Origin of the sequence: Sphingomonas swuensis (assembly GCF_039538045.1) — a bacterium.
GTDB lineage: Bacteria > Pseudomonadota > Alphaproteobacteria > Sphingomonadales > Sphingomonadaceae > Sphingomicrobium > Sphingomicrobium swuense.
Genome location: NZ_BAABBQ010000001.1, coordinates 1,326,209 through 1,550,960, shown reverse-complemented (window position 1 = coordinate 1,550,960; position 224,752 = coordinate 1,326,209). Strand labels below are relative to the sequence as shown.

Here is a 224,752-nt window from a genome sequence, read left to right as displayed (position 1 = left end):
AGACCAGCAGCGGACCAAGGTCGATCAGCAGCTTGGAGCTTCCGGTGGGTTCCTTCGCGGCGCTCATGCCGACAGCCCCGCGATGGCCCGTGCGACCGCGCGCGGATCGAATGGGCGGAGGTCGTTGACCCCTTCGCCGACCCCGATGGCGTGGATCGGCAGCTTGTACTTCTCCGCCGCCGCGACCAGCACGCCGCCACGAGCGGTGCCGTCGAGCTTGGTCATGATGAGGCCGGTCACCCCGGCGAGATTGCGGAATACCTCGATCTGGTTAAGCGCGTTCTGCCCGGTGGTCGCGTCGAGCACCAGAAGGACGTCGTGCGGCGCCTCGGTATTGAGCCGGCCGAGTACGCGACGGACCTTGGCCAACTCATCCATCAGGTGGGTCTTGTTCTGGAGCCGCCCGGCGGTGTCGACGATCAGGCAGTCGATGCCGGTCGCAGTCGCCTGCTTGACCCCGTCGAACACGATCCCCGCCGCGTCGCCGCCCTCCTTGCCGCTGATCACCGGCGCGTCGATCCGCTCACCCCAGATGCGGAGCTGCTCGATCGCTGCGGCGCGGAAGGTGTCGCCCGCCGCCAGCATCACACCATAGTCCTGCTCCTTGAGCCAGGCCCCGAGCTTGCCGATGGTGGTGGTCTTGCCCGACCCGTTGACCCCGATGACGAGGATGACGTGCGGCCGCGGAAAGCCCCAGATGTCGAGCGGCTTGGCGACGGGAGCGAGGATCGCCTCCATCTCCTCGGCAAGGATAGTTCGAAGGCCGCGCTCGTCGAGCTGCTCGAACCGCCGCGCCGCGATGGCGTCGCGGATCCGCTTCGACGCCTCCGGACCGATGTCCGACGCGATCAGCGCTTCCTCGATGTCGTCGAGGGTCGAGGTGTCGAGCGCCGCCTTGCTGGTCAGGCCCGTGATGTTGTCGCCGAGGCGATCGGCGGTCTTGCGGAAGCCGCCGGTAAGTTTGTCGAGCCAGCTCATGGAAGTTCGATACTGCCTTCAAAGACGTAAGTGGCGTCTCCGCGCATTCGCACGGGTTCGCCGGGTGACCAGTTGATGGTGAGGGTGCCGCCGGTCATCAGCACTTCGACAGGCGAGGTGGCCCGACCGCTACGGATCGCCGCCACCGCGGTCGCGCAGGCACCGGTCCCGCAGGCGCGGGTGAGGCCGGCACCGCGCTCGAAGGTGCGGAGGCGGATGGCGCCGCCCTCGACGGTCGCGACATTGACGTTGATCCGCTCGGGGAAGACCGGATCGGTCTCGATCCCTGGACCGATGCCCTCGAGATCGGCGTCCTCGAGGTCGTCGACGAAGAAGACGAGGTGCGGGTTGCCGACATTGATCGCATAAGGCCGGTCGAGATTCTCCCAGCCCATCGGCAGCGGATCGGTCGGAAGCGGGTAGGCGAGCGGGATTGCGTCCCATGCCAAGCGCGGCTCGATCAGCGCGACCTCGATCGCGTCGCCTTCGCTCCGGCCGTGGAGTAGCCCGCCCGCGGTCTCGATCGTCTCCGCGCCAGTCAGCTTCACGACGCAGCGGGTGGCATTGCCGCAGCTCTGCACTTCGCCGCCATCCTCGTTGAAGATGCGCATCCGGAGGTCTGCGCTCTTGCTCGGCTCGAGCAGGATCAGCTGGTCGCAGCCGATCCCATGCTTGCGGTCGGCGAGCTGGCGGACCAGAGACTCGTCGATCGCCAGCGGCTGCTCGCGCGCGTCGAGAATGACGAAATCATTCCCCAGCCCGTGCATCTTATGGAATTGCCGCCGCATCGCGGGGGACTTAAGGGCAGCAGGTACCTTAGTCCACCGGCCAGGAGCCTAGCCGCGCATGCCCCGAGCTGCCCAAGACGTGATGCAGTCCGTGATCTTCTCCGCCGTGCTCGATGCGATCGCGGCGCTCAAGGCGGCTGGCGGCAATTTGCCGAACAACGTGCTTCGCCAGGTTCAGGCGATCCACAACAATGTGACCATGGCCGACCTTCCCAAGGAAGTGCAGGACGCGATCACCGCGAGCACCCGTCAGGCCTTCGCGGCGCTACTCAAGGAAGGCTATTCGGTCGCGCCGAAGGATGCGGGACCGTCCAGGCCGCCGCTGCGCCAGGGCGAACTCGTCCAGCGTGGCGTCGATCGGTCATCGCGACCGGCCGCGCCGCGTGGCCCGCGCGCACCGCGCTCCGAAGGACCGCGTGGTCCTCGTTCGGGTGGGCCCGGCGGTGGTCCCCGTGGCTCGGGCCCGCGTGGCCCCAAGCCGACCCGCTAGCCGCTTGGAGACGCTGCCCGCGATCCACGAGCGTCCGGCACTGCTCGGCTTCCTTCCGCGTCGCCTGTTCCGGCCCGAGCAGCCACTGCCTTACATCGGGCTTGCCTGGCTGCTCGCGGTCATCCCTTCGCTGGCACTGTCGGCGCTCGCCAGCCAACTCCTGCCGCAACAGGGGCCGGAGTTTCCTCCGGTCGCGCCGGGCGTGCTGTTCTTCCTTCTGGTGGTCTTCGCGCCAGTCGTCGAGACGCTGATCATGGGCGGCGTTCTGCTGCTCCTGAACCGCCTGTTCGGGTTCCTTCCGGCGATCCTGCTGAGCTCGCTCGGCTGGGGCGTGGCCCATTCGCTCCAGGCGCCCGCCTGGGGCTTGGTCATCTGGTGGCCGTTCCTGATCTTCTCGACCTGCTTCCTCGTCTGGAAGCAGCGCGGGCTCGGCTGGGCGTTCCTGATCCCGATGCTGGTCCACGGCCTTCAGAACGCCGGCCCCGCACTGCTGATGCTGAGCGGGGTCGACGTCTAGGATCAGGGGACCGGAGCGCCGAGCTTGCGCGCGATCCGGGCCACCTCTTCGTCACTCGGCGGCTCGGGCATCACGTGCCCGGGGGTTGCGGCTTCGTCGGGGATGCCCGGTCCGGTCCCGGCGATCGTCTCGTTGCGGGCTTCCTCGTTGGGTCCGGTGCTGATCTTCGCCTTGTCGTCCATCGGTCGCCTCCTTGGTCGGGGCAAAGACGACAGGCCCGGACCCATGGTTCCTGCGCTGCGCCCATTCGATTGATTAGCCGGACGGGCGGGCCCATATGTGAACGGACCGACCACCGGCCGCCAGAGGGCGGTCCCGAGGAGCCTCATCGTTGACCCTGACCCTGCCCATACTTCCGCTGCGCGACATCGTCGTCTTTCCCAAGCGGATCGTCCCCCTGTTCGTCGGCCGCGAGAAGAGCGTCGCCGCGCTGGAGGCCGCGATGGGCGCGGACAAGCAGATCTTCCTCGTCGCCCAGCTCGATCCGTCCGAGGACGATCCCGACCGTGACGCGCTCTACGACCTCGGCGTGATCGCCAGCGCGATGCAGCTGCTCAAGCTCCCCGACGGCACCGTCCGGGTGCTGGTCGAGGGCGTCAGGCGCGCCCGCCTGATCGCGCTCCGCCAGGAGGAAGGTCATCTCGCCGCCGAGGTCGAGCAAGTCGAGGACGGGGACAGCGACACGCCCGAGGCGCAGGCGCTGATGCGCTCGGTGCTCGAGCAGTTCGACAACTACTCCAAGCTCAACAAGCGACTCCCGGCTGAGACCGGGGTCCAGCTGGCCGAGATCGAGGATCCTTCGGTGCTCGCCGACGCGGTCGCGTCCAACCTGTCGGTCAAGGTCTCGGACAAGCAGGCGCTGCTTGGCGAGCTCGACCCCGCGCGTCGTCTCGAGATGGTGTTCGCCTTCATGGAGGGCGAACTCGGCGTCCTCCAGGTCGAGAAGAAGATCCGGAGCCGCGTCAAGCGGCAGATGGAGAAGACCCAGCGCGAATATTACCTCAACGAGCAGTTGAAGGCGATCCAGCGCGAGCTTGGCAACGAAAGCGAGGACGGCGGCGACGAGCTAGCCGAACTGGCCGCCAAGATCCGCAAGACTCGGCTCAGCAAGGAAGCGCGCGTTCGCGCCACCGCCGAGCTCAAGAAGCTGAAGGCGATGGCGCCGATGAGCGCCGAGGCGACCGTCGCGCGCAACTATCTCGACGTCCTGCTCGGACTTCCCTGGGGCAAGAAGAGCAAGCTCAACAAGGATATCGTCGTTGCCGAGAAGGTGCTCGACGACGACCATTACGGGCTCGAGAAGGTCAAGGACCGGATCGTCGAATATCTCGCGGTCCAGGCGCGGACCAACAAGCTCAAGGGTCCGATCCTCTGCCTCGTCGGCCCGCCCGGCGTCGGCAAGACCTCGCTCGGCCGCTCGATCGCCAAGGCCTGCGGGCGCGAGTTCGTCCGCCAGAGCCTCGGCGGTGTGCGCGATGAGGCCGAGATCCGCGGCCACCGCCGCACCTATATCGGCTCGCTGCCGGGCAAGATCGTCTCCAACCTCAAGAAGGCGGGGACTTCGAACCCTTTGTTCCTGCTCGACGAGATCGACAAGCTTGGCCAGGACTTCCGCGGCGATCCCGCGGCGGCGCTGCTCGAGGTCCTCGACCCGGAGCAGAACAGCAAGTTCCAGGATCATTATCTCGAACTCGACTACGACCTCTCCGACATCATGTTCGTGACCACCGCGAACAGCCTCGACATGCCGCAGCCCTTGCTCGACCGGATGGAGATCATCCGGCTCGAGGGGTACACCGAGGACGAGAAGGTCGAGATCGCCAATCGCCACCTCATCCCCAAGCAGCTCGAGGCGCACGGGCTTCGTGACGGCGAGCTGACCATCGCCGATGACGGGCTGCGCGGCGTCCTGCGCTACTACACCCGTGAGGCTGGGGTGCGGACGCTCGAGCGCGAGCTGGCCAAGATCGCCCGCAAGGCGCTCCGCCAGATCCTCGAGGGCAAGGCCGAGCAGGTGGTCGTGACGGCGGAGAACCTCCACGACTTCCTCGGCGTCCAGCGATTCCGCTTCGGCGTCGGCGAGGAAGAGGATCAGATCGGTGCGGTCACCGGGCTCGCCTGGACCGAGGTCGGGGGCGAGCTCCTCACGATCGAAGCCGTGACAGTTCCCGGCAAGGGCCAGATCAAGACCACCGGCAAGCTCGGCGAGGTCATGCAGGAAAGCGTCCAGGCCGCCTGGAGCTTCGTCAAGGCGCGTGCGCCGGCCTATGGCGTCAAGCCGAGCCTGTTCGCGCGCAAGGACGTCCACGTCCACCTTCCCGAGGGGGCGGTACCCAAGGACGGCCCGTCGGCGGGCATCGGCATGGTCACAGCGCTCATCTCGACCCTGACCGGGGTTCCGGTGCGCCGCGACGTCGCGATGACCGGCGAGGTCACGCTGCGCGGCCGGGTCCTTCCGATCGGCGGCCTTAAGGAAAAACTGCTCGCTGCGCTTCGCGGCGGGATCACCACCGTGCTCATCCCGGCGGAGAACGAGAAGGACCTCGCCGAGCTTCCGGCCAAGCTCAAGGAGGGGCTGCGGATCGTGCCAGTGGCCCATGTCGACGCGGTCCTCGCCGAGGCGCTCGCCGCCAAGGTCGAGCCGATCGAATGGACCGAGGCCGACGAGCATGCGGCCGAGGCCGTTTCCGCCGCAGGAAAGGCAGCATCCGCCTTGCGCCACTGACGGGCGCTCGCATCGCATCGCCAATCGTGACAAGGGGGAGGGGTGACCGTACCATCCCCGGCACCAGTGAGAGTGAGATGAACAAGCAGGAACTGATCGGCGAGGTCGCCGATGGCGCGGGTCTCAACCGGAGCGACGCCGCGCGGGCGGTGGAGACCATGCTCGAGGTCATCACCGACGCGCTCAAGCGCGGCGACGAGGTGCGCCTTGTCGGGTTCGGCAATTTCGTGGTGACCCGCCGCAAGGCCTCGGTCGGCCGCAATCCGCGGACCGGCGAGCCGCTCCAGATCGACAGCACCGCCCAGCCCAAGTTCCGTGCCGGCAAGCTGCTCAAGGAAGCCGTTCAGTAAGGGTGGACAGCATGAGGGCGGTTCGCTAACCGCCCGTCACCCAAGGCGTGGGCGCGTAGCTCAGTGGTAGAGCACACCCTTCACACGGGTGGGGTCGCAGGTTCAATCCCTGCCGCGCCCACCACGCCATCCGGCTCCCGTGATCTTCTCAGATGTACCGCGAGTTGGCGGAAGGCCGCGCGCGACACGAGCGGCGGGGCTTCCGTCTTTCAGATAAGGGCAATCCGTCAGCGCCGACGCGCTGCCGCCTCCCCATTGCCGCCACGCGGCAACAGGGAGGCATGCAAAGCTACTGCAGATATGCCGCCGAGAAGCCGCCGACGCGGCGCATCTCGGCCCAGTCCTCGAAGACGATCTCGCGGCCTTCGCGGCGGATGAGCCCCTGCCGCTCCAGATCGGCGAACACCCGATTGACGTTGACGCTGGTCTGGCCGGTGATGTCCGCGATCTGCTGCTGGGTGAAGGGGTTCATCATCCGGTTGTGCGCCGCTGCGACGCCGCTCCGCTCGGCGGTCTCGCACAGCAGGTGCGCGACGCGCGCGGTCGAGTCCCGCCGCCCGCAATTGACCAGCCACTCGTAGCTGATCGAGGCGTGCCGCTGCGTCAGGCGCCAGAAGAAGCGGGTGAGCTCGGGATGAGCGTCCATGATCGGGTCGAAGTCCTTGCGGGCGCCGATCAGCACCTCGCTCCGGACAATCGCCTGAATGCCATAGTCGGACGTCGTCTCGCGCGGGAGAATCCCGTCGCCAGCGAAGCGAAGCGCGATGATCTGTCGCCGTCCGGCGCCGTCCGACTTGTACTTGGCGAGGATCCCCGAGCGAACGAAATAAACCTCGTCACGGTCGCAGCCGGGTTCGCGGAATGGACGTCGCGGATCGACCTCGACCAGCCGGTTCGGCATGTCCTCGAGCAACTTGGCGAGCTCGGGCTCGAGCCCGGCCGCGGTGAGTGCCTCGGCGATACCGACGGTTGTGCCGCCAGCGCTGCGCGAGCGCTTAGTCATGCCCAACTTCCTCGCTCCCATCCGTGATTATCACGCCACTGTCACTTAGATGCAAGGGAATTAACCTCGTTTAGTAATCCCGATTGTCTGGCGATTGTCATCTCGACGACGCCCAACACGCAGCCATGGTCTCGATCAATCTCCCGGAGGCCGGTACGGTCCGGCCGAGGTCCGGAAGGGCCGGCCAGCCCGAGTCGATAAAGGCGGTCCCCTCGAACCGCCGCTCCCCCGAGTAGCGGGGCAGGACATGAAAGTGAACCTGTGGATCGACCATCATCAGCATCAGGTAGTTGATCTTCTCCGCTTTGCTGAACTCGCGCAGGAAAGTCTCGATGCGCTTGATCAGCCGGCCCTGTTCGGCGAACGCTTCGGCGGGAAGGTCGCCATAGGCCGCTGCTGCGCCGGTCGCGCAGAGGACGAGGCTACCAAGCGTCGGTTGCTCGGGCCGAACCAGCACCGCCCAATGGTCGCCCTCGTGCAGCAGGTTGTCGGGGTAGCCGAACTTGACGAGGGTCGGGTGCGGGTCTTTGATCGCCATGGTTGGTTCGCTTCGCTTGCAAGTCGTCGCGGGCCGACATAAGGGGCTGGCGCGCCGTGCCAAGACTGACGACCAGTCTTTGCCCGGTCATGGCGGTCGTAGCTCAGTTGGTTAGAGCATCGGTTTGTGGTACCGAGGGTCGCGGGTTCAAGTCCCGTCGTCCGCCCCATTTTCCCACTGGCGACACCCGGACCTAACCCCTTCATGACCGATCTCTGGAGCTTGCCCGACTTCGACGGGCACGAAGCCGTGCACTTCGTCACCGACCGTGACAGCGGCCTTCGCGCGATCATCGCGATGCACTCGACCCACCTCGGGCCGGCCGCAGGGGGCAGCCGCTTCTGGCATTATGCCCGCGGCGAGGACGCGCTCACCGATGCGCTCCGCCTGTCGCGCGGAATGAGCTTCAAGAATGCCATGGCCGGGCTTCCGCTCGGCGGTGGCAAGGCCGTGATTCTCGCCGACGAGAACCGCACCAAGACCCCGGCGATGCTCGCCGCCTTCGGCCGTGCGGTCGAGCGGCTCGGCGGCCACTATGTCACCGCCGAGGACGTCGGAATCGGGGTCGCCGACATGCAGGCCGTCCGCGCCCAGACCAGCCATGTCGCCGGCCTTCCAGTCGCCGAGGGCCAGGTCGGTGGCGACCCGGGCCCGCACACCAGCCTCGGAGTCTTCCTCGGAATCAAGGCCGCGGTCCGCCGCGCGCTCGGCAAGGACAGCCTGTCGGGCCTCCATCTCGCGCTCCAGGGCGCGGGAAGCGTCGCCTCGGGTGTCGCCCGCCGCGCGGCTGCCGAGGGCGCCCGACTGACCATCGCCGACGTCGACCAGGCCAAGGCCGCCGCGCTCGCCGCCGAAACCGGTGGCCAGACCGTCGCGCCCGACGCCATCCTGTCGCTCGCCGCCGACGTCGTCAGCCCCAACGCGCTCGGCGCGATCCTCGACGATGCCAGCATCGCCGCGCTCAACGCCCCGATCGTCGCCGGCGGCGCCAACAACCAGCTTGCGCGGCCCGAACATGGCGCCGCGCTGATGGCTCGGGGCATCCTCTACGCGCCCGATTATGTCATCAACGCCGGCGGGATCATCAACGTCTCGACCGAATATCTGAAGGATGGCGACGCCAGCGTCGTCACCCGCCGCATCGAGGGCATTCCCGATCGCCTCGACGCGATCTGGGCCGAGAGCGAGAGCTCGGGTCGCGATCCCGCGACGGTCGCCGACGCGATGGCGATGAAGCTGATCGGACGCGGCTGAGCGGGAGCGGGGTGCGGCCAAGTCCCTAGTGCAAAAGGCTGGACGACCAACTAAGTAGCCCCCGCTGATGCACCGCTTCGCCAATCCCGCCCGATTCCTTCGCATTGCCCGGCCCGCGACCGGCTGGCTGCTGGGACTTGGCCTGCTGCTTAGCGGGATCGGGATCGCCGGTGCCTTGTTCTTCATGCCGCCCGACTATCTTCAGGGCGAGACGGTGCGGATCCTCCACATCCACGTGCCCGCCGCTTGGCTCGGCATGGGCGGCTGGACGGGGATCGCGGTCGCAAGCGCGATGCAGATCGTCTGGCGTCATCCGCTGGCGGGCGTTGCGGCCCGAGCGATTGCGCCGGTCGGGGCACTGTTCGCGCTCATCTGCCTTGCCACCGGTTCGATCTGGGGCCGCCCGACCTGGGGCACCTGGTGGGAATGGGACGGACGCCTGACCTCGATGCTGGTGCTGTTCTTCCTTTACCTCGGCTACATCGCACTTGCCGCGGCCGAGAAGGAGCGCGGGCCCGACGGCCGCGCCGCGCCTCTGTTCGGATTGGTTGGGGCGATCAACCTGCCGATCATCCATTATTCGGTGCAGTGGTGGAACACCCTCCACCAGGCCGAGAGCATCGAGCTCACCGGCACCAGCATCGCGCCCGAGCTGCTGTGGCCCTTGCCTTTCACCCTCATTGGCTTCTCCGCCCTGTTCGGTGCGGCGGTGCTGCTGCGGATGCGGACCGAGCTTGCCGAGACGAGGGTCGAGGCGCGCCTGCGGCGCACGGCGGCGGCGCGATGAACCAGTGGGCCTTCGTCATCGCCGCTTATGCGGTGACGCTCGGCGGGACTGCCGGCCTCCTCGGCTGGAGCCTGCTTGCCTGCCGCCGCGCCGAGGCCAGGGCCGAGAGGATCGGCCGGGAGCGATGAGCCCGTCGCGAAAGCACCAGCGGCTGGTGCTCGTCCTGCTCGGAGTAGCGGCACTGATCGGAGCGGCGTTGCTCGCGATGTGGGGCCTCGCCGACCGCGCGGCCTATTTCCGCACCCCGCAGGACGTCGCTGCCGGGCGCGCCGAGCGGGGCGTTCCGTTGCGCCTCGGCGGGATGGTGCGAGAAGGCTCGATCCGCAAGCTTCCCGACGGGGTGACGGTCACCTTCGAGCTGACCGACGGTCCGGCGAGCGTGCCCGTCCGTTTCCGCGGGATCGTCCCCGACCTGTTCAAGGAGAATAGCGGCGCGGTCGCCGAGGGGCAGCTCGGCCGCGACGGTACCTTCGTCGCCGACAACATCCTCGCCAAGCACGACGAACGCTACATGCCCCCGCAGATGGGCAATCAGGCGAGCGAGCTGAAGACTCGGGAAACGGTCAAGTGAACGGCGGCGCGCGATGATCGCCGAAGCCGGCCTTGCCGCTCTGTGGCTCGCCGCGGCGCTGGCACTGCTCCAGTTCGGCCTGTCGCTCGCGGGCAACCGGCTCGGCGAGTTGCGGGCGATGGTCGTTCCTGCTGCCGTGCTCCAGGGCGTGTTGACCCTGTTCGCCTTCGCCATGCTGATCTGGCTGTTCTGGCGCACCGACACCTCGGTCGTGCTGGTCGCCGCGAACAGCCACAGCGACAAGCCGCTGATCTACCGGCTGAGCGGGGCCTGGGGCAATCACGAGGGCTCGATGCTCCTGTGGGTGACCGTGCTCGCTGCCGCTGGAGCGCTCCTCGCGCTGGTCGAGCGTCGCCTGAGCCAGGATTCGCTCCGCGCGACACTCGGTGCGCAGGCGCTGCTCGCGCTCGGCTTCTTCGGCTTCCTGCTGATCGCCTCCAATCCCTTCGAGCGGCTCGATCCGGCGTCGCTGCAAGGGCAGGGGCTGAACCCGCTGCTCCAGGATCCCGGCCTCGCCTTCCATCCGCCGACCCTCTATCTCGGCTATGTCGGGCTGTCGGTCGCCTTCAGCCTCGCGGTGGGAGCGCTCATCACCCGCGAGGTCGGTCCTGCGCTGGCCAGGGCGATGCGACCCTGGGTACTCGGCGCGTGGGTCCTCCTGACCGTCGGCATCGTCGCCGGCAGCTACTGGGCCTATTACGAGCTCGGTTGGGGCGGCTGGTGGTTCTGGGACCCGGTCGAGAATGCCTCGCTGATGCCGTGGCTCGCCGCGACGGCCTTGCTCCACTCGATCAACGTCCTCGCCGCCCGCGGCTCCCTGCGCGCCTGGACCGTGATGCTCGCGGTGGTCGCCTTCTCGATGTCGATGATCGGCACCTTCCTCGTCCGCTCGGGGATCCTCACCAGCGTCCACAGCTTCGCGGTCGATCCGACCCGCGGCAGCTTCATCCTCGGCCTCCTGGTCTTCTACACCGGCGGGGCGCTGCTGCTGTTCGCGCTGCGCATCGGCAGCGTTCGCGAGGGAGCGCGCTTCGACCTCGTCAGCCGCGAGGGCGCGCTGGTGGTCAATAATCTGCTGCTGACCGTGATCCTCGGGACGGTGTTCGTCGGCACGCTCTACCCGGTCGCGGTGGAGGCTCTCGTTGGCGAGAAGATCTCGATCGGACCGCCCTACTTCAATGCGGTGACCGGCCCGATCGTCCTGCTCCTCGCCGCCTTGCTCTTCATCGGCCCGCTGCTCCGCTGGCGACGCGACAGCCGTCCCAACCTGCGCCGGATCGCGGTCCCGGCCCTCGTAACGCTCGTCGCCCTTGCCGCCACCTTTGCGGCGCCGATGGGCATTCTGCCGAGGCTCGGGCTGGCCTTCGCCGCCGGCCTCGCCGCCGCCAGCCTGCTTCCGCTCGCCGGACGCAAGCTGACCCGAACCCCGCTCACCATCTGGGGCATGGTCGTCAGCCACCTCGGGATCGCCGTGGCGATGGCAGGCGCCGCCAGCGACAGCGCCTTCACTCGCGAGACGCTCGCCGCCGCGCGCCCGGGCGAGACGCTCTCGGTCGGGCCATGGCGCGTTCGCTTCAACGGAGTCGATCCGGTCGACGGGCCCAACTGGACCGCGATCGAGGGTCACCTCACCGCGACCCGCGGCGGCACCACCCTCCGCCTCGACCCGCAGAGCCGCTACTTCGCCGCGCCGCCGACCGAGACCAACGAGGCGGCGATCGTCACGAGGCTCGATGGCCAGCTCTACACCGTGCTCGGCCACCAGGAAGGCGACCGCTGGCAGCTCCGGCTATGGTGGAAGCCGTTCGTCACCTTTATCTGGCTCGGGGGAGCGCTGATCGCGCTTGGCGGCCTGATGGCGCTGCTTGGCCGGGTGCGCCGCGAGCGTCGCCGCGTCGTCGGTCTCGAGGAGCAGCCGGCATGAACCGCCGCCTGTGGCTCGCCCTGCCGCTGCTGCTCTTCGCCGCCTTCGTCTTCGCGGTCGGCTGGCGACTTTCCTCGCCGCCCGATCCCACCGTCCGCTCGCGCATGGTTGGTCGGCCAATTCCCGCCTTCGCCGCCGCGCCGGCGCTCGCCGGACGGCCCGGCCTTGCTTCCACCGACCTAGGGCAGGGCGGACCGCGCCTCCTCAATATCTTCGCCAGCTGGTGCGTCCCCTGCATCGCGGAAGCACCGGCACTTCTCGAGCTCAAGCGGCGCGGAGTGCCGATCGACGCGATCGCCATCCGCGACACGTCGGAAGACATCGCCGACTTCCTTCGAGACCATGGCGATCCGTTCGAGCGGATCGGCGCCGACCCGGTCGGCGAAACTCAGATGGCGCTCGGCTCTTCGGGCGTGCCCGAGACCTTCATCGTCGATGGTCGCGGCGTGATCCGCTACCAGCACATCGGTCCGCTTCTGCCGAGGGACGTCGGCACCATGGTCGCCGAGTGGGAGAAGGCACGATGACGTCGGCCAGGTTCCGCGCCTCCTGCCTTGCCGTGCTGGCGCTCGCGATGCTTGCGGGGACGGCCCATGCCGACAGCAACCGCCCGCCCGCGCCCTATGCCTACCGCCAGCTCGAGGATCCCGCGCAGGAGGCGAAGGCTACCGCGCTGATGCAGGAGCTGCGCTGCCTCGTCTGTCAGGGCCAGTCGATCCACGACAGCGACGCCGAGATGGCGGGCGACATGCGCAACCTCGTGCGGACCCGGATCAAGGCCGGCGAGCCGCCCGAGCAGGTCCGCTCCTGGCTGATCGATCGCTATGGCAACTGGGTCAGCTACCAGCCGCGCCTCGGGGCCGACACATTCGTCCTGTGGCTTGCCCCGCTGCTGCTTTTGCTGCTCGGCGGCTGGCTCGCGGTGCGCCGCCTCAAGGTGCGGCACTGATGGGCCTACTGATCCTCGCCGCGCTGGTCATCGCCGCGCTCGCCGGGCTGTGGCTGCTCGGGCGTCTACGCGGCGCCGCGCTGCAGGTCGCTGCCGCGGCGCTGATGCTCGGTGCCGCCGGCTACGCGCTCCAGGGTCGCCCGGGTCTCGCAGGAAGTCCGCGCGAGGGGGGCGCCCGGCGTCCCTCGCTGCCGCTGACCGAACCGCGCCAGGCGATGCTCGGGACCTTCAACGCGGGCGAAAGCTTTCTCACCATCGCCGATAGCTTCACACGGCGCGGCAACACCGGAGAGGCTCTCGGCGCGATCCGCGCGGGGCTTCGCAAATATCCCGACAGCCTTGCGCTGCGGATCGGCTATGCGAACGCACTGGTCGACCATAGCGGCACCATCAGCCCCGCCGCGCGGCTCGCCTTCGAGCAGGCGCGGACAAAGGCGCCGAAGCATCCCGCGCCGCCCTTCTTCGAGGGGCTGGCGCTCGCCCGCTCCGGCGACCGGGAAGGCGGTCTCGCAATGTTCCGGCAGGCGCTTGCGCTCACCCCGCCGGGGACGAGCTACCGGCCGATGATCGAGGAAGGGGTGAGGGTGCTCAGCGCGCCCCCGGCGCCGCCGATGCCCGGACCGCAGCCGGGCACCCGCTGACGTCGCTCCGGCCGGCTATTCGCCCCGGCCGGTCTTGTCCTGCAGTTCGTCGATCTTCTTCGACGCATCGGCCTTGTTGAGTTCGGGATCGAACTCCTCGCCGGCTTCCTCGCTCAGCGTCTGGAGATAGGAAGCCTGCGCCCCCGTCATCGGCTCACCGCCGGTGGTCCGGTTATCGGGATCCTTGACCGCGTTGCCGGTCGGGTGCGCCTTGGGATCGGCGTCGGGAGTGCTCGCCATTGTCATGCCTTCTCAGATGGTTGAGTTGGCATGACAACGGCGATGTTCTCTTCTTGTTCCGCCAATCAGGCGGCGACATACTCGAGGTCGAGCGCCTCGGCGACGGCCTGGTGACGGATCTTGCCGCCGCTGACGTTGAGCCCTTCCGCAAGGTAGGGATCGGCCGCCATCGCGGCTTCCGCGCCCATGTTCGCCAGCTTGAGCGCGAACGGCAGGGTGGCATTGTTGAGCGCGAAGGCGCTGGTCCGGGCCACCGCGCCGGGCATGTTGGCGACGCAGTAATGGATCACGCCGTCGATCTCGAACACCGGATCGGCATGCGTGGTCGGGTGGCTGGTCTCGAAGCAGCCGCCCTGGTCGATCGCGATGTCGACCAGAACGCTTCCGCGCTTCATGGTCTTGAGCATTTCGCGGGTGACGAGCTTGGGTGCGGCGGCGCCGGGCACCAGTACCGCGCCGATCACCAGCTCGGCTTCCTCGACCGCCCGGGCGATCGCGTCGCGGCTGGCGTAGGCCGTCTTGATCTGGCTTCCGAAGAACATGTCGAGCTCGGCCAGACGCTCGTTCGAGATGTCGTAGATGGTGACATCGGCGCGCATGCCGACCGCCATCTGCGCCGCGTTGACGCCGCTGACACCACCGCCGAGGATCGCGACCTTGGCCGGAGCAACGCCGGGAACGCCGCCGAGCAGCACGCCGCGGCCGCCTTGGGCCTTCTCGAGATAATGGGCGCCGACCTGGACGCTCAGGCGTCCGGCGACTTCGCTCATCGGGCGAAGCAGCGGAAGCGCGCCCGAGCGGCTGGTCACCGTCTCATAGGCGATGCAGGTCGCGCCGCTCGCCATCAGCCCCTCGGCCTGCGGCTTGTCGGCGGCGAGGTGGAGGTAGGTGAACAGCAGGTGATGCGGCTTGATCATCGCGATCTCGCCCGGCTGCGGCTCCTTGACCTTGACGATCATCTCGGCCGTTTCGAACACCGCGGCGGCGTCGGGAAGGATTGTCGCGCCGGCCTTCACATAGGCATTGTCGGGACAATCGATGCCCTTGCCGGCGCCGGTCTCGACGAACAGCTCGTGACCGGCCGCGACCAGCTCCTTGACGGAGGCCGGGGTGAGACCGACTCTATATTCGTGGTTCTTGATTTCTCGTGGCACGCCGACACGCATGGAACGTTCGCTTTCATCGTGGTTGAGCTTGGACTGATCGGGCGGGCCTATAGACCGGACTTGGCGGACGATGCCAGCCGATTGCGGCACCCGTTCGCCCCTGCTAGGGCGCCCGCCCGATGAACGTCACCGCCGAAGGCACTGCTGAGTCCGCCAACGAGACGGTGACGGAGAGCAGCCACAGTCACGGACATGCCCCGCAGGGGTCGCTCGCCAAGCTGATGGTCGGAGCGGTCGGAATCGTGTTCGGCGACATCGGCACCTCGCCGATCTACGCTTTCCGCGAGACCTTCGCCGGCCACCACCTGCTCGAGCCCGATCGGCTCCACATCTACGGCGTGCTCAGCCTGATCTTCTGGTCGATGATGATCATCGTGACGCTGAAGTACGTCACCATCATCATGCGCGCCGACAACAAGGGGGAGGGCGGGAGCCTCGCGCTCCTCGCGCTGATCAACCGCTCGACCGGGACCACGCGCCGCTGGTCGGCGGGGATCGTCCTCCTCGGGGTGTTCGCCACCGCGCTTTTCTACGGCGACAGCATGATCACCCCGGCGATCTCGGTGCTGTCGGCGGTCGAGGGCCTGACCACAGTCAATGCCGGCTTCGCGCCCTACGTGCTGCCGATCGCGATCGGCATCCTCGTCGCATTGTTCACCATCCAGTTCCGCGGCACGGCCAAGGTCGGCACCCTCTTCGGGCCGATCATGATCCTCTATTTCCTGACCCTCGCGGTGCTCGGGATCACCCACATCTACGGTCACCCGATGCTGCTGCTGGAGATGCTCAATCCCGGCAATGCCATCGCCTTCTTCGTCGCCGAGCCGCTTCCGGCCTTCATCGCGATGGGCTCGGTCGTGCTTGCCGTGACCGGCGCCGAGGCGCTCTACGCCGACATGGGCCACTTCGGCCGCAAGCCGATCCGCTACGCCTGGATCGGGGTCATCGTCTGCCTTCTGCTCAACTATCTCGGCCAGGGGGCGATGCTGCTCCAGCAGACCCCCGAGGGCGCGCGAGAACTGGTCAAGAACCCCTTCTTCTTCCTCGCTCCCGAAGCCCTCCGGCTGCCGCTGGTCCTGCTTGCGACCTGCGCCACCATCATCGCCAGCCAGGCGGTCATTACCGGCGCCTTCTCGGTCACCCAGCAGGCGATCCAGCTTGGCTTCATCCCGCGGCTGCGGATCCTCCACACCAGCGAGACCGCGGCGGGGCAGATCTACATCCCGGTGATCAACTGGGCGCTGATGGTGATGGTGATCGTGCTGGTGATCACCTTCCAGACCTCGTCCAACCTCGCTGCGGCCTATGGCATCGCGGTGACCGGGGCGATGTTCATCGACACGCTGCTGCTCGCCGTCGTGTTCGGCGCGCTGTGGAAGTGGCCGGCGTGGAAGGCGTGGCCGCTGATCGGCCTCTTCCTGTTCGTCGACATCCTCTACTTCGGCGCCAACCTCCTCAAGGTGCCCGACGGCGGCTGGTTCCCGCTGGTCATTGGCCTCATCGCCTTCACCCTGCTCACCACCTGGGCGAAGGGGCGCAAGCTGATGATGGACCGGATGGCCGAGGCGAGCCTGCCGATGGACGTGTTCGTCAAGTCGGCGGCGAACAGCGCCATCCGGGTGCCCGGGACGGCGGTGTTCATGACCAGCAGCCCCAAGGGCGTCCCCCACGCGCTGCTCCACAACCTCAAGCACAACAAGGTGCTCCACGAGCGGGTCATGCTGCTGACCGTCCGGATCGAGGACGTGCCCTACGTCCCCGCAGTAAAGCGGATGGAGACCGAGGACTATACCGCCGGCTTCTTCCGGGTGGTGCTCCGCTACGGCTTCATGGAGGAGCTCGACGTCCCGACCGAGCTGTCCAAGCTCAAAGACTGCGGGCCGACCTGCAAGATGATGGACACCAGCTTCTTCCTTGCCCGCCAGACCCTGATCTCGACTTCGCGGCCCGGAATGGCGGGCTGGCGCGAGCGGCTGTTCGCCTGGATGCTCCGCAACAGCGAAAGCGCGATGGAATTCTTCAAGCTGCCGCCCAACCGGGTGGTCGAGCTCGGAAGCCAGGTCGAGATCTGATCGGGTCCCCTGCGAAGGCGGGGAACAGTCGCTCCGGTACGGCACAAGGCACCTGTTCCTGCTTCGCGGGGAAACAATGGGCATGACCCCGCATTGCGCCCTCCATGGATCAAATCGCCTCCTGGGTCGCGACCGCCGCCACCATCATCGCCGCCTGCTTCACCGCTTCGAATCTCGGCAGCCGGGTGACCGGGATCGGCTTCATCATCTTTACCTTGGGGTCGATCGCTTGGTTCACCACCGGCTATCTGACCGACCAGCCCGCGCTCATGTGGACCAACGTCGTTATGACCGGGCTCAATCTGTTCGGCGTCTATCGCTGGCTCGGACGGCAGGCCAAGCTTGAGGAAGGCGCGAGCAAGGCCGCCGAGGCGAGCGCGGCACAGCCGGGCGAGGACCTCTTCCCGGCCTCGGCGCTGACCGCCTCGAAGCTGCTCGGCCGCGACGGCGAGCCGCTCGGAAGCACCGTTGACGCGATGCTGAGCTGCCACGGGGGGACGCTCCGCTACCTCGTGGTCGCGCAGGGCGGCGTGGCCGGCGTGGGCGAGACCTTCCGCCGGGTCGACTGGCATTATGCGGGCGTGCAGGACGGCTCGGTGAAGACCGACATGACCTCGGCCGACTTCGAGGCTCTACCCGAGCTCCAGAAGGACAATTGGCCCGGCCGATGAGTGGCGCCCTGATCGTCACCGCCGCGCTGGCGCCCGAGGACTTCGCCTGGCTCGACGGCCAGCGCCGCGCTCATTTCCCGCCCGAGCGCAACCAGCTCGCCGCGCACCTCACCATGTTCCATGCGCTTCCGCCAAGCGCGGAAGAAGAGGCGGGCAGGGTGCTCGCCCGTGAGGCGGCGGGCTCGCCTCCACCCCACGCAACCGTCGCCGGGTTGATGAACCTCGGGCGCGGGGTCGCCTACCGGATCGTATCGGACGAGCTGGAAGCGGTACGCCGTGCGATCGCCGAGCATTTTCACGGTCATCTGACCGCGCAGGATTCGCAAGGGTGGCGACCGCATGTGACGATCATGAACAAGGCCCAGCCGGCCGCCGCGCGCGCGCTGCTGGGAGAGCTGGAGCGAGATTTCCGGCCGAGGCTGCTGAAGATCGCCGGGCTCGAGCTCCACCGCTATCTCGGCGGGCCGTGGGAGCGGATCGGCCGCTGGTCCTTCCGCGGCTAGCCGCAGGAAGCCGCTGCCATCCATGTTTCTTAGAAGTGGACTGGTCCCCGTTTTTCTCCGTGGACCAGTCCAACCATGATCAGCTCAGGTCGCCGACCCCGTCACAGCTGAGGTCGAAGGCGGCCATCCCAGCCTCCAGCACGCTCGCCAGCATCGGCATCTCGAGGAACTGGTCGACGACACCGCCGCTCCTGATCTCGTCGGTCGCCTCGGCGATCGCCTCGTCCCAGTCGGACGCCTCGTAGGTGCCTTGGCCGACCCAACAGAAGGCGAGCAGCTCGGCCTGCTGGTCCTCGGCGAGATCGTCGATGGCGGCGCGCAGTTCTTCCTCGACGCCGTCGTTGACGTCGTCGTCCAGGACGGAGAGGGCCTCGCCGTCTTCGCCGTCGATGTTTTCCGCATCCTCACCGGCGTCGTAATCGGACGGAACCTGGGCTTCATATTCCTTTGCGCGTAGGATGATCCGACAGATCGTATCGAGCGGCGTAAGCGGGTCCATGTTGGGTGATCTCCTTTGCGCCTTCAAACCCGGCGCCTACCCGGCGGTTCCTTGGCGTTGACGGGTGGCATACCCCCGCGTATAGGCCCGCCCGCCGCGACGGCAGTCCTTGCATGGGGCGGAGTAGCTCAGCTGGTTAGAGCAGCGGAATCATAATCCGCGTGTCGGGGGTTCAAGTCCCTCCTCCGCTACCACATCGTCTGTCTGTCAACGCATCAACCCCGCATGGGAGGCTTCATAGCCCGGTGCGGGCTGGTCCTCGGGCCAGTCCGTTCCCGCCTCCCAGAGGAACAACCGGAAGGAATTATCCTATGGCGAGCACGCTCGTCACCATGCAGCAATTGCTTGAGGCTGGCGCCCACTTCGGCCACCAGACCCACCGCTGGAACCCGCGGATGAAGCCGTACATCTTCGGCGACCGCAACGGCGTTCACATCATCGACCTGTCGCAGAGCGTTCCGCTGTTCGCCCGCGCCCTCGACTTCGTCCAGCAGTCGGTCGCCCGTGGCGGCAAGGTGCTCTTCGTCGGCACCAAGCGCCAGGCGCAGGACGCCGTGGCCGAGGCCGCGCAGCGCTCGGGCCAGCACTTCGTCAACCACCGCTGGCTCGGCGGCATGCTGACCAACTGGAAGACCATCTCCAATTCGATCAAGCGCCTCAAGAGCCTCGAGGAGCAGCTGTCGGGTGACACCGCCGGCCTGACCAAGAAGGAAGTCCTCCAGCTCACCCGCGAGCGCGACAAGCTCGAGAAGAGCCTCGGCGGTATCCGCGACCTCGGCGGCCTGCCCGACGTCATGTTCGTGATCGACACCAACAAGGAAGAGCTGGCGATCAAGGAAGCCAACGTCCTCGGCATCCCGGTCGTTGCGATTCTCGATTCGAACTCGAACCCCGAAGGCATCGCTTTCCCGGTTCCGGGCAACGACGACGCCAGCCGCGCCATCCGCCTCTACGCCGACGCGATCGCCGACGCGGCGAGCGCCGGCAAGTCGGGCAACGCGCAGCGCCAGGGTGTCGACATCGGCGCCATGGCCGAGCCGCCGGCCGAGGCCGCCCTCGAGGCGTAAGCTACCTTGATCCCCTCCCGCTCGCGGGAGGGGAAGAGGCGCGCAGCGCCGAAGGGGAGGGCCTGTTGCCTCCCCGCCAAACGACATTCCCTCCCCCAGCCCCTCCCGCAAGCGGGAGGGGAGAAGCAAGGACAAGCAAATGGCTGAGATCACGGCCGCACTGGTCAAGGAACTGCGCGAGCGCTCGGGCGCCGGCATGATGGACTGCAAGAAGGCGCTCGCCGAGAACAACGGCGATATCGAAGCCTCGATCGACTGGCTTCGTGCCAAGGGCCTCGCCTCGGCGGGCAAGAAGGCCGGCCGCACCGCCGCCGAAGGTCTCGTCGGCGCCGCCGTTCAGGGCACCAAGGGTGTCGTCGTCGAGGTCAACTCGGAGACCGACTTCGTCGCCAAGAACGAGCAGTTCCAGAACTTCGTCCGTGACGTCACCCAGCTGGCGCTGACCACCGGCGACGACATCGATGCGCTCAAGGCCGCCCCGATGGCCAACGGCAAGTCGGTCGAGGAAGCGCTGACCGAGAACATCGCCACCATCGGCGAGAACCAGAACCTGCGCCGCGCCAAGACCCTTTCGGTCGAGCAGGGCGCGGTGGTCAGCTACGTCCACAACGCCGCCGCTCCCGGCATGGGCAAGATCGGCGTGCTGGTCGCGCTCGAGGGCGATGCCCCGGCCGACAAGCTCGAGGCGCTCGGCAAGCAGCTGGCGATGCACATCGCAGCCGCCGCTCCGCTGGCGCTGACCGGCGAGGCGATCGACCCGGCCGTGATCGAGCGTGAAGCCGCGATCGCCCGCGAGAAGAACGCCGACAAGATCGCCGGCAAGCCCGCCGACATCGCCGAGAAGATCCTCAAGGGTCCGGTCGACAAGTTCCGCAAGGAAAGCGCGCTCTTGAGCCAGGCGGTCGTGTTCGACGGCAAGACCCCGGTGCAGGACTTTGTCGCGGCGGAAGCCAAGGCGGCTGGCGGATCGATCACGATTCGCGACTTCGTCCGCTTCCAGCTCGGCGAGGGCATCGAGAAGCAGCAGAGCGACTTCGCCGCCGAAGTCGCCGCGGCCTCGGGCGTCAAGCAGGGCTGAATGTAAATGGAGAACCTCCCCGTCCGGCATCGCCGGATGGGGAGGTGACCGCTCGGCGACGCCGAGTGGTGGAGGGGCCGCGGCGCATCGGCTCAGGCCCTCCGTCTCGGCTCCGCCGAACAACGGTCTTCCCAAGGGGGCGGGGGCTGCATAGAAGCGCCTCCGCCCCTTTGCTCGTCCGGAGACCGCTTCCAACCATGCCTGCCCGCTTCAACCGAATCCTGCTGAAGCTTTCGGGCGAGGCGCTGATGGGCCCGGGCCAGTTCGGGATCGATCCCGACACGGTCGCTTCGATGGCCGCCGAGGTGAAGGCCGCCAAGGAGGCCGGCTTCGAGCTCTGCCTGGTCATCGGCGGCGGCAACATCTTCCGCGGCATGGCCGGCGCCGCCAAGGGCATGGACCGGGCCCAGGCCGACTATATGGGCATGCTGGCGACCGTCATGAACGCGCTCGCGGTCCAGAATGCGCTCGAGCAGATGGGGGTCGAGACCCGCGTCCAGTCGGCGATCAAGATGGACCAGGTGTGCGAGCCGGTGATCCGCCGCCGCGCCGAGCGTCATCTGGCGAAGGGCCGCGTGGTGATCTTTGCCGCTGGGGTCGGCTCGCCCTACTTCACCACCGACACCGGTGCCGCGCTCCGCGCCGCCGAGATGAAGTGCAACGCCCTGTTCAAGGGCACCAGCGTCGACGGCGTCTACTCGGCCGATCCCAAGAAGGTGAAGGACGCCAAGCGCTTCGACACCATCGGCTTCGACCGCGTGCTCGCCGAGGACCTCAAGATCATGGACGCGGCAGCGGTCGCGCTGTGCCGCGACAATGATATCCCGATCGTCGTCTTCAACATCCGCCAGCCGGGCAACCTCGCCAAGGTGCTGGCCGGGGAGGGCGTCGCGACGGTCGTTCAGAACCAGGAAGGAAACTGACCAATGCCAGCCTATGACAAGGCCGACGTGCAACGCCGCATGAGCGGCTCGGTGGATTCGCTCAAGAGCGATCTCGGCGGTCTCCGCACCGGCCGCGCCTCGAGCGCGCTGCTCGATCCGATCCAGGTCGAGGTCTATGGCGCCAAGATGCCGCTCAACCAGGTCGCCACCGTGTCGGTGCCCGAGCCGCGGATGATCTCGGTGCAGGTGTGGGACAAGTCCAATCTCAACTCGGTCGAGAAGGCGATCCGCTCGGCCGGGCTCGGGATCAATCCGATCACCGATGGCCAGATGATCCGCCTGCCGATCCCCGACATGACCGAGGAGCGCCGCAAGGAACTCGCCAAGCTCGTGAGCCAATATGCCGAGAAGGCCCGGATCGCGGTCCGCAACGTCCGCCGCGATGCGATGGACGCGCTGAAGACCGACGAGAAGAAAAAGGAAATCAGCGAGGACGAGCACAAGCGGCTCGATACCGAGGTCCAGAAGCTGACCGACGAAACGATCAAGGAAGTCGACGCGGCGGCAGCGGCCAAGGAAAAGGAAATCCTCGGCAAGTGACCGTACCCGCTCCGTTCGTGCCGGGCGTGCCTCGACTTCGCTCGGCACCAGCGGGGAGGGGAAGGTGACCTCTCCCCTTACTCCGCTCGCCCCGAGCGAAGTCGAGGGGCCGTCGGCCAATCGCGCCATCCCCCGCCACGTCGCCATCATCATGGACGGCAACGGGCGCTGGGCCGAACGGCGCGGCCTGCCCAAGGTCGCCGGCCACCGCGCGGGGGCCGAGGCGGTGCGCCGGACCATGCAGGCGGCGGTCGACGCGGGCGTCGAGGCGCTGACGCTCTACGCTTTCTCCTCCGAGAACTGGCGCCGCCCGCAGGAAGAGGTCAGCGACCTCAAGGGCCTGATGCGCTTCTATCTCGAGCGCGAGCTCAAGACGCTCCAGAAGGAGGGCGTTCGCCTGAAGCTGATCGGCGAACCCGCGGCCTTCGGCAACGAGCTTCACGACCGGCTCCGCCAGGCGGTGGAGGAGACGAAGGGCAACGACCGGCTGACCCTCGCCGTCGCGCTCAACTACGGCAGCCAGGCCGAGCTCGCCGCCGCCGCGCGGACGCTCGCCCGGGCGGTCGCCGCCGGTGACGTCGATCCCGAGAGCATCGACGAGAAGGCGCTCGAAGCGCTTCTCCACACCAGCGACCTGCCGCCACTCGACCTCCTCATCCGCACGTCGGGCGAGGTCCGCCTGTCGAATTTCCTTCTCTGGCAGGCGGCCTATGCCGAGTTGCACTTCACCGACGTCCTCTGGCCCGACTTCGACGAGGCCGCCTTCAACGCGGCGCTGGCTGAGTTCGCGCGACGCCAGCGGCGGTTTGGCGGCCGATGAGCGAGATCGCGCTTCGCTCCATCACCGGCGTGCTGATGGTCCTGACCGCGCTGACCGCCGAGTGGTTCGGCGGCACCGCCTTCGCCATCCTCGTCGCCGGCGCGGCCACCGCCATCTATTACGAATGGGCCAAGATGGTCCGCGGCTGGGGCCTCAAGTGGCACGTTGGCGGCTTCGTCTACGCACTGCTGCCCGCGCTCGCCCTTCTCTGGGTGCGCGAACGGGGCGGGGTGCCCGCGGGCGCCGAGGGCTTCGAGCTCGTGCTGTGGGCGTTCATCGTCACCTGGAGCGCCGACATCGGGGCCTTCTTCGTCGGTCGCACCTTCGGCGGGCGAAAGCTTGCTCCGACCATCAGCCCCAACAAGACCGTCTCGGGCCTGATCGGCGGGATCGTCACCGCGACCTTGCTCGGGGGCATCTGGGCGATGCACGAAGGGCTGCACTGGGGCTGGCTGCTGCTGGCGCCAATCTTCGCCCTCGCCGCCGCCATCGGTGACCTGTTCGAAAGCTGGATGAAGCGCCAGGCCGGGGTCAAGGACAGCGGGCGGATCCTGCCGGGCCACGGCGGCGTGTTCGACCGGCTCGACGGGCTGGTCCCGGTGGCGATCCTCACCGGCCTCGCGGTCATGGCGGGGCTCGCCTGATGAAGCGGATCGCGATACTCGGTGCGACCGGCTCGATCGGCCGCTCGACCCTCGACCTCGTCGAGGCCGCGCCAGAGCGCTTCGAGGTGACCGCGCTGACCGCCGCGACCAACGTCGCCCAGCTTGCCGCCGACGCTCGCCGCACCCGCGCGAGGCTGGCGGTGATCGCGGACGACAGCCGGTTGGGCGAACTTCGCGACGCACTTGCCGGCTCGGGCATCGAGGCCGCCGCGGGCGAGGGCGCGCTGGCCGAGGCCGCGGTCAGCGCCGACCTCGTCATTGCCGCGATCGTCGGGACCGCCGGATTGTCCCCGGTGATGGCCGCGGTCCGGGCAGGGAAGACCATCGGCCTCGCCAACAAGGAAGCGCTCGTCTCGGCAGGCGCGCTGATGCTTGAGGAGGCCCGCCGCTCGGGGGCGACGCTGCTCCCGATCGACAGCGAACATAACGCCATCTTCCAGTGCCTTGCGGGGCAGGATTGCGAGCGTGTCTCACGCCTGATCCTGACCGCCAGCGGAGGGCCGTTCCGGACCTTTTCGACCGAGGAGATGGCGCGGGTCACTCCGGCCCAGGCGGTGGCGCACCCCAACTGGTCGATGGGTGCCAAGATCAGCGTCGACAGCGCGACGATGATGAACAAGGGGCTCGAACTGATCGAGGCCCACCATCTGTTCGGGTTGCCCGAGGAGCGGATCGACATCCTCGTCCATCCCCAGTCGGTAATCCACAGCCTGGTCGAATATGCCGACGGCTCGATGCTCGCGCAGCTCGGCAGCCCCGACATGCGGGTGCCGATCGGCCATATCCTGGCCTGGCCCGAGCGGATGCCGACCGGCGCCCGGCGGCTCGACCTGCTCGAGGTCGCCCGGCTCGACTTCGAGGCGCCCGATCCCGCACGCTTCCCGGCGCTCCGGCTGGCGCGCGAGGCGCTTCGTCGCGGCGGCGCCGCTCCGCTCACCCTCAATGCCGCCAACGAGGTTGCGGTCGAGGCCTTCCTCGCCGGGGCCATTCACTTCGGCGACATCGCCGCCATCGTAGAAGAGCAGCTGACCCGCATGGACCAGCCGCTGCCAGACTCGATCCCGCACGTGCTCGCCCTCGATGCCGAGGTCCGCGATCGCACCCGCGCCCGTCTTCCGGAACTTGCCGACTGATGTTTGAAGCGCCGCCCATCTGGTTCATCCTGCTGGCGTTTCTGGCGGCGATAGGGCCGCTCGTCTTCATTCACGAGTTCGGCCACTACATCGTTGGCCGCTGGTTCGGGATCGGCGCCGAGACCTTCTCGATCGGCTTCGGCCGCGAGGTCGCGGGCTGGACCGACAAGCGCGGCACCCGCTGGAAGGTCGGCTGGCTCCCGCTCGGCGGCTATGTCCGCTTCACCGGCGACATGGATCCGGCGAGCATGGGCAAGGACCTCGACAAGCTGCCCGAGCATGAGCGGCTTCGTGCCTTTCACGCAAAGCCGGTTTGGCAGCGCGCGCTGGTGGTGTTCGCCGGCCCCGCCTTCAACTTCCTTACCGCCATCCTGATCTTCGCCGCCTTCATCATGGCTTTCGGAAGCCCGCGCACCCCTCCTGTGATCGAGGAGGTGCTTGCGGGCTCGCCCGCGGCGCAGGCGGGGATCCGTCCCGGCGACCGGATCGTGGCCCTCGACGGCGAGCCGATCGAGCGGTTCGACGCCATCGCCGACTTCGCCACGCTCCGCCCGGGCGAGCAGGTCGAGCTGACCGTCCAGCGCGGCTCGACCACCTTCACCGCCACCCCACGCCTTGCGACGATTGTCGAGAAGGATCGCTTCGGCCAGCAGTCGCGCCGCGGTCAGCTCGGCGTCGGCAACCGCAGCGTTCGGCTCGAGCCGGTTCCGGTTCTCGAGATCATCCCCGAGGCGGTCAGCATGACCGTCCGGCTGGTCGACGCGACCGCGACCGGCCTGTGGCAGATCGTCTCGGGCCGCCGCCCGCTCGCCGAGCTCGGTGGGCCAATCAAGATGGCGCAGGTCGCCGGGCAGGTCGCAAGCCTCGGCCCGCTCGAATTCGTCCAGCTGCTCGCCTTCTTCTCGATAAACCTCGGGTTCATCAATTTGCTGCCAGTCCCGATGCTCGACGGGGGTCATCTGGCGCTCTACGCGGTGGAGGCGGTTCGCCGCCGCCCGCTGGAAGCCAGGGCGCAGGAGTGGCTGTTCCGGGGTGGCCTTGCCGCCCTGCTAACCTTGATGATGGTGGCGACGTTCAACGATCTCGGCTCGATCGGTCTGTGGCAGACATTGGGGCGATTGTTGGGCTGAGCCTTGCTTGATTAAAGTTGGCCTCCGGGGCAGGGGGGCGCGAAACGAAGGGACGGGGATGGCACAGGGGCACGAGTCCATGTGCCGCCCAACCATCCACCCAAGTGGCGGGGAATATTGTGATTGCTGAGGCAAACCAGGTGTTGATCAAGCGAACCCGCGGCGTGCTGCTGCTCGGAACCATCCTCGGCGGCTGGTCGGCTCCCGCGCTCGCCCAGCAGGCGACTGCGCCGGCGCCGGTCGCCGCTCAGACCGCTCCGGCCCCCCAGGCGGCTCCGGCTCCCCAGGCCGCGCCGCAGCAGCGGGTCATCCGCAGCGTCGCGGTGCGCGGCGCTCAGCGTCTCGAGGCCGAGACTGTCCGCTCCTACAGCGGCCTCAACCCGGGCCAGGCCTATGACGCCGAAGTGCTCGATACCGCGATCAAGGCGCTCTACGACACCGAGCTGTTCGCCGACGCGCAGATCACCGGTGCCGACACCGGCAACATCGTGATCGAGATCCGCGAGAACCCGGTCATCAACCGCATTGTCCTCGAGGGCAATCGCCGGCTGAAGGACGACAAGATCCTTCCCGAGATCCGTCTCGCACCACGCCAGATCTTCACCCGTACCAAGGCCCGCTCGGACGTCGAGCGGATCATCGAGCTCTACAAGCGCCAGGGCCGCTTCGCCGCGCGCGTCGAGCCCAAGGTCGTCACCCTCGACCAGAACCGCGTCGACCTCGTGTTCGAGATCAGCGAAGGCGACCTTTCCAAGGTCCGCGCGATCAACATCATCGGCAACGAGAAGTTCGATGACGGCCAGCTCCGCAAGGAGATGTACACGCGGGAATCGGGTGGTCTGCTCGGCTTCCTCAAGTCGAACGACACCTACGATCCCGACCGTCTCGCGGCCGACCAGCAGAAGCTTCGCGCCTTCTACCTGACTCAGGGCTATGCTGACTTCCGCGTCGTTTCCGCGCTCGCCGAGCTGACCCCGGACCGCCGCGACTTCGTCATCACCTACGTCGTCGAGGAAGGCCCGCGCTACAAGTTCGGCGCGATCGCCGCCGAGAGCGAGCTTCGCGACCTCAAGAACGACGCGATCATCAAGCTCGCGGGCATCAAGCAGGGCGACTGGTTCAACGCCAAGGCGATCGAGGATTCGGTCACCCGCCTCAACGAGGCCGCCGGCGTGCTCGGCTACGCCTTCACTGAGATTGACCCGGCCTACGAGCGCAACGCCGAGGCGCGCACGATGGGAATCACCTTCCGCGTCGGCGAGACCCCGCGGACCTACGTCGACCGCATCAACATCAGCGGCAACACCGGCACCCGCGACAAGGTCGTCCGCCGCGAATTCCGCGTCAACGAGGGCGACGCCTTCAACGCGATCAAGGTCAAGCGCAGCCAGGATCGCATCCAGAGCCTCGGCTATTTCCAGGAGAAGCTGGAAATCAAGCAGGAGCAGGTTGCCCCTGACCGGGTCGCCCTCAACGTCGAGGTCGAGGAGAAGCCCACCGGCCAGCTCCAGCTGTCGGCGGGCTATTCGAGCCTCGAGCGCTTCATCCTCGCGCTGTCGGTCGAGCAGAACAATTTCCGCGGAATGGGCCAGAGCCTGTCGGCAGGGATCAACTATTCGCGCTACTCGAAGGCGATCCAGCTCGGCTTCACCGAGCCTTATTTCCTCGACAAGCAGATCCTGCTCGGCGGCGAAATCTACCGCCGCGACTACAACAGCTTCAACTTCGTCGGCACCGAGCGCAACCGCACCTACAGCCAGGCGCAGACCGGCTTCGGGGTTCGTCTCGGCTTCCCGGTCAACGAGTTCATCAACTTCGGCACGCGCTACACGCTGAACCTCGACGACATCACGCTCGACAAGAGCCAGTTCTACACCGATCCCGACGGCACCGGTCCGCTGCCCAGCGTCTGCAACCCGCTGCTCGCCGGCCAGTATCTGTGCGACGAGCTCGGCAAGCGCACGACCTCGCTGCTCGGCTACAGCCTGGTGTTCGACAACACCAATGGCATCCGCGCCACCCGCGGTCAGCGGCTGGTGTTCAGCCAGGACTTCGCCGGGCTCGGCGGTGACGTGAAGTATATCCGCCAGCGCGGTGAAGCGGTGAAGTTCTGGGGCCTCGGCCGCGGCTTCATCCTCTCGGCCCGCGCCGAGGGCGGCTACATCCACCCGCTGCAGAAGGGCATCCGCGATACGGTCGACCCGATCCGCATCTCGGACCGCTTCTTCACCCCGCAGCTTCGCGGCTTCGACATCCGCGGCATCGGCCCGCGGGTCCGTCGCACCTCCTACAATGCCGACGGTTCGGCGCTGATCGACGACGACGGCCGCGTGACCGACGCGCTCGGCGGCCGTGCCTACTATCAGGGGCGGATCGAACTCGAGATCCCGCTCGGCGCCGGCGCTCGCAACCTCGGGCTTCGCCCGTCGGCGTTCGTCGACGTCGGCTCGCTGTTCAAGCTGCGCACGCCGGCACTCGCCAACATTCCGGGTACCTGCTTCTACACCACCGGTGCGGGCACCACGACGGCGACCTCGGTCGGCGAATCGCTCGACCCGGGCGAGACCAAGGCGGACTGCCGTGCGGCGGGGACGGGGGAGACCTTCTCCTTCACTCCGGGATATCGCGAGCAGTTCCTCGGCAACAGCGCCAGGCCGCGTCTCGCGGTCGGTATCGGCGTCAACTGGACCTCGCCGTTCGGCCCGCTCCGGATCGATATCGCCAAGGCATTGCTCACCCAGGAAGGTGACGATCCCAAGCTCTTCTCGTTCAACGTAGGGACTGCATTCTGATGACCAACAAGATTCTACTCGGTTCCGCGCTCGGCCTTGCCGCCGTCATCGCTGCTCCGGCCTCGGCGCAGAGCCGTCTTCCGGCCGCGGTCGTCGCGGTGGTCGACACCGACCGCATCTATGCCGAGTGCACCGCCTGCCGCGCGGCGCTGAGCCAGCTGCAGAGCCAGGCGACCCAGCTGCAGAGCCGCCAGCAGGCGCTGTCGGGTCCGATCGAGACCGAAGGTCAGGCCATCCAGACCGCGATCAACGCGCTCCCGCAGGCGCAGCGCGCGAACCCGCCGGCGACGCTGACCACCCGCATCCAGCGTTGGGAGCAGTCGCGCGCGACCGCCCAGCAGGAGCTTCAGCGTCTCCAGCAGAACCTCCAGTCGACCCAGGCCAATGTTCGCCGCCAGATCGACGCCCGCCTCGGGCCGATCATCAGCACGGTGATGACCTCGCGCGGCGCGACCGTCGCGGTCGACACCCAGGCCACCCTGGCTCGCTCGCCGAGCATCGACGTCACCAACGACGTGCTCGCGCAGATCAACTCGCAGCTTCCGTCGGTCAGCGTCACTCCGCTGCCGCCGCAGCAGCAGCAGACCGCACCGGGCCGCTAAGAAGATGAGCGAGGGGGGCAGCGCGGCTTCGGTCGTCACGCGGGATATCCGCGCGGTGATGGCGGCGCTGCCCCACCGCTATCCGATGCTGCTCGTTGACCGGGTCTCCGAACTCGTGATCGACGAGCGTATCACCGCCATCAAGGCGGTGACGATCAACGAAAGCTTTTTCCAGGGGCATTTCCCCGGCCGCCCGATCATGCCGGGCGTGCTGATCGTCGAGGCGCTGGCGCAGGCCGCGGGCGTGCTCGCGGTCGAGAGCCTCGGCCTCGCCGGGACCGGCAAGCTGGTTTATTTCATGGCGATCGACGGGGCCAAGTTCCGCGCTCCGGTCGAGCCTGGGTGCCTGCTCGAATTGAAAGCCAGCTTCGTTCAGAAGCGCTCGAGCGTGTGCAAGTTTGCCGGCCAGGCCTTCGTTGACGGCAAGCTTGCCGCCGAGGCCAATTTTACTGCGATGATCGCGGATCCGCCGAAGGACTGAGCGTCCAGCCGGTCGGACCCGGCGCAATTCCGAATACCTCGCCGAACAGCGCCGAGGCGAGCACCGCCGCCGGGGCTCCGTCGGCTACCAGCCGGCCTTCCGACAGCATCAGCACGCGATCGAAGCCGCCGACCAGCGAGAGGTCGTGGACCGAAACCAGCACGGCAGCGCCGGCCGAGGCCGCATCGCTCAGCAGGTCGAGCGTGCGCAGCGCCCATGCTGGATCGAGGTTCGACAGCGGCTCGTCGAGGAGCAGGAGCCTAGGCCGAGGCGCCAGCGCCCTTGCCAGCAAGGCCCGCGCCCGCTCGCCGGTCGAGAGACTGTCGATCGGTCTTTCGGCCAATGGCGTGAGGTCGAGCGAATCGAGCAGCTCCTCGACACGCGCCGGCTCGGGTCGATCGAGGCCGAGCGCGATGACGTCACGCACCGGGATCGGCCACGCCACCTCGCGCGTCGCCGGCAGGAAGGAAAGCAATCGGCGTCGCCGGGCTGGAGGAGCCTCGGCAATGACCTCTCCCTCGATCGTCATTCCGCCAAAGGACGAAGCCCCGGGCGCCGAAGCGTCGGCGATCCCCGCCAGCGCCCTCAGGAGGCTGGTCTTGCCGCTGCCATTGGGCCCGATCACCGCGACTCGCTTGCCCGCCGCAAGCCTGAGGTCGAGCGCCTCGAGCCGGCCCGGCTTCGCGATCCCGCGCGCTTCCACCAGCGGCGTCATGGGGTCAGCCGCCAGCGCATGCGGAGCAGCAGCCAGAGGAACAGGGGCGTGCCCGCCGCCGCCGTCACGACGCCGAGCGGGATGCTTCGGCCGAGCGGGGCGAGCCTCGTCAGGAGGTCGGCTGCAGTAAGCAGGACCGCGCCGAGGAGGGCGGCGGGAAGGATCGCCCGGCCCGGATGGCCGCGGGTCCAGCCGCGCGCGATCACGGGAGCGATCAGGCCGATGAACCCGACCGCGCCGCACACCGCGACACAGGCGCCGACCGCGACGCTGGCGAGGACCACGACCTCGACTCGAAGCCGCTTCGGATCGAGCCCGAGCGAGGCGGCGACATCTTCGCCGAGCGCCTGCGTGTCGAGGTCGCGCGCGCGCCTTGCGAGCAGCAGCACCGCGATCCCTGCGGGGACCAGCGCCGCGGCGGCCTGCGGCAGGCTGCGATCGACGAGGCTGCCCATCAACCAGTCGAATGCCTCGTAGAAGGCGAAGGGGGAGGGGGCGAGGGCAAGCGCGAGGCTGGTCGCGGCCCCCGCGGCAAGGCTGATGGCAAGTCCGGCGAGCAGCAAAGTCGCACTGTCCGCCCGCCGACCGGCAAGGGCGAACAGCAGCAGCAGCGCCGTGAGCGCACCGCCGGCCCCGGCGAGGCCGAGCGCAAGTGGGCTGGCGAGGCCGAGCAGGCTGGAAGCGAGGACCGCACCAAGCGCCGCCCCGCTGCTCGCGCCGGTGAGGTCGGGCGAGGCGAGAGGGTTGGCGAACAGCGCCTGCAGCGCCGCGCCGGTCGCTCCGAGCACGGCGCCATAGCCGAGCGCGAGCAGAAGCCGCGGCAACCGCAGGTCGACGAGCACCAGCCGGCTGAGCTCGGGCGGGCTCTGCAGCGGCTCGACCGGAAACAGCAGGGCCATTGCCCCGAGCACGGCGAGCAGCAGCAGGGCAAGCGCCACCTTCACCGCGGCAGGACCGAGCGCAGTTGCGCCGCCTCGGCCAGCGCCGGAAGACCGCCGCAGGTCCACACCCGGCCATCGGTCCGGATCGTCCGCGGCTCCAGTCGGCGAACCAGCGGATGCTTCAGCCAGGCCTGACCCCGGCTTGCCTGCTTCTCGCGATAGTCGCTTCGGATCAGCCATTTGGGCGGCTTTGTTGCAATGCGTTCGAGGGTCAGGCGATTGCCCGGAAGCGCCACCTGGCGCATCCCGGCAAGCGCCAGCCAGCGCGCGGTGAGGCCATCGGGCGAGGTGCTGAGCCCGCCCTGGCCGAGGAAGGCGCCGTCCTGCAGCGGCCCCGCGCTTGACCGCAACCGTGCAAGCGCCGCCGCGTAAGGCTGAGCCCGTTCCGGACGGCCGAGCGCCGCGGCGACCTGCCGGGCCTGTCCGATCACCTCCTCGGGCGTGCTGGCATAGGGGAGGTCGAGCACCCGGATGCCCAGCTTTGCCGCGATGGCCGAGCGCGCGCGGCCGCTTCCGCCCATCGACAGGACCAGCGTCGGTCGCCGCCCGATCACCTGCTCGAGGCTTCCGTCATTCGCCGGCACTCGCCGCGCCAGTCGCCACAGCGGGCTCTCGTCGGGCGACTGCGACAGATGGCTGACCGAGACGATCTGCGCCGGCGCGCCAAGCGCCAGCAGCAGTTCGTCGGTGCACAGGTTGAGGGAGGCGGCGCGGACCGCGGCCTCAGCGGCCAAGGCGAGCGCGAACACCGGCATAGGCCGTCCTCCCTTCGCGGCGATAGCCGACCACGTCGGTGCTGTTGCTGTCGAACGCATTGGCGATGCGCCCGAACAGTTCCAGCCCCGGCGTGACGGCATAGCCCAGCCGGGCGCTCGCCAGCCAGCTTGCGCGAAGGCGGACCAGCGGCGCCGGGAACAGGTCGAAGTCGCGGTCGAGCCGTGCCCCGGCGTAGCTCAGCGCCGCGCCATAGCTGAGCCGGCCCGCGATGCCGTCGGCCGCGACCGAGCCGCTGTGCTTCGGCCGCCGAAGCTCGCGTCCGGCAGGTTCGCTGGCGTCGAGCCAGGCGTAGGTCGCGGTGAGGTTGATCAGCGGGGAGGGGCTCCAGCCCGCTTCCAGCTCGGCGCCCTTGCGGCGGCTCCGTCCCTCGGCGTTGACCACGCTCGGGAAAGCGTCGACGATCTCGTCACGAAGCGTCTGGCCATAAAGGGTCACGGCGCCGCGCCACGGGCCCTGGACCCGGCGCAGCGACAGTTCGCCGCCGCGGCTGCGCTCGGGCTTGAGGCCGGGGTTGCCGACGAAGCTGCCCGGGAAGAAGCCGTAAAGGTCGAAGAAGCTCGGCTGGGCGATGCCTTCGCCCCAGTTGGCGGCGACCTGCCAGCCGCCGCCGAGCCGGACCAGCGCCCCGGCCCGCGCCGTGGTCGCGTCGGCGAAGTCGCTGAAATGGTCGCGGCGAAGCGCAAGGCTGGCGACAACCGGCCCGGTCTCGCCGCGCCACTCGGCGGTGAGCGCCGACTGCCGTCGCCGCTGCCGCTGGTCGGTGAGGCCGCCGTAGACGATGTCCGACGCCACGAAACGCTCGCGATTGGTCTCGGCCGCAAGCGTCAGCCGGTGGCGGATCGCCCCGCCGGTGAAGCTTCGCGAGACATCGCCCGTGAGCGTGTCCCGCCGCCCCGAGGTGCGGTTCTGCTCGTCCTCCCCGAGGAGGTTGCGGTTGCGCGAGCCCAGCCGCGACAGGCCGACCGAGGCGGCCCACCCGTCCTGCTCGAAGCGCGCTCCGAGGCGCGCGGCGGCAAGGCGGTTACGGCTCTCGTCGGCGGTGTCGGCGCGAACGAACAGGTTCGGATCGAAGCCGTCGAATTCGCTCCGGGCGCGGATCGCGAAGCCGCCTGCCGTGAGGGTGAGCGGACCACGCGTCCAGCCGAGGCTGCCGCGCAGCGTCGCATTGCGGTAGCCGTCGCGGTCGCCCGGCCCACCGGCGAAGGCATTGATCCCTCGCGCACCCTGGAGACCTGCCGCAAGGCCTAGGGCAAGGCCGTTCCGGTCATATCCCGCACTGCCCTCGACCCGGCCGAAGCCGTGGCTTCCGCCTTCGGCCATGGCCTCCGCTCCGCTTCGGGGAGCGGCACTGACGGCGACCACGCCGCCGACGGCTTCGGAGCCCCACAGCGCCGACTGCGGCCCACGGACGATCTCGATCCGGTCGCCGAGGCTGGCCGAAAGCAATTCGAAGCGCGGTTCGTTGCCAGCCGCGGGATCGTTGGCGCGGATGCCGTCGATGAACAGCAAGGTGTGGTTGGCCTCGGCGCCGCGCAGCCGGAGCTGGGTTTGCGAGCCCGCCGGACCGGCCTCGGCGAGCGCGGCCGAGGGCACCAGCCGGAGGAGGTCGGCGAGCAGCGGCTCGCCCAGCCGTTCGGTTCGGTCAGGCAGCAGCAGGGTGACGCTCGCCGGCGTGTCGGCAAGCGGTTCGGCCGTCCGCGAAGCGGTAACGACGACGGTCTCCGCCGAGACCGGCGAAGGGGGCAGATCGGATATGAACAAGACGCAGCAACTCCCTGTAAGAACGGCACAAAGGTCGTCTCAGAGGCTGCTGCCACGTCTTCCGCCTGGCCCCGGACGGTTGAACGGACGACAAACCTGGGCCGACGATCGGACTTGTCCACCCTGCCAGGGGCAGGAGGGCATACCGTTCCGGGCAGAGCGCCGGTATCGCACCGGCTTCCTCGCCCCAGGTTCCGCGGCGGCTTCTCGGCGCTTGCCGCTCGCCTTGTCAAGCGGGGGAGGCTGCGCTAGGGGCGCCGCAGCTTCACGGGAGGCTGGTCGGAACCAGCCGCAATCCACAAGGAACTACGATCATGAAGAGCGGGACTCACCCGGACTATCACTTCATCACCGTCGAAATGACCGACGGGACCAAGTATCAGACCCGCTCGACCTGGGGCAAGGAAGGCGACACCCTCCACCTCGACATCGACCCGACCGCCCACCCGGCGTGGACCGGCGGCAGCGGCCGCATGCTCGACGCCGGTGGCCAGGTCGCCCGCTTCAACAAGCGCTTCGGCGGTCTGTCGCTCGGCAAGAAGTAAGCCGCAGGTCTTCGGACATGACGCAAGGACGCCCGGCTCCCATCCTGGAGACCGGGCGTCTTCGTTTGCGCGGCTGGCGGCGGGAGGATTTCCGGCCGTGGCACGCGATCCTCAGCGAACCGGCGGTCCATCGCCACTTCGGGCCCGAGCCGATGGGCCAGGAGGAATGCTGGCGCCGGATGTGCGGCGCGGTCGGCAACTGGACCATCAATGGCTTCGGAGGACTGGCCGTCGAGCGGCTGGCGGACGGCAAGCTGGTCGGTAACGTCGGGCTATTCACTGCCTGGCGCGACTTCGAACCCCAGTTCGGCGACGTCCCCGAGATGGGATGGATCTTCGCCACCGAAACCCACGGGCTTGGAATGGCGCGCGAGGCCTGCGAGGCGCTGCTCGGCTGGGCCGACCGGATGCTCGAGCCCACCCCCATCTGGGCGATCATCGCCGAAGCCAATGAACCGAGCCTGCGGCTTGCCGGAAAGCTCGGCTTCCAGCCTGTCAGCAGGGTCGACTACCAAGGCCCGACCATCGTCTTGAAGCGTCCCGCTCGAACCACATAGGTTCTTTTTGCTTGACTAGTAGGATTTGCGAGCGCTCTTGTGCGAGGCTCGCGGGCGGACCCAATCCGCCTCTGGTGCAAGTAGCCGGGATGCTACCCCATTATCACCATCGATGGACCGGACGAAGAGCCGGTCAGGCCCTGGGCGGAGCGTGCCCATCCGGGGCAGCTCGAGCCTGAGGGCGACCACGCCACCTGGCTGATCCTCGCCGGACGCGGCTTCGGCAAGACCCAGGCGGGGGCCGAATGGATCGCCGAGCTGGTCCGCAACGGGCCGCCGCGGATGCGGATCGCGCTGGTCGGGGCGACCATCCAGGAGGCCCGGTCGGTGATGGTCGAGGGTATCAGCGGCCTGCTCGCGGTCGCGCCCGACGTCATCGACAAGTGGCATTCGAGCCTCGGCGAGCTGCGCTTCAAGAACAGCTCGATCGCCAAGCTCTTCTCCGGCGCCGATCCCGAGCGGCTGCGCGGCTTCCAGCATCATTTTGCCTGGTGCGACGAGCTGGCCAAGTGGCGCAAGGGCGTCGCCACCTGGGACAATCTGCAGTTCGGCCTTCGGCTCGGCGAGCGGCCGCGCGTGATGGTCACCACCACGCCCGCGGCAAGCGTAGTCCTCGAGCAGTTGCTCGAAGCCGATGATGTCGCGATCACCCGTGGGACGACCTTCGACAATCCCCATCTTTCCAAGGCCTTCCTCGCCAAGGTTCAGAAGGATTATGGCGAAACCCACAAGGGTCGCGTCGAGCTCTACGGCGAGATGCCGCCGCCCGAGGGCGCGCTGTGGAGCCCCGAATTGATCGCCGCCAGCCGGACCGACGAGCCGCTGCCCGACTTCGACGGGGTCGCGATTGGGGTCGATCCCCCGTCGGGTGGCGGAACGTGCGGGATCGTCGCTTGCGGGCGCGACCGCGATGGCAGCTTCCATGTCCTTGCCGACCACAGCCTGGGCGCTTCGAGCCCGGCAGGCTGGAGCGGGAGGGTCGCCGACGCGGCGCGCAGCTACGACGACCTTCTTCTTGACGGCCGAAGGGTCGAGATCGTCGCCGAGGGCAATCAAGGCGGGAGCATGGTCGAGGACGTGATCCGCAAGCAGCCGGGCTCCGAGCTCGCGGTTGAACTGGTTCACGCGCATGTCGGCAAGGCGGCGCGGGCGGAGCCGGTGGCGATGCTGTTCGAAAGCGGGCGGGTGAAGATCCACGGCCGCTTTCCCGAGCTCGAGCGCCAGCTCTGCGGGCTGATCGCCGGCGGCGGCTACGAGGGTCCTGGAACCAGCCCGGACCGCGCCGACGCGATGGTCTGGGCACTCACCAAGCTCAGCGGTCGCCTCGGCCACGCGCGTCCGCAGTGCCGCCGATTGTGAGTCGCCGCGGCTAGCCGTCGATGGTTGCCGACTGCCTTGCCCGCGCCTCTGCCTCGCGCTTCGTGAGCGCCTTTCGATCGGGCTTGCCGATCAGGGTTCGCGGGAGGTCGTCGAGAATTTCGAGCGCGGCGGGGCGCTCATGCTTGCCGACCAGCCGGGAGAGGTTCTCAAGCAACTGCTCCACCCTGGGAACTTCGTGCCCTTCGGCGACCTCCTTCAAGACCACGTAGGCCTTGGGCCGCTCGCCGACCCGCTCGTCGGGAACGGCGATCACGAGGCATTCCTTGACCGCCGGATCCTTCATCAGCGCGGCCTCGACCTGGCTCGGGAAGACCTTGAAGCCGCCGACGTTGATCATGTCCTTCGAGCGGTCGACGATCCTCAGGTAGCCGCCCGGCTCGACATGGCCGAGATCGCCGGTGTGGAGCCAGCCGCCGGGCAGCGGCTCGGGGCGACCGAGGTCGCGGCGCCAGTAGCCCGCCATGACCTGCGGCCCGCGGACGGTGATCTCGCCCGTCTCGCCCGGCTCGAGGATGCGGTCGGGCTGCTCGGGATCGACGATCCTGATCTCGGTGCCGGGCAGCGGGATGCCGACGGTCCCGGCGCGCCGCTCGCCGACATAGGGGTTGACCGACACCACCCCGCTGGTCTCGGTCAGGCCATATCCTTCGAGTACCCGCGCCTCGGTCTCGGCCTCGAAGCGCTGCTTGAGCTTGGCGCTCATCGGCGCGCCGCCCGAGAAGCATTGCTCGACGCTGGCGAAACTGGTCCGGGCGCGATCGGGATGGTCGAGCATCGCCTGGTACATGGCCGGCACTCCTGCGAGGTCGGTCGGCTTGAGCCGGCGGATGGTCGCCAGCGCCTCGCCGGCATCGAACCGGGTTTGGAGCGCGATCGACCCGCCCGACAGGATCGAGCGGTTGAGCACGCAGCTGTTGGCGAAGATGTGGAACAAGGGCAGCGCGCCCAAGACGATCCCCTCGTGCCGCGCGCCGTCCTGCGGATCGATGGCGGCGAGCTGCTGGGCGTTCATCGACAGGTTGGCGTGGGTCAGCGCCGCGCCCTTGGGCACGCCGGTGGTCCCACCGGTATATTGGAGAAGAGCGATGGCCGACGGCTCAATCGTCGGCAGCGGCTTCTGCTCGCCCGGCCGGAGCAGGGTCGTCCATGCCGATATGCGCGGGTCGGAGGGAAGCCGCTGTCGCTCCTTGCGCTTCAAGAGGCGGAAGCCGAGCGCCTTGGCCGCAGGGAGCATCTCGGGAAGATTGCCGACGACAAGGTCCTTCAGCAGCCCGTCGTCGAGCAGTCGCTGCATCGGGGCCCACAGCTTGGCGAGGTCGAGGCAGACCATGATTTCGGTGCCGCTGTCATGCGCCTGGAAGGCGACTTCCTCGGGCGAGTAGAGCGGCGAGAAATTGACCACCGTCGCTCCGGCCAGCAGCGCGCCATAGTAACCTATCGGGTAATGCGGCGTGTTGGGGAGGAACAGACCGACGCGGGTGCCGGGCTCTACGCCAAGATCGAGGAAGCCGGCCGCCGCCGCCCGTGCTTCTGCGAGAAGCGCGGCATAGGTCCAGCGGCGTCCCATGAAGTCGAGCGCCATTCGTTGTGGGAAACGGGCCGCGCTGCGGACCAGCAGCTCGGGAACCGGCATCGGTTCGGCGGTCCAGCCGGAGGCGACTCCATGGCCTTGCCCGCTCGTCATCGCATCCACCCTGTCGCCCCCGAATCCATCGCTCACTGACAACAATGTAAGTGGGCGAAGGTTTCAGTGGGTTAACGCGTGTCAGATCGAGCGGGCGATCAGCTCCTTCATAATCTCCGAAGTGCCGCCGTAGATGCGGGTGACGCGAGCGTCGCGCCACAACCGGGCGATGGGGTACTCATTCATGTAGCCCGCGCCGCCGTGGAGCTGGAGCGCGGTGTCGCAGGCGGCAAACTGCAGCTCGCTGTGCCACAGCTTGGCCGCGCTCGCCTCGGCTGGAGTGAGCTGGTGGGCGAGATGCCGCTGGATCGCCCAATCGAGATGCGCCCAGCCGACCTGCAGTCGCGACTTGAGATCGGCGAGGGTGAAGCGGGTGTTCTGGAAGTCGAACACGGTCTTGCCGAACGCCTTGCGCTCCTTGGTGAAGTCGACCGCGAGGTCGAACGCGCGCTGGGCGGCGGCCTGGCACTGGACGGCGATGCTCAGCCGCTCCTGCGGAAGCTGGTTCATCAGCATGCCGAAGCCGCCATTCTCTGCCCCTAGCAGCCGGTCGGAGGGGAGGTGGACCTCGTCGAAGAAGAGCTCGGACGTGTCGTTACCGTGGAGCCCGATCTTGTCGAGGTTGCGACCGCGGGTGAAGCCCTCGTCGCCGGTCTCGACCAGGAACAGCGAGATCCCGCGCGCGCCGCCTTCCTCGGTGGTACGGGCGCAGACGATGACGAGGTCGGCGGCCTGGCCGTTGGTGATGTAGGTCTTGGAACCGCTGAGGCGCCAGCCATTGCCGTCCTTGCGGGCGATGGTCTTCATGCCCTGGAGGTCACTTCCGGCCCCCGGCTCGGTCATGGCGATGGCGGTGATCGCCTCGCCCGAGACCATCTTCGGAAGCCATTTCGATTTCTGCTCCTCGCTCCCGTAGGCGAGGATGTAGTCGGCCACGATGTCGCTCTGCAGCGACCAGCCGACCGCGCTTCCGGCGTAGGAAGCCTCTTCGGCGACGATCGCGTTGAAGCGGAAGTCGAGGCCGTAGCCGCCATAGGCCTCGGGCACGGTCGGGCAGAGCATCCCGGCTTCGCCGGCCCTTAGCCAGGCTTCGCGCTCGACCATGCCCTCGCGCTCGTGGCGGTCGGTATCGAGGGTCGCGACCACCCGGCGAACGGTGTCGCGGAAGGCGTCATGCTCAGGGTCGAACAGCATTCGGGTCGCGGTCTCGAGCACGTCAGTCTCTCCTTGCCTTTGCCGCAGCCTACGGCCCAAGACGGCAAAGGAAAGGGGAAGCGATGCCGGGCGCGCTCGACGGATTGACGATCATCGAGATGGCAGGGCTCGGGCCGGGGCCGTTCGCCGCGATGATGCTCGCCGACCATGGCGCGCGCGTGATCCGGGTCGAGCGGCCCGGCAACCTCAGCGTCCCCAACGATCCGCTGACCCGCAACCGCGAGAGCATCGCGCTCGACCTCCGCCAGGAGGAGGCTCGGGCCATCGTTCGCGCCCTCGCCGGGCGGGCCGAGGGGTTGATCGAAGGTTACCGTCCCGGCGTGATGGAAAAGCTCGGGTTCGGCCCCGACGAGCTGCTCGAGGCCAATCCCAAGCTGGTCTACGGTCGGGTGACCGGCTGGGGGCAGGAGGGGCCGCTGGCGCAGGCTGCGGGGCATGACATCAACTATCTGGCGCTGACCGGACTGCTGTCGGCGATCGGTACGAAGGACCGGCCGGCGGTGCCGCCGCTCAACCTCGTCGCCGACTATGCCGGGGGCGGGCTGATGCTGGCATTCGGGATGGTCGCCGCCCTGCTGCACGCGCAGCGGAGCGGGGAGGGGCAGGTGGTCGATGCCGCGATGACCGACGGGGCGGCGCTGACCGGGGCGATCATCTACGGAATGCGCGCGGCGGGGCTGTGGAAGGACGAGCGCGAGGCCAATCTCCTCGACGGAGGCGATGCCATCTACGGCTGCTACCGCTGCGCCGACGACAAGGAACTGAGCGTTGGAGCGATCGAGCCGCAATTCAGAGCGGCGCTGTTCGAAGGGCTTGGCGTCGGGACTTCGCCGAGCCGGAGCGAAATGGCCGAGGCGATCGCCCGCCGGCCGCGCGACGAGTGGGTCGCGCATTTCGCCCGGATCGATGCCTGCGTCGCGCCGGTGCTCGGCCTCGGTGAGGCGCCGGCATACCCGCACAACCAGGCCCGCGGCACCTTCATCGAGGTCGGCGGAGTGACCCAGCCGGGCCCGGCTCCGCGGCTCGGCAGTACTCCGGCCGATGCGCCGAGGGCACCGCGCGAGGAAGGGGCGGACGGTTCGGCAATCCTCGCCGAACTCGGCTACGACGAGGCAGCGATCGCGGGCCTTCGCACATCGGGAGCGGTGCGATGAACCCCCTCTTCCAGCAGATGCCGGTCAGCATCTTCGAGCGGATGAGCCTCGCTGCGGCAGAGCATGGCGCGGTCAATCTCGGCCAGGGCTTTCCCGACTTCGGCTGGCCCGAACCGCTGCTCGATCTCGCCGCGCGGCTCCTGCGCGAGGGCAGCAACCAATATGCGCCGTCGCGCGGCCTTCCTGCCTTGCGCGAGGCGATCTGTGGCTTCTACGCGGAACGCCAGGGCCTTGCGGTCGAACCGGGCCATGTGACGGTGACCAGCGGGGCTACCGAGGCGATCGCCGCGGTGCTGCTCTCGGCGCTGGCGACGGGCGACGAGGCGGTGATCGTCGCGCCCGCCTACGATGCTTACGCGCCGCTCATCCGTCAGGCGGGGGGCAGGGTGCGTGAAGCCGCGCTGCGGGCGCCCGACTGGCGGCTCGACGAAGCCATGCTCGAGGCGGCGCTGAGCCCCGCGACCCGGCTGCTGGTCATCAACAATCCGCACAATCCGACCGGGCGGCTGTTCGACTCGGAGGAGCTCTCCGCGGCGGTCGCGGTGGCGCGGAGACACGACCTGATCATCCTCGCCGACGAGGTGTGGGAGGAAGTGGTGCTGTGCGGCCGGCCGTTCGTCAGCCTCGCCGCACTCGCGCCCGAGCGGACGATCAAGGTCGGCTCTGCCGGCAAGATCTTTTCGCTCACGGGATGGAAGATCGGCTGGGCGATCGCGCCCCCGGCGCTCGCCGGGACGATCGCCCGGGCTCACCAGTATCTGACCTTCGCCTCGCCGCCCAATCTGCAGGCTGCGGTGGCGCAAGGACTTGCCCGGCCAGAGTGGCTCGAGGCAGCCCGCGCGGATTTCTTGCGCGCCCGCACGCGGCTTGCCGGCGGGCTGGAAGGAGCAGGCTATCGGCTCTTGCCGAGCGAGGCGACCTACTTCCAATGCGTCGACCTGTCGGGATTAGGGATCGCGATGGACGACATGGCCTTCGCCGAAATGGCGGTGCGGGAGGCCGGGGTCGCGGTGATCCCGCTGTCCCCCTTCTATGAGGGTGCCGCGGAGCGCGGACTGGTGCGGCTGTGCTTCGCGAAAGCCGACGCGACGATCGATGCCGGGATCGCGGCGATGGCGCAGGCTCGGAACATCGCCTGTTCTCTTGCGAAAGCAGGAGGCTAGTTCTTCTTCCTGCGTAATGGTGGAAGGATGCTCGTCCATGCTTTCGCAGGGGGGCCGAGTGTCTAGGCGTTCGCTTCCAGCCGCTGCCGCAGGTGCGGATCCTCGGGGGGGCGGACGAGCAGCTTCCAGCGGCGCTTGTGGCGGCTGGCCCAGGGGACCAGCTCCTTTGCCTCGAGAGGCTGGGCGAGGAGATAGCCCTGGACGAGGTCGCAGCCGAGGCGGCGGAGAATGGCGAGCTGCTCGACCGTCTCGACCCCCTCGGCGGTGACCTGGAGGCCGAGGCCGTGGGCAAGCTCCACGACCGAGCGGACGATCACCGCATCGTCGCGGCTATGGGGCAGGTCGGTGACGAATTGCCGGTCGATCTTGATTTCGGTGAAGGGCAGGCGCCGAAGCTGGATCAGGCCCGAGTAGCCGGTCCCGAAGTCGTCGACCGCGAGGCCTACGCCCTTGATCCGGAAGCGCGTCAGCGTGTCCATCAGCTTGATCAGCGGCTGGGTCGCGCCTTCGGTCAGCTCAAGCACCAGCCGGTCGGTCGGCATCCCGAGCGCGCGGCACAAGCGCTCGACGAGGTCGGGGAAGTCGAGATGCTCGAGGCTGACCGCCGAGATGTTGACCGCAAGCGAGGTCTCGAGCCCCTCTCGCTGCCATTCGCGCCACTGGCGAAGGCCGGTTCGAAGCACCCATTGGGTGAGCTGGTCGATCAGCCCATGCTCCTCGGCGAGGGGCACGAAGGCGGTCGGTGGGACCGGCCCAAGTTCCTTGTGGGTCCAGCGAACCAGCGCCTCGACCCGGACCAGCCGGCCGTCGTCGGTGGCGACCTTGGGCTGGTAGGCGAGCCGCAATCCGGATCCGCGCGCAAGGGCCCGCTCGAGCTCGTCGAGGAGCCGCCGGTCGCGCGCCTTCACCTCGGATCCGTCGGGATCACCCCGGGCTTCAGCGAGATCAGGAGCGGTTCGAGATCGGCGAGCAGCACCGGCTTTTCGAGCGGACCTGCCATGGTCAGCCCGAGGGCCGAGCCGAGCCGGAAGGCGCTTTCGAGGACTCGCCGGTCGAAGCCCGAGACGATCAGCACCGGACCGGCAAAGGCGTGCTCGGAAAGATAGCGGAGGAACTCGACCCCGTCGGTCTTGGGCATGCCGAGGTCGAGGACCACCACGGCCGGTTGCTGCTCCTCGTAGAGTCGGTGGAAGCTGCGCTCGTCCGCGGCGATCGCCGGATCGAAGCCGCACATCCGGGCAGCGCTCGCCATATAGTCGGCAAGCGCAGGTTCGTCGTCGATCAGGAGCAGGCGGGGGAGGGAAGGCACAGCCGCTCCCTGCACGGAGTTGCGCCGTCCATGCAACCGGTTCTTAACCTGATCGAGGATAGAGCGGCGACCAAGAGCCTCGTGACATGTCTCACGGTGGCGACCCAGAGGAGTCGGGGACGCGTGTTCCATAGCCTGATCCGCCGCCGTTCGAGCCGGGCCGCCGAGCTGGACTCCGCCGCCTTCGATTCGACCACCGTTTCGCTCAGCATGGCCGTTCCTCGCCCGCCCGAGCGGCGCGCCGAGCAGCGGGTCATGCCGACTCTTCGGGTAGCCAAGATGACCAGCGCCATCGGCGAGCAGCTGGTCCGGCTGCGCAACATGTCGGCCGGCGGCGTCATGGCCGACTGCAGCCGCTGCCCGCCGGTTGGCGAGACGGTGCAAATCGAGTTCAACAGCCAGTCGATCCCGGGCGTGGTGGTGTGGATCCGCGACGGGCTGATCGGGATCAAGTTCGACCAGGGCGTCGACCTCGGCGAGCTGTTCGCCGGGCGCAAGCCACGCCATGGCTTTCGTCCGCGACCACCGCGGCTCGAGGTCGGCTGCGGTGCCAGCGTCAAGCTCGGCAAGCTCTACTACAAGGTCGAGGTGCACGACATGTCGCTCGGCGGCATGAAGGTCGGCCCGATCGACGAATATTGCATCGGCGAGAAGGTCGTGGTCGTGGTCGAGAGCCTTCGTCCGATCCGTGGCGAGGTGCGCTGGTACAGCGATCGCCGTGCAGGCATCGTCTTCGACCAGGAACTGAGCTTCGAGGAGCTGGCCGAGTGGGTTGGCAAGCGACTCGAGCTGGCCAGCCTCAAGGCCAGCTTCCGCCACTGATCCGCAGCGTCTCGCAATAACGGGACTCGGCACCTACATCTGCCTCCGAGACAAGAACGGAGTGCGTGATGGCCGAACAACAAGCGATCCTGGCTGGTGGCTGCTTCTGGTGCACCGAGGCGGTGTTCCTCGACGTCGCCGGAGTGAGCGGGGTCGAGAGCGGATATATCGGCGGTGATACCGTCAACCCGACCTACAAGCAGGTCTGCGGCGGGGATACCGGCCATGCCGAGGCGATCCGGGTGACCTTCGACCCGGACGTGGTCAGCTATGGCGACCTCCTCGACATCTTCTTCGCGACCCATGACCCGACCCAGCTCAACCGCCAGGGCAACGATGTCGGGACGCAGTATCGAAGCGCCATCTTCCCGATCGACGAGGGACAGGAGGCTGAGGCTCGCGGAAAGATCGCGGCGCTCAACGAGGAACAGGGCGGGCGGATCGTGACCACGATCGAGCCGCTCTCGACCTGGTATCCGGCCGAGGATTACCACCAGGATTATTGGGCCACCGAAGGCCAGCGCAATCCCTATTGCATGGCGGTAATCCCTCCCAAGCTCAACAAGTTGCGCAAGAGCTTTCAGAATCGCTTGAAGGCGAACGCGACCGCCTGATCAGGTGAGCCGGCTGAGTGCGAAGGCGGCGAGGAAGCCGGTGACGCTGATCAGTCCGGCAAAGTCGTGGGTGCCTTCGAAGGCCTCGGGGACCATGGTGTCCACGATCATCGCGAGGATGGCGCCCGCAGCGACGGCCTGAACAAGCGCGACTCCCTCGGGCGGGACCCCGGCGAAGGCGACGAAGCCGATCGCCGCGGCCGCGCCCGAGGCGAGCGCAATGCCCGCCCACATGGCGAAGACGCCGCCGGCGCGCTTGCCCTCGGCCTTCATGCCGGCCGCGCTGGAAAGGCCTTCGGGGAGGTTCGAAAGGAAGACGGCGATGACCGCGACCATTCCGACCGCTCCACCCTCGATCAGGCTGACCCCTATGACGATGCTCTCGGGAATTCCGTCGAGGAGTGCGCCGAGGGCGAGCGCGGCGCCATTGTTGGGATGGTTCTCGGCCTGGGTTGCGCGCTTTGCCTCATGGCTGCGCTTGCGGTGCCGCGCGCCGCGGTGGCTGAGCCAGTAGTTGGCGGCGGTGTAGACGAGCGCGCCACCGAGGAAGCCGACGGCGACCGGCGCGAAGCCGCCCTGTCGCCAGGCCTCGTCGACCAGTTCGAACGACAGGGCCGAGATGAGCACGCCCGCGCCGAACGCCATGACGGCGGCGATCAGGCGCCGTGACATCGGAGCGAACCAGCCGATCAGTGCGCCGAGCAGCAGCGCCGATCCTGACAGGAGACCCCACAGGCCGGCTTGAAGCGCCATCGGCATGGAAGCGTAATGATCGGGGCAGGGGAGAGTTGCCTGTCCTGTTCTCCTGCAAAGAGATGGCCCCGGCCCGCCTGCTCAAGAACATGCGGAATATGAAGCCACTAGGCTCCTGCTTTCGCAGGAGTACTGTTGTGCTACACCGCCCCGATGCCGCGCCCCTGCTTCAAGATCGAGAAGGACGACCCGCTGCCGCTCGCCGGCGTCGACGAGGCGGGGTGCGCGCCGCTCGCCGGGCCGGTGGTCGCCGCCGCGGTGGTGCTCGACCGCGAGCGCTTCCCGCGCGGGATCGATGACAGCAAGAAATTGCCGCTTGAAGCGCGCGAGGCGATCCACGCCAAACTGATGGTCCAAGCCCGCTGCGGGGTCGGCATCTGCAGCGTCGAGGAGATCGACGCGCTCAACATTTACTGGGCGCGGATGCTGGCGATGGCGCGGGCGGTCGAGGCACTGAGCTTCGATCCGGCCTTCGTGCTGGTCGACGGCAATCGCTGCCCGCGCTGGGAGCGACCGAGCCGCCCGATCATCGCGGGCGACGCGAAGAGCCGCTCGATCGCGGCAGCCTCGATCGTCGCCAAGGTGACCCGCGACCGGATCATGGCCGAGCATGCGCTGGCCTGGCCAGGTTACGGGTGGGAGCGGAACCGCGGTTATCCGACCGCCGACCACCGCCGCGCGCTGCGCGAGCTTGGCCCGACGCCGCTCCACCGCACCAGCTTCAACCTGGTCCGCGAGGCGATCGCGGCGCAGGTCCAGCCGCTGTTCGCGATCGCCGCCGAATAGAAGCTCCCGCGCTGAGTCCTGCCGGCCACACCACAGCCGCTTGAGTCTTCGCCGCCCGGCCAGACTCAACATCTTGTGTGACGCTCGTTGCGGACTCGTTCCGTTCCGGCGCAGCGCGAGCACGCGTTAACCCTTTCGTCGTTGACCCGGACTCATGGCGGACTCACCATGCGCGGCAACAGCAGGGGACACGTCACACCATGAACCTCGTTCTGCCCGTCCGGGAGGCCCCGGCACGCGCCCGCAAGATTGCGCCCGCCGCCGATCCGAGCGGCCGGATCATTGCCGGTGACTGCATCGAGGAGATGCGCAAGCTTCCGGCGAAGAGCATCGACCTCATCTTCGCCGATCCGCCCTACAATCTGCAGCTGGGCGGCGACCTCTTCCGGCCCGAGGGCGGACGGGTCGACGCGGTCGACGACGCCTGGGACCGGTTCGACAGCCTTGCCGCCTATGACCGCTTCACTCGCGCCTGGTTGACCGAGGCGCGGCGAGTGCTGAAGGACGACGGCGCGATCTGGGTGATCGGCAGCTACCACAACATCTACAAGGTCGGGGCGGCGCTGCAGGATCTCGACTACTGGATCCTCAACGACATCGTGTGGCGCAAGTCGAACCCGATGCCGAACTTCCGCGGCACCCGCTTCACCAATGCCCATGAGACCTTGCTGTGGTGCGCCAAGTCGCAGGACGCCAAATATACCTTCAACTACCAGGCGATGAAGGCGCTCAACGACGACCTCCAGATGCGTTCGGACTGGGTGCTTCCGATCTGCTCGGGTTCGGAGCGGCTGAAGGACGGACTCGGGCACAAGGCCCATCCGACGCAGAAGCCCGAGAGCCTGCTCTACCGGGTGCTGCTCGCCTGCACCAAGCCGGGCGATGTGGTCCTCGATCCCTTCTTCGGCACCGGCACCACCGGCGCGGTGGCCAAGCGCCTCGGGCGCCAGTGGATCGGGATCGAGCGCGAGCCTGCCTATCGCCAAGCCGCGGCCGAGCGGATCGCCGCGACGCTTCCGCTCGACGAGAGTGCGATGGAAACCATCCCCGACAAGCGCAGCCAGCCGCGGGTCGCCTTCGGACTTCTGGTCGAGAACGGGATGGTGCCAGCGGGTACCGTTTTAGTCGACGCAAAGCGCCGCTGGAAAGCCGCGGTTCGGGCCGACGGGTCGCTGTCGTGCGGCCCGCATGCGGGCTCGATCCACAAGGTCGGTGCCGGGCTCAACAAGGCGCCGAGCTGCAATGGCTGGACCTTCTGGCATGTCGAGAAGCGTGGCCGGCTGGTGCCGCTCGACGCGCTTCGCCAGGAGCATCTGGCGGGGCTGGCCTGACGCCCGGATAGAGAAGAAATATGACCTTCCGCACCATCATCCGACCGACCGGCTTCGTCGACGCGCCCTTCGGCCATGACGGCAAGGTGGCGCGGCTGGCGGGGACGATGCTGTGGTTCTCGGCGGTCGAGCTGCTGCGGGTCGGCAACGACGGTCGCGTGGCCGCCGAGCTGGTGCCCGTCGAGGGGCTGGAGAACAGGCTCGAGGATGACGCCATGGCGTCGTCCTGGGCGGCCATTACCGGGACGCGAGCCGCGCTGCAGCTCGGCGCCCGGACCATCCGGCTCGACCAGCCGCAGCTGATGGCGATCCTCAATGCGACTCCCGACAGCTTTTCCGACGGCGGGGTGAGCGCCACGCCCGACCAGGGTTTCGCAGCCGCCGAAGCGGGCGCGGCGATTGTCGATGTCGGCGGGGAGAGCACTCGGCCCCGCGCGACCACGGTGTGGGAAGGCGACGAGATCGAGCGGGTCGTGCCGCTGGTGCGCGCGCTTGCGGCGAGCGGCGCGGCAGTGTCGATCGACACCCGCAAGGCCGCGGTGATGGAAGCGGCGCTGGCGGCGGGCGCGACCATGGTCAACGACGTGTCGGCCCTGACCTGGGATGAGCGCTCGGCGGCGGTCGTCGCCAAGGCCGGAGTGCCGGTCTGCCTGATGCACCACCAGGGCAAGCCCGAGACAATGCAGCAGGCGCCTTCCTACCCGCGCGGAGCCCTGGTCGAAGTCTATCTGTGGCTTGAGGACCGGATCCAGGCGGCACTGGACGCGGGGATCGAGCGGGAGAAGATCCTGGTCGATCCGGGCATCGGCTTCGGCAAGACGGTGGCGCACAATCTCGAGCTTCTGAACGGGCTCGCGGCCTTCCATGGCCTTGGCTGCCCGCTGCTGGTGGGCGCCAGCCGCAAGCGGACGATCGGCGCGCTCCACGGCGAAGCTCCGGCAGACCGGAGGCTCGGCGGAAGCCTCACCCTGGCGCTGAAGGCAATCGACCAGGGCGCGCATCTTGTCCGCGCGCACGACGCCTACGAGACCGTCCAGGCCCTGCGCGTGTGGCGCGGCCTGCGCGACCAGGCGCTCACTCCGCGCCCCTAAGAGGCGAAGGCGACCAGCATCGGGCCGATGGCGGAGAGGCTGTCCATGCGCGCGTTCGCCGGATCCCACAGGCTGCTGACCGAGCCGTCGAGATAAAGCGCATTGCGGCAACCGAGCGGACCCGCGAACAGCCGGGCGAAGCGGCCGAAGCTGACCGGCGTGTCGCTGATCGCCACCACCGTGACGCCGGCACCGTCGACGCCGACGCCGTTACGGACATATTGCGAGCTCCCGTCGCGGGAGAAGCGCGGGTTCACCTTGCCGTCGATCACCAGCATCGGGCCGCTTTGCGTGGCGAAGCGAATTGAGGGGTTTGCCCGATAGGCGCCGGTGGTGACGACCTCGGCACGGCCGTCGGCGCGGACCAGGAACACACCGTTCGGCTGAAGGTGGAAGTTGCCGCCGCCATTGGTGCGCTTGTTCAATGGTTTGAGTTCCTTGCCCTCGGCAATGGCGAGACCGATCGGGCGACCGTCGTCGTCGAACATGCCGGCGTTGACCGCGAAGCGGACCTTTGCGGCGCGAGGCCCGAGAACATGCTCGAGCGCGGCGAAGCTCCGGTAGGGGCGGTTGTCCTTTCCCGCGACATGCACTTCGAGGCTTGCTGCCGGGTCGCGGCAGATGGTGAAGCGCTGGCCTTCGAACAGGAGCGAGCGGCAAGCGCCCTCGTCCGACACCGTTGTTGTCTCGGGCGCAGGATCGGGTCGCTTGCAGGCGGCGAGCAGCAGGACGAGGAGCAGGACCGACTTCATCGTCGTTCCAGATGCGCGGTTCAGGCGGCGGTGTCGATGCCGAGTTCGGCCAGCTTGCGATAGAGCGTCGAGCGACCGATGCCGAGCCGCCGGGCGACCTCGGTCATCTTGCCGCGGTAATGACCGATGGCGAGACGGATGAGGTCCGCCTCGACCTCCTGAAGGGGGCGCAAATGCCCGTCGGCGCGCCACAAGGTGATGCCGGGCCCGGACAAGGCGGCGGAGGTGGCGGCCTGGCCAATCTCGCCGGCCATGTCGCCGACCCGGTTGGTGAAGCGCGACTGCAGCGAGATGTGGGGGAAGTCGTCGGCGGTGAGCGCGCTTCCGCTGCACTGGAGCGCAGCGCGGAACATCACTCCGGAGAGCTGGCGGACGTTGCCCGGCCAGCCATAGCGCATCAGCACCGCCAGCGCGTCGTCGCCGATCGAGATCGGGCGAATTCCGGGCTGGCCGGTGTGGCGGGCGAGAAGATGGCGGGCAAGCGCGGGAATGTCGCCGCTCCGATCGCGCAGGGCCGGCACCGTGACGACGGTAGCGGAGAGCCGCTCGGCAAGCCCGGGGTCGAAGCTGTCGGGGAGGGCGGCAGAGGAAGTGGCGATGATCCGGACGTCGACGCTGTTCGAGCCGTTGCAGCCGACCGGGCGGACCTCGCCGGTGGCGAGCACCCGGTCGAGGGCGGCCTGCGTTGCGGCGGGAAGCGCGGCGACGTCGTCGAGCAGCAGGGTCCCGCCATCGGCCTCGACCAGCTTTCCGACCCGCTCGGCGAAGGCGCCCGGGAAGGCGCCGGCGACATGGCCGAACAGCTCGCTGTCGATGATGTTGGCGGCGACCGCCCGGCAGTCGATCACCAGGAAGGGACCGCGGGCGCGGGGCGAGGCGGCGTGCACCGCCCGGGCAATCGTCTCCTTGCCCGCGCCGGCTTCGCCGACGATCAGCAATGCGAGGCGGCTCCGCGCGGCCTTGGCGGCGACGGCGAGCGCGGCTCGGAAATCGGGAGCGGCGCCGATGAGTTCGTCGAGGCTGAGGACCGGAGCCATCTTCTCGGACAGGGGCGCGAGTTCGCCGGCGGCGCGGCGGCGGTCGGCATTGACCGCGAGCGCCTCGGTCAGCCGCTCGGGCGCGACCGGACGGACGAGGAAGTCGCTGGCGCCGGCGCGCATCGCTTCCACCGCCTGGCCGACCGACCCGCCCTCGGCGAGAACGATGATCGGGAGGCCGGGTCGATCCGCACGAAGCGCCCGGACCAGCGCCGCGCCCGACGCAGGATCCCAGCGGCCGATCAGGACCGCGCGGATCTCATGGCCATTGGGGCCCCCGAGCAGCTCCTGGGCGTCGGCGACCGAGGGGGCGCCGAGCGTGTTCCAGCCCGACCGCGCAGCGGTGGCCGCGACCAGCCGGCGATCGGCGGGTTCGGCATCGACCAGCAGCAGAAAGCGGATGGTATCGGCGCGCAACGGAATGAGCCTCCTCTGGAGCGCGACCTTAGCGCGGAAGGCGTAAAGAAAGGGTGAGTGGCCCGGTGTCGCTGTTGAAGGCGGGGCTTGGGGCTTGGCGAGGGAGCCGCTATGACGCGGCCAAAGAGACCAGAACGAGGGAGCACACATGGCCGCCGAACCGACCTCCAACGGGGAGTCCCCGGTCGACTTCAACAAGCACGCCAAGGACTACAGCCTGCTGATCATGATGCTGAAGTGGGGCGCGGTGACCGCGCTGATCCTCGGCTTCCTCGTCATGATCATCATCGCCGACTGATCGCCTTGAAGATCGCCATCCCCGCCGAGACCGCGCCGGGCGAGAGCCGGGTCGCAGCCATTCCGGAAACGGTGAAGAAGTTCACCGCTCTTGGCGGCGAGGTGGCGGTGGAGCGGGGAGCCGGTCTTTCCGCAGGGGTGAGCGACGAGGACTATGCCGCGGCCGGCGCAAGCGTCGGCGAGCGGGCCGCGGTGCTGGCCGGTGCCGAGTTGGTCCTGACCGTCAGCGGAATGGAGCCGGGCGAACTCGGCGCGGTGGCACCGGGCGCGCTTCTGGTCGGGATCCTCGATCCCTTCCGCCGCCGCGAGGCGATCAACGCCTATGGAGCCGCGGGCATCGAGGCGCTGGCGATGGAGTGGATGCCGCGCATCACCCGCGCGCAGTCGATGGACGTGCTGTCGAGCCAGTCGAACCTCGCCGGCTACAAGGCGGTAATCGACGGTGCCGCGGCTTACGGCCGGGCGTTCCCGATGATGATGACCGCGGCCGGCACGGTCAGCCCGGCGCGGGTGTTCGTCATGGGCGTCGGGGTGGCCGGCCTGCAGGCGATCGCCACCGCTCGGCGGCTGGGCGCTCAGGTCAGCGCGACCGACGTCCGCTCGGCCACCCGCGAGCAGATCCAGAGCCTCGGCGCCAAGGCGGTGTTCGTCGAAGGCGTGGCCGGGATCGAGGGCGAGGGGCAGGGCGGCTACGCCGGCGAGACTTCGGACGAGTATAAGAAGGCGCAGGCCGAACTGGTCTCGAGCCATCTCGCCAAGCAGGACATCGTCATCACCACCGCGCTAATTCCGGGCAAGCCCGCGCCGCGATTGATCAGCGACGCCCAGCTCAGCTCGATGCGCCCAGGCAGCGTGGTCGTCGATCTCGCTGCCGACGCGGGCGGCAATGTCGAAGGCTGCGTCGCCGGGGAGACGGTCGAGCGGCACGGCGTCAAGATCGTCGGCGCGACCAATCTCGCCCGAAGCCTGGCGGCCGATGCGAGCGCGCTCTACTCCCGCAACCTGTTCAACTTCCTCTCGGCCTTCTGGAACAAGGAGCAGGGCCGCCCGGTCCTCGCCGACGAGGACGAGATCGTGAAGGCGGTGCGCCTGACGCGCGGTGGTCAGGTGGTGAGCGAGCGGCTGGCCTGATGGGCCTGTTCGCGGCGACCGAGATCGACACCGACGAGGTTGCGCGGCGCTACCGGGCGCTGCTCCTCGACGGCGAGGAGGTGCTGATCGCCTTCAAGACGCTGCGCGATATCGCCTTCCTCACCGACCGGCGCCTGTGCCTGGTCAACATCCAGGGCTGGACCGGCAAGAAGATCGCGATCCAGTCGATCCCCTATCGAAGCATCGTCCGTTTCAGCCTCGAGACCGCAGGGACCTTCGACCTTGAGGCCGACATGGTCTTCTGGCTGTCGGGAGGCGCCACGCCGCTCGAGATCAAGATCGGCAGGGGAAGCAATCTCACCATGATCCAGCAGGTGCTGGCGCGGGGGGTGCTGGGAAGGGGGTAGGTCGATGGACCAACGCGATCTGATCGTGGTCGGCGGGGGGCCGGCAGGAGTGATGGCGGGCCTGCTGTTCGCGCGGGCCGGATGCCGGGTAACGGTCCTCGAGAAGCACGCCGACTTCTTCCGCGACTTCCGCGGCGACACGGTTCACCCCTCGACGATGGAGATCGTCGACCAGCTTGGCTGGCTCGAAGACTTTCTCGAGCGCCCGCATCATCGTCTTGTCCGCGCCGAACTGACCATTGCGGGCCGCGAATGGCTGGTGGGAGACCTCTCGAAGCTGCACACCCCCGCGCCGTTCATCGCGATGATGCCGCAATGGGAGTTCCTCGACTTCCTTCGCGACAAGGCGGAAACCTTTCCGGGATTTTCCCTGTGCATGGCGGCACCGGTGGCAGCCTTCCTCGACGATGGTGAGCGGATCGGCGGGGTCAGGCTCGAGGATGGAAGCGAGATCAGGGCGAGGCTGACGATCGCTGCCGACGGACGCTCGTCGCTGGTGCGCAAGCAGCGGATGCTTCCGGTCGAGGTGCTGGGGGCGCCGATGGACGTGCTGTGGTTCCGGGTCGCCAAGACGGGCGGCGGGAACGCGCTGCGGGGGCGCATCGAACAGGGACGGCTGCTCGCGATGATCGACCGCGGGGACTATTGGCAGTGCGCCTTCATCATTCCCAAGGGACGCGCCGAGGTGTTGAAGGCCGATGGGATCGAGGCGCTTCGCCGTGCCATCGCGCAAGCCGCGCCCGAACTCGACCTTGGCGAGCTGACCAGCACCGACGATCTCAAGCTGCTCAGCGTCGAGCTCGACCGGCTGACCTGCTGGCATCGCCCCGGTCTGCTTGCGATCGGTGATGCGGCACATGCGATGAGCCCGATCGGCGGCATCGGGATCAACCTTGCGATCCAGGATGCCGTCGCCGCCGCCAACCTGCTGGCTAGGTCCCTTGCGGAGCACCGCGACGTCGACGGCTTGCTCGGTGAGGTTCAGCGTCGCCGGATGCTGCCGACGCGGCTGGTGCAGGCGGGTCAGAAGAGGGTGCAGGACGAGGTGATCGGGCGCCTGCTTCAGCCCGGACCACCGCTCAGCGACGCGCCGTGGCTGATCAAGCTGCTCAACCGCGCGCCGCTGCTCCGCCGCATCCCGGGCCGACTGATCGGCCTCGGAGTGCGGCGGGAGCGGGTGGAAAGCCCGGACGCTTACGCGGCCTGAGTGCCGCCCATAGCCTTGTCGAGGTTCTGGACGACTGCCTCGAAGAACTGCTCGGTGGTCATCCACGGCTGATCCGGGCCGACGAGGATCGCGAGATCCTTGGTCATCTTGCCCGATTCCACCGTCTCGACGCAGATCCGCTCGAGGGTCTCGGCGAACTGGACGACCTCGGGGGTCTCGTCGATCCGGCCGCGGAACTTGAGGCCGCCGGTCCAGGCGAAGATCGAGGCGATCGGGTTGGTCGAGGTCGCCTTGCCCGCCTGGTGCATGCGATAGTGGCGCGTGACGGTGCCGTGCGCCGCCTCGGCCTCGACGGTCTGGCCGTCGGGGGTCATGAGGACGCTGGTCATGAGGCCAAGGCTGCCGAAGCCCTGCGCGACCTGGTCCGACTGGACGTCGCCGTCGTAATTCTTGCAGGCCCAGACGAACTTGCCGCTCCACTTCAGGGCCGAGGCGACCATGTCGTCGATGAGCCGGTGCTGATATTCGATCCCGGCCTCGGCGAACTTGTCCTTGAAGTCGGCCTCGTAGATCTCCTGGAAGATGTCCTTGAAGCGACCGTCATAGGCCTTGAGGATGGTGTTCTTGGTGCTGAGATAGACCGGCCACTTGCGCTGCAGGCCGTAGTTCAGACAGGCACGGGCGAAGTCGCGGATGCTCTCGTCGACATTGTACATGCCCATGGCGACGCCCGAGCTTTCGAACTCGAACACCTCATGCTCGATGACCTGGCCGTCCTCGCCGGTGAAGGTCATCTTGAGCTTGCCCGGGCCGGGAACGCGGAAGTCGGTCGCCTTATACTGGTCGCCGAAGGCATGACGGCCGACGACGATCGGGTCGGTCCAACCCGGGATGAGCCGGGGGACGTTGGCGATGACGATCGGCTCGCGGAAGACGACGCCTCCGAGAATGTTGCGGATGGTGCCGTTGGGGCTTTTCCACATCTTCTTGAGGCCGAACTCCTCGACGCGCTGCTCGTCGGGGGTGATGGTCGCGCACTTCACGCCGACGCCATATTGCTTGATCGCATTGGCGCTCTCGACGGTGACCTTGTCGTCGGTCGCATCGCGGTTCTCGATCGACAGGTCGTAATATTTGAGGTCGACATCGAGGTAGGGCAGGATCAGCCGCTCGCGGATCCACTGCCAGATGATGCGGGTCATCTCGTCGCCGTCGAGTTCGACGACCGGGTTCTTCACCTTGATCTTCGCCATGGTCCTGCCTGTGTCTTTGGAAAGTCCGGGTGGCGGTTAGCGGCGGGGGCGGGCTCTGGCAACGGCGCGCTGGGCCCGCTAGGGGTCGGGCATGGCGCATATCGACAATCCCGACAGCCAACTTACCGCGGTCAAGTGGCGCTTTCCCTCGGTGCACCCCGAGGGTCGCAAATATGTCGTGATCGCGGCGTTCCTCACGCTTCTGCTGTTCTGGGTATGGGATCTGCTCGGCTGGCTGATGGTCGGCGCGAGCATCTGGGTCGCGGCCTTCTTCCGCGATCCGGTGCGGACCACGCCGACCGATCCCAAGCTGGTAGTCTCGCCCGCCGACGGGCTGGTGACGATGATCGCCCGGGTGCCCGCGCCGCCCGAGCTTCGCGCCGAGCTGGGCGAGGGCGAGTTCACCCGCGTCTCGATCTTCATGAGCGTGTTCGATGTCCACATCAATCGCACTCCGATTGCCGGGACCGTCCGCCGCATCGCCTATATTCCGGGCAAGTTCCTCAATGCGGACCTCGACAAGGCGAGCGAGGACAATGAGCGGCAGCATTTCGTGGTTGAGAATGACGCCGGGGTGAAGATCGGCTTCACCCAGATCGCCGGTCTCGTGGCACGGCGGATCCTCAGCTTCGTCAAGGAGGGCGACCGGGTCGGCACTGGCGAGCGGGTCGGGCTCATCCGCTTCGGCAGCCGGGTCGACGTATTTCTTCCCGCCGGCACCGGCTCGCGGCTGCTTCTCGGCCAGCGGGCGATCGCGGGCGAGACGATCCTAGCCGAGCTCGGCAACGATCCGCTGCTGCGGGGTTCGAGCCAGTGAGCGGGACGGCACCGCCGACAAGGTCGGGACTGCCGCTTCGCGCAGTGCTGCCCAATGCCATCACCATGGCCGCCCTTTGCCTCGGCCTCACCGCCGTTCGTTTCGCTTTCGCCGATCAGTGGGCGAGCGCGATCGCGATGGTGGTGATCGCGGGCGTGCTCGACGGGTTCGACGGGCGGATTGCCCGATTACTCAAGGCGCAGAGCAAGTTCGGAGCGGAGCTCGACAGCCTGGCCGACAACATCAGCTTCGGCACCGTTCCGGCGCTCATCCTGTTCGCCTGGGTGACCGAGGGGCAGGGTCTGTCGAAGTCGATCAACAATGCGACCTGGATGGCGGCGCTGGCGCTTGCCGCCTGTTGCGCGCTTCGCCTTGCCCGCTTCAATAGCCGGATCGATACCGTCTGGCAGCCGCACAAGTCGGCGGGGTTCAACACCGGCGTTCCCGCGCCCGCCGGGGCAGGGCTCGCCTTCCTTCCGATCTACCTATGGCTGGTAGCCGAGAACGACTGGTTCCGCAGCTGGCTGGTGGTGCTGCCCTGGACCCTGTTCATCGCGCTGCTGATGATCTCGGCGCTGCCGACTTACAGCTGGGTCAGCATTCGCATCCGCCGCTCGACCCGGCTGTTCGCACTGGTGCTGATGGCGCTGCTCGTGGCGGCACTGGTGATCGAGCCATGGATCACGCTGGCCGCGATCAGCCTCGTCTATCTCGCCACCATCCCGTTCGGGCTGGCGAGCTATGGACGGGTCAGGCGGCGGCGCGCAGCTGAGGGCGTGCCGTCAGCGGCCGGCTGACCGGGCGCGACACCATCCGGACCCGGACCGGGCGGGTGACCATCACCGGTTCGGCAAGGAAGCTCTGACCCTCGAGGGCCGCGGCGATCTTGCGCCAGTTGAGGCCGATCGTCTCGGCGAGGACAGACATGGCGACAGCCAGGACAGCAGTGAATGCGAGGGCGGCGAGGAGCGTCATTGCGCGTTCTTCCCTTGTTCTTAAGGTCCGCAACGGCACCCGATTCATTTCGTTCCGGAACGGATCGGAAAACCGTGCTTATTCGCCGATGTTCTACTTCCGTTCCGCCGCTGTCAAGCGTCTTGTTCTTATCCCGTTCTCATTTGCTCGTGGCGCTCGCGTAAACGGTCGATCACCGACGACAGCGGAATTTCGCGGCTTCGCAGGACGACAAGAAGGTGGAACAGCAGGTCGGCGGCTTCCTCGGCGACGCCATCGGTATCCCGACTGACGGCCGCGAGAGCGACCTCGACCCCTTCCTCGCCTACCTTCTGGGCGGCCTTGCCGGGATCGGCGAGCAGGCGCGCGGTGTAGCTCTCCGTGGCAGGCGCAGCAGCGCGGTCGGCCACGATCCGCTCAAGTGTGCCAAGCCAGGAGGCTCCTTCCTCGGCGACGGCAAAGCAGCTGGCGGTGCCAAGATGACAGGTCGGTCCGGCGGGATCGGCTCGCACCAGCAATGCGTCGCTGTCGCAGTCGGTCCGGAGGTCAACCAGGCGCAGCACATTGCCGCTGGTCTCGCCTTTCCGCCACAGTCGCTGCTTCGAACGGCTGAAGAAGGTCACCTGTCCGCTGTCCAGCGTTTCAGCGAGCGCGGCCCGGTCCATGTAGCCGAGCATCAGCACGACCCCGGTCGCGGCATCCTGGACGACGGCGGGGAGGAGCCCCTCCATCTTGTCCCAGGCGAGACTGTCCACGTCGATCATCGCCTTACCTCCACGCCTTGTCCTGCGAGCCATGCCTTAAGTTCCGGAATGGCGATCAGCCGGTCGTGGAAGACGGAGGCGGCCAGTGCGCCGCTTGCACCGGCCACGAAGGCGTCGCGAAAATGCTCGGGAGCGCCGGCGCCGCCGCTGACAATGAGTGGAACGTCGACCGCCGTCATGACGTCACGGGCGTGCGCGAGGTCGTAGCCTTGCCGGACGCCGTCCTGCGCCATCGCGTTCAAGACGATCTCGCCAGCGCCGCGATCGGTCGCCTCACGCGCCCAGTCCTTCGCCTCGCGCCCGCTGTCGCGGGTCGCGTCGGGTGAGCCGGTATATTGCTTGACGAGGTAGCGGCCGTCCGGCGCGGCGAAGCTGTCGATCCCGACCACCACGCACTGGCTGCCGAAGTCCCGAGCGAGCTCGGTGATGAGCTCCGGCCGCTCCAGTGCCGGGGAGTTGACCGAGACCTTGTCGGCGCCCGCCTCGAGCACGGCGGCGGCGGTCGCCTGATCGCGGATCCCACCGGCGACGCAGAAGGGAATGTCGATGACATCGGCGACCCGCCGCACCCAGGAAAGTTCGAGGCTGCGCTGTTCGGCACTCGCCTTGATTTCGTAGAAGACGAGTTCGTCGGCGCCTTCCTCGGCGTAGCGGAGGGCGTGCTCGACGATGTCGCCGATGTCGCGATGGTCGCGGAAGCGGACACCCTTGACCACCCGGCCATTGGCGACGTCGAGGCAGGGGATGATCCTAGCGGCAGGCACGGATCGCCTCCGCAAGCAGCAGCCGGCCTTCCCACATCGCCCGGCCGAGGATGGCGCCGGCGGTGGTCAATTGCGCGAGATCACCGAGCGACGTCACTCCGCCACTCGCCTGGATGGCGAGGTGCGGGAGGCGGGTGACCGCCTCGGCGAGCAGCGCCTGGTTGGGCCCCTCGAGCATGCCGTCGCGGCCGATGTCGGTCAGCAGCAGGTGACGCGCCTCAGGGTAGCGGCTCGCCACGTCCCACAGCGATAGGCCGCTGTCTTCCTGCCAGCCGTGTGTCGCGACCATCGGCGTATCGCCCGCCATTCGGACGTCGAGGCTGAGGGTTATGCGTTCGGGGCCGAAGCGATCGAATAACCCGAGGGTCGCGGCGGGGTCGCGGACCGCGAGGCTTCCCACCACGACCCGCGCCGCGCCTGCTTCGAGCAGGGTCGCGACATGGTCGGCGGTGCGGACTCCGCCCGCGACCTGCAGCTTGAGCGGGGAGGACGCCGCCAGTTCGGCGAGGAGCCTGTGCTGGGCCGGGGCGCCGGCCTTGGCGCCATCGAGATCGACCACATGCGCCCACTCGGCACCGTCCGCGGCGAAATCCCGAAGCGCAGTGGCGGGCGTGGCGTCATAATAAGTGACATCGTCGAAGCGGCCCTGGCGGAGGCGGACGATGCGGCCTCCGATGAGGTCCATGGCGGGATAGAGGATCATGAGTCGAGCCAAGCCTTGAGGAAGCGCCGCCCTGCTGGGCCCGAGCGCTCGGGATGGAATTGCGCGCCGGTCCAGTTGCCGGCGCGAACGAGCGCGGGAATCGCGCGGCCATGGAAGGCACGCGCGATGGTCGCGCTCCCGTCCTCGGCGGCATAGCTGTGCGCAAAATAGACATAATCGCCGTTGTTTAGCCCGGCATCTTCAGTCTCGAGCGCAAGCGAACTCCAGCCCATGTGCGGGACGGTAATGCCGGGACCGGGCAAGAGCTTGCGAACCTCGCCGGGGACGAGGCCGAGCATCGGAACGTCGCCCTCTTCGCTGCGCTCGAACAGCAGGTGCATGCCAAGGCAGATACCAAGTGCCGGGCGGGGGAAGGCGCGCAGCGTGCCGACGAGGCCGAGTGCTTCGATCCGCTGCATCGCGAAGCCTGCGGCCCCGACCCCCGGGAGCAGCAGACGCTCGGCGTCGGCGAGCCGGGCAGGGTCATGGCTGCGCGACGGCTCGGCGCCGGCGCGGCGAAGTGCGGTCTCGATCGAGCCGATGTTGCCGTAGCCGAGATCGACGATGGTGACGCGGCTCACAGCATTCCCTTGGTGCTTGGAAGCACGTCGCCTTTCCCTTCGATCGCAAGGGCTTGGCGCAAGGCCCTGCCAAAGCATTTGAAGCAGGCCTCGACCTTGTGATGGTCATTGTCGCCGTCGACGGTGACGTGGATCGCGGCGCCGAGGCTGTCGGCGAGGCTGCGGAAGACATGCGGCGTCATCTCGGTCGGATAGTCGCCGATGTGGCTCGCCTCGAACTGCCCGTCGAACCTGGCATAGGGCCGGCCCGAGAGGTCGATCAGCACCTGTGCCTGAGTCTCGTCCATCGGCAAGGCGAAGCCGAAGCGGCCGATGCCCCGCTTGTCGCCGAGCGCCTGGCGCAAACCCTGGCCGAGCGCGATGGCGACATCCTCGATGCTGTGGTGCGGATCGATCTCGAGGTCACCTTCGCAACTGAGGATCAGGCTGAACCCGCCATGCGCCGCGACCTGGTCGAGCATGTGATCGTAATAGGGAATGCCGGTGTCGATCTGCCGCGGCTCGGCCCGGTCGAGGTCGAGCGCCAGGGCGATCCGTGTCTCCTTGGTGTCGCGGGCAATCTCGGCTCGGCGCGGCTTGGCTCGCTCGACCGGCACTCCAAAGGCGGCGAGCGCAGAGTCATTCTCCGCGGCGGTGCCGATGGTCAGCCGAATTCCGCCCGGTGCCGCCTGCGGGCGGTAACGGACACGGACTCCGGCGGCCGCAAGCCTTGCGGCAAGCGCGGCCGTGTCCGCGGTCTCGAGGAAGAGGAAGTTGCCCGCGCTCGGATAGACGCGGGCGACGAAGGGCGAGCGGGCGATGAGCGGGGCAATCCGTTCGCGCTCGGCGAGGAGTTCGTCGATCCGCCGCCGGTGAATGGCGCGGCGGGCCGGCTGCAGCGCCTCGAGCGCCGCCGCGATCGACAGCGTCGGAAGCGGATAGGGCGGCATGGCGCGGGCGATCACTTCGAGGGTCTCGGCCGGTCCAACCAGCCCGCCGACCCGGGCGCCCGCCAGCGCGAAGGCCTTGGACAACGTCTTGAGCACCAGGAGATTGTCGCGGGCGACGGCTTCGGCGGCGAGGCTCGGCGTCTTGCTGAACTCGAGATAGGCCTCGTCGGCGAGGATCATGACATGAGGAAGGGCATCGGCGATTCGCAGGATCGCCTGCGGGTCGACCGGAGTGCCGGTCGGATTGTTGGGCGTGCACAGGAACAGCAGGCGGACCGAAGGATCGCCGCCCACCGCCTCGATCACGCGGGCCTCTTCGAGGTCGAAGTCCTGTCTGAGCGGAATGTCGAGGACGCCAGCGCCCTGCAGCGCCGCGAAGTGCGCATAGGCGGAGAAGCTCGGGCTGGTCACCGCGACCTTGTCCTCGCCGCCGCGCAGGAAGGTGCGGCAGAGGAGGTCGATCGCATCGTCGCCGCCGCGGGTGACGAGGAACTGGCCCGCTTCCACGCCGTAGAGCGCCGCCATGGCGGCACGCAGGCGAGCCGGCTGGGGCTCGGGATAACGGTTCACGCCGACAGCGACGCTGCCGCCCGAGAGGGGCCCGAAGGGGCTCTCGTTGGCATCGAGGCGGATCGCGTCGGGGTCGACTGCTCGGTCGCCGAGATCGAACGGGGCGAGGGCGAGGATCTCTGGCCGGGCGAGGCGCTGGGCTAGGCTGGTCATGCCGCGGCCCTCGCATCCGCCGCGCGGGCATGGGCTTCGAGCGATTCAAGACGCGCAAGCGCGGCAGCCGGGGCTGCGAGGGTACGGGCCGCCTCTGCCGAGACACGCTGGATTCCGATTGCCTTCATGAAGCTCTGGGTGGTGATGCCGCTCCAGGCGCGGGCCGCGCCGTCGGTCGGCAGGACGTGGCTCGACCCTGCGAGATAGTCGCCGAAGGTCTCGGCTGCGGCATGGCCGGCGAAGATCGCACCGGCATTGCGGATCTGGCCGATCAGCGGCTCGGGGTCGGCGAGCGCGAGGCAGAGATGCTCGGGGGCATAGGCGTTGGCGATCGCGGCGGCCTCGGCGAGGTCGACGGCGACCAGGCTGTGCCCCGAGGCGAGCGCCTGCTCGGCCTGCGCGCGGCGAGGGAGCGTGGCGAGTTGCCGGTCGACTTCGATGGCCACGGCGGCGGCCAGTGCATCGTCGGTAGTCACCAGCAGGACCTGCGCGCTGACGTCATGCTCGGCCTGGCTGAGGAGGTCGGCGGCGACCCGCGCGGGCGACGCGCTTGAATCGGCGATGACCATCAGCTCCGACGGCCCGGCGGGCATGTCGATCGCAGGACCGCCGGGGAGGGCGCTCGCCTGGCCCTTGGCCTCCGCGACCCAGGCGTTGCCCGGTCCGCAGATCTTGGGACAGGCGGGAATGTCGCCGGCGCCGAAGGCCAGCGCCGCGATTCCCTGCGCGCCGCCGACAGTCCAGATGGAGTCGATCCCGCACAATTCGGCGGCAAGCGCGATGGCGGGATTGAGGCCGTTCGCGGCTGGCGGGGTGACGACGATGATCTCCTCGACCCCGGCGGCGCGGGCTGGCAGTGCCAGCATCAGGAGCGTCGAGAAAAGCGGTGTGGCGCCGCCCGGGACATAGAGGCCGACCCGGTCGAGCGGGCGCCACGCCTTCTCGACGAGGAGGCCGGGCATTGTTTCAAGGCGAACGTCGGCGGGACGGCTGGCTTCGTGAAAGGCGCGGATGTTGCGCGCGGCAAGTTCCATCGCAGCGACAGTGTCGGCGGGAAGCGAGCGGCGGGCCTCGGCGGCGAGCGGCGCGATCGCGACCTTCGCAGGGACGGCGCCATCGATGCGCGCGGCAATGGCACAGAGTGCGTCCCAGCCGCCGTCGCGGACGTCCGCAAGGATGGCGGCGACGCCCTCCACCAGCTCGGGCGCGCGGCGGGCGGCAGGCCTCGCGAGGGCAGCGGAGCGCTCTGTCGCGGAAAGGGTGGACCAGGTCAGCGTCTTCACAGCATCATCTTCTCGATCGGAAGGACCAGCACGGCCGAGGCGCCGGCGCCCTTCAGTTGCTCCAGCGTCTCCCAGAAGACCGACTCCTGGCAGACGGCGTGGACCGCGAAATGGCCGGGACGTCCGTGAAGCGGGATGATGGTCGGGGCCTCGGCGCCGGGAAGGATGCGGGTGATGGCCGGAAGTGCCTCGGACGGCGCGTTGAGGAGGATGTATTTGGCGTCCTTGGTCTGGAGGACGCCCTCGACCCGGCTGAGCAATGCCTCGCCCTGGACGCGCTTCGGCTCACTGAGGTCGCGGGTGGTGCGGACCAGCACCGCCTCGCTGTCGAACACGTCGGCGACCGGGCGCAGGCCGTTGGCTTCAAGCGTCGCACCGGTCGACACGAGGTCGCAGATGAAGGGCGCGATGCGGAGGCGCGGGGCGAGCTCGACCGCGCCGTTCATCTTCACCACGCTGGCGCGGACGCCCTGCTCGGCCAGCCAACGGGTGACGATCGCAGGGTAGGATGTCGCGATCCGCTGCCCTTCGAGAGTCGAGGAACCCTCCCAAACGGTGGCCTCGGGCGCGGCGAGCTTGAGCGAGCAGCGGGCTTGTCCCAGCGGTGCGACAACCTCGATCGCCGGCTCGGAGGACGAAAGGCGGAATTCTTCCAGCACATTGCCGCCGACGATCCCGAACTCGCAGACACCGTCGGCGACGAAGGTCGGAATGTCGTCGTCGCGGACGAACATGATGTCGGCGGGGAAGTTTTCGACCCTTGCGGTCAGCGCGTTGCGGCCGTTCTGCAGGCGCAGGCCGGCGTCCTTCAGAAGCTGTCGGCTGACATCGGACAGGCGCCCGCTCTTCTGGATGGCGATGTGGAGGCGGTCGGCGTCAACCAGCATTTGTCTTGTCCTTGGAAAGCTGATCGATGGCGGCGCGATAGCCCTGGTGCGGTTCCTGACGGAGGAAGCGCGCGACGCGGACGATGGTGGTGGTCGAGACGCCGGTCGCATCGTGGATGTCGCGGTAGGAGAGGTCGGTGCCGTCGAGCAGCCGGGCGACGTGCCAGCGCTCGGCGAGGGTGCGCACCTCGGCGGGGGTGCACAGGTCGTTCAGCAGCCGCAGCATCTCGGCGGCGGAGCCAGGAGTGAGGAGTGCCTCGGCGAGATCCTCGGCAAGCGCCTTGCCGTCGCTGGTTGGGGTGGGAGAGTTGGTCACTTGTTCCATCGTGCTAATACGCTGGAACGGCAGCTAGGGTCCGGGACCGCGACTGTCAACCGTCCGGAAGAGCCCAGCGAATGCGTCCGCGGACTGTATCCGGAACGGGATTTCCGGCTGGATCGGTGGCGGGCCGGAAGCGCGCACGTTCTTGCAGGATCCGGCAGGTCGTGCTGTCGAGCGTGGCGGAACCGCTGCTTGACGCGATCCGGCAGTCCTCGACCCGACCCTTAGGCGAGACCGTTAGCTCGAAGGTTGTGGTGCCCTGCTCGTCGTTGCGGATCGCTGAGTCCGGATAGTCGTTGTCGGCGAAGTAGGCGGCGAGGTTGGCGGTGGCGCGAGCGGGCTCGGGACGTCCCGTCACCGGGGGCGACGCGACCGGAGAAGAAGAGTCGGTCTCCGGCTCGGGCGGGCCGAGCTGCTGGCTTCCCCAGAAGATCAGTCCGCCGACAGCGGTGATGACCAGGGCAGGGACGAGGCCATTGCCGCCACCCTGCTGGATGGGAGAGCGCGGATCGGTCGGAGGACGCGTGGACATGGCCGCCATGAGAGCAAAGCGGCGCCTGGCTGTCGAGCGGCCCTGGACAGGCAAACGCCCGGGCCACTTTCGCGACCCGGGCGTCCTGCGTGACGATTGCTCGTCAGCCCCCTTGGACCTTTCGCGGCGCTTGTCGCACCGCGGCTTGGAGTGGCTTTGCTGCCGCCTTTTCGGAAGCTTGTCATCAAAGACTGGGAACAGGTGCGACTTTTCCACAGGGTCTGTGGCGGGATCGCCACAATGGCCCCTGCATTGCCTGTTCAGGCGGCGCCTTCTAGGAGCGGGCCCATGCGCCTGTCCCAAGCCTTTCTGCCCGTGCTCAAGGAGAGCCCGTCCGACGCCCAGATCGTCAGCCACAAGCTGATGTTGCGCGCGGGCCTTGTCCGCCAGACCGCCGCCGGTATCTACGCCTGGCTTCCTCTCGGCCTGCGCGTCTTGCGCAAGATCGAGCAGATCGTCCGCGAGGAGCAAGACCGGGCGGGGGCGATCGAGCTGCTGATGCCGACTCTTCAGTCGGCCGACCTGTGGCGGCAGAGCGGGCGCTACGATGCCTATGGTCCCGAGATGCTCCGCATCCGCGACCGCCATGATCGCGAGATCCTCTACGGTCCGACTAATGAGGAGATGATCACCGCATTGTTCGCGGCCGAGACCAAGAGCTACCGCGAGCTTCCGCGGACGCTCTACCACATCCAGTGGAAGTTCCGCGACGAGGTCCGCCCGCGCTTCGGCGTGATGCGCGGCCGCGAATTCCTGATGAAGGACGCCTACAGCTTCGATCTCGACGAGGCCGGCGCGCGGCTCAGCTACTACAAGCAGATGCTGGCCTACCTCCGGACCTTCCAGCGAATGGGGATCCAGGCGGTCCCGATGCGGGCGGCCAATGGGCCGATCGGCGGCGACCTGTCTCACGAGTTCATCGTGCTTGCTCCGACCGGCGAGAGCGAGGTCTTCTACGATGCTGCCTACGACAGTTTCGACTGGAGCCAGGCGGATCTCAACTATGCCGACGAGGCTGGGTTGAAGGGGCTGTTTGACCGCGTCAACACGACCTACGCGGCGACTGACGAGACCCACGACGAAGCCAGATGGGCCGAGCTTCCCGAGGGCACGCGCCGCACCGGTCGCGGGATCGAGGTTGGTCACATCTTCAACTTCGGAACCATGTACAGCGAGAAGATGGGCCTCAAGGTTTCAGGCCCGGACGGTTCCACCGTCAGCCCGCACATGGGCAGCTACGGCGTCGGCGTGAGCCGGCTTGTCGGCGCGATCATCGAGGCGAGCCACGACGATAATGGCATCGTCTGGCCCGAGGCGGTTGCTCCGTTCGCGGTCGGGCTGGTGACGATGCGCGGCGACGATGCGGCCTCGAAGGAGGCTGCGGGCAAGCTCTACGACGAGCTCACCGCGGCCGGGGTCGAGGTGCTCTACGATGACCGCGACGAGCGTGGCGGCGCAAAGCTCGCCGGCATGGACCTGATGGGCTTGCCCAGGCAGGTCATCATCGGTCCGCGCGGGCTTGCCGCAGGAACCGTCGAGCTCAAGGACCGCCGCACCGGCGAGAAGCAGGAGATCGCGCTCGATAGCGTGGTCGCGAGACTGACTGCATGATCCTCAATCGCTACGAACGGATGATCGCCAAGCGCTACCTGCTTCCGGGCAAGGGCGAGGGCGAGAAGTTCATCTTCCTCGTCTCGACGATCAGCCTTGGTGCGGTCGCGCTCGGAGTTGCCGCGCTGATCATCGTGATGAGCGTCATGAACGGCTTCCGCGCCGAGCTCTTCGAGAAGACCGCGGGCCTCAACGGGCATGCGATCATCGTCGGCTACGACGGACGGCTGGAGAATTGGCGCGAGATCGCCGACCAGGCGCGCAAGGTGCCGGGCGTGACCTCGGCGCTGCCGCTGGTCGAGCAGCCGCTGATGGCCAGTTCGAACGGGCGGGTCGAAGGCGTCTACTTCCGCGGCACGCGGGTCGAGGACATCCGCTCCAACGCGGTCCTGACCGGCGGGGTCAAGAGCGGCAGCATGGCCAACCTCACCGAGGGCTGCAATTGCGTCGCCATCGGGACCGGGCTCGCCCGCGCGCTCGGTACCTATCCGGGTGGCGAGATCAGCCTGATCAGCCCGGAAGGCCGCTCGACCGCAATCGGGACGGTGCCGAGGATCGTCAGCTACACCGTCGCCGCGACGTTCGAGATCGGGGTCTACGACCTCGATAACGCCTATGTTCTGGCGCCGATGGGCGAAGCGCAGAACTTCCTCATGCTCGGCGACGCGGTCGGCATGGTCGAGGTCAAGGTGCAGGAGCCCGACAAGATCGACGAGCAGATGCCGGCGCTCGAGCGGATCGCCGCCGCCCGCGGGCAGGCAACCGACTGGCGCAAGATGAATTCCGCCATCTTCGAGGCGCTCGAGGTCGAGCGGGTGGCGATGTTCGTCGTCCTCTCGCTGATCATCCTCGTCGCGGTGTTCAACATCCTGTCGAGCCTGATCATGCTGGTCCGCGCCAAGACCCGCGACATCGCCATCCTCCGGACCATGGGCGCAAGCCGCAAGGGGATGATGAAGGTGTTCGTGACGGTGGGCACGACCATCGGCACGCTCGGGCTGCTGCTCGGCTTGGCGCTCGGCGCGATCTTCCTCTTCTTCCGCCAGCCGATCGTCGATGCGATCCAGTGGCTGACCGGCCAGAACCTGTGGGATCCGTCGGTCCGCTTCCTCTCCGAACTGCCGAGCAAGACCGATCCGGTCGAAGTGGCGGTGATCGTCATCATTGCCTTCGTGCTGAGCTTCCTTTCGACGCTCTACCCGGCGTGGAAGGCGGCTAGCACGGACCCGGTGCAGGTGCTTCGCTATGAGTGAGCCGGTCCTCGCGACGGGCAACCTTGCCCGGTCCTTCACCCAGGGTGACGTCACGATCGAGGTGCTTCGCGGGGTCGACCTCGCGGTCCAGCCGGGCGAAATCGTTGCCCTTCTCGGACCTTCGGGCTCGGGCAAGTCGACCCTGCTTCAGGCGGTCGGGCTGCTCGAGGGCGGGTTTGAGGGATCGATCCGCATCGCCGGGCGACAGGCCGAGAAGATGGACACCGACGAGCGGACCGAGCTTCGCCGCGAGGCGCTCGGCTTCGTCTACCAGTTCCACCACCTGCTGCCCGATTTCACCGCCATCGAGAACGTCGTTCTACCGCAGATGATCAAGGGCGAAGAGCCGGAGGCGGCGCGAGAGCGGGCCGTGTCGCTGCTGACCGCGCTCGGCCTCGGGCATCGGCTCGACCATCGCCCGGCCAAGCTGTCGGGCGGCGAGCAGCAGCGGGTCGCGGTGGCACGCGCTCTTGCCAACCGGCCTCCGCTGGTGCTCGCCGACGAGCCGACCGGCAACCTCGACGAGCATACCGCCGACGTGGTGCTGGCCGAGTTCCTGAGCCTGGTGCGCGGGGAGGGGAGCGCGGCGCTGGTTGCGACCCACAACGAGCGGCTGGCGCGCAAGATGGACCGGGTGGTGCGATTGCACGAAGGACGGCTCGAGCAGTTGGGACCAAAGTCCGAGTGATGCGTTCGGGGGCGCATGGTCCAGCGTCCTCCCTTCGATAATGATCGCCCGCCCGCCCCGGGTGGCTTCGACCCTCGCTATGGTCGCGAGGATCGCGCCCCCGACCCCCGCGGCGGCCCCGATCCGCGCTTTGCCGACGAGCGGCGCTATGGCGAAGAGGAACGCCGTTACAATCGCGACCCCCGCGATCCCCGCGACCCTTATGCTGGCGAGCCCGATCCGTTCGACCGGCGCGGACCCGTGCCGCCTGCCTCGCGACCGGCCATGGCGCGTTCGACCGAGATCCTCCTCGCGCTTGGCGGGCTGCTCCTGCTCATCGTCGCACTCTTCGCACTGACGCTCGGACGTTCGGGCGCGGGTTCCGACGCGCTCGACAATGCTTCCGACAACGGCACGGCGGCGACTGAGCCTGAAGACCGCTGCGCCGCCCCGGCGACCTACGAGAAGATCAAGCGCGAGCTGTTCCGCCAGGCGGCGGCGCAGCGTGGCACCGATCAGTCGGTCTTCGATCGCCTGTCGAGCTATGCCTCGATCCGCGTCACCTCCCCGGTGCTCCGCGAAGAGGACGAAGGCCTTCAGCGGGTGAGCTGCTCGGGCAATGTCGCCATCGACCTGCCGCCGGGCGTGCAGGTGGTCGGCAATCGCCGAAGCCTCTCTGCGGCCGTTCAGTACAGCCTCCAGCCGGCGGCCGATGGCAATGGCGACGTCGTCACCCTGACCGGAGCCGAGCCGATCACCGCGCCGCTCGCCACCCTTGGTCGCGTCGCGACCAGCCCGGCCGCGCCTTCCAGCAGCACGACCGCGCCCCCGCCGACCGAGCCGATCACCAACCCGAACCAGCTGCCCTCCCGGCCCGCGCCGGTCACCCCGCCGCCGCCACCATCGCCGGCTCCTGCGCCGCCTGCCCCGCCGAGGGCCGACCCGCAGGTCAGCACGCGACCGAGCTTCAACTGCGCCAATGCCCGCACCCGCGGCGAGATTGCGGTCTGCGGCAGTTCCGACCTTGCTGCGCTCGACCGGCAGATGGCTGGCTTCTACGTCGAGGCCCTGCGCGGCGCGGACAGCAGCGAGCGCGCCTTACTCCAGCGCACCCGCGACCGCTTCCTCACCTATCGCGACCGCTGCCGCAGCAACAGCTGCGTCGCCGACGCCTATCGAGGACGGATCAGCGAGATCAGGGACATCGTCGACGGGCGCTGGCGCGGCCAGTAGGCCCTGAGGGCGCGACGGAACTGGGGATAAGTCGCGCCCTTCCGCTTTCCCTGGTGGGCTCCCATTTGCTAGCCTGAACCATGGCCTTCGTTCCCCTTCGCGTCCTTTCCTGTTTCTCGATGCTCGAAGGGGCGATCGAGCCCAAAGATCTCGCCAAGGCGGCGAAGAAGCGCGGCTTTCCCGCGGTCGCCCTGACCGATCGCAACGGCCTCTACGCGGCGATGGCATTCAGCGACGCGGTGGCGGGCGAGGGCGTCCAGCCGATCGTCGGCGCGACCCTTGGCATCGCCCGTCCGGCCGAGTGGGGCGGCAAGGCCGAGACGGTCGACTGGCTCGCGCTGCTGGCCAAGGACGAGGCCGGCTATGCCAACCTCTGCCGGCTGGTCAGCAAGGCGCACATGGAGCGGCCCGACCATCTGGTGCCGCACGTCACCCTCGACGACCTTGGCGGACACAGCGAGGGCCTGATCGCGCTGACTGCGGGCGGCGAGGGGAGTGTCGCAAGGCTGCTCGCCGACGGGCAGGCCGCCAAGGCTCGTATTGCGCTCGAGGCGCTGGCGTCGATCTTTCCCGATCGCCTCTATGTCGAGCTCAGCCGTCGCGGCGACGACGTCGAGGAGGCCGCCGAAGGTGCGCTGATCGACCTCGCCTACGCGCTCGACCTGCCGCTCGTGGCGACCAACCCCGCGCTCTACGTCGAGCCCGGCTTCCATGCCGCGCACGACGCCATGTTGTGCATCGCCGACAGCGCCTATGTCGACAGTGCCGAGCGGCGGCGGTCGAGCGAGCATGCCTGGCTCAAGGGCGGTGCCGAGATGGAGGCGCTATTCGAGGATCTGCCCGAAGCGCTCGCCAACACCTTGGTCGTTGCCCGGCGCTGCGCCGTCGCCGCACCCAAGCGCCGCCCGATCCTGCCGCGGATGGGCGAGGACGAGGACGAGGCGCTTCGTGCCGCCGCCCGCGCCGGTCTCGAAGCCCGCATCACGGACTATGCCGAGGATCTGAAGCCCGGCTACCGCGAACGGCTCGAGTTCGAGCTCGACGTCATCGTCCGAATGGGGTTCGCGGGCTACTTCCTGATCGTCGCCGACTTCATCCAGTGGGCCAAGGCGAACGACATTCCGGTCGGTCCGGGGCGCGGCTCGGGCGCGGGCTCGGCGGTCGCGTGGGCGCTGCTCATCACCGACCTCGACCCGATCGAACTCGGCCTGCTCTTCGAGCGCTTCCTCAACCCCGAGCGCGTGTCGATGCCCGACTTCGACATCGACTTCTGCGAAACCCACCGGGACAAGGTCATCCGCTACGTCCAGCAGAAGTATGGCCGCGATCGGGTGGCGCAGATCATCACCTTCGGGCGAATGAAGAGCCGCGCGGTGCTCAAGGACACCGGGCGCGTGCTGCAGATGAGTTACGGCCATGTCGACCGGCTCGCCAAGCTCGTCCCTAACCATCCGACCGACCCGTGGACGCTTGAGCGCTCGCTGAACGGCGTCAGCGAGCTCGCGGCCGAGGTGAAGAACGAGCCGCAGGTCAAGCGACTGTTCGACCTCGCGATGAAGCTCGAGGGCCTCCCGCGGCACAGCTCGACCCACGCCGCGGGCGTGGTGATCGGCGACCGCCCGCTCCAGGAGCTGGTCCCGCTCCATCGCGATCCCCGCTCAGACATGCCCGTCACCCAGTTCGACATGAAATATGTCGAGGGCGCGGGCCTGGTGAAGTTCGACTTCCTCGGCCTCAAGACCCTGTCGGTGCTGAAGGAAGGCCAGCGGCTGCTCGCCAAGCGGGGTGTCGAGGTCGACTTCGCCAAGCTCGGCTGGGACGATCCGAAAGTATACGAGCTGCTCCAGCGCGGCGACACGGTCGGCGTCTTCCAGCTCGAATCGGAAGGCATGCGGCGGACGCTGGCGGCAGTGCGTCCGACCAGCTTCGGCGACATCATCGCGCTGGTCTCGCTCTACCGGCCGGGCCCGATGGACAACATTCCGCTGTTCGGCGATCGCAAGAACGGCCGCCAAACGATTGAATATCCTCATCCTCTGCTCGAGGACGTCCTGAAGGAGACATACGGGATCTTCGTCTACCAGGAGCAGGTCATGCAGGCCGCGCAGGTGCTGGCCGGCTACAGCCTCGGCGAAGCGGACCTGCTGCGCCGCGCGATGGGCAAGAAGATCAAGGCAGAGATGGACGCCCAGCGCGCCCGCTTCGTCGAGGGCTGCGGGCGGCAGGAGATCAAGCCGGCCAAGGCCAATGAGCTGTTCGACTTGATCGACAAGTTCGCGGGCTACGGCTTTAACAAGAGTCACGCGGCCGCCTACGCGCTGGTCGCCTATCATACCGCCTGGCTGAAGGCGCATCATCCGGCCGAGTTCTTCGCCGCCTCGATGAGCTACGACATCCACCAGACCGACAAGCTCTGCCTGTTCGTCGATGACCTCCGGCGCATGGGGCTGACCCTGCTCGCGCCCGACATCAATGCGAGCGAGGCGGACTTCGACGTCGCGGATGGTGCGGTCCGCTATGCGCTTGGCGCGCTCAAGGGCGTTGGCGAGAAGGCGATGGAAGAGCTGGTCGCCGAGCGGAAGCGCAAGCCCTTTGCCAGCCTCGAGGACTTCGCCGCGCGGATCGACCCGCGGATCCTCAACCGCCGGCAGCTTGAGAGCCTTGCCGCGGCGGGCGCGCTCGACGGGCTCAACGGCGAGCGCGCCGCGGTCCATGCGGCGTCGGAGACGATCCTCGCCCATGCCGCAAGCGCGCACCAGGAGAAGACCAGCGGGCAGGGCGGACTGTTCGGAGGGGGCGGCGAGGCCGAGGACGTGGCGCCGATCAGGCTTCCGCGCGATGCGCGCTGGAGTCTTGCCGAACGGATGGCGGCCGAGCGCGACGCCTTCGGCTTCTATTTTTCCGCCCATCCGGTCGACCAGCACAAGCACCTGCTTGCGGCCCACCGGGTGCGGCAGAGCACCGAATTGGGGCTGGTCGCCATTCCCGCAGACGGCCGCGGCGGAGCAACCATGGCGGGGTTGGTCGAGGAGGCGCGCTGGCGCACTTCGCAGAAGGGCCGTCGCTTCCTGATGGCGCGATTCAGCGACGGCGGCGGCCAGTTCGATGCGACGGTGTTCGACGACGAGGCCGCCGAAGCGGTCGAGGCCGCGGCCAAGATCGGCGGCTGCGGCCTCCTCTCGGTCGAACTCGACCGGCGTCCAGGCGAGGAGCAGCCGCGCGTGACGATCAAGCGCTACCAGCCGCTCGACGAACTGGCGCGGCGGAGCCGGGTCGAACTGACCGTGCGCTGCCCCGACGAAGCCGCGGTTCGGCTGGTCGTGGCGGAGCTCGGCTCGTGCGAGGCCGGAAGCGGGATCGTTCGACTGGAAGTGCCGGTCAGCGACGGTCGCACGGCGACGGTGCTGCTGCCCGGCCGCTTCTCGGTCGATGCCGAACTCGGCGCGAGGCTCGAGCGGTTCGTGGGCGAGAACGGGGTCACGCTCGCGGCGGCGGAGCAGCTGCGGCTGGTAGGGTAACGAGAAGACGTCGGACCCGCGCAGGTGGAGACCTCAGGAGGCTTTTGCCTCCGGTTTTCACCCGCGCCGGTTCAACGCCGAGATGACAGATCTTGCGAGCGTCAGTTCATCTTCATGCCTTCCTTGTTCATCAGCATGGTGATCTTGGCGTTCTGCTCCTCGCTCATTGACGTCTTGAAGCGCGGATAGACCTGCTCTTCCTCCATCCGGGCATGCTCCTCGATGAGGTCGCGGAACTCGCGGACGGTCGGCAGGAATTCGGCCGAATCCTTTTCCATGTTCTCAAGCCGATAGAGGTAGGTCTTCACATAGCCATGCTCATGCTCGAGATGGTCGGCGTCGACCGTCTCGTTGGCCTGGCGGAGCGCCGGATAGACGACCTGCTCTTCCTGGTGGGCATGCTTGTTCAGCGCGTAATGGATGGTCTTCACAAGGCTCGCGCGCTTGCCGGTCTCGTCATCCTCGGTGGCCAGGAGAAGGTCGAACTTGGCAAGGGTCGCCTTGTGCTCGAGCTTGAGGATCTCGTCCCACTCGTTGCCCGCCATCATGGATTCGGACTTCTGCTGGAGGAACTTGCGCGCCCAGTTGGCACCGATCCCGATCGCCGCGCCGGCGGCCAGTGCGCCGAGCAGCGGAACCGCATTGTCCTCGACGCGGTCGAAGTTGAAGGCGCTCTTCTCGGCGGAATTGCGGGCGCTGCTCTTGTCGCTGCGGCTGTTCCGATCGCGGGTCTGGTTACGCGTCGCCATGTCTACTCTCCTTGGCTCGAATGTCTTGGCTCGGGAACGGGTGGGAGAGCGTCACCGTTCCTGTTGCGAATGGTTAGCAGTTACCCCGCATCCGTGTTGGCCTGCGGCTCCGGATCAGGCTGCGGCGGCTCGTCCTCGGGCTCGGCGGGTTCGACGACGGGTGCCGGCGGTGCGGCGTCGGGAGCAGGTGAGGGCGGCTCCGCGGGAGCGGCTGGCAGGCTGTCCAGCACCTCTGCCGGCGGTGGAGGCGGCGGCGGGGTCGCGGTCTCGACATCGTCACCAGGCAGCGACTGAGGCTTGCGCGACGGCGGAGGGGTACGGTCACGCGGCGCCACGGTGCCTTCGTAGACGCAGCCGTCGAGGCCGTCGCGCGCCACCACGCCGATGCGCGCGGCGATGCTGTTGCCGTAGCGGCGGGTAAAGCCCTGCGGCGCAATCGCCTCCCGCCCCTTGGGCAGTGGGAGCACGGCGGCCAAGCGAGCGGCCTCGGTACGGGTCATCGCGGCGGCGTCATGGCCGAAATAGCGTTGCGCCCCGGCATTCACTCCGTAGGTCCCGATTCCGGTCTCGGCGACGTTGAGATAGACTTCCATGATCCGCCGCTTTCCCCACAGGCGTTCGGCAAGGAAGGTGAACCAGGCCTCGAGCCCCTTGCGGGCGTAGCCGCCGCCCTGCCAGAGGAAGGCATTCTTGGCGGTCTGCTGGCTGATGGTGGAGCCACCGCGGATCCGTCCGCCGCTCGCATTGCGCCGGGCCGCGTCGCTGATCGCGTCCCAATCGAACCCGCGGTGGCTGCAGAACTTGCTGTCCTCGGCGGCGATGACGCCGCGGACGATGTCGCGGTCGATCTCGTCGAGGCTCATCCAGTCACGGGTCGCGCCGCGACCGGCAAGGAGGTCGCCAGCCATGGTGAAGGTCAGCGGCGGGTTGATGAAGCGATAGGCGAGCACCCACAGCGCCGACAGCAGGACGAAGCCGACTGCGAGCTTGACCAGCAGGAGGAACAGCCGCGCGGGTAGCGAGCGGCGGGTGGAGCGGGTAGGGGAGCGCGCCATGACGGCACGGCTACTGCGTGGCTGCGCCGCGCGCTAGTCCCCGAGGCTGGTCACGGCGAGGCGTTCGGCGGCCTCTTCATAGCCGACTGCCATGCGCCGGAGCACATCGGCGGCCTCACTGTCCGATATGCCCGCGGCGAGACGTCGGCAGCGCTCCGCCTTGGCCAAAAGCGAATCGCCGTCCTGGCAAGGATTGGGCAAGGTGTTGACGATGAAGGTCTGGGGTCCGCGCTCGAAATCGGTCGCCAAGATGTCTCTTCCAAACTGGTCGTACTGGACGCGATCGACACGCAGCCGTTCGCGCGGAGGGTTGAACGGCTGCGCGTGAGTCGGGTTCCGGACTTAGGCCCGCACTTCGGTCGACGAAGTGGAACCGTGTCGTGAACGCAACAGGCTAGAGGGCGACTTCCGCCTGATTCGCCTGCTGATGGTCCTTGCCCGGATCGCGGCCAAGGAATTTGAGCGCGGCGGCGACGAGAGTCGCACCCGCCTCGGCCTTCCAGATCTCGGCCTTGCTGGTGTCGAAGCGCAGCAGCTGGAGATCGGGGTCGTCCTTGCCGTCCTTGTACCAGCTGGCGATGAACGGGTTCCAGAACTTGTCGACCAGCGCACGGTCCTCGACCAGCTCGAGCGTGCCATGAATATGGGCGAAGAGGTCGTGACCCTTCGACACGTAGGTGCAGACCGCGCGATTGTTCTCGGACAGGCCCTTCACGATCGCTTCCGACTTGGCGCCGAAGAAGTAGATGTCGCCACCGTCCTTCAGTTCCTTGTCGTTCTGCCAGTTGACCTGTGCGGTCCATGGGCGGGTGCGGCTGTCCTCGACGCCTTGAAGTCCGATCATCACGAAGGGGGAGCCCTTCAGCTCCTTCCAGAATAGCTCCTTCAGTTCTTCGGCGCGCTCGGCGTCTGCCACGTCTCTTCTCCCGGGGATGATGGTTCGGGAGCGGAACGGGAGAGGGCGGTCAGGGTTCCCTGCGGCCCGGCAACATGCCGAGCCGGAGATCAGCGGAGCCGCTTGACCAGCAGGCGGCCGTCGTCCGCGCGGCGAACTCCGAATTGCTCGAGCGTGCCGAACAGCTCGGACAGGCTGCGTGCGCCATAGTTGCGGACGGAGAAGCTCGACAGGTTGGCGGCGCGCTGCCCGACCTCGGAGATAAGCGCGTAGCCCTCGTCGTCGCGCTTGCTCTGCTTCCAGGCGTCGCCGAGCACCTTGACCACGTCGCTGGTCGGGCCCTGTGGCACCTCGGCCGGCTCCTCGTTCGGAGCGCTTGCCTGAAGCGCCGCGACGTCGATGAAGCGGGTGCAGGCGGCCTTGAGGCTCTGCGGGGTCTTGGTCGTGCCGAAGCCGTAGACCGGGAGCCCGGATTCTCGGATGCGCTGCACCAGCGGCGAGAAGTCGCTGTCGCTCGACATGATCCCGAGACCGGCCATCTGCCCGCGGTAGAGCAGGTCCATGCAGTCGATGATCATCCGCATGTCGGTCGCCGACTTGCCCTTGACCACGTCGAACTGCTGCACCGGAACGATGCTGTGTTCGTAGGTCAGCGCTTCCCAGCTCTTGAGCTGCGCCTTCTTCCAGTTGCCATAGGCGCGGCGGATGTTGATCGCGCCGAGCTCGCTCAGGACCAGAAGAACCTCGTCGAGATGATCGGGAGAGGCATTGTCGGCGTCGATCAGCAGGGCAATGTTCGGAGCGCCGATCATTCCTTGGCCCCAGCGTGGTCTAGGTCGGGCTCGCCGACCGCATGGAAGCGGCCGCTGGCCTCGTCGAGCTCCCACAGACGTCCTTCGGCGATGGCGAAATGGCAGCCGTGGAGCTCGATCTCGCCGCGAGCCTCGCGCTCGGCGACGAAGGGGAAGGTGCGAAGATTGTGGAGGCTGGTCTTGACGCCCTCCAGCTCGAGCGCGTGCTGCGGATCGTCGGTGCCGCTGGCGCGGACCCGCTCGACCGCGGGATCGAGCAATCCGATCCAGCGGTCGATGAAGGTGCGGTCAGGATCGCCGTGGCCACCGAGCGCGGCAGCGACGCCACCGCAGGCGCCGTGGCCCATGACGACGATGTGACGGACGCCGAGCTTGGTGACCGCGAACTCGAGCGCCGAACTGACTCCGTGGAGGCCGCCGTCCGGTTCGCAGGGCGGCACCAGGTTGGCGACGTTGCGGAGGATGAAAGCCTGCCCCGGCTCGGTGTCGAAGATGGTCGCCGGGTCGACCCGGCTGTCGCAACAACCGATGATCATGACCGGCGGAGACTGGCCGGTCGCGAGGCTTTCCCAGCGCCGCCGCTCGGTCTCGTAGCGGCCGGCACGGAAACGATCGTAACCTTGAAGAAGGGCGCGAAATTCTGACACTTGAAACAGTCTCCCCGGACAAGGCTGATGATCAGCGTCGAGCCATCACTGTCGAGCGAGGCCGGCGCTTGGTCCCGCTCTCGGAAGTGGCGGCTAGATCAGCCTTCCGCGCTTGGCAATCGGTCGCCTGACGGAACGAACTCGCCCGCGCATCTTTGATGTCGTCTGCAAACCCGAGGAGACGGCAAGATGAAAACGGCAATGATGACGGCGCTGGTCGCCGGAAGCCTGGCGGTGACCGGCTGCGCCACGACCAATCCCTATGGCGATCCCTATTACAACAACAATGGCTCGAGCCAGGCGGGTCGCGCGGCGACCGGCGCTGCGGTCGGCGCGGCCGTCGGCGCCGGTGTCGGCGCGGTGGTTCCGGGCGTGTCGGTCGGTACCGGTGCGATCGCGGGCGGCATCGCCGGTGCGGTGCTCGGCGCGGTGGTCAACAACCGCCAATATTATCGCGATACCCGCGGCTACTGCTATTACGTCGATAGCCAGGGCCGTCCGATCTACGACTACAACACCCGCTGCTAGTCACGGATGACGACGGGGAGGGGTGGCAGAGGCTGCCCCTCCTCGCTACATGGCCGGCATGAACGCGCCGACCGCTCTTCCGACCCCGCCACGCGCACGGAAGCCCGACTGGATCCGGGTCAAGGCCCCGACCAGCGAGGGCTATGCCGAAACCCGCAAGCTGATGCGTTCGCTCAACCTCGCCACTGTGTGCGAGGAAGCGGCCTGCCCGAACATCGGCGAGTGCTGGACCAAGAAGCACGCCACGGTGATGATCCTTGGCGATACCTGCACCCGGGCCTGCGCCTTCTGCAACGTCAAGACCGGCATGCCACGCGCTGTCGACCCCTTTGAGCCGCAGAACACGGCCATCGCCGCCGCCCAGCTCGGGCTCGAGCATATCGTCATCACCAGCGTCGACCGCGATGACCTTCCCGACGGCGGCGCGAGCCAGTTCGTCAAGGTGATCGAGGCGCTCCGCCGCGAGACGCCGAAGACCACCATCGAGATCCTGACCCCCGACTTCCGCAACAAGTCGGAAGAGGCGGTGGCGCGGATCGTCGATGCCGGGCCTGACGTCTACAACCATAATCTCGAGACGGTGCCGAGGCTTTACCCGACCATCCGGCCCGGCGCGCGCTACTACGCGTCGCTCCGCCTGCTCGAGAGCGTCAAGCGCCGCAATCCGGCGATCTTCACAAAGTCGGGCGTGATGGTGGGCCTGGGCGAGCAGCGGCTCGAGGTGCACCAGGTCATGGACGACATGCGCTCGGCGGACATCGATTTCCTGACCATGGGTCAGTATCTCCAGCCGACCCCGCGCCATGCCAATGTCGAGGAGTTCGTCACTCCGCAGGCGTTCCAAGCCTATGCCGCCATCGCTCGAGCCAAGGGATTCCTGCTGGTCGCGGCGAGCCCGCTGACCCGCTCGAGCTACCACGCCGGCGACGATTTCCGGAAGATGCAGGCGGCCCGCGCGGAGCGGCTCGCCCGCTAGAGCCATGCCGCGCCATTCCGAACAGCGTCACCTGCCCTACACTCCGGAGCAGTTGTTCGACCTCGTCGCCGACGTGAAGCGCTACGACGAGTTCCTGCCATGGGTGAGCGCGGTACGCGTCCGTTCGTCGAGCGAGACCGACATGGTGGCCGACCTGATCGTCGGCTTCGGCGCTTTCCGCGAGCGCTTCACCAGCAAGATCGGCAAGCAGCGCCCCGAGGCGATCACCGTCGACTATGTCGAGGGGCCGCTGAAGTTCCTCCACAACGAGTGGCGCTTCGAGCCCGCCGAGGACGGCGGGACCAACCTTCATTTCACGGTCGACTTCGCTTTCCGTAGCCGAATTTTCGAGGCGGTCGCGGGGCAGGTGTTCGATCGCGCGCTGCGCAAGATGACCGGCGCCTTCGAGGCACGCGCCGCGGCGCTCTACGGAGCGAGCAGCTCGAGCGCACAGAGCGCCGCCTGAAGCCGGATCCCGGCGCGACCGCCATTCGCGTCGAACAGCTTGGTATCGGCGATGATCTGGTCGGGGTCCTCGCCCCGAATGGCACGGGCAAAGACCACGGTTCCGACCGGTTTCGACGGTGAGCCGCCGCCCGGCCCGGCAATTCCCGTGATCGCCACGGCGACGTCGGCGCCCGAGCGTTCGAGCGCGCCCTTGGCCATCGCCCAACCCGTCGCGACGCTGACCGCGCCGAAAGTGTCGAGAACATCGTGGCTGACCCCGAGCGCCGCCATCTTGGCCTCGTTGGCATAGGTGACATAGCCGGCTTCGAACATCGCCGAGGAGCCCGGGAGCTCGGTCAGAGCCGCACTGACAAGGCCTCCGGTGCAACTCTCCGCCACCGCCACCCGGCGGCCCGCGGCAAGGTTGGCGGCGACGATCTCGCGTGCCTTCGCGAGCAGTTCGGGATGAACCAGCGACTCCATCGGCACCTCGGTTAGTCGGGCAGGCGGACGGTGGCGATCGCCTGCGCGGCGATCCCTTCGCGCCTTCCGGTAAAACCAAGCTGTTCGGTGGTGGTTGCCTTGATGCTTACCCGCTCGATGGCGAGACCGAGGATCTCTGCGACGCGCGCCTGGATGGCGGCGCGGTGCGGACCGACCTTGGGCGCCTCGCAGATCACGGTGCAGTCGACATGGTCGATGATCCCGCCCTTGGCCCTGATGAGGTCGGCGGCATGGATGAGGAAGCGGTCGCTCGCCGCGCCCTTCCATTGGGGATCAGAGGGAGGGAAGTGCTGGCCGATGTCGCCGAGCGCGGCGGCCCCGAGGAGCGCGTCGGTGATGGCGTGGAGGACGACGTCGGCATCGCTGTGACCGGCGAGGCCCTGCGGATGGTCGATCGTGATGCCTCCCATGATGACCGGGCCCGGCCCGTCGAAGGCGTGGACGTCGAAGCCGGTGCCGGAGCGGCTGATCATTCGAGCCTGCAGCATCATTTCCGCGCGTTCCCAGTCTCTTGCAGTGGTGAGTTTATGAAGGTCCTCATCCCCGGCGACGGTCACGACCTTGAGCCCGGCATGCTGCATCACGCTGCTCTCGTCGGTGGGCGCGCCCGAGCCGGCCTCGTCATAGGCGAAGCGCAGGTCTTCGATGTGGAAGGCCTGCGGGGTCTGGACCCGAAGCATCTGGTTGCGATTGACCGTGCCGCGAAGCTCGCGGTCGCCTTTTGCCAGCGTGTCGGCAACGGCAAGCACCGGAACCGCGCCATCGGCGCTCTCGAGCGCGTCCAGAAGGCGGTCTACGACCTCTGGCGGACAGAAGGGGCGGGCGGCGTCGTGGACGAGGACGATCCCGTCGTCTATCGCTGCCAGGCCGGCACGAACGCTGTCGGCGCGTTCCCTGCCGCCGATGATCAGCTCGCCAACGTCGAGGCTGCCGAGCGCCTTGCGGGCGAGCTCTTCCTGCCCGCCCCCGATCACGACGCGCACCGCGGTGATCCGCGGATGGCTGAGCAGCGCCTCGCAGGCGTGAGCGAGCAGCGCCTTGCCGGCGAGCGGGCGATATTGCTTGGGGGTCTCGCCGCCCATCCGGGTCCCGGATCCGGCGGCGACGATGAGGGCGGTCACCTGGGTCACGAGGCGCGCCTTGCCCGTTCGGGGCCTCTCCTGTAAAGGCGCGCGCTCCCATGGACAGCTTCAAGCCTATCACGATCGGCCCGGTCCGGATCGACGCGCCGGTCATCCTTGCGCCGATGACGGGGGTCACCGACCTCCCGTTCCGCAAGGCGGTCAAGCGCTATGGCGCGGGCCTAACGGTCAGCGAGATGATCGCCAGCCAGGCTGCGATCCGCGAGACCCGGCAGAGCCTTCAGAAGGCGCTTTGGGACCCGAGCGAAGAGCCGGTCAGCCTCCAGCTCGCCGGCTGCAGCCCCAAGGAGATGGCCGACGCCGCGCGCCTCAACGAGCAGCGCGGCGCGGCGATCATCGACATCAATATGGGCTGCCCGGTGAAGAAGGTCGTGAACGGCGACGCGGGAAGCGCGCTGATGCGCGACCTTCCGCTCGCGGCTTCGATCATCGAGGCGACGGTCAAGGCAGTGTCCGTGCCGGTGACGGTCAAGATGCGGATGGGCTGGTGCCACGAGAGTCTCAACGCACCCGAGCTCGCGCGCATTGCCGAGGACCTCGGCGCGAAGATGATCACCGTCCACGGCCGCACCCGCAACCAGATGTACAAGGGAAGCGCCGACTGGTCGTTCGTCCGCAAGGTCAAGGATGCGGTCAGCCTGCCAGTGATCGTCAACGGGGATATCTGCACCCGCGATGACGCGCGCGAAGCCCTGCGTCAGTCGGGCGCGGATGGCGTCATGGTCGGGCGTGGTGCCTATGGCCGGCCGTGGCTGCTCGGGCAGGTCATGGCCGACCTTGCCGGCACGACAGGGCCAGATCCCAGCATGGACGAGCAATTGGCCGTGATCCTCGAGCAATATGACGCCATGCAGTCGCTCTACGGCAGCGTGACGGGGGTCAACCTCGCCCGCAAGCACATCGGCTGGTACACCAAGGGGATGCACGGGTCGGCCGAATTTCGCCAGAAGGTCAATACGATCGACGATCCCAGCACGGTCGTGGCCATGCTCAAGGAATTCTATGCTCCCTGGCTGAGCAGGGCCGCCGCCTAGCCTTCTCCCGCCCGAAAAAGTTAACGTCTCCAGTCACAAACTGTGTTCTGGAAGCAACAACTCCGTGCTAGGGCAGGCGAACATGGATGTTCGTTCGGCCGCTTCCACGCTCGATCAACCGCCCAGCCTGAAGCGCTGGCTCGCGGCGGAGCGCGCGAATGGCCGCTTCTACCGGGTCGCCGAGCTGGTCACGCTGGGCGTGCTACTGGTGATGATGGTGGTGGGCTGGGGCGTGCTCAGCCGCGGTGATCCGTCCGAGATGGTTTCGCCGCCACTCATCGCCTTGCTGCTGGTGGCGAACCTTATACCGGCCATCCTTCTGATGGTGCTTTTGTCCCGGCGTTTTGCCATCCGCAGGGCGGAGCAGGGCGGACTTGGCACGGGACTGCTTCACACTAGGCTGGTCGCGCTCTTCTCGACGATCGCGGCAGTCCCCACCGTCCTCGTCGCCATCTTTGCGTCCTTCCTTTTACAGTCGGGTCTGGAGTTCTGGTTCTCGACCAAGGCTCGGACCATGATCGAGAACAGCGTTCAGTTAGCTGACGGGGTCTACAAGGAAGAAGTAAGGCGCGTTGCCGACGAGACCCGGACCATGAGCAGCGATGTCTCGGGTTATCTCAAGCAGGTGCCGATCGATGATCCGCGTTTCGCCGATGCCGTGGCCAGCGTGCAGGTTCTCAATCGCGAACTTTCAGAAGCGATCATTTTTCGGGTTGGTCAGGACGGAGCGATCCTGACCGAAGTCTTGGTCAATCCTTATGAGCGGGACCTCACCAAGCTGATCACGCCCGACAAGATCGCGGCTTTGAACGCGGGTCCGGTTGTGGCGATCAATTCATCCGACCGCATCGGCGCGCTCACCCGGCTCGACTATGGTCCGGCCACTTACCTCTACGCCGCGCGCGTGTTCGAACCCCAATTCGGGCGCCAGTTAACTCAGGCGCAGGACGTGCTTACGGACTATCAGGGGTTGCTCGAGCGGGCGCGGCTGTATCAGCTTCGGTTCAACGGAGCGCTGCTCATTGGCAGTCTTTTGATTGTCGGGCTTGCGATCTTTTTCGCTCTCAAGATCGCCGACCGCCTCGTCCGTCCGCTCGGCGGTCTCGTCACCGCGGCGGGCCGGGTGGAGGAGGGGGACTTCTCGACCCGCGTGCCGATCGAGAAGAGCGACGACGAGATCGGCGTGCTGGCCGCGGCGTTCAACCGGATGACGGGGCGTCTCGAGGAGCAGACCGGCGCGCTGAAAGCGGTCAACACGCAGCTCGATACCCGCCGTGCCTTCATCGAGGCGGTGCTCGGGTCGGTTACCGCAGGTGTCATCGCGCTCGACAGCGAACGACGCATTCTGCTTACGAACCGCTCGGCCGAGGCTCTGCTGCAGCACGGCGCCGAAGGGATCGAGGAAAGGGCGCTTGACGAGGTATCGCCCGAGTTGGCGGAATTTCTCTGCGGCGACCAACGGGAGGCGGACGTCTTGGTGCGGGCCGAAGGCGGTCAGCGGACGCTGGCGGTCAAGCGCGTGCGCTATGCCGACGGCTGGGTGCTGACCTTCGACGACATCACCGAGCAGCTAGCCGACCAGCGCCGAGCGGCCTGGTCCGACATCGCCCGGCGCATCGCGCACGAGATCAAGAACCCGCTGACCCCGATCCAGCTCGCCGCCGAACGGATTCAGCGGCGCTTCGGCAAGGAGGTTCAATCCGACCCCGAGACCTTCGGACGACTGACCGAGACCATCGTACGGCAGGTTGGTGACCTCCGCCGGATGGTCGACGAGTTCGACAATTTCGCGCGCATGCCAAAGCCGGTGTTCAAGGACGAGAATGTCCACGACATCGCGCGCACCAGCCTGTTCCTGCACGAGGTGGCGCACCCCGGCATCACCTTCACGCTTGATCCCCAGGCGGGCGACATCCGGATGATCTGCGACCGCCAGCAGCTCGGCCAGGCGCTGACGAATGTCGTCAAGAACGCCGTCGAAGCCATTGAGGCGAGGCGCAATCGCGGCGAGATGACCTTCGCCGGCGATCGCATTGACCTGAAGATGTCGAAGGACGAGCGGCAGCTGGTGATCGACCTATTCGATACCGGCATCGGCCTTCCGCAGGAGCGCGAGCGGCTGACCGAACCCTATATGACGACGCGGGTACGCGGGACCGGGCTCGGGCTCGCCATCGTCAAGAAGATCGTCGAGGAACATGGCGGCGAGATCGCCTTCCTCGACCGGGCTGGTGGGGGCACTCACGTCCGCATCGCCTTCGACCTCGCCAAGCTCGACCTGCTTGCCGATGACGCCGAACAACCGAATAATGAGGAGGTCGCCTGAATGGCGCTCGAAGTGCTGGTCGTCGATGACGAGGCCGATATCCGTGAACTGGTCGCCGGAGTGCTCGAGGACGAGGGCTATGCGGTGCGTTCCGCTGCCAACTCGACCGAGGCGCTGGAGGCGATCGAGAGCCGGCGGCCGAGCCTGGTGCTGCTCGATGTCTGGCTGCAGGGCTCGCGCCTCGACGGGCTGCAACTGCTCGAGCAGGTGAAGGCGCGCGATCCCTCCTTGCCGGTGCTGATGATCAGCGGCCACGGCAATCTCGACACCGCGGTGGCGGCGATCCGCGAAGGCGCCGTTGACTTCATCGAGAAGCCCTTCGAGGCGAGTCGCCTGCTCCACCTCGTCGGCCGGGCGACCGAGACCGACCGGCTTCGCCGCGAGAATGCGACGCTTAAGCAGCGCGTCGGAAGCGACGACCAGCTCAACGGCAATTCGGTCGCGATCAACACCGTCCGGGCAACGCTGAAGCGGGTCGCGCCGACCGGCAGCCGGGTGCTGATCACCGGGCCGGCAGGGGTTGGCAAGGAAATCGCCGCGCGGACTATCCACAACTGGAGCCCGCGCGCCGCCGGCCCGTTCGTCACCGTGGCTGCGGCGCGAATGGACCCGGGCCGGGTCGAGGAAGAGCTGTTCGGTTCGGAAGGGGACGGGGTCGCGCGTCCGGGCTTCCTCGAGCAGGCCCATGGCGGGACCTTGTTCCTCGACGAGATCGCCGACATGCCGCTGACCACGCAGGGCAAGATCCTGCGGGTGCTGACCGACCAGAGCTTCACCCGCGTCGGCGGGCAGCGGCCGGTCAAGGTCGACGTCCGGGTCCTTTCGGCAACCTCGCGCAACCTCAGCGAGGAGATTGCGGCCGGGCGCTTCCGCGAAGACCTCTACTATCGACTGAACGTCGTGCCGGTGCGGATCCCGCCCTTGCGCGAGCGGCGCGAGGACATTCCCGAGCTCGCAATCCACTATCTCGCGCGCTTCGCTGCCGAGCGCGGGATGGTCTCGCCGAGCCTGTCGGACGAGGCGCTCGCCGCGCTCCAGGCGCACGACTGGCCGGGTAACGTCCGGCAGCTGAGGAACATCATCGAACGAACCGTCATCATGGCGCCGACCGATCGCCTCGGCCGGATCGACATCGACCTGCTGCCGGGCGAAGTGCTCGACACTGGCGGATCGGGCGGCATGTCGAATGCCACCCTGTCGATCATGGGCTCGCCGCTCCGCGAAGCGAGGGAAAGCTTCGAGCGTGAATATCTGCGGGTCCAGATCCGTCGCTTCTCGGGCAACATCAGCCGCACCGCGAGCTTCATCGGGATGGAACGCTCGGCCCTTCACCGGAAGCTCAAGGCGCTCGGCCTGGGCGAGAAGGGACAGAATGGCGAAGAGGAGCGTTCAGGCAGCTGAGACGGGATCGTCTCGTCACGATAAACAGAAGAACGACAGAACAATGCCGTCGAAGACTTTGAGTTTGCAGGATCACTTCCTGAACAGCCTGCGCCGTACCAAGACCCCGGTGACCATCTTCCTGGTCAAGGGCGTGAAGCTGACTGGCGTCATCACATGGTTCGATGCCTTCTCGCTGCTGTTGCGGCGAGAGGGCGTGAGTCAGCTCATCTACAAGCATGCGATGTCGACCATCCTGCCGTCCGAAGTGCCCGCGGATCTCGAACTCGAGAGCTTCCGCGGTGACGCGCTGGAGGAGGGGAGGGCGACGCTCCAGGATCGCTTCCTTGCCGCGTCCATCCGCCAGAAGGAGCCGATGACGGTGTTCCTGGTGAATGGTGTCATGCTGCAGGGCGAGGTGGTCGCGTTCAACCGCTTCTCGATGCTGCTGGGCCGTGGAAGCCAGGTGCAGCTCGTCTACAAGCATGCGGTCTCGACCATGCAGCCGGCAAGCCAGCTCCAGCTCGGCGACGGCGAGTTGGAGGACGGCGCCAAGTGAGCACCGGCTTCGACCGCGCCGGCGGGGACGGGCTTCGACGCGGCGAGAAGGCGCTGGTCGTCCTGCCCGACCGCTCGGGCGAGATGAACGCGCGGACGGTCGATGCGCGGCTCGACGAGGCGTCGGGGCTGGCCGAGGCGATCAGCCTCGAGGTCACCGAGCGAATGTCCTTCCGGATCCGCCAGCCGCGCCCGGCGACGCTGTTCGGCAAGGGCCAGGTGGAGGAGATCGCCGCTCGGGCCGAAGCGATCGAGGCCAAGGTCCTCGTGGTCGACGCCGCGCTGACACCCGTCCAGCAGAAGAACCTGGAGGACGGGACCAAGGCGAAGGTCATCGATCGGACCGGGCTTATCCTCGAGATTTTCGGGGAGCGCGCCGCGACCGCGGAAGGGCGGCTCCAGGTCGAACTCGCCCACCTCGATTATCAGGCCGGGCGGCTGGTGCGCAGCTGGACCCACCTCGAACGCCAGCGCGGCGGCTTCGGCTTCCTCGGCGGCCCGGGTGAAACCCAGATCGAGGCCGACCGGCGGCTGATCCGCGACCGGATGGCCCGGATCCGCAAGGAGCTCGACCAGGTGAAGCGCACCCGTGCGCTCCATCGCGACCGGCGCAAGCGTGCGCCCTGGCCCGTCGTCGCGCTGGTCGGCTACACCAATGCCGGCAAGTCGACGCTGTTCAACCGGCTGACCCGTGCAACGGTGATGGCCGAGGACCTGCTGTTCGCGACGCTCGATCCGACCATGCGCGAGATCGCGCTGCCCGGCTTCGACAAGGCGATCCTGTCGGACACGGTGGGCTTCGTCTCGAACCTTCCGACCGAACTCGTCGCAGCCTTCCGGGCGACGCTCGAGGAAGTCGCGAGCGCCGACCTCATCCTGCACGTGCGCGACATCCACCACCCCGACAGCGACGCCCAGAAAGCCGATGTCGAGCAGGTGCTGAGCGATCTCGGGCTCGAAGCCGGCGAAGGCTCGCCACCTCGGCTCGAGGTCTGGAACAAGGTCGACCTGCTCGACGGCGATGATCGTTCGGCGGTCGAGAATGAAGCTGACCGGCGTGACGACGTCGTCACCCTGTCGGCGCTGAGCGGCGAGGGCACCGACGCCCTGCTGGCGAGGATCAGCGCACTCCTCCGGCAGGGTGCCGCGGTGCATCATCTGCGCCTGTCGGCGGGTGACGGCGGGCGGCTCGCCTGGCTGCACAGCCGCGGTGAAGTGCTCGAAAGCCGCGCGGACGGTGACGAGATGTTCGTCGCGGTCCGGCTCAGCCCCGAGAACTGGCAGCGCTACCAGGGGCTGTAAGTCGAGTGGTCTGATTAAGTATGTAGGAACAACGGGGCGACCAATCGGCCGCCCCGCCTCTGAAAGCTGTTATCCGCGCTCGCCCGCCCGCGTGCCGTTTGGCATCGGCATTGGCATAGGCTCCGGAGCCGGCGCCGCTCCGACCGGACCTGCCATGCCGCTCAGCGCTTGGCGCAGCTTGCCGCCAGCCCACTGCTGGGCCTCGGCCGCATCGCGGATTACCGCGTCCGCACCAAAGAACTCGTGCGCCGATCCGGCCCACTCACGCCGCTCGACTTGCACGCCCGCGGCGGCAAGCCGCTGCGCCAGCAATTCGCCTTCCGAACGCAGGGGATCGACCTGCGCGGCGACGATCGTGACCGGCGGCAGTCCCTGGAGGTTGGCGCCGACGAGATTGATCCGCGGGTCCATCAGGTCGGCTGGCGAACGCGGCACGTAGCGGAAGAACCAGGCCATCAGCGCGCGGTTCAGAGTCGGGCCGTTGGCCGTGTCCTGGTAGGACGGCGTATTCAGGTCGTTGCCCGCGATCGGATAGACCGAGACGATGTGGCGGGGGAGGGGCAGGCCCGCGTCGCGCGCCTGCATCGCGGTGGAGACGGCGAGATTGCCGCCAGCGCTCTCGCCGGCAAAGGCGATGCGGCTCGGATCGGCGCCGATCGAGGCGGCGTTCTGGAGCAGCCAGCGATAGGAGGCCAGGGCGTCGTCATGCTGGGCAGGGAAGGGGGCCTCGGGCGCTCGCCGATAGTCGACCGAGACGACGATCGCCTGCGCGTTGCGGGCAAGGCCACGGGCGCCACCAGCATAGACCTTGCGGTCGGCGATCACCCAGCCGCCGCCATGGAAATACAGGATGACCGGCAGAGGGCCACGCGCACCGGTCGGGGTGAACACAGTGGCCGGGAGGCTGCCAGCGGCTCCGGTGACCGAAATCTCGCGCTCGGTCAGGCCGGGCGGCGGGGTTGTCGGGCGGCCCTGCGCGCGAAGAACGGCATTGACGCCATCGGTGAAGGTCGGCTGCTGCCGCGCCGCGACGGGATCGAGGCTGTGATAGGGTCGGGCCTTCAACTGCTTGGTCAAAGCGTCGACGACTGCCTGGTTCTCGGCATCGAGCGGAGCGCCGCTGAAGGGCACGCCCGGCTGGCCCTGCGTGGCTGGGACCGAGGTTCCGGGTACCTGCGCGAGCACGGGTAGGCTGATGGCAGCGAGAAGGGCGCCGGTAAGGGCAAGAGTGCGTTTCGGTTTAATGCTCATCGCCGGCGCGATCCTGTCTGAAAAGTGAACAGCCGGGGAACGATGCCCGGGCGGCAGCGGTTCCGACCGGCAAGTTATTGATTGTCAGGAGATGGCCGTGACGCTGCCCAAGAATCTTATCGCTTTCGCATCGGCCGTGTCGGTGGCTGCCGTGGCCGTCCCCGCCGCCGCAACCCTTCCAACTCCGCCGCAAGGTGCCGCGACCCAGCAGGCATCGGCCTATCTCTTTCATGGCGGAGCAGGGGACGTCTTCGAGATCACCAGCAGCATGATCCTCCTCGGCAAGAGCAGCAATCCTCAGGTCCGTGCCTATGCGACCATGCTGATCGACCATCACAGCCGCACCACCAATCTGGCGCTGACCAACGCCAAGGCCGCAGGCGTCATGGCGCCTCCGCCGGAGATGTCGCCGATGCAGAAGACCATGATCGGGCAGCTTCACGCCGCGTCACCGGCTTCGATCGATCGCCTCTACCTGCAGCAGCAGGTGCCGGCCCATCAGCAGGCGCTTGCTCTGCAAAGCGGCTACGCCCGCAATGGCGATACTCCGCTGCTTCGTCAGACCGCGCAGGGTGCGGTCCCGATTGTCCAGTCGCACCTCAACGAAGCGCAGCAGATGCTGCGCATGGTCCGCTAGTCTCGAGCAGCAGTCGTCTTGGCCTCGGACCAGAGCGCTTCCTTCTGGTCGAGGTTCAAGGCCTCGAAGTCCGGCGCGGTCTCGATCCGACGGAAGCGACGCTCGAACTTGGCATTGGCCTTGCGTAGAGCCTCTTCCGGATTGATCTTGAGAAAGCGTGCGAAGTTGACGACGGCGAACAGCAGGTCGCCGACTTCCTCTTCGCGCTGCTCGTCACTGTCGGCGGCATCGATCTCGCCAAGCTCTTCATGGATCTTGGCCCTAGGTCCCTCGGCGTCGGGCCAGTCGAAGCCGGTACGGGCAGCGCGCTTCTGCAGCTTGAGGGCGCGTTCGAGCGCCGGCAGGGCGAGCGCGATCCCGGCGAGTGCGCTCGGATCGTCGGGCCGGGCAGCGCGCTCGGCGGCCTTGATCTCTTCCCACCGATGATGGCCTCCGGAAGGATCGTCGCCGAAGATGTGCGGATGCCGCCGCTCCATCTTGTCGCTGATCGCGTCGAGCACCTGGGCGAGCGTGAAGTGACCGGCCTCGGCGGCCATCTGCGCATGGAAGACGATCTGCAGCGCTAGGTCGCCGAGTTCGTCACGCAAGTCGGCAAGGTCGCCACGCTGGATCGCGTCGGCAACTTCGTAGGCTTCCTCGATCGTATAGGGCGCGATCGTCTCAAAGGTCTGGACCGTGTCCCATTCGCACCCACGCTCGGGATCACGCAGTCGCGCCATGATGGTCATCAGGCGCTGGAGCGCGGGAGAAGCGTCGGGTTGGGCGTGGCTCATCATGGCGACTTCATCGTCGGATCAATCAAGCGGCGCAATCCTGCCAGCAGGGCGACGAGGATAGAACAATCCGCAAGTCTGATAATATGTATTATGTAAAGTCAGGTGCGATGTTGAGGCTCTATCAGCCCTCCAGCACCAGCCAGCGCCCTTCGACGCTCCATCGCTTGAGGCTGGTCAGATAATTCATGCCAAGGACGTTGAGGTCGTCGCCGTCGGCCACGAACAGGCGGACATCCCGGCGCTGGATGCCGCCGAGATCGACCGTCTCGGCCGACGTCCTCGCGACACGGATCAGGCCATTGCCCGTGCGCACGACCTGGTTGCGCTGATCGCCGACCGGCACTCCAGCGAGTTCAGCGGTGGCGCGCCCGATCGTGGTCATGGTCGCGCCGCTGTCGATCAGGAAATCGACCGGCACGCCGTTGACCTCGGCCTGGACCCAGAAATGGCCATCGATCGCCAGCGGGACGCGGATCCTGCCCTCGGCCATGCGGACGGGCTTTCCGGTGGCCTCGGACTCAAGGCGCTGCGCGACATATTGCAGGTCGTCGCGAAAGCTGAAGACGATGAAGCCAGCCCCGAAGATGACGATGAACGCCAGCACCGAGGTGATGCCCTTGGCCAGCGGCGAGCGGCGGCCGATCATCGCTCCGGCGAGCAGCATGAACGCCATGAGGATGTAGAGCCCGCCGAGCTGGAGATCGTTGGTCATGGCTTGAGGACGAGGTCGTTGCCCTGGACGCCCCAGCTCGAAAGGCTGGACAGGAAGTTCATGCCGAGCACGCTGGTGTCGTCGTTCGGGTTAATGCCAACCGCCATGTCGGTACGGCGGATCGTGCCGACCTCGAGCAGGCCGGCTGTCGCCCGCGGCATGAACACCGTTCCATTGGCTGTGTCGACGAAATCACCGCGCATGCCGGGATCGAGCTTCGCGGCGTCGGCGACCTCGCGAGTCACGGTCGTGGTGGTCGCTCCGCTGTCGACCAGGAAGCGGACCGGAGCACCGTTGATCCGCGCATCGACCCAGAAGTGGCCGTCGTCGCGCTTGGCCAGGCGAAGCCCCTCCCCGCTGATGGTCGGCTCCGCGCTTCCGAGCGCCTCGCTCTTGAGCCGGCTGCCGAGCGCCGAGAACTCCCCGCGAAAGGCGAACAGGGCGAAGGCCACGCCGAAGACGGCGACCCACGCCAATCCCATCTTCATCGCCTTGCCGGCAGCGATCCGCCTGCCGACGAGGCTCGACCCGACCAGCACCAGCAGGAGCAGCAGATAAAGAACGTTCGCGCTATCGTCGGCCATGGGTGGCTAGATCTCGATCTCCAGCCCGTCCCAGGCCGGGGCGGCCCAGTCCGGAAGCGTGCTTACTAGTTGGGCATGATCCATGCTGTTGTCGAGGTGCGTGAGCCAGAGCTGCCCTACCTGGAGGTCACGGGCCCAGCCGAGCACGGCATCGAGATGGGCGTGGGTCGGATGCGGTCGGCGGCGCAGGCAGTCGGCCACCCACACGTCCACGCCCTGGTACAGTGACGCCATGGCGTCGGTCAGCTCCACGAAGTCGACCGCATAGACGAGCGACCGCTCGCCCTCGTCGAAGCGCAGGCCAAGGCTGGTGATGCGACCATGCGGCTGGTCGGTGACCCGGATCCTCGTGGGCCCGACCATGAAATCCTCCGCGATGACGTCGTGGCGGACGACCGCGGGATAAAGCGCATTGCCTTCGAACAGGTAGCGGAAGCGCGGCACAAGGCGGTCGAGAACTTCGGCCCGGGCCAACAGGGGGACCTGATGCCCGAGATTCTGTGCGACCTGCCGGAGGTCGTCCAGGCCATGGATATGGTCGGCATGATCGTGCGTGATGATGACCTGCTCGACCGCTCCGACCCCGGCGCTGTTGAGCTGCTCGCGAAGGTCGGGGCCGGCGTCGATCAGAAGGCGGACGTCGCCGATGGTCGCGAGTGCCGAAGCGCGCAGGCGGCGGTTCTTGGGTTCCGTGGGATCAACGCTGCCCCAGTCGTTGCCGAGCCGCGGAACGCCCGAACTGGTGCCGGAGCCAAGGATCCGAAGCTTCACGTGCGCGCCGCGGCCTTGTCGAACAGGCGGAAGAAGTTGGCGGTGGTCGTGTCGGCAAGCGCGTCGGGCGTCTCGCCACGAAGACCCGCGACGAAGCTCGCGGTATCGGCAACGAAGGCCGGCTCGCAGGTCTTGCCGCGATTGGGTACCGGCGCGAGGAACGGGCTGTCCGTCTCGACCAGCAGCCGATCTTCAGGAATGCTCTTCGCGACTTCCTGCAAGTCCTTGGCATTCTTGAATGTCACGATGCCCGATAGCGAAATGAAGAAGCCGATCTCGAGCCCCTTGTCGGCCAGCCACTGGGTCCCGGTGAAGCAATGGAGAACCCCCCTCACCCCGCCCTTGGCGACTTCTTCCGATAGGATCTCGGCGGTATCTTCCTCGGCATCGCGGGTGTGGATGATGAGCGGCAGGCCGGTCTCCCGCGCGGCGGCGATCTGCGCACGAAAGCGGGCCTTCTGGCTGTCGCGATCGGACTTGCCGTAAAAATAGTCGAGCCCGCACTCGCCGATCGCGACCACCTTGGGATGCGCGGCCGCCTCGACCAGCGCCGCGGTCCCGAGGTCCGGATGGTTGTCGGCCTCGTGCGGGTGAACCCCGATGCTCGCCCAGACGTCGGAGTGACGCTCGGTGGCGGCGACCACGTCCTTCCACTCCGACTGCCGGGTCGAGATGTTGAGGAACCCGCCGACCCCGCGCGACCGGGCGCGGCCCAGCACCCCGCCCTCGTCCTCGACCAGGCCGGGGTAATTGAGGTGGCAGTGACTATCGATCAGCATCAGGCAGACTCGTCCGCGGCGACGAGTTCCAGACGCGGGAAGATGGGTTGCGGTTGCGCGAGGCGGCCCGAGGTTCTTCCCTCGCCGAGGTAGGAGCGGAGACGCGCGATGCTCTTGGGCACCACCGGTTCCACGACCTCGCCGAGCCGCTCGACCACCGTCGCAAGCGTTCCAAGCACCTCGGCCATGCGCGCAGGATCGGTCTTGCGCAGCGCCCAGGGCGCCTGTGCGTCGACATAGGCATTGGCGGCGAATACCGCGCCCATCCACGCCTCGAGCACGGCGGAGAAGTCGTATTCGGCAAAGCGCGCCCTGGCTTCACCCTCCGCTTCGCTGACCTTGGAAAGCAGGGCGAGGTCGTCGGATGCCTCACCCGCCGGCGCAACAACCCCGTCCAAATTCTTGACGATCATCGAGAATGTGCGCTGCGCAAGATTGCCGAAGCTGTTCGCAAGCTCGGCGTTGCAGCGGGTGACGATCGCCTCGTCCGAATAGCTGCCGTCCTGCCCGAAGCTGACTTCGCGCATCAGGAAGTAGCGCAGGCTGTCGACGCCGTAGGACTCGGCGAGCACCATCGGGTCGACCACGTTCCCGAGGCTCTTCGACATCTTCTCGCCGCGCGCGAGGAGGAAACCGTGGCCGAACAGTTGCTTGGGAAGCGGGAGCTTGGCGCTCATCAGGAAAGCCGGCCAGTAGACCGCGTGGAAGCGTACGATGTCCTTGCCGATGAGATGGAGGTCGGCAGGCCAGAAGCGGTCGTAGTTGGCGCGGTCGTCCGGGTAGCCGACGCCGGTCATGTAGGTGGTGAGAGCGTCGACCCAGACGTACATGACGTGGCCCGGTGAGCCCGGCACCGGCACTCCCCAGTCGAAGCTGGTGCGAGACACGCTGAGGTCCTTGAGCCCGCCCTCGACGAAGCGGACGATCTCGTTGCGACGGCTTTCCGGACGGATGAAGTCGGGATTGTCCCGGTAGTGAGCGAGCAGGCGCTCGGCATAGTCGGAGAGCTTGAAAAACCAGCTCTCCTCGACGGTCCATTCGACCGGAGTGCCCTGCGGGGAGAGTTTCTCCCCGTCGGCGCCCGCGATCAGTTCCTTCTCGTCGTAATAGGCCTCGTCGCGGACCGAGTACCAGCCCTCGTAGCGATCGAGGTATAGGTCGCCATTGGCCTCCATCGCCTTCCACAGCGCGATGCTGGCGGCGTGATGACGCTCCTCGGTCGTCCGCACGAACGCATCGTAGCTGATATCAAGTCCATCGCACATCACCCGGAAATGCCCCGACATTTCGTCGGCGAACTCGAGTGTCTCGCGATCCTGGCCGCGCGCGGTCTGGACCATCTTGAGGCCATGCTCGTCGGTGCCGGTGACCAGCCGAACGTCACGCCCCTGCGCGCGCATGAACCGGGCGATGACATCGGCGGCGATCGCCTCATAGGCATGGCCGATATGCGGGCGGCCGTTGGGGTAGGCGATGGCGGTGGTGAGGTAGAAGGGCTCGGACATGTCGCGCGTGGCCTTAGAGGCAAAGCGCATCGCTCGTCACCCCTCCCCCACCTCCGCCATGATGGTCGCGAGGCTGAAAACCGTCGCGGCAGGGTCGAGGGAGAGGCGGGGAGCGAGCGAAGCGGTCTCCTGCGCCTTGCCATAGGCCTCGGCGGCGCGCTGTCGGCGGGGTCCTTCGGCGGTGCGCGCCTCGCCCGCGATCAGGGAGGGGACGAGTTCGAGGAAGGCGGCGTAGCGCGGGCCCGCGGCCTTGAGTGCAAGCGCCGAGGCGAGGCGGCCGCGGCGGGCATTGTCGCGGTCACCGCTCCGCAGGATTGCGAGCGCATCCTCGGCGAGCGGCGCGAGGTCGAGTTCGGCGAAGGCCAGTGCCCGTCCGGCCGAGCCCCCGGCGAGCGGGATCAGGCGCGCCCGCTCCTCGTCCGAAAGCCCCGGTCGCTCGGCGCGCAGGACGGTGTCGAGCGTCGCATCGTCGAGGCCGGGGAAATCGACCCGCCGGCAGCGCGAGCGGATCGTCGGCAACAGTCGTCCCGGAGAGTGGCTGACGAGCAGGAACAGGCTACGCCCCGGCGGCTCCTCGAGCAGCTTGAGGAGCGCGTTGGCGGCATTGCGCTCGAGCTCGTCCATGCAATCGATGATGCACACGCGCCAGTCGCTGAACGAGGGCGCGAAGGAGAAGAGTTCTCCCATCTCGCGCACCTGGTCGATGGTGATGTTGCGCTTGAGCTCGCCCTTCTTGGGTCCCTTGTCCCAAACCTCGCGCTCGAGCAGCCGCATGTCGGGATGACTCCCGGCGCGGAAGAGGTGCCCGATGCGATGATCGTCGGGCACCTCGAGGCCGGGCAGTCCGACTGGCGGTCCGGCGGCTTCTGCGAGAAGGCGGAGGGCGGCAGCCCGGGCGAAGGTCCCCTTGCCGACCCCGCGCGGCCCGGCAAGCAGCCAAGCGTGGTGAAGCGTCCCGCTGTCGAGCGCCGAGCGAAAGGCGGCGATCGCCCGATCCTGCCCGAGAAGGGTCACAGCAGGTCCTCGAGCGCGTCGAGCAGCCGTGCCGTGACCTCCTCGCGCGATCCCGAGGCGTCGACCGGGCGGATCCGGTTCGGCTCGGCTTCGGCAAGGGCGTGGAAGGCCTCGTCGACCGCCTGGTGATAGGAAGCCGATCGGCCGCCGATCCGGTCGGCCCCGTCCCCGTCCCGGTGTCGCGCCCGCTCCGCCCCGCTTGGATGGACGAGGAGCAGGGTGCGGTCGGGCAGGCAGTCGGCGATGCCGAACATATTGAGCTCGCGCACCGCCTCGATTCCGAGGCCGCCGGCACCGCCTTGATAGGCGAGGCTACTGTCGAGGAAGCGGTCGCACAGGACCCACTGCCCACGGGCGAGCGCGGGGCGGATCAGGCTGTCGACATGGCTGGTGCGCGCTGCGGCGAACAGCAGGGCCTCGGCCTGCGCGCCCCAGCGCTCCTCCGAGCCTTCGAGGAGCAGCCGGCGGATCGCCTCCGCGCCTTCGCTGCCGCCGGGTTCACGGGTGGTGACGACCTCGTGGCCACGGCGGCGGAGCGCTTCCGCAAGCGCGGCGAGCTGGGTCGACTTGCCGACCCCTTCCCCGCCTTCCAGCGTGATGAACGATGCTCGTGCCAAGTGGCTCAGGCCATTCCCACCAGCTGCTTGAGCCCGAGCCACAGGCGTCCGAAGAAGCCGGCCTCCTCGACTGCCTCACCGGCGACCAGCGGCATGCGCTGGATCGTCCCGTCGGGCGTGGTGACGACCAGCTCGGCGACCTGCGCGCCCTTGGCGATCGGCGCCTTGAGCGGGCCCTGATAGGCGATCCTCAGCTTCGGATCGCCGCCGAGCGCACCGGCCGGATAGGTGACCGCGATCGCGCGCGGCGCGACCAGCGGCACCGTCGCCGCATCGCCCAGCTGGACCTCGGCCGAGCCGACCGCGGCATTGGCGGCGAACAGCGGCTTCGACTGCCAGGCATTGAAGCCCCAGCTCATCAGCTTGGTCGATTCCTCGATGCGCTGATTGAAGCTGCCGAGCCCCGCGACGACCATGATCAGGCGGCGGCCGTTCTGCTCGGCCGATCCGGTGAAGCCATAGCCGGCCTCCTCGGTATGGCCGGTCTTGAGACCGTCGGCGCCGGGGATCTTGCCGAGGATGGGATTGCGATTGGCCTGGGTGATCGCCTGGCCCGAGCCGAGCGTCTTGCCCCAGGTGAAGGTCGGCTGTCCGTAGAACTGCTTGTAGAGCTTGGGATGGTTCTCGACCGACGAGCGGGCGAGCTTGGCAAGGTCGCGGGCGGTCACCACGGTGCAGCCCTCGTCGGGCCAGCCGTTCGAATTGCAGAAGCGGCTTCCGCTCATCCCGAGCCGCTTGGCCAGCGTGTTCATCTGGCTCGCGAAGGCCTGCTCGGTTCCGGCGATGCACTCGGCCAGCACGACCGAGGCGTCGTTGCCCGATAGGGTGACGATCCCGTGAAGCAGATTCTCGACGCTGACCTGTTCGTTGGGCGAAAGGAACATGGTCGAGCCTGCCTGCGGCCCGTGCCACTTCTGCCAGGTCTCGGGCCGGACGGTGCACATCTTGCCGAGCGACAGCTTGTTCGCCTTGATCAGCTCGAAGGCGACTTCGCTGGTCATCATCTTGGCCATGCTCGCCGGCGGCATCGGCGTGTCCGAATTCTTGGCGAGCAGTTCGGCGCCCGACGAGAGGTCGATGAGGTAGGCGACCCTCGCCGGGGTCTCGAACGGCGGCGGGGCGGCCACCGCGGCGGCCGTCGAAGCGAGGAGGATCAGGGCGGACGCTGGAAGAAGACGATTCATGCCCTCGTCCTAGCGGTCCACTTCGCCGGCTTGAAGAGCCTATCCGCCAGCCGCGATGCGATCGGCCAGAAGGCCGACCGAGAGCGCATAGAAATTGGAGCAATTGTAGTCGAGGATCGCGCGATAGTTGCTGGTCAGCAGGTAAGCGGTCGCCGACGGGCCATCGGGTTCGAGCAGGGTCGCCATTTCGCCCTCGGGAATGGCCTGGCCGGTCGGGATGACCCCGAGCTGCCGCCACTCGCGCATCGACAACCAGCGGCTGTGGCGGCGGAATACCTGCGGGCAGCGCGGCGGGACCAGGGTCGTGCGAACCGCGGCTCGATTGAGGCTGGGCGAGACCCGGACCGGAATGCCCCAATGGATACCGGGCTTCCACCCGGCGTCGCGCAGATAGGCGGCGATCGAGGCGAGCCCGTCCATCTCGCTGCCCCAGATGTTGGCCGACCCGTCGCCGTCGGTGGCGAGACGGAGAACATTGGACGGCATGAACTGCGGATAGCCGGTCGCGCCGGCCCAGCTGCCCTTCAATCGGCTGCGCGGCGTGCCACGGTCGAGCAATTGGAGCGCCGCGATGAACTCGTCCTCGAAGAACTGGCGTCGGCGCCCCTCGTAGGCGAGCGTCGCGAGCACCTCGAGCAGGTCGAAATTGCCGGTCACCCGGCCGTAGCTGGTCTCATGGCCGAAGATGGCGAGAAGCACCTGCGGCTCGACCCCGAAGCGCTGCTCGAGCCAGCGCATCTGTGCCCGGCCCGACTGGAAGCGAGCGGCACCGCGGTTGATGAGGTCACTGGTGACATGCTGCGCGCGGTAAGGCGCGAATGGCGGAATGAAATTGCTGTTCGGCGGGCCGCCCGGCTGCTGGCGATCCAGCGCGATCACCCGGGCGTTCTGGCTGAGGTAGGGAATGACGGCGCCGATCGTCGCCTCGCGGACACCGGCGGCGCGGGCACGGGCCGCAAGCACATTCTTGTAGCTTCCGAAGCCGGACAGGACGACCGGCCGGGCGACCGACACCGGAACGGGGGAGGATAGCGGCGCTGTCCGCACCGGCCGGGGCGTGGGCTGTGAAGACGGCGGAAGGTCGGGCAACGGCGCGAGCGGATCACGCTCCTGCTGCGCGCTTGCAGGGGTCATGGCGATCGCGACCAGGCACAGCAGTGAACTCGACCACCGGAATGCCACGCGCTTCACACCCTCCCCAACCATGATCGACCAACGCTCGGTACGCTGGTCCTGTTCAGCGCCTTGCGCGATTGCGTGGGCTCGGTCTAGGCGGGCCAAGCTGAATGGCAGCCGACGCGGGATGGGTGGCCGAGTGGTTTAAGGCAGCGGTCTTGAAAACCGCCGTGCGGGGAACCGTACCGTGGGTTCGAATCCCACCCCATCCGCCAGCGAAAGAAGAATGGCGCCGACCGGCTGGCCGACGCCCCTTTCCTGCCGAGTGGCCGACGTCAGAAGATGATGTCGCCGCTTCCGATCGGCTGCGAACCCACCACAACCTGGAAGTCGGCCACGCCGTCGCCATCGACGTCCCCGGCAACGATGTTGAGGCCATTTTGAACGAATTGACGGACCTGGCCGGCCTGTCCCGAGAAGGCTGCGTTGCCGATCCAGGTCATGGCCTGATCGCCCGGTGCCGAGCGGGGTTCGAACGTCTTCAAGTCGAGCTTGTCGAGGCCGCGCTCGAAATCGAGGATGGTGTCGATCCCCCCGCGGTCGGAGATGACGAAGAAGTCGGCGCCGGCCCCGCCGATCAGCGTGTCGTTGCCCTTGCCGCCGTTGAGAATGTCGCTGCCGGCACCCGCGTCGAGGCGGTTGGCGACGTCGTTGCCCTGCAGCACGTCATTGCCCGCACCGGTCCGGCCATTCTCGATGATCGTGTTGTAGGCGATCCCGATATTGTCCGACAGGAAGCCGGGATTGCCACCGAGGCGGCCGTCGTAGAGGGCATTCCACTGCGCCTGCGAGAGGGTCACGCCGACAGCTTTGTCGAGCACCGCCTTATCGCCATAATTGTACCCGGTGCTGAACGCGCCCGGACGAAGGTCCAAGGTGATCCGGCCGCCAGTGAAGCCGCTGAGGTCAAGCGTGTCGTTTCCGCCGGCATCGTAGATCGACAGGAACGGGTTCTTGTTCGAGGTGAAGTCGTAGACCGAGCGGCCGGCGTTTGAGTTGAAGCCGTAAGTCGTGTCGCCGGTGCGCGTGGTGAGATCCGCGCCGTACATTGCCTGCACCGCCGCGATGTCGTGGACCATCGGGGTTTGCGGCGTCTGATAGAAGCCGCCGGTCGCCCAGTTCACATAGCCGAAGGCGTTGCTGTTGCCGTGGCTGAAGTAGGACATGATCGAGAACTGGTAGGTGTCCTGGTAGAAAATGGCGTCCTTGGCATAGGTTATCGGACCACCATTCCCCGCATTATAGTCGCCGGTGTGGCTGAGCCCAATCGTGTGGCCGAGCTCGTGGACGAGCGTCGTCTGGCCATAGCCGCCATTGTCGAGGTCGAAATTGCTGTCTTCGTCCTGGTTGACGAAGATGTCGCCCTGCACCTTGCCATATTTGCCCGAGCCGCCGTTGAGGAACGGCGTGAAGGCCGCCGCCTGGCCGGGACCACTGTTCGTGTTGGTGAAGAGGATGTCGGCCGCACCGCGTCCGTTCTTCTCGACGAACGAAGGAGCGATCAGGTCATCCCAAAGACCCAGCGCCTCGCGCGCGGCAACCCGCTGCTCCTCGGTAAACGGCATGGAACCTTCGGCGAGGCTACCGAGATAGGCTTCCTTCGGGCTGTTGTAGAGCCCGTTCAGCGGCTTATCGATGAAGGCGTAGGTGATCTGCCCATTCGGACCGACATCCCAGATCGCCCCGGTGCGGTTGAGATTGCCGATCGCCTGGTCGAGGCTGAGCACGGTCTTGCCATTAGGCGCGAGCCCTGTCGCGGTGGGCGCAACGTACCGGATGTCGTCGACGGTCGGCAGGTCGCCTTCGGCCTGGATCGAGGGAGAAGAAAGCAGGTGACGCAAGGGATTGGTCCTCCTGAAGGCCAACGGGCGGCCCGGCCGGAAGCTGGACGCCGGTCGTCCAGGCGGTCAAGTCATTCTGTCGCATCTATTAACCGTTTGTCGAAAGCATGTTTGGCGTCCGCTCCCTTGTGGTCCGTCTGGCGCGGGCGGCGCCGAGCGACTATAGGCCCGCCATGCTCAAGACTCCCGATCCCGCGCTCGCCCACGAGCCCAAGCTAAAGCCGTTCGACTGGTCCGATCCGTTCGGTCTGGAGGATCAACTCACCGAGGACGAGCGGCTCGTCCGCGACACCGCCGAAGGCTATGCCCAGGAGCAACTCCAGCCGCGGGTGACCGAGGCCTATCTCGACGAGCACTTCGACCGCGAGATCTTGCGCGAGATGGGCCAACTCGGCCTGCTCGGCGCGACCATCCCGCAGCAATATGGCGGTGCTGGCCTCGGCTACGTCAGCTACGGCCTGATCAGCCGCGCGGTCGAGCGGGTGGACAGTGGCTACCGCTCGGCGATGAGCGTCCAGAGCTCGCTCGTGATGTACCCGATCTTCGCCTACGGCTCGGAAGAGCAGCGGCGCAAATATCTCCCGGGCCTCGCCTCGGGCGAGCTGGTCGGCTGCTTCGGCCTGACCGAGCCCGACGCTGGGTCTGATCCCGGCGGAATGCGCACCACCGCGAAGAAGACCGCGAACGGCTACTCGCTGTCGGGCGCCAAGATGTGGATCACCAACTCGCCGATCGCCGACGTCTTCGTCGTCTGGGCGAAGAGCGAGGCGCATGACGGCAAGATCCGCGGCTTCGTGCTCGAGAAGGGCATGGCGGGGCTGTCGGCACCGCAGGTCAAGCAGAAGCTGTCGCTCCGTGCGTCGATCACCGGCGAGATCGTGATGGACGGCGTCGAGGTGGGCGAGGATGCGCTGCTCCCGAACGTCGAGGGACTGAAGGGTCCGTTCGGCTGCCTCAACCGGGCTCGCTACGGGATCGGCTGGGGAGCGATGGGCGCCGCCGAGGCCTGCTTCCATGCCGCGCGGCAATATACGCTCGACCGGCACCAGTTCGGGCGCCCGCTCGCGGCGACGCAGCTCGTCCAGCTCAAGCTCGCGAACATGGTGACCGAGATCACGCTCGGCCTGCAGGCGGCGCTCCGCGTCGGTCGCCGGCTCGAGGACGGCGAGCTCATCCCCGAGACGATCAGCCTCATCAAGCGCAACAATGTCGGCAAGGCGCTCGACATCGCCCGGATCGCCCGCGACATGCACGGCGGCAACGGGATCAGCGCCGAATATCAGGTGATCCGCCACGCGCTGAATCTCGAGACGGTCAACACCTACGAGGGCACGCACGACGTCCATGCGCTGATCCTCGGTCGGGCGATTACCGGGCTGAGCGCGTTCTAGGCATCCGGATCCGGCACTTGCGCATCCCTGCCCTGCTTGCCGCGGGCCTGCTGTTCGCGGGTCCGGCGAGTGCGACGGAGCGCGATAGCCGCGAAGGTCGCGAGGCCTTCTCGATCTACAAGTCGATCGTCGAGATGCCGACGGTCAAGGGACGCGGACAGGTGCCGAAGATGGCGCGCGCGCTCTCAGCCAAGCTTCGCGCGGCCGGCTTCGCGGCGCGCGACATCGAGATCGTGCCGGTCGGAGAGACTGCCGGCCTGATCGTCACCTTGCGCGGGACCGGTGCCAGGGCCCCCCTCCTCTTCCTCGCGCACATGGACGTGGTCGAGGCGAAGGCCGCCGACTGGGAGCGTGACCCGTTCAAGCTCGTCGAGGAGAATGGCTTCCTCTTCGGGCGCGGGACGAGCGACAACAAGCTCGGCGTGGCGCAGCTCACCGCCGCCTTCATCCGACTGAAGCGCGAGGGCTACAAGCCCGACCGCGACCTCATCCTCGCATTCAGCGGAGACGAGGAGACCGACATGCTCAGCAGCCAGGCGATCGCCGAGCGGCTGAGCGCGCGCAAGCCTGCCTTCGCGGTCAACTCGGACTCGGGCGGCGGCAGGGCCGATGCCGCGGGCAAGCCGCTCGCGCTGTCGGTGCAGGTCGCCGAGAAGACTTTCGCCAACATCGAGGTGACGGTCCGCAATCCCGGCGGGCACAGCGCCCGGCCGCGTCCGGACAATGCCATCTACGAGCTCGCCGATCTGCTCGGCCGGCTTCGTGGCAATCGCTTCCCCATCGTCATCGACGAGGTCACGCTTGGCATGCTGCGCGACAGTGCCGCGCAACCCAATGCCAAGCCGGAACTCAGGGCGGCAGTCGCCGCGCTCGCCGCCAATCCCAAGGATCCGGCGGCGCTCGATTATCTGACTCGCGAACAGCAGCTCGGGTCGGCCTTCCGGACGACTTGCGTGCCGACGCTGCTGAGTGGTGGCCATGCCGACAATGCGCTTCCGCAGCGCGCGACGGTGAACATCAATTGCCGGATCTTCCCCGGCGTGCCGATCGAGCAGGTGCGTAGCGAGCTGGCGGCAGTAGGTGGCAACCCGGAAGCCGAGTTCAGGATCGCGGGAACCCCGCTCGAGGCGCCCCCCTCGCCCGCCAACCCCGAGCTGTTCGCCGCCCTTGCCGATGCGGTCGCCGACCGCGCTCCCGGCGTTCCGATCATGATGGTGATGACCCCCGGCGCGACGGATGGAAAGCATTTCCGGGCGCGCGGCATCCCGACCTACGGCACCGGCGGCGACTTCACCCGCCGCGGCGAGGACAGCAACGCGCATGGGCTGAACGAGCGCATCCCGGTGGCGCGCTTCTTCGAATCGCTCGACTTCTGGCCGCGACTGATGCGGCGACTGAGCGGCGGAGCGGTCGCGGCTTCATGAGCCTGCTCGCCTTACTCGCCCCAGCCCTGCTCGCGACGACTTCCCCGTCGCCGCCGATCGTGCAGCAGAAGGTCGAAGCCAAGCTGTCCGAGGTGGGTCCGGGCACCCGCTTCGGTCTGGTGGTGACGACGCTCGACGGGCGCGAGCTAGTGGCGATCGCGCCCGGCCAGCGCTTCATGCCCGCCTCCAACACCAAGATCCTGACCACCGCCGCCGCTTTCGCCACCCTGCAAGGGCTCGACCAGCCTGATGCGCCGTCGGGTGCGCAGGTGCGACTGGTTGCCGGAGCCAAGGGGCGAAGCGATGTGCTGCTCGAAGGTCGCGGCGATGCACGCCTTTCGAGCGCTCCGGGCTGTCTAGAGGACTGCCTCGCGACGCTTGCGGACGCGGTCGCCGCGCGCACCCGCCGGGTGGGTAATGTGATCGGTGATGCGCGCGCCTACCCCGACGAGCGCTGGAGCCAGGGGATGAGCTGGAACAACATCCCGACCAGCTCGGGCACGGCGCTCAGTGCGCTGACCCTCGACGACAATGAACTGACCTTACGCGTGCGTCCCGGGTCCGCGGGAAGCCCGCCGCTCGTCGACGTCCCGACCTACTTTCAGCTCGTCAACGAGGCAAAGACCGTCGCCGATGGCAAGTCGGCGCTCGAACTGGTCCGGCTTCCCGGAAGCCGGGTCCTGGTGGTGCGAGGAACTGTCCTTGCCAGCGACAAGGAGCGGACGATCCGTCTCGGGATCGACGATCCGGCGCACTATGCGGCTTGGCGCTTCAAGGCCATGCTCGAGGAGCGCGGGGTGAGGGTGGCAGGAAGTGCGCGCACCGCCCTCCCCTCCGACCCCTTGGCGACGGCACCCGTCCTTGCCGCGCTCGTTCCGCCGCCGCTCGGCCGCGACCTCGTGACCATCAACAAGGTCAGCCAGAACCTCCACGCCGAGCTTCTTCTCCGCCGTCTGGGCGCAGCCGACGGAGAGGGTTCGGCGGCCAAGGGGATTGCCGCCATCGGCCGGATGACGACGCAGGCAGGACTTCCCGCCTCGTCCTGGCGGCTGGCCGACGGTTCGGGAATGTCGACCTACAATCGGGTGAGCCCGCGCGGAATGACCACCCTGCTGCGCTGGGCGCACGGGCAGCCCTGGGGCGCGGCGTTCCGTGCCAGCCTGCCCGTCGGCGGGATCGATGGAACGCTCGCTCGGCGCTTCGCCGACGGGCCGCTGCGCGGACGGATCTTCGCCAAGACGGGCTCGCTCGATGCCACCAACGCGCTCGCCGGCTATCTTCTGACCCGTCGCGGCCAGACTCTGGTGTTCGCCTTCTACGCCAACGACGTACCCGAAGAGGTGCGCGCGACGCGGACGATGGATGCCGCTTTGGAAATGCTCGCCACCGAGCTTTGAGGCTGTGGCCGCGCGGCAACGCTGACACCGCGCCGCGCAGCCACCGGCAAGCCTTGCTTCGCCTTCGCAAAAAAAGACTCGCGAAAGACGCGACAATTGCGTCTGAATGACACGGGTAAACGACATTCGTTCGTTCCGGGGGGATACACATATGACTCGACTGCCATCGAAGGCAGCTTTGCTGCTCGTTGGGACCGCTCTCGCTGCGCCGCTGCCGGCCTTCGCGCAAAGCACGGTGGGCGCGACCCAGCCTGCCGCGACCAGCACCACAGCCGAGAAACCGCGCGACGACGCGGACGCGACCAACCGCACCGGCGGCTCGGGCGCGACCACGGGTGACGTCATCGTCACCGGATCGCGCATCCGCCGCGACCCGAACGACAGCCCGCTACCGCTGCAGATCATCACCACGCAGGACATCATCCGCGAAGGGATCGCCAATCCCGAGCAGCTGATCTCCTTCCTCAGCACCAACGGCAACGGCGCGGACAACCTCGCTTCCAACTCGGACGTCGTCTCGGGCGCCCAGCGCGGCACCAATGGCCTGTCCGCCGCTAATCTTCGCGGCCAGGGCAGCGCCTCGACCCTGGTCCTCCTCAACGGCCGCCGGGTCGCCGCCCACGGCCTCCAGGGCTCGGCGGTCGACGTCAACCAGATCCCCTTCGCCGCGCTCGAGCGGGTCGAGGTGCTCAAGGACGGTGCATCGGCCATCTACGGCACCGACGCGATCGGCGGCGTGATCAACTTCATCACCCGCAAGGACTATCGCGGTCTTGGCGTGCAGAGCTTTGTCGACGTGACCGAGGCCGGCGGCGGCAACATCTACCGGGTCTCGGGCATCGCCGGATATGGCGACCTCAACACCCAGGGCTTCAACGTCATGGGCGCGGTCGCCTACAGCTCGAACCGTATCCTGCGCGGCGACCAGCGCGACTTCGTCAACGGCAACCAGCCCAATCGCGGTCTCTCGATCGACACCCGCGGAACGCCGATCGCGACCATCTTCAACACCGCGGTGACCAGCCTCCAGGCCCCGCTTGGAACGCTGACCCAGGGCCTCACTTTGACCCTTCCCAACGGCGCCAACGGCGCGGGCGGCGGGATCAACATCCTCGACCTGCCCGGCGGCGCTGGGTGCGACTCGGTCGATGGAGGAATGGCCTATGACGAGGTGCTGTGGGCCAACCCTGCAACGCAATATGCCTGCGCCTGGGACACGGGCCGGGCGGCGGTCATCCAGCAGCCGCTCGATACCCTCACTTACTACACCCGCGGCGTTGTCCGGGTCGCGGGCGAGCACGAGCTGTTCCTCGAGGTCACCGGCTCCAACGCCGATTCGGCCAAGAGCTTCTCCAACGCGCAGGTGTCCTCGAACACCAGCAACTCGGCCTTCGCCTACCCGCTCAATTCGCTGACACAGTCGACCTACAACGACGTCTTCAACAAGCTGCGCGCCGCCTTTCCGGGACAGGCGGCTTCGCTCGACGCCCGCTACGGTCGCCCGATCGCCTTCCGCTGGCGCTGCCTCGCCTGCGGCCCGCGCGAATATGAGACCAACACCAAGACCATCCGCACCACCGTCGGTGCAGAAGGTCCGCTGTTCGGCAAGTGGGATTATCGCACCGGCGCCAGCTACGCGAAGAGCGAGAGTTCTTCGCTGCTCGGCTCGGGCTATTACTATCGCGGCACGCTCGCCAACGGCGCCTATGATCCCAACGCGCCGCAGGTTGCCGGCGCCCCCGCCGGCTTCCGCGGCCTCGTCGGAGCAATCAACAGCGGTCTCATCAATCCGTTCAGCCTGACCCAGACCGAGGCCGGCCTCGCCGCGCTCCAGTCGATCTCGGCCGAGGGCACGACCCTCTACGGCGGCCAGTATGAGGTGAAGCAGTTCGACGGCTCGATCTCGGGCCCGCTGTTCGACCTGTTCGGGCGCAAGGTCCGCGCGGCGGTCGGGGTCGACTATCGCCGCGAGACCTACGAGTTCAACGGTTCGGATGCGGCCGACGCAACTGACCCCGTCATCTTCCTGGCGGCGTTCGACAACGTCAACGCGCTGACCCCGAAGAAGCGGACGGTGAAGGCCGCCTATGCCGAGGTGCTGGTACCGATCGGCGACCGGCTGGAGATCACCGGTGCGGTCCGGATCGACGATTACACCGGCTTCGGGACCACCACCAATCCGAAGATCTCGGCCAAGTACCGGCCGATCGACCCGATCATGTTCCGCGGCAGCTACAACACCGGTTTCCGGGTGCCGTCGTTCAACCAGATCTTCAACGGCACCACGCTGTCGCCCAATCCGGGCAACACGCTGGTCGATCCGACGCTCTGCCCGCAGGGAACGGTATCGGGCCCGCAGCCGGCCTGCGCTCCGATCACGCCCGACTCGCTGACCGGCGGCAATCTCGGGCTCGGGCCAGAGACGTCGAAGCAGTATAGCGTCGGCGTGGTGGTCGAACCGACCCGCAACATCAGCTTCTCGGTCGATTACTGGAACATCGCGGTCGACGACACCATCGGGACGATCACCATCCCGCAGCTGCTGGCGAACATCGGCGCCTTCCCCGAGCGGATCGAGCGGACCAACGGCTTGATCACCCTGGTCGACCTTCGCACCGGCAACTTCGGTTCGCGCCGGACCGAGGGGCTCGAGATCACCGGCCGCGCCGGCTTCGAGGTGATGGGCGGTCGCCTGACCACCGGGCTCGACGGCACCTATCTCCTCAAGAAGAAGGAGAAGCTGCTTCCGAACCTGCCCTACAGCGATCTTCGCGGCGTCTTCAGCCTGACCGGCGACCTTGGTCTCAAGTGGAAGCACAATGCCTTCATCGGCTACCGGATCGACGACTGGAACTTCACCATCTCGCAGATCTTCCGGAACGGCTACCGCAACCAGGCCCTGCCCGGCAGCGCGCTTCGTCCCGACTATAACGAGCGGGTGAAGGCTTACATCATCTACAATCTGTCGGTCGGCTACAGCCCGGTCCAAAACCTCACCCTGACCGCGGGTATCAAGAACCTGTTCGACAAGGATCCGCCGTTCGCGATCACCTACGACAGCAACACCGGCGCCGGCTCGAGCTGGGAACCGCGCGTCGCCGATCCGCGCGGCCGTGCCTTCACGCTCAGCCTCGACTGGAAGCTGTTCTAGAACGCACCGCGTCGGCGGAAAGCAGAAGGGCTCCGGCTTCGGTCGGAGCCCTTCTTGTATCGGGTCAGCGAAGCTTGGCGGCGAGCTGTTCCTCGATCGCGCGATAGGCGCTTCGACCGCGCGGCGGATCCTTGCCGTTGTTGACTGCGATGAAGGCGACTCCGCGTCCGCGCTTGGGGTCGATCCACAGCCCGGAGCGAACCCGGTAGGCGTCGCCCGCATGGCCGAAAGCGGCGCGCCCGTCGCCGAACAGGTCGTCGCGGCAACCTGCTCCGGTGCCCGGCAGCGACTGGATGGCAAGCCCGTAGGCGCAGTAGAAGCCGTCGTCGGTCACGCCGTTGCTGCCGTCGAAGCGCCACACCGGCCCGATCATTGCCGTGATGCTTGCCGGACTGAGGAACGCCTTGCCGCCGTGGCGTCCGCGATTGAGCAGCAGCTGGCCGATGACCGCGAGATCGCGCGCGGAGATGCGCAGCCCGCCCTGCGGCGAGAAGAGCGCGCCGTTGCTGCCGAGCTCGTGGCGGTCGAGGTCGCAGGCGACACCCGGTGCGACGAACACCGGGCAGGCCGGTCGTTGGCCCTGCAGGTCGTCGAGCAGCGGCGAGCCGTCTTCCTCGTAGAGCACGACCGCGCGGGCGATCTTCGCCTCGCTGCAGGTCGCCCAGTTGAAGCAAGCGTCGAGCCCGAGCGGCGTCAGTACCAGCCGGTCGGCGAGGCGGTCGAAGCGTTCGCCCGTCGCTTTCTCGAGCACCGACCCGACAATCCCGAAGTTGAGGTTCGAGTAGCGGAAGAAGCTACCGGGCGGATGGTCGGGATCGAAGGATTCGGTACGCTCGACCTGGGGGCGGAGCTGCTGGCCAAGGCGGATGACGTAGTTCTCGCCGGCATCGCGGACGCTCGAGGTGTGCGACAGCAGCTGGCGCAGCGTGATCGGGCGATCGGCGAAGGCCGGATTGCGGACGGGGTAGCCAAGCCTCACCGAGACATCCTCGTCGAGGTCGAGGCGACCCTGTTCGACCAACCGCATGACCGTGAGCGCGGTGACGATCTTCGACACCGACGCGACCCTAGCAGGATCGTCGATGGTCATCGCCCTTCCCGAGCGCCGGTCCGCCAGCCCGCTTGCACCGCCGCTCAGCTGGCCGTGCGCATCGAAGGTGACCCAGGCAGTGGCGACCCCTTCTGGCGTCACGTCGCGATCAGTTTGGGGCACGGGTGCACAGGCGGTCACGGAAACGAGGAGTGCGAGGGCCAGGCCGCGCTTCACGCGACCGGGGACTCGACCAGACGGATGGTGCCCTGCTCGGCATCGATCTCGGCCCGGCAGCCGACGGGAAGGCTGAACTGGTCGTCGATATGCCCGAAAAGGGCTCCCTGGTAAGCCGGGATGCCCAGTGGCTCGATATGCTGCCTCAACACTTCGCCGAGCGTGAAGCCGCCATAGGAGGGGCCCTCCCCCTGGCATTCGGTGCACTGGCCGAAGACCACGCCGGCAAGCTTGCCGAGGATGCCTGCAAGCCCGAGCTGGGTCAGCATTCTGTCGATCCGATACTCGGCTTCGTCGACATCTTCGATGAACAGGATCGCGCCGGTGAAATCGGGCAGATAGGGCGTACCGACGAGCGAGCTCAGCACCGTCAGATTGCCGCCGAGCAGCCGCCCACTCGCCTTGCCCGCTCGGATGGTGCGGGTGCGCCACTTCTTCTGCACGAGCCGGTCGTCGTCGCCGGGCGGATTGCGGTAGGTCGGAAGCGCGCCGTCGAAGGCAAGCTCGCGGAAGGCGGCGTAGGAGAGCTTGCCCCAGCTGCTCCCGGCATTGGGACCGTGGATGGTGGGAAAGCCTGCCCGCGTGGCGATCGCCATGTGAAGCGCGGTGATGTCGCTGAAGCCGATCAGCAGCTTGGGATTGCGGCGGATGAGATTCCAGTCGAGGAACGGAAGGATCCGCGCCGAACCCCACCCTCCGCGCACCGCGAAGATCGCCCGCACGCTCTCGTCCGCGAACATCGCATTGAGGTCGGACGCGCGATCGCGGTCCTTGCCGGCGAGATAGCCGAAGCGATCGCTGAGATGCGGGGCAAGCTTCGGCTTAAGCCCCATGGCGGTGATCGCCTCGACCGTCAGCTTGAGGTCGAAATCGTCGGCGAGGAAGCCTGCCGGCTTGACCAGCCCGACCGTGTCACCGGACCGAAGCCGCGGCGGTCGCCGGCTTGCGATGCGCGGCTGGGCGGCGACGGCGGGAAGCGAGAGGGCAATGGCCCCTGCCCCGATACTGGCCAAGGCCTGACGACGATCCTGCATCCAGCCGAGGATAGACATGGAACGGCGGAGCGCAATCGCCTTGCGCTCCGCCGCCTAGTCAGTGCCGGATCAGGACTGCGTCGTGCCGTCCGGTCCGGTCAGTCCCATGCCTTCGAAATCGCCAGCTTCGGGACGCTTGTCGAAGACGGCGTCGATCAGGCCGAACTCCTTGGCTTCGTCGGCCTCGAGGAAGCTATCGCGGTCCATCGACTTCTCGATCCGCTCGAGCGGCTGCCCGGTGTACTTGGCGTAGAGCGAGTTCAATCGCGTGCGCATGCGCAGGATCTCGCGCGCCTGGATCTCGATGTCCGACGCCATGCCCTGGGCGCCGCCCGACGGCTGGTGGATCATGATCCGGCTGTTGGTCAGCGCAACGCGCATGCCGGGCTCGCCCGCGGCGAGCAGGAAGCTGCCCATCGACGCGGCCTGGCCGATGCAGACGGTGCCGACGCGCGGGCGGATGTACTGCATGGTGTCATGGATCGCGAGGCCGCTGGTGACCACGCCGCCCGGCGAGTTGATGTACATGAAGATGTCCTTCTTCGGGTTCTCGGACTCGAGGAAGAGCAGCTGGGCGACGATCAGCGAGGACATGTGATCCTCGATCGGGCCGGTGATGAAGACAATGCGCTCGCGCAGCAGCCGCGAATAGATGTCGAAGCTGCGCTCGCCCCGGTTCGATTGCTCGATGACGATGGGAACGAGGCCGGAAACGATGTCCTGATGATCGGGCAAGTGACTAATCCTGTCGTTACGTGTGGTGACTACATCGGCGGGTGAGCGACCAAGTTCAAGGCCGCACCTGCCCATCCCCGCGCACCACATATTTGAAGCTGGTGAGCTGCTCGGGACCGACCGGTCCGCGGGCGTGAAGCTTGCCCGTGGCGATGCCGATCTCGGCCCCAAAGCCGAACTCGCCGCCGTCGGCGAACTGGGTCGACGCGTTCCACAGGACGATCGCGCTGTCGACCTGGCCAAGGAACGCCTCGGCCGTCTCGCGCTCCTCGGTGACGATCGCCTCGGTGTGGCCAGTGCCGTAGCGAGCGATGTGCGACGCCGCCTCCCGCCAGTCACTTACGGTGCGGATGTTGAGGATCGGCGCGAGATGTTCGGTGCGCCAGTCCTGCTCGGTCGCAAGGCGCATCGGCACCATCGCAGCGGCCTCCCCGTCACCGCGCAGTTCGCATCCCACGAGCGCCTCGGCGATGACCGGCAGCATCGGCAATGCCGCGCGGTCGATCAGCAGCGTCTCGGTCGAGCCGCAGATCGAGGTTCGGCGAAGCTTGGCATTGCGGACGATGGCGGCGGCCATGGCCGGATCGGCCGCCGCATGGACGTAGGTGTGGCAGATGCCCTCGAGGTGCCCCAGCACCGGCACCCGTGCCTCGGCCTGCACCCGCTCGACCAGGCTTCGCCCGCCGCGCGGAATGACGAGGTCGAGATTGCCCCCGAGCCCCGACAGCAAGGCACCGACCGCCGCGCGGTCCGCGGTCGGCACGATCTGCACCACGCTTGCCGGTAGGCCTGCCCGTTCCAGCCCTCTCGCGAGCGCGGCATGGATCGCCCGGGCACTGCCGAGGCAATCGGAGCCAGGGCGAAGGATCACGGCGTTACCCGAGCGCACGCAGATCGCAGCGGCGTCGGCGGTGACGTTGGGCCGGGCCTCGTAGATCATCCCGATGACCCCGATGGGAGTGCGGACGCGGGCGATGTCGAGGCCGTTGGGGCGCTCCCAACGGGCAATCTCGACTCCGACTGGATCCGGAAGGCCGGCGATCGTCTCGACCGCGTCCGCGATGGCCGCGAGCCGCGGCTCGTCGAGCATCAGCCGGTCGGGCAGCCGGGTTGCCGACGCGAGGTCCCGCGCATTGGCGGCGAGCACCTCACCGGCATGGGCGCGAAGCTCTCCCGCCATCGCTCGGATCGCGGCGGAGCGCTGCTCGGCCGTCGCGGTGCGGAGCGCCTCGGCTCCGGCCCGCGCCGCCTGCCCGAGCGCCATCATCTCGGCCTCAAGGCTCAACGCAGCACCAGATCGTCGCGGTGGATGAGTTCATCGCCGCGGCTATAGCCGAGCCGCCCGGCAATGTCCGCGCCCCGCGCGCCGAGCAGCCTTTGTGTCTCCCCGTCATCGTAGCGGCTGAGGCCGCGCCCGACCTCCTGCCCCGCGGGATCGAGCAGGGCGACGCAGTCACCCCGGCCGAAGCTGCCGTCGACCGCGAGCACCCCCGAGGGCAGCAGGCTGCTACCCCGCGCAAGCGCCGCCGCCGCGCCCGCGTCGATCCGGAGCGCACCCGCGGGGGCAAGAGTCCCGGCGATCCACGCCTTGTAGGCACTTGCCGGGCTTCCGGTCGCCTCGACCAGCGTGCCGCGCGCCAGGCCGTCGAGAAGCCGCCCGAGCGCCCCCTCCCCCTCGCCGCTGCCGATCAGGGTCGCGCAGCCCGCGGCCGCTGCGATCCGCGCCGCCTCGAGCTTGGTCCGCATGCCGCCGGTGCCGAGCCCGCCGCTCGCGCTGTCGCCGGCAAGCGCCATGATCTCTGGCGTGATTGCTGCCACCCGGTCGATGTGGCGTGCGCCGGGGACGCGTCGGGGGTCGGCCTCGTAAAGGCCGTCGACGTCGCTCAGCAGCACCAGCAGTTCGGCGCCGGAAAGCTGGGCGACGCGGGCCGACAGCCGGTCGTTGTCGCCGACCCGGAGTTCGGCGGTGGCGGTCGAGTCATTCTCGTTGACGATCGGGATCGCGCCGGCCTTCAGCAACGCGTCGATCGTCCCGCGCGCATTGAGGAAGGCGCGGCGCTGCTCGGTATCCTGCGCGGTCAGCAGCAACTGCGCAGGGATCAGGCCGTGCGGGGCAAGCGACTCCCGCCAGGCCTGCATCAGCAACGGCTGTCCGGCCGCCGCCGCGGCCTGCTTCTGATCGAGGCGAGCGTTGCGGGGCAGATCGAGCAGGCGCCGACCGAGCGCCACCGCGCCCGAACTGACGAGGATGACCTGACGACCCTCGGCGCAGAGCGCGGCGATGTCTCTGGCGAAGCGCGCGGGTCCGGCCTCACCGGCAACCAGCGACGAGCCGAGCTTGATCACCAGCCGCCGGGCGGGCGGCACGGGCATCAGCCGACCGACCCCGGAGCGGGAAAGCCGAGATAGGCCAGCCGCCGGATCTCGCGCCGCCCGCGGGTGACGGTGTCGAGGATCAGCCCGGCGAAGAAACAGAGCACCGCGACGATCACCATCCCGGTGACCAGGATCGCGGTCGGGACCCGCGGCACCAGCCCGGTATCGATGTAGGTGAGGACGAGAGGGATCGACAGCAGCAGCGCCGCGACGACCAGCAGCGCTCCGACCGCGCCGAAGAACAGCACCGGGCGCTCGGTCCGAAACAGGTTGAGCATTGCCTTGAGAATCCGCCAGCCGTCGCGATAGGTCGACAGCTTGGAGGCGGAACCCTCGGGGCGGGCGAGATAGACGGTGGAGACTTCCCCGACCGGCATCTTCAGCTCGAGCGCGTGAACGCTGATCTCGGTCTCGATCTCGAACCCGGCGGACAGCACCGGGAAGCTCTTCACGAAGCGTCTCGAGAAGACCCGATAACCGCTGAAGACGTCGGTGAAACTGCGTCCGAACAGGCTGGAGAGCAGCCCGGTGAATAGCTTGTTTCCGAGGACGTGGCCGCCACGGTAGGCTTCCTTGGCCTCGTGCTGGCGGGTTCCCACGACCATGTCGAGCTGGTCGGTGAGGAGCAGATCGACCATCGCGGGCGCCGCCTGCGGATCGTAGGTCAGGTCGCCGTCGGCCATGATGTAGACGTCGGCCTCGACATCGGCGAACATCCGGCGGACGACGTGGCCCTTGCCCTGCGCAATCTCCGACCGGACCACCGCGCCCGCCACCCGGGCGATCTCCATCGTCCGGTCGCGGCTGTTGTTGTCGTAGACGTAGATGATGGCGGTCGGCAGGGCCGCGCGGAAACCGGCCACCGTCTGCGCGATGGCCGCTTCCTCGTTGTAGCAGGGCAGCAGCACGGCGATGCGCGGCTGGTTCGCCATCATCCTGATTTCCCCCGTGCGTCATCCCGGCCGACCAGCCGGGATCCCGCTTCTTCCTTTCGACAGGAGAAGGAGAAGCGGGACCCCGGGTCAAGCCCGGGGTGACGAAAGCGTTCTACGCCGAGGCCTTCTTGGACTTCTTCGGCTTGGCACCGGCGCCGTCCTTGACCGGCTCGGCCAGGGTCGGCTCGGCAGGCTCAGCCTCGACCGCGCCCTTGGCAGGCTTGGCGGCCTTGGCCTTCTTGGCGGCGGGCTTCACTTCGGCGGCGGACTCCGCGGCCTCGGCGGCGGGAGCCTCCTCGGTGGCGGCAGCCTTCTTGCCCTTGGCCGAAGACTTCTTGGCCTTGGCCGGAGCCGCCTCATGGCCATGGTTGTGACCGCAATCCGGACCATGGACATGGCCGTCCTCGGCCTCGAGATCGGCCTCGATCTCCTCGCGGGTCGCGGTCCGCTCGGTCACTTCCGCCTTGGTGAAGAGGAAATCGACGACCTTGTCCTCGTAGAGCGGCGCGCGCAGCTGGGCAGCCGCCATCGGCTCCTGCTGGACATATTGGATGAAGCGCTCGCGGTCCTGCGGCTGGTACTGCTGGGCCGCCTGCGCGATGAGGCGGTTCATCTCCTGCGCATTGACCTCGATGCCATTGGCCTGGCCGATCTCGCTCAGCAGCAGGCCAAGGCGCACGCGGCGCTCGGCGATGGTGCGATACTCGGCCGAGTCGTTCTGGATCTCGGCCTTGGCGGCCTCCGGATCGCTCTCGTGCCCAGCCTCATGCTCGAGCTGCGCCATGATGTTGGCGAACTCGGCCTCGACCATCGAGGGCGGAACCTCGAAATCGTGGCTGCCGGCGAGGTGGTCGAGCAGGCGGCGCTTCATGTGGGTGCGGGTCAGGCCGTTGAGCTCCTGACTCTGCTGGTCGCGCAGGATGCCCTTGAGCTGGTCGAGGCTCTGGAGCCCGAGCTGCTTGGCGAAGTCGTCGTCGATCTTGGTCTCGCCGGCGGTCTTCACCGCGGTCACCTTGACGTCGAAGGTCGCCGGCTTGCCCTTGAGGTTCTCGGCCGGATAATCGTCGGGGAAGCTGACGTTGAGCGTGCGCTCGTCGCCGACCTTGGCGCCGATCAACTGGTCCTCGAAGCCCGGGATCAGCGTGCCCGAGCCGATCTCGACCGCCATGTCGGTGCCGGTGCCGCCCTCGAAGGCGACCCCGTCCTCGGTCTTGCCGACGAAGTCGATCACGACCTGGTCGCCGGTCTCGGCGGCCTTGCCCTCGGGCGCGTCCTCGAAGCGCTTGTTGCCCTTGGCGAACTGCTCGACCTGCGCGTCGACCGCGCTTTCGTCGGCCTCGACCACCAGCCGCTCGAGCTTGAGCCCGTCGATCTGCGGAGTCGGCACCTGCGGCAGCGTCTCGAGGCGGATGGTGACCTCGGCGTCCTTGCCGGCCTCATAGCCGGGGGTCAGCTCGACCTGCGGCTGCATCGCCGGGCGGATCTGCTTTTCGGCCATCAGCTGCTGCACGCCGGCCTGGATGGTCGAGTTGAGCGCGTCCTGGTGGAGCGCGTCGCCGTGCATCTTGCGGATGAGGTTGGCGGGGACCTTGCCGGGGCGGAAGCCGGGCATGCGCACCTGCGGCGCCATGCGCTTCACCTCGTCGGCGATGCGCGCATCGATCTCGGCTGCCGTGAAGGTCAGCTGGTAGGCCCGCTTCAGGCCCTCGTTCTCGATCTCGACGCTCTGCATGGTGTCAAACATTCCCAGGTAAGATGTTGAAAATCATCTGCTCGCTTCCGGCCGAGGCGAAAGTGGTGCGGGCGAAGGGACTCGAACCCCCACATCTTGCGATACTGGTACCTAAAACCAGCGCGTCTACCAATTCCGCCACGCCCGCGCGAGCGTTCGGGGCGGCCCTATAGCAGGCTCAGGGGGCTCGGCAAGCCACGCAACTTGTCCGCTCGGACGCGCGTTCCTTCTCCATGCAACAGCTACCCCCCTTCCCCGACGACGCCCCCGGCTTCGAGCCGACCCCACCCGAGCAGCCGGCGCAGCCGAGCGAACCCGGCCAGCCGACCCATGCGCCGGCCGAAACGCCGCCGCCCGAAGCCCCGATCGACGTGCCCAGCCCGAGCAGCCCGGGGACTGAAACCCCGACCACGCCGATCTCGCCCGTCAGCTAATATTTCCCGGCGCGGCGAACGAGGGCGTTGATTGCCGCTTCGGCCGCAAGGCCGATCGCCGCGCCGACGAGGACGTCCGAGACGAAGTGCTTGGAGCGGACGACCTGGGCCACGCTCGCACCGGCGGCGAGCGCCAGGGCGGTCCCGCGAGCAGCCGGATAATCGCGTCCGATAGCTACGGCGACCGCCAGCGCTCCTGCGGTATGGCCCGAGGGAAAGCTGTTGAAGTCGCTGTCGCGGCGCTGCCCCTTGCGGAGCACATATTCGCCGCGCCTGACCGCGGCATCGGGCCTCGTGCGATCGACGCCGGCCTTGACCACGCCGCGCAGCGCGGTGGCGAGAAGATGCGCCGCGAGCATGCGCGTTCCCGCCCGCCACGTCCGCCCGTCGCGCAGCAGCACGGCCGTCGCCAGCGTCGCCGCCGCGGCGGCGTAGATCGGCTCCTGGTCCGAAAGGTCGCTGACCGCGCCGAGCGCCTCGATCACACCATTCTCGGCAAAAGGCACGAGCGCGTCGGCGACCGCGGCGTCGATGGTCTCCATCGCCGTCGAGGTGTCGACATTCGGCATGTTGATCTGCTGGGTCATCGCCGGCTCAATGTCCGGCGAGGTGACAATGTTGCGTCTAGCGGCGGCGGCGCCCGCTCGCGACCATCGCCTCGAAGTCAGGCAGCGCGCGGCCGAAGTAATGCGCTCGGGCCCCGTCAACCATCATCAGGTAGAGCTTGCCGTCGATCACCGCGCCCACCGCCCGGCCGCGGCGCCACACCTCGTCCCCGTCGAGATGCTCATAGTCGTACTGGAAGCCAGGACTTCCGAGGAACGGGCGCGGGGCCAGCGCAAGCGTCTTGAAGTCGACCGAGCCGCCCTCGACCCGGTAGAGCGTCTCCAGCAACGCCGCGATCTCGGGCGCGGTCATGTCCGAGCGGAACTTCGGCACCTGCCGGTCGGCCTTATACTCCTGCCGGATCAGCCTCTTGTCGTTGGGAAGCCCGGCGATGAAGCTGATCGAATCGAGATAGGGCCCGTTGAGCGTCCAGTCCTCGACCCAGCGGACGTCGTTGAAGACACTCCGCTCGACCCGGTTCCACTCGCGTGGACTCGTGACGCTCATCGCGCCGTTGCCGACGTTGATCACCTGCCCGGCCCGGACGAGATTGTAGGGGCTTCCAAAGCCGCTCCCGCCGCCGACCCCGGAGCAGGCGGAGAGAGACAGCGCGGCAGCGGCGGCAAGCAGGGTGCGTCGCATCATGAGGTCGGTCCTAGCTCTGGATCATCTGGCGCACGAACGGGGCGTCGGGGGCGTTGGGCGCCATTGCGAGATAGCGCTGGAGCGCGGTGCGGCCTTCACTGGCGCGTCCCTGCTTCATCAGCATGACCCCGTGCCAGCGCCACGCGTCGGCCGGTGCATCGGGATAGGTGACCGCCTGCGCATAGCTCTGTGCCGCCGCCTGCTGGTAGGCGACCCCGTTGCGCAGCCGGTGCACTTCGCCCCGGTAGAACAGCAGGGTCCCGTTCCAGCCGTCCTTGGCGAGGGTCTCGACGATATACTGGCTGGCGCCCGGATCGTTGAGCTTGACCTGATCGTCGAACAAAGTCTGGCGGATCGGCTGCAGTGCCTGGAGGTAGCGCTCGCGCCCGCGGTCATAGCTGCGCCCGGCGACCGTCAGTTCGCGCGCCGAGATGCGCAGGTCGTCGAGACGGGCGCGCGGCGCGGGATGGGTCGCGAAAAGGCTGTAGCCGCGATCGACCCGCTTGCGCCGCTCCTTGGCCGACCATTCGAGTTCGGTGATGAGCTGGTCCCAGGTCTCCGACATCGACAGCGGCGCATAACCCGCCTCGGCGATGAGCTTGACCCCCATCGCGTCGGCCTCGGCCTCGAGCTGGCGGCTGTAGCGAAACAGCGTCAGGATGGTGCCGAGCTCGGCCAGCCGGACGAGATCGCCGGTGTAGGTTCCGGTCGCGCCGCCGGCGATCCCCGCCGCCATCGACAGCGCGGTCAGGATGTTGCTCTTGCGCTTGGTGTCGCGCCACGAGCGGATCTGGTGGCGGAGGAGGAAGTGGCTGCTCTCGTGGGCGATGACCCCGGCGAGCTGCGCCTCGTCGCGCATCCGCAGCAGGAGTCCCGAGAAGAAGACCGTGAAGCCGGTCGGGAACATCATCGCGTTGAACTCAGGCACGCGCGCGAGATAGATGCGCATGTCCTTGGCCGCGGGGCCGCCGACCTTGCCGATCAGCCCCTGAAGATAACGATTGAGCGCCGGATCGCGGATCAGCAGGTTCGATCCCGCGACTTCCTCCTCGACCCGCTCCATCTGCTGCCACAGACCCTTCTCGTCGGTGTCGACCGGGCGATAACCGGGACCGATGAGCGGCTTGAGGCTGGCGGGACTGATCCTGGCCGAGGCCGGCCCGGCGACCAGCGCCGCGGCGCCGCCCGCGAGCATCGCTCGGCGCGAGAAGTCGAGGCTCACTTGGCGCGCTCCGCCGCGGCCTGGGCGCGGCGGACGTCGCGTCCCGGCTTCATCCGGCCGAGCAGTCGGTCGACCATCTGGGTCGCCCCCTCGGGCTTGCGGAGGTCGCCCATCTTGATCCCGGCGACCTGGGTGCCCGCCTGGAGGACGTTGAACCAGACCACCTCGCCGGTGCGGAGGTCGACCAGACTGGCGTAGGCGCTCTGCCCGCCGCCACCGATGTTGGGCGCGCAGAAGCCGACGAAACAACCGGCGATTCCGAGCACCTGCATCGCCACGCGCCCGCTGTCGGCGAAGCTGTCCTCGGCATGCAGGAACAGCGCATAGTCGTAGCCGGTCGCGCGGCCGAGCTTCACCGCGTCCTCGCCGAGCGTGTAGTCGAGCCCCTTGCCGCGCTTGGTCGGAAGCTCCGCGCCGGCGAACTTGTGCAGCGCGATCGAGCTTCCGACCGCATTGTGCAGCCGCTCGAGCTCGGCGACTGTGTCGGCGCTGATCCCCGGAAGCGAGTCCCGCCGGTTCATGATGAGGGTCTGCCCGCCCCGCCCTGCCTGCTGCGCACGGAGCGCGGCGAGGATGTTCGCTCGGGCGGCTTCGGTCCAGTCGGCACGAGGCTCGGTCAGACCGCCGGCCTTGACCGAGCCGACGGTCACGTCGGGGCGCATCACGAGCAGCTTGTACTCGCCCTGCGGCGGGGTGAACTGGAGGTCGGCGACCTGGCGCGTCTGGACGCAGGCGGAAAGCGAAGCCGCCGCCAGTCCGATCGTCGCCAGCTTGACGGCTTTTCTCATGAACTCTTCCCCTCGGAGCGCCCGCAAGCCGACAAAACTTGGGCCCTATCAGCGACTTGGGGCATGATTGAGCTACTTTTGAGAGGCTTTCTGCTTGATGAACAACCCCTTGTGGACGCCGCCGCAGCATGCCGCAACACAAGCTTAAGGCGGCGCTAACCCTGTCTTTACGCCCCTTGGTATAGCTTCCAGCACTAGGAACCCCGACGAACCCTGACATTCGCGGGGAAAGGAGCAATAATGGCGCAATCGGGAGTGGTACGGCAGCGGGGCGCGGCGGAAGCCGAAATCGTCGCCGCACGGCCGAACGTGGCCGCGCTTGCCCATGATGCCCGGATGGACGCTGCCGGCGTCCTGTCCCACGCGCATGCGGTCGACCTTTCGGGGCCGCTCGCCCCCTACCGTGCCCGCGACCTCGACGATTTCGTCCACCTTGCCTGCGCCGTCTATGGTCGCCAGCCGAGCGTCGTCGATGTCGCCCTCCACGCTGCGGCGGCGGGGCCGGTCCGCGACTGGCTCGAGCTTGCCGCCAATGCCTTCGAACGCGAGCGGCTCTATCTCGTCCGCCTGACCTCGGCCTCGGGACCCATCCCCTCGACCCCCGGGGCCGCCGAGACCGAGGCGGCGCTGCTCGCCCAGCGCCACGCGCTCGAGACCCTCGCCCGCTCCGAGCGTCACGGCTGCGCGCTCGGCGCCGCGACGGCGCTGGTCGCGGACTGGCAAAATCTGCGCCGGCTGTTCGACCGGGCAGCGGCTCGCGTCGGGATCGAGGTCCCGGCCTGCGCGCTCCCCGACGCCGACTCGATCACTGCGGTGCTGACCCTTGCCGCCGACGGTGTGGCGGCCGAGCGGGCGATCCGATTCGGTGCGGAGCAGTTGCTCCTCCAGCACCGTTCTCTGTTCGACCTGCTCGAGGCTCGAAGCGAAGCGCGCGAGGAGTATTAAGCCTCGCTCCGCTGGTCGAAAGCGGGTTGCGTGCGGCGCGCCGATGGAGAATGCTCCGCCCCGTCGATAACGGAGATTAAGTTCATGCGCGTTGCCCCGCTTCTTCTCGGCCTGCTGATGGCCGTTCCCGCCTCCGTGCAGGCGCAGAGCGCCGCTCCGGCCGCGCCGCAGACTAGCAAGGCGACCGGCGAGGCCGAGAAGCGCATCTGTCGCCGCGACGAGGGCGTGGGCTCGCGCCTCGGCAAGCGCGTCTGCCTGACCCGCGCGCAGTGGGCCGACCTGCTTACCCAGCAGGCCAACGACCGCAACGATATCCTCGGCCGGGCCGAGCGCGAGGAGCGCGACTCCTCGCCCTTTGGCGACCGCCCGCAATAAGCGGCGGCTTGCGCCTGGCCGACCCTCCCCATAGGGATCGGCCATGCGCTTCCAGGGAACCAACGACTATGTCGCGACCGACGACCTGAAGGTCGCGGTCAATGCCGCCGTGACTCTGCGCCGGCCCTTGCTCGTCAAGGGCGAGCCGGGCACCGGCAAGACCGTCCTCGCGCACGAGATCGCCAGGGCACTCGATGCGCCGCTGATCGAGTGGCACGTCAAGTCGACCACCCGCGCGGTCCAGGGCCTCTACGAATATGACGCGGTCGCCCGTCTTCGCGACGGCCAGCTCGGCGACCCGCGCGTCCACGAAATTTCCAACTACATCCGCAAGGGCAAGCTGTGGGAGGCGTTCACCTCCCCTGTCCTTCCGGTGCTGCTGATCGACGAGATCGACAAGGCCGACATCGAGTTCCCGAACGACCTCCTTCAGGAGCTCGATCGGATGGAGTTCCATGTCTACGAGACAGGCGAGACGGTGAAGGCCGCCGAGCGGCCGGTGGTGGTGATCACCTCGAACAACGAGAAGGAGCTGCCCGACGCCTTCCTGCGCCGCTGCTTCTTCCACTACATCAGCTTCCCCGACCGGGCGACGATGGAGCGGATCGTAGAGGTCCATTTCCCCGGCATCCAGAAGATCCTCGTCGGCCGCGCGCTCGACCTCTTCTACGACGTCCGCGACGTCCCGGGGCTGAAGAAGAAGCCGAGCACCAGCGAGCTGCTCGACTGGCTGAAGCTGATCCTCCACGAGGACATGCCGCTCGACGTCCTCCAAAACCGCGATCCGACCAAGGCCATCCCGCCGCTCCACGGCGCGCTGCTCAAGAACGAGCAGGACGTCATGCTGTTCGAGCGCCTGGCGTTCATGGCCCGGCGCAAGGGCTGAAGTTCCTCCCTGCCGCGAAGTGGCGGGGAGGTGGCAGCGCGGAGCGATGACGGAGGGGCCTTCCCCACGAACTAGCTTGGCCCCTCCATGACTGCCTTCGGCAGCGGTCCCCCTCCCCATCGCTACGCGAAGCGGAGGAGCCAAAGTCACTCCTCGCGGTAGGCGAGCTCGAAATTGCCCCAGCGGCGGCCGTTAACGAACAGCGGCACGAAGACGTTTTTCACCGCATAGGTCTTGTCGCCGAGCTCCATGCGGTAGGTCATCAGCATCGCCGGCTTGTCGCTCTCGATTGCGGCGCGGGTCTGTTCGTCCATGAAGATCCGGCGGTTGCGGCAGTGGGCATCGTTCCACACCGGGTCCGGGCCCGGCGCCTGGCAGCGCTCGGACAGGTGCGTCGGAAGGAAGCCGTCGACGTTGGTGATGGCCGAGCCGATGATCCGCGAATCCTTGAGCTTGAAGCGGTCTAGGATCGGCCGGATGTGCTCGTCGGCGAAGGCACAGAAGCGATTGTCGTACTGGACCGGGTTGCGGCCGGGGATCGGCACATATTGCCGGTCCATCACGTCATCCATGCCGATCTCGCCGCGGGTCACGCCCTTCTCGGTTGCCTCGGCAATGGCGCGCATCGCGTCCTGGGCGAGGATGATCATCGGCGTATCGTCGATCTCCGCGCCCGAGTTGGCGAGCGTGTCGAGCATCGTCGCCGACAGCATCTCGAGGCTGCGCAACCGCTTCTCGGCCTCGATCAGCGCGCCGCCATTCTCGCGGGCGTCCTCGGCGAAGTCGGTCAGGCTGGCCTTCACCCGGTCGACGCTGGACTGGATGAGGTTGGTCGAATGCGCGATGCCCTCGGTCTGGCGGTCGACCATGCCGACGATCTCGCTGACTTCGCGGACGGTCTCGTGAATCTGCCCGAAGCCGCGCTGCGCGGCCCGGCTGCGGTCGACGCCTGTCTTGATCTCGGTCGTGACCGCGCCCGCCTCGCGGGTCAGTTCGCTGATCGTGAGGCCAATCTGGCTGGTCGCCGCACGGGTGTCGTGCGCGAGCTTCTTCACCTCGGCCGCGACCACCGCGAAGCTCCGCCCGGCGTCACCGGCACGGGCGGCTTCGATCGTGGCGTTCAGGGCCAGCATGTTGGTCTTGCGGGCGATCGCCTCGATGGTCGAGGAGACGCTCTGCACCTGGTTCATCGCGGTCGCGAAGGTCGCCATCCGCTCGCCAAGCTGGACGACCAGTTCGGTCAGCCCCTTGAAGCCGGCGATGGTGTCCTCGATCGCCTCGCGCCCCGCATCGAGCTTGGCCTTGGCCTGCTCCGAAAGCAGCCGCGCCTCGTCGGTCGAATCCGACACGCGCGCCTGGTCCGCCAGCAGCCGGGTGGTCACTTCCTCGAGCGTATCGAGGGTCTTGAGGTGAACCCCGATACGCTGCGACACGTCGGTGACGTAGCCGGCGACGTCGGAACATTCGATCGACAGCGAACCACAGCTTCGCGCCACGGTGCGGATCGCATCTTCCGTGACCTGCTCGATACCTGCCGTCGCCATTCGCATCCCCACTCGAAAGCACTGTTCGAGCGGGATGTAGCGGCGAGCCCCTACCGTTCGGTTAACCAACGAAAAGGGCGCCGGCACGATGCCGACGCCCTTCTGTCAGTCCAATCAGAGATCAGGCCTTGGTCTGGAGGTAGAGCAGCCACATCTGCGCCAGGCTGGCGCGGTTGCCCTTGACCGCATTGAAGGCGGCGGTCGCGCCGGCCGTGTCGCCCGAGCGCGTCAGCGCGATGCCGAGGCGCAGGTTGGCGAGGTCGGCGTCGGCGCCGCCCTTGCCGAGCGCGGCGCGGTAGAGCGTCGCGGCCTTGGCATAGTCGCCGTAGCTGAGGAAGGCGTCGCCGGTGTTGAGCGCCGGACGCGCGGTCGACGCGGCAAGCGCGGTCTTCTCACCCGACGCGAGGCTCGCGCGGTCGCCGGCGATACGGCCGCCGGCCGAGCTCGCCATCTCCTTCCAGGTCGCCTTGTTGCGGTCGATCTTGTTGGCCGCGAAGGCCTCGTCGAGCACCGCCTTCGCCTCGCCCGGAAGGCCGCGGGTCAGCAGCGCGTCGACATAGGGGAAATAGTCCCCCTCACCCTCGAAGCTGTTGGTCAGCCGCTGCAGGCGGAAGAGGTCGATCTTGTCGGCGGCATTGAGGTTGCTGGTCTGCTCGTAGATCTTGAGAGCGGTCCGCCAGTTCTTCGGAGTCGGCGCGGTCTTGAGTTGGGTGAACGCCAGCTCGCGCGCCACCGGCAGGCGGTTGTTGTAGGCGATCGACAGCGCCTGCTCGAAGATCTGCGGGTCGGCGGGCTTGCCGCTGGCCTGGCTCAGCTGGATCGACTTCTGGAGCGCGGTGACCGCCTCGGCCGGGCGCTTCTGCCGGTTGCGGACGAGGCCGAGGATGTACAGGCCCTCGACGTTGTTCGGATCGGACGCGACGACCTGTTCGACCGCGGCCGCGGCCTTGGCGGTCGCGGCGGTGTCGGCCGAGCCCTTGTTGAAGTAGAGTCGCGCGGCGACGAGATTGTAGTTGGCGAGCTCGGGTCCCTTGGGGACGCCAGTGGCGATCGTGCCCTCGAGCGCGGCGAGCAGCGCCGCGTCATTGTTGGCGGCCGCCAGCGGCTTCAGCTGGAGCTGGTAGGCGAAATAGCGGTCGATCGGGGTCTTCGCGACCGCAAGCGCAGCCTGCGACAGGGCCGGCAGCTCGGCCACGCGGTTCTCGTTGGCGGCCTTCTGAAGCGCGGCGAGCGCCGGGCGCGCTTCCTTGGACGGAGCTGCAGCCGGAGCCGCAGCCGGAGCGGCCTGCGCCGCCAGTGCAGGAGCAGGAACGGCGGCAGTGAACAGGAGGGCAGCAAGCAGCGCAGCCTTGGTCGACATCAATTCTCTCTCCGTCGGTAGTGTGAACGGCCCTTTAGACCGTCCGGGGATGACCCGCCAGCGCTAAGGCGATTGCTCGTGAACGCCGTTTGAACCGCGCGATTACAACAGGTTAGAGGTCGGTATGGACGAAGAGCGGACGGCCCTGCTAGCCGCACCGCCGTGATCATCCTGCTGTCCCCCGCCAAGACCCTCGATTTCGACACACCTGTCGAGGAAGTGCCGACCGAGCCGCGCTTCGCCCGCGAGGCGGCGAGCATCGCCCGCGCTGCCGCCAAGCTCGGTGCGGAAGAACTGTCCTCGCTGATGCACATTTCCGAGAAACTCGGCGACCTCAACGCGACCCGCTTCCGGACCTTCCGCAAGGCCGAGCCGCGGCCTGCGATCCGCGCCTTCGCCGGCGACGTCTACCGCGGCTTCGATGCTGGCAGCGCGGACCAGGAAACCCTCGCCTTCGCGCAAGATCACTTGCGAATCCTCTCCGGCCTCTACGGGGCGCTGCGGCCGCTCGACGGGATCCGCCCCTACCGCCTCGAGATGGGCACCAGCTGGAGCCCGAGTGGCGGCAAGCTCGTCGAGCATTGGGGCCGCAAGGTCGCCAGGGCCGTGCTCGGCGACCTCAAAGAGGATGGCTCGGGTCTGCTGATGAACCTCGCCAGCAACGAATATTTCGCGGTCGTGCAGCCCTTCCTGCCGAAGAAGGGCATTCGCCTCGTAAGCCCTGACTTCCGGGTCCGCACCGCCAAGGGGCTGCAATTCCAGAGCTTCACCGCCAAGGTCGCCCGCGGCAGCCTCGCGCGCTGGCTGTGCGAGGAGCGGATCGCGGATGCCGAGGCGCTCCCGGCCTTCGATTGCGATGGCTGGCGTTATGATGCGGACGGGAGCACCGCGGCAAAGCCGCTGTTCGTGAAGGGCTGAGCGAGCGGCGGCGGACCAGCGGCAACTGCACAAACCCCTCGCGCGTACACGCGCGCGCTGCTAGTCGGCTATGCAGGCGGTCCGCCGCCTCCATGACAAAGATAAGCAGGACAGAAATTGGCCACTGAAGCCCCGGCGCCGCCGCCTCCAACCGACGTCATCGCTCCCATCTCCATCGTCGAGGAGATGAAGACCTCCTACCTCGACTATGCGATGAGCGTCATCGTCAGCCGCGCGCTGCCCGACGTGCGCGACGGATTGAAGCCGGTGCACCGCAGGATCCTCTTCTCGGCGAGCGAGAACGGGTTCGTCTACAATCGGCCCTACCGCAAGTCCGCCCGCATCGTCGGTGACGTGATCGGTAAGTATCACCCGCACGGCGACACCGCGATCTACGACGCCCTCGCCCGGATGACCCAGGACTGGTCGATGCGGGTGCCGCTGATCGACGGTCAGGGCAACTTCGGCTCGATGGATCCCGATCCGCCCGCCGCCATGCGTTACACCGAGGCGCGGCTGGCGAAGGTGGCGGGCTACCTGCTCGACGACCTCGACAAGGACACGGTCAACTTCCAGCCGAACTACGATGCGTCCGAGCGCGAGCCGCAGGTGCTCCCGGCACGCTTCCCGAATCTGCTGGTCAATGGCGCGGGCGGAATCGCGGTCGGCATGGCGACCAACATCCCGCCGCACAACCTCGGCGAGGTCATCGCCGCCTGCCGTGCCTACATCGACGATCCGGCGGTGACGTCCGAACAGCTGATGGAGCATGTGAAGGGGCCGGACTTCCCGACCGGCGCCATCATCCTCGGCACCGCCGGCATCCGTTCGGCCTATACCAACGGCCGCGGCTCGATCGTGGTGCGCAGCCGCTACAAGGTCGAGGAAGGGCGCGGCGACCGCAAGTCGATCGTGCTCACCGAAATCCCCTACCAGCAGGGCAAGAACGCGCTGGTCGAGAAGATCGCCGAAGCGGCCAAGGACAAGCGGATCGAGGGCGTCAGCGACATTCGCGACGAGTCCAATCGCGAAGGCGTCCGCATCGTCATCGAACTCAAGCGCGATGCGACTCCCGAGGTGGTGCTGAACCAGCTCTGGCGGCACACGCCGGCGCAGGGCTCCTTTCCGGCGAACATGCTGGCGATCCGCAGCGGTCGCCCCGAGACGCTGGCGCTGCGCGACATCATCGAGAGCTTCGTCAAGTTCCGCGAAGAGGTCATCACCCGCCGCACCAAGTTCGAGCTGAACAAGGCACGTGAACGCGCCCACATCCTGCTTGGCCTCGTCGTCGCGGTCACCAACCTCGACGAGGTCGTGCGCATCATCCGCGGCTCCGCCTCGCCGTCCGAAGCGCGCGAGGCGCTGCTCGCCCGCGACTGGCCGGGTGACGAGATCCGCCCCTACATCCAGCTGGTCGAGGCGATTGAGCCGCAGGCCGCGGGAGAGACCTATCGGCTCAGCGAAGTTCAGGTGAAGGCGATCCTCGATCTTCGCCTGCACCGCCTCACCGCGCTCGGCCGCGACGAGATCGGCAACGAGCTCGAGGGCCTCGCCAAGACGATTGCCGAACTGCTCCACATCCTCGGCGACCGCGCCCGCCTCTACGAGGTGATGCGCGAGGAGCTGGACGAGGTCGATGCGCAATTCTCGACCCCGCGCAGGACCGAGCTCGCCGCCGCCTTCGACGGTATCGACGACGAGGATCTGATTGAGCGCGAGGACATGGTCGTGACCGTGACCATGACCGGCTACATCAAGCGCACCGCGCTGTCGGTCTTCCGCGAGCAGAAGCGCGGCGGCAAGGGTCGCTCGGGCATCGCCACCAAGGACGAGGATGCGGTCACCAACCTGTTCGTGACCTCGACCCACAATCCGGTGCTGTTCTTCTCCAACCTCGGCCGCGTCTACCGGATGAAGGTCTGGCGGCTGCCCGAGGGCGGACCGACCGCCAAGGGTCGGCCGATGGTCAACCTCCTCCCGTTGCAGGCGGGCGAAGTGATCACCACCGTGCTCCCCCTCCCCGAGGACGAGGAGAGCTGGAACGCGCTCCACCTGATGTTCGCCACCGCCCACGGCGCGGTCCGCCGCAACAGCATGGACGCGTTCAAGAACATCCCGACCGCGGGCAAGATCGCGATGAAGTTCGGCCTCCCCGACGAGGGTGAGGAAGAGGATGCGACCGACCGGCTGGTCGGCGTGGCGCTGTGCAGCGAGGAGGACGATGTCCTGCTCGCGACCCGCAACGGCAAGGCGATCCGCTTCATGTCGACCGCGATCCGCGAGTTTCAGTCGCGCTCCTCGACCGGTGTCCGCGGGGTCCGGTTGCTCGGGCAGGACGAGGTCATCTCGATGTCGATCCTGCGCCGCGCGGGCACGACCCAGGAAGAGCGCGAGGCCTATCTGCGCAGCCCGAAGTGGCGCGACAATGTCGGCGCGGACGGGCTCGAGGAAGACCGCTACGCCTACATGGCCGAAGCCGAGCAGTTCATCCTCACGGTCACCGAGAATGGCTTCGGCAAGCGCACCAGCGCCTACGAGTATCGCCGCACCAACCGCGGCGGCCAAGGCATCACCAACATCGACACGTCCGAGCGCAACGGTGGCGTGGTGGCGAGCTTCCCGGTCAAGCCGGGCGAGCAGATCATGCTTGCGACCGACCAGGGCAAGATGATCCGAACGACGGTCGGTTCGATCCGCATCGCCGGGCGCAACACGCAGGGCGTGATGATCTTCCGCGTCGACAAGAGCGAGCACGTCGTCTCGGTCGCCAAGATCGACGAGGAGGACGAGGTCGAGGTCGAGGCACTGAATGACGGCGAAGTCGCGATCGACGATGGCGCCAACACCGCCGAGCAGGAGCTCGACAAGCCGGTCGATCCGGGCGTCAGCGAGGAATAAGGTGGCGGCGGGGGGCGCAACCCTCCCCCGCCCCGCCCGTTCTCCTCCTGACACATGGAGGAGTGAAGAATGCCAATTCCCAATCGCGCGCTGGTGCTGGTGGTCGACGGCCGCAAGATGCTGTTCTTCCGTAACGAGGGCGACGCGAACCAGATCGACCTGCGTACCGAGGCGCATGAAGAGCGCAACGACGCTCACCATGACGGAGATCTCAAGACGGACGCGCCGGGCTCCTCGGCGAACAGCGTCGGCTCGGCGCGATCGTCGATGGAAGAGACGGACTTCAAGCAGCAGGACGAGGACAATTGGGTCAAGGAGGCGGCCGAGAAGCTGCGCATGCGCGCGCTCAAGGGCAACTTCGAACACCTTTGCATCATCGCTCCGCCCAAGGCCCTCGGCGTGCTTCGCAAGGCGCTCCACAAGGAAGTCGAGAAGCGCGTCGTGTGCACCATCAACAAGGAGATGAGCGGGCGTCCGATCCCCGACATCGAGGCGCTGATCGTGTCCGAAACCAAGGCCGAGGAGCCCGCCGACGTCTGAGCTATCGTGCCCCGGCCGACCGCCGGGGCACCCCTCGCGCCACGACCGCTCGTGTCGGCGGCCTCAGGCGAACAGGTGCGTGACCTTCGCTTCCGGCAGGACCTCGCGGATCAGCATGCTGCGGTGGCAGCCCGCGGGCTCGCGCTCGAAGCAGAGCAAGGCCGAGGGCCCTTCCGCGACCAGTGACCTGAGTTCGGCGGCCGCCGCTAAAGCCTCGGGAAGCGCGAGCTGTCCGGCGTAGATCGCTTCCATTTCGGCAGTGCGGCCCTTGCGCGCGGCCTCCCTCCCCGCCGGCGGAGTGCCCAGCGCGCGCAGGTGGACGTAGCCGATCCCCTCCTCCGCCAGCGCATTTTTGAGCGGGGTCTTGGAGAAGCCCGGGCGGCGCGACAGCGGCAGCGCGCGGACGTCGATCACCCGTGCGACCCCGGCGCGCTTTAGCTCGGCGAGGAAGTCGCCCTGCGTGACCGCCTCATAGCCGATGGTGAACAGCTGCATGACGAGGGGGGGTGCACCCTTCGCCTTGCTCCGGCAAGCCTCAACCGCTCAGGCAGCGGCCGAGAAGGGCGGGATCTCGGCGGCGACGCAGCGGTTCCGCCCTTCACGCTTGGCCGCATAGAGCGCGGTATCCGCATGGGCGAGCGCATGGTCGAACTCCTCGTCATGCTCCATCGCGGCTAGACCGATGCTGACCGTCACCTTCGGACAGTCGGGCGCCTCCATCGCCTCGATCGCCCGGCGGATCCGCTCCGCCCCCTCGACCGCCTCGTTGCGGGTGGTCGCGTAGAAGAAGATCCCGAACTCCTCGCCGCCGAGTCGACCGAACAGGTCGGTCGAGCGAAGCTGCCCGCGAACCACCTGCGAGATGGCCTTGAGCACCAGGTCGCCGGTGGCATGGCCGTGATCGTCGTTGACCTTCTTGAAATGGTCGACGTCGAGTACCGCGATGGTCGCCGAGCGCTTCTCCGAGCCGAGCCGGGCAAGGCCGCTGGTCACCGCGTCGGAAAAGGCGCGGCGGGTCAAAGCGCCGGTCAGGAAGTCGCGGTGGGCGAGCGTCTTCAGCTCCATCTGGTCGACGACCACCTTGGCGAAGCGCTGGAGCCGCTCGATGTCGCCGGGCGTGAAGTCATGACGCCGCCGGTGGATCGCGCACAGCGCCCCGATATTGTAGCCGTCGGGCGTGGTCAGCGGTGCCCCGGCGTAGGCTCGGATATTGGGCTCGCCGGTGACCAGCGGGTTCTTGACGAAGCGTGCATCCATGGTCGCATCCTCGATGATCATTGGCTCGCGCGACTTGATGGTCTGGTGGCGGAAGGCGACCTCGCGCGGCGTGCCCTTGCTGTCGAGGCCCTGGATCGACTTGAAGCGCTGCTGTTCCTCGTCGATCAGGGAGACGGCACAGATGGGGACCCCGAGTAGGTCTTTGACGATGCCGGTGATGGTGTCGAAATTGGGCTCGTGGACGCTGTCCAGCGCGCAGTAGCGGTGGAGAGCGAGGAGGCGGCCGGCCTCGTCGGTGAGCTTGGGATCGGACATATCCGGAGACTGCCGGATCAGGCTTAATGCCCGGTCGCCTCAGGGTCCGAAACGGACCTTTGTCAGACGGGTCCGACGAGGGGGAAGGTCGGGATGGCGATGTCGAAATTGCGTCCGTCCTCGTCGACCATCCGGTAGCTTCCAGTCATCTTGCCGGTCGGGGTCGGAAGCGGGCAGCCGCTGACATAGTCGTAGGAGGCGCCGGGCGCGATCAGCGGCATCTCGCCGACGACCCCCTCGCCGCGAACCTCGTGGACCGCGCCGCGCCCGTCGGTAATGGTCCAGGCGCGCGAAAGCAGCTGGACGCTCTGCGTGCCGCGGTTCTCGAGCCGGATGTGATAGGACCAGAACCAGCGCCCGCTGGCCGGCGCCGACTGTTCGGCAAGATAGCTGACCGCCACCCGGACGACGATGTCGCCGGTGATCGCCTCATGCGGGAAGAGCGTCGCGAGTGCGCTGCTGGTCATCGGGTCACGCTACCAGCCCCTGAGAGCGGCGCAACCTCCCCATCAGCCGTTCGCGCGAGTCCCACGCCGGATCGCCGGGCCGACTGAGGAGATCGCGGCGGAGCCGGCGACCGGTCAGCTGCAGGCCAGGGAGCCAGTCGGCGGCGGCGCGCGCGACCTGCTCGGGCTCCAGTCCGAAGCCGAGTTCGGCGAGCAGCAGCAGTTCGAAGGCGAGCAGCGCCGGCCCCCACCCGCTCGCCGAGGGCGCGGCGGCGATCGCCTCGAGCAGCCCGTCGAGCCCGTCGTAGAGTGCCGGGTAGGGTTGGCGTTCGGGCAGGACCTGCGCGGCGAGCGCGGTCGACCAGGCGATCCCGGCGGCGGGGAGCGGCTCGGTCAGCAGCGGCGCGCGGCTTCGGGTCAGCTCGACCTCGGCCTGGGGAAGCTGGGCGTCGGTCCGTGCCGAGAGCCGCGCCTCGACCGCATTGCCGGCGATCAGCACCGGGCGCATCCGCCGCCCGCGCGCGCCGCGGATGTAGGCGGCAACGAGGCCCTCGGCGGGGGTCAGCATCCGCACGATCGCGCCATGCTCGCCATGGGCACGGAGCGAGAGGATGATGGCGGGAGTGGTCAGGCGCATCAGAACCTACCCGTCGCGCAGCGATGGGGAGGTGGCAGCGCACAGCGCTGACGGAGGGGCCTGCGAAGGTGCGAGTGGCCCCTCCACCCCTCGGCTTTGCCGAGCGGTCCCCCTCCCCATCGCTGCGCAACGGGGAGGTTCGGGGAGTCACCCACCCGGGTGGAAATAGTCATAGAGCTGCCGGGCGGTGGCCTTGCTGATCCCGGGGGCTTTCTCGAGATCCTCGAGCGCGGCGCCCTTGACCGCGCGGGCGGTTCCGAAGTGCATCAGCAGCGCGCGCTTCCTCGTCGGGCCGATGCCGGGGACTTCGTCGAGCGTCGAGGTGGTGAGGTTCTTCGCCCTCTTGGCGCGGTGGGTGCCGATGGCGAAGCGGTGCGCCTCGTCGCGCAGGCGCTGGAGGTAGAAGAGCAAGGGCGCGTTGACGGGGAAGGTCAGCTCCCGCCCGTTGGGAAGGTGGAACACCTCCCTGCCCTCGCGGCCGTGGTGCGGGCCCTTGGCGACGCCGACCACGGGCACGTCGTGGACCCCGGCATCTTCCATGATCTCGAGCACCGCGTTCAACTGTCCGCGGCCGCCGTCGATCAGGATGAGGTCGGGCCATTCGCCGCTGCTGCGGTCGGGATCGTCCTTCTCCAAACGCTGGAAGCGCCGCTCGAGCACTTCCTTCATCATCCCGAAGTCGTCGTCGGTCGCCGCCTTCTTGATGTTGAACTTGCGATAACTGTTCTTCACGAAGCCCTGCGGCCCGGCGACGATCATCGCCCCGGTCGCGGCGGTGCCCATGATGTGGCTGTTGTCATAGACCTCGATCCGCTTGGGCGCGTCGGGAAGTTCGAACGTGTCGGCGAGCTCGCGCAGCAGCTTGGTCTGGGTCGTGCTTTCGGCGTGGCGGCGGTCGAGCGCCTCGACCGCGTTGCGGCTGGCCTGGTCGACGAGCTTGCGGCGGTCGCCGCGCTGGGGCCGCTCGATCAGCACCTTGCGCCCGGCCTTCTCGCACAAGGCCTCGGCGACCAGTTCGGCCTCGGCCGGATCGCGGTCGACGAGGATCCGCCGGGGCGGCGGCATGTCCTCGTAGAACTGGATCAGGAAGGAGGAGAGCACCTCCGCCTCGGGAATGTCGGCGGTGTGGCTCGGGAAGAAGGCGCGATGCCCCCAATTCTGCCCGCCGCGGATGAAGAAGGCCTGGATGCACATCGATCCACCCTTGGCGGCGAGCGCGAAGATGTCGGCGTCGCCCAGCCCCTCGGCATGGACGGTCTGCGAACCCTGGATGTAGGTCAGCGCGCGGAGCCGGTCGCGGTAGATGGCGGCAAGCTCGAAATCCATCTTCTCCGCGGCTTCGGCCATCTGCTTCGACAGGCGGGCCTGGACCCCGGTCGACTTGCCGGCGAGGAAGTTCTTCGCGTCCTCGACCAGCTCGGCATAGGCGTCGGGCTCGATCCGCCCGACGCAGGGGCCCGAGCAGCGGCGGATCTGGTAAAGCAGGCAGGGCCGCGAGCGGTTGTTGAAGAAGCCGTCCGAGCAGGAGCGGAGCAGGAACAATTTCTGCAGCGCGTTCAGCGTCCGGGTGACCGAGCCCGCGCTTGCGAAGGGCCCGAAATACTGCCCCTTGGCGCGCCTGGCGCCGCGATGCTTCTGGACGCGGGGAAAGGCATGGTCCTCGCGAAGCAGGATGAAGGGGAAGCTTTTGTCGTCGCGTAGCAGCACGTTGTAGGGCGGGCGGAAGCGCTTGATCAGCTGCGCTTCGAGAAGCAGCGCCTCGGCCTCGGTATGGGTCGTGACGATGGTCATCGAGCGGGTCTGCGCGACCATCCGCTGGAGCCGCTTCGACAGCCGCGCGACCTGGGTATAGTTGGTCACCCGGTTCTTGAGCGCGCGCGCCTTGCCGACGTAGAGCACCTCGCCGCGGCTGTCCTGCATCCGGTAGACGCCGGGGCGGACAGGCAAGGTCTTGACGACATTGCGGATGGCGGCGACCCCCGCCTCGAGGTCGGGCGCCTCCCCACCCCCCGACACGGTAAAGGTCGCGGCGTCCTCGTTGAAGCGGCTGGCGGCGCTGGGATGATCCGGACGGTCGGCCGGGGTGCGATTCATGGGGTGCGATGTAGGACGCACTGTGGGATTTCGGAAGCACTCTCGAGGGTGCGAAGTTCTCGAAGTTCCCAGGGTGCGGGGGTCCCGCGCGGTTCGAAGTTCACGAAGTTCACAGGGTACGGGGGTGTCGGGATGCTTGCGGCTGCCTTGCCTGCAACGGGATGTGGCTTGGCTGCCACGGCAGGCAGTGCAGCAATGGTTTCACCCAGACGTGCGCTCATTGAACCTATATGGCACAAGAATGCCGAGTAGGACAGCGATCTAGCATCGCGGGTGGTTGTGTCCGCTTTCGACCCGTTGCTAGCGTTGGTCGATAGGGTAAGCTCGCGATATGGCCGACGAGATTTCGAGTTCGGAAACGCGCGTCGAGTGGGACGGCTTCCACAGAGTGGAACGTTCTGTTCGGCGACCCTCCAAAACGGAAGTGCTGAAGCGTTCGGCCATGTGCGTCGGCACACTGACCGCGACTTGGCTCTTTTTCCGCCTTGTAATTGGGCAGGAGATTGCAAGTTCCGAGTCACTCTGGGGTGGGCTTATTGGTGTAATAATCGCCAATGCGATCTGGGCATTCAGAGGTTGGGTGCTCATCGAGGGATAACCCGTCGGAGAACGTCCGCTTTCCACCCACAGCAGACGTTCCTATCTACCAGGACATGAACCAGAAGCGCCCCATCGCATGAGCGTCGCCTTTCGCCGGGAGAGCGACGAGGAGCATCTCGAGCCAAAGTTCGAGCTGCCGATCCCGCCGGGGCCCAATCTCGTCACCGCGCGGGGTCTGGAGCTGATCGAGGCGCAGGGGGCGGCGCTCGAGGCGCGCTTGAGCGAGCCATTGTCCGACGAGGAGCGCAAGAAGGTGCTTCGCGACGCGCGCTACTGGCGCTCGCGGGCGGCTACCGCGCAGCTGGCGCCGGTGCCGAGCGGCGACGAGGTCGCGGTGGGGACCCGGGTGACCTATGCCCGGGATGGGGTGGAGAAAACGGTCGAGATCGTCGGCCACGACGAGAGCGAACCCGCCGCGGGCCGGGTCGGCTTCACCGCGCCGCTGGTCAGGGCGATGCTCGGCGCCGAGGTCGGCGAAGAGGTCGAGGGGCCCGGGGGCATGGTGGAGATCGTCGCGATCGAGGTGGCCTGAAGCCGCTCCTTCCCCAAGGCGAGGTGGCCGCGCAAGCGGCCGGAGGGGTTTGGCGGGCGAAGTCCGGTCATCCGGACCGCCCGCGCAAGCTGCGCTTGCGCTGCCCTCCTTAAGGAGGGCTGCGGTAAGGCTCAGACCGCTGCCTTCCTGGAGGGCTGCGGCGAGGCTCAGGCGGCGGCCCTCGCCTCTTCCTTTTCGGCGAGCATCCAGTCGACCGCTGCGCGGGCGTGGATGGCGGTGGTGTCGTAGACCGGCAGGACGTTGGCGCGCGGGTCGACCGCCAGCACCAGTTCGGTGCAGCCGAGCACGATCGCCTCGACGCGCTTCTTTCCGAGTTCGGTGATGAGGGTCTTCAACTTGCGCTGGCTGTCACGGACAACGCGGCCGGCGGCGAGTTCCTCGTAGATAATCCGGTCGACCTCGGTGATCCAGCTTTCCTCGATCGGCGCGAGGGTGACGTTGCGGCTGTCGAAATGTTGCCGGACGTGCGGCTCGGTCATGGTGACGCGGGTGCCGAGCAGGGCGACGGTGCGGCGGCCGTCGGCGGCGATGCGCGACGCGGCAACCTCGCCGATGTGGAGGACGGGGACGGTCGCTGCGGCGGCGACCGCGTCATAATGCTTGTGCATGGTGTTGGAGGTGAGGATCACCCCCTCCGCTCCCGCCGCGACCAGCCGGGCGACCGTGTCCAGGATGACCTTCTCGCCCCCGGCCCAGTCGCCGCAGCGGTGGAAGGCGGCATAATCGTCCTCGCAGTCGAGGCTTTCGATCACCAGCCGCGCGCTGTGGAGCCCGCCGAGACGCTGCGCGACGCCGCGGTTGATGTGCTCGTAATAGAGCGCGGTCGAATTCCAGCTCGCCCCGCCGACGATCCCGAGCTTGTGCACCTTTGCTTCCCCTCACCCCGCCGCACTACGGGTGCGGCGCCAAATAGTTAACGTCGCTCTTGTTGCGCAGCGGCGCGCCGCGGACAAGCGGGTGAAGGGCAATTTGGGGGCAGATTAACGCGGCAAAGGCGGACTGTGGCGAGGGAGAGACAAAGCGTTGCGTCAGTGTTTCTACCCCAGCGCCTTGACGATTTCCTCGACCATCTTCTTGGCGTCGGCGAGCAGCATCATCGTGTTGTCGCGGTAGAAGAGCTCGTTGTCGACGCCGGCGTAGCCCGCACCGCCCATCGAGCGCTTGATGAACAGCACGGTGCGCGCCTTCTCGACGTCGAGCACGGGCATTCCGTAGATGGGCGAGCTCTTGTCGGTCTTGGCGGCGGGGTTGGTGACATCGTTGGCGCCGATGACGAAGGCGACGTCGGTCTGGGCGAACTCCGAGTTGATGTCCTCGAGCTCGAACACCTCGTCGTAGGGGACGTTGGCCTCGGCGAGGAGGACGTTCATGTGCCCGGGCATGCGGCCGGCGACGGGGTGAATGGCATATTTGACGCGCACCCCTTCCTTCTTGAGGAGGTCGGCCATCTCGCGCAGGATGTGCTGCGCCTGCGCGACCGCCATGCCGTAGCCGGGCACGATCACGACCTGGTCGGCCTGCTTCATCAGGAAGGCGGCGTCCTCGGCGCTGCCGCGCTTGTAGGGACGGTCGATGACCTCCCCTGCCCCGGCGCTCGCGGTCGCGCCGAAGCCGCCGGCGATGACGGAAAGGAAACTGCGGTTCATTGCCCGGCACATGATGTAGCTGAGGATCGCGCCCGAGCTTCCGACCAGCGCCCCGGTGATGATCATCGCCGAATTGTGGAGCGTGAAGCCCATCGCCGCCGCGGCCCAGCCCGAATAGCTGTTCAGCATCGAGACCACGACCGGCATGTCGGCGCCGCCGATCGGGATGATCAGCAGGAAGCCGATGGCGAAGGAGAGCGCGAGGATGGTCCAGAATATCCACGGACTCTGGTCCTGGGTGAACCAGCCGACCAGCCCGAGGATGAGGGCGAGGATGCCGAGGTTTATGACGTGGCGGCCGGGCAAGAGGATGGGCGCGCCGCCCATGTTGCCGTTCAGCTTGAGGAAGGCGATGACCGAGCCCGAGAAAGTGATCGCGCCGATTGCGACGCCGAGCCCGAGCTCGATCCGGCTGACGGGGTTGATGAAGAGGAAGCTGTTGGTCGCAATCGGGGTGACGCGCGTCGCGATCCCGAAAGCCTCCGGGTTGAGGAAGGCGGCGGCACCGACCAGCACCGCGGCGAGGCCGACGAGGCTGTGGAAGGCCGCGACCAATTGCGGCATCGCCGTCATCTGGATGCGGCGCGCGCCGACGATGCCGATGACCGCGCCGATGCCGATGGCGGCGAGGATCTCGACAAGGGCGACGGAATCGACCGCAAGGAACCGGGTCTCGTCCGCGGCGCCCCCGAACAGTTCACCGAAACCGAAGGCGACGAGCAGCGTCGTCACCACCGCGATCGCCATGCCGATCATGCCGAGGCGGTTGCCGCGCTGGCTGGTGGCGGGACTCGACAGGCCGCGAAGCGCGAGGATGAAGCAGACCCCGGCGACGAGATAGGCGAGCATCACCCAGGCGGGGGTGGCATGGGCGTTGGCGGCGTCGGGAACGGCGGGGAAGCTCACTCGGGCCGCTCCTTCTTCTTGTACATGGCGAGCATTCGGCTGGTCACCGCGAAGCCGCCGAAGATGTTGATCGAGGCAAGCACCACGGCGAGCAGGCCGAGCCACTTCGAGGTCGCGCTTCCGGACGCGGCGGCGGCGATCAGCGCGCCGACGATGATCACGGAAGAAATGGCGTTGGTCACCGCCATCAGCGGCGTGTGGAGCGCCGGGGTCACCGACCAGACGACATAATAGCCGACGAAGCAGGCGAGCACGAAGATCGACAGGATGGCAATGAAGTCCATGAGCCTCCCCTTGGGTTAGGGCAGTGCATGGCACAGCGATGCCTGCGTCCCCAAGTGCTAAATGGATAGGTCCGGACCGGACCTTCAATCGATTCACTCGCGCAGGGTTTCCGATTTCCTAACCTTTGATGGCGTAGGGGACGCCCATGCGCTCGGCACAGGAACAGGGCGGCGACGATCGGCGGGGCCAGCGCAAGCTGCTCCTGTGGGCGATCGGTGCTGCCCTCCTCTGCTGGGCTCTGCAGCTGGGGCAGCCGCTGGAAGATAGTCTGCGGGTCGTGCGCTATGCCTCGCATCCGAGCGACGCGAGCGGGCAGGTCGTACTGATCGGAATCGATGATCAAAGCCTGCAACGGGTCGGGACTTGGCCCTGGCCGCGATCGACCCAAGCTCGCTTGATCGACAAGGCGACCGCCGCGGGCGCCAAGAACATACATCTCGACCTCATCTACGACAGCCCGTCGCTGCCCGCCGAAGACCGGGCGCTGGCAGAGGCAATGAAGCGCTCACACAGGGTCGTCCTTGCGGATCGAGAGCGCCTTGGAACCGACCGGGCGATCAAGACCGAGCTTACCCGTCCTCTGCCCATGTTTGCTGACAATGCGCGGCTGGCCAGCGCAACGACTCTCTACGACTATCGCAATGCCGTCTGGAACAACTTCGTCAGCGTCGACGTCGCGGGTCGCCAGACGCCGACTTTTGCGGGGAGCCTCGCGGGCCGGACGGTGACGGACAAGCGCCAGTTCTGGATCGACTACTCCATCCGCCCGAGCACCATCCCTTACTATTCGGCTGCCGACCTCCTCAGCGGCAAGGTTCCAGCGAATGCCCTAGCAGGCAAAAGCCTGATCATCGGTCTCAACGCCGACCAGCTAGGAGACCAATTCTGGCTGCCGAGTCACGGCAGGCTTTCTGGCGCGTATGTGCATGCCATCGCGGCCGAGACCCTGTTGCGCGCAACGCCGGTCGATTACGGTGGGCTCCCGGCGCTCGCCATTGCCATCATGCTTTCACTTGCGGCGGTGTTGCGAGGGGGAACTCTCCGCCCATTCTGGCTCGTAGGCGGTATCACCAGCCTGCTCTTCATGCCTCTGCTTCTCGAACAAGCCTATGTCGCGGTCGACGTCGTTCCCGGGCTTGTTCTCCTCACGATCGTTTCATGGCGCTTGGCGGTACTCCGCATAAAGCGTCGCGGTCTCGTCCACGAACAGACGGGATTGCCGACCTTCGCGGCGCTTCGTGGCGGCGGGCGGATCGACAATCCGCTGGTGCTGGCCAAGATCCACAACTTCGCCGAGATCAGCAGCGCCCTCAACGAGGTCGAGCAGAAGGAAGCCTATCGGCAGATCATCGCCCGGCTGTCGGCGGGGCATCAGGATACCATCTACCAGGGCGACGACGGCACCTTCGCCTGGACGGTCCCGACCACCGCGCCGCTCGGCAACCATCTCGAGGCGCTCCACTCGCTTTTCCGCTCGCCGGTGCAGGTGGCGGGCCGCCAGATTGACGTCGCGCTGAGCTTCGGCGCCGAGCTCGGCCTGACCCGGACCCTCGCCAACCGGATCGGAAGCGCGGTGCTTGCCGCCGACGAGGCCTGGAACGAGGGGCTGCGCTGGAAGCTGCACGACCCGGCTCGACAGGAGGAGGTCAACTGGCGCGTCTCGCTGCTCGGCGAGCTCGACCAGGCGATCGACCAGGGCGAGGTCTGGCTCGCTTACCAGCCGCAATATGACATCAAGCGCGGCCAGATCATCGGTGCCGAGGCGCTCGCCCGCTGGACGCACCCGCACAAGGGCCCGATCAGCCCCTCTGAATTCGTCGCCGCGGCGGAGAACAACGGCCGCATCGCCAAGCTGACCGACTTCGTCCTCGATCGCGCCATCGGTGCGGCGGCGGCCGTAAATCGGCGCGGCGTGCCGTTCCAGATCGCGGTCAACCTGTCGGCGCGGCTGCTCAGCGACCGCGACCTTCTCGACCGGATCACGGCGATGCTCGCCGCGCACGACCTCGATCCGCGGCACCTCACCCTCGAACTGACCGAGACCGCGACGCTGCAGGACGCCGACAGCGGCCTTGCCACGCTCGATGCCCTGACCCGCCTCGGCGTGCGGATCGCGATCGACGATTACGGGACGGGCCTGTCGACCCTCGACTATCTAAAGAAGATCCCGGCGAACGAGATCAAGATCGACCAGAGCTTCGTCAAGTCGATGCGGGTCAACCGCTCCGACCTCATCATGGTCCAGTCGACCATCGCCCTCGCCCACTCGCTCGGCCGCACCGTTGTCGCCGAGGGAGTCGAGGACAAGCAGTGTCTCGACGAGCTCACCCGGATGGGCTGCGACGTCGCCCAGGGCTTCGCCATCGGTCGCCCGATGGGCGTTCGCGAACTGATCCAGCGCCTTCAGATCCGCTCGACCCGCCGGGTCGCCTGAACCCACTTCCCAGATCCTGATCGACCGGTCTCGTCTACTTCGGACGAGGTCGTTCTTTCGCGTGCTCTAGGAATCTGCCTAAGGAATTTGCCTAACCGTTTGCTAACCGTATCGATTAAGGTTAATACTGGACCTGTAACGGCGGCTTTGCCGTGCAACAGGGAGCAGTGTTATGTGGAGCTTCTGGAACTGGGCTTGGGGTTCGGGCGCCGCTACCGCAGGTGGCCGCGGCTGATTTCCTCCCGGCTTCGGCCGGGATGACCATAGAAGAACGTGATGCGCGTCGAGGCTTTGCCCGGCGCGCATTTTCGTTTCAGGTCTAGAGACTTAGGTCGAAAGGATTAGGCCGTGAGAAGTGGACTCAACCGCTCGTTGCGGATCCCGAAGCCGATCGCCCGCCCCGCCATCCGGCGCAGCGCGGGAAGCCGGTCCATCATCACCAGAGGCCATGGCGGGCGGCCGAAGGACTGCTCGCGAATCAGTGCCGGCGCGAGCACATGATCCTGCGCGATTCGCTGCACCGCCTGGATGATCGCGGTCGACGGAGCACGGCGGCGCTGCACCTGGGCGAGTAGCCGGTCGATCCCTTCCCCTTTCCGCAACGCCGGCGCGAGCAGGTTGGCGGCCGCGACCGCGTCCTGGATGGCAAGGTTGATCCCGATGCCGCCCATCGGGCTCATCGCATGCGCCGCATCGCCGATCGCCAGCAGGCCGGGGCGATGCCAGCGGCGAAGGCGGTCGAGGGTGACTTCGAGCAGGTGAAGGCGATCGAGCGACGGCAGCGCGTCCCCGAGCTCACCGAGTTCGGGCTCGATCCGCCGCAAGCTGTCGCGAAAGGCGCCGATGCCCGCATCGCGGAGCACAGCCGCGCTGCCCTTCGGAACAACAAAGGCGCACTGCCAATAAGCTCCGCGATCGACGCGGACGAGGATCCGCCCGCCCTCGACCGCGATTCGAAGCCCGCCGGAATCTGTCTCGCCGCGCGGCAGCTCGAACCAGAAGACGTCGATCGGCGAACCGAGATCGCGAAGCGGCAGCCAGCGGTCGCGCCGGACGATGCTGTGCCTTCCGTCGGCGGCGATCGTCAGCTGCGGGCGAACCTCAGAGCCGTCACTCAGCCGTGCGCCGACGATGCGGCCACCCTCCTCGAGCAGCTGGTCGGCGCCGAGGCCCATGTCGAGCCCAAAACCGGGAAGAGCGCTGGCCGCTTCGCGGAGGAAGTCGAGGAACTCCCACTGCGGCATCATCGCCACGAACGGCGTCGCGCTCCGCAGGGCCGCAAGATCGCCGACGACGAGCTCGCGACCGCCGATGCGCAGCCGGGCCTGTTCGAGCCTCTGGTGCGGGCGAGCCAGGAACGCCTCGCGCAGGCCGAGCTGGCCGAGCACCTCCATCGTCGAAGGGTGGACCGTGTCGCCGCGAAAATCGTGAAGGAAGTCGGCGTGCTTTTCGACCACCCGCACCCGCAGGCCTGCACGGGCGAACAGGAGGCCGGTCATCAGTCCGCACGGCCCGCCGCCGAGGATGAGGACGTCCTGGTCGGTCATCATCCTCCCTCTGCCGGAGCTTGCCGCAATCAGCCCTTCTTCAGCGAGCCCGGCTTGTGTGCGGCCTGCTTGCCGTCGTCAGTCTCGACCAGATATTCGGGATTGTCCTTGGAAGCGGCGACGTGGTGGCCCTTGATCTCCATCGGGCTGGTCAGCTTCTTCTTGACCTTGCCATGCGCCTCGCCGCCGCTGCTCGACCAGTGCACCTTGTCGCCGGCCTTGAAGGTCTTCTCGTCCGCCATCGATTTCTTTCCTTTCTCAAGATGAGCGGCAAACGGACGGGTGCGCGGCTTGGCTCCCGCCCCTTCTACGGTAGAAGGGCCTATGGCGGGCGAACTGGGCGGATCGGGATTTCATGACGCACTGGTGATCCTCGGTGCGGCCGGGATCGTCATTCCCGCCTTCGCACGCTTCCGGATCTCGCCGGTCATCGGCTTCATCCTCGTCGGGATCGCGGTCGGCCCGTCGGGGCTCGGCGGGCTCGCAGCCGAGCATCGCTGGCTCGAGCCGCTGACCATCACCGATCGCGAGCGGATCGAGCCCTTCGCCGAGATCGGCATCCTGATGCTGCTGTTCGCAATCGGGCTCGAGCTGAGCTTCCGGCGGCTGTGGGCGATGCGCGAACGGGTGTTCGTGCTCGGCGGCGCCCAGATGCTGGTGACCGGCGCGCTGGTCGCCGGGCTGCTGTCGCTCGGCGGGATGGGCATCGGCCCGGCGCTGCTGCTCGGCCTTGCACTGGCGATGTCCTCGACCGCGCTGGTGATGCCGATCGCAGGGACCGTCTCGGCGACCGGGCAGACCGCCTTCGCGATCCTGCTTCTCCAGGATCTCGCGCTGGTCCCGCTGTTGCTGCTGATCGACGCCAAGGGCAGCACCGAGGCGCTGGCAGCGGTGCTGCTGTCGGGGGTGGCGGTGATCGCCTCGCTGCTACTGCTCGGCCGCCGCCTACTCCCGCCCCTGTTCGCGCAGGCGGCGAGGACCAAGAGCCCCGAACTGTTCCTCGCGATCAGCCTGCTGGTGGTAATGCTCGCCAGCCTCGCCACCGGCGCGGTCGGGCTCGGCGCCGCGGTCGGAGCGCTCATCGCCGGGCTGCTGATCGCCGAGACCGACTATCATGCCGAGGTCGAGGTCATCACCGCGCCGCTTCGAGGGCTCGCGCTGGGCGTGTTCCTGATCACCGTCGGAATGCGGCTCGACCTCGGCGAGCTGGCGGCGCAATGGCCCGCGCTGCTGACCGCGACCGCGGGCCTGCTCGCCGCCAAGGCAGTGCTGATCCTGGGGCTGCTGCGATGGCGGGGGAGCCGGGTCGGGACCGCGATCGAGACCGGCCTCTTGATGGCGAGCCCGTCCGAGCTGACCCTGATCGTGCTTGCGAGTGCGCTCGCCGCCGGGCTGCTCGGGGCCGAGACTGTCGCCTTCTGGACGCTGGTGACCGCGATGGGGCTCACCCTCACACCCTTGCTTGCTGCGCTCGGCCGGCGGATGGCGCGGCGGATCGATCCGCAGGCGCTGAGCAGCGGCGCGTCGGACACGCGCGGACTGACCCTGGTGTTCGGCTTCGGCCGGGTCGGGCACATCATCGCCGACATGCTCGCCGAGCACGGCCGACCCTATCTCGCGGTCGACGGCGACATCGACTGCGTCGCCGCGGCGCGCGAGCAGGGCTACCGGGTGATCTACGGCGACGTCGCGCGCGGCGACGCGGTCGAACGCTTCGGCCTCGCCGAGGCGGGTGCGGTGGTGCTGACGATGGACGATCCGGTGCTGACGGTGCGGCTTGCGCACGATATCCGCGCCGCCTGCCCCGAGCTGTCGATCGTCGCGCGCGCCCGCGACGGCGCGCATGCCGCGCAGCTCTACAAGGCCGGCGCGACCGACGCGGTGCCCGAGACGATGGAAGGCTCGCTGCAGATGAGCGAGGCAGTGCTGGTCGACATCGGGGTCGCGATGGGCCCGGTCATCGCCTCGATCCACGAGAAGCGCAGCCAGCTTCGCGCCGCCATCCGCGAGGCGGGCGAGCTGGCCGAGGAACCGATGCTGGGGAAGCGGCGCTAGGCCGAACTCAGCGGCGCTTGAGTTCCAGCCGGAGGCCGTCGGCGCCCTGCAGGACGACGGGCTTGCCGCGCTCGAGCATCACGACCTGGTCGATCACCGCGGTTCGGGCGTCGGACGCGCAGCTCGCGTCCGGGCGATAGCTCGCCGCAACCCGGAAGCTTGCAGCGTCGCGCGCGACCGGCGACATCAGCAGCTTGAAGCCGGCATCGCCGATCTTGCGGCGGCAGCTCTCGTCGAGCAGCCGGGTCGCGTCACCGCGCGCGCCGACCTCACTGTAGGAGACCTTGAGCGTGCGATCGATCAGCAGCCGGTCTCCGGCCGCGGCGCGGATATCGACGGAGTCGTAGCGGCCGGTGACGAGATTACTGTCGATCCGTGAGGGGTAGGTCGAGACGGGTGGCATGCTCGTCGGCAGGCCGTTGCGTTCGGCAAGCGGCGACGACTGAAGGAGCATAGCAAGCAGAAGCGCACTCATCATGACTCATCTCCCATCCCGCCCCCCGGACTATGGCCTTACTTAGATAACATTGCGCGAATGGCTTCAAGCGCCTCGCTTGCCTTGTCCCCGTCGGGACCGCCGCCCTGCGCCATGTCGGGACGACCACCGCCGCCCTGCCCGCCGAGCGCCGTGACCGCAGCCTTGACGAGGTCGACCGCGCTTAGCGTGCCGACGAGGTCGGGGGTAATCCCGGCGGCGACCGAGGCGCGACCGTCGTTGACCGCGATCAGCGCGGCGATGCCCGAACCGAGCTGCTGCTTGGCGGCATCGACCTCGGAGCGGAGCGCCTTCGGATCGAGGCCTTCGATCACCCGGCCGAGGAACTTGTGGCCGCCGATCTCCTCCGGACCCGCGGCCTCGCCGCCGCTGCCCCCGCCGAGCGCTAGCTGGCGCTTGGCATCGGCAAGTTCGCGCTCGAGCTTGCGGGTCTGCTCGACCAGCGCGGCGACGCGCGCGGGCACTTCGTCGGGCGAGGCCTTGAGGGTGGCGGCGGCTTCACGCAGGCGCGCGTCGCGGCCTTCGAACCAGTGGCGCGCGGCCTCTCCGGTCAGCGCCTCGACCCGGCGAACGCCCGAGGAGACCGCGCCTTCGCCGATCACCTTGAACAGGCCGATCTCGCCCAGTGCGCCGACATGGGTGCCACCGCACAGCTCGAGGCTGTAGGTCTTGCCCTCGGCATCGCTGCCCATCGAGACGACACGGACCTCGTCGCCGTACTTCTCGCCGAACAGCGCCATCGCGCCCTCGGCGATCGCCTCGTCGGGAGTCATCAGGCGCGTGTCGACGCGGCCGTTGGCGCGGATGTGCGCGTTGACGTCGGCTTCGACCAGGGCGAGCGCGTCGGAGGGAATGGCCGTCGGTTGGCTGAAGTCGAAGCGCAGGCGATCGGGCGCGACTAGCGAACCCTTCTGCGCGACATGGCTTCCGAGCCGCTGGCGGAGCGCTTCGTGGAGCAAGTGGGTCGCGCTGTGATTGGCGCGGATCGACGAGCGACGGCCATGGTCCACCGTCAGATGCACCGCGTCACCGATCGCGACCGAGCCCCCGCTCAGCGTGACATGGTGCGACCAGATCTTGCCGAGCTGCTTGCGCGTCTCGGTGACCTCGGCGGCGAGTCCGTTTGCCCCGGTGAGCGTGCCGGTATCGCCGACCTGGCCGCCGCTCTCGGCATAGAAGGGGGTCTGGTTGAGGATCAGCTGGACGCTCTCGCCCGCAGCCGCTTTGTCGACCCGCGAGCCGTCCTTGACGATGGCGAGAACCTGCCCCTCGCCTTCCTCGCTGGCATAGCCGACGAACTCGGTCGCGCCATGCTCCTCGGCGATGTCGAACCAGACTTCTTCGGACGCGGTCTGACCCGAGCCCTTCCAGGCGGCACGGGCACGCGCCTTCTGCTCGGCCATGGCACTGTCGAAGCCGGCGCGGTCGACCTGCAGCCCCTGCGCGCGGAGCGCATCCTCGGTCAGGTCGTAGGGGAAACCGTAGGTGTCGTAGAGCTTGAAAGCGGTATCGCCCGACAGCGTTCCGCCCGCACCGAGTGACGCGGTCGCCTCGTCGAGTAGGCGAAGCCCGTTGGAGAGGGTCTGGCGGAAGCGGGTCTCCTCCTGGCGGAGCGTCGCTTCGATCAGCGGCTGGGCGCGGACCAGCTCGGGATAGGCGGCGCCCATCTCGGCCGAGAGCGCGGGAACGAGCCGGTGCATCAGCGGCTCGGCGGCACCGAGCAGGTGGGCGTGACGCATCGCGCGGCGCATGATTCTGCGGAGGACATAGCCGCGGCCCTCGTTGGCCGGGAGCACGCCGTCGGCGATCAGGAAGGAAGAGGCGCGCAGATGGTCGGCGATGACCCGGTGCGAGGCCTTGGACGTACCCTCGGCGCGCGTACGGGTCAGCTCTTCCGACGCGGCGATAAGCGCCTTGAAGGTGTCGGTGTCGTAATTGTCGGGCACGCCCTGCATGACCGCGGCGATCCGCTCGAGGCCCATGCCGGTGTCGATCGACTTGCTTGGCAGCTCGGAGACGATCTCGCCCGCCGCCTGCTCATATTGCATGAAGACGAGATTCCAGATCTCGACGAAGCGGTCGCCGTCCTCGTCGGGGCTGCCGGGAGGGCCGCCGGGGATGTGGTCGCCATGGTCGTAGAAGATCTCCGAGCAGGGACCGCAGGGGCCGTCGTCGCCCATCGCCCAGAAATTGTCCTTGGTGGCGATGCGGATGATCCGGTGGTCGGGCAGCCCGGCGATCTTCTTCCACAGGTCGAAGGCTTCGTCGTCGGTGTGGTAGACGGTGACGGTCAGCCGGTCGGGCGAAAGGCCCCACTCGCGGGTACACAGGGTCCAGGCGTGGGTGATCGCCTGTTCCTTGAAATAGTCGCCGAACGAGAAGTTGCCGAGCATCTCGAAGAAGGTGTGGTGGCGCGCGGTGTAGCCGACATTGTCGAGGTCGTTGTGCTTGCCCCCGGCGCGGACGCACTTCTGCGAGGAGACGGCGGTGCGATAGGGTCGCGTCTCGAGACCGGTGAAGACGTTCTTGAACGGCACCATTCCGGCGTTGACGAACATCAGCGTCGGATCGTTCTGCGGCACCAGCGGGGCGCTCGGCTGGCGGCTGTGTCCCGCGCCTTCGAAATAGTCGAGGAAGCTGCGGCGGATGTCGTTGGTCGAAGTCATGGCCGCGCCTCTAACACGGCCATGCTGCAGTGCGGAAGAGTGTCGAGATCAGCCCGCGATGCGGAGCGCGAGGGTGACGATCAGGCCGGCGAGAACGAGCACCGACAGTCCCGCGGAAAGAAGGAAGCCGGGCCCTCGCTTCTTCGCGTCGGCCGAGTAGGTGGCGACGTAGAGGATCCGGCCGAGGCTCCAGACCAGCCCGAACAGCGCGGCGGGAAGGTCGCCCCACAGCATGGCGGCGAGCGCCAGCAGCGGGACGAACAGGACCAGTTGCTCGACCGTGTTCTGCTGGGCGCGGAAGGCGCGCTCGAACGCCGGATCGCCGCTGCACGAGGGCGCCTCGACCTTGTAGCGCACCCTAGCGCGACCGGTCGACAGGATCGCCCAGACATAGACGGCGAGCGCCAGCAGCAAGGCCGCGATCGTCAGCGGATAATCGGTCATGTGGAGCCCCCTCCGGTGAACAGGGCCGAAGGGTGGCGCAGCGGCGGGGCGAGTTCAAGTGTGCGTAAGCGCGGCCCCGCGCGCCCGGTCAGGCAGCCGTGCTGTGGAGCTGCGCGAAGGAGCGGAATTGCGCCGCGATCGAGGGATCGTCGACATGCGCGACCAGCCGGTCGACCATCGCCTCGAGATTGTCGTCACTTGCCTGCTCGAAGCCCATCTCCCAGCTTGCGAAGGTGCAGCGGGTGATCGACTTGCGGCCAAGTTCGACGAGGGCGAAGTGGCGATCGTCCTCGCGGATGCGCGCATAGGCGCGCTCGCAGGCTTCTGCGGGTCCCTCGAGCAGCTGGAGAAAACGGCGACCGCCAACCACCAGCAGGCCGCTCAACCCGTCGCGCAGGTTATTGCGGCGCGAGGCCGACAGGATCGAGGCCAGCATCTCTCCGTCGGGAAGAGCACGGGCCGTGCTGATGTAGACAATCTGCTCCAAGGGACACTCCGTACGCCGTGCCCCCCGGCACCACGCGGCGTTAGCGGTCAGAATTTAACGGGGAGTAAATTGCGGCATCCTGTGGCCGAGCTGGCCTTCTTGCATGGTCGCCCTTGCTCCGCCATATGGCCCGCGGGAGTCGGGCGGACGGAATTGTCGCCAACCTGGTCAGGTCCGGAAGGAAGCAGCCACAACGATTTCGTTCCGGGTCGTTCCGGCTCCCACCCTTCGACAAGCGCCGATCCCGCCGACGTTTTCCCGAAAGGGAGTTGCGAGGGTCACGGCATCCGCACCATCATCTCTCCTCCGCTGACCGCCACCTGGCAGGCAAGCCTGCTGGTCGGTTGCGCGTCGAAGGCCAGGTCGAGGAGATAGTCCTCGTCCTCGCTCGGCGCGCCCGAGCGGGCGAAGCTGTCGGGGTCGAGCACGACATGGCAGGTCGAGCAGCTCATCTGCTTGCCGCAGGTGCCTTCGAGCGGCTGACCGGCTTCCTGCGCGACGTCGAGGAGATTGGCGCCCTCGTCGGCCTCGACCTCGCGATCGAGGCTTCCGTCGGGGCGATGGAAGCGGATCAGGGTCATGCCGCGAAGCGCCGCTGGGCCGAGACCGCGGCGCGGATCAGCGTGCAGGCCGAGACGATCTCCTCCTCCGTCGTGTAACGGCCAAAGCCGAGCCGGATGCTCGATCGCGCCTCGCGGTCCGACAGGCCGAGCGCGCGCAGGACATGGCTCGGACGGCCCGAGCCGCTGGCACAGGCCGAGCCGAGCGAGAAGGCGACCTGCCGGCAGTCGGCGAGCAGACGGGCGGTATCGAGCCCGTCGCGGCGCAGGTTGAGGTTCCCGCGATAGCGCTCGGTATCGCTGCCGTTGATCGTCCAGCCCTCGCCGAGCGTCGCGAGCGCAAGCCGCCACAACCCCTCGATATGGGCATGGTCGGCATAGCGCCGCTCGCCCGCCAGCGCGGCGGCGACCCCGAAGCCGGCGCACAGCATTGGCGACAGGGTGCCCGAGCGCAGCCCGCTTTCCTGCCCGCCGCCGTGAATGAGCGGCTCGACCATGACCCCGTCGCGCCGCCACAGGGCGCCAATCGCCTTGGGGCCGTGGATCTTGTGGGCGCAGATGGCGATGAGGTCGGGACCCTCCGGAACCGCCATGCGGCCGAAGCCCTGGACCGCGTCGCACAGCATCAGCGCGCCCGCCTCGTGCGCCATCCGGGCGATGTCGGCGACGGGCTGGACGACTCCGATCTCGTTGTTGACCAGCATCGCCGCGACCAAGGCAGTGGGTTGCCTGAGCGCGTCATGGAGCCGGTCGAGATCGACCAGCCCATCACTGCCGACGGGAAGGATTTCGACGTCCTGCCCCTGACCGGCGAGCCACTGCACGGTGTCGAGCACCGCAGCATGCTCGGTCGCCAAGGTGACGATCCGTCCGCGGACCGAGCGCAGCGCCATGTTGAGCGCCTCAGTGGCGCCCGAGGTGAAGACCACCGATCCACCGGCGGGAAACATCGCGGCAAGCTGGCTGCGGGTATATTCGATCGCCGCTGCCGCCTCGCGCCCCTTGCGGCTCGGGCTGTGCGGATTGGCATATTGGTCGAGCCACGGCAGCATCGCGGCCTTGACCTCGGGCGCGAGCGGGGTCGTCGCCTGATAGTCGAGGTAGATCATGCGGCGCGGGCCCGCGCTTCGGCGGCGAGGGCCGACCAGGCTTCGGCGAAGCGATCGACGTCGTTCTCGCTCGTCGACGGTCCGAAGCTCACCCGGATGACCTTGTCGGCGACGTCCGGATCCATGCCCATCGCAGCCAGCACGTGGCTCGTCTTGGTCTTGCCCGACGAGCAGGCGCTGCCGGCGGATACCGAAAAGCCGAGCGAATCGAGGCGCACGAGCTGGGCCATCGCGCTCATGCCGTCCATCGCATAGGCTCCGATCGTCGGGATCCGGCCGATAATTCCGCTGACGAGCCTAGCCCCATTGAGGAGCAGCCGGCTATCGAGCTTTCCGCGGAGATAGCCGAGGCGGTCCATGTCCCACGCCCTGGCCTCGAGCGCTGCGGCCCAGCCGAGGATCGCGGGGAGGTTCTCGGTGCCGCGGCGGTAGCCCCGCTCCTGGCCGCCGCTTGGAACGAGCAGTTTGAGGTCGCGCACCAGAAGCGCGGCGGCGCCGGGCGGACCGCCGACCTTGCTGCTGCTGACGATGAGGAGGTCGGCGGGCGGCAGCGCAAGCTTGCCCGCGGTCTGTGCGCAGTCGACGAGCAAATAGGAGCCGGCGAGGTCGACGACTTCGCTGATCGCCGCGATATTCTGGATGACGCCCGTCTCGCTGTTCGCGTGCTGCACCGCGACCAGCCCGCCGGGAATCATTCGAAGCCAGCTCGACAGGGCCTCCGGGGCGAGCAGTCCGTCGCTGCCGACCTGAAGGTCGAACCCCTCGCCTTCCGCTACCTGGGTCCGGATCGCGTCATGCTCGACCGTCGTCAACGCAGGTTTCGGGCCTTGCTGGCGGCAGCGGGCGAAGGCGAGGTCGGCCGCCTCGGTCGCGGTAGCGGTGAAGATGAGATCGCCGGTCCAGCCGAGCGCGGCCTTGATGCGGGCGCGGGCATCCTCGAGCGCGGCCTTGGCGGCGCGTCCGTCGGCGTGCGGGCTCGACGGATTGGCCCAGCGGCCGAGCGCCTCGGCCACCGCGGCGCGCGCCTCGGGGAGGACCGGAGTGGTCGCGGCATGATCGAGATAGATTCGGGACGCGCTCACTTATACCTTGTGATTGCTAGTTGACGCCTGCCCACTATATAGGCGCGCGCTCCGCTTTCCTCCTAGTCACGATCAAGAGGCCCATGCCCGAAGTCATCTTTCCGGGGCCGGAAGGCCGTCTCGAAGGCCGTTTCCATCCCGGTCTGCGTCCCCGCGCGCCGGTCGCGCTGATCCTGCACAGCCACCCGCAGGCGGGCGGCACGATGAACAACAAGATCGTGCAGCTGCTCTACCAGACCTTCGTCCGGCGCGGCTTCGCGACGCTGCGGTTCAACTTCCGCGGTGTCGGCAAGAGCCAAGGCGTGTTCGACAATGGCATCGGCGAACTGTCCGACGCGGCGAGCGCGCTCGACTGGGTCCAGCAGATCCATCCCGAGGCCGAGCAGACCTGGGTCGCGGGCGTCAGCTTCGGCGCCTGGATCGGCATGCAGCTCTTGATGCGCCGCCCCGAGATCAAGGGCTTCATCTCGATCGCCCCGCCGGCCAACATGTACGACTTCGGCTTCCTCGCCCCCTGCCCCTCGTCGGGCATCATCATCCAGGGCGAAGCCGACGAGGTGGTCACCCCGCCCAGCGTCCAGAAGCTGGTCGACAAGCTCCGCACCCAGCGCCACATCACCATCCACCACGACACGATCCCGGGCGCGAACCACTTCTTCGCCAACGAGCTCGACCTCCTGATGAAGAGCGTGGACGGCTATCTGGACATGCGGCTCGGGCGCTAGGCACGAAGCGTCCTCCCCGTTGCGCGCAGCGCAACGGGGAGGACGCTCAGATCATCAGGACCAGCACGTTGGCGATGATGATGATCCCGACGAGGACCGTCAGCCCGCCGTTCCGGCGGTGCTCGGGCGTGAGGGCGAAGCGGGTGCCGATCACGATCATCGCGAAGCCCGCGAGCATCGCGACGGACAGGAGGGTGGCGGCGGTCTGGTTCATCGGCGGCATGGCAACGCTCTCTTAACCGCTGTTGTCCTACAGCTCCAACCATGATCGGGGCCGACCAGCAGCAGAAGCTCGCCGATGCGTTCGAGCGCATTGAAGGCACGATCCTGCCCTGCATCGCGATGATGCTGGAAACGCTGCTCGATGCCAGCCGCGAGATCGGCGAGACCGATCCCAAGGCGCTCGCCGCCGAGCTCCAGACGCTCGCCGCCGAGCTCGAGGAACTGACCCGAAGCGTCGAATTCTACTCGCCCAACCAGCTCGACGCGGGCAGCTACCGGACCAGCACCGGGGCCTGAGGCTCTCGGTCCGAAGGTGCCGGGCTCCTGCTTGGCGGGAGACTTAGGCGACCCATTCCGCGTGCAGGGCGGGGTCCATGTTCCCGCCGGTCACCATCACCACCGTCCCGGCGCCCGGCTCGACCTTGCCCGACAGCATCGCCGCGAGCGCCGCCGCCCCGCCCGGCTCGACCAGCAGCGACAGTTCGGACCAGGCGAAGCGGACCGCATCGCGCACCTCGGCCTCGCTGACGGCGACCCCGCGAGCGCCGCGTGCCTGGAGGATGCCGAAGGTCAATGGCGAAATCAAAGGGGTCTGCAGCGCGTCGCAGGCGGTCGGAGGGGCATCGGGCGCGACCGGGACGATGCGGCCGAGCGCAAGACTGCGGGACATGTCGTCCCAGCCTTCGGGCTCGGCGACCACCATCTTGGCATCGGGACAGGCGAGCGCGAGGCCCGCGGCGAGACCGCCACCGCCGCAGCAGCAGACGATCCGGCGCACCGCGACCGGGCATTGGTCGAGGATCTCGAGCCCGGCGGTCCCCTGCCCCGCGATGATGTGCGGGTCATCGAAGCTCGGCACCACCACCGCGCCGCGGGTCACGGCGATCTCGCGGGCGATCTCCACCCGGTCCTCGCTCAGGCGATCGTAGAAGACGATCTCGGCGCCCTCGCGGCGGGTGCCTTCGACCTTGGGCGTGGGCGCGTCCGACGGCATGACGATGAGCGCGGGAATGCCGAGCCGGCGAGCGGCGATGGCGACACCCTGCGCATGGTTGCCGCTCGAGAAGGCGACCACGCCGGCGCGGCGTTCGGCCTCGCTCAGCAGCGCCAGCCGGTTGGTCGCCCCGCGCAGCTTGAACGAGCCGCCGGTCTGCATCGATTCGCATTTCAGCCACAGGTCGTGGCCGGAAATCCGCACTTGGCGCAGCGGAGTCTTCTCGACCAGCCCCGCGATCCGCTCCGCGGCCGCGAGCACATCATCACGATTTGGAAGATTGCTGTTCAAGGTCAATGGCTTGGCCAAGGCGTGCGAGAGCTGCGGCAAGCCGGGCGCACGGCAGCGAAGCGCAGTGCGAAAAAGGATTGCGTTGCGGGGACCTCGTTCATATATCGCGCTCCTCGCTGCCCCATGGGACTTCCAACCGCAAGGCAGCTTTCGTCAATGTTTGCCGAAAGGCATTTGGAGGTCCCTTGAGTTGGCAGAGCACACCTTCGCGCTGGGGCTAGCTGCGCCCCTTTCCGACCGTACCGAAGCTCTTGTTGCTCGCGGCGCGGACGAAATCGCCAAGTTGAAGCCGGTTCAGCCGGTGACCCTTCTCCGTCCCCACGCGGCGCGTGCGGCGGCCCGGTTCTTCGTCGAGAAGTTCCCGGGCAAGTCGCTCTACGCCGTGAAGGCGAACCCCTCCCCCGACCTCCTGAAGGTCCTGTGGGACGGCGGAGTGACGCATTACGACGTCGCCTCGATCGGTGAGGTGCGCCTGGTGCGCGAGACCCTCCCGGGCGCGACCCTGTGCTTCATGCACCCGGTCAAGGCCGAGGAGGCGATCGCCGAGGCCTATCACACCCACGGCGTGCGGACCTTCAGCCTCGACAGCCTCGAGGAGCTCGACAAGATCGTCGAGGCGACCGCAACCGACGGCGTCGCCGCGAGCGACCTCAACCTGCTGGTTCGCGTGCGGGTCTCGTCCGAGCATTCGAAGCTCAGCCTCGCCTCCAAGTTCGGGGCTGCTCCTTCGGAGCTGAAGGCGCTGCTGATGGCGACCCGCCAGGCCTCGGACGCGCTCGGCCTGTGCTTCCACGTCGGCAGCCAGGCGATGACTCCGGCGGCCTATGCCGAGGCGATGAGCCGCGTCCGTGACGCCATCGTCGAGGCGGCGGTGACGGTCGACATCGTCGACGTCGGAGGCGGCTTCCCCTCTTCCTATCCGGGGATGGAGCCGCCCGCGCTCGAGACCTATTTCGCGGTCATCCACGAATCGTTCGAAAAGCTTCCGATCAGCTACTCGGCCGAACTGTGGTGCGAGCCGGGCCGTGCCCTGTGCGCCGAATATGCGAGCGTGCTGGTGCGGGTCGAGAAGCGCCGCGGCGACGAGCTGTACATCAACGACGGCGCCTACGGGACGCTGTTCGACGCCGCGCACATCGGCTGGCGCTTCCCCGTCCGGCTCGTCCGCGACGAGGACAGCGATGTCCGTCCGCACGGCTTCAGCTTCTACGGGCCGACCTGCGACGACCTCGACCACATGGTCGGGCCGTTCGACCTCCCGGGCGATGTCGCCGCCGGCGACTATATCGAGATCGGGATGCTCGGCGCCTATGGCTCGGCGATGCGGACCGGCTTCAACGGCTTCGGTTCGGCGAGCGGCTGGTCGGTGATCGTCGCCGACGCCCCGATGGCCTCGCTTTACGGCGAAGCGGCGGAGCCGGCGCGGTCGAACGTGGTCAAGCTGTAACTGGCCAGTGGCGCGGCTCATCGCCGCGCCGCCACCTTTCGTCATGCCGGGCTTGACCCGGCATCCGCCTTCTTCTTGCTCGATCGAAGAAAAGGCAGACCCCGGGTCAAGCCCGGGGTGACGGCTTGATGACGGGCTATTTCATCAAGGGAACTGACATGAACACCCCTAAGATCAACGACACCCGCAAGGCGGAGCTGCTCTCCTCCACGGTCGAGCATATCGACATCACCAAGTTCGACGCGCGGCCGATCGTCGACGCGATGGGCAAGATGAGCTTCACCAGCCGAGACCTCGCCCGCGCGACCGGCATCTACAACCAGATGCTGGCCGATCCTGACTGTTCGGTCATCCTGGTGATCGCGGGCTCGACCTCGGCCGGCGGCTGCATGGACCTCTATGCCGAACTGGTCCGCTCGAACATGGTCGACGCGATTGTCGCTACTGGCGCGTCGATCGTCGACATGGATTTCTTCGAGGCGCTCGGCCACAAGCACTATCAGGCGCTCGAGATCCCCGACGACGACACGCTCCGCTCGCTCTACATCGACCGGATCTACGACACCTACATCGACGAAGAGCAGCTCCAGGACACCGACTTCACGATCGGCAAGATCGCCGACACGCTGGAGCCGCGCCCGTACAGCAGCCGCGAGTTCATCAAGGAGATGGGCAAGTGGCTGATGGAGAACGGCAAGAAGGACAACAGCCTGGTCAAGCTCGCCTACGAGCATGACGTGCCGATCTTCTGCCCGGCCTTCACCGACAGCTCGGCCGGCTTCGGCCTCGTCAAGCACCAGGTCGACGCGATGAAGGCGGGCCGGCGCTATATGACCATGGATTCGATCGCCGACTTCCGCGAGCTGACCGACATCAAGGTCAAGGCTGGCACCACCGGCCTGCTGATGATCGGCGGCGGCGTTCCGAAGAACTTCACGCAGGACACCGTGGTCTGCGCCGAGATCCTCGGCCACGAGGACGTCGAGGTGCACAAGTACGCCGTGCAGATCACCGTCGCCGACGTCCGCGACGGTGCCTGCTCCTCCTCGACCCTCCAGGAGGCGGCGAGCTGGGGCAAGGTCTCGACCGCGCTCGAGCAGATGGTGTTCGCGGAAGCGACCTCGGTGCTGCCGCTGCTCGCCAGCGATGCCTATCACCGCGGCCACTGGAAGACCCGCGCCAAGCGCGCCTTCGCCAAGCTGTTCGACTGAACGTAACGGTTGCGCTGACGCAACAATCCTCTACCCTCCTCCCGGACAACTCCGGGGGGAGGGTTTTTTCATGGGTCTTCATCCGCTTGGCCTGCCGATCGCGGTTCTGGCCGCCTGGACCTTCGTCATCTTCTTCTGGATGTATGCGACGCGCATCCCGGCGATGATGCGCGCCGGGATCGATCTCAAGACACTGCGCGGCGGGACCGGGGCGAGCCTCGACCAGAAGCTTGCCCCCGAGGTCCAGTGGAAGGCGCACAACTACAATCATCTGCTCGAGCAGCCGACGCTGTTCTACGCGGTCACGCTGCTGCTGATCGCCACCGGCGGCGAGAGCGCGTTCGCAGCCAAGCTTGCCTGGGGCTATGTCCTGCTGCGGATCACGCACAGCCTGGTGCAGACCACCGTCAACATCACCCGCTTCCGCTTCATGCTGTTCTTCGCCGCCAGCCTGTGCCTGCTCGGGCTGGTGCTGGTCGCCCTCACCCACCTGCTCTGAGAAAGGTCTTCCATGCCTCCTTCGCCGCTGCTCGGCCCGGTCGTCGCGCTGGTCGCCTGGTCGCTCGTCATGCTCGTCTGGACCGCGGTCGCGAGGCGGGGGGCGTTCAAGCGGATGGGCGTATCGCTGCGCACCATCCCGGCGGGATCACGCGGCAACGCGCTCGACAACGGGCCCGAGGCCAAGGCGCAGTGGAAGGCGCACAACTACAACCACCTGATGGAACAGCCGACGATCTTCTATGCGATCGTGCTGGCGCTGGCGGTCATGGGCTTCGACCATCACATCAATGTCCTCTTGGCCTGGGGGTATGTCGGCCTTCGGATCATCCACAGCATCGTCCAGGCGACGATCAACATCGTCGCGATCCGCCTCAGCCTGTTCGCGCTGTCGACATTATGCCTCGCCGCGCTGACGATCCACGCCGCCATGTACCTCTGGCACTAGCGGGCGAAGGCGGCGGCGAGCTCGACGTGGGTCGACCAGCGGAATTGGCCGACGGGACGCACCCACTCGAGCCGGTAGCCGCCTGAGACGAGGATCGCGGCGTCCCGGGCGAAGGTCGCCGGATTGCAGCTGACATAGGCGATCCGCGGAACCGTCGAGGCGGCGAGTTCGGCGACCTGCGCCTCGGCCCCGGCGCGCGGCGGATCGAGGACGACCCCCTCGAGTCCGGCGAGCTCGTCGGCCATCAGCGGGCGCCGATAGAGGTCGCGGTGCTCGACCAGCATGGTCGGCGCCGCACGCTTGAGGGCGAGCACCGCCTCGCGCCCGGCCTCGGCGGCGCGGACCTTGCCGGGGAGCGCCAGCGCGAAGGTGCCGATGCCGGCGAACAGGTCGGCGACAGTAGCGGGCCCGCCGAGCGCTTCGCCGACCGCCGCGACCAGCGCCGCCTCGCCATCCTCAGTCGCCTGAAGGAAAGCGCCGACCGGTAGCGGCACCGGGCGACCCGAAAGGGTGACGGTGGCAGGCTGCGGCTCCCACCGCACCTCGGGACCAAGCCCGTCGTCGAGGGTCAGCCGGGCGAGGCGCTGCGCCTCGGCGAAGTCGGTCAGCGCCATCGACGCCTCGAAGCCCTCGACCCGAACTCCGGAGAGCGCGACGTCGACGCCCTGGTCGGAGAGCGTCAGCCGGACTTCGCCCGAGCCCTTGCCCTTGAGCAAGGTGCCGAGGAAGCCGCGAAGCGGAGCGACCAGCGCGAACAGCTCGGGACGCAGGATGTGGCATTCGGCAAGGTCGATGACGCGGGTCGACTTCTCGGCGTTGAAGCCGAGAACGACCCGGCCCCCGGCGCGCAACGCCCTCAGCGAGGCGCGGCGGCGGCTGCGCGGGGGCGAGAGGTGCGGCGGGCGTGTCTCGGTGGCGAGGCCCTGCTGCGCCAGCGCGCCCTCGACCCGGGCGACCAGGTAGGCGGCGAAGGCCTCATCGTCGATGTGCTGGAGCTGGCAGCCGCCGCATTCGGGAAAGTGACGGCATGGCGGCAGTTGCCGGTGGGGCCCGGGTGTAACTGAACCGTCCTCGCCGACCAGGTCGCCCGGTGCGGCAAAGGCGACATGGCGGCCCGAGGCGGTGACTCCATCCCCCCGCGCCGCGATCCTTAGAATCTCTTCGCTCACAGATGCTCCAGCAAGTCGTCGGCGATCATTGCCGGTCCGGCACGCTCGGCGGCGCGGCCATGGAGCCAGACCCCGGCGCAAGCCGCGTCGAAGGCGGGCATCCCGCGTGCCCGAAGCGCGGCGATGATCCCGGCGAGCACGTCGCCGGTGCCCGCTGTCGCCAGCCAGGCGGGTGCCGGCGGCGCGAAGCCGAGCCTTCCGTCGGGCGAGGCGACCAGCGTGTCGGGCCCCTTGTAGACGACCACCGAGCCCGACACGGCGGCAGCGGCGAGCGCCTGCTCGGCCTTCGATCCGGGATGGTCGCCGAACAGCTGCGCAAATTCGCCCCCATGCGGGGTCAGGATCGCGTCCTGCCCGCGCAGCCGGTCCGGCTCGCCGACAAGCCCGATCGCGTCTGCGTCAATTACCTTGGGTGCTCGGCTGGTCAGCGCGAGGGTGAGCAGTTGCGGCAACTTGCCGAGACCGGGCCCGACCAAGAGGCAGCCGATCCGCGGGTCGCCAAGCTGCGCATCGCCGACCTGGACGACGCTGAGCGGAAGGCCCGGAATGGGTGCCGAGGTCGAGATCCGCACATAGCCGGCGCCGCTCCGTGCCGCCGCGGTGGCGGAAAGCGCGATCGCCCCGGGCATCGAGCCGGCGAGCGCGTGGACCAGCCCTCGGCTGTATTTGTGCGCTCCCTCTGCGACCGGAGGAAGGTCGGGTTCGGCGAGCTCGAACCAGCGCGTGTCCGGCTCGATCGCGATATGCGCGAGGACCAGCCGGCCCATCCTGGCCATCGCCGGCATCAGCCGGTGGGCGGGCTTGAGCGCGCCGAAGGTGACGGTGAGGTCGGCTGTCGGCACCGGCGACAGCAAGGCGCCGCTGTCGGCTTCCACCCCGCTCGGGAGGTCGCAGGCAACGACCGTCCGGGCAGAACCGGCAAGCACCGAAAGCCGTTCGGCGACAGCAGGTTCGAGCCCGCGGCTGAGACCCGTTCCGAACAGGCAATCCACCAGCAGCGGTGCGGGTGCAGCCCCGTCGAAAGCCTCGACAGGGCCGTCCCATCGCTGCCGGGCGACCTTGGCGAGGTCGGTCGTCGGCTCGGCCAAGGCGGCCACCCGGACCTTGACGCCGCGTGCGGAAAGGTGGCGCGCGGCGACATAGCCATCGCCGCCATTGTTGCCGGGGCCGCACAGGATCAGCGTCTCGGGACCGGCGCTATGGCGGAAGATGGCTTCGGCGAGGCTCTGCCCGGCCTGCTCCATCAGCTCGGCGAGGCCGACCGGGGCCGCGAGTTCGGCCTCCCGCATCCGGGCGGCGGTGAGGATCGGGCGGGTCATCGCAGGAAGCTTGCGAGGTGCCACCAATCGGCGGGACAGGCGGCCACGGCGGCGTCGCGCGTCGCCTCGTCGGCGAAGAGCGCGAAGCAGGTCGCGCCCGAGCCCGACATCCGGATGCTCTTGGCCCCCGGTTGTACGGTCAGCCAGTTGAGGACGTCGCCGATCGCCGGCACCAGCGTGCGCGCGGGCGCCTCGAGGTCGTTGCGGCCCTCGCGCCATTCGCCGAGCGGGCCGCGGTCGACCCCGTCCCAGCCGGCGAACACCGCCGCGGTCGAGAGCGGGCGGCGCGGATTGACGAGCAGGACGGGTTCGCCGGCGACGCCCGGATCGACCAGCGCGAGCCGGTCCCCCGCCGCCTCGCCCCGCGCACTCATGCTGAGCAGGCAGGCGGGGACGTCGCTGCCGAGCGCGGGTGCGATCCGGGTCGCGTGATCGGGATCGACATTCCACATCGCGGTCAGCAGCCGCAGCGTCGCCGCCGCATCGGCCGAGCCGCCGCCGATGCCGCTGGCGACCGGAAGCCGCTTGTCGAGCGTCAGCCGGACCCCCTTCCCGACCCGCGCCTCCGCGGCGAGCGCGGTCGCGGCACGGTGGACGAGGTTGGCCGGACCATCGTCGAGCATCGCCGCGAACGGGCCGGTGATGGTCAGCGACAGGTCGTCGGCAAGCTCGCCGGTCAGCCGATCGCCGTCGGTACAGAAGGCGAAGATGGTCTCGAGGTCGTGGCGCCCGTCGGGTCGGCGGCCGCGGACGTGAAGCGCGAGGTTGATCTTGGCCGGGGCAATCTCGACGGCCGGGACGGGCTCGCTCACGGGGCCGCGGTGGTCGGGGTCAGGCCGGCGGCGATCTTGGCCTCGATCCGCTTGCGCACGTCGTCCTCGGCCGTGACGAGCGCGGCCGACCAGGCGAACCGCGCCTCGTAAAGGCGACCGGCGGTGTAGAGCGCATCGCCAAGATGCTCGTGAATCTCGGCCTGGCCCGGGTCGGCCGCCGCGGCACGCTGGAGGGTGGCGATTGCCTCGGGCAGCTTGCCGCGCTTGAACTGCGCCCAGCCGAGCGAGTCGGTGATCGAGGCATCGTCGGGCGCGCGGCGGCTCGCTTCGGCGATCAGCGCCTCGGCCTCGTCGAGGCGGACGCCCCGTTCGAGCCGGGCATAACCGAGATAGTTGAGCACGACCGGATTGTCGGGGGCGAGCGCATGGGCGGCTTCGAGCGACTTCTCGGCCTCGGTCCAGCGACCGGCCTGCTCGAGCGAGGCGCCGCGAAGCAGGTAGAGGCTCCAGCGCTCGGGGCCGGGACCACCGGCGTCGGTCAGGCGAGCGGCGTTGGCGAAGGCGTCGGCGGCCTCGCCATGTCGCGCCATGGCGTCGAACACGTCGCCGAGCCGGCTCCAGTCATCCGCGGTGACCCGCGCGCCTGCGACGAAGGCCTGCGCCCGGGCAAGCGCCTCGGGGCGACGCTCGGCCCTCAGCAGCGTTCGGATCTCGGCGTCGCGCGCCTCGCTGGCGAGCGGCGAGCTGTCGGGCACTCGGCGGAGCACGGCGAGCGCGTCGTCGCTGCGATCACTGCCCGCAAGCAGCAGGCCAAGGAGGATGGCAGTCTGCTCATTCGCGGGATCGGAGAAGCGCGCGACCTGGACGATCGACAGCGGCAGCGCCGAGCGCTCGCTTTGATTGAGCAGCACCGCCAGCCCCGAGAGCAGCTCGCCAAAGCCCTGAGCCGCGGTCACGGCGGGAAAATCTGGCCTGCGCTGCGCCGACAGCTGGGTCGCAGCGGCGGCAAGCGTCACGTCCCGGCCCCGCAGCAAGGCAAGGGCGGCATCGCGCGAGCCGGCGCGCAGCAGGCCCGAGGCGAAGAGGATGCGCAGCCGGTCGCCGCGTCCGCCGGCGCGCCCGAGGGCGGTCGGAATGAAGGCCTGTGCCTCCTTCGCCTTCCAGTTCGCGAGGAGGATCAGTGCCTTGTGCTCGGGGACCAGCGGCGCGAGCAGGTTGTCGCGCGCGACATTGTCGAGCGCCGCCAGCGCGTCGCGCCGCTTGCCCCGCTCGGACAGGGTCCAGGCCCGGACGAAGGGCGTGACGAAGCCGAGCTCGTCAGGCCAGCCCGCGGCGAGCGCGGAAGGAGGACGGCGCTCGCGAAGATCGTCCGCCAGGAGCAGCAGGCGAGCGTCGGGAGCAAGGTCGGCGCCCGGCGTTGCGCGCGCAAGCCGAAGCGCGAGCGGCATGTCTCCGGCAAGGATGGCCTGTGCGAGCGCGCGATTGGCGATCGTCCGGTTGCCCGGCTCGGCCGCGGCGAGGCTGGCGTAGAGCATCGCCGCGCGGCGGGCGTCACCGGCGTTGGCGGCGGCCTGGGCGGCGACGAAGGTGCTCGCGCCCGAGCGGACGAAGGTCGTGACGCGCGCCTCGGCAGGGACTGCGGCGAGGATCAGCGCGCCGGCCAGCCCCAGGCTACATGTTCGGATAGTTCGGACCACCGCCGCCCTCCGGCGTCACCCAGTTGATGTTCTGGCACGGATCCTTGATGTCGCAGGTCTTGCAGTGGACGCAGTTCTGCGCGTTGATCTGGAGCCGCGGCGTGCCCCCCTCGACCACATATTCGTAGACCCCCGCCGGGCAGTAGCGCTGCTCGGGCCCGTCATAGTCGAGCAGGTTGACCCGCGTCGGGATCGCTGGGTCCTTGAGCTGCAGGTGGACCGGCTGGTCCTCCTCATGGTTGGTGTTCGACAGGAACACCGACGACAGCTTGTCGAAGCTGATGACGCCATCGGGCCGCGGATAGTTGATCGGCGGGGCAATGTCGCGCCGCCACAGGGTCTTGTGGTCAGGATGGTGCTTCATCTCGACCGGCAAGCCGATCTTGAGGTGGCGCATCCACAGGTCGGCGCCGGCGAGGATGGTGCCAATCGTCGCGCCGAACTTGGCGACGGCCGGCTCGGCATTCTTCACCTTGCGCAATTCCTCGCCAATCCAGCCATTTCTGACCGAAGGCTCATAATCAGCGAGAACGTCGGAGCGGCGGTCGGCGGCGACCGCGGCGAAGGCGGCCTCGGCGGCGAGCATGCCCGACTTCATCGCGGTGTGCGTGCCCTTGATCCGCGGCACGTTGACGAAGCCCGCCGAGCAGCCGATCAGCGCGCCACCCGGAAAGGCGAGCTTGGGAATGCTCTGCCAGCCGCCCTCGTTGATCGCGCGCGCGCCATAGGAAACGCGCCGTCCGCCCTCGAGCAGGGGCCGGATCGCCGGATGCTGCTTGTAGCGCTGCATCTCGTCGAACGGCGACAGGTGCGGGTTCTTGTAGCTGAGCGCGACGACAAAGCCGATCGACACCTGGTTGTTGTCCTGGTGGTAGATCCAGCCCCCGCCCCACGCGTCGTCGAGCGGCCATCCCTGCGTGTGGATGACGGTGCCCGGCTTGTGCTTGGCCGGGTCGACGTCCCACAATTCCTTGATTCCGATGCCGTAGACCTGCGGCTGGCATTCGGCCTCAAGGTCGTACTTCTTCTTGAGCTGCTTGGTCAGCGAACCGCGCGCGCCTTCGGCGAAGAAGGTGTAGCGGGCGTGGAGCTCCATTCCGGGCTGATAGTCACCCTTGGGCTCGCCATCGCGGCCGATCCCCATCGCGCCGGTCGCGACGCCCTTCACCGAGCCGTCCTCATTGTAGAGGACCTCGGCGGCGGGGAAGCCGGGGAAGATCTCGACGCCCAGTTCCTCGGCCTTGCCACCGAGCCAGCGGCAGAGGTTGGCGAGGCTGCCGGTGAAGGTGCCCTTGTTGTCGAGGAAGCTCGGCATCATCAAATGGGGCAGGTTGAACTTCCGGTTCTTGGTCAGCACCCAATGATGGTTGCTGGTGACCGGGACCCGGCCCAGCAGGCAGCTGTCGTCCTCGCGCCAGATTGGCAGCAATTCGTCGAGGCTCTTCGGATCGATCACCGCGCCCGACAGGATGTGGGCGCCGACTTCGGAGCCCTTCTCGAGCACGCAGACGCTGAGCTCACGGCCCTGCTCGGCGGCAAGCTGCTTCAGACGGATCGCCGCGCTGAGCCCCGCAGGGCCCGCGCCGACGATCACGACGTCATATTCCATCGACTCCCGGTCGCTCATCTCGTCCGTTTCACCCGTTCTGCTGTCACCAAATGGCTTGGCGTTCGTGGCCCCTTCCGTCAATGGCCGGAGGGACTATGCTGTTGGCCATGAACCCCGACGTGGACGGATCAGCGCTGAGCCGGGCGGAGGCCGCGAGCCTGCTCGCCTGGTGGCTCGACGCCGGGGTCGATGTCGGCATCGCCGAGGACAGCCGCAACTGGCTGGAGAAGAAGACGCTAGTGCCGCTTGCGGGAGACGCGGCTTTCGACGCCGACGAACTGCGCGCCCCGCGTCAGACGCCTGCACCTGACCAGGCAAACACCCCGCCCCTTCCGCGAGCGGGAGGGGAGACGAGGCCGACCACCCTCGACGACTATCATGCCTGGCTGGCCGAGACCGCCGACCTGCCGCTGTTCCGCGCCGGCGCCTCGCGCGCCCTTCCGCATGGATCGGCGGAGGCCGAGGTCATGCTGCTGTCGGGCATCCCCTCGCCCGAGGACGTTGGCGAAGGAAAGCCGATCGGCGGCCAGGCTTATGCGCTGACGGTGCGGATGCTGGCCGCGATCGGGCTCGGGGCGGAGCAGGCCTATGTCGCCGCGCTCACCTGCTTCTCGAGCGCCGGGGCTCGCCTCCCCGAGACCGAAGTCGAGGCCTGCCGCGAGGGTCTCCTCCACCAGATCGGCCTCGCCCGTCCAAAGCGACTGCTGCTGCTGGGCGACGCGCCGGCGCGGCTGCTGCTCGGCAAGCCGCTGCTCCAGGCACGGGGCAAGGTCCACCGGATCGCCGGGGTCCCGACCGTCGCCACCTTCCACCCGCGCCACCTCCTCGAGCGGACCGCCGACAAGGCGCTCGCCTGGCGTGACCTCCTTGCCTTGATGGGGGACCATCCTTGACCGCATTGCCGTTGCTGATTGCCGCCCTCCTCGCTCCCGCCCAGCCGACCCCCAACCAGCCGACCAGCCCGCCCGACGACCCGCTCGCGCCGATCGACGAGCCGACCGAAGTGCAGCCGGTTACCACCACGCCCGTCGTGGTGGTCCCGACCGCGCCGCTGGTGGTGCCGAAGGATTGGCCGGGCGTCTTCGCGGCGATCCGCTCGGGGCAGTGGGCGGCAGCCTCCGCCGGGATCGCCGCCCTTCCCGCGTCTCCGCTCGCCGCGCTCGCGAGGGCCCAGCTCTACACCGCCAAGGGATCGCCCGCGGTCACGGTCGACCAGCTTACCGCGCTGCTTCGCGAAGCGCCCGAATTGCCGCAGGCCGAGCAACTGCAGCGAATGGCGCTCGGTCGCGGCGCACTGGCGACCCCAACTATTCCGCGCCGCGCCGCGCTCGTCCCGATAGGAACCACCCCGCGCCGCGGGCGGGCCCGGACCATCACCGGGGAGCCCGAGGCGGACAAACTCCGGCTCGAACTCGATCCGCTGGTCAAGGTCGACGACGCCGCCGGCGCCGAGCTTCTGCTCAACGAGCGGGCGCCCCTGCTCAGCGCCGAAGCCCGTGCCGAGCTCGGCCAGCGGGTCGCGTGGATCTATTATGTGCGTGGCCAGGACGCCGAGGCGCGGCGGGTCGCCGACACCTGGCGGCAGGGCGCGAGCGGCGACTGGGCGCTCCAGTCCGAATGGGTGTCGGGCCTCGCAAGCTGGCGGATGGGCGAGTGCGTCCCCGCCGCCAGGGCCTTCCGCGAAGTCGGCCAGCGTTCGGCCGAGCCGAGCCTTGCCGCCGCCGGCTATTACTGGGCGGCCCGGGCCGAGATGGCCTGCCGCCGGGCGACCGCCGTCCAGCCTTTGCTCAAGGCCGCGGCGCGCAACCCCGAGACCTTCTACGGCCTCCTTGCCCGTCGAACGCTTGCGATGGACACGGTCCTCCCCGCGCTCGACACCAGCGCGGCGGGCCGGGTCGCCTCGCTGCCCAACATCGTCCGGGCGCAGGCGCTGGTCGGGATCGGCGAGCGCGACCTTGCCGGCGAGCTGCTCCGCCACCAGGCGCGTATCGGGGCGCCTGCCGACCAGCCGGGGCTGGTCGCGACCGCGGCCCGTCTCGAGCTTGCCGCGACCCAGCATTTTCTCGGCCATTTCGGCCAGCCGGGCTCGCGGGTTGCGGCGGCAGCGCGCTATCCCAAGCCGAGCTGGAAGCCGACCAACGGCTGGCAGATCGACCCCGCGCTCGGCCTTGCCCATGCGCTGCAGGAAAGCTCCTTCCGGGCCGAAGCGGTCAGCCAGGCCGGCGCGGTCGGGCTGATGCAGGTGCTGCCCTCGACCCGCGACCTCATCTCGCGCACCCGCGGGCTTCCGACCGGTCAGCTCAAGGACCCGGCGGTCAACATGGCGTTCGGGCAGGAGTGGATCCGCTGGATGCGGACCCACCAGGCGACCGGCGGGCAGCTTCCCAAGATCGTCGCGAGCTACAATGCCGGGCCGCTCCCGGTCGGGCGGTGGGCGGTCAACGACCGCGGCGATCCGCTGCTGTGGATCGAGTCCATGCCCTATTGGGAGACGCGCTATTACGTGCCTTCGGTGCTCCGCAACCTGTGGGTCTACCAGGGCTTCGAGCGCGCCCCGACGCCGACCCTGACCGAGCTTGCGCAGCACCGCTGGCCGAGCTTTCCCGACAAGCGCTGAGGTCAGTTCCGCAGAAACGCACCGGGGAAACGTAGCGACAGCAAGGGCCGGCGGCGGCGTGCCCGGTCCTCGTCGAAGGCGAGCCGCTGTTCCTCGGCGAGGCTGGTGCGCGTCGTCAGCTTGGGATCGGTCGGCGACAGGGTCGGCTTGTCCATGCCTCCCTTGTAGCGGGTCAAGGTGACAGGCTGCGCTCACATATGTTGCGGGACAAAGACGTTCTTGTTCTGTTCCCGCTACGGGCTTAGCATGGCGCCATGCCGGTCGAGTCGATCTCTGGCCGCGGGGCGACCCGCAATGCCGTGCCTACGCGCTTCCGCCTGCCCGAGCGGCTGGTCGAGGGCGATTGGCTCGACGACATCGAGGCGCTCGACGGTGTGGCCACCCGCCGGACCACCGTCACGGTCGAGAAGCCCAAGTCGATCCTCACCCGCAACAGCTCGCCCGACATCGGCTTCGACCGCTCGGTCAATCCCTATCGTGGCTGCGAGCATGGCTGCATCTACTGCTTCGCCCGGCCGACTCACGCCTATCATGACCTCTCGCCGGGGGTGGATTTCGAGAGTCGGCTGTTTGCCAAGCCAGATGCGGCCAAGCTGCTCCACGCGGCGCTGTCTCGGCCTGGCTACGAATGCGCGCCGATCGCGCTCGGGACCAACACCGACCCCTACCAACCGATCGAGGGCAAGTGGCGGATTACCCGCGCGATCGTCGAACTGCTGGTCGAGACCGACCATCCCTTCACCATCACCACCAAGTCCGACCGGGTGCTTCGCGACCTCGACCTGATCGCGCCCGCCGCGCACAAGGGTCTGGCGGCGGTGGCGGTGTCGGTGACCTCGCTCGATCCCTCGATCAGCCGCACGCTCGAGCCGCGCGCGCCGGCCGGACGAAAGCGGATCGAGGCCATCCGTCGCCTCAACGAGGCGGGCGTGCCGACCCTGCTCGCGGTGGCACCGATCATTCCGCAGATCACCGACCATGAGATCGAGACGATCGTCGCGGCCGGGGCGGAAGCCGGTGCCCGGGCGGGCTTCTACCTTCCGGTTCGCCTGCCGCACGAGGTCGCGCCGCTGTTCCGCGCCTGGCTCGACGACCATTATCCCGACCGCGCCGCCAAGGTGATGGCAACCATCCAGTCGCTTCGCGGCGGCAAGGACAATGATCCCAATTTCTTCACCCGGATGCAGGGCCAGGGCCCGTGGGCGGACCTCTTGCGGACCCGCTTCGCGATGGCGGTCAGGAGGGCTGGGCTCGGGACCGAGCGGCTGAAGCTCCGCCGCGACCTGTTCCGCCCGCCCGAGGGGCGGCAGATGCGCCTTCTGTAGGTTGCGCTCGCTTCCTGCCGGACTACACACTGCGCATGCGTATCCTCCTTGCCGGCCTGCTCGCCGCCTCCGCCCTTCCCGTCCTCGCCCAGACCGCCCCCGCTCCCCCGCCGCTCTCCGCGGCCGAGCAGGCGGCCGACCGGGCCATCGCCACGATCCGCGACCGAGCGCTCGACGACGAGGTCGCCTGGTCGATCACCGAGGACCTCACCACCGAAGTCGGCCAGCGGCTGGCCGGGACCGAGGCCGAGGCACGCGCCCGCGCCTGGGCAATCCGCCGCCTGACGTCGCTCGGCTTCGCCAATGTCCGGATCGACCCCTTCACCATGCCGGTATGGGAGCGCGGGTTCGAGCGCGCCGACCTCGTCGGCCCCTACCCGCAGCGGCTGGTCGTCGCGGCGCTCGGCAACAGCGCCTCGACCCCGCCCGGCGGCGTGACCGGCGAAGTCATCGCCTTTGCCAGTGTCGACGCTCTTCGTGCCGCCCCGGCCGAGCAGGTCCGCGGCAAGATCGTCTACATCGGCCACGACATGCCGCGCACCCAGGACGGAAGCGGCTATGGCATCTATGGTGCGCCACGCCGGCAGGGTCCGACGATCGCCGCGCAGAAAGGCGCCGCGGCGATCCTCGTGCGCTCGATCGGCACCGACCGCGAGCACCGCAATCCGCACACCGGCGTGATGAGCTTCGCCGAGGGCGTGAAGCCGATCCCTGCGGGAGCGCTGTCCAACCCCGACGCCGACCAGCTCGAGCGTGTCGTGAAGCGCAGCGGCGAGCGCCGCCCGACGCTCCGGCTGATCCTCGAGTCGACCCTCAAGACCAACCAGCAGAGCGGCAACGTCATCGCCGAGGTGCCGGGCCGCGATCCCAACGCCGCGCCGGTGCTGGTCTCCTGCCACCTCGACAGCTGGGACCTCGGCACCGGTGCGTTCGACGACGCCGCGGGCTGCGGCATCGTCACCGCGGCGGCCAAGCGGATCATGGACGCCGGCACGCCCGCGCGCCCGATCCGGATCGTCTGGTTCGGCGCCGAGGAGGTCGGGCTGTTCGGCGGCCTCGACTATCGCGCCAAGTACGGAAAGCTGCCGCACCATGCGATCATGGAGAGCGACTTCGGCGCCGATCGCGTCTGGCGGGTCGACAGCCGCCTGGGCGAAGCGCGGATCGGCGAGGCCCGCCAGCTCCAGCGCGCGCTGCTCCCGCTCGGCGTCGTCCCCGGCAGTCTGACCGAGACCGACGGCAGCGACATCGGCCCGATGGTCGCCGATGGCCTGCCCGGCGCCGCGCTCCAGCAGGACGGCACCCGCTATTTCGACATCCATCACACGCCCGACGACACGCTGGCGGTGATCGACAAGGCCCAGCTTCGACAGAATGTCGCGGCCTGGACCGGCGCGCTGGCGGTGCTCGCCGGACCGATCACGCCGCGATCTGCGACCCGGCCGCGCCGGTGATCCGCGCCGTCGGCCCGGTGGTCATCGCCCTGCTCCTTGCCGGCTGCGGCTCGGGACTGGGCGATGACGTGACGCCGCTGCCCAAGCAGGATGCCGAGAGCGCCCGGGCGCTGATGAACGAGGCCGAACGCGCCGCTTCCAATGCGTCGGACCGGATGGAGCAACTTGCCCCGTCCAACGTTCCGGATCGGCAACCAACGAGGTAACCCACTGATGCGCCGCTTCCTGCTTCTTGCCCTCCCGACCCTGGCGCTGGGCGCCTGCAACGTCGACCGCGACGCCGCGAACGATTCGACCACGCTCAGCATCAACGAGCAAAAGGTCGAGGGCACGCTCGACAAGACCGGTGACGTGCTCGAGAATGCCGCGGCCGACGTCAAGGAAGCCGCCGACGACGCCCGTCCGGCAATCGCCAACGCCGCGCGTGACGTCGGCGATGCCGCCGATCGGGCCGGCGACAAGATCGAGAATGGCGCCGACCGCGCCGGCACCGAGCTCCGCCAGGAGGGCCGCGAGGCGCGCCAGGACGCGCGCGACGCGACCACCAACCGGCAGTAATCGTCCACGGTGAGGGTTGGTGGGCCCGGAGGGATTCGAACCCCCAACCTGGCCGTTATGAGCGGCTGGCTCTACCGTTGAGCTACAGGCCCCGCGAGCGCTCTAGAGGCTGCGGGGCGCGAGGTGAAGTCGCCTTCAGGGCAGCACCATCGCTTCGGTCACCTCGGTGCTCGTCTCGGTCGTTCGCTTGCCGTCGGCAGCTCGGGTCTCGACCCTGCATTCGCGGGTGCGCCGTCGAACGGTGCCGATCGGGCCGGGATCGAGCCGGACCCTGATCGTACCCGTGATCTGCTCCGCCCGGCGCAAGGCCAGGGCCTGCTCGAAGGCGACGGGTTCGCGCGAGATGGCGGCGACCACCACGTCCGACTGGGCTCGCTCGCGCCTTATCACTTCGGGGTCGACCGGCAACGTCGCGACGTAGGCGACGCCGTCGCGGACGCATCGCCCGCGCGCAACCGGCAAGCCTTGCCGTGGCGCGGCGCCTTACCTATGGCGGCGCTCAGTCGGGGAGTAGCGCAGCCTGGTAGCGCATCTGCTTTGGGAGCAGAGGGTCGCAGGTTCGAATCCTGTCTCCCCGACCATCATCCCCGGACGAGCGGCAGCAGCAGGACGAGGCGGTCCGCCGCGATGTCGAGCCGTCCGCCGACCATCGCCGCCAGCCCCTGCACCAGCCGAAGCGCGAAGCGGGTTTCGCCGATGGTCGTGTCGACCAGCATCTGCTCCTCGCTCAAGCCGGCAAGCGCACGCGGACGGTCGAGCCCGATCGCGAGCTGATCGGGCAGCCGGTCGAGCACCAGCGCGAGGGTCTCGCCTGCGGCCGCCGTGTCGGCGAGCGCGGCCGCGAACTGCTCGACGAGGCGCGGCGCCATTGCCGGCGGAAGCGCCACCCGGCCGCTGCCGGCGCGGTCCTCGACCCGCAGCGTCACGCTTCGCCTCGATGCATCGGCGGCAATCGCCTCGATCGCGCCGCGCAGGTCCGACAGCTCGGTCTCTGCCTCCCCCTGGAATCGACCCGAGCGCAGCTTGGCGGCGAGGTCGAGATTGTCGACTGCGTCGGCAAGCCTCCGGGCATGGCGGACGATCGCGCCGGCGCGGCTTCGGTAGCTGAGGTGCGCGGGACCAAGATATTGCCCCTCGATGATCTCGCCGAAGCCGATGATGGCGTTGAGCGGGGTGCGCAGCTCATGCATTAGCTCGCGCAGGTCGTCGTCCTCGGGCAGCTGCGGCAAGGGCGAAGCGGCGGCGGCGGGCTCGGCACCTTCGCGGCGGGCGATCCCCCGATAGCCGGCGAAACGGCCGCTGTCGGCGAAGAAGGCCGGGCTTCCGCTCCACCGCCATTCGCCGGCGAGCGCACCTTCCTCAACGAGGACGAGCGGCTCGTCGCTGAACGGCAGGCGCGCGGCGAAGCGGTCGGCGAACGGCTCGGTCAGGCTGCGACCGATGAGCCCGGCGCGCGGACCTCCCTCGACCCAGTCGATCTCGCCGGTGGGTCCGCATTCCCAGCGGAAGATCCCTGCTTCGGGCGCCGGGCGCTGCGACTCGGCATCAGCCGGTTCCCGTGTCGCGGAAGCGGGCTGCGCCGGTTCTTCGGACGGCGCCGATGCGGGCGGAAGCAGCGAGTGGAGGTCGGGAGCGGCGACCGCGCGGACCGCCGCCCATCCGGCGGGATCGAGGTCGGCCGCCGTGACCAGCGCCGCCGAAGCCGCCGCGCCGCGCGCCGCGAACAGGGCGACCAACTCGGCAGGGACGGTCGGACCCGCGACCGCTCGGGCGGTCGGCGCAAGCAGGGTGGCGGGCACCTCGTCCATCAGCTGCGCGATCCGGGCGAGCGCATGGTCACGGAGCTGCGCGTCGCCCTGCCCGCCGTCGCGGGCGACTAGCTCGACCAGCTGGCGCCACTGCACGGCGCGTCCGTGCGCGTCGCCGGCAGGCTGACCGAGCACGGTCACCAGTCGATCGTCGAACCGCAAGGGATCAGCTCTTTCGCGCGCGGGAAGTCACAGGAAAACACATGGACGACTGTTAACCCACAGGAAAGGCGATTGGATTTAACCATCCCACAACGGGACACCGGGCGAAAGGTTCGCCTCGGGCGCAGGCCATGCTAGGCGGTCCCCATGTTCATCTCCTTCGTCGAGGCGCTCCGCAAGGGCGGCATCCCCGCCAGCCTCAAGGAACATCTGCTCCTGCTCGAGGCGCTCGACGCCGAGGTGATCGAGCGCACGCCCGAGCAATTCTATTATCTCGCCCGCTCGGTCTTCGTTCATGACGAGAGCAAGCTCGACCGCTTCGACCGCGTGTTCGGCGAGGTCTTCAAGGGCCTCGTCGGCGATGAGGAAGACGTCGCGGTCCTGCCCGAGGAGTGGCTCCGGCTGGTCGCCGAGAAGTATCTCACCCCCGAGGAGATGGAAGCGATCAAGTCGCTCGGCTCGTGGGACGAGATCATGGAGACGCTGAAGAAGAGGCTCGAGGAGCAGCAGGGTCGCCACGAGGGCGGAAGCAAGTGGATCGGGACCGGCGGCACCTCCCCCTTCGGGCATGGCGGCTACAATCCGGAGGGCGTCCGCATCGGCGGTCCGGGACGGCACGGACGCGCGATCAAGGTGTGGGAAAAGCGCGAGTTCCAGGACCTCGACGACCGCCGCGAGATCAACACCCGGGCGATCAAGGTCGCGCTTCGCCGGCTCCGCCGCTTCGCCCGCGAGGGTGCCGCGGACGAACTCGACATCGAGGGCACGATCGACGGCACCGCCCGGCGCGGCTGGCTCGACGTGCGGATGCGGCCCGAGCGGCACAATGCGGTCAAGCTGCTGCTCTTCCTCGACATCGGTGGGTCGATGGACGGCCATGTCCGGCTGGTCGAGGAACTCTTCTCCGCCGCGCGGAGCGAGTTCAAGCATCTCGAGCATTATTACTTCCACAATTGCATCTACGAGGGCGTGTGGAAGGAGAACCGCCGGCGCTGGACCGAGCGCACCGACAGCTGGGACATCCTCCACAAGTTCGGCCACGACCACAAACTGGTGATCGTCGGCGACGCGGCGATGAGCCCCTACGAGATCAGCCATCCGGGCGGCTCGATCGAACATATGAACGAGGAGGCCGGCGCCACCTGGCTCAAGCGCTTCACCCAGACCTATCCGAGCGCCGCCTGGATCAACCCGACACCCGAGGTCTATTGGGGCCACTCTGCCTCGACGACCATCATCCGCCAGCTGATGGAAGAGCGGATGTACCCGCTGACCCTCGCCGGTCTCGACCAGGCGATGCGGGCACTAAGCCGCAAGAAGTAGGGAGTCGGGCTCAACTCCGTCGGACAAGGGTGCTAGTGGTGCGCCGGTTCGTTTGCCTTCAAGGGCGTGACCGCGCCAGGGCGGCGTGAAGCACGGTCTTTTCTCGAGCGGGATCGACAAGCATGGGGCTGGAGGGTTGAGCATGGCGCAGACGGCGGTCGACGACAGCCTCCAGGCAGCGGTCCGCGCCTGCCGCCGTCACTTCGTCTGGGCGCTGGCGTTCAGCGCGCTGGTCAACCTCCTCGTGCTCGTGCCGATGCTCTACATGCTCCAGGTGTATGAGCGGGTGGTTCCAACGCGCGGCGGCACCACCCTCCTGCTCCTCACCGTCATCCTGATCCTCGGCCTCGGCGCGAGCAGCCTGCTCGACGTCGTCCGCTCGCGGCTGCTGGTCCGCGCCGGGGTTCGGCTCGACCGGATGCTCTCGGGCACCCTGCTCGACGTCAGCCTGTCGCGCCCGACCCGAGGCGGCCAGCGGCTGGCCCGCCAGGCGATCCGCGAGTTCGACGTGCTCCGCCAGGCGATGACCGGGCCGGCCATCCTCGCCATCCTCGATGCGCCCTGGGTGCCCATCTACATCCTCATCGCCTTCCTCCTGCATCCGTGGATCGGGGTTCTCTCGACGGTCGGCGCGGTCGTCGTCGTGCTGCTTGCGATCCGCAACGAGCAGCTCACCCGCGAGCGGCTGCAGCGCGCCAGCCAGTCGGCGGGCCAGGCCTATTCCGAGTTCGAGGCGAGCGTGGCCAACGCCGACGTGGTCCGCGCGCTCGGCCTTCGCCGGGCGCTGGTCGCCGGCCACCTCAAGCAGCGCGACACGATGATGCGGCTGCAGACCGAGGCAAGCCTGTCGGGCGGGGGGCTGATCGCCGGCTCGCGCTTCCTCCGACAGTTGCTCCAGTCGCTGGCACTCGGCCTTGGCGCGCTGCTCGCGATCGACGGGAAGATCAGCGCCGGGGCGATCTTCGCCAGCATGTTCATCGTCGGTCGCGCGCTCGCCCCGATCGACCAGCTGGTCGGCAACTGGCGGGTGGTGGTCCAGGCCCGTGGCGCCTGGAACACGCTCAACGACCTCCTCTCGGCACGCGAGCCCGACATCGCCCTCACCCACCTGCCGCGCCCGTCGGGAAGCCTCGAGGTCGAGCAGCTGCACGTCATGGCCGAGGGCAACCAGCCGATCCTCCAGAACGTCAACTTCGCGGTCGAGGCGGGCGAAGTGGTCGCGATCGTGGGCCCGAGCGGCGCCGGCAAGTCGACCCTGGTGCGGGTCCTCGCGGGCGCACTCGCCCCGACCCACGGCCATGTCCGGATCGACGGCACCGACCAGCGCAACTGGGACCCGGAGCGGCTGGCCGAGCATGTCGGCTTCATGCCGCAGGAGCCCGCGCTGTTCGCCGGCTCGGTCAAGGAGAATATCGCCCGCTTTCGCAATCGCCTCGGCGAGCCGGCCGAGCAGGTGGATTCCGATGCGATCGCCGCTGCCACCGCAGCGGGCGCGCACCCGCTAATTCAGCGGCTGTCGCAGGGCTACGACCATCCGCTCGGCCTCGGTGGCCGCGGCCTGTCGGCGGGCCAGGGGCAACGGATCGCGCTCGCCCGGGCGATGTTCCGCTCGCCCTCGATCCTGATCCTCGACGAACCCAACAGCAACCTCGATGCCGAGGGAGACCAGCAGCTCGCCCGCTCGCTCGAGCAGGCCAAGAGCCAGGGCACGACGATCCTGCTCGTCGCGCACCGGATGAGCGTGCTTCCGCTGGTCGACAAGATCATGGTCATCCAGGATGGGCGGCTGACCATGTACGGGGCGCGCGACGAGGTGCTCGCCAAATTGTCCAAGCCCCAGCCGCGGGTCGCGGCCCAGGTCGCGGAGGCCCGCTGATGAACAGTCTCGACCTCGCGCTCCCCGCGCATGCCGGACCGGCCGTCGGCGACTGGCAGGGCGAGATGGGCGGTGACGAGCCGTCGCGCGACATCCGCGCCGGGCTGATCGTCGCCTTCCTCTTCTTCGGCCTGCTGGTCGGCTGGGCCGCCATCGCCAGGCTCGACGCAGCGGCGCTCGCGCCGGGCCGGCTGGTGGTGTCGGGCCAGCGCCAGACCGTCCAGCACCGCGACGGCGGGGTGGTCGGCCAGATCATGGTCAGGGAGGGCCAGCGGGTCGAGCGCGGGCAGATCCTGATGCGGCTCGCGGGATCCGAGGTCCGCGCGCAGGAACGCTCGCTGAGCGCGCAGGCCATCTCGCTCCTCGCCCAGCGCGCCCGGATCCGGGCCGAGCAGATGGGCAGCGGCACGATCGCGGTGCCGGCCGAGTTCGCCCAGCTGACCAGTCCCGAGGACCGGGCCGATGCCACGCAGGCGATGAACATCCAGCGCACGCAGCTTCGAACCCGGCTCGCGGTCGTCAACGCCAAGCGCGCCTCGCTCGGCCAGCGCACCTCGGGGGCGGGCAACCAGGGCGCTGGCTACACCCGCCAGGTCGCCGCGCTCGACAAGCAGATCGCCTCGGTCGACGAAGAACTGAAGTCGCTCAGCACGGTCGCCGAAAAGGGCTTCGTCTCGATGAGCCGCATCCGTGCGCTCGAGCGCGCCAAGGCCGAGCTCGAGGGGCAGCGCGGCCAGTATAGCGCGACCGTGGCCCAGTCGCGCGACCAGGCCGGCGAATCGCGGCTCCAGGCGCTCGAGGCGCAGAGCGACTATCTCGAGCGCTCGGCGACCGAATTGCGCGACGTCGAACTGGCACTGGCCGAGGTGCTGCCCAAGTTGAGCGCCGCCCGCGACCAGGCCTCTCGGCTCGACATCCGCAGTCCCGCGAGCGGGATGGTGGTCGGGCTCCAGGTCTTCACTCCGGGCGGGGTGATCGCGCCGGGGCAGAAGCTGCTCGACGTGGTGCCCGAGCGGACCCCGATGAACATCGAGGTGCGGTTGAGCATCGCCGACGGCGACGACGTCTCGACCGGCCAGACCGCTTACGTCCGCTTCGACGCGCTGCACGAACGCCGCCTGTCGCCACTCGAAGGCAAGGTGACCCGGGTCTCCGCCGACAGCTTCACCGACGAGAAAACCGGCGAAAGCTACTTCACCGCGACCATCGAGGTGCCGCAGGCCGAGCTCGAGAAATTGAAGGTCGTCCGCGGCGACGACTTCGAGCTTCGCGCCGGAATGCCGGTCACCGTCGAGATCCCGGTGCGCAAGCGGACCGCGCTCCAGTATATGCTCGAACCGCTCACCTCGGCCCTCAACCGCTCCGGACGGGAGCATTAGGGCGGGCCGCCATGCGGCTTACTTCGTCGCTGCGAACGAGCTGGTCATCACGTTGGCGGAGAGCGGCGGAAGCGGCTGCTTCGCCTGGCTCGCCGCGATCGCCGCGAGGATCGAGCGGAGATCACGCACCGCCGGACGGTGATCGGCGTCGCGGATCACGAAGGCGCGGCCATCCTTGCCCGCCGCGAGGTCGAACAGCGCCTTGCCGTGGGTGACAGGCACGACGTCATCGCGCGAACCGTGGATCAGGTACCAGGGCTCGTCGAGCGCCCTGGCCGCGTCGGCATTGCGGAATTCGTCGGGGACGAGAGCGCGCGCCAAAGTCGGCGCCATATCGCGAATGCGCGTGAAGGTGCCGATCGTCACCAGCGCGTCGAGCTTCTCCGAGCGCGACAAGGCCAATGCCACGCCCCCTCCAAGGCTGTGGCCCACGACCCAGACCGGCTGGCCCCCAGCCTCGATGCGGGCGGCGGCGAGGAAGGCCGCGGCGTCCTGCACCAGTCCCGCCTCGCTCGGCTTGCCGGCATTGCCGCTGTAGCCGCGATATTCGGCCGAGAGGATGCGGTAGCCGTCCTCGGTGAGCGGGCCGAGCCAGCGAAGCGCGGTGGTCGCCGACGACGCATTGCCGTGGAAGACCAGCAGCAGCGGCCTGTCAGCTCGGCCGGGCGCGAGGATGCCGGTGAGCTTCACCCCGTCCCGCGTCGTGACAGGCAAGAACTTGCTGCCCGATGGCAGGCCAGCGAGCGTCAGCGCCTCCTGCGGCGCGGGGTAGATGCGGTCGGTGACCGGGCTGCCGCAGGCAGGCGCCGCGACCAGCAGCGTCGACAGCAGTGCCGCGCGGATCAGTAGAGGCGGCATGGCGACACCTGCTCTGCCCAGGCCTGCTCGTCACGGCTTGCGATGGCCTCGAGATCGCCCGCTTCGCTGCCCGGATTGTCGACCCATTCGCGTAAGGTCGGGCCGCCGTTGATGACGTCGATGGCGAGCTTTCCGAACTCATATTCGTAGGGGAAGTCGCGCCACAGCTCATAGTCGGGATGGAGGTTGCGGATCGCCTTGAAGGCGAGCCCCTGCAATCGCCACGGTCGGAACGCCTGGTGTTCGTAGCCCGGCCCCTCCGCATGGATGAACAGCCCCGAGCAGAGCTCGCCCTTGTGCTTGTGGAAGGTCGGCTCGACGAAGATCTCGCGCAGCGTGCAGCCGGCCAGCCAGTGGGGCGCGATGCGCTCCATCTCGGCAAGGATCGCGCGGGCGTCGAGGCCGGGCGCGGCGAACAGCTCGAGCGCGCGGGTCGTCCCCCTGCCCTCGCTCAGCGTCGTGCCCTCGAGCATCACCGTGCCCGCATAGGCGCGCGCCATGTTGAGCGTCGCGGCATTGGGCGACGGATTGATCCACACGCGATCGGTCGGCCAGCCGAAGCCGGGCCCCTGGTCTGGGTTCCAGCCCTCCATTTCGACCACGCGATAGGCGACGTCGAGATTGAAGTGCCGGATGAACCAGTGGCCCATCTCGCCCATGGTCAGGCCGTGGCGCATCGGCATCGGGCCGGCGCCGACGAAACTCTCCCAGCCGGGCTCGAGCAAGGTACCCTCGACCGGCGTGCCGGCGGGATTGGGGCGGTCGAGCACCCAGACTTCCTTGCCCTGCTCGGCAGCAGCCTCGAGCAGGTAGAGCAGCGTCGTGACGAAGGTGTAGATTCGGCAGCCGAGGTCCTGCAGGTCGAACAGGAAGACGTCGGCGGCGCTCATCATCTGGCCGGTCGGGCGGCGCACCTCGCCGTAGAGGCTGAAGACGGGGATGCCGAGCCGCGGATCCACCTCGTCGGCGGTCTCGACCATATTGTCCTGCTTGTCGCCCTTAAGCCCATGCTGCGGGCCCATCGCGCTGGTGACATTCACCCCGGCGGCGATCAGCGCGTCGATGCTGTGGGTGAGGTCGCGGGTGACCGAGGCGGGGTGGCCGAGGAGGCAGACGCGCCGCCCCTTCAACTGGGCGAGGAGCGCGGGGTCGGCGAGCAGGCGGTCGATACCGAAGTCAGTCATGGCCCGATGCTCTAAGCCAGTCGCGCGGTGAAGCAATCCGGATGGTGGAAGTCGGGCTGTTCGGACGGATGGTGCAGCGCCCAGAAGCTGCGGCGCCCGTCGGTCTCCTCGATGACCGCGCTGAGCGCGATGGTGAAGCGCGGCTCGGACGGGATGGCGAGCGTCGCGCCGAGGCCCCACCAGGTCAGATTGTCCTCGACCCGGACATAAGGGGCATTGGCGACCTCGGCGGGGCGCATGCCTTCGCGCTCTTGGTCGAAATCGTATGCCGCCCAGTCACCGCTCGGTGCGAAATTCCATTCCTGATAAGCCTCTTCGCCCTCTTCCTTGAGAAAGCATTCGAAGCAGGTCGAGCGCCACAGATTGTCACGCCGGGCAGGTTCCGGCGACAGGTCCGGAACGAGGAAACGGCCGATCGGCGCGCTTACTCCGAACCACAGGTTGAGCGTCGCCGCCTCGCCGAAAGCGGCCGAGCGCTCGGCACTGGCCCAGAGGGTGAAGGGCGGGCTCGGCACCGTCGAGGGATGCGGCTGGAGTTCGAAGCGCATGCCCTCCCTTACGTCATCGCGACAGCTAAGCTAAGCGGCTCTCATCATGACGACCTACACTTCCTCGCTTCTCAAGCTGCTGTCCGAACGCGGCTACATCCACCAGTCGACCGACGCCGCCGCGCTCGACGCGCTGGCGAGCCGCGAGGTGGTCACCGGCTATATCGGTTTCGACGCGACCGCGCCGAGCCTGCACGTCGGCAGCCTGGTGCAGATCATGCTGCTCCGCCGGCTGCAACAGGCGGGGCACCGGCCGATCGTGCTGATGGGCGGCGGGACCAGCAAGGTCGGCGACCCCAGCTTCAAGGCCGAGGAGCGGCGGCTGCTCGACGAGGCGGCGATCGCCGACAACATCGCCGGGATCAAGCGCGCCTTCGGCAACCTCCTGACCTTCGGCGACGGTCCGACCGACGCGCTGCTGGTCAACAATGACGAATGGCTCGACCGGCTCGAATACCTCCCCTTCCTGCGCGAAGTCGGGCGGCATTTCTCGGTCAACCGGATGCTGACCTTCGACAGCGTGCAGCTGCGGCTCGAGCGCGAGCAATCGCTGTCCTTCCTCGAATTCAACTACATGATCATGCAGGCCTACGACTTCCTCGAGCTGTCGCGGCGCTTCGGCTGCCGGTTGCAGATGGGCGGGTCGGACCAGTGGGGCAACATCGTCAACGGGGTCGAGCTGTGCCGCCGCGCCGACGGCACCGAAGTCTATGCCGTGACTACCCCGCTGATCACCACCGCCGACGGCGGCAAGATGGGCAAGACCGCGCAGGGCGCGATCTGGCTCAATTCGGACGGACCTGAGGGTTTCCGGCTAAGCGCCTACGATTACTGGCAGTTCTGGCGCAACACAGCGGACGCCGACGTCGGCCGGTTCCTCAAGCTCTTCACCGACCTTCCGCTCGGCGAGATTGCCCGGCTCGAGGCGCTTGAGGGGGCCGAGATCAACGAGGCCAAGAAGGTACTTGCGACCGAGGCCACCGCTCTGCTGCATGGGCGGGACGCAGCCGAGGCGGCCGAGGCGACGGCCGCGGCGACCTTCGCTGGCGGGGGTTCGGGCGAGGCGCTGCCGAGCGTCGCTACGGGCGGCGAGATCGGGGTCCTCGCGGCGCTCGTCGAACTCGGCTTCTGCGCATCGAATGGCGAAGCCAAGCGCAAGGTGGCCGAAGGTGCGGTCAAGCTCGATGGCGAGGCGATCGGAGACATTTCGCTCATGATTCCGGTGCCTTCGGAACGAAAGCTGAGCCTCGGCAAGAAGAAGCACGGACTGCTCCTACCCTAGCCGCTCCGAAGCAGGTCCACCGCCTGGTCGCGCTCGAACAGGTAGAGGCAGAGCCGCGCCGCCTCCCCGCGCTCGCCCTTGAGGCCGCCATCGCGGTCGAGCAACAGGCGAGCGTCCTGCGTCGCCATCGGCGCGAGCTCCTGCACCTGTTCGGGCGTGGCGAGGCGGAACTGGGCCTCGCCCGACTGGCGCACCCCGAGGATTTCGCCCGGACCGCGAAGCCGAAGATCCTCCTCGGCGATTCGGAAGCCGTCGCTGGTCTCGCGCATCAGCGCCAGCCGCGCCCGCCCCGTCTCGCTCAGCATCCCGCCGCGAAGCAGCAGGCAGGTCGACTTGGCGGCGCCGCGCCCGACCCGGCCACGGAGCTGGTGGAGCTGGCTTAGCCCGAAGCGCTCGGCCCCCTCGATGATCATCAGCGCGGCATTGGGGACGTCGACCCCGACTTCGATCACCGTCGTCGCGACGAGGATCGCGAGCCGTCCGCCGGCGAAGTCGGCCATGACCGCGTCCTTCTCGGGGCCCTTCATCCGGCCATGGACCAGTCCGACCCGCCCGGGGAATCGAAGCGCCAGCGCGGCCGCCCTCTCCTCGGCCGCCGCGGCGTCGCTATTCTCGCTCTCGGCGACCAGCGGGCAGACCCAATAGGCCTGTCCGCCCGCCGCGACGTGCCGGGCGAGGCCCTCGACCACGTCGCCCAGGCGCTCCTCGGCGATCACCCTTGTCTCGACCGGGGTGCGACCAGGCGGCATCTCGTCGATCCGGCTGACGTCCATCTCGCCATATTGAGTCAGAGTCAGTGTGCGCGGGATCGGGGTCGCGGTCATCGCCAGCAGGTGCGGCGTCGTCGCGCCCTTGGCGGTAAGCAGCAGCCGCTCGGACACGCCGAAGCGATGCTGCTCGTCGATCACCACCAGGCCGAGCCGGCGATAGGCGACCTTCTCCTGGAAGATCGCGTGGGTTCCGACGAGGATGTCGATCGACCCGTCGGCAAGCCCCATCAGCGTCGAATCGCGCGCCTTGCCCTTCTCGCGTCCGGTCAGGATCGCGACCCGCACCCCGATGCTGTCGCATTGGCGGAGCAGGGTCGCATGATGCTGGCGCGCGAGTATCTCGGTCGGGGCAAGCATCGCCGCCTGCGCGCCGGCCTCGACCGCCTCGAGCATGGCGAGCAGCGCGACCAGTGTCTTGCCCGAGCCGACGTCGCCCTGGAGCAGTCGAAGCATCGGTGCTTCCTGGCCCATGTCGCCGCGGATCTCCTCGACCACGCGCCGCTGCGCCCCGGTCAGCGCGTAGGGAAGCTTGAGCGCGCCGGTCAGCCGCCCGTCGCCACGAAGCGGCTGCCCGCGCTTCCTCCGGCTGACCTGCCGAAGCAGCGCGAGGGCGAGCTGGTTGGCGAAGATCTCGTCATAGGCGAGGCGCCGCCGGGCATGATCCGAGGCAGGCTCGGCATGGATCTCGGCCAGCGCGCCGCGCCAGTCGCGCCAGCCTTCCCGCTCACGGACCGAGGGCTCGATCCATTCGGGCAGATCGGGTGCGCGCTCGAGCGCGGCCGTGACCAGTTCGCGCAGGCGCCGCGAGGTCAGCCCCTCGGTCATCGGATAGACCGTCTCGCGCAAAGCGGGCTCGGCCTTGCCGGGCTCGGTCACCTCGGGGTGGATCATCTGCCACTCGTCGCCATAGGCTTCGAGCTTGCCGGTGACGGTGCGCCTCTCGCCGAGCGGAAGCTGCCTGGCCGCCCAGCCGCCATGGTTGAAGAAGGCGAGCGTCACCGTATTCCCCTCCCCGTCGATCGCATAGATCCGGGTCGGCCCGCGCCCGCGGCTGGTCCGTACCTCGGTCGCGGTAAGGTCGATGACGATCTGCCGGCCGAGCAACAGCGGTCTAGCTGCCGGGGTCCGAACCCGCTCGATCGACCCTGTGGGCAGGTGGAACAGCAGGTCCACCGCGCGGGTCAGCCCGAGCTTCGCCAGTTGCTTGGCGACCTGCGGGCCGACGCCCTTCAGTGTTTCCACTTCGGCGAACAGGGGATGGAGGAGCTCAGGGCGCATCGTCTTCGACTTTGGTGTCGCTTCAGGCCGCCTGCGCGAATGCCTGAAGCCCCCGCGCATGGACGTCGTCGAAGCTGGCTTCGAGCGCGGGGCTGACCCCTCGCAGCCCGGCCACGACGTCGGCGGCCCACAGGAAATAGTCCCGCTTCCGGTCGGCAGGCCAGTGGGCGGGCGGCTTGTCGAGGATGTCCCGCAGGTTGCTGATCTTGTCGGCAAGCTTCACCAGCTTGGCGCCCTGGGTCTTCCCGGGCGCATTGACGACCTGCATCCGCTTGCGCTCGGACTTTTCGAGGGCCTTGTCGTCAGTCAGCTCGGCGACCATCCCGGCGACGCGCGGTCCAAAGCGGTTCTCGATCTCGGCAAGCGAGGTCGCGGTATCTTCGACCGTGTCGTGAAGGAGCGCGGCGGCAAGCACCTCGGGATCGGCCACCCCGCCTTCCTCGACGAGGATCCGGGCGAGCTCGAGCGGGTGATTGATGTAGGGCGACTTTTCGACGTCCTTGCGAAGCTGGGTGCGGTGGCGGTCGGCGGCAAAGGCGGCGGCGGCGAGAATGAGACGAAGCGACTGCTGATCGGACATGTGAAACTCCCGCTGATCTGCACAAAGGCAAGAGGAAGGCGGATGCCGGGTCAAGCCCGGCATGACGATTGTGGGATGTGCCGTGCTCACCTACATGGCCGCCCATGCTCGAGGACGTGACGACCAAGCGCCTGCGGTGGCGCGCGCATCATCGTGGGACGAAGGAAGCCGACCGGATGATCGGCGGCTTCTTCGATCGCTATTGCGGCGACTGGTCGCCCGACGAACAGGCTCTGTTCGAGGCGCTGCTCGAGGAGCAGGACGTCGACATCATGGCCTGGGCGATCGGAACGCAACCCGTGCCGGAGCGCTTCGCGGGGGACATGATGATCAAGCTCCAGCGCCTCGACTATCTGCCGATCGACCGGTGAACGATCTCCAGCGCATCTTGAAGGCGGGCGAACCGCTGACTCTCGCCGGCGTGCCCGCGGGCTTCCTGCCGTGGCTCACGGCCGACCTCGCGCGGGCATCGCACGGCCGCAAGGGCGGCGGGCGGACGGTGGTGATCGCGTCGGACGAGGTGGCGATGCGCGCGGTCGCCGACACCGCGCCGGCCTTCGCCCCCGAGATCGAGGTGCTGACCTTCCCGGCCTGGGACTGCCTTCCCTACGATCGCGCCTCGCCCGCGCTGCGGGTGATGGCCGAGCGGCTGGCGACGCTCAACCGGCTGCAGGAACGCTCCGACAAGCCACAGCTCCTGGTCACCACGGCCAACGCCGCGACCCAGCGCACGCTGACGCCCTTCCGCATTCGCCAGCTGACACGGCGGCTTGCGCCCGGCGAACGGATCGAGCGTGACCGGCTGATCCAGTTGCTTACCGCCAACGGCTACCATCGCACCGACAGCGTGTCCGAAGCGGGCGAGTTCGCGGTCCGCGGCGGCCTTCTCGACCTCTTCCCGTCGGGGCAGCCGCACGCGATCCGGCTCGACTTCTTCGGCGACGAGATCGAGACGATGCGCTCGTTCGATCCCGCTGACCAGCGCACCGTCGGTCCGGCCGAGGCTTTCACCCTGATGCCGGCCAGCGAGGCGCTGCTCGACGAGGACAGCATCAAGCGCTTCCGTACCCGCTACCGCGAGCATTTCGGCGCCACCGCGACCGGCGACCCGCTCTACCAGGCGGTCAGCGACGGGCGCCGGCTGGCGGGGATGGAGCATTGGCTGCCGCTGTTCGAGGAGCGGCTCGGGACCCTCTTCGATCACCTCGGCGAGAGCGACCTCGTGGTTCGCGATCCCGGGGTCGACGGCGCGGTCGAGAGCCGCCGCGAGGCGATCCAAGACTATCACCAGAACCGCGAGCGGGCGATGGTCGCCGCCCCCGGCAGCTATCGCCCGCTGGCCCCATCCGAGCTCTACCTGTCGGTCAAGGAATGGAAGACGCTGCTGGCCGATCGGCCGGTGCATCTCGCCTCGACCTTCCCCGAGCCCGCTTCGGAGCGGGTGATCGACTTCGAAGTCACCTCGGCGCGCGACTTCGCACCCGAACGGACAGCGCAGGAGAATGTCTACGAAGCCGTCGTCAAGCACATCGGCAAGCTTCGGAAAGACGGGAAGAAAATCGTCCTTGCAAGCTACACCGTCGGCGCTCGCGAACGCCTGTCGGGGCTGCTCAAGGACCATGGGCTGACCAGCCAGAAGCTGGCCGCCGACTGGCAGGAGGCGCTGGGCGCGCTCCAGCATAGCGCCCTTCTCGTGCTTCCGCTCGACCATGGCTTCACCACCCCTTCGGTGGCGGTGCTGACCGAGCAGGACATGCTCGGCGACCGGCTGGTCCGGCGGCGCAAGCGCAAGAAGAGCGCCGACGCCTTCCTGTCCGAGCTCGCCACTCTCACCCCCGGCGATCTCGTCGTCCACGCCGAGCATGGCATCGGCCGCTACGAGGGCCTGACCCAGGTCCAGGTCGGAAAGTCGCCCCACGACTGCGTCGCGCTCGAATATGCCGGCGGCAACAAGCTCTACGTGCCGGTCGAGAATATCGACGTCCTGTCGCGCTACGGCTCGGGTGAGGAAGGCGTCGCGCTGGATCGTCTCGGCGGCGAGGCGTGGCAGCGGCGCAAGGCGCGGATGAAGGAGCGGATCCGCGAGATCGCGGGCGAGCTCATCAAGACTGCGGCATTGCGCGCGACACGCCAGGGTGTCGTTGCCGAACCCGACAGTGCCTATCCGGCGATGGTCGACCGCTTTCCCTATGAGGAGACCGACGACCAGAACCGCGCGATCGGCGACGTCCTCGAGGATCTCGGCGCGGGCAAGCCGATGGACCGGCTGGTCTGCGGCGACGTCGGCTTCGGCAAGACCGAGGTCGCGCTTCGTGCGGCCTTCGTCGCGGCGATGGCCGGCTACCAGGTCGCGGTGGTCTGCCCGACCACCCTCCTCGCCCGCCAGCATTATGCGAACTTCGTCGACCGTCTGAAGGGCTTCCCGATCGATGTCGGCCGCCTGTCGCGGTTGGTCGCTTCGACCGAGGCCAAGCGGACAAAAGAGCTGCTTGAGGAAGGGCAGATCGACATCGTCGTCGGCACCCACGCGATCCTTGCCAAGGGCATCAAGTTCAAGAAGCTCGGCCTGGTCATCGTCGACGAGGAGCAGCGCTTCGGGGTGACACACAAGGAGCGGCTGAAGGCGCTCAAGGCCGACGTCCACGTGCTGACGCTGACCGCCACGCCGATCCCGCGCACGCTGCAGATGGCGATGAGCGGGCTTCGCGAGCTCAGCGTCATCCAGACCCCGCCGGTCGACCGCCTGGCGGTGCGGACCTACGTCACGCCGTGGGACCCGGTGGTCATCCGCGAGGCGCTGCTTCGCGAGCATTACCGCGGCGGGCAAAGCTATTTCGTCGTCCCGCGCATCTCCGACCTGCCCGACATCGAGGAATGGCTCCGCGAGGAGGTGCCCGAGGTCAAGCCGATCGTCGCCCACGGCCAGCTCGCCCCGACCGAGGTCGAGGAGCGGATGAGCGCCTTCTACGACCGCAAATATGACGTGCTGCTGTCGACCACCATCGTCGAGAGTGGGCTCGACATTCCGTCGGCCAACACGCTGATCGTCCACAGGGCCGAGCGGTTCGGCCTCGCACAGCTCTACCAGCTGCGCGGACGCGTCGGCCGCTCCAAGACCCGCGCCTATGCCTACATGACGACCCCGCCCGACCGTCAGATCACCGAGACCGCGGAGAAGCGGCTGACGGTGCTGAGCAATCTCGACAGCCTCGGCGCCGGCTTCCAGCTCGCCAGCCACGACCTCGACATCCGCGGCGCGGGCAATCTGCTCGGCGACGAGCAGTCTGGGCACATCAAGGAAGTCGGGTTCGAACTCTACCAGTCGATGCTCGAGGACGCGATCCTCGACATGAAGGCGGGCGGCACCCGCGAGGACAAGCCCGACGAGTTCAGCCCGCAGATCAATGTCGAGGCCCCGATCATGATCCCCGAGGATTATGTCCCCGACCTCGACCTGCGCATGGGACTCTATCGCCGACTCGGCGAGCTCGAGAACCCGCAGGAGGTGGAGGAGTTCGCGGCGGAGATGATCGACCGCTTCGGCAAGTTGCCGGAGGAAACCAACAACCTCCTGCAAGTGGTTGAAACCAAGATCCATTGCCGGAAGGCCTGCATCGCCAAGCTCGATGCGGGCGCGCGCGGAGCGGTGGTCACCTTCTCGCCCTCGGGCTTCCCGCACGTGAAGGGTCTGTTCGACTATATCGCCCGGCTCAAGGGCTCGGCCAAGCTCCGGCCCGACCAGAAATTGGTGGTCAGCCGCGACTGGGCGAGCCCGGCGCAGCGCCTCAATGGCGCCCTCCAGCTGTCGCGCGGCCTCGCCCGGGTGGCGGCGGTCGGCAAGAAGGAGAAGGTGGCGGCCTGAGCTACAGCCGCGAGGCGCGGACCGCGATCGGCATCGTCACCTGGCGCTTCTGCCCGTCGGGCCAAGCGACGCGGAGCTGTTCGAAGCAGTCGTCGGTCACCTCGGTTCCGAGGCGCTGAACCACCGACCAGCTCAACACATAGGCCTCGACCTGCGCCCGCTCCCAGCGGAGATGGATGGCGGCCGGGGGAACCCGCACCTCGGCGCCGGGCACATCGATCGCGCGATAGCCGTCGATCAGCAGCCAGTTGCCGGGTGCCCAGTGCGGTTCGAGCCGCTTGAGGAGGGTCGCGAGGATCGTGTCGACCGCGTCGTCGACATACCACCAGCCATAACCGATCGCCGCGAACAGTCCGCCAGGCCGGAGTACGCGCCGTGCTTCGGCGAAGAAGGCCGGATGATCGAACCAGTGGAAGCATTGGGCGGCGAGGATCAGGTCGACCGAATGATCGGGAAGCGAGCAGCGCTCGGCGGGCTCGACCGCGAAGGTGACCCCGGGAACGGGTGTCGCCTCGGCGATCTGAGCGGCGCTGGCATCGCTTGCGAAGACATGTTCGAAGTGGCGCGCAAGATGCTGGGCGGCCTGCCCATTTCCGGTCCCGACGTCCCATGCCTGCTCATGCCCCGGAACCAGGGCGGCAAGCTCCGCGATCAGATGCTCGGGATAGGTCGGCCTCGACGCGGCATAAAGCGCGGCATGGCCGGAGAAGTGATCGGGAAAGCCCATGGCCGCACGCCTTACCACGGCGCGACGCGGCTGTTCAGCCCAGGAAGCCGGCCAGCTCCTCCTCGCTCATGGCGCGCGCGCCAAGGAAGCCCTGGTACACGTCGCAGCCCCAATCCTTGAGCAGGGCGAGTTGTGCGGGGTCCTCGACCCCTTCGACCAGCACCTCGAGGTCGAGCTCCCGGGCGAGCGCGATCAGCGCCTTGACCACGATCCGCGCACGCCTTCCACCGACGAGGTCGACGATCAGCCCGCGGTCGATCTTGAGCACGTCGAGCGGCAGCGTCGTCAGCCAGGCGAGGCTGGCGTAACCGGTCCCGAAATCGTCGACCGCGATCCGCACCCCGGCCGCGCGCAGGCAGGCGAGCCGGGCCGAGACCGCGACCGGATCGACGATCAACCCGCTTTCGGTGATTTCGGCGGTAATTCTGCCGGGCGCAATGCCGGCAGCGTCGATCTCGTCCAGCAGCCAGCGCTCATAGCCCGGCCGGGCGAGATCCTCGGGGAGGAGGTTGAGCGACAGGCGCAAGTCGGCGAGCGGTCCGGTCCAGCTCGCGGCGGTCCGGAGCGCCTTGCGCTGAACCGCGCGCGACAGCCGTTCGCCGAGCCCGGCGGCGGTGGCCCTCGCGAACAGCGCCTCGGGCGTTGTCCCGTCGGGGCCGCGGGCAAGCGCCTCGACCCCGACCACCCTGCCCGTCGCAATCTCCCACTGGGGCTGGAAGGCGAGCGTTACCTCGTCGCGCGCGAGCAGGCGCGAGACCAGCGCGTCGGGAGCCGGAAAGGCGGGCAGCGGCGACGCCAGATGATCGCTGCTCCGGCGGGCCGGGCGGAGCGGCGGAGGAAGGGAGCCGGCGGTCATGTCCCGATCCTTCTAGCGCATTGTCGCGGGGAGCACAGCGATGCTGGCGGCAATGGTCCGAAACGGGACGGTGGCGGCTCCCTCCCTCCCCGGCTATGCTGGCCGAAGCCACTCACCGACGAGGACGACAGCTGTTGAACGCCGACGCATTCCCGGCCTCGCCGACCCGGATCGACCTTGCCGCCGAGGGGATCGCGCTGGTCGCCAGCCGAGGCGAGGCCGCGCAGGCCGCAGCGGCCATGCTTCGCCGCCGCTACCTGTTTGCCGACGAGCAGAATGCCCGGATCCTCGTCGCGCTCGGCGGCGACGGCTTCATGCTTCACACGCTCCACCAGATGCTCGACGGCGGCGAGGCGCGCCCGGTGTTCGGGATCAATCGCGGCACCATCGGCTTCCTGATGAACGAGTGGCGGCTCGACAATCTCGGCGCGCGCATCGCCTCGGCCAAGGCGGTCAATGTCCTCCCTCTGACCATGCGCGCCGAGACCATTCATGGCGACGAATGGACCCATGCCGCGATCAACGAGGTCTCGCTGCTCCGCGAGACGCGGCAGGCGGCGAAAATCGAGGTCATCGTCAACGGCCGGGTGGTGCTCCCCGAGGTGGTCAGCGACGGCGTTCTGGTGGCGACCCCGGCGGGCTCCACCGCCTACAACTTCTCCGCCGGTGGTCCGATCCTGCCGCTCTCGGCGCCGCTTCTGGCGCTGACGCCGATCGCTCCGTTTCGCCCTCGGCGCTGGTCGGGCGCAATCCTCACCGACGACGCCAGCGTCTGCTTCCGCGTGCACGAGCCCGCCGACCGGCTGGTCGCCGCGGTCGCCGACCAGTTCGAGGTCCGCGACGTCAGTCTGGTCGAAGTGTCGCTCGACCGCTCGCGTCCGCTGACCCTGCTGTTCGATCCCGACCACGCACTCGACGAACGCATCGCCGCCGAGCAATTTGCCACCTGATTGGTCTTGCCAAGGCCCGGAAGCTACGCCATAGGCCCGCTCGCCCAGGCATCGTTCCCCGATAGCTCAGCGGTAGAGTAGGTGACTGTTAATCACTTGGTCGTTGGTTCGAATCCAACTCGGGGAGCCATTTTCAACCATCTCGCAAGGCGCGGCTTCCAGGCGATCAGGCATCGCCTGGAGATGAATCCCTTGTTGTTTTAGGTTCACGCAACCGGGGCCTGAGCGACCGGGTTGGTTACGCATCGTCGGTTAGCCGACCGAAGCGGAGACAGACCCATGAAGACCATCCTCATCGCCGCCGGAGCCGCTGCCCTTGCCAGCCCGCTGCTGGTGGCATCCCCCGCCGAAGCGCAGAATCGCAACGCAAATCGAGAATTGCGCGAGTGCAACCGCGAGCTTCGCCGCGCCGACAGCCGGGCGGAGTATCGCCGCGAGCTGCGCGAATGCCGCCGCGAGCTCAACCGTGCCCAGCGCCGCGACACCCGCGACTGGCGCCGCTACAGCTCGTACGACTACAATCGCTTCGAACCGGGCTACAATCGCTATTACGCCGACCGCTACTATCGCAGCGGCAGCTACTATCCCGAGCGTCGCCTGAGCTACAACGACCGCATCTACCGGGGTCAGAACGGCCGCTACTATTGCCGCCGCAATGACGGGACCACCGGCCTGATCATCGGTGCTGGCGTTGGCGCGCTGCTCGGCAACCGTGTCAACATCGGGGGTTCGCAGACCCTTCGGACCATCGCCGGCGGCGCGATCGGCGCAGCACTCGGCCAGGCGATCGCCCGCGGCAACGTGCGCTGCGACTGATCCCCGGCTGACGGACAAGGAAGGGCCGGTGTCCGCACCGGCCCTTTTTCGTGCCTGCATTGCGCCGGAGGCCCGGCAGTCGCATCCTTGCTCCTGCAGGCACGGTCAGGGAGCGGGACGATGCGGTCACATGTGGAACGCCATCTGGTGGAGCGCATCGGCTGGCTCAGGGCCGCGGTGCTCGGGGCCAATGACGGGATCGTCTCCACCGCAAGCCTGATCGTCGGAGTGGCGGCCGCCGCCTCGGGCAAGGCCGAGGTCATGCTGGCCGGGGTCGCGGGCCTTGTCGCGGGCGCGATGTCGATGGCGGCTGGCGAATATGTCTCGGTCAGCTCGCAGTCCGACACCGAAAAGGCCGATCTCGCCCGCGAGCGCGCCGAGCTCGAGCAGTCACCCGAATTCGAGCATCAGGAACTGTCGCGGCTCTACCAGGAGCGCGGGGTCTCGCCGGCGACCGCCGACGAGGTCGCGAGGGAACTGATGGCCAGGGACGCCCTCGGCACCCACGCCCGCGAGGAGCTGGGCATCAGCCACGTCACCTCGGCCCGGCCGGTTCAGGCCGCGCTGACGTCCGCCGCGACCTTTACTGCGGGAGCCAGCCTGCCGCTGCTGGTCACCTTCCTGACGCCGGTCGGGCGGACGATGATCATCGCGGTCACCGGCGCCTCGCTGCTGTTCCTCGCGCTGCTCGGCGCGATCGGCGCGAGGAGCGGCGGGGCGCCGGTCGGCAAGGCCACCTTCCGGGTCTTCTTCTGGGGCGCGCTGGCGATGGCGATCACCGCCGGCATCGGCAAGTTGGTCGGAACCGCGGTCTAGTCGATCGCCGCCATCAGCGTGGCATTGCCGCCTGCCGCGGTGGTGTCGATGCAGGTCACCCGTTCGGTCGCGAAGCGCGCGACGTAGTGCGGGCCGCCAGCCTTGGGCCCGGTGCCGCTCAGCCCCTCGCCCCCGAACGGCTGGCTCTCGACCACCGCGCCGATCTGGTTGCGATTGATGTAGAGGTTGCCGACGCGAGCCTTCCGCGCGACCTGCTCGGCCACCGTGTCGATCCGGCTCTGAAGGCCGAGGGTGAGGCCGAAGCCGGTGGCATTGATCTGGTCGATGACATGATCGAGCTCGCCCGACTTCCACCGGATGACGTGGAGGACCGGCCCGAAATGCTCGTCCTTGAGGCTGGCGAGGCTGGGCAGCTCGGCGATCACCGGGGCGACGAAGCTGCCGTTATTCGCCGGCAGCGGCAGTTCGGCGACGATCCGCCCGGCGGCACGGAGCTCGGCGACATGCGCGTCGAGCGCGGCCTTGGCGTCGGCATCGATGACCGGGCCGACATCGGTGGTGGGAAGCCGCGGATCGCCGATCGTCAGCGCTTCCATCGCGCCGCGGATCATCGTCAGCATCGTGTCGGCGACATCGTCCTGGACGAACAGCACGCGCAGCGCCGAGCAGCGCTGGCCCGCCGACTGGAAGGCCGAGGCGACGACGTCGCGGGTGACCTGCTCGGGTAGCGCCGAGCTGTCGACGATCATCGCATTCTGCCCGCCGGTCTCGGCGATCAGCGGGACGATCGGACCGTCGCGGTCCGCAAGCGTGCGGTTGATCGCCTTGGCGACCGCGGTCGAGCCGGTGAAGGCGACCCCGGCGGTCAGCCGGTGCGCCACCAGCGCGGCCCCGACCCTACCGTCACCGACGGCGAGCTGGACGACGTCGGCGGGGATCCCGGCCTGGTGCATCAGCCGGATCGCGAGCGCGCCGATCAGCGGGGTCTGCTCGGCGGGCTTGGCGATCGCTGCGTTGCCCGCGGCGAGCGCGGCGGCGACCGGGCCGGTGAAGATGGCGAGCGGGAAGTTCCACGGGCTGATGCAGGCCCATACGCCGCGGCCATGGTGGCGGAGCTCGTTGAGCTCGCCGGTCGGTCCGGGCAGCTGCACCGGCTTCGCCAGGCGGCGCGCCTCGGCCGCATAGTAGCGGAGGAAGTCGACGGCCTCGCGCACTTCGAGCACCGCGTCGGGCAGGGTCTTGCCCGCCTCGCGGATGCAGAGCGAGTAGAAATCCTCGCGATGATCCTCGAACAGGTCGGCGGTGCGGTCGAGCAGGCGCGCGCGCTCCTCGCCGCCGAGCTGGTCCCAGCCACTCTGCGCCGCGGCCGCGCGGCCGAGCATCGAGTCGAGATCGGACGGGCTGGTCTCGATGACCTCGCCGACCTGCTGCGCGGTGTCGAACGGCGAGCGGATCGCCGCCCGGGTTCCGTTGCCCTCGCCCCCGGTCCACTGGCGCTTCTCGAGCTCGGCAAGCCGGCGGAGCAGCGGCTCGCGGACGTTGGGATCGGTCAGGTCGCAGCCCGACGAGTTGCGGCGGGCCGAGCCGAACATCTCGCCCGGGCAGGGGATCGCCGGATTGCGGCGCGGCGTCATGGCGGCAAGCTGCGCGACGGGATCGCGGGTCAGCTCGTCCAATCCGACCTCGGCGTCGGCGATTCGATTGACGAAGGAGGAGTTGGCGCCGTTCTCGAGCAGGCGGCGGACGAGATAGGCGAGCAGTTCCTTGTGGCTTCCGACCGGCGCGTAGATGCGGACCGGGGTCTGCGGCTGCCCGAGCTCGGCCTCGAGCCTGGCCAGGCCCTCGTAGAGGCCCTCGCCCATGCCGTGGAGGCGCTGGAACTCGAACGGGGCGGTCGCCTGCGCCTTGATCGCGCCGATGGTTGTCGCATTGTGGGTCGCGAAGGCGGGGTAGATGCAGTCGGTCGCGGCTAGCAGCAGCCGGGCGCAGGCGAGATAGGAGACGTCGGTCGCGACCTTGCGGGTGAACACCGGATAGTCGTCATAGCCGCCAACCTGCGCGACCTTGATCTCGCTGTCCCAATAAGCGCCCTTGACCAGTCGGACCATCAGCGTGCGGCCGTGCGCGCGGGCAAGGTCGATCACCCACTGGGTGACCGGCAGCGCGCGCTTGGCATAGGCCTGGAGCGCGATTCCGAGACCGGTCCAGCCGCCCGCGAACAGGCTGTCGTCGGCAACCAGCGCCGCGAGCAGGTCCATCTGAAGCTCGAGCCGGTCGGCTTCCTCGGCGTCGATCGTCAGGTGGACGTCGGCCGCCGCCGCCATTCCGGCAAGCTCGCGCAGGATCGGCAGGATGTGCGCCTTCGCCTCTTCGGCGTGGAGCGCCTCGTAGCGCGGGTGGAGCGCCGACAGCTTGACCGAGATGCCGGGCGAGTTGACGACGCCCTCGCCAGCCTCGGCTGCGATCCGGCGGATCGCACCGCGGTAGGCCTCGGCATAGCGCTGCGCGTCGGCCATCGTCCGAGCCGCCTCGCCGAGCATGTCGAAGCTGTGGCTCAGCCCCTTCTTCCGCTCGGGCGCGGCGCGGCTCAAGGCCTCGTCGATCGTCCGGCCGAAGACGAACTGGCCGCCGAGGATCTTCATCGCCTGGCCGACCGCGGTGCGGATGACCGGCTCCCCGAGCCGCCCGACCGCCCGGCCGAGCGCGGCGGTCCAGCTGGCGGTGCGGTCGTTGGCACCGTCGAGGACCTTGCCCGTCAGCAGCAGCGAGAAGGTCGCGGCGTTGACGAATGGCGAGTGCGACTCGCCCATCTTCTCCGACCAGTCGGGACCGGACAATTTGTCGTGGATCAGCTCGTCGGCGGTGCGTGCGTCGGGAATCCGGAGCAGGGCCTCGGCGAGGCACATCAGCGCGATGCCCTCGTCCGAGCCGAGATCGTAGGCGTGGAGGAAGGCGTCGAGCCCTGCGGGCTTGGAGCCCCGGACATGGCCGACCAGCGCCCGGGCGATCGCCTCGGCCTCGCGCTCCTGCTTGGGATCGAGACGGGCCTGCTCGAGCCGCTCGGCAACCACCTGCTCCTCGTCGCGGCGGTAGTCGCGGCGGATGGCGGCGCGGTCGAGGGCTCCACCCTTCCCCGTCATCTCCGCCAAGGCGGGGGTCCCGCTCCTTTGGCTCTGCGGAGAAGAAGCGGGATCCCCGCTTTCGCGGGGATGACGAGGATGGTTCATGGGTTCGGTCCTAGGCCAGCTGGCCGTGGCAGTGCTTGAACTTCTTGCCCGAGCCGCAGGGGCACGGCGCATTGCGGCTGACCGGCTCGGCCAGCGCGCCCTCGGGAAGATCGGGCTGCGGGATGTTGAGCGACTGGCCGAAGTCTCCAACCAGCCCGCGCGCGCCGGCATCGAGGTCGGCGGTATCGTCATAGCCCGACAGCGGGTCGAGGTGCTGCGTCAGGAAGGCCGGAAGTTCGGGCAAGGGCGGCGGCTCCATCGCGATCTGCGCCCGCATCAGCGTCTTGGTGACGTCCTCGCGGATCGCGACCAGCAGCCGCTCGAACAGCAGGAAAGCCTCCTGCTTATACTCGTCGATCGGCTTCTTCTGCGCATACGAACGAAGGTGGATAACCTGGCGGAGCGCGTCGAGCGTCGCCAGATGCTCCTTCCAGTGATGGTCGAGGGTCTGGATGAGGACGGTCTTCTCGACCTCCTGCCAGCGCTCGGGCTCGACCTCGCTGGTCTTCGTGATCATGGCCTCGTCGGCGAGCGCGCCGATGCGTTCGATCAGCAGATCCTGGTCGACCGCATCCTCCTTGAGCCAGTCGTCGACCGGCGGCTGGAGGCCGAGCACGACGTCGAGGCTCTCCTTGAGGCCGGCGACGTCCCACTGCTCGGGGTAGGTCCCGGCCGGGCAATGCGCGGCGACCAGGCTGGTGACGGTCTCGGCGCGCATGTCGGTGACCACGTCCGAGACATGCTCGGCATCCATGATCTCGGCGCGCTGCTCGTAAATGACCTTGCGCTGGTCGTTCATCACGTCGTCGAATTCGACGACCTGCTTGCGGATGTCGTAGTTGCGCGCCTCGACCTTCTTTTGCGCGGTCTCGATCGCCTTCGAGATCCACGGGCTGACGATCGCTTCGCCGTCCTCGAGGTTCTTCTCCATCAGGCGGGCAAAGGCGGTCTGCGGGCCGAAGATGCGCAGCAGGTCGTCGTCGAGGCTGAGGTAGAAGCGGCTGAGGCCCGGATCGCCCTGGCGGCCCGAACGGCCGCGCAGCTGGTTGTCGATGCGGCGCGATTCGTGACGCTCGGTGCCGAGCACGAACAGCCCGCCGACCGAGCGCACCTGTTCGCGCTCGGCCTGCACTTCCTCACGGATCTTCTCGATCGCGGCGTCGCGTTCGGGGCCCTCGGGCATGTCCTTGAGTTCGTCCTCGATGCGAAACTCGATGTTCCCGCCGAGCTGGATGTCGGTGCCGCGGCCGGCCATGTTGGTGGCGATGGTCACCGCCCCCATGCGGCCCGCCTGGGCGACGATGTGCGCCTCGCTCTCGTGGAAGCGGGCGTTGAGCACCGAGTGCCTGACGCCTTCCTTCTCGAGATATTCGCTGAGCAGCTCGGACTTCTCGATCGAGACGGTGCCGACCAGCACCGGCTGGCCAAGGTCCTGCTTCTGCTTGAGCGACTTGGCGATCGCGGCGAACTTGTCGTTGATGTTCTTGTAGAACTCGTCGTCTTCGTCGACCCGGCTGACGTTCTTGTGGGTCGGGATGGTGACGACGTTCATCCGATAGATGTCGTAGAACTCGGGCGCCTCGGTGAGCGCGGTCCCGGTCATTCCCGACAGCTTGGGATACATGCGGAAGTAGTTCTGGAAGGTGATCGAGGCGAGCGTCTGGTTCTCGGGCTCGATGTTGACGCCTTCCTTGGCCTCGACCGCCTGGTGAAGGCCGTCCGACCAGCGCCGTCCGTCCATCATCCGACCGGTGAACTCGTCGATGATGACGACCTTGTCGTCCTTGACGATGTAGTCGATGTCGCGGCGGAACATGGTGTTCGCCTTGAGCGCCTGGTTGAGGTGATGGACCACCTGCGTGTTGGCGATGTCGTAGAGGTTGGCGCCTTCGATCAGCCCGGCTTCCTCGAGCAGCCGCTCGGCCTTCTCGGTGCCTTCCTCGGTGAGGACGACGCTGCGCTGCTTCTCGTCCTTGTCATAGTCTCCGTCGCCGAGCTGCTTCACCAGCGCGTCGACCTTGATGTAGAGGTCGCTCTTGTCGTCGGTCGGGCCCGAGATGATCAGCGGGGTGCGGGCCTCGTCGATCAGGATCGAGTCCACCTCGTCGACGATCGCATGGTTGAACGGCCGCTGGACCATCTGGTCGCGGCTGTATTTCATGTTGTCGCGCAGATAGTCGAAGCCGAGCTCGTTGTTGGTGGCGTAGGTGATGTCCGCCTCATAGGCGGCGCGGCGCTCCTCCTCCGACAGGTTCGGAACGATCACCCCGACAGTCAGGCCGAGGAAATTGTGTACCTGGCCCATCCACTCGGCGTCGCGGCGGGCGAGATAGTCGTTGACCGTGACGACGTGGACGCCCTTGCCGGGGAGCGCGTTCAGATAGGTCGCGAGCGTCGCGACCAGCGTCTTGCCCTCGCCGGTCCGCATCTCGGCGATCTCGCCGCGATGGAGCGCGATGCCGCCGATCATCTGTACGTCGTAGTGGCGCTGGCCGAGGGTCCGCTTTGCCGCCTCGCGCACCGTGGCGAAGGCCTCGGGCAGCAGGTCGTCGAGCTTGGTGCCGTTGGCCAGCCGCTGGCGGAAGATCACCGTCTGGTTGCTGAGCTCCTCGTCGGTCAGTGCCGAGATGGTCGGCTCGTAGCCGTTGATCGCCTCCACGATCCGGCGGAGCTTGCCGACATATCGGTCGTTGCTCGAGCCGAAGAGCGACTTGGCCAGCGATTGCAGCATCAGACTTCCTTGTGGGCGCGAGGCAAGTGAACGGGCGCCCGCGCGCGAGCGTTTTCAGAGTGGCGGCGATGTAGGTTCGGGGTGGGGGCTAGTCAATCAAAGCCATCTTCTCCCGCGAAGGCAGGAGCCCGGTCCGTTTCTTGCTGCCGGCAGGCAACTGGACCCCGGCTTTCGCCGGGGAACAGCTTACAGAACGCCTTCAAGCCATGCGGCAAGCTGGCTCTTGGGCATCGCTCCGACCTTCTGCGCGACCGGCTCGCCATTCTTGAACAGCAGCATGGTGGGGATCCCGCGAACGCCATACTTGCCCGGCGTATCGGGATTTTCGTCGATGTTGAGCTTGGCGATGGTAACCTGCTCGCCCATGGTCTGGCTGAGTTCCTCCAGCGCCGGGGCGATCATCTTGCAGGGACCGCACCACTCCGCCCAGAAGTCGACGAGTACGGGCTTGTCGGCGCCCAGGACATCGGTTGCGAAGCTCTGGTCGGTCACGGTCTTGGTCATGGGGAGGTCGTCTCCTGATTCGAGTTGACGCCCATATGGGTCGGGTGCCCGACGTCCTCAAGCGGAAGAAGGATCAGCCGCGGCCCGCTGGTGTAGAGCAGAGCGGCCTCGATCCGCTTGCCGGGGAAGATGATGCCAAGCGCCTCGGCATAGGCGGCCATCTGCCGATAGTGGCTGTCGGGCACCTGCCGAAGGCTCGCCGGGACCGATCGCCCGGTCTTGAAGTCGACCACCCGGACGACCTCGTCTGACACGCTCAGGCGATCGACGGTGCCGGCGATGACGGTGCCATCGCGCAGGGTCGCGGCAATCGGCGCCTCGGCCAATGCGTCGGGCGCGAACAGCGCGCGATGGGCCGGATCCTCAATCACTGACAGCGCCGAATCGACCAGCTCGACCCGCTGCGCGAAGTCGCCGACCGCGGCGTTGCGCTCGAGCCATGCCAGCGCCGCCGCCCGCCGCTCGGACGGCACGGTGGCGGGAAGCCGCTCGAACAGCGCGTGGAGGAGGCGACCGCGCTCGGCCGCGGCGCGCAGACCCGGTCCCGGTGGCGGGCTGCTCTCGCGGTCGGGGCTGAGCTGCGAGGGCGCCAGCGGACGCGGCGGGCGCGCCTCGACGGGAGCCGGGTTCCGCGCCCACTCGGGCAGCACCCTGGCCGGAAGCTCGATCCTGCGCCGTTCGGCCACGAGTACCGGCGGGCCGTGCCGCGCCAGTCGAAGCGTGCCGTCGTCGAGCACCTCCGCGCCGAGCCGCTCGAGCGCCGAGCGGACCTTGGCGTGCCAGCTCAGCGGCTTGATCTCGCCCCGCCGCGGTTGCAGCCCACCGACGATCAGTCGCTCGGCCGCGCGGGTCAGCGCGACATAGCCCAATCGCAGATGCTCCTGCCGGTCGCGCTCCTTCTCTTCCTCGACCCGGCTGGTGAAGGGCTCGCACAGCTCGGACTTGCGCGGGCGGATCACCGGGAAGCTCCCCTGCCCGCCGTCGATCAGCAATGGCGGGTTGATCGCGCCGAGCTGGTCGGGGTCGGCGGTCGCATCGGCGATGATCACCACCGGCGCTTCCAATCCCTTCGCGCCGTGAACGGTCATCACCCGAACCGCATTGTGCCGGGCGTCGGGATCGCGCTTCACCTCGACCTCACCGCTGGCGAACCAGTGGAGGAAGCGCTGCAGGCCGGCGCTCTCCTGCGCCTCGAAGGTCAGGGCCGCGGCGACCAGCTCGCCGATCGGATCGCGCTTGTCGCGCCCGAGCCGACCGAGCAGCTTACGGCGGCCATCCATGGCGCCCGACAGGATCCGTTCGAGGAAGGCATGCGGGCCCTCATAGTCAGCCGCGGCAAGCAGCTCCTGGAGGCTCGCCCGAGTGGTCGCATAAAGAGCGTTCTCATCCCGCCGCCGGCCAAGCTCGACCCACAGGCGCGCGCGATCGCCATGGGCAAGGCCGTAGAGCTCGTCCTGGCTCCAGCCGACCAGCGGCGAGACCAGCAGCGCCGCCAGGTTGAGGTCGTCGAGCGGCTGCACCGCGAACTGCATCGCGGAGAGCAGGTCGCGTACCGCGAGCGGCTTCGACAGGGTCAGCCGATCCACCCCGGCGGTCGGAACCCCATGCTCGGCCAGCCGCGCGACCAGCAATCCGGCAAGGTTGCGGGTCCGAAGCAGGACCAGGATGTCGCCGGCGGTCAGCGGCCGCCGGGTCGAGGCGAGCAGCGGCGCCTCCTCGATCAATGCGGCGATACGGGCGGCGAGGCTGTCGGCATAGGCACGCCGATCCTCATCCTCCCATTGCTCCTCGCCGTCGTCCTCCTCGGCCTCGGGCAGTTCGAGCGAGAAGGGCACGAGCAGTTCGACCGAGCCGGGCCGGGAGGCATGGAAGGCGCGGTGCGGCTCGAGCGGGCGGGTCAGTCCGAGCGCCTCGGGACCATCCTCGCGAAGCACCTCGTCGACGAGGTCCAGCACCGCCTGGCTCGAACGGAAGCTGGCGGTGATCGAGAGGTCCTTGAACGGCAGCGGCCCGCCCTCGGCAGCGGCGCGGAAGTAACGCTGGGCGGCGTCGAACTCCTTCGGGTCGGTGCCCTGAAAGCCGTAGATCGCCTGCTTGAAGTCGCCGACGATGAACAGGGTGCGATGCTCGGACCCGCTCCCCTGCCCGGCCCAATATTCCTCGACCAGCGCCTTCACGATCGCCCACTGGGCGGCATTGGTGTCCTGCGCCTCGTCGACCAGCAGGTGGTCGGTCCGCCGGTCGAGCTTGAACCTGACCCACTCGCCGATCCCCGGCTTCGCGAGAAGGTCGCGGGTCCAGCGAATGAGGTCGTCGAAGTCGGCGAGCCCCCCGGCGCGCTTGGCCGCGGCATAGGCCACTCCGAAGCGCGCACCGGCGCGAAGCCCGGCGGCCATCGTCCGGATCAGCGCGTCGCGGCGGAGCAGCGAGAGCAGCTCCTCCAGTTCGGCGCACAGCCGGTCGCAGCCTTCCTCGGCCTCCGGCCAGTGCTTGATCAGCGACTTGACCTTGCGCCGCTCACCCTTGCCGGTCAGCAGCGTGGCATGCGCGAAGTCCGAAAGGTCGGCGCAGCGCTGGTCAGAGGGAAGCGCAAGCCAGGCCTCGATCCGCTCGACCATCTTCTGCCCGCTCGCCGTGCCCCAGGTCCGGTTGGCTTCGACGAATTGCTGCAGCGTGTCGCAATCGAAGACGTCGTCGTGGCAACGCCGCGCGACCAGCTCCTGGATGTCCTCCGGCGGGAGCCCGACCAGCCCGCGAAGCGCGGGTTCAACCGCCTCGGGGAGCCGGAAGGGTTCGAGCCCCTCGCTCGCCGCGCACTGCCGCAAATAGGAGCGCACCTGCTCCTCGCTCATCCGGTCGGCGAGCACCTCGAGGTCGGCGAGGAAGGCGCGGTCGGTTCGGTCCGACTGCTCGGCGAGGGTGGCGAGCGTACGCTCGACCAGCGCCTGCTCCTCGCGGCCCTCGATCGGGCGGAAGCCGGCACCGATCTCGGCTTCGGCAGGGAAAGCCGACAGCAGGGTCTGGCAGAAGCTGTGGATGGTCTGGATCCGGAGCCCGCCGGGACAGTCGAGCACCCGCGCGAACAGCGAGCGGGCGGTTCCCAGCGCCTCCCTGCCCGGCTCGGCCCCGATCGCCTGCAGCGCGTCCGCGAGATCGTCGTCGTCGAGCCGTACCCAGGCGGCAAGCTGGTGGCCGACCCGCTCGGCCATCTCGGCCGCGGCGGCCTTGGTGAAGGTCAGGCAGAGGATGCTTTCGGGCGCCGCCCCGACCAGCAGCAGGCGGAGCACTCGGGCGGTCAGCACCTGGGTCTTGCCCGTCCCCGCGCTCGCCGACAGCGAGGCGTGGATGAAGGGATCGACCGCCGCCAGCTGGTCGGGCTGGAGCTTCTTGGGTTTGGTGACGCGCGCCATCTTGGGCTTTCTCTTAGCGCTTCCGTCCCGGATGCCCATGCGTTTATGGGGGCGCATCAAGAGGAGATTGACGCGTGGCAGCCAAGGACAAGACAGGTGCAGACAAGGGCAGCGAGGGAACGCCGTTCAAGGCCGGAATCGCCGTCGGAATTGGCTCCGCCGCGATCGTCGCCGCCCTCCTCTATGCCCGCTCGCACAAGGCCAAGAAGAAGTAGGCGGGCCTAGCGCTTGCGCCCGGCCCACTCCTCCAGCCGCATCAGCTGATCATAATCGTCGTAGCGGGCGTAGGCGGGGCGAAGCTTGGCGGTGAAGGCATCGTCGCCGGTTAGCCAGCGCCCGACCGCCTCGGCGAACACTTGTCGCGCGGTGGCAAGGAAGGCGGCGGGGTCGCCCTGGTCCATTGCAAGGCGGTAGCCGGGCCTCTTCGCCCCCTTCTTCTCGCGCGCCAGAGACCAATATTCGAACCCGCCGGCTGCCCCGCGAAGCTCGCGGAATCCATCGGCCTCGGCGATCATGCCGAGCAGCCCGAGCTGGAGCGCGAAACCTTCATCGACCTGCTTCTGGGTCGGCGGACTGCCGGTCTTGTAGTCGAGGATGACGAGGCGCCCGTCCGCGCCGCGGTCGATCCGGTCTGCGCGGCCATATAGCCGCACCCCGGAGATGGTCGCTTCGCCCGCCGCCTCCGCCTCGAGCGGCCGCCGACCCTCGTCCTGCTGGCGAGCCTCGATCCCGGCGAAGTTGCCGATCGCCTCGATGAGGCGCGGTCCCCATAGCGCGCGGAGCATCGGGTGAATGTCGTCGGCGGCGAGCAGCAGGCGGGCGCGGTCGAGCAGCCGGTCGGGCGCGCAGGCGTCCTCCTTCAGCCACTGCTCCATCATCAGGTGGACGAGCGTCCCCTTCCAGCGTGAATCCTGATCGGCCTCGAGGGGATCGAGCGCACTCAGGCCAAGCATCGTGCGGGCATAGAAAGCGAACGGGTCGGACTTCAGTCGGTCGAGGTCGGTGACCCGGATCTGCTTGGGCCGCTCGGCGACCGGCGGGCGCGGAGCGGGTTGCTTGGCAGGCCGCTCCTCGGCAGGCTCATCAAGCGCCGCCGCATAGCCTTCGAGCCGCCGGTCGCGCGGGAGGCCGCCGGTCAGCGCCTGCAGGCGAAGCAGCAGCCGGCTGCTGACCGTCGGCGAACGGCCGTCGCGGCGGGCGCGGGTCAGGAGCACCTCGGGGGCGCAGAGCAGGCTCGCGAAGTCGTGCGCGGCAAGCCCGATCCTCGTGTCGGGCGCGGGGAGCTCCAGCTCCTTCTTGAGTTTGACCGGAAGCCACGGATCGGGAGCCGGGGTCGCGGGCCAGCTGCCCTCGTTGAGGCCGCCGAGGACCATCAGGTCGGTCTTGACCAGCCGTGCCTCGAGCAGGCCGAGGATCTGCACCCGCGGGTGCTGCCCGTAGGGAGGACGGATCGCCTGTCCGTCGAGCAGCAGCCGGAGCAGAGGCACCGAATCCTCGGCGAGGACGCCGAGTGCCGCGGCGCTTGCGCTCGCCTCGACCTCGGCAAGGAGATCGGCGGCGGCGCGGCCCGCGGGTCCGCTCCACAGCGCATCGCCGGCAAGCGCGGACCCCGCCTCGCGCAGGCGGCCGGCGAGCGCGGCAAGGTCGAGCGGGCCGTCGAGCATGGTTTCGAGCGGCTCGACGGCGGGCCGGAGCCGCTTCCACGCCTCACCCAGCCCGCGCAGCCGCGAACCCTCGACCATCCGGTCGATGCCCTCGATCCCGGCAGCAGGCCTCGGTCCGCGGAGGCCGAGATCGAGCGCGCGCACATCGTCGAGCCACTCCTTGCGCCCCTCGCCCGAGCGGACCAGCGGATGGCCGAGCATCCCCAGCAAGGAGACCGGTCCGAGCCGCTCGGCGGCCGCCCCTGCGATGGCGAGCAGCAGGGTCCCCGGCGGGGTCTGGCCGAGCGGGGTTCCGGCACTGTCGTCGGCGACGATCTCCCACCGGCGGAGCAAAGCGCCGACGCGGCGGGCAAGCGCTCGGTCGGGGGTCACCAGCGCGGCGGTGCGGCCCTCGACCTCGAGCGCCTCGCGCAGCGCGAGCGCGATCGCCTGCGCCTCCGAAGCGGGGTCGGGCAGGATGGCGAGCCGCACACCGCCGAGCGAGCGGTCACTGCGCCCAGCCTTTTGCCATTCATGACTGAACCGTGCCGCAGTGAGCGCCAGACTGGCGACCCGGGCACGGCCCGAGCGCTTCCGGCTGTCCGGGTCGATCGGCCACGCCTCGACCTCGGCGCGGTTCACCCCCATCCGTCCGAGCAGAAGCTTAAGATGATATTGCGGATGGGTCGGCTCGTCGCGCTCCCCTTCCTCGAGGCCGAGCGCTTGCCATTGCGCGTCGGACAGCAGGTGCCGGTCGGCCAGTCCGGGCAGGACCACCGCACCCTCGGGCATCGCCGCGACCACGGCGAGCAGTTCGGCGATCGACTTGGCCGACGTCGTGATTCCGGCGGCGATGGTGAAGCCGTCCGGCGGAACCGCCTTCCACCGCCGCGCGGTGTCACGAAGCAAAAGGTTGCGGCGGTCGGCAAGGTCGATCCGTCCGAGCGCGCGCAACTGCGCTGGCCATTCGTCGAGGATGACCGACAATTGCTCGAGCGCATTGGTCTGGTGGAAAGCGAGATCGGCGTTGCCGGGCTCGATCTGCCGGAGCCTGGCGACCTCCACTTCCTCGATCAGAAGCTGGTCGAGCGTCCGGGCCAGCTCGCCGGCCAGCCGCCATGCCTCGGCGCTCGATCCCCCGCGTCGGCGAAGCACCGCTCGGGCGAGCTCGGCCTGTCGGGTGAGCGGGTCGATCGCCGGCGGAACGGCGGGGCCGCTCGGTGGCTCGAGCGCGCCCCCGATCCGCTCGTCGAGCGCGGGATCGCCGATCGGGATCAGCCGCGGAAGCAGAAGCCCCGTCCCGCTCGCCCGGACGAAGGCCTCGGTGACGGTCCGCACCGCGCGGGCGTTGGGAAGCAGGATCCGGCCTCGGGCGAGCGCCAGCGGATCGCCGGCATGGCGCCGGACCAGCTCCCTGGCGAGCGCGTCGGCGAAGCTCGCCTGTGCGGGAATGGAAAAGACGCGGCGGCGGCCGGCGTCAGTCGCGCTCAAGCGCCTGCTCGGTGGCGGTGATCGCCGCAGGGGTTCCGACGTCGAACCAAAGGCCCTGGTGGACGACCCCGAAGCAGCGACCCTCGAGGATCGCCTTGTCCCACAGGAGGTTGGTCGAGAAGGGCCCGTCGGGTGCTCCGTCGAGCAGCCGCTTCGCCATCAGCTGGATGCCGGTGTAGACGAACGGCGCCACCCTGCCCTTGGCCCGACGCCGCACCCGTCCGCCCGGATCGAGGTGGAAGTCGCCGACGCCATTGTGGTTGCCGGCGCGGGCGAGCGGGACCAGCAGCAGCAGCGCGTCCATCCGCTCGGAGTCCCAGTGGCTGGCGAGCAGCTTGAGCGTGTCGCTCGGCCCATCGACCCAGTAATTGTCGCTGTTGACCGCGATGAACGGATCGCAGTCGATCTGCGGCAATGCGCGGACGAGCCCGCCGCCGGTCTCGAGCAGCAGCTCGCGCTCGTCGCTGATCGCCACGTCGAGGTCACGGCAGCGCGCCTTGAGGTGCGCCTCGAGCGAATCGGCGAGGTAGTGGACGTTGACCACCACCCGCTCGACCCCCGCGGCGCGAAGCCGATCGAGGACATGGTCGAGCAGCGGCTTGCCCGCGACCTCGACCAGCGGCTTGGGCCGGGTCGCAGTCAGCGGGCGCATCCGCTTGCCGAGCCCGGCGGCCATCACCATCGCGGTCCGGGGGACTTCGGCCGGAATGTCGGGACGAAGCCGAAGCGCGCGATGGATGGTGGCGGTCATCAGGCGTTCTCCAGCCAGGGGGCGACCCGCGAGGCGGTGGGCACGTTGGCATCGAACCAGCGCCGCACCGGCGCCAGTCCGGGCGCGGCGAGGTCGCGCTCGAGCAGCCCCCACATGCGCGGCTGGAAGCGGCGGTAGCCGGGCTTTCCGTCGCGCTTCCACAGGCGGCAGAAGACCCCGAGGATGCGAGTGTTGCGCTGCGCCGCGAGCGCCCAATAGGCCCGCTCGAAGACCTCGCCGCCGCCGGTCGCCTGCGAATAGCGGTCGATCATCGCACGCTCGATCGCCGGAGTGACATCTCGCCGCGCGTCCTCGAGCACGCTTGCGAGGTCGTAGGCGGGATGCCCGGCGAGCGCGTCCTGGAAGTCGAGCAGGCCGAGGTGCGCGGTGCCCTCGCGGCCGCCGACCAGCATGATGTTCTCGGCATGGAAGTCGCGCAGCACCGTGACCGGACCAAGCCCGTCGGCCGCGACCGGTGCAAGCACCTCTTCCCATGCCGCGCGATAGGAGGCGCGATCGACCTCGATCCCGACCGCCGGCGCATACCAGTCGGGGAACAGGTCGAGTTCGGCCAGCCATTCGGAGAGCCCATGCGGAGGAAGCCCGTCCATCGGCGCATGCCCGTGCAGCGCGACCAGCAGGTCGGTCGCGAGCTCGTACAGCTGCGCCTCGCGGGTGGGCGCCTCGTCGAGCGTCTCGCGAAGCCGGTCGTCACCGAGGTCGGCGAGCAGCAGCAGTCCCGCCTCGAGGTCGCGGCCGAGGATGTCGGGCGCGCTGAAGCCGCGCCCGCTGAGCCATTCGGCGACCGCGATGAACGGACGCGGATCCTCGTGCGGCGGCGGCGCATCCATCAGGACCGCGCGGCGGCCCTGGTGATGGACCCGGAAGTAGCGACGGAAGCTCGCATCGCCGGCAAGCGGCTCGATCCGGGCGCCCTCCCAGCCGCAGCGGGCAAGGAAGTCGGGCGCGCTCGGCGGCGGAATCATGGTCGGGGAAGCGGCGGTGGCCATCGCCCTTCCCATGACCGCGGGACCTCCCAAGTCAAGGCACGGCGGCCATCCGGAGCCGGCGTCAGGACGAGCCGCAGCGCCTGTGGCCAGGCCGCCTCACCCGCGCGCTCGGGCCACTCGACCAGCAAGACCCCGCCGTCGAGCGCCTCGTCGAGCCCGAGCTCCTCCAGCTCGCCGGGATCCTCGACCCGGTAGAGGTCGGCATGGGTCACCGGAAGCGCGAGCCGGTCGTAGGGTTGGACGATGGCAAAGCTCGGGCTCGGCACCTCGCCCTCGTGGCCGAGCGCGCGGAGCACCGCGCGGGCCAACGTGGTCTTGCCCGCACCAAGCTCGCCGTGGAGCGCGACGACATCGCCGGGCCGGAGCGCTGCCGCCAGCGCCGCGCCGACGTCTGCCATCTCGGCCTCGGTCAGCTGCCGCATCAGCGGCTTCCACGCGGGAGGCTGATCAGCACGTTGGTCCCCTGCCCCGGCTGGCTCGACATCTGAACCGTGCCGCCATGGGCCTCGATGAACTGGCGGGTCAGCGGGAGGCCGAGGCCGAGCGCCGCCTCGCCGCGCACCTCGCCGAGCCGGGTGAAGCGCTCGAACACCTGGCTTTGTGCGTCGGGGGTGAGGCCCGGACCCGTGTCCGACACAAGGATCTCGGCCTGACCGTCGTCGCCGCGGGTCACCACCCGCACCTCGCCCTTCTCGGTGTAGGCGATGGCATTGCGCAGCACATGTTCGAGGCTCTCGCGGAGCCGGCGGCTGTCGCCAAGAACCGAGCCCGTCCCTTCGCCCACCGCGACCTTGAGCTTGAGGCGCTTGGTCCGCGCCGCCGCCTCCATCCCCTCGGCGACGCTGCGGACCATTCCGGCAAGGTCCACCCGCTCGCGCTCGAGCGCGACCTCGCCCTTCTCGCCCTGGGTGAGGTCGAGCACGTCGTCGATCAGCCGCGACAGGCGCGCAACCGATTCGAGGATGGCGGAGACATAGTCGCGGCCGCTCGCGCTGAGCTCGCCGGCATAACCGCCGTTGAGCATCTCGGCGAACCCGCCGATCGAGGTCAGCGGGGTGCGCAGCTCGTAGCTCATATTGGCGACGAAGTCGGTGCGGACCTTGTCGGCCTGCTCGAGCGCTTCCGCCCGCTCGCGAAGCGCGGACTCGATCCGGCTGCTGTCGGTGACGTCGATCATCGTGAAAAGCGCATTGCCGTCGGGCAGCGGGACCGCGGCGAAGGCAAAGTGGCGCCCGTCGGCAAGGCTGATCCGGCCCTGCTCGGCGCGCCGTTCGGTGGTCGCCGCACGAACCAGCTCGCGAAGCCGGGCGGCGGCGGTCGGGTTGACCAGTCGCGCAGCGAAGGCCGGGACCAGCTCGTCGACCCGCGGATGCTCGGCGAGCCAGCTCTCCTCGAGGCTCCAGAAGTCGCCGAAGCGGCGGTTCCACAGGTAGAGCCGCCCGTCCGACGCGAACACCGCGACGCCTTCGAACAGATTGTCGAAGGTCGCGGTGCGCACCCGCAGCAGCGTGTCGCGGGCGCTCGCCAGCCGGACCTGCTCGGTCCGGTCCTCGAAGATCAGCCGCAGGCTTCCATCGGGCAGCGGCTGGCCGACGACCCGCAGATGGTCGCCGTTGGCGAGCACCCACTCCTCCTCATGCGCTTCCTCGGCCGAGGTGAACCAGCCGCGCCGCTCGGCCTTCCACTCGGGAAAGTCGCGGACCTCGGGCAGTCGGTGGTTCTCGCGCATCCGCTCTAGCAGCCGGTCGAACTCGGGCTTCTCGTCGAGCCACTCATGCTCGATCCCCGAGAGGATGGCGAACGGCCGGTTGTAGAAGGACAGGCTACGATCGGGGTCGAACTGGACCGCGCCGGCCGTCATTCGGTCGGCGAGCTCCCGCTGGCTGGCGATGTAGCGGTCGAGCTCGAGCCTCGCGTCCTCCAGTTCCTGGATGTCGACCGCATAGCCAGCGACCGCGCCACCGGGGAGCGGCACGTCGACCAGCCGGAGCATCCGCCGCTCGCCGCCGATCGTGGCAGGCTGGTGGCGCTCGATCGGCCGCCCCTCGGCGACCGCCTCGACCGCGCCCTGGCGGGCACTGTCGGCGCGGGCGCTCTCGACTAGTTCGATGCCGCGCTTGACCACTTCGTCGGCGTCGGTTGCCTCGACCGCGGTGACGAAGGCACGGTTGACCAACGCAAGCTGGAGGTCCTGGCCGCGCACCCACATCGGGAACGGCGCCGCCTCGATGAGGTGGGTGAGCGCGTCGAATGCCTGTTCGGTCGCGGCGAGGCGAGCAGACAACTCGCTTCGCTCGGCTGCGGCGGTACCGCTGTCGGACAGCCACAGGAGGATGGTCCCGGGCGGCGAACCCGGTGGCGCGGCGCCCCCGCGCACATCGAGGATCGTCGCCGAGCCCGCAATCCGCACGAGTGTCTCGACCCGTTCGCCCGACAACACCGCCGGGGCGAGCAGCTCGCGCAGCCGTGAAATGTCGTCGCGGTCGAGCCCATGATCCTCGCCGGCCAGCGCCTCGAGCGCCGGCAGCGACGACGCCATTCCGAGCTCCTGCGCGAGTGCGGAATCGAGCTCGAGCGAACCGTCGGGGTGGATCAGCAGCGGCCGCGTCGGGCTCGCCTTCAGCAGGTCGCGGGCAAGCCGGTGGGCGGCCTGGGCTTGATGCGCCCGGCGGAGCTGGCGCGCCGCGACCAGGATCAGCAGCGCGGCGGCGAGCAGGCACAAGGCGGCGATGCCCGCCAGGGCCACGCCCGTCTCCCCCGCCCAGCCGCTCGTCATGCGAAGGTCATAGCGAGCCGGATCGGCAAATGGGAAGGATGTTCGACCCTTATTCGGCACGCGCCGCAAGCGGATACGAAAACAGCCGCCGGATCGCTCCGGCGGCTGTCATTCGTTGGTCGGTGTCGGCGCTTAGAAGCCGGCGCGGCCCAGCGCCTTGTCGATCGCTGCCGAGAAGTTCACGAAGAACGTCCGGCCGCGAAGGTCGTAACCAGCGCCCAGCGGCACGTTGCCGAGGAGGTTGGTGTAGTCCGCCGAGATTTCCGGCGGCTTCTTGTTGAACAGGTTGCGGATACCGAAGGTGATCGAGAAGTCGTCCGACTCGTAACCCGTCGCCACGTTGTTGAGGTAGTAGTTCGGGGTCCGGTAGAAATACTTCTGCGGGGTCAGGCCAAAGCCGGCGGCATAAGCCTGGGCGTCGGTCTTGCCGATCCACTCCATCGACCAGCGGAAGAAGACCGGGCGAACGGTGTAGGACGCATCGAACGTGCCGGTGTATTCCGGATTGTTGATGAGGCCGATGACGTTCAGCGGGGTCTGGGTCGGGAAGGTGCGGTTGTAGCGGTTGTTGAACTTGGTGATCGCCGCACCCGCGCGGAACCGGCCCGGGCCGATCTCACGAGCATAGCGAGCATTGAAGTCCAGACCCGAGACATACGCGTCCGAGATGTTCACGTAGCTCTGGATCACGCGCAGGGTGCCCGCGCCGTCGGCGGCGAAGTTCGAGCGCGTGATGAGGTCGCAGGTGGTCCGCTCCGGGTTGGCGTAGCACTGGCTGAGCACGTTGGCCGCGGTCAGCTGCGAGACGCCGTTCTCGACCTTCACGCGGAAGTAGTCGAGGCTGATCGACAGGTCGCCGAAGTTCGGGCCGAAGAAGTTCGGCTGGAACACGCCGCCGAAGGTCAGCGCCTTGGAGGTTTCGGCCTCCAGGCCCGCCTCGGCGCCGCCGACGCCCACCACCGTGATGCTGCTGCGCTGACGGAAGGTGTCGGCGAAGCCCGGGCCGGTTCCGACCGGAAGGCCCTCGCTGATGCAGCGGTCACGGACCAGCACGTTGGTGACCGAAGCGAGGTTGTCGCAGGGGTCGCCCGTCGAGCCGAGGAAGCCCGTGGTCGCGCCAAGGAACTGCTCGAACAGCGCCGGGGCGCGGTAAGAAGTGCCGTAGCTGCCGCGGAACGAGAGCCAGCTGGTCGGCGAGAGCAGACCACCGACCTTGTAGGTCGTCTGACCGCCGTACGACTTGTAGTCGGTGTAGCGAGCCGAGGCGTTGATCGTGAACTCACGGATCAGCTGGTTGCGGAGCACCGGGATTTCGACTTCGCCGTAATATTCGATCACCGAGTCCTTGCCGACGGTCGGCGTGGACGAGGTGAAGCCGGCGAGGTTGTTGCGAACGCTCTCGGGGCTCGGCTGGTCGTTGATCGAGGCCTTGCGATACTCGATGCCGAGCGCGACCGAGAGGTCGCCCGCCGGCAGCTTGAGCAGCGAACCATCGACGTTGAAGGCCGTCGTGGTCTCGCGATACTTGGTGTTACCGGTGACCGGATCGGTGATGTAGTCCAACCAGGCCGCCGGGAACTGACCGCCGACAACGGCCGGCGAAAGCACCGGAGCCGCGACGCAGCCGCCGATCGGGTTGCGGCAGACGAAGGTCCCCGGGGTGGCGCCGGCAACGACGTCGAGCGACGCGTTGAGGCGGTCCTGGAGGATCAGGTCGGTGGTGTAGTCCGAGTCCGACCAGCTCTTGCCGACGAAGAAGTCGTAGCGCCAGTCGCGGAACGGCAGGTCGCCGCGAACGCCGCCGTTGAGGCGGGCGAAGTCGACGGTCTGACGGTTGTTGTAGATGCCGTAGTCGGCGAACACGCGGACACCGACCGAGACCAGCGGGTTGGCCGCCTGCGGGCCGAGGAACGCCACCGGGTAACGCAGGCCGACCGGGATGAGCGGGCTGCCGAACGGATAGTCGATGGTGAACTGGCGCTGCTGGTCCTGCTCCGACTTGCGGCGGTTAAGCAGCACTTCGGTGTAGAATTCGGCGTTGCCGAGCGCGCTGCTCTCGTAGGCGATCTGGCCGAAGGCGGTCAGGATCTTGGCCGGCGAGATCAGGTCTTCGCGAAGCGAGTTCGGCGAAGAGGTGTCGCGGATGTTGGTGCTGAGCGCACCGCCGCCGACGCACTCGTAACCCGGGACCGGGCCGGTGGTGACCAGCGGGTTCGGACGGAAGCGGTTGCAGGTGCTGGTGTAGCCCGCGGGGACTCCCGGAGCGAGCACGATGCCGCTGGTCGGGGTGGCGTTGAAGTTCGGCGTACCGATCGTGTTGACGGTGGTGCCGCCGTTCTCGAGCGGGAAGCACTTCGGCTGGCCGGTGCGCGGATCGATGAAGTCGCCCGCACCGAAGTCGCTGCCGTTGGTGCCGTAGAACTGGGTCGGGCAGCGGGCGAACGAGACGTCGCCGGTGCGGATCCGGTCACGGTTGAAGTACTCGACCGAGCCCGCGACGCGCAGACGGTTGTTCGTCCAGCCGCCAGTCAGCGAGTAGCGGCGGCTAGTGCCGGCGCCGATCTGCGGGGCGTTGTGCTGGACCTCGGCGACGAGGCCGTTGATGCGCGAGCGGGTGACGATGTTGATGACGCCCGCGATCGCGTCCGAACCGTAGACCGACGAAGCGCCGGTGTTCAGCACTTCGATGCGGTCGATCATCGCGTTCGGGAGAACGTTGAGATCGGCCGAACCGACCGAGCCGCGGGAACCCGCCGGAGCGACGCGGCGGCCGTTCAGCAGGACGAGCGTGCGCGTGGTGCCGAGACCACGAAGCGAGATGGTGTTGACGCCCGGGCCACCGTTGGTGACGAAGCCGCCGTAGGTGTCGTTGATCTGCGCGGTGCCGCCGGTGACGGCGGTCGACTGCAGGATTTCCGCGGTCGAGTTGAAGCCCGACTGGGTGGCTTCCTTGCGGGTGATCAGCTGGATCGAGTCCGCGGTGTTGAACTGGTTGCGACGAATGCGCGAACCGGTGACCAGGATTTCCTGCTCGCCGGCGGCATTGCGGGTCGTCGGAGCGCCCTCGGCATTGGTGGAGCCGGCGGTGTCACCAACCTGCTCGTCGTCCGGGCAGCTTGCGCGCTCGGGGGTTCCCGGAGCGGCCTGGCAGGCATTGTTGTTCGGGGTCGCCGGAGCGGGCGACTGAGCAAAGGCCGGAGTTGCCAGGCCGAGCGACAGCGCGAGTGCGGACGCGGACAAAGCAAGCGTAGGTTGGAAGCGCATGAACACGAATCCTGTTTGGAGAAACCGATGACGGCGGCATGCCCGACACTTCGTTTCTTGCAAACGGTTAAGGTTCCAGTGGCAACAAAAGACTTAGGTTTGTGACATTGATGACACAATTTACATGAGTGTCCGCGAGAGCGCTGTGGCTTAACGGTCCGGTTAACGGCAACGCGCCGGAGGGCCTCGATCCGCCCTCAACTGCTCCTCCGGCTACCCGCGCGGGGGTTTCCTTGGAACGGGGGGTCGGCTAGGGGCCGCGGCGACCGCCCGTGGCGCGCATTTCGCGCGCGAGCCGGCAATCACCTTGTTCACAGACGATCGGAGACAACAGGCCGTGGCCACCCAGACCCTCACCCGCGACTATCTCGTCAAGGACCTCGGCCTCGCCGACTTCGGCCGCAAGGAGATCGAGATCGCCGAGACCGAGATGCCCGGCCTGATGGCGCTCCGCTCGGAATATGGCGCCGCCCAGCCCTTGAAGGGCGCGCGGATCACCGGCTCGCTCCACATGACCATCCAGACCGCGGTGCTGATCGAGACGCTGACCGCGCTCGGCGCCACCGTCCGCTGGGCGAGCTGCAACATCTTCTCGACCCAGGACCATGCCGCCGCCGCCATCGCCGCCACCGGCGTCCCGGTGTTCGCGGTCAAGGGCGAGACGCTCGAGGAATATTGGGACTATGTCGTCCGCATCTTCGACTGGTCGAAGGACGGTGACGACACCACCTGCAACATGATCCTCGACGACGGCGGCGACGCCACCATGTTCGCGCTGTGGGGCGCGCGAGTCGAGGCGGGCGAGACCCTCTTCACCCCGTCGAACGAGGAAGAGGAAATCTTCGCCGCGACGCTTACCCGCTTCCTCAAGGAGCGTCCGGGCTACCTCACCAAGACCGTCGCCGCGATCAAGGGCGTCAGCGAAGAGACCACCACCGGCGTCCACCGGCTGTACGAGCTCGCCAAGCAGGGCAAGCTCCCCTTCCCGGCCATCAACGTCAACGACAGCGTGACCAAGTCGAAGTTCGACAACCTCTACGGCTGCAAGGAGTCGCTGGTCGATGCGATCCGCCGCGGCACCGACGTGATGCTCGCCGGCAAGGTCGCCTGCGTCGCCGGCTTCGGCGACGTCGGCAAGGGCTCGGCGGCCTCGCTCCGCAACGGCGGCGCGCGGGTCATCGTCACCGAGGTCGACCCGATCTGCGCGCTTCAGGCCGCGATGGAAGGCTATGAGGTCGTGACCATGGAGGAAGCGGCGCCCCGCGCCGACATCTTCGTCACCGCCACCGGCAACATGGACGTCATCACGCTCGATCACATGCGGGCGATGAAGAACATGGCGATCGTCTGCAACATCGGCCACTTCGACAGCGAGATCCAGATCGGCGCGCTCAACAACATGAAGTGGACCGAGATCAAGCCGCAGGTCGACGAGGTCCAGTTCCCCGATGGCAAGAAGCTGATCGTGCTCTCGAAGGGTCGCCTCGTGAACCTCGGCAACGCCACCGGCCACCCGAGCTTCGTCATGTCGGCGAGCTTCACCAACCAGACGCTGGCCCAGATCGAGCTTTGGACCGCGTCGGAGAAGTACGGCAACGACGTCTACGTCCTGCCCAAGCACCTCGACGAGAAGGTCGCCGCGCTCCACCTCGACAAGCTCGGGGTCAAGCTCACCACCCTCAGCGACAAGCAGGCCTCCTATATCGGCGTCACTCCGAAGGGCCCGTTCAAGCCGGAGCACTATCGTTACTGAGAAAGGTTCCCGCCTTTGAAAAAGAAAGAGCCTCGCTCCCCACGGAGCGGGGCTCTTTCTCTGTGTAGCGTATCATTTGCTGTTGCAGTCGTGTGACAGGGCGGAGTCCGGGCCGAGCGAAAGTTAACTAAGTGATTTGCCCGACACTGACCGGCGACTAGGGGAGCGCATCTGATTGAAGCGATTAGGATTGTTTCGAATGCGGAATGCTCGGTTGACGCTTACTACCTCGTCCCTCGCGATTGTTCTCGGCGCCATGGTCGCCACTCCTGCAGCGGCCCAGGACGCGGAAACGCGGGCCGACACCACGGCTACCCAGCCGGCGAATGTCCCGGTCCAGACCCAGAACCCGGACTGCCCCGACCAGAACCAGGACGGCGTCTGCGACCCGGCCTCGACGCTCAGCAATGCCGACACCAGCGCCCAGTCGGGCGAGACCGTCGTCGTCACCGGTTCGCGCATCCGCCGCGACGAGTTCAGCACCACCGAGCCGCTGACTGTCATCACCGCCGAGGAAATCACCCAGTCGGGCTTCAACAGCGCGACCGACGCGCTGCAGAGCGCCGCCGTCACCCAGGGTGCCTCGCAGATCAACAATGCCTACGGCGGCTTCGTCACCGACGGCGGCACCGGCGCCAACACCCTCGGCCTGCGCGGCCTCGGGCCGGCGCGTACCCTGATCCTGCTCAACGGCCGTCGCCTTGCGCCGGGCGGAACGCGTGGCTCGGTCCTTTCGGCCGATCTCAACGTCCTCCCGACCGCGATCATCGAGCGCGTCGAGGTCCTCAAGGCCGGCGCCTCGTCGATCTACGGCTCGGACGCCATCGCGGGCGTCGTCAACATCATCACCGACCGCAAGCTGACCGGCCTCTCGATCGATGCCCAGGTCAACGTGCCCGAGCTCGGTGATGGCGTCGACAAGCGCATCGCTGCCACCTTCGGCATCCAGGCTCCGCGCCTCAGCGTCATCGGCTCGGTCGAGTATCGCAAGCGTGCCGCCATTGCCCGCAACCAGTCCAAGTTCCTCCGCTGCCCGATCGGCGGCTTCCTCGACGGCGAGGGTTCGGAATTCGGCTCGGGCGACTTCATCGATCCGGCCACCGGCGAGCCGAAGTGCTTCACGCTCGACAATGGCGGCGTGACCATCAACACGCTCGGCATCCCGACCCGTGACGGCATCGGTCGCACCAGCGGCCTTCCGGGCCGGTTCAACCGCTTCGTCCCCGCCCCCGGCCAGACCACCGGTCCGTTCCCGGGCTTCCTCGGCGTCGGAACCTTCGATCGCGACACCTTCGATCCCCGCCAGGAGTTCGAGCCGCTGATCACCGGCACCGAGATCATGACCGGTTATCTCGCGACCACCTATGACTTCGGCTACCTCGGCAACAGCGAGCTCTACGGCGAAGTCCTCGCGACCCGCCGCAAGTCCTCGTCGCCGCTCTATCGCCAGCTCGCGCTCGACTATCTGACGGGCAGCCCGCTGCTTCCCGCCAACATCCGGAATGGCATCCTCGCCAATCCGACCGAGACCTCGAGCGGCCGTACCGTCGCGGCCCGTGCCTTCATCGGCTACGGCCTGACCGACAGCCGCCAGAAGGTGGACTATGTCCGCGCCTCGGGCGGCATCCGCGGCGACTTCTTCTTCAACGACTGGCGCTACGACCTTTACTTCGGCAAGTCGTGGAACGACGGCCAGTACGAGATCGAATCCTTCCTCACCGACCGGATCGCGAACTCGACCAACGTCGTTCAGAACGCCGACGGAAGCTTCAGCTGCGCCAGTCAGGCGTCGAACCGCAACTGCGTCGCCGCTCCGGCGCTCAGCGCAGCGGTCATCGGCGGCCAGCTTCCGCAGGACTTCCGCGACTACATCACCGACAACACCATCGGGAACACCAGCTTCCGCGAGACCACCGCTTCGTTCGGGGTCGACGGTCCGCTCTTCTCGCTTCCGGGCGGCGAAGTGCAGCTGGCGCTCGGTGCCGAGTATCGCAAGCAGTCGATCAACGACCAGCCTGACCAGAACTCGATCGACGGCAACCTGTTCGGCCTCACCGCTGGCACCCCGACGGTCGGCAAGGACAGCGTCCGCGAGATCTTCGGCGAGCTCTACGTCCCGATCGTTCGCGACAAGCCGTTCCTGTATCGCCTGAACGTCAACGGCTCGGTCCGCTACACCGACTACAAGTCGTACGGCGGCGACACGACCTACAAGATCGCCGGCGAGTGGGAGCCGGTGCGTGGCCTCGGCTTCCGCGGCAGCTACGGCACGTCCTACCGTGCCCCGGCGCTCGCGGAGCAGTTCCTCGGTGCCACCAGCGGCTTCCTCGGCAGCGACAGCGATCCGTGCTCGGCCCTGGCCGATCCTTCGGAGCAGTCGCCGACGGAACAGCGGATTGCGGCCAACTGCGCCGCGATCGGCCTTCCGGCGGACTTCGAGCAGCGCAGCGGCATCACCGTCTTCCGGGTCGGTGGCGCTCAAGCGGGCCTCGAAGCCGAGACCTCGAAGAACTGGTCGATCGGTGTCGTCGGGCGTCCCCCGATCCCCGCCTCGATCGGTCAGCTCAGCCTCGCGCTCGACTATTTCAACATCAAGGTCGAGAACGGCGTCAGCGATCTGTCGGGTGATACCATCCTCAACCGCTGCTACTCGGCCGAGAACTTCGATCCGACCGCGGGCTTCTGCCGCTTCGTCCAGCGTGACTCGAACAACGCGCTAACGGTGACCAGCAGCTTCGTGAACCTGTCCGAGAGCATCGTGAAGGGCTACGAGTTCAACGGCCGCTTCTCGACCAAGGCGATCGGGCCGGGCACGTTCATCTTCAACGCGAACGTGACCAAGTACACCGAGCAGTCGAGCCGGCTGTTCCCGGAAGAGTTCCTGTCGGACTCCAACGGCATCGTCACCTCGCCGGACTGGGTTGGCAACTTCGACGCCAGCTATTCGACCCGCAAGCTCACCTTCCGCTACGGGCTCGACTGGATCGGCGGCGATCGCGAGAACACCTACAAGTTCTTCGCGTTCGACAACCTGACCGGCATCACCGATCCGGAACTGGTCCAGCTCTACAAGGACAACTACTACCTCGAGACGAAGGACTATTTCCTCCACAACGCCTCGGTGCAGTTCGACGTGTCCGACCGCTACGAGTTCACGCTCGGCGTCCGGAACCTGTTCGACAAGGCTCCGCCGCGGATCTCCGCCATCGGCTTCAGCACGATCGGCAACGCGCCGCTCTACTCGGGCTACGATCTTGTTGGACGGACCTTCTTCGCCAACGTGAACTTCAAGCTCTAACCGGCGCGAAGCTCAGCAAACTCTGGGAGGGCCTCGGGAAACCGGGGCCCTTTCCTTTTGCGCTACGAAATTAAGGGCGGCGGGCGGCGGCTGCGCGCCCGGGATTCAGGCCGCGCCGGTCTCGCTGGCGAGCAGGCGGGGATCGATCCCCTGGGTCTTGAAGGCGGCCGACCAGCGCTCGTCGCTCGGGGTGTCGAACAACAGCGCTTCGCTTCCGTCGCAGGCGAACCAGCCGTGGCGGGTCATCTCTTCCTCGAGCTGCCCTGCCCCCCAGCCGGCATAGCCGAGTGAGATCAGCCAGCGGCTCGGGCCGCGACCCTCGGCGATGGCGCGGAGCACGTCGACCGTGCCGGTCATCGACCACAACTTGCCCGCGGTGCCGACGACCGACAGCGTGTCCTCCCCGCCCCAGTCGTCCGAGTGGAGCACGAAGCCGCGGCCAGGCTCGACCGGGCCGCCATGGTGGACCGCCGCATCGGGCGCGACCCCCGGATCGATCTCGAGCTGCTTGAGGAGGCCGCGGAGCCGGATCCCGGCACGCTTGTGGCTGATCCCGATTCCCACCGCGCCATTCTCGTCGTGGATGCAGAGCGCGGTCACAGAGCGCTCGAAGCGCGGGTCGGCCATGCCGGGCATTGCGAGCAGCAGCTTGCCGGACAGGAACGGCGGTTGGTCCATCACCCCCATAGTGCCACGCCCCGGCACCGGCACAAGCCTTGTTGCCGTAACGAACGGTAGGTAGAGCGCCCCTGCACCACCCCCTTGCACAGGAGTCCTCCCCCATGACCATCCAGGTCGGCGACCGCCTTCCCGAAATGCCGCTCACCATCGCCACCAGCGAGGGTCCCAAGCCCACCACCACCGCCGACTATTTCAACGGTCGCAAGGTCGCGCTGTTCGCGGTTCCGGGTGCCTACACCCCGACCTGCTCGGCCAAGCACCTGCCCTCCTATGTCGAGAAGGCCGAGGAACTGCGCTCCAAGGGCGTCGCCGAGATCGCCTGCACCAGCGTCAACGACGCCTTCGTCATGGCCGCCTGGAACAAGGAACAGGGCAGCGAGGACATCACCATGATCGCCGACGGCAACGGCCAGCTCGCCGAGGCGCTCGGCCTGACCATGGACGGCTCGAAGTTCGGCATGGGCCAGGTCCGCTCGCAGCGCTATTCGATGATCGTCAACGACGGCGTCGTCGAGCAGCTCAACGTCGAGGCTCCCGGCGAATATAAGGCGTCGAGCGCCGAGACCCTGCTCGAGCAGCTCTAAGCAAGAGCCCTCCACGAGGGCCGGAGCCCGGGAACAGGCATCGCCCTGCCCGAGGCTCCGGCCTTCGCCGGATCGAGGAAGCGCGTCTGTCCGTCGCTTCGTCCGCAACATCCCCAGCCGCCACACGTTGCCAGCCCACGAACCCCCACGCGTACCGGAGGACAGGGCATGGCAAGGAACGACGACCACAAGACCGCGAACCGCACCCACAGCGGAAACACAACCACCACCAATCGCGAACGCCGTCGCGACCGGGTGATCGATACCGTCAAGGATCGGCCGTACGCCACCGCCGCGCTCGCCACCGTGGCCGCCGGCGCTGCCGCTTTCTTCCTCACCCGCGGCAAGAGCGACAAGCCGCTGATGGACTGGGGCAGCAAGTCAGAAGGCGATCACAAGTCGGGCGCCAGCGCCTTCAAGCCGCAGGGCTCGACCTCCACCGACGGCGCGCTCGAGACCGGAAGCGCGTCGCCGAGCAGCAGCGCCGGCATCGGTGCCGGCTCAAGCGGCAGCAGCCCGTCGGCCCTCCAGGCCTCGAGCCTGGCCAAGTCGGGCAGCAGCACCGCCGCTTCGACCACCGGCTCGACGGGCGGCAACAGCGCCGCCACGACCCCGACCGGCGGCAAGGGCGCGACGTCGAGCGACAGCGGCAGCCAGACCAGCTCGCCCAAGGGCAACAAGGGTCTCGACGAGACGGCCACCACCGAAACCAAGGTAGGCGCCATCTCCTACGGAGCTTAAGCCTTCGCGGTGAATTGAATGGGGGTGCCGGACTCTGGTTCGGCACCCTTTTCTTTGCCCGGAGACCCTATCGATGACCGTGTCGCTGAAGCCCTTGTCCGATCAGGTGATGGTCATCGTCGGCGCCTCGAGCGGGATCGGCCTCGCCACCGCTCGCCGCGCCGCCGCGGCCGGGGCCAAGGTCGTGCTCGCCGCCCGCAACAACGAGGCGCTCGACGAGGTGGTGGTCGCGATCCGCAACAAGGGCGGACAGGCGACCGCGGTCGACCTCGACATCGCCGACGAGGGCGCCGCCGAGAAGCTGCTTGCCCATGCGCTGGAAAGCTTCGGCCGGGTCGACAGCTGGGTGAACGACGCCGCCGCGGCGATGTACGCAAGGCTCGAGCAGGTCAGCATCGAAGAGCACCGGCGGGTGTTCGACGTCGGATATTTCGGCCTCGTCGAGGCGAGCCTGGTCGCGGCCCGACACCTCCGCGCGAACGGCGGCGCGCTGATCAACATCGGCTCGGTCCTTTCCAACCGCGCCATTCCCCTCCAGGGTCCTTATTGCGCGATGAAGGCGGCGGTGATGCAGTTCACCGACACGCTGCGGATGGAGCTCGAGCAGGAAGGCGCGCCGGTCAGCGTCACCCTGATCAAGCCCGCCGCGATCGACACCATGTATCCCGAGCATGCCCGCAACAAGCTCGACAACCCCGCCCGTCTCCCGCAGCCGCTCTACGATGCCGAACTGGTCGCCAAGGCCATCTGCTTCGCCGCAACCCACAAGCGCCGAACGCTGATCGTCGGCGGCGGCGGGCTCGGCATATCGGCCCTCGCCCCGCTGATGCCCCGGATCGCCGACAAGGGCATGGAGCTGGTCGGCGGCGAGGCCAGCCAGACCACCACCGTGCCGCCCGCGCCGGGCACCAGCGACAATCTGTTCGAAGCGCGCAACGACGGGCGGGTCGAGGGCAATCAGGAGCCGTTCAAGCGGCGCACCTCAATGTTCCTCGAAGCGCAGATGCACCCGGTCGCGACCGCCGCCATCGTCGGCGGAGTCGCCGCCGCAAGCGCCTTCCTGTGGACCCGCCGCCCGGTCGAGGACGTCGGCACCGCCGAAGCCCGCCGCCGGATCAGGGCCGCCGGGATGAGCTGAGCTGACCGTCGGGAACCTCCCCGTTCCGGGACACGGAATGGAGAGGTTCCCGACGCGTCACCTCACCAGCCGCAGCTGCGGCCCTTGTTCTGGTCTTCCAGCCAGCGCTGCAGCGGGGCGAAATACTCCAGCATCGGCTTGCCGCTCATCTCGCGGCTGCCGGTGAAGGCCTGAAGCGCGTCGGGCCACGGCTTGCTCGCGCCCATCTCCAGCATCGCGTTCAGCCGCTGACCGACCTGCTTGTTGCCGTAGAAGGAGCAGCGGTGGAGCGGACCCTTCCAGCCGGCCATGTCGCAGGCCGACTTGTAGAACTGGAACTGGAGGATCCGCGCCAGGAAGTAGCGGGCATAAGGCGTGCTCGCCGGGATGTGGTACTTGGCACCCGGGTCGAAGTCGGCCTCGCTGCGCTGGGTCGGCGGAGTGATCCCTTGGTACTGCAGCCGCAGCTGGTTCCAGCCGGCATTATACTGCTGCGGTCCGATCGAGCCGTCGAACACGCCCCAGCGCCACTTGTCGACCATCAGGCCGAACGGCAGGAACGCCACCTTGTCCATCGCCTGGCGGAGCAGGAGACCGGTATCCTTGCTCGCGTCGGGCACCTTGTTGCGGTCGAGAAGACCGATCTGAACCAGATATTCGGGTGTCACCGACAGCGCGACAAAGTCGCCGATCGCCTCGTGGAAGCCGTCGTTGGCGCCGTTGAGGTAGAGGTAGGGCTGGGCTTTGTAGGCGCGCTGGTAATAGTTGTGGCCGAGCTCGTGGTGGATGGTGACGAAGTCGTCGCCATTGACCTTGGTGCACATCTTGATGCGCAGGTCGTCCTTGTTGTCGAGATCCCAGGCCGAGGCGTGGCAGACCACTTCGCGGCCTTCCGGACGGACGATCTGCGAGCGGGTCCAGAAGCTCTCGGGCAGCGGCGCGAGGCCGAGCGAGGTGTAGAAGCCCTCGCCAATCCGGACCATGTCGGTCGGGGTCTTCTTCTTGGCCTTGAGCAGTTCGGTCACGTCATAGCCGACGTCGCCGGCACCCTTGGGCGCGACCACGTCGTAGATGTTGCCCCACTCCTGCGCCCACATGTTGCCGAGCAGGTCGGCGCGGATCGGGCCGTTGGCCGGCTGCACCGCATTGCCATATTTCTGGTTGAGCTTGGTCCGGGTGTAGCAGTGGAGCTGGTCGTAGAGCGGCTTCACCTCGCTCCACAGCCGGTCGTACATCGCCGAGAATTCCTCGGGCGTCATGTCGTAGCCCGAGCGCCACATCGCGCCGCTGTCGGCATAGCCGAGCTCCTTGGCGCCCTGATTGGCGATCTCGACCATGCGGGTGTAGTCGGCGCGCATCGGCCGACCGACATTGTTGTGCCAGCTGGTCCATACCTCGGCGGTCTTCCGCGGATCGCGAAGCTCGCCCATCGCTTCCTCGGCGACGTCACCGGTGATGGTCTTGCCGTCGAGCTGCGCGCGGCCCTTGCCGTAGGTCGACTGGAGCCGGGTCGCGATCGTGTTGAGCTCGGCCGCCGCGCCACCGGTCGAGGGCGCCGCCAGAACCAGCGCCCCGCGCAGGATGTTGAGCTTGCGCGCGGTTTCGGGATCGAGGCCCTGAACCTTGGAGAATTCGGCCGCTTCCTTGGCGTAGGCGACGCCCTTCTCGGTCCCGATGGTGCCGAAGTAAGCGGCGAGCGCATCGGTGTCGTCGGTGATGTAGGTCGCGTTCACCCACTGCGCGCGCGAGCTGATCGTCGAGAGGTCGAACAGGTCCTTCTCGACCGAAGCGATGAAGGCGCGGGCACCCTCGGGCGTGCGAGCGGAAGCGGCAGGATCCGCAGCGGCCGCCATCGTGTCAGCGGTGACCGCCGTGGCGGAATCGGACGCCGATGCGGCCATGTCCGTGGAGGAGGTCGCGGCACAACCGGCGAGAGCAAGTGCGAGGATCGAAACGGAAGCGGCCAATTTCATACTGTTGACGCCTTCAAGCTGAGGAACTGGCGGCGTTCGTGCGCCCGCTTCAGCCCTCCGTCAAGAAGGCGACCATCGCCGCGCCGAGCGCCTTCTTCGTGACCGAGGTGGTGTGCGTTCCCGGTACCTCGGCATAGGTCGCGTTGGGCAGCTTTTCGGCCAGCGCCGTTGCCGATCCATTGTCCCGGTCATCGTCGCCGCACAGCACCAGCGTCGGCATGACGATCTGCTCGAGCATCGCCTCGGTCACGGTCGAATTGCTCTCGAGCAGCAGCCGCGTCGCGACCCGGTCGACCTTCTGGCTCTTCATGAACTGCACCGCGAACCAGTGGCGGTCGCCACGGCTGGCGCTCTCGAACTTGTCGAAGGCCTCGAGGAAGAACTCGTGGCGCTTCTCCCAGCCGAGCAGGCCCTCGAGCCCCATGCCGGCAAGGATCAGCCGCCGCGGAATCAGCCCCTGCGCGACGCCATGAACGCTGGTCCGCGACCCCAGCGAGAAGCCGCCGAGGTCGTAGTCGTCCAATCCAAGCTTCGCGACCAGCTCGACGAGGTCGCGGCCGAGGATCCCCGCCGGGTAGCGGGCCGGATCGTGCGGCTTGCCGCTCGCCCCGTGCGCGCGAAGGTCGGGCATGATCACCCGGAACCCCGCCGCCGCCAGTTGCCCGGCATGGCCGAACTTGATCCAGTTCATCTGCGCGTCGGAGAACAGCCCGTGCACCAACACCACCGGCCGCCCCTCCCCGGTCTCGTGCCAGACAAGGTCGACGCCGTCGGAGGCGATCCAGTGATGCGTGCTGATGGTCATGCCGCGCCTGTTAGGCTGCACTGCTCCCCGGCGAAAGCCGGGGCCCTCTGTTCTTCAACCAGAAGACAGTGGGCCCCTGCTGGCGCAGGAGAACAGCGGTAGCCAGCCCTACCGGTTCACCGTCGCCATGCCCTGCGCATGGTAGCGGTCGCCCGCCGCCGCGCCCGGCGGAAGGATCTCGTCCAGCTTCGCCAGTTCTTCTTCGCTCAGCGCGATGTCGGTCGCTGCGATATTCTGGTCGAGCCACTTGCGCCGCTTGGTCCCGGGAATGGGCACGATGTCCTCACCCCGTGCCAGCACCCAGGCGAGCGCCAGCTGCGCCGCGCTGACGCCCTTGTCGGCAGCGAGCCGCTCGAGCTCGTGGACCATCGCTATGTTGCGCTCGAAGTTCTCGCCGGTGAAGCGCGGGTGGAAGCGGCGGAAATCGTCGTCGGGAAAGTCCTCGGGCCGCTTGATCTCGCCCGTCAGGAAGCCGCGGCCGAGCGGCGAATAAGCGACATAGCCGATCCCGAGCTCGCGCACGGTGGGCAGCACCTCGTCCTCCGCATCGCGGCTCCACAGGCTGTATTCGGTCTGGAGCGCGGTGATCTTGTGGGTCGCATGCGCGCGCCGGATGGTCGCCGGCGCCGCTTCGCTGAGGCCGAGGAAGCGGATCTTCCCTTCCTCCTTCAGCCGGGCCATCGCGCCGACGGTATCCTCGATCGGCACGTTGGGATCGACACGGTGCTGATAGTAGAGGTCGATCGTCTCGACCCCGAGCCGCTTGAGACTCGCCTCGCACGCCGAACGAACATAGTCGGGATCGCCGCGCACGCCGAGGAACTCGCCATTCTCGCCGCGGACATTGGCGAACTTGGTCGCGAGGAACACCTGGTCACGGCGATCGGCGATCGCGCGGCCGACCAGCTCCTCATTCTTGAACGGTCCGTACATGTCGGCGGTGTCGAGGAAATTCACGCCCTGCTCGAGCGCATGGTGGATGGTGGCGATGCTCTCATTATCGTCGCCCGTCCCGTAGAATTCGCTCATTCCCATGCAGCCGAGGCCGATGGCGGAGACCGTGGGGCCGCCTGCTCCCAATGTGCGCTGCTTCATTATCCTGCTTGCTCCTCAATCGGCCATGGCATGCTGCATCGGCGGGCCACCCGACGATGCCTTGCGCATCAGCAGCACCAACGGGATCGCGGCCAGAGTGACCCACATCATCAGCCAGAAATCGTCGAGATAGGCGATGAACAAGGCCTGCCGAGTGACTTCCGCGTTGATCACCGCCAGCGCGATGTCACCCTGCTGTCCGATCCGGGCGAGCAGGTTGGGGTCCATCGTCGGGATGGTGCTCGCGGTAACGTTGCTGGCGATGTCGGCATGCGCGGTCTGGGTCATCCGGACCAGTTGCGAGCCGACGATCGCGATCCCGATCGATCCGCCGATGTTGCGCGACAGGTTGAGCAGCGAGGCCGCGCTGGTCCGCATCGCGGGCATCAGCGTCGCGAAGGCGAGGCTCTGCATGACGACGAAGATGAGGCCGATGCCGAGGCCCTGGACCACGCCCGACCAGATTACTGGGCCCGACGGCTGATCGAGCGCGAAGCCGGTCATCATCCACAGGCTCATCGCCATCAGGCCGAGCCCCGCGACGACCAGCAGCCGCCCGTCGATCTTGCCGACCAGTCGCCCGGCGACCAGCATCGAGATGAGCGTCCCGATCCCGCGCGGCGCGGTCAGCATGCCCGACTGGAGCACCGAATAGCCGTAAAGCTGCTGGAGCAATGGCGGCAACAGCGCGAGACCGGCCAGCAGAAGCACGCCCGTCACCGCCATGAACAGCAGCCCGGTGGCGAAGTTGCGGTCGGCGAACATGCCCTTCTCGAAGATCGGGGCCCGGGCTGTCATCGTGTGGACGACGAACATCCAGAAGAAGGCGATCGCCAGTCCCGCCTCGATGATGATCTCCCAGCTCTGGAACCAGTCCTGGTTCTCGCCGCGGTCGAGGAACATCTGCAGCGCGCCGAGCGCGACCGCGATCAGCGCGAAGCCGAGAAGGTCGAAGGGTCGCCGGTTGGTCTCGCTTTCGGGCATCGTCCGCCACAGCATCGCCGCGCACAGCACGCCGACCGGCAGGTTGACGATGAACACCCAGCGCCAGTCGAAGCTGTCGGTCAGCCAGCCGCCGAGCACCGGCCCCATGATCGGGCCGATCATGATCCCGCCGCCGAACAGCGCCATCGCCTGGGCATGCTTGGCGGGCGGGTTGATGTCGAACATGGTCGCCTGCGCAAGCGGCACGAGGAATGCCCCGCTCACGCCCTGGAGAATCCGGAACAGCACCATCTCGGGGAGCGAGGTGGCGATCGCGCAGAGCATGCTCGCGGCGGTGAAGCCGACCACCGCGATCAGCATCAGCTTGCGCCGACCGATCCGCTCGGCCAGCCAGCCGGCGATCGGGATGGCGATGGCGCTTGCGACGATGTAGCTCGTCAGCACCCAGTTGATGCTCTCCTGGGTCGCCCCCAGGCTCGCCCGCATGTGCGGCAGCGCGACGTTGGCGATGGTGGTGTCGAGCACCTGCATCAGCACCGCCAGCATCACCGCGATGGTGACGAGAAGGTGCTGGGTGGGGTCGAGCGGAGTCGCCGCCTTGGTCTGGTCCACGCTTTGCTGTCCTTCGACTAGGCGGCGCGGAAGCCGGCGGGGACGGATGTCATCCTCGTCCGTGCGGACCCGCGGCCGCCCGCCTTATTCCACATCCACGGTCACGGTGGCGCTGAGCCCGGCAATCATTGGCCGTCCGGGCCTGCGGTCGAACTTGATCCGGACCGGAACGCGCTGGGTCACCTTGACCCAGTTGCCATTGGCATTCTGCGCCGGGAGGATGGCGAACTCGCTCCCGGTGCCGGCACCGATGCTGGCGACGCGGCCCTCGATCTCGAGCCCCGGATAGGCGTCGATCTCGACCCGGGCACGCTGCCCGGGGGCCATGCGCGCAAGGTCCTTCTCCTTGAAGTTGGCCTCGATCCAGCTGTCAGCCGAGCCGACCAGCGACAGGAGCCCGATCCCCGGAACCGCCTGCTGGCCCGCAAGCAGGCGGTCGGTGTTGGCGACTACGCCCGAGGTCGGTGCACGCACTTCGGTGCGCGAGAGGTCGAGCCGGGCCTTGGCGATCGCGGCCCGCGCCGCCGCCTCGCCCGGCTGCTCGCCGCTCGGCGCGATCGCGGCCTGCGCATTGGCTGCACGGGCGCGGGCGTCGGCCAGCGCGGTCCGGTCGCGCTCGACGTCGGCCAAGGCCTCGTCATAGCGGACCTTGGTGGTGAAGCCGCGCTGGAGCAGCTCGGCCTGGCGCGACAACGCGCGCTGGTCGATGGTCAGCTGCGCCTGCGCGCCCGAGATGTCCGAGCCGGTGCCCTGCGCCTGGGTCACCACCTGCCGCTCGGCAAGCTGGGCCTGCGCCAGCTGCGCCTCGGCCGAGAGCAGCGCCACGCGATAGGGCTCGGGATCGATCCGGAACAGCAATTGCCCGGCCTTTACCTGCTGGCCTTCCTTGACCAGCACTTCGACGATCGGCCCGTTGATCTGCGCGCCGACCGAGGTGATGTCCTGCTTGACCTGGGCATTGTCGGTCTCGACCGTCCCCTGCCCCGACCACCACATCCAGCCGCCGCCGACGAGCAGCAGCAGCGGCACGATCAGCATGATCAGCAGCCGGCGACTTTTCCCGGGCGCCTTGGCGGGCGTCTC

The 224,752-nt window shown here is 68.0% G+C and carries 211 protein-coding genes, 8 tRNA genes, 1 other RNA gene and 1 pseudogene (2 of these 221 cut by a window edge); 105 read left to right on the top strand and 116 right to left on the bottom strand.

Going from position 1 to position 224,752, the window contains the following annotated elements:
* The 3 genes in view from ABD727_RS07755 to dapF are tightly spaced (each overlapping or abutting the next) and all read right to left on the bottom strand, a layout consistent with a single transcriptional unit that may run on beyond the window.
* Window positions 1–67 carry the beginning of a septation protein A gene (locus ABD727_RS07755; RefSeq protein WP_344706806.1) on the bottom strand. Its footprint begins 548 nt before the window's first position, so 67 of the gene's 615 nt are visible here — the first part of the coding sequence; its start codon is at window positions 65–67; its stop codon lies off the left edge, out of view.
* Window positions 64–978, bottom strand: coding sequence for a signal recognition particle-docking protein FtsY (ftsY, locus tag ABD727_RS07750; protein WP_344706805.1), 915 nt, complete (start codon window positions 976–978; stop codon window positions 64–66). The genes ABD727_RS07755 and ftsY overlap by 4 nt, the downstream gene beginning before the upstream one ends.
* Window positions 975–1,766, bottom strand: coding sequence for a diaminopimelate epimerase (dapF, locus tag ABD727_RS07745; RefSeq protein ID WP_344706804.1), 792 nt, complete (start codon window positions 1,764–1,766; stop codon window positions 975–977). The genes ftsY and dapF overlap by 4 nt, the downstream gene beginning before the upstream one ends.
* Window positions 1,767–1,824: 58 nt before the next feature.
* Here dapF and ABD727_RS07740 point away from each other — a divergent pair, with 58 nt between their 5' ends.
* The gene (locus ABD727_RS07740) at window positions 1,825–2,256 is read left to right on the top strand and encodes a hypothetical protein (RefSeq protein WP_344706803.1); all 432 of its coding nucleotides are present in this window, start codon (window positions 1,825–1,827) and stop codon (window positions 2,254–2,256) included.
* A 4-nt stretch (window positions 2,257–2,260) separates the two neighbouring features.
* Window positions 2,261–2,773 carry a CPBP family glutamic-type intramembrane protease gene (locus ABD727_RS07735; RefSeq protein ID WP_344706802.1) on the top strand — a complete coding sequence of 171 codons (513 nt, stop codon included), beginning with the start codon at window positions 2,261–2,263 and terminating at the stop codon, window positions 2,771–2,773.
* A 2-nt stretch (window positions 2,774–2,775) separates the two neighbouring features.
* Here ABD727_RS07735 and ABD727_RS07730 read toward each other — a convergent pair whose 3' ends face one another.
* Window positions 2,776–2,955: a hypothetical protein gene (locus ABD727_RS07730; RefSeq protein ID WP_344706801.1), complete on the bottom strand. Its 180-nt coding sequence runs from the start codon at window positions 2,953–2,955 to the stop codon at window positions 2,776–2,778.
* A 149-nt stretch (window positions 2,956–3,104) separates the two neighbouring features.
* Here ABD727_RS07730 and lon point away from each other — a divergent pair, with 149 nt between their 5' ends.
* The 3 genes from lon (at window position 3,105) to ABD727_RS07715 (ending at window position 5,972) form a co-directional block, all read left to right on the top strand.
* Entirely contained in the window at window positions 3,105–5,498 is a 2,394-nt protein-coding gene (gene lon, locus ABD727_RS07725; RefSeq protein WP_344706800.1) for an endopeptidase La, read from the top strand.
* Between the two features lie 77 nt (window positions 5,499–5,575).
* Window positions 5,576–5,848, top strand: a complete 273-nt coding sequence (locus tag ABD727_RS07720) for an HU family DNA-binding protein (RefSeq protein WP_344706799.1) — start codon at window positions 5,576–5,578, stop codon at window positions 5,846–5,848.
* 49 nt (window positions 5,849–5,897) lie between these two features.
* Window positions 5,898–5,972 (top strand) — tRNA-Val (locus ABD727_RS07715).
* 165 nt (window positions 5,973–6,137) lie between these two features.
* Here ABD727_RS07715 and ABD727_RS07710 read toward each other — a convergent pair.
* Both ABD727_RS07710 and ABD727_RS07705 read right to left on the bottom strand, forming a co-directional pair.
* Window positions 6,138–6,851, bottom strand: a complete 714-nt coding sequence (locus ABD727_RS07710) for a Crp/Fnr family transcriptional regulator (protein WP_344706798.1) — start codon at window positions 6,849–6,851, stop codon at window positions 6,138–6,140.
* A gap of 97 nt (window positions 6,852–6,948) precedes the next feature.
* Window positions 6,949–7,389 carry an HIT family protein gene (locus tag ABD727_RS07705; protein WP_344706797.1) on the bottom strand — a complete coding sequence of 147 codons (441 nt, stop codon included), beginning with the start codon at window positions 7,387–7,389 and terminating at the stop codon, window positions 6,949–6,951.
* Window positions 7,390–7,481: 92 nt separating this feature from the next.
* On the opposite strand from ABD727_RS07705, the gene ABD727_RS07700 reads away from it, so the two are divergent.
* From ABD727_RS07700 to ABD727_RS07660, 9 genes are all read left to right on the top strand, one after another.
* A tRNA-His gene (locus tag ABD727_RS07700) sits at window positions 7,482–7,558 on the top strand.
* A gap of 35 nt (window positions 7,559–7,593) precedes the next feature.
* A complete protein-coding gene (locus tag ABD727_RS07695) occupies window positions 7,594–8,643 on the top strand; it encodes a Glu/Leu/Phe/Val family dehydrogenase (RefSeq protein ID WP_344706796.1) in 1,050 nt (349 codons plus the stop codon).
* A gap of 67 nt (window positions 8,644–8,710) precedes the next feature.
* Complete coding sequence (locus ABD727_RS07690) at window positions 8,711–9,430, top strand: heme ABC transporter permease (RefSeq protein ID WP_344706795.1); 720 nt, start codon at window positions 8,711–8,713, stop codon at window positions 9,428–9,430.
* The gene (ccmD, locus tag ABD727_RS07685) at window positions 9,427–9,558 is read left to right on the top strand and encodes a heme exporter protein CcmD (RefSeq protein ID WP_344706794.1); all 132 of its coding nucleotides are present in this window, start codon (window positions 9,427–9,429) and stop codon (window positions 9,556–9,558) included. The genes ABD727_RS07690 and ccmD overlap by 4 nt, the downstream gene beginning before the upstream one ends.
* Entirely contained in the window at window positions 9,555–10,001 is a 447-nt protein-coding gene (gene ccmE, locus ABD727_RS07680; RefSeq protein WP_344706793.1) for a cytochrome c maturation protein CcmE, read from the top strand. Before ccmD ends, ccmE begins: the two co-directional genes overlap by 4 nt.
* Before the next feature lie 13 nt (window positions 10,002–10,014).
* Entirely contained in the window at window positions 10,015–11,925 is a 1,911-nt protein-coding gene (locus ABD727_RS07675; RefSeq protein WP_344706792.1) for a heme lyase CcmF/NrfE family subunit, read from the top strand.
* Window positions 11,922–12,452, top strand: coding sequence for a DsbE family thiol:disulfide interchange protein (locus ABD727_RS07670; RefSeq protein ID WP_344706791.1), 531 nt, complete (start codon window positions 11,922–11,924; stop codon window positions 12,450–12,452). Before ABD727_RS07675 ends, ABD727_RS07670 begins: the two co-directional genes overlap by 4 nt.
* Window positions 12,449–12,874, top strand: coding sequence for a cytochrome c-type biogenesis protein (locus ABD727_RS07665; protein WP_425566774.1), 426 nt, complete (start codon window positions 12,449–12,451; stop codon window positions 12,872–12,874). Before ABD727_RS07670 ends, ABD727_RS07665 begins: the two co-directional genes overlap by 4 nt.
* Window positions 12,874–13,515, top strand: a complete 642-nt coding sequence (locus ABD727_RS07660) for a tetratricopeptide repeat protein (RefSeq protein ID WP_344706790.1) — start codon at window positions 12,874–12,876, stop codon at window positions 13,513–13,515. Before ABD727_RS07665 ends, ABD727_RS07660 begins: the two co-directional genes overlap by 1 nt.
* A gap of 15 nt (window positions 13,516–13,530) precedes the next feature.
* Here ABD727_RS07660 and ABD727_RS07655 read toward each other — a convergent pair whose 3' ends face one another.
* Window positions 13,531–13,755: a DUF3072 domain-containing protein gene (locus tag ABD727_RS07655; RefSeq protein WP_344706789.1), complete on the bottom strand. Its 225-nt coding sequence runs from the start codon at window positions 13,753–13,755 to the stop codon at window positions 13,531–13,533.
* 65 nt (window positions 13,756–13,820) lie between these two features.
* Window positions 13,821–14,921, bottom strand: coding sequence for an alanine dehydrogenase (gene ald, locus ABD727_RS07650; RefSeq protein ID WP_344706788.1), 1,101 nt, complete (start codon window positions 14,919–14,921; stop codon window positions 13,821–13,823).
* Window positions 14,922–15,040: 119 nt separating this feature from the next.
* Between ald and ABD727_RS07645 the strand changes: the two genes are divergently transcribed.
* The 3 genes from ABD727_RS07645 (at window position 15,041) to ABD727_RS07635 (ending at window position 18,167) form a co-directional block, all read left to right on the top strand.
* Window positions 15,041–16,993 carry a potassium transporter Kup gene (locus ABD727_RS07645; protein ID WP_425566773.1) on the top strand — a complete coding sequence of 651 codons (1,953 nt, stop codon included), beginning with the start codon at window positions 15,041–15,043 and terminating at the stop codon, window positions 16,991–16,993.
* Window positions 16,994–17,097: 104 nt separating this feature from the next.
* Window positions 17,098–17,664 (top strand): PRC-barrel domain containing protein, encoded by a 567-nt coding sequence (locus ABD727_RS07640; protein WP_344706787.1) that lies wholly within the window; start codon window positions 17,098–17,100, stop codon window positions 17,662–17,664.
* Complete coding sequence (locus ABD727_RS07635; RefSeq protein ID WP_344706786.1) at window positions 17,661–18,167, top strand: 2'-5' RNA ligase family protein; 507 nt, start codon at window positions 17,661–17,663, stop codon at window positions 18,165–18,167. The genes ABD727_RS07640 and ABD727_RS07635 overlap by 4 nt, the downstream gene beginning before the upstream one ends.
* Before the next feature lie 79 nt (window positions 18,168–18,246).
* Here the strand turns inward: ABD727_RS07635 and ABD727_RS07630 are convergent, their stop codons facing one another.
* Complete coding sequence (locus tag ABD727_RS07630; protein ID WP_344706785.1) at window positions 18,247–18,666, bottom strand: DUF3775 domain-containing protein; 420 nt, start codon at window positions 18,664–18,666, stop codon at window positions 18,247–18,249.
* 117 nt (window positions 18,667–18,783) lie between these two features.
* On the opposite strand from ABD727_RS07630, the gene ABD727_RS07625 reads away from it, so the two are divergent.
* The 12 genes from ABD727_RS07625 (at window position 18,784) to fabZ (ending at window position 29,918) form a co-directional block, all read left to right on the top strand.
* Window positions 18,784–18,860 (top strand) — tRNA-Met (locus ABD727_RS07625).
* A gap of 117 nt (window positions 18,861–18,977) precedes the next feature.
* A complete protein-coding gene (gene rpsB, locus ABD727_RS07620; RefSeq protein ID WP_344706784.1) occupies window positions 18,978–19,733 on the top strand; it encodes a 30S ribosomal protein S2 in 756 nt (251 codons plus the stop codon).
* A 139-nt stretch (window positions 19,734–19,872) separates the two neighbouring features.
* Window positions 19,873–20,811, top strand: coding sequence for a translation elongation factor Ts (gene tsf / locus ABD727_RS07615; RefSeq protein WP_344706783.1), 939 nt, complete (start codon window positions 19,873–19,875; stop codon window positions 20,809–20,811).
* Window positions 20,812–21,008: 197 nt separating this feature from the next.
* On the top strand, window positions 21,009–21,734 hold the full coding sequence (gene pyrH, locus ABD727_RS07610; RefSeq protein ID WP_344706782.1) for a UMP kinase: 726 nt from the start codon (window positions 21,009–21,011) through the stop codon (window positions 21,732–21,734).
* Window positions 21,735–21,737: 3 nt separating this feature from the next.
* A complete protein-coding gene (gene frr, locus ABD727_RS07605) occupies window positions 21,738–22,295 on the top strand; it encodes a ribosome recycling factor (protein ID WP_344706781.1) in 558 nt (185 codons plus the stop codon).
* A gap of 151 nt (window positions 22,296–22,446) precedes the next feature.
* Entirely contained in the window at window positions 22,447–23,115 is a 669-nt protein-coding gene (gene uppS, locus ABD727_RS07600) for a polyprenyl diphosphate synthase (RefSeq protein ID WP_425566804.1), read from the top strand.
* A complete protein-coding gene (locus ABD727_RS07595; RefSeq protein WP_344706780.1) occupies window positions 23,112–23,759 on the top strand; it encodes a phosphatidate cytidylyltransferase in 648 nt (215 codons plus the stop codon). The genes uppS and ABD727_RS07595 overlap by 4 nt, the downstream gene beginning before the upstream one ends.
* Complete coding sequence (locus ABD727_RS07590) at window positions 23,759–24,913, top strand: 1-deoxy-D-xylulose-5-phosphate reductoisomerase (RefSeq protein ID WP_344706779.1); 1,155 nt, start codon at window positions 23,759–23,761, stop codon at window positions 24,911–24,913. The genes ABD727_RS07595 and ABD727_RS07590 overlap by 1 nt, the downstream gene beginning before the upstream one ends.
* Window positions 24,913–26,043 (top strand): RIP metalloprotease RseP, encoded by a 1,131-nt coding sequence (gene rseP, locus ABD727_RS07585; protein WP_344706778.1) that lies wholly within the window; start codon window positions 24,913–24,915, stop codon window positions 26,041–26,043. Before ABD727_RS07590 ends, rseP begins: the two co-directional genes overlap by 1 nt.
* 140 nt (window positions 26,044–26,183) lie before the next feature.
* A complete protein-coding gene (gene bamA, locus ABD727_RS07580; protein ID WP_425566771.1) occupies window positions 26,184–28,835 on the top strand; it encodes an outer membrane protein assembly factor BamA in 2,652 nt (883 codons plus the stop codon).
* A complete protein-coding gene (locus tag ABD727_RS07575; RefSeq protein ID WP_344706776.1) occupies window positions 28,835–29,437 on the top strand; it encodes an OmpH/Skp family outer membrane protein in 603 nt (200 codons plus the stop codon). The genes bamA and ABD727_RS07575 overlap by 1 nt, the downstream gene beginning before the upstream one ends.
* A 4-nt stretch (window positions 29,438–29,441) precedes the next feature.
* The gene (gene fabZ, locus ABD727_RS07570; RefSeq protein ID WP_344706775.1) at window positions 29,442–29,918 is read left to right on the top strand and encodes a 3-hydroxyacyl-ACP dehydratase FabZ; all 477 of its coding nucleotides are present in this window, start codon (window positions 29,442–29,444) and stop codon (window positions 29,916–29,918) included.
* On the opposite strand, the gene ABD727_RS07565 is transcribed toward fabZ, so the two are convergent.
* From ABD727_RS07565 to ABD727_RS07550, 4 genes are read right to left on the bottom strand one after another with little or no spacing between them, the layout of a single operon-like run.
* On the bottom strand, window positions 29,884–30,633 hold the full coding sequence (locus ABD727_RS07565; RefSeq protein WP_344706774.1) for an ABC transporter ATP-binding protein: 750 nt from the start codon (window positions 30,631–30,633) through the stop codon (window positions 29,884–29,886). The genes fabZ and ABD727_RS07565 overlap by 35 nt on opposite strands.
* Window positions 30,630–31,577: a FecCD family ABC transporter permease gene (locus ABD727_RS07560; RefSeq protein WP_344706773.1), complete on the bottom strand. Its 948-nt coding sequence runs from the start codon at window positions 31,575–31,577 to the stop codon at window positions 30,630–30,632. Before ABD727_RS07560 ends, ABD727_RS07565 begins: the two co-directional genes overlap by 4 nt.
* On the bottom strand, window positions 31,574–32,329 hold the full coding sequence (locus ABD727_RS07555) for an ABC transporter substrate-binding protein (protein ID WP_344706772.1): 756 nt from the start codon (window positions 32,327–32,329) through the stop codon (window positions 31,574–31,576). Before ABD727_RS07555 ends, ABD727_RS07560 begins: the two co-directional genes overlap by 4 nt.
* Window positions 32,298–34,112 (bottom strand): TonB-dependent receptor plug domain-containing protein, encoded by a 1,815-nt coding sequence (locus ABD727_RS07550; RefSeq protein ID WP_344706771.1) that lies wholly within the window; start codon window positions 34,110–34,112, stop codon window positions 32,298–32,300. Before ABD727_RS07550 ends, ABD727_RS07555 begins: the two co-directional genes overlap by 32 nt.
* A 314-nt stretch (window positions 34,113–34,426) precedes the next feature.
* Here ABD727_RS07550 and rpmE point away from each other — a divergent pair, with 314 nt between their 5' ends.
* From rpmE to ABD727_RS07535, 3 genes are all read left to right on the top strand, one after another.
* Entirely contained in the window at window positions 34,427–34,657 is a 231-nt protein-coding gene (gene rpmE, locus ABD727_RS07545; RefSeq protein WP_344706770.1) for a 50S ribosomal protein L31, read from the top strand.
* Window positions 34,658–34,674: 17 nt separating this feature from the next.
* On the top strand, window positions 34,675–35,214 hold the full coding sequence (locus ABD727_RS07540) for a GNAT family N-acetyltransferase (RefSeq protein ID WP_344706769.1): 540 nt from the start codon (window positions 34,675–34,677) through the stop codon (window positions 35,212–35,214).
* Window positions 35,215–35,313: 99 nt separating this feature from the next.
* A complete protein-coding gene (locus ABD727_RS07535) occupies window positions 35,314–36,573 on the top strand; it encodes a terminase large subunit domain-containing protein (RefSeq protein ID WP_344708044.1) in 1,260 nt (419 codons plus the stop codon).
* A 10-nt stretch (window positions 36,574–36,583) separates the two neighbouring features.
* Here ABD727_RS07535 and ABD727_RS07530 read toward each other — a convergent pair whose 3' ends face one another.
* Both ABD727_RS07530 and ABD727_RS07525 read right to left on the bottom strand, forming a co-directional pair.
* Complete coding sequence (locus tag ABD727_RS07530; RefSeq protein WP_344706768.1) at window positions 36,584–38,278, bottom strand: AMP-binding protein; 1,695 nt, start codon at window positions 38,276–38,278, stop codon at window positions 36,584–36,586.
* An 81-nt stretch (window positions 38,279–38,359) separates the two neighbouring features.
* Window positions 38,360–39,493: an acyl-CoA dehydrogenase family protein gene (locus ABD727_RS07525; RefSeq protein ID WP_425566770.1), complete on the bottom strand. Its 1,134-nt coding sequence runs from the start codon at window positions 39,491–39,493 to the stop codon at window positions 38,360–38,362.
* A gap of 62 nt (window positions 39,494–39,555) precedes the next feature.
* Between ABD727_RS07525 and ABD727_RS07520 the strand changes: the two genes are divergently transcribed.
* Window positions 39,556–40,647, top strand: coding sequence for a CaiB/BaiF CoA transferase family protein (locus tag ABD727_RS07520; RefSeq protein ID WP_344706767.1), 1,092 nt, complete (start codon window positions 39,556–39,558; stop codon window positions 40,645–40,647).
* Complete coding sequence (locus ABD727_RS07515; RefSeq protein ID WP_344706766.1) at window positions 40,644–41,810, top strand: aminotransferase class I/II-fold pyridoxal phosphate-dependent enzyme; 1,167 nt, start codon at window positions 40,644–40,646, stop codon at window positions 41,808–41,810. The genes ABD727_RS07520 and ABD727_RS07515 overlap by 4 nt, the downstream gene beginning before the upstream one ends.
* Window positions 41,811–41,872: 62 nt before the next feature.
* Here the strand turns inward: ABD727_RS07515 and ABD727_RS07510 are convergent, their stop codons facing one another.
* Both ABD727_RS07510 and ABD727_RS07505 read right to left on the bottom strand, forming a co-directional pair.
* The gene (locus tag ABD727_RS07510) at window positions 41,873–42,718 is read right to left on the bottom strand and encodes an EAL domain-containing protein (RefSeq protein ID WP_344706765.1); all 846 of its coding nucleotides are present in this window, start codon (window positions 42,716–42,718) and stop codon (window positions 41,873–41,875) included.
* The gene (locus tag ABD727_RS07505; RefSeq protein ID WP_344706764.1) at window positions 42,715–43,119 is read right to left on the bottom strand and encodes a response regulator; all 405 of its coding nucleotides are present in this window, start codon (window positions 43,117–43,119) and stop codon (window positions 42,715–42,717) included. The genes ABD727_RS07510 and ABD727_RS07505 overlap by 4 nt, the downstream gene beginning before the upstream one ends.
* A gap of 123 nt (window positions 43,120–43,242) precedes the next feature.
* Here ABD727_RS07505 and ABD727_RS07500 point away from each other — a divergent pair, with 123 nt between their 5' ends.
* Both ABD727_RS07500 and msrA read left to right on the top strand, forming a co-directional pair.
* On the top strand, window positions 43,243–43,941 hold the full coding sequence (locus ABD727_RS07500) for a PilZ domain-containing protein (RefSeq protein ID WP_344706763.1): 699 nt from the start codon (window positions 43,243–43,245) through the stop codon (window positions 43,939–43,941).
* 68 nt (window positions 43,942–44,009) lie between these two features.
* A complete protein-coding gene (gene msrA, locus ABD727_RS07495) occupies window positions 44,010–44,555 on the top strand; it encodes a peptide-methionine (S)-S-oxide reductase MsrA (protein ID WP_344706762.1) in 546 nt (181 codons plus the stop codon).
* On the opposite strand, the gene ABD727_RS07490 is transcribed toward msrA, so the two are convergent.
* Window positions 44,556–45,308 (bottom strand): ZIP family metal transporter, encoded by a 753-nt coding sequence (locus tag ABD727_RS07490; protein ID WP_344706761.1) that lies wholly within the window; start codon window positions 45,306–45,308, stop codon window positions 44,556–44,558.
* A 153-nt stretch (window positions 45,309–45,461) separates the two neighbouring features.
* Between ABD727_RS07490 and ABD727_RS07485 the strand changes: the two genes are divergently transcribed.
* From ABD727_RS07485 to folP, 3 genes are all read left to right on the top strand, one after another.
* Window positions 45,462–46,094 (top strand): ribonuclease HII, encoded by a 633-nt coding sequence (locus ABD727_RS07485; protein WP_344708042.1) that lies wholly within the window; start codon window positions 45,462–45,464, stop codon window positions 46,092–46,094.
* Window positions 46,095–46,294: 200 nt separating this feature from the next.
* Complete coding sequence (locus ABD727_RS07480) at window positions 46,295–47,425, top strand: site-specific DNA-methyltransferase (RefSeq protein WP_344706760.1); 1,131 nt, start codon at window positions 46,295–46,297, stop codon at window positions 47,423–47,425.
* A gap of 20 nt (window positions 47,426–47,445) precedes the next feature.
* A complete protein-coding gene (gene folP, locus ABD727_RS07475) occupies window positions 47,446–48,516 on the top strand; it encodes a dihydropteroate synthase (RefSeq protein WP_344706759.1) in 1,071 nt (356 codons plus the stop codon).
* Here folP and ABD727_RS07470 read toward each other — a convergent pair.
* Both ABD727_RS07470 and ABD727_RS07465 read right to left on the bottom strand, forming a co-directional pair.
* Window positions 48,513–49,268, bottom strand: a complete 756-nt coding sequence (locus ABD727_RS07470; RefSeq protein ID WP_344706758.1) for a phosphodiester glycosidase family protein — start codon at window positions 49,266–49,268, stop codon at window positions 48,513–48,515. The two genes, folP and ABD727_RS07470, sit on opposite strands and share 4 nt — an antisense overlap.
* Before the next feature lie 20 nt (window positions 49,269–49,288).
* Window positions 49,289–50,722, bottom strand: a complete 1,434-nt coding sequence (locus ABD727_RS07465) for a sigma-54-dependent transcriptional regulator (RefSeq protein ID WP_344706757.1) — start codon at window positions 50,720–50,722, stop codon at window positions 49,289–49,291.
* Between the two features lie 148 nt (window positions 50,723–50,870).
* Between ABD727_RS07465 and ABD727_RS07460 the strand changes: the two genes are divergently transcribed.
* The 4 genes from ABD727_RS07460 to ABD727_RS07445 are packed head-to-tail and all read left to right on the top strand — an operon-like array spanning window position 50,871 to window position 53,725.
* On the top strand, window positions 50,871–51,020 hold the full coding sequence (locus tag ABD727_RS07460) for a hypothetical protein (protein ID WP_344706756.1): 150 nt from the start codon (window positions 50,871–50,873) through the stop codon (window positions 51,018–51,020).
* A 5-nt stretch (window positions 51,021–51,025) separates the two neighbouring features.
* Entirely contained in the window at window positions 51,026–52,150 is a 1,125-nt protein-coding gene (locus tag ABD727_RS07455) for a Re/Si-specific NAD(P)(+) transhydrogenase subunit alpha (protein ID WP_344706755.1), read from the top strand.
* Complete coding sequence (locus ABD727_RS07450) at window positions 52,150–52,518, top strand: PH domain-containing protein (RefSeq protein WP_344706754.1); 369 nt, start codon at window positions 52,150–52,152, stop codon at window positions 52,516–52,518. The genes ABD727_RS07455 and ABD727_RS07450 overlap by 1 nt, the downstream gene beginning before the upstream one ends.
* 4 nt (window positions 52,519–52,522) lie before the next feature.
* Complete coding sequence (locus tag ABD727_RS07445; RefSeq protein ID WP_344706753.1) at window positions 52,523–53,725, top strand: FAD-dependent oxidoreductase; 1,203 nt, start codon at window positions 52,523–52,525, stop codon at window positions 53,723–53,725.
* Here the strand turns inward: ABD727_RS07445 and ABD727_RS07440 are convergent.
* The gene (locus ABD727_RS07440; RefSeq protein ID WP_344706752.1) at window positions 53,713–54,939 is read right to left on the bottom strand and encodes an NADP-dependent isocitrate dehydrogenase; all 1,227 of its coding nucleotides are present in this window, start codon (window positions 54,937–54,939) and stop codon (window positions 53,713–53,715) included. The two genes, ABD727_RS07445 and ABD727_RS07440, sit on opposite strands and share 13 nt — an antisense overlap.
* Window positions 54,940–55,030: 91 nt before the next feature.
* Here ABD727_RS07440 and ABD727_RS07435 point away from each other — a divergent pair, with 91 nt between their 5' ends.
* On the top strand, window positions 55,031–55,756 hold the full coding sequence (locus tag ABD727_RS07435) for a phosphatidylserine decarboxylase (protein ID WP_344706751.1): 726 nt from the start codon (window positions 55,031–55,033) through the stop codon (window positions 55,754–55,756).
* A complete protein-coding gene (locus tag ABD727_RS07430) occupies window positions 55,753–56,553 on the top strand; it encodes a CDP-alcohol phosphatidyltransferase family protein (RefSeq protein ID WP_344706750.1) in 801 nt (266 codons plus the stop codon). Before ABD727_RS07435 ends, ABD727_RS07430 begins: the two co-directional genes overlap by 4 nt.
* On the opposite strand, the gene ABD727_RS07425 is transcribed toward ABD727_RS07430, so the two are convergent.
* The 10 genes from ABD727_RS07425 to ABD727_RS07380 form a co-directional block, all read right to left on the bottom strand.
* Window positions 56,507–56,731 carry a hypothetical protein gene (locus ABD727_RS07425; protein WP_344706749.1) on the bottom strand — a complete coding sequence of 75 codons (225 nt, stop codon included), beginning with the start codon at window positions 56,729–56,731 and terminating at the stop codon, window positions 56,507–56,509. The two genes, ABD727_RS07430 and ABD727_RS07425, sit on opposite strands and share 47 nt — an antisense overlap.
* 128 nt (window positions 56,732–56,859) lie before the next feature.
* Complete coding sequence (gene hisIE, locus ABD727_RS07420) at window positions 56,860–57,474, bottom strand: bifunctional phosphoribosyl-AMP cyclohydrolase/phosphoribosyl-ATP diphosphatase HisIE (protein ID WP_344706748.1); 615 nt, start codon at window positions 57,472–57,474, stop codon at window positions 56,860–56,862.
* Window positions 57,471–58,238 carry an imidazole glycerol phosphate synthase subunit HisF gene (gene hisF / locus ABD727_RS07415; protein WP_344706747.1) on the bottom strand — a complete coding sequence of 256 codons (768 nt, stop codon included), beginning with the start codon at window positions 58,236–58,238 and terminating at the stop codon, window positions 57,471–57,473. The genes hisIE and hisF overlap by 4 nt, the downstream gene beginning before the upstream one ends.
* Window positions 58,225–58,941 carry a 1-(5-phosphoribosyl)-5-[(5-phosphoribosylamino)methylideneamino]imidazole-4-carboxamide isomerase gene (locus tag ABD727_RS07410; RefSeq protein WP_344706746.1) on the bottom strand — a complete coding sequence of 239 codons (717 nt, stop codon included), beginning with the start codon at window positions 58,939–58,941 and terminating at the stop codon, window positions 58,225–58,227. The genes hisF and ABD727_RS07410 overlap by 14 nt, the downstream gene beginning before the upstream one ends.
* Complete coding sequence (gene hisH, locus ABD727_RS07405; protein ID WP_344706745.1) at window positions 58,938–59,522, bottom strand: imidazole glycerol phosphate synthase subunit HisH; 585 nt, start codon at window positions 59,520–59,522, stop codon at window positions 58,938–58,940. The genes ABD727_RS07410 and hisH overlap by 4 nt, the downstream gene beginning before the upstream one ends.
* Window positions 59,519–61,174 (bottom strand): imidazoleglycerol-phosphate dehydratase HisB, encoded by a 1,656-nt coding sequence (gene hisB / locus ABD727_RS07400; RefSeq protein WP_344706743.1) that lies wholly within the window; start codon window positions 61,172–61,174, stop codon window positions 59,519–59,521. Before hisB ends, hisH begins: the two co-directional genes overlap by 4 nt.
* Window positions 61,171–62,457 carry a histidinol dehydrogenase gene (hisD, locus tag ABD727_RS07395; RefSeq protein WP_344706742.1) on the bottom strand — a complete coding sequence of 429 codons (1,287 nt, stop codon included), beginning with the start codon at window positions 62,455–62,457 and terminating at the stop codon, window positions 61,171–61,173. The genes hisB and hisD overlap by 4 nt, the downstream gene beginning before the upstream one ends.
* The gene (gene hisG, locus ABD727_RS07390) at window positions 62,454–63,344 is read right to left on the bottom strand and encodes an ATP phosphoribosyltransferase (protein ID WP_344706741.1); all 891 of its coding nucleotides are present in this window, start codon (window positions 63,342–63,344) and stop codon (window positions 62,454–62,456) included. The genes hisD and hisG overlap by 4 nt, the downstream gene beginning before the upstream one ends.
* Complete coding sequence (locus ABD727_RS07385; protein WP_344706740.1) at window positions 63,334–63,660, bottom strand: YerC/YecD family TrpR-related protein; 327 nt, start codon at window positions 63,658–63,660, stop codon at window positions 63,334–63,336. Before ABD727_RS07385 ends, hisG begins: the two co-directional genes overlap by 11 nt.
* A 55-nt stretch (window positions 63,661–63,715) precedes the next feature.
* Complete coding sequence (locus ABD727_RS07380) at window positions 63,716–64,198, bottom strand: energy transducer TonB (RefSeq protein ID WP_344706739.1); 483 nt, start codon at window positions 64,196–64,198, stop codon at window positions 63,716–63,718.
* Window positions 64,199–64,486: 288 nt separating this feature from the next.
* Between ABD727_RS07380 and proS the strand changes: the two genes are divergently transcribed.
* The 5 genes from proS (at window position 64,487) to dnaE (ending at window position 72,480) form a co-directional block, all read left to right on the top strand.
* The gene (gene proS / locus ABD727_RS07375; protein ID WP_344706738.1) at window positions 64,487–65,809 is read left to right on the top strand and encodes a proline--tRNA ligase; all 1,323 of its coding nucleotides are present in this window, start codon (window positions 64,487–64,489) and stop codon (window positions 65,807–65,809) included.
* Window positions 65,806–67,062 (top strand): lipoprotein-releasing ABC transporter permease subunit, encoded by a 1,257-nt coding sequence (locus tag ABD727_RS07370; RefSeq protein WP_344706737.1) that lies wholly within the window; start codon window positions 65,806–65,808, stop codon window positions 67,060–67,062. Before proS ends, ABD727_RS07370 begins: the two co-directional genes overlap by 4 nt.
* Window positions 67,055–67,750 carry an ABC transporter ATP-binding protein gene (locus ABD727_RS07365; protein ID WP_344706736.1) on the top strand — a complete coding sequence of 232 codons (696 nt, stop codon included), beginning with the start codon at window positions 67,055–67,057 and terminating at the stop codon, window positions 67,748–67,750. Before ABD727_RS07370 ends, ABD727_RS07365 begins: the two co-directional genes overlap by 8 nt.
* Window positions 67,751–67,765: 15 nt before the next feature.
* Window positions 67,766–68,962 carry a lysozyme inhibitor LprI family protein gene (locus ABD727_RS07360; protein WP_344706735.1) on the top strand — a complete coding sequence of 399 codons (1,197 nt, stop codon included), beginning with the start codon at window positions 67,766–67,768 and terminating at the stop codon, window positions 68,960–68,962.
* Window positions 68,963–69,042: 80 nt separating this feature from the next.
* Window positions 69,043–72,480: a DNA polymerase III subunit alpha gene (gene dnaE, locus ABD727_RS07355; RefSeq protein ID WP_344706734.1), complete on the top strand. Its 3,438-nt coding sequence runs from the start codon at window positions 69,043–69,045 to the stop codon at window positions 72,478–72,480.
* A gap of 101 nt (window positions 72,481–72,581) precedes the next feature.
* Here dnaE and ABD727_RS07350 read toward each other — a convergent pair whose 3' ends face one another.
* The 6 genes and pseudogenes from ABD727_RS07350 to ABD727_RS07325 form a co-directional block, all read right to left on the bottom strand.
* Entirely contained in the window at window positions 72,582–73,229 is a 648-nt protein-coding gene (locus ABD727_RS07350) for a hemerythrin domain-containing protein (protein WP_344706733.1), read from the bottom strand.
* A gap of 347 nt (window positions 73,230–73,576) precedes the next feature.
* Window positions 73,577–74,284, bottom strand: a pseudogene (mtgA, locus tag ABD727_RS07345) (monofunctional biosynthetic peptidoglycan transglycosylase); the annotation flags it as partial.
* A 33-nt stretch (window positions 74,285–74,317) separates the two neighbouring features.
* Window positions 74,318–74,533, bottom strand: coding sequence for a hypothetical protein (locus ABD727_RS07340; RefSeq protein ID WP_344706732.1), 216 nt, complete (start codon window positions 74,531–74,533; stop codon window positions 74,318–74,320).
* A gap of 145 nt (window positions 74,534–74,678) precedes the next feature.
* Window positions 74,679–75,200 carry a pyridoxamine 5'-phosphate oxidase family protein gene (locus tag ABD727_RS07335; protein ID WP_344706731.1) on the bottom strand — a complete coding sequence of 174 codons (522 nt, stop codon included), beginning with the start codon at window positions 75,198–75,200 and terminating at the stop codon, window positions 74,679–74,681.
* A gap of 89 nt (window positions 75,201–75,289) precedes the next feature.
* Window positions 75,290–75,991: an NYN domain-containing protein gene (locus tag ABD727_RS07330; protein ID WP_344706730.1), complete on the bottom strand. Its 702-nt coding sequence runs from the start codon at window positions 75,989–75,991 to the stop codon at window positions 75,290–75,292.
* A complete protein-coding gene (locus ABD727_RS07325; RefSeq protein ID WP_344706729.1) occupies window positions 75,988–76,638 on the bottom strand; it encodes a carbonic anhydrase in 651 nt (216 codons plus the stop codon). Before ABD727_RS07325 ends, ABD727_RS07330 begins: the two co-directional genes overlap by 4 nt.
* Before the next feature lie 189 nt (window positions 76,639–76,827).
* On the opposite strand from ABD727_RS07325, the gene ABD727_RS07320 reads away from it, so the two are divergent.
* From ABD727_RS07320 to ABD727_RS07310, 3 genes are read left to right on the top strand one after another with little or no spacing between them, the layout of a single operon-like run.
* Window positions 76,828–77,166 carry a DUF3482 domain-containing protein gene (locus tag ABD727_RS07320; protein WP_344706728.1) on the top strand — a complete coding sequence of 113 codons (339 nt, stop codon included), beginning with the start codon at window positions 76,828–76,830 and terminating at the stop codon, window positions 77,164–77,166.
* Window positions 77,167–77,224: 58 nt separating this feature from the next.
* A complete protein-coding gene (lipA, locus tag ABD727_RS07315) occupies window positions 77,225–78,142 on the top strand; it encodes a lipoyl synthase (RefSeq protein ID WP_425566769.1) in 918 nt (305 codons plus the stop codon).
* A 4-nt stretch (window positions 78,143–78,146) separates the two neighbouring features.
* Window positions 78,147–78,608 (top strand): type II toxin-antitoxin system RatA family toxin, encoded by a 462-nt coding sequence (locus ABD727_RS07310; protein WP_344706727.1) that lies wholly within the window; start codon window positions 78,147–78,149, stop codon window positions 78,606–78,608.
* Here the strand turns inward: ABD727_RS07310 and ABD727_RS07305 are convergent.
* Together ABD727_RS07305 and ABD727_RS07300 are read right to left on the bottom strand one after the other, a co-directional pair.
* Window positions 78,569–79,072, bottom strand: a complete 504-nt coding sequence (locus ABD727_RS07305) for a CinA family protein (protein WP_344706726.1) — start codon at window positions 79,070–79,072, stop codon at window positions 78,569–78,571. The two genes, ABD727_RS07310 and ABD727_RS07305, sit on opposite strands and share 40 nt — an antisense overlap.
* Window positions 79,073–79,083: 11 nt before the next feature.
* Window positions 79,084–80,223, bottom strand: coding sequence for a bifunctional 2-C-methyl-D-erythritol 4-phosphate cytidylyltransferase/2-C-methyl-D-erythritol 2,4-cyclodiphosphate synthase (locus ABD727_RS07300; protein WP_344706725.1), 1,140 nt, complete (start codon window positions 80,221–80,223; stop codon window positions 79,084–79,086).
* Window positions 80,224–80,273: 50 nt separating this feature from the next.
* Between ABD727_RS07300 and dusB the strand changes: the two genes are divergently transcribed.
* The 5 genes from dusB to hflX all read left to right on the top strand — a co-directional run bounded on the left by dusB (window position 80,274) and on the right by hflX (window position 86,835).
* Complete coding sequence (dusB, locus tag ABD727_RS07295; RefSeq protein WP_344706724.1) at window positions 80,274–81,269, top strand: tRNA dihydrouridine synthase DusB; 996 nt, start codon at window positions 80,274–80,276, stop codon at window positions 81,267–81,269.
* Window positions 81,270–81,351: 82 nt separating this feature from the next.
* Window positions 81,352–83,595, top strand: a complete 2,244-nt coding sequence (locus ABD727_RS07290) for a sensor histidine kinase (RefSeq protein ID WP_344706723.1) — start codon at window positions 81,352–81,354, stop codon at window positions 83,593–83,595.
* Window positions 83,596–84,996: a nitrogen assimilation response regulator NtrX gene (gene ntrX / locus ABD727_RS07285; RefSeq protein WP_344706722.1), complete on the top strand. Its 1,401-nt coding sequence runs from the start codon at window positions 83,596–83,598 to the stop codon at window positions 84,994–84,996.
* Window positions 84,997–85,039: 43 nt separating this feature from the next.
* Window positions 85,040–85,534 carry an RNA chaperone Hfq gene (hfq, locus tag ABD727_RS07280; protein WP_344708040.1) on the top strand — a complete coding sequence of 165 codons (495 nt, stop codon included), beginning with the start codon at window positions 85,040–85,042 and terminating at the stop codon, window positions 85,532–85,534.
* Window positions 85,531–86,835, top strand: coding sequence for a GTPase HflX (gene hflX, locus ABD727_RS07275; RefSeq protein WP_344706721.1), 1,305 nt, complete (start codon window positions 85,531–85,533; stop codon window positions 86,833–86,835). The genes hfq and hflX overlap by 4 nt, the downstream gene beginning before the upstream one ends.
* A gap of 69 nt (window positions 86,836–86,904) precedes the next feature.
* Here hflX and ABD727_RS07270 read toward each other — a convergent pair whose 3' ends face one another.
* Window positions 86,905–88,086 (bottom strand): alpha/beta hydrolase, encoded by a 1,182-nt coding sequence (locus ABD727_RS07270; protein WP_344706720.1) that lies wholly within the window; start codon window positions 88,084–88,086, stop codon window positions 86,905–86,907.
* 97 nt (window positions 88,087–88,183) lie between these two features.
* On the opposite strand from ABD727_RS07270, the gene ABD727_RS07265 reads away from it, so the two are divergent.
* Entirely contained in the window at window positions 88,184–88,723 is a 540-nt protein-coding gene (locus ABD727_RS07265; protein WP_344706719.1) for a DUF4142 domain-containing protein, read from the top strand.
* Here the strand turns inward: ABD727_RS07265 and mazG are convergent.
* The 10 genes from mazG to ABD727_RS07215 all read right to left on the bottom strand — a co-directional run bounded on the left by mazG (window position 88,720) and on the right by ABD727_RS07215 (window position 97,847).
* Window positions 88,720–89,499, bottom strand: coding sequence for a nucleoside triphosphate pyrophosphohydrolase (gene mazG, locus ABD727_RS07260; protein WP_344706718.1), 780 nt, complete (start codon window positions 89,497–89,499; stop codon window positions 88,720–88,722). The genes ABD727_RS07265 and mazG overlap by 4 nt on opposite strands.
* Window positions 89,500–89,620: 121 nt before the next feature.
* On the bottom strand, window positions 89,621–90,211 hold the full coding sequence (locus ABD727_RS07255; RefSeq protein ID WP_344706717.1) for a retropepsin-like aspartic protease family protein: 591 nt from the start codon (window positions 90,209–90,211) through the stop codon (window positions 89,621–89,623).
* Window positions 90,208–90,795, bottom strand: coding sequence for a retropepsin-like aspartic protease family protein (locus ABD727_RS07250; protein WP_344706716.1), 588 nt, complete (start codon window positions 90,793–90,795; stop codon window positions 90,208–90,210). The genes ABD727_RS07255 and ABD727_RS07250 overlap by 4 nt, the downstream gene beginning before the upstream one ends.
* Window positions 90,796–90,801: 6 nt before the next feature.
* Window positions 90,802–91,566 carry an MBL fold metallo-hydrolase gene (locus tag ABD727_RS07245; protein WP_344706715.1) on the bottom strand — a complete coding sequence of 255 codons (765 nt, stop codon included), beginning with the start codon at window positions 91,564–91,566 and terminating at the stop codon, window positions 90,802–90,804.
* A complete protein-coding gene (locus ABD727_RS07240) occupies window positions 91,563–92,345 on the bottom strand; it encodes a TatD family hydrolase (protein WP_344706714.1) in 783 nt (260 codons plus the stop codon). Before ABD727_RS07240 ends, ABD727_RS07245 begins: the two co-directional genes overlap by 4 nt.
* Window positions 92,345–93,850, bottom strand: a complete 1,506-nt coding sequence (gene metG, locus ABD727_RS07235; protein WP_344708039.1) for a methionine--tRNA ligase — start codon at window positions 93,848–93,850, stop codon at window positions 92,345–92,347. Before metG ends, ABD727_RS07240 begins: the two co-directional genes overlap by 1 nt.
* 36 nt (window positions 93,851–93,886) lie before the next feature.
* Window positions 93,887–94,864, bottom strand: coding sequence for a DNA polymerase III subunit delta' (locus ABD727_RS07230; RefSeq protein ID WP_344706713.1), 978 nt, complete (start codon window positions 94,862–94,864; stop codon window positions 93,887–93,889).
* Window positions 94,861–95,481 carry a dTMP kinase gene (gene tmk / locus ABD727_RS07225; RefSeq protein WP_344706712.1) on the bottom strand — a complete coding sequence of 207 codons (621 nt, stop codon included), beginning with the start codon at window positions 95,479–95,481 and terminating at the stop codon, window positions 94,861–94,863. Before tmk ends, ABD727_RS07230 begins: the two co-directional genes overlap by 4 nt.
* Before the next feature lie 5 nt (window positions 95,482–95,486).
* Complete coding sequence (locus ABD727_RS07220; protein ID WP_344706711.1) at window positions 95,487–96,665, bottom strand: D-alanyl-D-alanine carboxypeptidase family protein; 1,179 nt, start codon at window positions 96,663–96,665, stop codon at window positions 95,487–95,489.
* Window positions 96,666–96,704: 39 nt separating this feature from the next.
* Window positions 96,705–97,847, bottom strand: a complete 1,143-nt coding sequence (locus ABD727_RS07215; RefSeq protein ID WP_344706710.1) for a lytic murein transglycosylase — start codon at window positions 97,845–97,847, stop codon at window positions 96,705–96,707.
* 119 nt (window positions 97,848–97,966) lie between these two features.
* Here ABD727_RS07215 and ABD727_RS07210 point away from each other — a divergent pair.
* Window positions 97,967–98,056: transfer RNA gene (locus ABD727_RS07210), tRNA-Ser, on the top strand.
* 60 nt (window positions 98,057–98,116) lie between these two features.
* Here ABD727_RS07210 and ABD727_RS07205 read toward each other — a convergent pair.
* On the bottom strand, window positions 98,117–99,682 hold the full coding sequence (locus ABD727_RS07205; protein WP_344706709.1) for a M10 family metallopeptidase C-terminal domain-containing protein: 1,566 nt from the start codon (window positions 99,680–99,682) through the stop codon (window positions 98,117–98,119).
* A gap of 173 nt (window positions 99,683–99,855) precedes the next feature.
* Between ABD727_RS07205 and ABD727_RS07200 the strand changes: the two genes are divergently transcribed.
* The 4 genes from ABD727_RS07200 to ABD727_RS07185 all read left to right on the top strand — a co-directional run bounded on the left by ABD727_RS07200 (window position 99,856) and on the right by ABD727_RS07185 (window position 107,045).
* Window positions 99,856–101,073, top strand: a complete 1,218-nt coding sequence (locus ABD727_RS07200) for an acyl-CoA dehydrogenase (protein ID WP_344706708.1) — start codon at window positions 99,856–99,858, stop codon at window positions 101,071–101,073.
* Window positions 101,074–101,090: 17 nt separating this feature from the next.
* Window positions 101,091–102,497 (top strand): M20/M25/M40 family metallo-hydrolase, encoded by a 1,407-nt coding sequence (locus tag ABD727_RS07195; RefSeq protein ID WP_344706707.1) that lies wholly within the window; start codon window positions 101,091–101,093, stop codon window positions 102,495–102,497.
* Window positions 102,494–103,894 (top strand): D-alanyl-D-alanine carboxypeptidase/D-alanyl-D-alanine endopeptidase, encoded by a 1,401-nt coding sequence (gene dacB / locus ABD727_RS07190; RefSeq protein WP_344706706.1) that lies wholly within the window; start codon window positions 102,494–102,496, stop codon window positions 103,892–103,894. Before ABD727_RS07195 ends, dacB begins: the two co-directional genes overlap by 4 nt.
* Window positions 103,895–104,045: 151 nt before the next feature.
* Window positions 104,046–107,045, top strand: coding sequence for a TonB-dependent receptor domain-containing protein (locus ABD727_RS07185; RefSeq protein WP_344706705.1), 3,000 nt, complete (start codon window positions 104,046–104,048; stop codon window positions 107,043–107,045).
* Window positions 107,046–107,109: 64 nt separating this feature from the next.
* Here ABD727_RS07185 and ABD727_RS07180 read toward each other — a convergent pair whose 3' ends face one another.
* The 8 genes from ABD727_RS07180 to ABD727_RS07145 form a co-directional block, all read right to left on the bottom strand.
* Window positions 107,110–108,258, bottom strand: a complete 1,149-nt coding sequence (locus ABD727_RS07180) for a serine hydrolase domain-containing protein (protein ID WP_344706704.1) — start codon at window positions 108,256–108,258, stop codon at window positions 107,110–107,112.
* Window positions 108,259–108,308: 50 nt separating this feature from the next.
* Window positions 108,309–109,346, bottom strand: a complete 1,038-nt coding sequence (locus ABD727_RS07175; protein ID WP_344706703.1) for a S66 peptidase family protein — start codon at window positions 109,344–109,346, stop codon at window positions 108,309–108,311.
* A 69-nt stretch (window positions 109,347–109,415) separates the two neighbouring features.
* Complete coding sequence (clpP, locus tag ABD727_RS07170) at window positions 109,416–110,081, bottom strand: ATP-dependent Clp endopeptidase proteolytic subunit ClpP (RefSeq protein ID WP_425566768.1); 666 nt, start codon at window positions 110,079–110,081, stop codon at window positions 109,416–109,418.
* A gap of 55 nt (window positions 110,082–110,136) precedes the next feature.
* Window positions 110,137–111,366 (bottom strand): glutamate-5-semialdehyde dehydrogenase, encoded by a 1,230-nt coding sequence (locus ABD727_RS07165; RefSeq protein WP_344706702.1) that lies wholly within the window; start codon window positions 111,364–111,366, stop codon window positions 110,137–110,139.
* Window positions 111,363–112,454, bottom strand: a complete 1,092-nt coding sequence (proB, locus tag ABD727_RS07160; RefSeq protein ID WP_344706701.1) for a glutamate 5-kinase — start codon at window positions 112,452–112,454, stop codon at window positions 111,363–111,365. The genes ABD727_RS07165 and proB overlap by 4 nt, the downstream gene beginning before the upstream one ends.
* Window positions 112,454–113,392 carry a glycosyltransferase family 2 protein gene (locus ABD727_RS07155; RefSeq protein ID WP_344706700.1) on the bottom strand — a complete coding sequence of 313 codons (939 nt, stop codon included), beginning with the start codon at window positions 113,390–113,392 and terminating at the stop codon, window positions 112,454–112,456. Before ABD727_RS07155 ends, proB begins: the two co-directional genes overlap by 1 nt.
* Before the next feature lie 112 nt (window positions 113,393–113,504).
* Window positions 113,505–115,124 (bottom strand): trigger factor, encoded by a 1,620-nt coding sequence (gene tig / locus ABD727_RS07150; RefSeq protein ID WP_344708037.1) that lies wholly within the window; start codon window positions 115,122–115,124, stop codon window positions 113,505–113,507.
* 63 nt (window positions 115,125–115,187) lie between these two features.
* Window positions 115,188–115,272, bottom strand: a tRNA-Leu gene (locus ABD727_RS07145).
* An 85-nt stretch (window positions 115,273–115,357) separates the two neighbouring features.
* On the opposite strand from ABD727_RS07145, the gene ABD727_RS07140 reads away from it, so the two are divergent.
* A complete protein-coding gene (locus ABD727_RS07140) occupies window positions 115,358–115,558 on the top strand; it encodes a hypothetical protein (protein WP_344706699.1) in 201 nt (66 codons plus the stop codon).
* On the opposite strand, the gene ABD727_RS07135 is transcribed toward ABD727_RS07140, so the two are convergent.
* The 4 genes from ABD727_RS07135 to ABD727_RS07120 are packed head-to-tail and all read right to left on the bottom strand — an operon-like array spanning window position 115,555 to window position 118,819.
* Entirely contained in the window at window positions 115,555–116,145 is a 591-nt protein-coding gene (locus tag ABD727_RS07135; protein ID WP_344706698.1) for a phosphatase PAP2 family protein, read from the bottom strand. The genes ABD727_RS07140 and ABD727_RS07135 overlap by 4 nt on opposite strands.
* Window positions 116,146–116,182: 37 nt before the next feature.
* A complete protein-coding gene (locus ABD727_RS07130; RefSeq protein ID WP_344706697.1) occupies window positions 116,183–116,809 on the bottom strand; it encodes a hypothetical protein in 627 nt (208 codons plus the stop codon).
* A gap of 10 nt (window positions 116,810–116,819) precedes the next feature.
* Window positions 116,820–118,031, bottom strand: coding sequence for a M48 family metallopeptidase (locus ABD727_RS07125; RefSeq protein WP_344706696.1), 1,212 nt, complete (start codon window positions 118,029–118,031; stop codon window positions 116,820–116,822).
* A complete protein-coding gene (locus ABD727_RS07120; protein WP_344706695.1) occupies window positions 118,028–118,819 on the bottom strand; it encodes a hypothetical protein in 792 nt (263 codons plus the stop codon). Before ABD727_RS07120 ends, ABD727_RS07125 begins: the two co-directional genes overlap by 4 nt.
* Window positions 118,820–119,059: 240 nt before the next feature.
* Between ABD727_RS07120 and ABD727_RS07115 the strand changes: the two genes are divergently transcribed.
* The 3 genes from ABD727_RS07115 (at window position 119,060) to ABD727_RS07105 (ending at window position 121,025) form a co-directional block, all read left to right on the top strand.
* A complete protein-coding gene (locus ABD727_RS07115; RefSeq protein WP_344706694.1) occupies window positions 119,060–119,764 on the top strand; it encodes a DUF6975 family protein in 705 nt (234 codons plus the stop codon).
* Between the two features lie 84 nt (window positions 119,765–119,848).
* A complete protein-coding gene (locus ABD727_RS07110) occupies window positions 119,849–120,139 on the top strand; it encodes a hypothetical protein (RefSeq protein ID WP_344706693.1) in 291 nt (96 codons plus the stop codon).
* A 43-nt stretch (window positions 120,140–120,182) separates the two neighbouring features.
* A complete protein-coding gene (locus tag ABD727_RS07105) occupies window positions 120,183–121,025 on the top strand; it encodes an AAA family ATPase (RefSeq protein WP_344706692.1) in 843 nt (280 codons plus the stop codon).
* Window positions 121,026–121,171: 146 nt separating this feature from the next.
* Here ABD727_RS07105 and ABD727_RS07100 read toward each other — a convergent pair whose 3' ends face one another.
* Complete coding sequence (locus ABD727_RS07100; RefSeq protein ID WP_344706691.1) at window positions 121,172–122,569, bottom strand: methyl-accepting chemotaxis protein; 1,398 nt, start codon at window positions 122,567–122,569, stop codon at window positions 121,172–121,174.
* 121 nt (window positions 122,570–122,690) lie between these two features.
* The gene (locus ABD727_RS07095) at window positions 122,691–123,929 is read right to left on the bottom strand and encodes a tetratricopeptide repeat protein (protein WP_344706690.1); all 1,239 of its coding nucleotides are present in this window, start codon (window positions 123,927–123,929) and stop codon (window positions 122,691–122,693) included.
* Between the two features lie 162 nt (window positions 123,930–124,091).
* Here ABD727_RS07095 and ABD727_RS07090 point away from each other — a divergent pair, with 162 nt between their 5' ends.
* The 3 genes from ABD727_RS07090 (at window position 124,092) to ABD727_RS07080 (ending at window position 128,285) form a co-directional block, all read left to right on the top strand.
* Window positions 124,092–124,847, top strand: a complete 756-nt coding sequence (locus tag ABD727_RS07090; protein ID WP_344706689.1) for a YaaA family protein — start codon at window positions 124,092–124,094, stop codon at window positions 124,845–124,847.
* 186 nt (window positions 124,848–125,033) lie between these two features.
* Complete coding sequence (gyrA, locus tag ABD727_RS07085; protein WP_425566803.1) at window positions 125,034–127,745, top strand: DNA gyrase subunit A; 2,712 nt, start codon at window positions 125,034–125,036, stop codon at window positions 127,743–127,745.
* A 69-nt stretch (window positions 127,746–127,814) separates the two neighbouring features.
* Window positions 127,815–128,285, top strand: a complete 471-nt coding sequence (locus ABD727_RS07080) for a host attachment family protein (RefSeq protein WP_344706687.1) — start codon at window positions 127,815–127,817, stop codon at window positions 128,283–128,285.
* Between the two features lie 63 nt (window positions 128,286–128,348).
* Here the strand turns inward: ABD727_RS07080 and ABD727_RS07075 are convergent, their stop codons facing one another.
* The 5 genes from ABD727_RS07075 to uvrC form a co-directional block, all read right to left on the bottom strand.
* The gene (locus ABD727_RS07075) at window positions 128,349–128,780 is read right to left on the bottom strand and encodes a DUF488 domain-containing protein (RefSeq protein WP_344706686.1); all 432 of its coding nucleotides are present in this window, start codon (window positions 128,778–128,780) and stop codon (window positions 128,349–128,351) included.
* A 48-nt stretch (window positions 128,781–128,828) separates the two neighbouring features.
* Complete coding sequence (locus ABD727_RS07070; RefSeq protein WP_344706685.1) at window positions 128,829–129,818, bottom strand: sensor domain-containing diguanylate cyclase; 990 nt, start codon at window positions 129,816–129,818, stop codon at window positions 128,829–128,831.
* A gap of 62 nt (window positions 129,819–129,880) precedes the next feature.
* On the bottom strand, window positions 129,881–130,285 hold the full coding sequence (gene apaG / locus ABD727_RS07065; RefSeq protein ID WP_344706684.1) for a Co2+/Mg2+ efflux protein ApaG: 405 nt from the start codon (window positions 130,283–130,285) through the stop codon (window positions 129,881–129,883).
* A gap of 4 nt (window positions 130,286–130,289) precedes the next feature.
* Complete coding sequence (recO, locus tag ABD727_RS07060) at window positions 130,290–130,901, bottom strand: DNA repair protein RecO (protein WP_344706683.1); 612 nt, start codon at window positions 130,899–130,901, stop codon at window positions 130,290–130,292.
* Between the two features lie 147 nt (window positions 130,902–131,048).
* Window positions 131,049–132,995: an excinuclease ABC subunit UvrC gene (gene uvrC / locus ABD727_RS07055; protein ID WP_344706682.1), complete on the bottom strand. Its 1,947-nt coding sequence runs from the start codon at window positions 132,993–132,995 to the stop codon at window positions 131,049–131,051.
* Between the two features lie 331 nt (window positions 132,996–133,326).
* Between uvrC and ABD727_RS07050 the strand changes: the two genes are divergently transcribed.
* Complete coding sequence (locus ABD727_RS07050; RefSeq protein ID WP_344706681.1) at window positions 133,327–133,593, top strand: hypothetical protein; 267 nt, start codon at window positions 133,327–133,329, stop codon at window positions 133,591–133,593.
* A 78-nt stretch (window positions 133,594–133,671) separates the two neighbouring features.
* Window positions 133,672–134,127, top strand: a complete 456-nt coding sequence (locus ABD727_RS07045; protein WP_344706680.1) for a GreA/GreB family elongation factor — start codon at window positions 133,672–133,674, stop codon at window positions 134,125–134,127.
* A gap of 167 nt (window positions 134,128–134,294) precedes the next feature.
* On the opposite strand, the gene ABD727_RS07040 is transcribed toward ABD727_RS07045, so the two are convergent.
* The 3 genes from ABD727_RS07040 to ABD727_RS07030 all read right to left on the bottom strand — a co-directional run bounded on the left by ABD727_RS07040 (window position 134,295) and on the right by ABD727_RS07030 (window position 136,984).
* Complete coding sequence (locus ABD727_RS07040; RefSeq protein ID WP_344706679.1) at window positions 134,295–135,014, bottom strand: aspartate/glutamate racemase family protein; 720 nt, start codon at window positions 135,012–135,014, stop codon at window positions 134,295–134,297.
* 171 nt (window positions 135,015–135,185) lie between these two features.
* Complete coding sequence (locus ABD727_RS07035) at window positions 135,186–136,643, bottom strand: NAD(P)(+) transhydrogenase (Re/Si-specific) subunit beta (RefSeq protein WP_344708036.1); 1,458 nt, start codon at window positions 136,641–136,643, stop codon at window positions 135,186–135,188.
* Window positions 136,644–136,696: 53 nt separating this feature from the next.
* Complete coding sequence (locus ABD727_RS07030; RefSeq protein ID WP_344706678.1) at window positions 136,697–136,984, bottom strand: NAD(P) transhydrogenase subunit alpha part 2; 288 nt, start codon at window positions 136,982–136,984, stop codon at window positions 136,697–136,699.
* A 146-nt stretch (window positions 136,985–137,130) separates the two neighbouring features.
* Between ABD727_RS07030 and ABD727_RS07025 the strand changes: the two genes are divergently transcribed.
* Entirely contained in the window at window positions 137,131–139,419 is a 2,289-nt protein-coding gene (locus ABD727_RS07025) for an EAL domain-containing protein (RefSeq protein ID WP_344706677.1), read from the top strand.
* Between the two features lie 341 nt (window positions 139,420–139,760).
* On the opposite strand, the gene ABD727_RS07020 is transcribed toward ABD727_RS07025, so the two are convergent.
* Both ABD727_RS07020 and ABD727_RS07015 read right to left on the bottom strand, forming a co-directional pair.
* Window positions 139,761–140,966: an FAD-dependent oxidoreductase gene (locus ABD727_RS07020; RefSeq protein WP_344706676.1), complete on the bottom strand. Its 1,206-nt coding sequence runs from the start codon at window positions 140,964–140,966 to the stop codon at window positions 139,761–139,763.
* Between the two features lie 29 nt (window positions 140,967–140,995).
* Window positions 140,996–141,208, bottom strand: a complete 213-nt coding sequence (locus tag ABD727_RS07015; RefSeq protein ID WP_344706675.1) for a hypervirulence associated TUDOR domain-containing protein — start codon at window positions 141,206–141,208, stop codon at window positions 140,996–140,998.
* An 82-nt stretch (window positions 141,209–141,290) separates the two neighbouring features.
* Here ABD727_RS07015 and ABD727_RS07010 point away from each other — a divergent pair, with 82 nt between their 5' ends.
* Entirely contained in the window at window positions 141,291–143,021 is a 1,731-nt protein-coding gene (locus tag ABD727_RS07010) for a cation:proton antiporter domain-containing protein (protein ID WP_344706674.1), read from the top strand.
* A 7-nt stretch (window positions 143,022–143,028) separates the two neighbouring features.
* On the opposite strand, the gene ABD727_RS07005 is transcribed toward ABD727_RS07010, so the two are convergent.
* The 4 genes from ABD727_RS07005 to ABD727_RS06990 form a co-directional block, all read right to left on the bottom strand.
* The gene (locus tag ABD727_RS07005) at window positions 143,029–143,499 is read right to left on the bottom strand and encodes a hypothetical protein (RefSeq protein ID WP_344706673.1); all 471 of its coding nucleotides are present in this window, start codon (window positions 143,497–143,499) and stop codon (window positions 143,029–143,031) included.
* 35 nt (window positions 143,500–143,534) lie between these two features.
* Window positions 143,535–146,183, bottom strand: a complete 2,649-nt coding sequence (gene alaS, locus ABD727_RS07000; RefSeq protein WP_344706672.1) for an alanine--tRNA ligase — start codon at window positions 146,181–146,183, stop codon at window positions 143,535–143,537.
* Window positions 146,184–146,231: 48 nt separating this feature from the next.
* Complete coding sequence (locus tag ABD727_RS06995) at window positions 146,232–146,627, bottom strand: MAPEG family protein (RefSeq protein ID WP_344706671.1); 396 nt, start codon at window positions 146,625–146,627, stop codon at window positions 146,232–146,234.
* Window positions 146,628–146,715: 88 nt separating this feature from the next.
* The gene (locus tag ABD727_RS06990) at window positions 146,716–147,114 is read right to left on the bottom strand and encodes a BLUF domain-containing protein (RefSeq protein WP_344706670.1); all 399 of its coding nucleotides are present in this window, start codon (window positions 147,112–147,114) and stop codon (window positions 146,716–146,718) included.
* A gap of 131 nt (window positions 147,115–147,245) precedes the next feature.
* On the opposite strand from ABD727_RS06990, the gene ffs reads away from it, so the two are divergent.
* Window positions 147,246–147,343, top strand: an RNA gene (gene ffs, locus ABD727_RS06985) — signal recognition particle sRNA small type.
* A 49-nt stretch (window positions 147,344–147,392) separates the two neighbouring features.
* Here ffs and ABD727_RS06980 read toward each other — a convergent pair.
* The 3 genes from ABD727_RS06980 to ABD727_RS06970 are packed head-to-tail and all read right to left on the bottom strand — an operon-like array spanning window position 147,393 to window position 149,865.
* Window positions 147,393–147,695 carry a 2Fe-2S iron-sulfur cluster-binding protein gene (locus ABD727_RS06980; RefSeq protein WP_344706669.1) on the bottom strand — a complete coding sequence of 101 codons (303 nt, stop codon included), beginning with the start codon at window positions 147,693–147,695 and terminating at the stop codon, window positions 147,393–147,395.
* Entirely contained in the window at window positions 147,692–148,783 is a 1,092-nt protein-coding gene (locus ABD727_RS06975; protein ID WP_344706668.1) for a cysteine desulfurase family protein, read from the bottom strand. The genes ABD727_RS06980 and ABD727_RS06975 overlap by 4 nt, the downstream gene beginning before the upstream one ends.
* A complete protein-coding gene (locus ABD727_RS06970; RefSeq protein ID WP_344706667.1) occupies window positions 148,780–149,865 on the bottom strand; it encodes a cysteine desulfurase family protein in 1,086 nt (361 codons plus the stop codon). The genes ABD727_RS06975 and ABD727_RS06970 overlap by 4 nt, the downstream gene beginning before the upstream one ends.
* A gap of 83 nt (window positions 149,866–149,948) precedes the next feature.
* Here ABD727_RS06970 and ABD727_RS06965 point away from each other — a divergent pair, with 83 nt between their 5' ends.
* Complete coding sequence (locus ABD727_RS06965) at window positions 149,949–150,590, top strand: alpha/beta hydrolase (protein ID WP_344706666.1); 642 nt, start codon at window positions 149,949–149,951, stop codon at window positions 150,588–150,590.
* A gap of 46 nt (window positions 150,591–150,636) precedes the next feature.
* On the opposite strand, the gene ABD727_RS06960 is transcribed toward ABD727_RS06965, so the two are convergent.
* Window positions 150,637–150,804 (bottom strand): hypothetical protein, encoded by a 168-nt coding sequence (locus tag ABD727_RS06960; RefSeq protein ID WP_344706665.1) that lies wholly within the window; start codon window positions 150,802–150,804, stop codon window positions 150,637–150,639.
* 50 nt (window positions 150,805–150,854) lie between these two features.
* On the opposite strand from ABD727_RS06960, the gene ABD727_RS06955 reads away from it, so the two are divergent.
* Window positions 150,855–151,109, top strand: coding sequence for a hypothetical protein (locus ABD727_RS06955; RefSeq protein WP_344706664.1), 255 nt, complete (start codon window positions 150,855–150,857; stop codon window positions 151,107–151,109).
* 43 nt (window positions 151,110–151,152) lie between these two features.
* On the opposite strand, the gene ABD727_RS06950 is transcribed toward ABD727_RS06955, so the two are convergent.
* Window positions 151,153–152,067, bottom strand: a complete 915-nt coding sequence (locus tag ABD727_RS06950; protein WP_344706663.1) for a threonine ammonia-lyase — start codon at window positions 152,065–152,067, stop codon at window positions 151,153–151,155.
* A gap of 331 nt (window positions 152,068–152,398) precedes the next feature.
* On the opposite strand from ABD727_RS06950, the gene ABD727_RS06945 reads away from it, so the two are divergent.
* From ABD727_RS06945 to ABD727_RS06930, 4 genes are all read left to right on the top strand, one after another.
* Window positions 152,399–153,544, top strand: coding sequence for a type III PLP-dependent enzyme (locus ABD727_RS06945; RefSeq protein ID WP_425566765.1), 1,146 nt, complete (start codon window positions 152,399–152,401; stop codon window positions 153,542–153,544).
* A gap of 158 nt (window positions 153,545–153,702) precedes the next feature.
* Window positions 153,703–154,755: a 1,9-bis(guanidino)-5-aza-nonane synthase gene (locus tag ABD727_RS06940; protein WP_344706661.1), complete on the top strand. Its 1,053-nt coding sequence runs from the start codon at window positions 153,703–153,705 to the stop codon at window positions 154,753–154,755.
* A gap of 70 nt (window positions 154,756–154,825) precedes the next feature.
* Window positions 154,826–155,254 (top strand): MAPEG family protein, encoded by a 429-nt coding sequence (locus tag ABD727_RS06935; protein WP_344706659.1) that lies wholly within the window; start codon window positions 154,826–154,828, stop codon window positions 155,252–155,254.
* A 12-nt stretch (window positions 155,255–155,266) separates the two neighbouring features.
* Window positions 155,267–155,701, top strand: coding sequence for an MAPEG family protein (locus ABD727_RS06930; RefSeq protein WP_344706658.1), 435 nt, complete (start codon window positions 155,267–155,269; stop codon window positions 155,699–155,701).
* Here the strand turns inward: ABD727_RS06930 and ABD727_RS06925 are convergent.
* Genes ABD727_RS06925 through ABD727_RS06905 form a run of 5 tightly spaced genes read right to left on the bottom strand, consistent with a single transcriptional unit; the run spans window position 155,698 to window position 162,286 of the window.
* Entirely contained in the window at window positions 155,698–156,870 is a 1,173-nt protein-coding gene (locus ABD727_RS06925; protein WP_344706657.1) for a class I SAM-dependent RNA methyltransferase, read from the bottom strand. The genes ABD727_RS06930 and ABD727_RS06925 overlap by 4 nt on opposite strands.
* Window positions 156,867–158,189 (bottom strand): NAD(P)H-hydrate dehydratase, encoded by a 1,323-nt coding sequence (locus tag ABD727_RS06920; RefSeq protein WP_344706656.1) that lies wholly within the window; start codon window positions 158,187–158,189, stop codon window positions 156,867–156,869. Before ABD727_RS06920 ends, ABD727_RS06925 begins: the two co-directional genes overlap by 4 nt.
* Complete coding sequence (locus tag ABD727_RS06915; RefSeq protein WP_344706655.1) at window positions 158,186–159,001, bottom strand: 4-(cytidine 5'-diphospho)-2-C-methyl-D-erythritol kinase; 816 nt, start codon at window positions 158,999–159,001, stop codon at window positions 158,186–158,188. Before ABD727_RS06915 ends, ABD727_RS06920 begins: the two co-directional genes overlap by 4 nt.
* Entirely contained in the window at window positions 158,998–160,659 is a 1,662-nt protein-coding gene (locus ABD727_RS06910; protein ID WP_344706654.1) for a tetratricopeptide repeat protein, read from the bottom strand. Before ABD727_RS06910 ends, ABD727_RS06915 begins: the two co-directional genes overlap by 4 nt.
* A complete protein-coding gene (locus tag ABD727_RS06905) occupies window positions 160,634–162,286 on the bottom strand; it encodes an electron transfer flavoprotein-ubiquinone oxidoreductase (protein ID WP_344706653.1) in 1,653 nt (550 codons plus the stop codon). Before ABD727_RS06905 ends, ABD727_RS06910 begins: the two co-directional genes overlap by 26 nt.
* An 89-nt stretch (window positions 162,287–162,375) precedes the next feature.
* On the opposite strand from ABD727_RS06905, the gene ABD727_RS06900 reads away from it, so the two are divergent.
* Window positions 162,376–163,161 carry a uracil-DNA glycosylase gene (locus ABD727_RS06900; protein ID WP_344706652.1) on the top strand — a complete coding sequence of 262 codons (786 nt, stop codon included), beginning with the start codon at window positions 162,376–162,378 and terminating at the stop codon, window positions 163,159–163,161.
* Window positions 163,158–164,885, top strand: a complete 1,728-nt coding sequence (locus ABD727_RS06895) for a lytic transglycosylase domain-containing protein (protein ID WP_344706651.1) — start codon at window positions 163,158–163,160, stop codon at window positions 164,883–164,885. The genes ABD727_RS06900 and ABD727_RS06895 overlap by 4 nt, the downstream gene beginning before the upstream one ends.
* A 2-nt stretch (window positions 164,886–164,887) precedes the next feature.
* Here the strand turns inward: ABD727_RS06895 and ABD727_RS06890 are convergent, their stop codons facing one another.
* Entirely contained in the window at window positions 164,888–165,040 is a 153-nt protein-coding gene (locus ABD727_RS06890) for a hypothetical protein (protein WP_344706650.1), read from the bottom strand.
* A 99-nt stretch (window positions 165,041–165,139) separates the two neighbouring features.
* On the opposite strand from ABD727_RS06890, the gene ABD727_RS06885 reads away from it, so the two are divergent.
* The 4 genes from ABD727_RS06885 to ABD727_RS06870 are packed head-to-tail and all read left to right on the top strand — an operon-like array spanning window position 165,140 to window position 168,222.
* On the top strand, window positions 165,140–166,210 hold the full coding sequence (locus ABD727_RS06885; RefSeq protein WP_344706649.1) for a PA0069 family radical SAM protein: 1,071 nt from the start codon (window positions 165,140–165,142) through the stop codon (window positions 166,208–166,210).
* A 35-nt stretch (window positions 166,211–166,245) separates the two neighbouring features.
* Window positions 166,246–167,664, top strand: a complete 1,419-nt coding sequence (locus ABD727_RS06880) for a M28 family peptidase (protein ID WP_344706648.1) — start codon at window positions 166,246–166,248, stop codon at window positions 167,662–167,664.
* Window positions 167,661–167,870: a hypothetical protein gene (locus ABD727_RS06875; RefSeq protein ID WP_344706647.1), complete on the top strand. Its 210-nt coding sequence runs from the start codon at window positions 167,661–167,663 to the stop codon at window positions 167,868–167,870. The genes ABD727_RS06880 and ABD727_RS06875 overlap by 4 nt, the downstream gene beginning before the upstream one ends.
* A gap of 7 nt (window positions 167,871–167,877) precedes the next feature.
* Window positions 167,878–168,222 carry a hypothetical protein gene (locus ABD727_RS06870; protein ID WP_344706646.1) on the top strand — a complete coding sequence of 115 codons (345 nt, stop codon included), beginning with the start codon at window positions 167,878–167,880 and terminating at the stop codon, window positions 168,220–168,222.
* Window positions 168,223–168,239: 17 nt separating this feature from the next.
* On the opposite strand, the gene ABD727_RS06865 is transcribed toward ABD727_RS06870, so the two are convergent.
* Window positions 168,240–168,314, bottom strand: a tRNA-Ile gene (locus ABD727_RS06865).
* A 43-nt stretch (window positions 168,315–168,357) separates the two neighbouring features.
* Complete coding sequence (locus tag ABD727_RS06860) at window positions 168,358–168,684, bottom strand: hypothetical protein (protein WP_344706645.1); 327 nt, start codon at window positions 168,682–168,684, stop codon at window positions 168,358–168,360.
* Window positions 168,685–168,726: 42 nt separating this feature from the next.
* Here ABD727_RS06860 and ABD727_RS06855 point away from each other — a divergent pair.
* Window positions 168,727–168,803 (top strand) — tRNA-Pro (locus ABD727_RS06855).
* On the opposite strand, the gene ABD727_RS06850 is transcribed toward ABD727_RS06855, so the two are convergent.
* A complete protein-coding gene (locus ABD727_RS06850; RefSeq protein ID WP_344706644.1) occupies window positions 168,804–170,192 on the bottom strand; it encodes a histidine kinase dimerization/phospho-acceptor domain-containing protein in 1,389 nt (462 codons plus the stop codon).
* Between the two features lie 147 nt (window positions 170,193–170,339).
* Here ABD727_RS06850 and ABD727_RS06845 point away from each other — a divergent pair, with 147 nt between their 5' ends.
* From ABD727_RS06845 to ABD727_RS06835, 3 genes are all read left to right on the top strand, one after another.
* Window positions 170,340–171,515, top strand: coding sequence for a vWA domain-containing protein (locus ABD727_RS06845; RefSeq protein WP_344706643.1), 1,176 nt, complete (start codon window positions 170,340–170,342; stop codon window positions 171,513–171,515).
* Between the two features lie 85 nt (window positions 171,516–171,600).
* Window positions 171,601–173,391 carry a type I secretion system permease/ATPase gene (locus ABD727_RS06840; RefSeq protein ID WP_344706642.1) on the top strand — a complete coding sequence of 597 codons (1,791 nt, stop codon included), beginning with the start codon at window positions 171,601–171,603 and terminating at the stop codon, window positions 173,389–173,391.
* The gene (locus ABD727_RS06835; RefSeq protein WP_344706641.1) at window positions 173,391–174,770 is read left to right on the top strand and encodes an HlyD family type I secretion periplasmic adaptor subunit; all 1,380 of its coding nucleotides are present in this window, start codon (window positions 173,391–173,393) and stop codon (window positions 174,768–174,770) included. Before ABD727_RS06840 ends, ABD727_RS06835 begins: the two co-directional genes overlap by 1 nt.
* 18 nt (window positions 174,771–174,788) lie before the next feature.
* Here the strand turns inward: ABD727_RS06835 and ABD727_RS06830 are convergent, their stop codons facing one another.
* The 3 genes from ABD727_RS06830 to ABD727_RS06820 are packed head-to-tail and all read right to left on the bottom strand — an operon-like array spanning window position 174,789 to window position 177,360.
* Complete coding sequence (locus ABD727_RS06830; RefSeq protein ID WP_344706640.1) at window positions 174,789–175,628, bottom strand: alpha/beta hydrolase; 840 nt, start codon at window positions 175,626–175,628, stop codon at window positions 174,789–174,791.
* Window positions 175,613–176,812 carry an exo-beta-N-acetylmuramidase NamZ family protein gene (locus tag ABD727_RS06825; protein ID WP_344706639.1) on the bottom strand — a complete coding sequence of 400 codons (1,200 nt, stop codon included), beginning with the start codon at window positions 176,810–176,812 and terminating at the stop codon, window positions 175,613–175,615. The genes ABD727_RS06830 and ABD727_RS06825 overlap by 16 nt, the downstream gene beginning before the upstream one ends.
* Window positions 176,813–176,823: 11 nt before the next feature.
* Entirely contained in the window at window positions 176,824–177,360 is a 537-nt protein-coding gene (locus ABD727_RS06820) for a DOMON-like domain-containing protein (protein WP_344706638.1), read from the bottom strand.
* Window positions 177,361–177,406: 46 nt separating this feature from the next.
* Between ABD727_RS06820 and tyrS the strand changes: the two genes are divergently transcribed.
* On the top strand, window positions 177,407–178,642 hold the full coding sequence (gene tyrS, locus ABD727_RS06815) for a tyrosine--tRNA ligase (RefSeq protein WP_344706637.1): 1,236 nt from the start codon (window positions 177,407–177,409) through the stop codon (window positions 178,640–178,642).
* Here the strand turns inward: tyrS and recG are convergent.
* Both recG and ABD727_RS06805 read right to left on the bottom strand, forming a co-directional pair.
* A complete protein-coding gene (gene recG, locus ABD727_RS06810) occupies window positions 178,639–180,690 on the bottom strand; it encodes an ATP-dependent DNA helicase RecG (protein ID WP_344706636.1) in 2,052 nt (683 codons plus the stop codon). The genes tyrS and recG overlap by 4 nt on opposite strands.
* A gap of 22 nt (window positions 180,691–180,712) precedes the next feature.
* Window positions 180,713–181,270 carry an HD domain-containing protein gene (locus ABD727_RS06805; RefSeq protein ID WP_344706635.1) on the bottom strand — a complete coding sequence of 186 codons (558 nt, stop codon included), beginning with the start codon at window positions 181,268–181,270 and terminating at the stop codon, window positions 180,713–180,715.
* A 104-nt stretch (window positions 181,271–181,374) separates the two neighbouring features.
* On the opposite strand from ABD727_RS06805, the gene ABD727_RS06800 reads away from it, so the two are divergent.
* Both ABD727_RS06800 and mfd read left to right on the top strand, forming a co-directional pair.
* A complete protein-coding gene (locus ABD727_RS06800; RefSeq protein WP_344706634.1) occupies window positions 181,375–181,641 on the top strand; it encodes an FAD assembly factor SdhE in 267 nt (88 codons plus the stop codon).
* Window positions 181,638–185,132, top strand: coding sequence for a transcription-repair coupling factor (mfd, locus tag ABD727_RS06795; RefSeq protein WP_344706633.1), 3,495 nt, complete (start codon window positions 181,638–181,640; stop codon window positions 185,130–185,132). Before ABD727_RS06800 ends, mfd begins: the two co-directional genes overlap by 4 nt.
* Before the next feature lies 1 nt (window position 185,133).
* Here mfd and ABD727_RS06790 read toward each other — a convergent pair whose 3' ends face one another.
* Together ABD727_RS06790 and ABD727_RS06785 are read right to left on the bottom strand one after the other, a co-directional pair.
* Entirely contained in the window at window positions 185,134–185,859 is a 726-nt protein-coding gene (locus ABD727_RS06790; RefSeq protein WP_344706632.1) for a class I SAM-dependent methyltransferase, read from the bottom strand.
* A gap of 34 nt (window positions 185,860–185,893) precedes the next feature.
* Window positions 185,894–186,715 (bottom strand): EAL domain-containing protein, encoded by an 822-nt coding sequence (locus ABD727_RS06785; protein ID WP_344706631.1) that lies wholly within the window; start codon window positions 186,713–186,715, stop codon window positions 185,894–185,896.
* 134 nt (window positions 186,716–186,849) lie between these two features.
* On the opposite strand from ABD727_RS06785, the gene ABD727_RS06780 reads away from it, so the two are divergent.
* From ABD727_RS06780 to ABD727_RS06765, 4 genes are all read left to right on the top strand, one after another.
* The gene (locus ABD727_RS06780) at window positions 186,850–187,665 is read left to right on the top strand and encodes an NAD kinase (RefSeq protein WP_344706630.1); all 816 of its coding nucleotides are present in this window, start codon (window positions 186,850–186,852) and stop codon (window positions 187,663–187,665) included.
* Between the two features lie 55 nt (window positions 187,666–187,720).
* Window positions 187,721–187,795, top strand: a tRNA-Asn gene (locus tag ABD727_RS06775).
* 149 nt (window positions 187,796–187,944) lie between these two features.
* Complete coding sequence (locus ABD727_RS06770) at window positions 187,945–188,481, top strand: hypothetical protein (RefSeq protein ID WP_344706629.1); 537 nt, start codon at window positions 187,945–187,947, stop codon at window positions 188,479–188,481.
* Window positions 188,482–188,601: 120 nt separating this feature from the next.
* A complete protein-coding gene (locus ABD727_RS06765) occupies window positions 188,602–189,297 on the top strand; it encodes a VIT1/CCC1 transporter family protein (protein WP_344706628.1) in 696 nt (231 codons plus the stop codon).
* Here the strand turns inward: ABD727_RS06765 and putA are convergent.
* The 4 genes from putA to addA form a co-directional block, all read right to left on the bottom strand.
* Window positions 189,294–192,398: a bifunctional proline dehydrogenase/L-glutamate gamma-semialdehyde dehydrogenase PutA gene (putA, locus tag ABD727_RS06760; protein ID WP_344708035.1), complete on the bottom strand. Its 3,105-nt coding sequence runs from the start codon at window positions 192,396–192,398 to the stop codon at window positions 189,294–189,296. The two genes, ABD727_RS06765 and putA, sit on opposite strands and share 4 nt — an antisense overlap.
* Window positions 192,399–192,495: 97 nt before the next feature.
* Window positions 192,496–195,216 carry a preprotein translocase subunit SecA gene (secA, locus tag ABD727_RS06755; RefSeq protein ID WP_344706627.1) on the bottom strand — a complete coding sequence of 907 codons (2,721 nt, stop codon included), beginning with the start codon at window positions 195,214–195,216 and terminating at the stop codon, window positions 192,496–192,498.
* A 186-nt stretch (window positions 195,217–195,402) separates the two neighbouring features.
* A complete protein-coding gene (gene trxA / locus ABD727_RS06750) occupies window positions 195,403–195,720 on the bottom strand; it encodes a thioredoxin TrxA (RefSeq protein WP_344706626.1) in 318 nt (105 codons plus the stop codon).
* Window positions 195,717–199,130, bottom strand: coding sequence for a double-strand break repair helicase AddA (gene addA / locus ABD727_RS06745; RefSeq protein WP_344706625.1), 3,414 nt, complete (start codon window positions 199,128–199,130; stop codon window positions 195,717–195,719). Before addA ends, trxA begins: the two co-directional genes overlap by 4 nt.
* A gap of 74 nt (window positions 199,131–199,204) precedes the next feature.
* On the opposite strand from addA, the gene ABD727_RS06740 reads away from it, so the two are divergent.
* Window positions 199,205–199,345, top strand: a complete 141-nt coding sequence (locus ABD727_RS06740; RefSeq protein WP_344706624.1) for a hypothetical protein — start codon at window positions 199,205–199,207, stop codon at window positions 199,343–199,345.
* A gap of 6 nt (window positions 199,346–199,351) precedes the next feature.
* Here the strand turns inward: ABD727_RS06740 and addB are convergent, their stop codons facing one another.
* From addB to ABD727_RS06710, 6 genes are all read right to left on the bottom strand, one after another.
* A complete protein-coding gene (gene addB, locus ABD727_RS06735) occupies window positions 199,352–202,264 on the bottom strand; it encodes a double-strand break repair protein AddB (RefSeq protein WP_344706623.1) in 2,913 nt (970 codons plus the stop codon).
* Complete coding sequence (locus ABD727_RS06730; protein ID WP_344706622.1) at window positions 202,251–203,015, bottom strand: nucleotidyltransferase family protein; 765 nt, start codon at window positions 203,013–203,015, stop codon at window positions 202,251–202,253. The genes addB and ABD727_RS06730 overlap by 14 nt, the downstream gene beginning before the upstream one ends.
* Window positions 203,015–204,025, bottom strand: a complete 1,011-nt coding sequence (locus tag ABD727_RS06725) for an aminoglycoside phosphotransferase family protein (protein WP_344706621.1) — start codon at window positions 204,023–204,025, stop codon at window positions 203,015–203,017. Before ABD727_RS06725 ends, ABD727_RS06730 begins: the two co-directional genes overlap by 1 nt.
* Window positions 203,998–204,447, bottom strand: a complete 450-nt coding sequence (tsaE, locus tag ABD727_RS06720; protein ID WP_344706620.1) for a tRNA (adenosine(37)-N6)-threonylcarbamoyltransferase complex ATPase subunit type 1 TsaE — start codon at window positions 204,445–204,447, stop codon at window positions 203,998–204,000. Before tsaE ends, ABD727_RS06725 begins: the two co-directional genes overlap by 28 nt.
* Window positions 204,447–206,801: a sensor histidine kinase gene (locus tag ABD727_RS06715; RefSeq protein ID WP_344706619.1), complete on the bottom strand. Its 2,355-nt coding sequence runs from the start codon at window positions 206,799–206,801 to the stop codon at window positions 204,447–204,449. Before ABD727_RS06715 ends, tsaE begins: the two co-directional genes overlap by 1 nt.
* A gap of 132 nt (window positions 206,802–206,933) precedes the next feature.
* Window positions 206,934–210,065, bottom strand: coding sequence for a TonB-dependent receptor domain-containing protein (locus tag ABD727_RS06710; protein WP_344706618.1), 3,132 nt, complete (start codon window positions 210,063–210,065; stop codon window positions 206,934–206,936).
* Between the two features lie 337 nt (window positions 210,066–210,402).
* Between ABD727_RS06710 and ahcY the strand changes: the two genes are divergently transcribed.
* Together ahcY and ABD727_RS06700 are read left to right on the top strand one after the other, a co-directional pair.
* Window positions 210,403–211,818: an adenosylhomocysteinase gene (gene ahcY / locus ABD727_RS06705; RefSeq protein WP_344706617.1), complete on the top strand. Its 1,416-nt coding sequence runs from the start codon at window positions 210,403–210,405 to the stop codon at window positions 211,816–211,818.
* Window positions 211,819–212,074: 256 nt separating this feature from the next.
* Window positions 212,075–215,116: a TonB-dependent receptor domain-containing protein gene (locus ABD727_RS06700; RefSeq protein WP_344706616.1), complete on the top strand. Its 3,042-nt coding sequence runs from the start codon at window positions 212,075–212,077 to the stop codon at window positions 215,114–215,116.
* Window positions 215,117–215,221: 105 nt separating this feature from the next.
* Here the strand turns inward: ABD727_RS06700 and ABD727_RS06695 are convergent, their stop codons facing one another.
* A complete protein-coding gene (locus tag ABD727_RS06695) occupies window positions 215,222–215,794 on the bottom strand; it encodes a YqgE/AlgH family protein (RefSeq protein ID WP_344706615.1) in 573 nt (190 codons plus the stop codon).
* A gap of 104 nt (window positions 215,795–215,898) precedes the next feature.
* Between ABD727_RS06695 and ABD727_RS06690 the strand changes: the two genes are divergently transcribed.
* From ABD727_RS06690 to ABD727_RS06680, 3 genes are all read left to right on the top strand, one after another.
* A complete protein-coding gene (locus tag ABD727_RS06690) occupies window positions 215,899–216,381 on the top strand; it encodes a peroxiredoxin (protein ID WP_344706614.1) in 483 nt (160 codons plus the stop codon).
* Between the two features lie 168 nt (window positions 216,382–216,549).
* Window positions 216,550–217,122, top strand: coding sequence for a hypothetical protein (locus ABD727_RS06685; RefSeq protein ID WP_344706613.1), 573 nt, complete (start codon window positions 216,550–216,552; stop codon window positions 217,120–217,122).
* A gap of 73 nt (window positions 217,123–217,195) precedes the next feature.
* Entirely contained in the window at window positions 217,196–218,260 is a 1,065-nt protein-coding gene (locus ABD727_RS06680; protein WP_344706612.1) for an SDR family oxidoreductase, read from the top strand.
* Between the two features lie 62 nt (window positions 218,261–218,322).
* On the opposite strand, the gene ABD727_RS06675 is transcribed toward ABD727_RS06680, so the two are convergent.
* The 5 genes from ABD727_RS06675 to ABD727_RS06655 form a co-directional block, all read right to left on the bottom strand.
* Window positions 218,323–220,140 (bottom strand): M2 family metallopeptidase, encoded by a 1,818-nt coding sequence (locus tag ABD727_RS06675; protein ID WP_344706611.1) that lies wholly within the window; start codon window positions 220,138–220,140, stop codon window positions 218,323–218,325.
* Between the two features lie 121 nt (window positions 220,141–220,261).
* Complete coding sequence (locus ABD727_RS06670) at window positions 220,262–221,017, bottom strand: alpha/beta fold hydrolase (protein ID WP_344706610.1); 756 nt, start codon at window positions 221,015–221,017, stop codon at window positions 220,262–220,264.
* A 108-nt stretch (window positions 221,018–221,125) separates the two neighbouring features.
* Window positions 221,126–222,112, bottom strand: coding sequence for an aldo/keto reductase (locus ABD727_RS06665; protein WP_344706609.1), 987 nt, complete (start codon window positions 222,110–222,112; stop codon window positions 221,126–221,128).
* A 15-nt stretch (window positions 222,113–222,127) separates the two neighbouring features.
* Window positions 222,128–223,669 (bottom strand): DHA2 family efflux MFS transporter permease subunit, encoded by a 1,542-nt coding sequence (locus ABD727_RS06660; protein WP_344706608.1) that lies wholly within the window; start codon window positions 223,667–223,669, stop codon window positions 222,128–222,130.
* A gap of 84 nt (window positions 223,670–223,753) precedes the next feature.
* Window positions 223,754–224,752, bottom strand: partial view of an HlyD family secretion protein gene (locus ABD727_RS06655; protein ID WP_344706607.1) — the 3' portion only. Its footprint extends 45 nt past the window's final position; 999 of the gene's 1,044 nt are visible here — the last part of the coding sequence; its start codon lies beyond the right edge, outside the window; it ends in the stop codon at window positions 223,754–223,756.

Bases quoted from the DNA above. Each gene is read 5' to 3' on its own strand.
- ABD727_RS07675 (WP_344706792.1), top strand. From the start codon at position 10,015: ATGATCGCCGAAGCCGGCCTTGCCGCTCTGTGGCTCGCCGCGGCGCTG.
- ABD727_RS07665 (WP_425566774.1), top strand. From the start codon at position 12,449: ATGACGTCGGCCAGGTTCCGCGCCTCCTGCCTTGCCGTGCTGGCGCTC.
- ABD727_RS07050 (WP_344706681.1), top strand. From the start codon at position 133,327: ATGGCCGACGAGATTTCGAGTTCGGAAACGCGCGTCGAGTGGGACGGC.
- ABD727_RS06890 (WP_344706650.1), bottom strand. From the start codon at position 165,040: ATGGACAAGCCGACCCTGTCGCCGACCGATCCCAAGCTGACGACGCGC.
- ABD727_RS07010 (WP_344706674.1), top strand. From the start codon at position 141,291: ATGGCGGGCGAACTGGGCGGATCGGGATTTCATGACGCACTGGTGATC.
- ABD727_RS07435 (WP_344706751.1), top strand. From the start codon at position 55,031: ATGGCGCATATCGACAATCCCGACAGCCAACTTACCGCGGTCAAGTGG.
- putA (WP_344708035.1), bottom strand. From the start codon at position 192,398: ATGACGGGGAAGGGTGGAGCCCTCGACCGCGCCGCCATCCGCCGCGAC.
- ABD727_RS07690 (WP_344706795.1), top strand. From the start codon at position 8,711: ATGCACCGCTTCGCCAATCCCGCCCGATTCCTTCGCATTGCCCGGCCC.
- addA (WP_344706625.1), bottom strand. From the start codon at position 199,130: ATGGCGCGCGTCACCAAACCCAAGAAGCTCCAGCCCGACCAGCTGGCG.
- metG (WP_344708039.1), bottom strand. From the start codon at position 93,850: ATGTCCGAGCCCTTCTACCTCACCACCGCCATCGCCTACCCCAACGGC.
- proB (WP_344706701.1), bottom strand. From the start codon at position 112,454: ATGCCCGTGCCGCCCGCCCGGCGGCTGGTGATCAAGCTCGGCTCGTCG.
- ABD727_RS07005 (WP_344706673.1), bottom strand. From the start codon at position 143,499: ATGATGAGTGCGCTTCTGCTTGCTATGCTCCTTCAGTCGTCGCCGCTT.
- ABD727_RS07555 (WP_344706772.1), bottom strand. From the start codon at position 32,329: ATGCCGGTGTTCGCGCTCGCCTTGGCCGCTGAGGCCGCGGTCCGCGCC.
- ABD727_RS06965 (WP_344706666.1), top strand. From the start codon at position 149,949: ATGCCCGAAGTCATCTTTCCGGGGCCGGAAGGCCGTCTCGAAGGCCGT.
- uvrC (WP_344706682.1), bottom strand. From the start codon at position 132,995: ATGAATCGCACCCCGGCCGACCGTCCGGATCATCCCAGCGCCGCCAGC.
- ABD727_RS07630 (WP_344706785.1), bottom strand. From the start codon at position 18,666: ATGGACCCGCTTACGCCGCTCGATACGATCTGTCGGATCATCCTACGC.
- ABD727_RS07695 (WP_344706796.1), top strand. From the start codon at position 7,594: ATGACCGATCTCTGGAGCTTGCCCGACTTCGACGGGCACGAAGCCGTG.
- ABD727_RS07595 (WP_344706780.1), top strand. From the start codon at position 23,112: ATGAGCGAGATCGCGCTTCGCTCCATCACCGGCGTGCTGATGGTCCTG.
- ABD727_RS07730 (WP_344706801.1), bottom strand. From the start codon at position 2,955: ATGGACGACAAGGCGAAGATCAGCACCGGACCCAACGAGGAAGCCCGC.
- tsf (WP_344706783.1), top strand. From the start codon at position 19,873: ATGGCTGAGATCACGGCCGCACTGGTCAAGGAACTGCGCGAGCGCTCG.
- ABD727_RS06920 (WP_344706656.1), bottom strand. From the start codon at position 158,189: ATGACCCGCCCGATCCTCACCGCCGCCCGGATGCGGGAGGCCGAACTC.
- ABD727_RS06675 (WP_344706611.1), bottom strand. From the start codon at position 220,140: ATGGCCGCATCGGCGTCCGATTCCGCCACGGCGGTCACCGCTGACACG.
- ABD727_RS07365 (WP_344706736.1), top strand. From the start codon at position 67,055: ATGAGTGAGCCGGTCCTCGCGACGGGCAACCTTGCCCGGTCCTTCACC.
- uppS (WP_425566804.1), top strand. From the start codon at position 22,447: ATGGACGGCAACGGGCGCTGGGCCGAACGGCGCGGCCTGCCCAAGGTC.
- ABD727_RS07290 (WP_344706723.1), top strand. From the start codon at position 81,352: ATGGATGTTCGTTCGGCCGCTTCCACGCTCGATCAACCGCCCAGCCTG.
- ABD727_RS07520 (WP_344706767.1), top strand. From the start codon at position 39,556: ATGCCGGGCGCGCTCGACGGATTGACGATCATCGAGATGGCAGGGCTC.
- ABD727_RS07720 (WP_344706799.1), top strand. From the start codon at position 5,576: ATGAACAAGCAGGAACTGATCGGCGAGGTCGCCGATGGCGCGGGTCTC.
- ABD727_RS07640 (WP_344706787.1), top strand. From the start codon at position 17,098: ATGGATCAAATCGCCTCCTGGGTCGCGACCGCCGCCACCATCATCGCC.
- ABD727_RS06960 (WP_344706665.1), bottom strand. From the start codon at position 150,804: ATGAACCAGACCGCCGCCACCCTCCTGTCCGTCGCGATGCTCGCGGGC.
- ABD727_RS07025 (WP_344706677.1), top strand. From the start codon at position 137,131: ATGCGCTCGGCACAGGAACAGGGCGGCGACGATCGGCGGGGCCAGCGC.
- ABD727_RS06835 (WP_344706641.1), top strand. From the start codon at position 173,391: ATGAACAGTCTCGACCTCGCGCTCCCCGCGCATGCCGGACCGGCCGTC.
- ABD727_RS07655 (WP_344706789.1), bottom strand. From the start codon at position 13,755: ATGGCGAGCACTCCCGACGCCGATCCCAAGGCGCACCCGACCGGCAAC.
- ABD727_RS07105 (WP_344706692.1), top strand. From the start codon at position 120,183: ATGCGCTTCCAGGGAACCAACGACTATGTCGCGACCGACGACCTGAAG.
- ABD727_RS06820 (WP_344706638.1), bottom strand. From the start codon at position 177,360: ATGCGCTTCGAACTCCAGCCGCATCCCTCGACGGTGCCGAGCCCGCCC.
- ABD727_RS07035 (WP_344708036.1), bottom strand. From the start codon at position 136,643: ATGCTCGCCTATCTCGTCGCCGGGGTCTGCTTCATCCTCGCGCTTCGC.
- ABD727_RS07660 (WP_344706790.1), top strand. From the start codon at position 12,874: ATGGGCCTACTGATCCTCGCCGCGCTGGTCATCGCCGCGCTCGCCGGG.
- hfq (WP_344708040.1), top strand. From the start codon at position 85,040: ATGCCGTCGAAGACTTTGAGTTTGCAGGATCACTTCCTGAACAGCCTG.
- ABD727_RS07370 (WP_344706737.1), top strand. From the start codon at position 65,806: ATGATCCTCAATCGCTACGAACGGATGATCGCCAAGCGCTACCTGCTT.
- ABD727_RS06700 (WP_344706616.1), top strand. From the start codon at position 212,075: ATGGTCGCCACTCCTGCAGCGGCCCAGGACGCGGAAACGCGGGCCGAC.
- frr (WP_344706781.1), top strand. From the start codon at position 21,738: ATGCCAGCCTATGACAAGGCCGACGTGCAACGCCGCATGAGCGGCTCG.
- ABD727_RS07445 (WP_344706753.1), top strand. From the start codon at position 52,523: ATGGACCAACGCGATCTGATCGTGGTCGGCGGGGGGCCGGCAGGAGTG.
- dacB (WP_344706706.1), top strand. From the start codon at position 102,494: ATGAGCCTGCTCGCCTTACTCGCCCCAGCCCTGCTCGCGACGACTTCC.
- ABD727_RS06825 (WP_344706639.1), bottom strand. From the start codon at position 176,812: ATGACTGACTTCGGTATCGACCGCCTGCTCGCCGACCCCGCGCTCCTC.
- ABD727_RS06845 (WP_344706643.1), top strand. From the start codon at position 170,340: ATGTTCATCTCCTTCGTCGAGGCGCTCCGCAAGGGCGGCATCCCCGCC.
- ABD727_RS07015 (WP_344706675.1), bottom strand. From the start codon at position 141,208: ATGGCGGACGAGAAGACCTTCAAGGCCGGCGACAAGGTGCACTGGTCG.
- ABD727_RS07710 (WP_344706798.1), bottom strand. From the start codon at position 6,851: ATGACTAAGCGCTCGCGCAGCGCTGGCGGCACAACCGTCGGTATCGCC.
- mazG (WP_344706718.1), bottom strand. From the start codon at position 89,499: ATGATGAGCCACGCCCAACCCGACGCTTCTCCCGCGCTCCAGCGCCTG.
- msrA (WP_344706762.1), top strand. From the start codon at position 44,010: ATGGCCGAACAACAAGCGATCCTGGCTGGTGGCTGCTTCTGGTGCACC.
- ABD727_RS07140 (WP_344706699.1), top strand. From the start codon at position 115,358: ATGCAACAGCTACCCCCCTTCCCCGACGACGCCCCCGGCTTCGAGCCG.
- ABD727_RS07740 (WP_344706803.1), top strand. From the start codon at position 1,825: ATGCCCCGAGCTGCCCAAGACGTGATGCAGTCCGTGATCTTCTCCGCC.
- ABD727_RS06805 (WP_344706635.1), bottom strand. From the start codon at position 181,270: ATGTCCGATCAGCAGTCGCTTCGTCTCATTCTCGCCGCCGCCGCCTTT.
- gyrA (WP_425566803.1), top strand. From the start codon at position 125,034: ATGAAGACCTCCTACCTCGACTATGCGATGAGCGTCATCGTCAGCCGC.
- ABD727_RS06940 (WP_344706661.1), top strand. From the start codon at position 153,703: ATGAACACCCCTAAGATCAACGACACCCGCAAGGCGGAGCTGCTCTCC.
- ABD727_RS07485 (WP_344708042.1), top strand. From the start codon at position 45,462: ATGCCGCGCCCCTGCTTCAAGATCGAGAAGGACGACCCGCTGCCGCTC.
- ABD727_RS07540 (WP_344706769.1), top strand. From the start codon at position 34,675: ATGACGCAAGGACGCCCGGCTCCCATCCTGGAGACCGGGCGTCTTCGT.
- ABD727_RS07380 (WP_344706739.1), bottom strand. From the start codon at position 64,198: ATGTCCACGCGTCCTCCGACCGATCCGCGCTCTCCCATCCAGCAGGGT.
- ABD727_RS07440 (WP_344706752.1), bottom strand. From the start codon at position 54,939: ATGGCGAAGATCAAGGTGAAGAACCCGGTCGTCGAACTCGACGGCGAC.
- ABD727_RS06665 (WP_344706609.1), bottom strand. From the start codon at position 222,112: ATGAAGCAGCGCACATTGGGAGCAGGCGGCCCCACGGTCTCCGCCATC.
- ABD727_RS06725 (WP_344706621.1), bottom strand. From the start codon at position 204,025: ATGGCCACCGCCGCTTCCCCGACCATGATTCCGCCGCCGAGCGCGCCC.
- ABD727_RS06770 (WP_344706629.1), top strand. From the start codon at position 187,945: ATGAAGACCATCCTCATCGCCGCCGGAGCCGCTGCCCTTGCCAGCCCG.
- ABD727_RS06685 (WP_344706613.1), top strand. From the start codon at position 216,550: ATGGCAAGGAACGACGACCACAAGACCGCGAACCGCACCCACAGCGGA.
- trxA (WP_344706626.1), bottom strand. From the start codon at position 195,720: ATGACCAAGACCGTGACCGACCAGAGCTTCGCAACCGATGTCCTGGGC.
- ABD727_RS06680 (WP_344706612.1), top strand. From the start codon at position 217,196: ATGACCGTGTCGCTGAAGCCCTTGTCCGATCAGGTGATGGTCATCGTC.
- rseP (WP_344706778.1), top strand. From the start codon at position 24,913: ATGTTTGAAGCGCCGCCCATCTGGTTCATCCTGCTGGCGTTTCTGGCG.
- hisG (WP_344706741.1), bottom strand. From the start codon at position 63,344: ATGCTGGTTGACGCCGACCGCCTCCACATCGCCATCCAGAAGAGCGGG.
- ccmE (WP_344706793.1), top strand. From the start codon at position 9,555: ATGAGCCCGTCGCGAAAGCACCAGCGGCTGGTGCTCGTCCTGCTCGGA.
- ABD727_RS06830 (WP_344706640.1), bottom strand. From the start codon at position 175,628: ATGCCGCCTCTACTGATCCGCGCGGCACTGCTGTCGACGCTGCTGGTC.
- ABD727_RS07530 (WP_344706768.1), bottom strand. From the start codon at position 38,278: ATGACGAGCGGGCAAGGCCATGGAGTCGCCTCCGGCTGGACCGCCGAA.
- proS (WP_344706738.1), top strand. From the start codon at position 64,487: ATGCGCCTGTCCCAAGCCTTTCTGCCCGTGCTCAAGGAGAGCCCGTCC.
- ABD727_RS07575 (WP_344706776.1), top strand. From the start codon at position 28,835: ATGACCAACAAGATTCTACTCGGTTCCGCGCTCGGCCTTGCCGCCGTC.
- ABD727_RS07270 (WP_344706720.1), bottom strand. From the start codon at position 88,086: ATGAGCATTAAACCGAAACGCACTCTTGCCCTTACCGGCGCCCTTCTC.
- rpmE (WP_344706770.1), top strand. From the start codon at position 34,427: ATGAAGAGCGGGACTCACCCGGACTATCACTTCATCACCGTCGAAATG.
- ABD727_RS07670 (WP_344706791.1), top strand. From the start codon at position 11,922: ATGAACCGCCGCCTGTGGCTCGCCCTGCCGCTGCTGCTCTTCGCCGCC.
- ABD727_RS07030 (WP_344706678.1), bottom strand. From the start codon at position 136,984: ATGGACTTCATTGCCATCCTGTCGATCTTCGTGCTCGCCTGCTTCGTC.
- ABD727_RS06695 (WP_344706615.1), bottom strand. From the start codon at position 215,794: ATGGACCAACCGCCGTTCCTGTCCGGCAAGCTGCTGCTCGCAATGCCC.
- ABD727_RS06730 (WP_344706622.1), bottom strand. From the start codon at position 203,015: ATGACCGCCACCATCCATCGCGCGCTTCGGCTTCGTCCCGACATTCCG.
- ftsY (WP_344706805.1), bottom strand. From the start codon at position 978: ATGAGCTGGCTCGACAAACTTACCGGCGGCTTCCGCAAGACCGCCGAT.
- ABD727_RS06995 (WP_344706671.1), bottom strand. From the start codon at position 146,627: ATGACCGATTATCCGCTGACGATCGCGGCCTTGCTGCTGGCGCTCGCC.
- ABD727_RS07135 (WP_344706698.1), bottom strand. From the start codon at position 116,145: ATGACCCAGCAGATCAACATGCCGAATGTCGACACCTCGACGGCGATG.
- ABD727_RS06980 (WP_344706669.1), bottom strand. From the start codon at position 147,695: ATGACCCTGATCCGCTTCCATCGCCCCGACGGAAGCCTCGATCGCGAG.
- ABD727_RS07460 (WP_344706756.1), top strand. From the start codon at position 50,871: ATGGCCGCCGAACCGACCTCCAACGGGGAGTCCCCGGTCGACTTCAAC.
- ABD727_RS06790 (WP_344706632.1), bottom strand. From the start codon at position 185,859: ATGGGCTTTCCCGATCACTTCTCCGGCCATGCCGCGCTTTATGCCGCG.
- ABD727_RS07120 (WP_344706695.1), bottom strand. From the start codon at position 118,819: ATGAGAAAAGCCGTCAAGCTGGCGACGATCGGACTGGCGGCGGCTTCG.
- ABD727_RS06935 (WP_344706659.1), top strand. From the start codon at position 154,826: ATGGGTCTTCATCCGCTTGGCCTGCCGATCGCGGTTCTGGCCGCCTGG.
- ABD727_RS07185 (WP_344706705.1), top strand. From the start codon at position 104,046: ATGACTCGACTGCCATCGAAGGCAGCTTTGCTGCTCGTTGGGACCGCT.
- ABD727_RS07350 (WP_344706733.1), bottom strand. From the start codon at position 73,229: ATGGCGACGCGTAACCAGACCCGCGATCGGAACAGCCGCAGCGACAAG.
- secA (WP_344706627.1), bottom strand. From the start codon at position 195,216: ATGCTGCAATCGCTGGCCAAGTCGCTCTTCGGCTCGAGCAACGACCGA.
- ABD727_RS07305 (WP_344706726.1), bottom strand. From the start codon at position 79,072: ATGGAGTCGCTGGTTCATCCCGAACTGCTCGCGAAGGCACGCGAGATC.
- alaS (WP_344706672.1), bottom strand. From the start codon at position 146,183: ATGACTTCGACCAACGACATCCGCCGCAGCTTCCTCGACTATTTCGAA.
- recG (WP_344706636.1), bottom strand. From the start codon at position 180,690: ATGCGCCCTGAGCTCCTCCATCCCCTGTTCGCCGAAGTGGAAACACTG.
- ABD727_RS07110 (WP_344706693.1), top strand. From the start codon at position 119,849: ATGCGCGTTGCCCCGCTTCTTCTCGGCCTGCTGATGGCCGTTCCCGCC.
- tyrS (WP_344706637.1), top strand. From the start codon at position 177,407: ATGACGACCTACACTTCCTCGCTTCTCAAGCTGCTGTCCGAACGCGGC.
- ABD727_RS07565 (WP_344706774.1), bottom strand. From the start codon at position 30,633: ATGACGCCGCTGGTGGAAGCGCGCGGGATCGCGAAGCCGGGCCGGCTC.
- ABD727_RS07080 (WP_344706687.1), top strand. From the start codon at position 127,815: ATGCCAATTCCCAATCGCGCGCTGGTGCTGGTGGTCGACGGCCGCAAG.
- folP (WP_344706759.1), top strand. From the start codon at position 47,446: ATGACCTTCCGCACCATCATCCGACCGACCGGCTTCGTCGACGCGCCC.
- ABD727_RS06710 (WP_344706618.1), bottom strand. From the start codon at position 210,065: ATGCGCTTCCAACCTACGCTTGCTTTGTCCGCGTCCGCACTCGCGCTG.
- ald (WP_344706788.1), bottom strand. From the start codon at position 14,921: ATGCGTGTCGGCGTGCCACGAGAAATCAAGAACCACGAATATAGAGTC.
- ABD727_RS07175 (WP_344706703.1), bottom strand. From the start codon at position 109,346: ATGCAGGATCGTCGTCAGGCCTTGGCCAGTATCGGGGCAGGGGCCATT.
- ntrX (WP_344706722.1), top strand. From the start codon at position 83,596: ATGGCGCTCGAAGTGCTGGTCGTCGATGACGAGGCCGATATCCGTGAA.
- ABD727_RS06900 (WP_344706652.1), top strand. From the start codon at position 162,376: ATGAACCCCGACGTGGACGGATCAGCGCTGAGCCGGGCGGAGGCCGCG.
- ABD727_RS06975 (WP_344706668.1), bottom strand. From the start codon at position 148,783: ATGATCTACCTCGACTATCAGGCGACGACCCCGCTCGCGCCCGAGGTC.
- dusB (WP_344706724.1), top strand. From the start codon at position 80,274: ATGGACAGCTTCAAGCCTATCACGATCGGCCCGGTCCGGATCGACGCG.
- ABD727_RS07220 (WP_344706711.1), bottom strand. From the start codon at position 96,665: ATGAATCGTCTTCTTCCAGCGTCCGCCCTGATCCTCCTCGCTTCGACG.
- ABD727_RS06785 (WP_344706631.1), bottom strand. From the start codon at position 186,715: ATGACCGCCGGCTCCCTTCCTCCGCCGCTCCGCCCGGCCCGCCGGAGC.
- ABD727_RS07075 (WP_344706686.1), bottom strand. From the start codon at position 128,780: ATGCAGCTGTTCACCATCGGCTATGAGGCGGTCACGCAGGGCGACTTC.
- ABD727_RS07330 (WP_344706730.1), bottom strand. From the start codon at position 75,991: ATGATCGGCGCTCCGAACATTGCCCTGCTGATCGACGCCGACAATGCC.
- ABD727_RS07045 (WP_344706680.1), top strand. From the start codon at position 133,672: ATGAGCGTCGCCTTTCGCCGGGAGAGCGACGAGGAGCATCTCGAGCCA.
- fabZ (WP_344706775.1), top strand. From the start codon at position 29,442: ATGAGCGAGGGGGGCAGCGCGGCTTCGGTCGTCACGCGGGATATCCGC.
- recO (WP_344706683.1), bottom strand. From the start codon at position 130,901: ATGCGCCTGACCACTCCCGCCATCATCCTCTCGCTCCGTGCCCATGGC.
- ABD727_RS06955 (WP_344706664.1), top strand. From the start codon at position 150,855: ATGATCGGGGCCGACCAGCAGCAGAAGCTCGCCGATGCGTTCGAGCGC.
- ABD727_RS06870 (WP_344706646.1), top strand. From the start codon at position 167,878: ATGCGCCGCTTCCTGCTTCTTGCCCTCCCGACCCTGGCGCTGGGCGCC.
- ABD727_RS07130 (WP_344706697.1), bottom strand. From the start codon at position 116,809: ATGATGCGACGCACCCTGCTTGCCGCCGCTGCCGCGCTGTCTCTCTCC.
- ABD727_RS07480 (WP_344706760.1), top strand. From the start codon at position 46,295: ATGAACCTCGTTCTGCCCGTCCGGGAGGCCCCGGCACGCGCCCGCAAG.
- ABD727_RS07645 (WP_425566773.1), top strand. From the start codon at position 15,041: ATGAACGTCACCGCCGAAGGCACTGCTGAGTCCGCCAACGAGACGGTG.
- ABD727_RS06765 (WP_344706628.1), top strand. From the start codon at position 188,602: ATGCGGTCACATGTGGAACGCCATCTGGTGGAGCGCATCGGCTGGCTC.
- ABD727_RS07360 (WP_344706735.1), top strand. From the start codon at position 67,766: ATGGTCCAGCGTCCTCCCTTCGATAATGATCGCCCGCCCGCCCCGGGT.
- ABD727_RS06930 (WP_344706658.1), top strand. From the start codon at position 155,267: ATGCCTCCTTCGCCGCTGCTCGGCCCGGTCGTCGCGCTGGTCGCCTGG.
- ccmD (WP_344706794.1), top strand. From the start codon at position 9,427: ATGAACCAGTGGGCCTTCGTCATCGCCGCTTATGCGGTGACGCTCGGC.
- ABD727_RS07590 (WP_344706779.1), top strand. From the start codon at position 23,759: ATGAAGCGGATCGCGATACTCGGTGCGACCGGCTCGATCGGCCGCTCG.
- dnaE (WP_344706734.1), top strand. From the start codon at position 69,043: ATGGCCTTCGTTCCCCTTCGCGTCCTTTCCTGTTTCTCGATGCTCGAA.
- ABD727_RS07200 (WP_344706708.1), top strand. From the start codon at position 99,856: ATGCTCAAGACTCCCGATCCCGCGCTCGCCCACGAGCCCAAGCTAAAG.
- pyrH (WP_344706782.1), top strand. From the start codon at position 21,009: ATGCCTGCCCGCTTCAACCGAATCCTGCTGAAGCTTTCGGGCGAGGCG.
- ABD727_RS07410 (WP_344706746.1), bottom strand. From the start codon at position 58,941: ATGATCCTCTATCCCGCCATGGACCTCATCGGAGGCCGCATCGTCCGC.
- apaG (WP_344706684.1), bottom strand. From the start codon at position 130,285: ATGACCAGCAGCGCACTCGCGACGCTCTTCCCGCATGAGGCGATCACC.
- ABD727_RS07425 (WP_344706749.1), bottom strand. From the start codon at position 56,731: ATGACGCTCCTCGCCGCCCTCGCATTCACTGCTGTCCTGGCTGTCGCC.
- ABD727_RS07100 (WP_344706691.1), bottom strand. From the start codon at position 122,569: ATGGCGACGGCAGGTATCGAGCAGGTCACGGAAGATGCGATCCGCACC.
- ABD727_RS07155 (WP_344706700.1), bottom strand. From the start codon at position 113,392: ATGATGGCGAACCAGCCGCGCATCGCCGTGCTGCTGCCCTGCTACAAC.
- dapF (WP_344706804.1), bottom strand. From the start codon at position 1,766: ATGCGGCGGCAATTCCATAAGATGCACGGGCTGGGGAATGATTTCGTC.
- tig (WP_344708037.1), bottom strand. From the start codon at position 115,124: ATGCAGAGCGTCGAGATCGAGAACGAGGGCCTGAAGCGGGCCTACCAG.
- ABD727_RS06690 (WP_344706614.1), top strand. From the start codon at position 215,899: ATGACCATCCAGGTCGGCGACCGCCTTCCCGAAATGCCGCTCACCATC.
- ABD727_RS07020 (WP_344706676.1), bottom strand. From the start codon at position 140,966: ATGACCGACCAGGACGTCCTCATCCTCGGCGGCGGGCCGTGCGGACTG.
- ABD727_RS07240 (WP_344706714.1), bottom strand. From the start codon at position 92,345: ATGCTGATCGATAGTCACTGCCACCTCAATTACCCCGGCCTGGTCGAG.
- ABD727_RS06800 (WP_344706634.1), top strand. From the start codon at position 181,375: ATGCTCGAGGACGTGACGACCAAGCGCCTGCGGTGGCGCGCGCATCAT.
- ABD727_RS07470 (WP_344706758.1), bottom strand. From the start codon at position 49,268: ATGAAGTCGGTCCTGCTCCTCGTCCTGCTGCTCGCCGCCTGCAAGCGA.
- rpsB (WP_344706784.1), top strand. From the start codon at position 18,978: ATGGCGAGCACGCTCGTCACCATGCAGCAATTGCTTGAGGCTGGCGCC.
- hisIE (WP_344706748.1), bottom strand. From the start codon at position 57,474: ATGATCGACGTGGACAGTCTCGCCTGGGACAAGATGGAGGGGCTCCTC.
- ABD727_RS07250 (WP_344706716.1), bottom strand. From the start codon at position 90,795: ATGGCCGACGATAGCGCGAACGTTCTTTATCTGCTGCTCCTGCTGGTG.
- lipA (WP_425566769.1), top strand. From the start codon at position 77,225: ATGAACGCGCCGACCGCTCTTCCGACCCCGCCACGCGCACGGAAGCCC.
- hisB (WP_344706743.1), bottom strand. From the start codon at position 61,174: ATGACCAGCCTAGCCCAGCGCCTCGCCCGGCCAGAGATCCTCGCCCTC.
- ABD727_RS07450 (WP_344706754.1), top strand. From the start codon at position 52,150: ATGGGCCTGTTCGCGGCGACCGAGATCGACACCGACGAGGTTGCGCGG.
- ABD727_RS07095 (WP_344706690.1), bottom strand. From the start codon at position 123,929: ATGTCGACCAAGGCTGCGCTGCTTGCTGCCCTCCTGTTCACTGCCGCC.
- ABD727_RS06880 (WP_344706648.1), top strand. From the start codon at position 166,246: ATGCGTATCCTCCTTGCCGGCCTGCTCGCCGCCTCCGCCCTTCCCGTC.
- ABD727_RS07515 (WP_344706766.1), top strand. From the start codon at position 40,644: ATGAACCCCCTCTTCCAGCAGATGCCGGTCAGCATCTTCGAGCGGATG.
- ABD727_RS06905 (WP_344706653.1), bottom strand. From the start codon at position 162,286: ATGAGCGACCGGGAGTCGATGGAATATGACGTCGTGATCGTCGGCGCG.
- ABD727_RS07705 (WP_344706797.1), bottom strand. From the start codon at position 7,389: ATGGCGATCAAAGACCCGCACCCGACCCTCGTCAAGTTCGGCTACCCC.
- tsaE (WP_344706620.1), bottom strand. From the start codon at position 204,447: ATGCGGCAGCTGACCGAGGCCGAGATGGCAGACGTCGGCGCGGCGCTG.
- ABD727_RS07255 (WP_344706717.1), bottom strand. From the start codon at position 90,211: ATGACCAACGATCTCCAGCTCGGCGGGCTCTACATCCTCATGGCGTTC.
- ABD727_RS07635 (WP_344706786.1), top strand. From the start codon at position 17,661: ATGAGTGGCGCCCTGATCGTCACCGCCGCGCTGGCGCCCGAGGACTTC.
- ABD727_RS06885 (WP_344706649.1), top strand. From the start codon at position 165,140: ATGCCGGTCGAGTCGATCTCTGGCCGCGGGGCGACCCGCAATGCCGTG.
- ABD727_RS07310 (WP_344706727.1), top strand. From the start codon at position 78,147: ATGCCGCGCCATTCCGAACAGCGTCACCTGCCCTACACTCCGGAGCAG.
- ABD727_RS07070 (WP_344706685.1), bottom strand. From the start codon at position 129,818: ATGTCCGATCCCAAGCTCACCGACGAGGCCGGCCGCCTCCTCGCTCTC.
- ABD727_RS07320 (WP_344706728.1), top strand. From the start codon at position 76,828: ATGAAAACGGCAATGATGACGGCGCTGGTCGCCGGAAGCCTGGCGGTG.
- ABD727_RS06670 (WP_344706610.1), bottom strand. From the start codon at position 221,017: ATGACCATCAGCACGCATCACTGGATCGCCTCCGACGGCGTCGACCTT.
- ABD727_RS07115 (WP_344706694.1), top strand. From the start codon at position 119,060: ATGGCGCAATCGGGAGTGGTACGGCAGCGGGGCGCGGCGGAAGCCGAA.
- ABD727_RS06715 (WP_344706619.1), bottom strand. From the start codon at position 206,801: ATGACGAGCGGCTGGGCGGGGGAGACGGGCGTGGCCCTGGCGGGCATC.
- ABD727_RS07490 (WP_344706761.1), bottom strand. From the start codon at position 45,308: ATGGCGCTTCAAGCCGGCCTGTGGGGTCTCCTGTCAGGATCGGCGCTG.